Origin of the sequence: Comamonas aquatica, assembly GCF_018064205.1 — a bacterium.
In the GTDB taxonomy this organism is placed as follows: domain Bacteria; phylum Pseudomonadota; class Gammaproteobacteria; order Burkholderiales; family Burkholderiaceae_C; genus Comamonas; species Comamonas aquatica.
The window spans coordinates 735962-962198 of record NZ_CP072916.1 but is presented as its reverse complement, the minus strand read 5'-3'; the positions used below and the strand labels follow the sequence as shown (position 1 = coordinate 962198).

Sequence of the window (226237 nt, the reverse complement as noted above, 5' to 3'; positions counted from 1 at the left end):
GCACCGGCCTGCACCCCTCGACCGCCCACCGCATCCTGAATGACCTGGCCGCCGGCCGCTTCGTGGACCGCCCCGAATCGGGCAGCTACCGCCTGGGCATGCGCCTGCTGGAACTGGGCAACCTGGTCAAGGCCCGCCTGAGCGTGCGCGAGGCGGCCCTGCCCGCCATGCGCCTGCTGCACAAGCAGATCCAGCAACCCGTGAACCTCAGCGTGCGTCAGGGCGATGAGATCGTCTATGTGGAACGCGCGTACAGCGAACGCTCGGGCATGCAGGTGGTGCGCGCCATCGGCGGCCATGCGCCGCTGCACCTGACATCGAACGGCAAGCTGTTCCTGGCGGCCGACGAACCCCAGCGCGTGCGCGCCTACGCCATGCGCACCGGCCTGGCCGGCAACACCCACAACAGCCTGACCCAGCTGCCCCTGCTGGAGCGCGAGTTGTCCAAGGCCCGGGAAACCGGCGTGGCCTATGACAACGAGGAGCTGGAGCTGGGCGTGCGCTGCATGGCCGCGGGCATCTACGACGACCAGGCCAAGCTGGTCGCGGCGCTGTCCATCTCCGCCCCGGCCGACCGCCTGGACGAAGGCTGGCTGCCCAAGCTGCAGGGTACGGCCTACGAGATCTCGCAGGCCCTGGGCTTTCGCGGCCCGGCCCCCAGCAGCCTGCGCTGAGCCGACTGTCCCCACGGCCCCAGCACGCGGATCGCGTGCCCCGGCGCTGCGTGGCAGCCCGTGGGCATGGCCTTCAGGCCAGGGCCGCCGTCGGCTGCGGCAGGCCGCGGTAATCGGCGAAATCCAGCACGCGCGGGTACTGGCGCACCAGGTCCGTACCGAACCCCGCCGTGAACCACGCAAACCGCACCCCGGCCGCCTGCGCGCAGGCCGCGTCGGCGTGCGTGTCGCCAAAAAACACCGCCGCGTGCGGTGGCACATGCAGATGGCCCAGGGTGAACAGCAGCGGATCGGGCGCGGGCTTGGCCACGCCGCAGCTGTCGCGCCCGGTGACCACCTGGAACAGATCCAGGATGCCCGCCGCCTCCAGCCCCTTGAGGGCCAGCGCATGCTGCTTGTTGGTGCACACGGCCAGGGCCAGCCCCTGGTCGCGCGCCGCCTGCAGCCAGGCGCGCACGCCGGCGTACAAGGGCGCGCCATGCGGGGGCTGCTGGGCATAGTGGTGCTCGAACCACTGCCCCAGCTGTGCCTTGCCGGCCTGCGGCATCGGCAGTTGCCGCTCCTTGAGCACATCCGCCATCAGGTCGGCCGCCGTGCCGAACATGTTGGGCATGCGGTAGGCCGCGGGCAGCGGGGCATGGCCCAGTTGCACCAGGGTCTGGCTGGCGGCCGTGACGATGGCGTGTTCGGTGTTCAGCAGCGTGCCGTCCATGTCGAAGACCATGGCGCGCACGCCGGTCCAGTCCATGGTCTGTAGTGTGTGGTCCGTCCCTGTCATGCGGTCCATTGTCGGCCGAGACGGCCCGGCCTGCAGCACGACCGGTTTTGGCCCACCCCCAGGTTGGTTCAAAAAGATGAGCACATCGCGCACGTCAAAAGCACCATTCAGATCAATTCAACTCTGAAATCCTGGTTCCACGCGCGCCATGCGCTCCTGTTTTCAAGCGGGCGCCCGCCCTCAGACATGGCGTTTGACATGGCTGCCGGGTTCGGGCGGCAACTCGGCATCGGCCTGGGCATGCAGGGTGGCGATCAGGTTGCACGCCCCGGGGCGGCCATCGCACAGGGTCTTGAGCTGGCGCAGCTCCCGCTCCAGCACCCGCAGCTCGCCCAGCCGCTGGCGCACGTGCTGCAGGTGGGATTCCACCGTCTGGCTGGCGGCGCGGCAGTCTTCCGGGCGCTGGCCATCCAGCGCCAGCAGGGTGCGCACCTCGTCCAGCGACATGTCCATGGCGCGGCACATGCGGATGAAGCGCAGGCGGTGCAGGTCCGCATCGCCATACAGGCGGTAGTCGTTGTCCTGCCGCAGGGCCGGCGCCAGCAGGCCCTGTTTTTCGTAGTAGCGGATGTTGGCGGCCGACACGCCGGTGCGGTGGGCGGCCTCTCCGATGCGCAATCCTGTCATGGGTGCTTGACCTTGAAGTTACTTTCAGCTTTCCAATCATGGCATGGACACCAAACACACACACCACAGTTGCTGCAGCCCGGCCCCCCGGAAACCCGATGCCCATGGGCACGACCACGATCACGACCATGCAGGCGGCGAGCGCGACCACGGCCACGACCATGGCGTGCTGCCCGGCTGGCCCCGCATCGGGGCCGCGCTGGGCCTGGCGCTGCTGGCCGAAATCTCGCACTGGTTCACGCCGCAATACCCGGCACTGGAATACGCCGGCATGGCCCTGGCCGTGGTGGCCATCGCCCTGTCCGGCCTGGGCGTGTACAAGGCCGGCCTGCAAAGCCTGGCGCGCCTGCAGCTGGGCATCCATGCGCTGATGGCCGTGGCCGTCACCGGCGCCTTCCTGATCGGCCAGTGGCCCGAGGCCGCCATGGTCATGGCCTTGTACGCAGCCGCCGAACGCATCGAGGAGCGCGCCATGGACCGCGCGCGCCTGGCCATCCGCCACCTGCTGCGCCTGGCGCCCGACACCACCGAGGTGCTGCAGCCCAACGGCCACAGCCTGACCGTGCCCACGGCCGACGTGCCCACCGGCGCCCTGGTGCGCGTGGCCCCCGGGGCCCGCATCCCGCTGGACGGCGAGGTCATCGCCGGCCACAGCAGCGTGAACCAGGCCCCCATCACCGGTGAAAGCGTGCCCGTGGACAAGGCACCGGGCGACAGCGTCTGGGCCGGCAGCATCAACCAGCAGGCCGAGCTGCAGCTGCGCGTCAGCGCCGCCACCGCCAACTCCATGCTGGCGCGCATCGTCCAGGCCGTGGAGCAGGCCCAGGCCAGCAAGGCGCCCACGCAGCGCTTCGTCGACCGCTTTGCCGCCATCTACACCCCCATCGTCATGGTCCTGGCCCTGGCCCTGGCCGTGCTGGCCCCGCTGCTGCTGGGCTGGACCTGGCTGGATGCCATCTACCAAGCCCTGGCCCTGCTGGTCATCGCCTGCCCCTGCGCGCTGGTGCTGTCCACCCCGGTCACCGTGGTCAGCGCGCTGACGGCCGCCGCCCGCCAGGGCGTGCTGCTCAAGGGCGGCAGTGTGCTGGAAGCCGCGCGCCAGCTGCGCAGCATCGCGCTGGACAAGACCGGCACCCTGACCACGGGCAAGCCCACCCTGGTCGACTGGGACGTGCTGGACGCCGTGCAGACCCCGCGTGCCGAGGCCGCCTTGCGGGCCTGGCAGATCGCCTCGCGCTCGGACCACCCGGTCTCGCACGCGGTGGCCCAGGGCCTGCAGACCGAGGGCGTGCCCAGCTCGCCGGCCCAGGACCTGCAGGCCCTGCCCGGGCGCGGCGTGCAGGCGCGCATCGAGGGGCAGACCTACTACCTGGTCAACCTGCGCTGGGCGCAGGAGCAGCAACTGGACAGCCCGGCCCTGCAGGCCGCCGTGCAGGCGCACACGCGCCTGGGCCGCAGCGTCAGCCTGCTGGCCACCGCACAGCAGGTGCTGGCTGTGTTCGCCGTGGCCGACAGCCTGCGCCCCCATGCCCAGGAGGCCGTGCAACAGCTGCAGGCGCTGGGCATCACCCCGGTGGTGCTCAGCGGCGACCACCCCGATGCCGTGCAGGCCATCGCCCAGCAGGCGGGTATCCTGCAGGCCGAAGGCGGCCTGCTGCCCGAGGACAAGCTGCGCCGCATGCACCAGCTGCAGGCCGAGGGGGCCGTCGGCATGGTGGGTGACGGCATCAACGATGCCCCCGCCCTGGCCCAGGCCGACATGGGCTTTGCCATGGGCGGCGCCCACAGCACCGACATGGCCATGGAGACCGCCGACGTGGTACTGATGCACGACGACCTGCGCCGCATCCCGGACACCATCGCGCTGTCCCAACGCGCCCACCGCGTGCTGTGGCAGAACATTGCGCTGGCCCTGGGCATCAAGGCGGCCTTCTTCGCCCTGGCGCTGATGGGCCATGCCAGCATGTGGCTGGCCGTGCTGGCCGACATGGGGGTGAGCCTGCTGGTGGTGGCCAACGGCCTGCGCCTGCGCTCCACCCCTCACAAAAAAGCTGAAGAATGAGGACAGACGCCGCATAATCTATGCGCCTGAAAAATAACACGCACAAATTTCCACCACCATGAACACCCGCCACCAGCCTGCCGCACCTGCACCGCTGCCCCACACCCTGCTCGAGGACGCGGCCGCCATCTTCACCGGCGTGCTCATGATCTCGGTGGGCGTGGCGCTGTTCAAGCAGGCCGGGCTGGTCACGGGGGGCATGGCGGGCCTGGCGTTTTCGCTGCACTACGCCACACACATCGGCTTCGGCGTCTGGTTCTTTCTGCTGAACCTGCCGTTCTACTGGTTGGCCGTGCGCAAGATGGGCTGGGCCTTCACGGTCAAGACCTTCTGCGCCGTTGGCCTGCTGGCCGTGGTGTCGGAGTTGCAGCCGCTGTTCTTGAGCCTGGAGCGTGTGCAGGCGCCCTACGCCGCTGTCGTCGGCGGCATCCTGATGGGCGTGGGCATGCTGGTGCTGTTCCGCCACCGCTGCAGCCTGGGCGGCGTGGGCATTGCCGCCCTGTTCCTGCAGGAGCGCTATGGCTGGCGCGCCGGCTATGTGCAGATGGGACTGGACTGCCTGATCCTGCTGAGCGCCTTCTTCATCGTCGATGTGGAACGCGCCCTGTGGTCCATCCTGGCGGCCCTGACCCTGAACCAGGTGCTGTCCATGAACCACCGCCCGGGCCGCTACGGCGGCTGACGGCGCAGCGCGGAACTTTGTGCCGACTCTGGCATCATTCATGCCTATGCGTCGCCTGTTGCCCCTGTTCATGATCTTGCTGCTGACCCTGCGCGGTCTGCTGGGCGACGCCATGGCCATGGGCAGCCTGCCCAACGCCGGGGACCACATGCCCACGGCCGTGGCCGCAGTGCAGACAGCGCCACAGGCCCACCACCACGCCCAGGCCACGGCGGACGATGCCCATGCGCACGCCGCTGCGGCCTCGGCCCCGGTGCCCCACTGCACGGCGGCGCCCACCGCGCCGGAGTGCGGTGGCAGCCACCACACCACAGCCTGTGCAGCCTGCGGCATCTGCCATTCAGCCTTCTCCCCCCCACTGCAGCTGGCGCCCTGCCAGGACCTGCCCACGCAGGCCGCACCGGCCAGCGGCCGTGCCGACTTTGCCAGCGCCACGCTGGTGCAGGCCACCAAACCCCCCATCGCCTGAGACCTGACACCCGAGGTGCGTCCGCAGCACGCCCCTGCCCTGGGCAGAACGTGCCGCCGACGCTGAAAGGTTTCTTGTCGCAGGAGATTGCTGCATGCGCAACGCGCACTTGGTCACCCCGTGGTTGCTCGGACTGAGCCTGGCCACACCCTGGGCCCTGGCCCAGACCCCCCCATCGCCGCCGCCCGCGGCCCCCACCACCGAGCTGGCGTCCAGCACCGCGGCCCAGCGCCCCTTGGTGCACACCGCCCTGCCTGCCATCGGCGCCCTGGTCGACAGCCCGCAGGACTGGCGCGCCGCGAATGCGGCCGTGGCCACCTTTGCGCGCGGCCACGCCGATGTGCTGCGCTGGGAAGCCGCGCAAACACCCGCGCCAGCGCCCACAGCGCCCAGCACGCACCAGCACGGAGGCCAGCCATGATGCGCCGTGCCCTGCGACTCAGCCCCGTGCTCGCCGCCGTGGTGCTGGCGGGCTGCGCCAGCGTGGCCCCCGATGGCCTGCGCAGCGCCGTGGACCGCCACACGGCCTCCCGGCTGCCTGCCGACAGCCAGTTGCCGTCCACGGATTCCCGCGCCCAACCGACCACCGAGGCACAGATCGCCCAGTGGCTGAGCCAGCCCGTGGATGCCGACACCGCCGTGCGCATCGCCCTGCTGCGCAGCCCCAGCCTGCAAGCCCAGCTGGCACAGCTGGCCCGCCAGGATGCGCAGCGCGCCCAGGCGCTGACCCTGTTCAACCCCACGCTGACGCTGGGGCGCTTCGTCAACGGCCATGAGCGCGAGATCGAGCGCCAGCTCAGCCTCAACCTGGTCCAGCTCATCACCCTGCCGTGGCGCAGCCGCTGGCAGGGCTGGCAGCTGGAGCAGGCCACGCTCACCGCCGCCCAGCAGGTGCTGCTGCACGCCGCCGACACCCGCCGCGCCTGGCTGCGGGCCGTGGCGGCGCAGCAAAGCCTGCAAGCGGCCGAACGCATGCACGAGGCCGCCGCAGCCGGCGGCGAGCTGGCCCGGCGCATGGCCCTGGTCGGCAACTTCAGCAAGCTGGAGCAAGCCCAGGAGCTGCGCGTGCAGCACGAGGCCGCCGCCCAGCTGGCCCGCGCCCGCCTGAACGCGGCCCTGGAGCGCGAGCAACTGGCCCGCCTGATGGGCCTGTGGGGCCCGCAGGCCGACTTTGCCCTGCCGGACAGCCTGCCGCCCCTGCCCAAGGCCGAGGCCTTGCACACCGGGGCCGATGCCGAAGCCACCGCCCTGCGCGAGCGCCTGGACGTGCGCGCCCTGCGCCGTGAGCTGGACACCACGGCCGATCGCCACGGCTTCGCCCGCGTGGGCGCGCTGTTTGGCGACATCGGCGCCAGCTACAGCCGCAACACCACCACCGACCGCGCCACACACCACGACGAGATCACGCGCGGCTGGGAGCTGGAGCTACCCCTGCCCCTGTTCGACTGGGGCGGCGTGGCCGCAGCCGGCGCACGCGCGCAGTTGCAGCACAGCAGTGCCCAGCTGCGCCATGCGGCCCTGCAGGCGCGCAGCGAGGCGCGCACCAGCTGGCTGCGTTACCGCACGGCCTGGGACCTGGCCCAGCAGCAGCGCAGCGAGGTGCTGCCCCTGGCCCAGCAGATGCAGGAGGAGGCCGTCTACCGCTACAACGGCATGTTCATCAGCACCTGGCAGCTGCTGGCCCAGGCCCGCGCCACCACCCAGGCCGTGGCCACCGCCACCGAGGCCCAGCGCGACTTCTGGCTGGCCGATGTGGACCTGCAACTGGCGCTGTACAGCACCTCGCCCGGCGCAGGGGCTGCCAGCCTCTCGACCCCGGCCACACCGTCCGAATCCCCTGCACAAGGCCACTGAGCATGAACCGTCGCAATTTCTTCACCGGCGCTGCCACCGCAGTGGCTGCTGCCTCCGTCAGCCGGGTCGCCATGGCGGCCCTGCCCGAACCCGTGCTGCAAAGCAACGCCGACACGGCCGCGCCGCTGACGCCGCCCAATGGCCGGCCCTACCACCCGGTGGTCACCTTGAACGGCTGGACCACGCCCTGGCGCATGAACGCCGGCGTCAAGGAGTTCCACCTGGTGGCCGAACCCGTGGTGCGCGAGGTCGCGCCGGGCTTCTTCGTCAACATGTGGGGCTACAACGGCCAGTCGCCCGGACCGACCATCGAGGTGGTCGAGGGCGACCAGGTGCGCATCTTCGTCACCAACCGCCTGCCCGAGGCCACCACCATCCACTGGCACGGCCAGCGCCTGCCCAATGGCATGGATGGTGTGGGCGGCCTGAACCAGCCGCACATCCCGCCGGGCAAGACCTTTGTCTACGAGTTCACGGCGCGCCGCCCCGGCACCTTCATGTACCACCCGCATTCGGACGAGATGGTGCAGATGGCCATGGGCATGATGGGCCTGTGGATCACCCACCCCAAGGGCCGCCACCCGCTGATTGCCGACGTGCAGCGCGACTACGCCTTCCTGCTGGCCGCCTATGCCGTGGAGCCCGGGGCCATGACGCCGCGCATCAACGAGATGACGGACTTCAACATCTGGACCTTCAACAGCCGGGCCTTTCCGTCCATCACGCCGCTGGTGGCCAAGCAAGGCGACAGGGTGCGCATCCGCGTGGGCAACCTGACCATGACCAACCACCCCATCCACCTGCACGGCCACGAGTTCGAGGTCACCGGCACCGACGGCGGCCCCGTGCCCAAGTCCGCCCGCTGGCCCGAGGTGACCACCGACGTGGCCGTGGGCCAGATGCGGCAGATCGAGCTGATCGCCGACGAGCCCGGCGACTGGGCCCTGCACTGCCACAAGAGCCACCACACCATGGGCGCCATGGGCCACAACGTGCCCACCATGATTGGCGTGGACCACCGCGGCCTGGTGGGCAAGATCCAGAAGATCGTGCCCGACTACATGCTGATGGGCGAGCGCGGCATGGGCGACATGGGGGCCATGGAAATGCCCCTGCCCGACAACACCTTCCCGATGATGACGGGCCAAGGGCCGTACGGGAACATCGAGATGGGCGGCATGTTCACCAGCTTCAAGGTGCGCAAGCACCTGGGTGCCAACGACTACGGCGATCCCGGCTGGTACACCCAACCCCGGGGCACGCAAGCCTATGCCTGGCAGGGCGCCCCGCTGGAGGCGCAGGCACCACGCCCCACCCCGCCCGGCCAGGCACCGGGCGCCCCCAGCGTACGCAAACCCGCGGCCGGCCACGGCCCGGCCCACCATTGATGCCGGAGCCAATCATGCAAACTCTGAAATACATAGCTGCCAGCGCTTTACTGGCCTGCGCTACAGCCACTTTTGCCCATGGCAATGCGTCCCACGCCCCGGCCGACCCTGCCACCGCGGTGCCGCCGGAACAAAAAGCCTGGGGCATCGCCGGCGATGCCCGGCCCGGGCTGCGCACCCTTACCCTCCGGATGACGGACGACATGCGCTTCGAGCCCGACCACTTCAGCGTGCGCCAGGGCGAGACCCTGCGCCTGCGCGTGGAAAACCGCGGCCAGATCCTGCACGAGGTGGTGCTGGGCACCGCCGCATCGCTCCAAGAACACGCGGCGCTGATGCTCAAGTTCCCCGGCATGGAACATGCCGAGCCGTACATGGCCCATGTGGCACCGGGCGAGCGCGAGGACCTGGTCTGGCACTTCAACCGCCCCGGCACTTTTGACTTTGCCTGCCTGATTCCCGGCCACTACCAGGCCGGCATGCAAGGCCGCTTCACCGTCACCCCCTGAACACTGTGGTCCCAGAAAGGAAACCCACCATGCACACCCCAACCACCACCCGCCGCCACGCCCTGCACCTGCTGGCCGCCGCCGCCGGTCTGGCCGCCCTGCCGGCCCTGGCCGCCTCGCCCGCCAAGATCCCCATGGAAGTCTGGAAGGATCCCAACTGCGGCTGCTGCAAGGACTGGATCGTGCTGATGGAGCAGGCCGGCTTTGCCGTCACCGTGCACGACAGCGGCAACAGCGCCGTGCGCGCCAAGCTGGGCCTGCCCGTGCAGTACGGCTCCTGCCACACCGCACTGGTCGGCGGCTACCTCGTCGAAGGCCATGTGCCCGCCGCCGACGTGCACAAGCTGCTCAAGGACAAGCCCAAGGCGCTGGGCATCACCGTGCCCGGCATGCCCATCGGCAGCCCCGGCATGGACGGCCCCGAATACGGCGGCCGCAAGGACCCGTACGACGTGCTGCTAGTCACCAAGTCGCTGATGGGCAGCAACGTCAGCACCCGCGTCTACACCAGCTACCGCTGACAAGGAGCATCGACATGTCCAGCTTCTCCACCCTGCGCAGCCTGGGCTGCGCTGCCGGCCTGCTGCTGAGCCTGGCGACGGCACAGGCACAGGCACAGGCACAGGCACAGGCACAGGCACAGGCACAGGCACAGGACCATGCCAGCCACCATGCGCCCGCAGCCACGGCAAGCAGCCCTGCGCCAGCGGCGGCGCCCGACCCGGCGTTGACCGAGGGCGTCATCACCCGCGTCGACACCCGCAGCGGCAAGCTGACCATCCGCCACGGCGCCATCACCCACCTGGACATGCCGCCCATGACCATGGTGTTTGGCCTGCAGGACGCGCAGCAGGCCGCCCAGTTCAAGCCCGGCGACCCGGTGCGGTTCCGTGTCGAAGACCAGGCCGGCACGCTGGTCATCACCCGCATCCAGCCGGCGTCCTGAGGGCCGCACGGGCCGAGCGCAGAATCTGACTTTGGCCGCCATGAAGTCCGGCGCTTGCAGGTGCTGGACTTCATGGCGGCGCACCCAGACCCGCCCCCCAGACCGTCAGTGCATCCACTTGCGGACCATGGCCGGTCCCCAGCGCGCCGACAGCCAGGCCTCGGCCTGCGCGTCCCCATCGTCCCGCCCCTGCGCCGTGGCCTGCGCGGTGCACAAGGCCATCAGGGCCAGCGCATCCAGATCGTCGCCCACGTCATCCAACACCCGCGTCAGCTGCGGCGCACTGTCGTGGTCCAGGTACCAGACTGCGCCGTCGGTCCGGCTGAAGCACCACAGCTTGCCATTGCCCAGGTAATCCCCAAAGGCCACCAGGTCCACGATGCCGGCGCGCAGCGTGGCGGCGTCCTGCGGATCGGCCATGGCCACGGTATCCATCACGCCGGGAAACACCCGCTGCACCGGGCCGATGGCGGCCCAGTCCCTCCCGGGCGCCTGGCCCTCCCATGCTGCCACCAACAGGCCCTCGGCCCCATCCTGCACGCCAAGGTGCAACCAGTCATCGCGCAAGGCCGGGGGCAGCGGGCAGCCCAGCCGCCATTCGCACACGCGCAGCGCGGCGCGGCTGATGGGGGTGGGCTGGCACACCTGCATCGCCATCCAGGCATGGGCCTGCAGGCCCAGGTGCCAGAACTGCAGCCGCTGCGGCGCATCCCCGGGGCGGGCTGGCCAGTGCGGTGCGGGCACCTGTGCATCCGCCCAGATCACCGCATCCTGCGGGGCAAAGCGCGGGCTGTGGCCCAACTCCGCCTGCAGCAGTTGGGGCAGAGGCTGGCGCCAGTCCATCTGGCGCAGCACGGCCACGGGCAGCCAAGGGACATAGCCCATGCGCGGCGCATCGGTCCCCGGACGCACCAGGCAACGGGCGCCAGGCTGCAGCAGGATCGCGCTGGGGTCGGTCTGCGCGGCCGATGACAGTTGGCGGTGGAGCGCCGCGGGCAGGTCCACCCAGTCCGTCGCTGCCCACTGTGGCAAGGCCCGCACCAAGGCCGGCAGGTCGTTCAAAATTTGCATTCGCTGTGCCGCGCTTAGACTGCGGCCCTCATGATGACGCTCAAGCAATTTCACGCGCAGCTGGCCGAGGGCCGGTTGGCCGGCGCCCGCCACATCCAGCTCAGCGATGCGCTGACGGAGTTTCCACCGGCGCTGTATGCGCTGGCCGACTCGCTGGAGGTGCTGGACCTCTCCCACAACCAGCTGCAGCAGCTGCCCGCGGACCTGCCACGCCTGCACCAACTGCGCATCCTGTTTGCTTCCCACAACCCCTTCACCGAACTGCCGGCGGTGCTGGGCCAGATGCCCGCGCTGGAGATGGTGGGCTTCAAGGCCTGCCGGATTGCCCATGTGCCCGAGGCCAGCCTGCCACCGCGCCTGCGCTGGCTGATCCTGACCGACAACCAGCTCCGTGCGCTGCCCGCCAGCCTGGGCCAGCGCCTACGCCTGCAAAAGCTGATGCTGTCGTGCAACCAGCTCACGGACCTGCCGGACCTGCGCGCCTGCCAAAGGCTGGAGCTGCTGCGCATCGCCGGCAACCGCTTCACCACGCTGCCCGCCACGCTGTGGCAGCTGCCGGCGCTGGCCTGGGTGGCGATCGCTGGCAACCCGTTGACGCAAGAAAGTGAGCTGTCCGCGCTGGCTGTATCTGCGAAAACGGCCATTTCTTATCCCCAACTCAGCCTGGGTGCACAACTGGGCGAAGGCGCCAGCGGCCACATCCACCAGGCCACCTGCAACGACAGCGGGACGGCCATCGCGCTCAAGGTGTTCAAGGCCGCCGCCACCAGCGACGGCAGCCCGCAGTCCGAACTGGCGGCCGGCCTGGCCGCGGGCCAGCACCCGCAGCTGCTCACGCCCCTGGCCCGGGTGGACGGCCACCCGGACGGTCGGCTGGCCATGGCCTTGCCCCTGCTGCCGGCCAGCCTGCGCAACCTGGCCGGCCCACCCAGCCTGGACAGCTGCACGCGCGATGTCTATGCACCGGACACGGCCTTCACGCCCGCCACCGCCCAGCGCCTGCTGGCCGGCGTGCGCAGCGCGGTGCAGCACCTGCACGACCACGGTGTGCTGCATGGCGACCTGTACGCCCACAACATCCTGTGGGACCCGGCCACGGGCGAGGCCATGCTCAGCGACCTGGGCGCGGCCGCGCTGACCCACGATCTGCCCCGCGACCAGGTGGCGCAGCTGCAGGCCCTGGAGTGGCGCGCCTTCGCGCACCTGGAGGCCGAGGTCCTGGCCCGTTGCGCCTGAGCCATAAAAAAGGGCTGCCCGAAGGCAGCCCAAGTACTTTCACACACGCCAAGAAAATCGTTACTGCAGGAAGGCGGGCTTGGCATAGCCGGCAAACTGCTTGTCCACCACCTGCTTGAACTCCTGCGAACGGAAGGCCTGTTCCAGGTCCTTGGCCCATTGCGCGCCCTGGTCCTTGGTCTTGACGGCCACCACGTTCAGGTAGTGGTCGGGGGTCTTTTCCAGCAGCACGGCATCGCTGAGCTTCAGGCCCGAGGAGATGGCGAAGTTGCCGTTGATGATGGCGAACTGCGTATCCTCCAGCGCCCGCGGCAGGTGGGCGGCATCCAGCGGCACCAGCTTGATCTTCTTGGGGTTGGCGGCCAGGTCCAGCTCGGACACGCGCAGCGGGTTCACCCCCTCCTTGAGCTTGACCAGCCCGGCCTGCTGCAGCAGCAGGATGCCGCGCGCCAGGTTGCTGGGGTCGTTGGGCAGGGCCACGCGGTCGCCTTCCTTCAGCTCCGCCAGGCTCTTGCGCTGCTTGGAATACACGCCCATGGGCGCGATCGGGCCCTGCACCAGGGCCTTCAGGTCCAGCTTGCGGTCACCCTTGAACTGGTTGAAATACACCTCATGCTGGAAGAAGTTGGCATCGAGTGAACCATCGGCCAACGCCAGGTTGGGCTGCACGTAGTCGTTGAACTCCACCAGCTTGACCTTGTAGCCCTTGGCCTTGAGCAGGGGCACGATGCCCGACTGCAGCTGGTCGATGTTGGAGCCGGCCGTGCCGCCGATGACGAGCTGGGGCTTGCTGGCGTCCTGCGCCATGGCGGGGCTGGCGGCCAGGCTGGCCAGTGCCAGGGTGAAAGCCACGGCAGCGCGGCGCTGGGGATTGAAACGGAACATATGGGTCTTGCCTCCTGAAGGTTTGTGCATCACGCGACCTGGGGGTGCGCGCTGATGTCCTGCAGTATCCGCAGGCGTCCTTCAAATCCCAACGAATAAAAAATACGCTGCATATACCCAGAACGCATTAACAGTCGCTCCCTGGATCACCCAGCAGGCACTCCCCAGCGGCACCATGGCGCATGCGGGACACCCAACCGGGGAGGGGCCGCGCGCCGCGGCAAATCAACGACACCCCGCAAGCCCGCCTATCTTTTCTGCAGCGACACCCGTAGAGTGCATCGCAAGAGCAGCCCGGTTGCTGCCCTGCGCCCTGACCGGCGCACGTACCCCCAACACCCCACCAGGAGACGGCCTTGACGCAAGACACCGCCCACCCCGCCCCGCAACGCATCGGGGTGCTCCGCGAAACCTTCCCACGCGAAAAGCGCGTGGCCACCGTGCCCGATGTGGTGGAAAAACTGCGCCAGCTGGGCTTTGCGGTCGCCATCGAGACCGGCGCCGGCGATGCCGCCAACTTCAGCGACGACACCTACCGCGCCGCCGGGGCCGAGGTGCTGCCCAGTGCCGCCGCGGTCTGGCAGGCCGCCGACATCGTCTTCAAGGTGCGCCCGCCCACGGCCGACGAGGTCGCGCTGATGCACCCCGGCCAGATCCTGATCGACTTCATTTGGCCGGCGCAGAACCCCGAGCTGATGCAGCAGCTGGCCGCCCGGCAGGTGACGGTGCTGGCCATCGATGCGCTGCCGCGCACGCTGTCGCGCGCCCAGAAGATGGATGCGCTGACCTCCATGGCCGGCGTCTCCGGCTACCGCGCCGTGATCGAGGCGGCGAACGCCTTTGGCCGCTTCTTCAACGGCCAGATCACCGCGGCCGGCAAGGTGCCCCCGGCCAAGGTGTTCATTGCCGGGGCCGGCGTGGCCGGCCTGTCGGCGATTGGCACGGCCGCCAACATGGGCGCCATCGTGCGCGCCAACGACACGCGCGCCGAGGTGGCCGACCAGGTCACCTCGCTGGGCGGCGAGTTCGTCAAGGTCGACTACGAGGAAGACGGCGCAGGCGGCGGCGGCTACGCCAAGGTGATGAGCGAGGGCTTCCAGGCCGCGCAACGCCAGATGTATGCGCAGCAGGCCCAGGATGCCGACATCATCATCACCACGGCGCTGATCCCCGGCAAGCCGGCCCCCAAGCTGATCACGGCCGAGATGGTGCGCAGCATGAAGCCCGGCAGCGTGATCGTGGACATGGCGGCCGAACAAGGCGGCAACTGCGAGCTGACCGTGGCCGACGAAGCCCTGGTGCGCTACGGCGTCACCATCATCGGCTACACCGACCTGGCCTCGCGCCTGGCCAAGCAGTCGTCCACGCTGTACGCCACCAACCTGCTGCGCCTGACCGAGGAGCTGTGCAAGGCCAAGAACGGCGTGGCCGTGGTCAACATGGAGGACGACGCGATCCGCGGCCTCACGGTGATCAAGGACGGCGCCATCACCTGGCCAGCGCCCCCACTAGTGGTCGCACCCAAACCCGCACCGTCCACCGCCACCGCAGCCACGCCGGCGGCCGAGACCAAGAAGAAAGGCGGCCACGGCCACGGCAGCAGCGGCCCGCTGCCAGCCAAGACGCTGGCCCTCCTGTTTGCCGTGGTGGCCCTGGCGTTCTGGGGCATCGGCGCCTATGCGCCGGCGGCCTTCCTGGGGCACTTCACGGTGTTCGTGCTGGCCTGTTTCATCGGCTACATGGTGGTCTGGAACGTAACGCCGGCCCTGCACACGCCGCTGATGAGCGTGACCAATGCCATCTCCAGCATCATCGCCCTCGGCGCCCTGGTGCAGATTGCGCCGCCGGGCACGGCCGGCACGGGACGGCCGGATGAGCTAATTCGCTGGCTGGCCCTTGCTGCGCTTGTGCTGACAGCTATCAATATGTTCGGCGGCTTTGCCGTCACGCGCCGCATGCTGGCCATGTTCCGCAAATAACAAGCACGAGCACCAGAGAGCAACACCATGTCCCAAAGTCTCGCAACGGTGGCCTACCTGGGCGCCGCCATTTTGTTCATCCTGAGCCTGGGTGGCCTGTCCAACCCCGAAACCTCGCGCCGCGGCAATCTGTTCGGCATGGTCGGCATGGCCCTGGCCGTGCTGGCCACCGTGTTCGGCCCGCGCGTCAGTGCCGAGGGCATGGCCTGGATCGTCGGCGCCCTGGTCGTCGGCGGCGGCATCGGCCTGTACGCGGCCAAGGTCGTGAAGATGACGCAGATGCCCGAGCTGGTGGCGCTGATGCACAGCCTGGTCGGCCTGGCCGCCTGCCTGGTCGGCTTTGCCAGCTACGTCGATACCTCCACCCCGCTGCAAGGCGCCGAGCAGTTGATCCACGAGGTGGAGATCTATGTCGGCATCCTGATCGGTGCCGTGACCTTCTCGGGTTCGCTGATCGCCTTCGGCAAGCTCAACGGCCGCATTGGCGGCAAGCCGCTGCTGCTGCCGGCGCGCCACTGGCTCAACCTGGCGGCCCTGCTGCTGGTGATCGGGTTCGGCCGCGAATTCCTGGGCGCCGAAACCATCGCCCAGGGCATGCTGCCGCTGGTTGTGATGACCGCCATAGCCCTGCTGTTCGGCATCCACATGGTCATGGCCATCGGCGGCGCCGACATGCCCGTGGTGGTGTCCATGCTCAACAGCTACTCGGGCTGGGCCGCAGCGGCCACGGGCTTCATGCTGGGCAACGACCTGCTGATCGTCACAGGCGCGCTGGTGGGCTCCTCGGGTGCCATCCTGAGCTACATCATGTGCCAGGCCATGAACCGCAACTTCCTGAGCGTGATTGCCGGCGGCTTTGGCTCAGGCGCACCGGCCAAGACGGGCGATGCCACCGCCCAGCCCCAGGGCGAGGTCACCGCCATCAGCGCCATGGAGACGGCCGACCTGCTGCGCGAAGCCAAACGCGTCATCATCGTGCCCGGCTACGGCATGGCCGTGGCCCAGGCCCAGCACACGGTCAACGAGATCACCAAGGCCCTGCGCGCCAAGGGCGTGCAGGTGCAGTTCGCCATCCACCCCGTGGCCGGGCGCATGCCCGGCCACATGAATGTGCTGCTGGCCGAGGCCAAGGTGCCCTACGACATCGTGATGGAAATGGACGAGATCAACGACGACTTCCCCGAGGCCGATGTGGCCATGGTGATCGGCGCCAACGACATCGTGAACCCGGCCGCCCAGGACGATCCGGCCAGCCCGATTGCCGGCATGCCGGTGCTGGAAGTCTGGCGTGCCCGGCAGTCCGTCGTCATGAAGCGGTCCATGGCCTCCGGCTATGCCGGCGTGGACAACCCGCTGTTCTACAAGGACAACAACCGCATGCTGTTTGGCGACGCCAAGAAGATGCTGGACGAGGTGCTGACGGCGCTGCGCGCCTGAGCACGGCCGCTGCGCCGCCCGCCGGCACTGCAGTGGGCACCAGGGCCGGCCGCGGCCCGCGCGTCAGGGGCGCAGGTGGATCTGCGACTGGATCACCACCCCCTGGAGGGGCAAGGGCGCGACGTACACAGGGTAGGGCTGCTGGTAGACCACGGGGCGGTCCTTGCATTTGCGCTTTTCCTTGTACTCGCCGTTCTTCTTCCACTCGCGCTTGACCTTGCACTGGCCATCCCAGAACTCTTGCTTGTGCGCGTGGTGGCGGTGTTCGTGCTTGCGGTAGTGGCGGTGGTCGTCGTCATCTCCCGCCCAGCTGGTGAACGGCAGGGCCAACAGGAGAACGGGCAGACCCATCGTGGCAAGGATTCGTGGCATGGTGCGGTGCTTCACAGTGGTGGCTGACGCCGCAAGCCTAGGCCCGAAAACGCGCCACATTTTGTAAAAGCCGTGTGCGCCGCTTACAGCGTGGGCCTGTGCACCGGACGGGGCAGGCCCTGCGCCCCGCCTACCTCGCCAGCCGTACCTCCACCAGGGTGCCCCACGGGCCGGCAGTGCCGGCGGACGGCCACAAAAAAAGCAGCCCGCAGGCTGCTTGGTCAGGACCCGTCGGCCGCGCGGGCCCACCTCACTGCAGGAACGCAGGCTTCATGTAGCCCACGAACTTGGTGTCCACCACCTGCTTGAAGGCGGGCGAGCGGTAGGCCTCGGCCAGGTCCTTGGCCCACTGGGCGGTTTCGTTGCCGGTCTTGACGGCCACCACGTTCAGGTACTGGTCGGGGGTCTTTTCCAGGATCACGGCTTCCGTCAGCTTCAGGCCCGAGGACATGGCGAAGTTGCCGTTGACCACCACGAAGTCCGCGTCTTCCAGGGCGCGGGGCAGGTGGGCCGCATCCAGGGGCAGGAACTTGAGCTTGTGCTTGTTCTCGGCCAGGTCCAGCTCGGACACGCGGGCGGGGTTCACACCGTCCTTGATCTTGATGAGGCCGGCGTTCTGCAGCACCAGCAGCGCACGCGCCAGGTTGCTGGGGTCGTTGGGCAGGGCCACGCGGGCGCCAGCCTTCAGCTCGTTGATGCTCTTGAACTTCTTGGAGTAGACGCCCATGGGGGCCACGGGGCCTTGCACGATGGCCGTCAGCTTGAGCTTGCGGTCGGTGGTGAACTGGTCGAAATAGGCGCGGTGCTGGAAGAAGTTGGCATCCAGCGAACCATCGTCCAGCGCCAGGTTGGGCTGCACATAGTCGTTGAACTCGATCAGCTTGACGGTGTAACCCTTGGCCTTGAGCTGGGGCACGATGCCTTCTTGCAGCAGGTCGTAGTTGGAGCCGGCGGTGGCGCCAATGCGCAGCTGCTTCTTGGCAGCGTCCTGGGCCATGGCCGGGCCGGCCAGGATGCCGGCCACGGCCAGCGCGGCGGCGGTCAGCACGGCACGGCGGCCGGCAGCGCCCGCCTGGAAGGAATTGCGATCAAACATGTGGTGACTCCCTGGGAATGCAGTGACCGGCCTGCGCGAGAATGCGTGTCCACGCGGATGGACCAGACCGTTTATCGGCATGCAGTATGCCGACATTCAGGGTAAACCCCAAAGATTAAAAAACCATCTATTTATTCCCGTTCGCTATAAACCAGCCACTTGACCACGACGAGGTGCACATTGACCGCAACGCTTTTGGCACATGACGGGCACATCGCCCGGGTACAGGGCATCCAGGTGGGCCACTTCACCGACCCGCGCCGCCCCACGGGCTGCAGCGTGGTGCTGTGCCCGCAGGGGGCCGTGGGGGGCGTGGATGTGCGCGGCGCCGCCCCCGGCACGCGCGAGACCGATCTGCTGGACCCCAGCCACCTGGTGCAGCAGGTGCACGGCATCACCCTGTCCGGCGGCAGCGCCTGGGGGCTGGATGCCGCCAGTGGCACGGTGCGCTGGCTGGAGGAGCAAGGCGCCGGACTGGACATCGGCGTGGGCCGCATCCCGCTGGTGCCGGCGGCCGTGCTGTTTGACGTGATGCTGGGCGACATGCGCATCCGCCCCGATGCCGCCGCGGGCTACGCGGCCTGCCAGGCCGCCAGCCATGAGCGCCCGGCCGAAGGCAGCGTGGGCGCGGGCGCCGGGGCCGTGGTGGGCAAGATCTTCGGCCACGCGCGGGCCATGAAGGGCGGCATCGGCACCGCCAGCTTCACCGTGGACGGCGTGACCGTGGGCGCGCTGGTGGCCTGCAATGCGCTGGGCGATGTCTACCACCCGCACACCGGCCAGCTGCTGGCCGGCGCCCGCACCGCCGATGGCCAGCAGTTGCTGGGCGCGCGCGACGCGCTGCTGCGCGGCGAGGCGCCCAGCGCCATCCTGGCCGGCAGCAACACCACCCTCGGCGTGGTGGCCACCGATGCCCAGATCACCAAGCCCCAGGCCCAGCGCCTGGCCACCGTGGCCCACGACGGGCTGGCGCGCGCCATCAACCCGGTGCACACCATGAGCGACGGCGACACCCTGTTTGCCCTGGGCACGGGCCAGTCGGGGCGCAGCCTGGGGCTGATGACGCTGTTCACCCTGGCCGCCGAGGCCGTGGCCCTGGCCACGGCACGCGCCATTTTGCTGGCGCAGTCGGTGGACGTGGCCGGCCAGGAACGCCTGCCCAGCTGGGCCGACTGGCAGGCGCGCGCCCACGCTTGATCCATAAAAAAAGAGCAGGCAGCGCTGGATGCACAAGGGATTCAGCATCAAAACTGCCTGAACCCCATAGCCATCGCACGCTGCCTGCTCTCATAGATGAAGAACACGCGCCGCGCTGGCCGCACGCGCCCTCCCGGCGGCCCCAGCGGGCCGCCCTAGCCGTTCAGTCCACCGTGGCGCCCGAGGCCTTGACCACCGGCGCCCAGGTCTGCACCTCCTGGCGGATGAAGTTGCCAAAGTCCTGCGGCGTGTTCTTCTGCGACACGGCCCCCAGCTTGGCATAGGCCTGCTGCACCTCGGGCTTGTCAAACGCGGTATTCATGGCCTTGTTCAGCTTGTCCACCACCTCCTTGGGTGTGCCCTTGGGCGCGATCAGGCCGAACCACGAGGTCACATCGAACGGCGCCACGCCGCTTTCCTCCAGCGTGGGCACATCGGGCGCCGAGGGCGAGCGGGTCTTGGTGGTCACCGCCAGGGCCTTGAGCTTGCCCGACTGCACATGCGGCCACGAAGCGGGCATGTTGTCGAACATGAACTGCACCTGCCCGCCGATCAAATCCGTCACCGCCGGCGCACTGCCCTTGTACGGAATGTGCTGGGTTTTCAGGCCCGTGCGCACCTTGAACATCTCGCCCGCCATGTGGATGGAGGTGCCGCTGCCCGAGGAGGCGTAGGAAATCTTGTCGTTGTTGGCCCGCGCCCAGGCGATGAACTCCTTGACGTTGTTGGCCGGCACGCTGGGGTGCACCACCAGGATGTTGGGCACCTTGGCGCCCAGGGCCACGGCCTCGAAGTCGCGGTTCAGATCGAACTTCACGTTCGGGTACAGCGTCTGGTTGATGGCACTGGTCACCGCCACGAAAAGCAGGGTGTAGCCATCGGGGGCTGCGGCCTTAACGGCTTCGGTGGCGATGTTGCTGCCCCCGCCGGGCCGGTTTTCCACGATGAAGGACTGTCCCAGGGACTCTGTCAGCTCCTTGGCCATGATGCGGGCCACCACGTCGGTGGTCCCCCCGGCGGAAAAACCCACCACCACGCGCACCGGCTTGTTGGGGTAGTCCGAGGCCCAGCTGCTGCACACAGCGGCAGCAGCCAGCACACCCATGCCCAACTGGGCGCACGCACGGCGGGAAAGCGAAAAATCAAAGCGCATGGGGAAAGTCTCCTGTGATCGTTATGGCGGCCACACTTGGCGTCAGCGTGGCGCTTGATGGATATCAAGGAGTGTCTTTATACCGACGATGTGGCGACTTTCCCGAGGGGGTTAACCCCGCCTGGGTACACCCTGGCCGCCATCCCACCGGCAGCCCCCCATCGCCAGCGGATGGGTTGCAGGTTGCAGCACCGGCGCCCATGACCCCATGGCTTCCTCGCCGCGTGGGTGTTTGATCGCAACGCAGACGCAGTGCGCATCCCACCCACGGATGCCTGTACCCCCAAGGCCAGCCACCATGCAAAAAGGCTCCCGAAGGAGCCTTTGATGCAGGGCACAACAATTACTTGAGGGCCTTGTAGCGGAAGCGCTTGGGGGCAGCGCCCTCTTCGCCCAGGCGCTTCTTCTTGTCGGCCTCGTACTCCTGGTAGTTGCCGTCGAAGAACACCCACTGCGAGTCACCTTCGGCCGCCAGGATGTGCGTGGCGATACGGTCCAGGAACCAACGATCGTGCGAGATCACCAGCACGGTACCGGCGTACTCCAGCAGCGCGTCTTCCAGCGCACGCAGGGTTTCCACGTCCAAGTCGTTCGAGGGTTCGTCCAGCAGCAGCACGTTGCCGCCCTGGATCAGGGTCTTGGCCAAGTGCAGACGGCCACGCTCACCACCCGACAGCATGCCGACCTTCTTTTGCTGGTCCTGGCCGTTGAAGTTGAAGCGGCCGGCGTAGGCGCGCGACGCCATGGTGAACTTGCCCACGTTGATCATGTCCAGACCACCGGAGATGTCTTCCCACACGGTCTTCTCGTCGGCCAGCGCATCGCGGTGCTGGTCGACGAAGGCCATCTTCACGGTCTGGCCGATTTCCACGGTGCCGGAATCGGGTTGTTCCTTGCCGGCGATCAGCTTGAACAGGGTCGACTTACCAGCGCCGTTGGGACCGATGATGCCGACGATGGCGCCAGCCGGAATGTTCATCGACAGGTTGTCGATCAGCAGACGGTCGCCAAACGCCTTGGAGACGTTGTGGAACTCGATGACCTTGGAGCCCAGACGTTCAGCCACAGGAATGAAGATTTCCTGGGTTTCGTTGCGGCGCTGGTATTCGTAATCGCTCAGTTCCTCGAAGCGTGCAATACGCGCCTTGGACTTGGCCTGGCGGCCCTTGGCGTTCTGGCGCACCCACTCCAGCTCCTTCTTCAGGGCCTTGGCGCGCGCTTCCTCGCCCTTTTGCTCGGCTTCCAGGCGGTTGCCCTTCTGGATCAGCCAGTCGGAGTAGTTGCCCTTGTAGGGAATCCCGTGACCACGGTCCAGTTCCAGAATCCACTCGGCGGCGTTGTCCAGGAAGTAGCGGTCGTGGGTGATGGCCACCACGGTGCCGGAGAAGCGGTGCAGGAACTGCTCCAGCCAGTCCACGGACTCGGCGTCCAAGTGGTTGGTGGGTTCGTCCAGCAGCAGCATGTCGGGCTTGGACAGCAGCAGCTTGCACAGCGCCACGCGGCGCTTTTCACCACCGGACAGCAGGCCCACCTTGGCATCCCAGGCGGGCAGGCGCAGCGCATCGGCCGCGATTTCCAGTTGGTGCTCGGAGTCGGTGCCAGCGGCGGCAATGATGGCCTCCAGCTCGCCCTGCTCGGCCGCCAGCGCGTCAAAGTCGGCATCTTCCTCGGCGTAGGCCGCATACACCTCTTCCAGGCGGGCCTTGGCGTTGTTCACCTCGGCCATGGCTTCTTCGACGGCCTGGCGCACGGTGTGCTCGGGGTTGAGCTGGGGCTCCTGCGGCAGGTAGCCGATGGACAGGCCCTGCATGGGAATGGCTTCGCCTTCGAACTCCTTGTCCACGCCGGCCATGATCTTCAGCAGCGAAGACTTGCCCGAGCCATTCAGACCCAGCACGCCGATCTTGGCGCCGGGGAAGAAACTGAGCGAAATGTCCTTCAAGATCTGGCGCTTGGGGGGCACCGTCTTGGTCAGGTGGTTCATCGAAAAGACGTATTGAGCCATGTGTTTGTCAGCAGATTCTTTTAAAAAAATACAAATTTGGCGCTCATTGCACAGGCGCCCCAACCACTGATTATCTCCGCATGCGACAATACCCACCGTCAGGGGCTCCAGTTTCCCCTTGGCATCAGCATTCAGCTGGGGACGAAGGCTCGCCAACCCAAGCGATTCCGGCTCCCACTTCCTGTGAATCTCATCTGCCTACGACTGGCTGGGCAACCGCTGCGGTTGCTGCGACAGGCTGATACCCCGCGCCCGGATGGGCGTATCGACAACAATGACATTTGAAGAATTGAACCTGGCACCTGCCATCGTCAAGGCAGTGCTCGAGCAGGGCTACGAAAACCCAACCCCAATCCAGGCCCAGGCCATCCCCGCCGTGTTGACTGGCAAGGACCTGCTGGCCGGCGCACAGACCGGAACCGGCAAGACGGCCGCCTTCTCGCTGCCCATCCTGCACCGCCTGACCCAGGGCGGCACCAGCCACCCCGCCGGTGGCATCCGCGCCCTGATCCTGACGCCCACCCGCGAACTGGCCGCGCAGATTGAAGAAAACATCCGCGGCTACTCCAAGTACCTGGACATCAGCTCCACCGTGATCTTCGGGGGCGTGGGCATGAAGCCCCAGATCGACCGCATCCGCAAGGGCGTGGACATCCTGGTGGCCACCCCCGGCCGCCTGCTGGACCTGCAGCAGCAAGGCTTCATGGACCTGTCCCAGGTCGAAGTGCTGGTGCTGGACGAAGCCGACCGCATGCTGGACATGGGCTTCATCCACGACGTGAAGAAGATCCTGGCCCTGGTGCCCTCGAACAAGCAAAGCCTGCTGTTCTCGGCCACCTTCAGCGACGACATCCGCGCCCTGGCCAACGGCCTGCTCAAGAACCCCGAGAGCATCCAGGTCACGCCACGCAACACCACGGTGCAGCGCATCAAGCAGGTGATCCACCCCGTGGGCCGCGCCAAGAAGAAGCAGGTGCTGCTGCACATCATCAACGACAACCAGTGGAACCAGGTGCTGGTGTTCACGCGCACCAAGTTCGGCGCCAACAACGTGGCCGAATTCCTGACCAAGAATGGCGTCACCGCCATGGCGCTGCACGGCAACAAGAGCCAGAGCGCCCGCACCCAGGCGCTGGCCGGCTTCAAGACCGGTGAACTGCGCGCCCTGGTGGCCACCGACATCGCGGCCCGCGGCATCGACATCGACGAGCTGCCGCACGTCGTGAACTACGAGATCCCCAACGTGCCCGAAGACTACGTGCACCGCATCGGCCGCACCGGCCGCGCGGGCCGTGAAGGGCATGCCGTGAGCCTGGTCTGCATGGACGAAGAAGGCTTCATGATGGAGATCGAACGCTTCACCAAGCAGGAAATCCCCGTGGTGCCCCTGGAAGGCTTTGGTCCCGACGAAGGTGAGAAGGCCGAGCCCATCGCCATGGGCCGCCAGACCATCTGGGGCGGTGCCGGCAAGCCACCGAGCCGCGACGTCATGCAAGCCGCCGCCAAGGCCGCCCGCCAGGAAATGATGGAGCGCATCCGCACCACCAAGAGCGCCCAGTCCGACCGTGGCGGTCAGCGCAACCCGCGTGCGCCCCGTGCCGAAGGCCAGCCGGCCGATGGCGAGGCCGGTGCCTCGCAAGGCGCACGCCGTGGCGGCGCGCGCCGCCCGGCACGCCAGGGCTTTGCCCCCCGCGACAACGCCGGCACCAACTTCGAAGGCCGTGCCGATGGCAACGCCGAGCGCGCGCCCCGTGCCGAAGCCTTGGACCAGGACGGCCAGCCACGCCGCAGCGGCCAGGGTTACAACCGTTCGCGCCAGCGTCCCTCGCGCGACAACCCACGCGGCGCCGAAGCCCCACGCGGCCCGGCCAGCCACGCCAGTGCCGGTGGCCAACCCCGCCCAGCCCGCCAGCCTGGCGGCGACAACTACGGCAACAGCCGCTTCGAAGACCAACCCCCGCGCCCCAATGCCCACCTGGGCACGCAGCTGGGCAACCCTGTCTCGCGCGGCCCCCGCGCCGGTGGCTCGGCCCAGCCCGACCCCACCCGCACCAGCATCGACCTGATGATGGAACGCCCACGCCGCGCCGGTGGCGGTGGCTTCCGCGGCAACAATGGCGGCGGCGGCATGGGTGGTGGCGGCAATCGCCGCCGCAGCGGCGGCGGTGGCGGCGGCTTCAACCGCTAAGCCCAGTGGTCCAGCGCTGCGCCGCTGGACACTGCTTGCCCGGCTCCGCCTGCACACACCGGTGCGCACGGCGGCCCGCCACACGGCAAGCGCCTTGCACTGACACGGCAACAGAAAACCTGGGCGTTAACATGCGCCCAGCTTCGATTTTCACCCTCACGCTGTGCCCCCGGCGGCTGCCACAGCCCGGCGGGCACACACCTCCACTTGGATTTCTGAGGTTCACAGCACTATGACAAAGCCCTTCGCCCCTGTCTTCGCGCCGTACCAGGAACGCCCAGGCACCGCCTTCGCCACCCACGCCGCGCGCGTGGCCCTGGCAGGCACCGCACTCGCCCTGGCAGCCTGCTCCAGCACGCCGCTGCCACCCTGGCCCTCGACAGGTAGCCGACCGCAGCCTCCTGCAGTGGCCCCAGCTGCCGCGCCGGCTCCGGCAGCCAGCACCCATACTGGCAGCCCCCGCCCTGCCGCGGCCAGCGTCACCCCGGTGGCGCCCAGCAACATGCTGGAGGCCCTGCCCTACAGCGCCGCGATTGCCGAACTCTTTCCCGACCCCACAGAGCGTTACAGCACCCCCGGCCTGTCCGACGGGCGCCGCAGCCTGACCACCAACAGCGAGCTGACCGAGCTGCTTCGCGAGTTGAGCCAGGCCAGCACCAGCGGCGGCCCACGGCTGGGCGTGCTCAACAGCGGCAGCGCGCAAAGTGGCACGCCCATCCTGGCGCTGATTGCCACGCAGAGCCCCAGCATCTCGCCCCTGGCCCTGGAAGAAAGCGGGCGCCCCAGCGTCATGATCGTGGCCGGCCAGCAAGGCACGGACACCGCAGCCACCGAGGCCGCCCTGGTCCTGGCCAAAGAGCTGGGCACCGGCGGTCTGCTGGCGCCACTGCTGGACAAGATCAACATCATCCTGGTGCCACGCGCCAATCCCGACGGCTTTGACCAGGGCCGCGCCACCACCGCCGACGGCACGGACCTGCGTTTTGACCACCTGCTGCTCAAGACACCGGAAGCGCGCTTCCTGGCCAAGCTGGCGCGCGACTACCGCCCGGCCATCGTGCTGGATGCCGGCGAATTCGCCGCCATCGAACCCACGCTGCAGCGCTTTGCTGCCGTGCGCGCCAACGACATGAGCCTGCAGTACGGCGTCACGCCGAACGCCCACGAGTTCGTGACCAAGGCCGCGCGCGAGTGGCTGCACGAGCCCGTGGTGCAAGCCCTCAGTCAGGCGCGGCTGCGTGCCGACTGGGCCTTCACGGCCACCGGCAGCGACGCTGCCGCCGGCTTTACCATGGGCGGCCTGGCCCCCACCACGCTGCGCAACGCCTCCAGCCTGAAGAACATGGCCAGCATGGAAACCCTAAGCCGCGGCAGCGACCTGGGCCGCACCCACATCCAGCGCCGCGTGCACAGCCAGGTCAAGGCGATGATGGCGGTGCTGCAGAACGCGGCCCAACGCGCCGACAACCTGCGCCAGGTGGGCGCCTTCGTGGCGCGCGATGTCGCATCCAAGGCCTGCCGCAGCACGCTGACCGTGCAGGCCCAGCAGCGCCAGGAACAGCGCGAAGTGACGCTGGTGGACGCCCAGACCGCCCAGCTGGTGCAAAAGCCCGTGGCCTGGACCAGCGGCCTGAGCATGGTGCAACCACGCCAGCGCCACCAGGCCTGCGGCTACTGGCTGTCGCCCAATGCCGTGCAGGCCACCGAGCGCCTGAGCATGCTGGGCGTGATCGTGCAGCGCGTGGGCGAACTCTCGCCCATGCAGGTAGAGACCTACCAGGCCGCCACACCCGGCACCAGCACGCCCACGGCGAATGTCACGCTGGCCCGCACGGCCATGGAGGCCACGCCCGGCAGCTACTACGTCAGCATGAACCAGCCCCTGGCCTACCTGGCGGCAGCAGCCCTGGAGCCCGACACCCCGTACAGCTACATGAGCCACGGTGTGCTGAGCGGCCTGGGCGACGTGGCGCGGGTGGTGGCGCTGCCCAACATCGTGTTCGACGAGGATTGAGCCCCCGCGCGACTGGGTCCGTCATGCCGCATCCGCAGCGGCGCTCAAACAAAAAGTCCCGTACTGGCTTCCAGCGCGGGGCTTTTTTACACTACATCAACGATAGCAATCAGCGCGCACTGCACCTGGGCTGCAGCCACTTTTTACTCATAGACAGCCGCCACAGCGCCCGATGGGTCAGCCCTGCACCACGGCCGGTGCCACGGCGGTGGACGACAGCGCCGCCAGGCTGCTGACCACGCGGTTGCGCCCGGCCCGCTTGGCCTCGTACAACAGGGTATCGGCATGCCGCAGCAGCGTCTGCAGCGAAGCCATGGCATCGCACAGCACCACCCCGAAGCTGGCGGTCAGCGGCTGGGGCAACAGGCGCAGCGACTCCAGGGCCAGCTGCTCGCGCATGCGCTGCACCACCGCCACCGAGCCCTCCAGGTCCGTGCAGCGCAGCATCAGCACAAACTCCTCACCCCCGAAGCGCACCACCAGATCGTCCTGGCGCACATGCTGTACCAGCACCTGCGCCACCAGCTTCAGCACCTCGTCGCCCATGCCATGGCCCAGGCTGTCGTTGATGTGCTTGAAATGGTCGACATCGCAGACCACCAGGGCCCACTGCCCGCCAGGCGGGCGCATGCGCGCCGGGGCCTGCTCGAAAAAAGCCCGGCGGTTGAGCAGCTGGGTCAGCGAATCGCGGTCCCGCTCGTGCTTCAGGATCACGAACATCTCGCGCACACTGACGGCCAGCAGCACGGCGATGAACCACAGGCTCAGCAGCAGGTTGACCGCCAGCATCAGCAGCCACAGGGGCGAGCTCGACAGCTCCGGCAGCGGACCCTCCCAGAGGAACACAGCCACGATCGCCGGGCGCAGCACCGAATACGCCACGAACACCAGGTAGGAGGCACGCAGCAGGCGCTCCAGCCCGTGCACCGGCCGGCGCTGCCGGTACACCGCCATCACCCCCAGCAGTAGCAGCAGCACCATGGCCAGGTTCAGCACCAGGATGCGGATGCGCAACTGGTCGGTGACCTGCGAGAAGTAATACAGCAGCCCCAGCGCCAGCACGCCCACCGCCGCCGCCAGCCGGGGGTGGGCCGCGCCCCCGTACTTGAGCGCCATGCCTTGGGCCATGGCCCACAGGCCGGACAGGTAGAACGCCCCCAGCAGCACGGCCGTGCGCGCCAGTTGCTCGTTGCTCATCAGGGTCTGCGCCGCCAGCGGCACTGCGGGCAGGATGTAAGCCGCCGCCAGCCACAGCAGGTAGCGATGCTGACGCAGCACTGTCCAGCAGACGACCAGGGCCAGGCCGAGCAGCACCCCACACACAGGCACGATCAATGAGAAATACTGGCTGGCTTGCAAAAATGGATCTCGAATATCAAGGGCAATCGCAAAGTCTAACGCTGGCCTCATTTGGCAAGCAGTTTTCCTGCATGAACGGGGGGATTCTCCGCATCAGGCACCCCGTGCACCGAATGCTGAGGTGTGCCGGGGTTGGAGCGCACACGCCAGGATTGCTCTTTTTTCATGAGCATCCATCGCATTTTTAATAAGCGCTAAATCCATTTCCAGCATCCATCAAACTTCCTTCCAACCCCAAGCCTGCATCCCCTCCCAAGTCATTCCTTCTTCCGGCGGATAACCCGCAGGCACCTGCCTTCCACCTGCACCACCCAAGCGGCGCGGCATTTTATGCGGCTTGCATATAAAGTAAGTTTCTTTTATAATCCTTGGTTTTCAGGGGCTGGGCTTGTGGCTCCTGGGCAGCGCCTCTGCACCGCGCTGCCGCACCCAGGGCTTCGCCCCAGCAAGACATTGCCATCCCCCACAAGCCGCCGCCCGCCCCGGGCCGTTGCCCTTCGCCGACTCCGAAGGGATATTTTTTAACCATTCTTTTCTGCCTGGCTGCCACCCGCTCAGGGTCTGCGCCAGCTTCGACACCATGCACCATGCTTCGATCACCGAGCGTGTTGGCCACTATGTGGTCACCCCGCTCACCCACACCACCGCCAGCGGCAAAGTGTCTGCGGCGGTCTCCATCCGCCGCGGCGTCTATGACCGCGTCTTCCGTTTCATCGACCAGTTCGACTCGCGCGCCAGCGCCACCCGCTACGCCTTGCAAGAAGGCCGCAGCATGGTGCTGTGCAACCAGCTGAGCTGACACCACCACCACAGAGGAGTGAAATCACATTGGCCAAAGAAGAACTGATTGAAATGCAAGGCCGGGTGGACGAAGTGCTGCCCGATGCCCGTTTTCGCGTCACCCTGGACAACGGACACCAGTTGATCGCCTACTCCGGCGGTAAGATGCGCAAGCACCGCATCCGCGTGCTGGCTGGCGACAAGGTCAGCCTGGAAATGTCCCCCTACGACCTGGACAAGGGCCGACTGACATTCCGACACATCGAACAACGCAGCGGCAGCCCTGCCCCGCAGCGCCGCCGCTGAGCGCCCCGGCGATTGCATCCTTCTCAGCCCGCCCTGCAGCGGGCTTTGTTTTGTGCGCTATGTCACGCTCCACGGGCATCTTGAAAGCATAGCGCGCTGCGCTTGCCAGGCAATGGTCTGCAGGGGTTTCATGCTGCAAACACCATCCCCATCCATCTCGGTGGGTCCGTCTCGCAGCACCGGGGCAGCCCCGCCTGCATCCTCGTAGGATTTGACCGACAATTCCAGGCGACATGCAAGAGCGGCCACCCCGGCCGCCCCCACCAACGTTTGCAGGGATGGAATGCGCAGACTTCGCCACCTGACCAACCGACACCGGGCACCGTCCACCAACATGGCCCTGGGGCTGCTGCTGGCCTTCAATGCCGGCGCCGTGAATGCGGGCGGCTTCCTCATCCTCGGCATGTACACCTCGCACATGACGGGCTTTGCCTCGCAACTGGCCGACAGCCTGGTGCTGGACAACGGCAAGCTGCTGCTCAATGCCCTGGGCGCCATCCTGGCCTTCATGACCGGCGCCGCCGTGTGCGCCGTGCTGGTCAACTGGGGGCGCCAGCGCCAGCTGTACAGCGTCTATGCCCTGCCCCTGATGCTGGAGGCACTGATGCTCTTTCCCTTCGGTCTGATGGGCACCGTCACCCTGAACTGGAACACCCCATTCGCCGTGCCGCTGACGGTGCTGCTGCTGTCCTTCATGATGGGCCTGCAAAATGCCGTCGGCTCCAAAACCTCGGGGGGCAGCACGCGCACCACGCACATGACCGGCAACTTCACCGACCTCGGCATGGAACTGGGCAAGGCCCTGTTCTGGCGCCGCCAGCGCCGGCAGTCCGCCACGGCCCTGCCCACTGTGCAGCACGACTGGCGCCGCATGCGCATGACGGCCGGGCTGATCGCGATGTTCGTGCTGGGCGGCATCACCGGGGCCCTGGGCTTCAAGCACATTGGCTTTTTCTGCGTGGTGCCGCTGGCCCTGCTGCTGCTGGCCCTGTCCGTGCCGCCGTTTCTGCGCGATGCCGCGCACTCCACGGAACTGCAGGCCCTGTGGCGCAGGTTCCACCAGCGCTGAGCATGCGCCCGCCCGGCCCCATCCCCTGTTGCAGGCCGCGGAGCGCCAAATCGGGGCATAATGACGCCCAGTCATGAAGATGGCGTTTTACAAATGCGGTGCACTCCGCATTTGATCGATCAAACGCTACTCTTTATGAAGCTACAGGCACAGATATACAAACGCGGTGGCGTTAGCTCAGTTGGATAGAGCAACAGCCTTCTAAGCTGTGGGTCACTGGTTCGATTCCAGTACGCCGCGCCATCTCTGCACCAGCCCCTATAAGCCGTCCGATGCCTGCATCGCACGGCTTTTTTGTTTTCCGCAACCACCATAACGAGACAGCCATGCCCACCCTGCCCACCACCATGCTGGCCGCCGCCCACCACGGGTTCGGCGACCCCGAGGTCCTGCAGCCCACCACGATGCCGCTGCCCAGCCTGCGCCCCAACGACCTGCTGGTGCGCGTGCACGCGGCCGGCTTGAACCGTGCCGAGATGAACTGGCGCCAGGGCAAGTACGGCGAGCAGCCCGGATTTGGCGACAGCGACACGGTGATCGGCCTGGAGATGGCCGGCGAGGTGGTGGCCATCGGCCCCGAGGCCCAGGGCTTTGCCATCGGCGACCGCGTCATGGGGATTGTCGGCGGCGGCGCCTATGCCGAATACGCCCGCATCGATGCCGGCATGGCCATGCACACGCCCGACAGCCTGAGCGATGAGGAGGCCGCGTGCATCCCCGAGGCCATGGTCACCGCCCACCACGTGCTGCTGCACCTGGGCGAGATGCAGCCCGGCGCCCGCGTGCTGGTCCACGGCGCGGGCGGCGGCGTCGGCACCTCGCTGATGCAGATGGCGCGCATGGCTGGCGCGCGCACCATCGTCACCACCAGCAGCGCCGGCAAGCACGAACGCCTGCACAGCCTGGGCGCCGACATCACCATCGACTACGCCAGCCAGGACTTCGCCGAAGTGATTGCCCGCGACGTCCCCGGCGGGCGCGTGGATGTGGTGATCTGCAACATGGGCGCCCCTTACCTGGAGCGCAACCTGCGCAGCCTGGAAGCCGGGGGCCGCCTGATCCAGCTGGGCCTGCAGGGTGGCGCCCAGGGCAGCCTGCCCATGGATGTACTGATGACGCGCCGGCTGCGCATCGAAGGCACGGTGATGAAATCCCTGACCCCGGTGCAGAAGGCCGCCATGACCCAGCGCTTTGCCCAGCGCTGGCTGCCGGTGATTGCCCAGCGCCAGTTGCTGCCGCTGATCGAGCGCAGCTACCCGCTGCGCGAAGCGGCCCAGGCACACCGCCATTTCGAGCAGCAACAACCCTTCGGCAAGCTGCTGCTGCGCTGCTGAACGCCGCAGCCAACAAAAAAAGAGAGCTGTCAGCGCTTGCTGTGTTTGGGTTTCAGGATGTTTTCCATCCTAAACCGGCACACAACAAGCGCCAGCAGCTCTCTTTTCAGATGAGTTCTGGGCGCGTCGGCAGACTTACTTGCTGGCCGCCAACAGGCTGTGGCCACCGGCCTCCACCCAGCTGCGCACGCGCTCGGCGTCGCCCAGTCGGCTGTACTTGCCCACCGAATCCAGGAACACCATGATGATCTTACGGCCCGCCACCTCGGCCTGCATCACCAGGCAACGGCCGGCTTCGGAGATGTAGCCGGTCTTTTGCAGGCCGATTTCCCAGTGGTCGCTCTTGACCAGGCGGTTGGTGTTGTTGAACTGCAGGGTGCGGTTGCCCACGGCCACTTCGTAGCTGGGCGAGGTCGAGAATTCGCGCACCAGGGCGTTGGAGTGCGCCACATTCACCAGGGTCGCCAGATCGTGGGCGCTGGACTGGTTGCGGCTGGACAGGCCGGTGGGCTCGACAAACTGGGTTTCCGACATGCCCAGCAGCTTGGCCTTCATGTTCATCAGCTGCACAAAGTGCTGCAGGCCCCCGGGGTAGGTGCGGCCCAGCGCATGCGCAGCACGGTTCTCGCTGGACATCAGCGCCAGGTGCAGCATCTCACCACGGGTCAGCGTGGTGCCCACGCGCAGGCGCGAGCTGCTGTTCTTTTCGGTGTCCACGTCTTCCTGCGTGATGGTGATCATTTCATCCATCGGCAGTTTGGCCTCGGCCACCAGCAGGCCGGTCATCAGCTTGGTGATCGACGCAATCGGCAGCACGGCGTGGTCGTTCTTGCGCAACAGCACCTCGCTGGTCTCCTGGTCCATGACCAGGGCCACGCTGGACTTCAGGTCCAGCGGATCGGACACCTGGTGCAAGCCGGCCAACTGGCCAAACGAAGGACGCGCCACCACGGCGGCGGCCGCAGCGGCACCGGCCGCCGCCGCGGCGACCGTGCGACGTGCAGCGGGCTTGGCCGCGACCTTGGTCTGCTGGGCCTTGGCCGGACGCGCCACCGCCACCTTGCGGCTGGAGCTGGCGGGAGACTTCTGGGCCACGGCCTTGCGCACCACGGGCGCTTTTTGCTGCTTGGACGCAGTGGCCGTCTTTTTGGCAGGTGCCGTCTTGGATGCGTAGGCGGCCGGGGTGGCCAATGCGCAACTGAGTGTCAGGAATGCCAAGGCTTTGGCGATGCGCGCATACGCAACAGAGGATCGGTGGTGCATGCAAGTGCTCCAAACAACAGACGACGGTAGAAGTGCCGGTAACCACCAAAAAAGTCGTGCACTCACGCGAATTGCACGACTTTTTGGACAGAAATTTGGGAAATTATAGGACGGCCGCTACCGTTTGTAGCAAGGAGTTAGCACTCAATCGCATTTATTTGAGAGCAAACAATACAGACGGCATCGCAGCTGGCACCTGCGATACCGCCTGTCACGCGGCAAATTTCACCATCCGGAAAGCCAGCAGCCCGGCGGCACTTGCGCGCACCGCGCAAGCCCACCAGAGCGCTGCATCAGACTGCCGCCGTCTGCACGGCCGGGGCGCGTCGCACACCGGACAAAATCGCACGGATCGACGCCGAGACGATGTTTGCATCCATGCCCACACCGAACACCGTGTGGCTGTCGTCCACACGCACTTCCACATAGGCCACGGCCTGGGCGTTGGCGCCCTCGCCCACGGCATGCTCGCTGTAGTTCATCACGCGCACGCTGCGGTCCAGGGATTGCGACAGGGCCTGCACGAAGGCATCGATAGGGCCGGTGCCCTTGCCTTCGAGCACGCGCTCCTGGCCGTCCCAATGCAGCTTGGCATTCAGCGTGACCTCGCCGTTTTCTTCTGCCAGACGGTATTGCGGGGCCTGTGCCACATCCATGCCGAATTCCTTGCGGAAGATCTGCCACAGGTGGTTGGCGGTGAACTCGGTGCCCAAGGCATCCATTTCACGCTGTACCACCTGGCTGAATTCGATCTGCAGGCGGCGGGGCAACTGCAAACCGTATTCGGCTTCGAGCAGGTAGGAAATGCCGCCCTTGCCGGACTGGCTGTTGACGCGGATCACGGCTTCGTAGCTGCGGCCCAAGTCCTTGGGGTCGATCGGCAAATAAGGCATGTCCCAGATGTCGCCTTCCTGGCGCGCACTGAAGGCCTTCTTGATCGCGTCCTGGTGCGAACCCGAGAACGAGGTGTAGACCAGCTCGCCCACATAGGGATGGCGGGGGTGAACAGGCAACTGGTTGCAGTACTCCACCGTGGCACGGATGCCGTCGATGTCCGAGAAATCCAGGCCCGGGTTGATGCCCTGGATGTACATGTTCAAGGCCACGTTCACCACATCCAGGTTGCCGGTGCGCTCGCCATTGCCGAACAGGCAGCCTTCCAAGCGGTCGGCGCCGGCCAGCAAGGCCATTTCCGCGGTGGCCGTGCCCGTGCCACGGTCGTTGTGCGGGTGCACCGACAGCACGATGGAGTCGCGGCGGTTCACATGGCGGTGGGTCCACTCCACCATGTCGGCAAAGATGTTGGGGCTGGAGTGCTCGACCGTGGTGGGCAGGTTGATGATGCACTTCTTCTGCGGCGTGGGCTGCCAGACATCGGTCACGGCATCGATCACGCGCTTGGAGAACTCCACCTCGGTGTCCGAGTACATCTCGGGCGAGTATTCAAAGGTCCAGTCGGTGTTGGGGTGGTCGGCCGCAATGTCCTTGAACAGTTGGGCATTGCTGCGGGCCAGTTCGACGATCTCGTCCTCGCTCATGCCCAGCACCACGCGGCGCATCACCGGGGCCGTGGCGTTGTAGAGGTGAACGATGGCGCGGGGCACGCCTTCCAAGGCTTCAAAAGTGCGGCGGATCAGGTGTTCGCGCGCCTGGGTCAGCACCTGCACGGTCACATCATCGGGAATGCGCTTTTCCTCGATCAGCTTGCGCATGAAGTCGAATTCGATCTGCGACGCCGAGGGGAAACCGACTTCGATCTCCTTGAAGCCGATCTTCACCAGCTGTTCGAACATGCGAATCTTGCGCTCGATGTCCATGGGCTCAATCAGGGCCTGGTTGCCATCACGCAGGTCCACACTGCACCAGACCGGTGGCTTGGTGATGGTGGCGTCGGGCCAGGTGCGATCGGTCAGGCGCACTGGCACAAAAGGACGGTATTTGCTGGCGGGGTTCTGCAACATCGACATGGGGCGCTCTCTTTCGTGGATCAAGAAAATGTGGCCTGGACTCCAGCAACCCCAAACAAAAAAGGCCCGTCGCTGGAAGCTACGGGCCTGGGAAGTAGGGTGTGTGTACGCGCGCGCTACTAGATCTGCCCGTTGGACATGGTTAGTAGTAGAGCTAGCGACAGGTTTTGCATGCGAACAACTCTAGCACAGTTTCTGGGAAAGTGTTGCCCGCATTTGTGCTCAATCGTGCAAACCGCGTTCTTCCGGCTCTTCCTTGGAAGTGCTGATCACGCTGGTGCGCTGGCCCTTGGACTTGCGCCAGGCGTAGACGGCATAGCCGCTGAAGCCATAGATGGCGAACACGGCGAACAGCACGGTGGGCGTGTGGATATTGATGATAGCGATGCCCAGCACGATCAGCACGATCGCAGCGAACGGCACGCTGCGCTTCATGTTCACGTCCTTGAAGCTGTAGAAAGGCACGTTGGTGACCATCGTCAGACCCGAGTACAGCGTCAGGAAGAACATCACCCACATCAGTTGCACCCAGGTCAACACGCCATCTTCACCGCGCACCACACCGTAGTCGTTCAGCACCCACATGAAGCCGACGACCAGCGCCGCCGCCGCGGGCGAAGGCAGGCCCTGGAACCAGCGCTTGTCCACCACGCCAGTGTTGACGTTGAAACGCGCCAGACGCAGCGCTGCGCACGAGCAATAGACGAAGGCAGCAATCCAGCCCCAGCGCCCCAGACCCTTGAGCGCCCATTCATAGGCAACCAGCGCTGGCGCCACGCCAAACGAGACCATGTCGCACAACGAATCCATCTGCTCGCCAAACGCGCTTTGCGTGTTGGTCATGCGGGCCACGCGGCCATCCAGGCTGTCCAGCACCATGGCGCAGAAAACGCCAATCGCTGCCAAATCGAAGCGGCCATTCATCGCCATAACGATGGCATAGAAGCCGCCGAACAAGGCGGCCAACGTGAACAGGTTGGGCAGGATGTAAATGCCCTTGCGGCGCTTGCGAACCACCACACCGGCGTCGCCCGCTTGGGCGTCGTTGCTGTCATGCATGTAATGCACCTCCAGAGCGCTGCCGCAAGCATCCGCGGCAGCTATTAAAACCATAGTATTTTAAGCAGATGGCTTGCACCATCTGGATGACAGCCAGTGTAGCGGCGTTGGCTTTGCCCCCAACAAAGAAAAAGGCCACTGCACAGGCAGCGGCCTTGGGCTGCCGCAGCCAGGCTGCGGCAGGGGATGCACCAGCATCAGTTGCGGGTCTGGTCCACCAGCTTGTTCTTGGCGATCCAAGGCATCATGGAACGCAGCTGGCCACCGACCTGCTCGATGGCGTGCTCGGCGTTCTGGCGACGGCGGGCGGTCATCGAGGGGTAGTTCAGGCGACCTTCGCTGATGAACATCTTGGCGTATTCACCGCTCTGGATGCGCTTCAGGGCGTTGCGCATGGCCTTGCGGGATTCTTCGTTGATGACTTCGGGGCCGGTCACGTACTCGCCATACTCCGCGTTGTTGGAGATGGAGTAGTTCATATTGGCGATACCGCCTTCGTACATCAGGTCCACGATCAGCTTCAGCTCGTGCAGGCACTCGAAGTAAGCCATTTCGGGAGCGTAGCCCGCTTCGGTCAGGGTCTCGAAGCCCATCTTCACCAGCTCCACGGCACCGCCGCACAGCACGGCCTGCTCGCCGAACAGGTCGGTCTCGGTTTCTTCCTTGAAGTTGGTCTCGATGATGCCGCCCTTGCCGCCGCCGTTGGCGGAAGCATAGGACAGGGCCACGTCACGGGCCTTGCCGGACTTGTCCTGGTAGATGGCGATCAGGGAAGGCACGCCGCCGCCCTTCAGGTATTCGGAGCGCACGGTATGGCCGGGGCCCTTGGGGGCGACCATGATCACGTCCAGATCGGCGCGGGGCACAACCTGGTTGTAGTGCACGTTGAAGCCGTGGGCGAACGCCAGGGTAGCACCCTGCTTGATGTTGGGCGCCACGTTGTTGTTGTACACCTCGGGGATGTTCTCGTCGGGCAGCAGGATCATGACCACGTCGGCCGCTTTGACCGCGTCGTTCACTTCCATCACGGTCAGGCCAGCCTTGCCGACCTTGTCCCAGGAAGAGCCGCCCTTGCGCAGACCGACAATGACCTTCACGCCGCTGTCATTCAGGTTCTGGGCGTGGGCGTGGCCTTGGCTGCCGTAGCCGATGATGGCCACGGTCTTGCCCTTGATCAGGCTCAGGTCACAGTCTTTGTCGTAGAAAACTTTCATGGTTGGCTCCAGTGGTTTGTTGGGGTGTTGAAACTTGGGAATTCAAAAAATCAGTGTACGCGGCAAACGACGGGGTTCTGCCTCAGACACGCAAAATGCGCTCGCCGCGGCCGATGCCCGAGGCACCGGTGCGCACGGTCTCCAGGATGGCGGTGCGGTCGATGGCCTGCAAGAAGGCATCGTTCTTGGATTGGTCGCCGGTCAGCTCGATGGTGTAGCTTTTCTCGGTCACGTCGATGATGCGACCGCGGAAGATGTCGGCCATGCGCTTCATCTCCTCGCGCTCCTTGCCCACGGCGCGCACCTTGACCATCATGAGTTCGCGCTCGGTGTAGGCGCCCTCGGTCAGATCCACCACCTTCACGACTTCGATCAGGCGGTTCAAGTGCTTGGTGATCTGCTCGATGATGTCGTCCGAACCGGTGGTCTGGATGGTCATGCGCGACAGCGACGGGTCTTCCGTCGGCGCCACGGTGAGCGACTCGATGTTGTAGCCGCGGGCCGAGAACAGGCCGACAACACGCGACAGGGCTCCGGGCTCGTTTTCGAGCAGCACGGCAATGATGTGTTTCATGGTGAAGGATTCCTCTTTTCGCTGCCCTCCCCTGCGACCGGTAAGCCGCAGGCTTGGCAGACAATAGATTCGTCAAAGTTCGGAGCACCGTGCGCAAGCCATGCTTGCGGTTGCGACTCCTATCACTTGGAAACATAGTGCTGGCATGCGCCAGCAGCTATGTTTTCACAAGCATGCTCAGAGGTCGTCCGGCCCCAGCAGCATTTCGGTGATGCCCTTACCCGCCTGCACCATGGGGAACACGTTCTCCGTGGGGTCGGTGCGGAAGTCCAGGAACACGCACTTGTTCTCTTCGCGGGCAATCCGGCGCGCTTCCTTCAAGGCCGCTTCGACCTGGGAAGGGTCCTCGATCAAGATACCGGCGTGGCCGTAGGCTTCGGCCAGCTTCACGAAGTCGGGCAGCGAATCCATGTAGCTGCTGGAATAGCGGCCCGAGTATTCGATCTCCTGCCACTGCCGCACCATGCCCAGGTAGCGGTTGTTCAGCGCACAGATGATCACCGGGGTGTTGTACTGGCGGCAGGTGGCCAGCTCCTGGATGTTCATCTGGATCGAGCCTTCGCCCGTGATGCAGAAGACTTCCGCCTGCGGCTTGGCCAGCTTGATGCCCATGGCATAGGGCAGACCCACGCCCATGGTGCCCAGTCCACCGGAGTTGATCCAGCGGCGGGGCTCGTCAAAGCGGTAGTACTGCGCAGCCCACATCTGGTGCTGGCCCACATCGGAGGTGACGTAGACGTCTTCGCCCTGGGTCATGTTGAACAAGGTGTCCACCACGTACTGGGGCTTGATGACGGCCTTGTTGTCGCGGTCGAACTGCAGGCAGTCGCGGCTGCGCCAGGCTTCGATCTGCGTCCACCACTGGGCCAGGGCCCCGTCGTCGGGCTTGGTCGTGGTTTCACGCACCATGGCGATCAACTCGGTCAGCACCTCTTTCACATCGCCCACGATGGGCACATCCACCTTCACGCGCTTGGAGATGGAGGAAGGATCGATGTCGATGTGGATGATCTTGCGCTCCACCGACATGAAGTGCTTGGGGTTGCCCACCACGCGGTCGTCAAAACGCGCGCCCACAGCCAACAGCACATCGCAGTTCTGCATGGCGTTGTTGGCTTCGATCGTGCCGTGCATGCCCAGCATGCCCAGGTACTTGCGGTCACTGGCTGGGTAAGCGCCCAGGCCCATCAGCGTGTGCGTGACGGGGTAGCCCAGCATGTCCACCAAGGTGCGCAGTTCGGGGCAGGCATTGCCCAGCAGCACGCCACCACCGGTATAGATATAGGGGCGCTTGGCGCTCAGCAGCAGTTGCAGGGCCTTGCGGATCTGGCCGGAGTGCCCCTTCTTGGCCGGGTTGTACGAACGCATTTCCACGCTTTGTGGATAGCCGCTGTACGCCGCCTTCTTGAAGGACACGTCCTTGGGAATATCGACCACCACCGGGCCGGGTCGGCCGGTGCGCGCTACATGAAAAGCCTTTTTCATGGTGATCGCCAGGTCGCGCACATCCTTGACCAGGAAGTTGTGCTTGACGATGGGGCGGGTGATGCCCACGGTGTCGCACTCCTGGAAGGCATCGGTGCCGATGGCGGCCACCGAGGTCTGCCCGCTGATGACCACCAGCGGAATCGAATCGGTATAGGCCGTGGCAATGCCGGTCACGGCGTTGGTCAGTCCAGGACCGGAAGTGACCAGTGCCACGCCCACTTCACCAGTGGCACGGGCAAAGCCGTCGGCGGCGTGCACGGCCGCCTGCTCATGGCGCACCAGCACATGTTCGATGCTGTCTTGCTTGTACAGCGCATCGTAGATATAGAGCACCGCGCCACCTGGGTAGCCCCACAGGTGCTTCACACCTTCAGCTTGCAGTGACTTGACGAGGATTTCGGCACCCATCAGTTCCTGGGTACCAGCTTGCGAAGAGGCCGCCGCCGCGTTGGCGTGCTCTGCTTTGGAGATTTCCATGATCCACCTTTGTGAATTTCTCTAACGAAAAACCTTGGGTGCCCCTCGCCAGCGTCCTTGTGGGACAGGTTCAGGACTTAAGGCCAAAGGACATGGGCGTGAGGGTGTACGCCGGACCTTGGCCCGTTTGCCTTGTTGAATTGCAAGTACCCATTATGGCACTGCAACATACGGTTTGGCGAACGCTTTTCGGCAGTTTGCCAACGCGATGCGATAATCAGGGTCTTTGCCGCAAGATGCATCCAGTTACAGCTGCATGGATTTTGTGCGTTATCGACTTACCGGGCACTTCTGTCTTGGCCACCGAACAAGAGCTATCTGACTTCCTGAAAGGCGTGGAGAAACGAGCGTTCAAACGCTCGGTTTACCACGTCCGCGACGAGGAGGCCGCCTTGGACATCGTGCAAGACAGCATGCTGAAACTGGCGCAGCATTACGGCGACAAACCCGCCCAGGAACTGCCCATGCTGTTCCACCGCATCCTGTCCAACTGCACCCTGGACTGGTTCCGGCGACAGAAAACCCGCAACGCGTTGTTTACCAATATGGAAGACCTCGCGCATGGAGATGACCCGGACGATGAACGGTTTGATTGGATGCAGACCTATGCCTCCGACGAGCAGCAAGAAGCCAGCCAGAGTGCCGAAGCCCTCACCCAGCGCGCGCAATTGTTACAAAGTATTGAAAATGAAATTCAAGCTTTGCCTGCGCGTCAACGGGAAGCGTTTTTGCTGCGTTACTGGGAAGACATGGACGTAGCGGAAACCGCCGCCGCCATGGGCTGCTCAGAGGGCAGCGTGAAAACCCACTGTTTTCGCGCCATCCAATCGCTGAGCAAAGCGCTCAAAGCCAAAGGAATCGAGTTATGACCACACCTTCGCACCATGATGAACTTGCGGCCGACACCTTCGCCCGCAAGCTGGCTGCGCACCTGTCTTCTGCAGATGCCAACCTGCCGTATGTGGTCACCGAGCGCCTGCGTGCAGCCCGCGTCCAAGCCGTATCCCTGCGCAAACGCAGCTCGGCGCCGCTGCGCGCCCTGCATACGGAGTCGGCTCCCACTCTGCTGGGCACCCAGAATGGAACCGCTATTCTGGGAACTCGTGGTGGTTCGCGTGACTCCGCACCTTTGTGGCTGCAACGCCTGCTGACGGCCCTGCCGCTGGTGGCCCTGGTTGCGGGTCTGGCATTCATCGGCGCAGAACAAGACAGCCGCGCCACCGTGGATGTGGCCGAAGTGGATGCGGCCCTGCTCACCAGCGAGCTGCCTCCCGCGGCATTTACCGACCCGGGATTTCAGCAATACTTGCAGACCACCGTGTCTGACACCCCCTAACAAACCGCTCCCTGCCGCACCAAGCCCCTGGGGCTGGTGTGCAGTTGTTACACTCGGCCCTACATGCCACTGACCTCTGCTCCCACAACAATTTCACGCTCATCCTGGATCGCTATTGGCTTGGCGAGCGTGTTGTTGCTGGGCTTGGCCGCAGGGGGCATCTGGAGCAGTTACCAAGTCACCATGGTCCCCAGCGCCGTGCCGCCAGGCATGGCCGTGGAAGAGCAAGGGGATGGAGCCTCCCTGACCACCGACACCCACTCGCGCCTGCGTCTGAGCGCAGCCGGCCCCAGCTGGCGCGAAATCAGCGAAGCCCAGCGCCAGGCGCTCATGCCCTTGCGCGATCGCTGGAACACCATGGGCGCCCTCGCCAAGCGCCGCTGGCTGGTGCTTGCAGACCGTTATCCCACCATGGATGAGGCCGAGCGCAATCGCCTGGTCAGCCGCATGACCACCTGGGCCAACCTGAGCGTCCAGCAGCGCAACCAGGCCCGTATCAATTTTGAGAGCGCAAAGCGCTTGTCTGCAGAGGAACTGCAGTCAAAATGGGATGCCTACCAGGCCCTGAGCGAAGCCGAAAAGCAGCGCCTGGCCGAGCAGGCCCGCAAGGCCAAGGCAGCCAAGAAATCCAAACGCCGGCTGGCCCAGGTGCCGCCCCCCGCGCCGCCGGCCGTCAAGGACGACAAACCGGTCAAGACCGCCCCACTGCCTGCCGTCATCACCCAGCCCGTGGCCACACCTTCGGTGGTGGAAAGCGTGCCGGTGTTCACCCCCCAAGCCGCCCCGGCGGTGCAGCTGACCCCCCTGGAACAGAAAAGCGCCAAGCCTGAAGCTCCGGCAGCGGCCAGCCAGCCCGTGGCCGTCCCACAAGCAGCCCCGGCCCTGGTGCTTCCGCCCCTGCACCCCGCCACGGATCCCCACCAACCGGCCACTGCAACGCAGCCGCCTGCTGCACATCCCCCAGCTCCCGCCGCGGCACAATAACCCCCTTCCGCCCGGAAGCTGCCCATCGAGCCTGCATGCCCCCATCCGCACCCTCCCCGTTGTCGATCGCCCCTCTGCAAGCACCCAGCCTGCGCCGGCGCATGGCCTGCTGGCTGTACGAAAGCCTGCTGCTGTTTGGCGTCGTGTTCGTCGGTGGGCTGGTGCTGGGAAGCGCAGGCGTCCTGTTTGCTCACCCCCTGTCGCCCAAGGCACTGCAGGCCCTGTTGTTCCTGGTGCTCGGCATTTACTTTGCGTGGTTCTGGAGCAAGGGCCAGACCCTGGCCATGAAGACCTGGCACATCCGCGTCGTGGACCAGCAAGGCCGGCCACTGACACGCGTGCGTGCGCTGGCACGGTACGCCCTGTGCTGGCTGTGGTTGCTGCCCCCGCTGGCATTGCTGGCGCCGTTCCACCTGCCCTGGGCCGAAGTCGCCGTGCTCACCACGGGCTGGGTCGCCGTGTGGGCCTTGCTCAGCCGCTTTCACCCCGAGCGCCAGTTTTTGCACGATGTGCTGGCCGGCACCCGTCTGGTGGCCGAGCCCGCCGCATTGACCCCGCCCCGCCCTCAACCCTGAGGATTGCGGACGTTGGCGGCCACCACCAAGGATTTCCCCATGCACCAGCCCCCTGCTTTTTCCATCTGCGTTTACTGCGGCTCGCGCCCCGGCGAAGCTGCTGCCTATGAAGCTGCGGCCCGCGCCGTCGGCACATGGATTGGCCTGCGCGGGGGGCAACTGGTGTACGGTGGCGGAAAAACCGGCCTGATGGGCATGGTGGCCGAGGCCACCAAGGCCGCCGGTGGCCGCGTGGTCGGTATCATTCCCCAGGCGCTGGTCGACAAGGAGCTGGCGAACGCCGCGTGCGATGAGCTGCACATCGTCACCACCATGCATGAGCGCAAGGCGATGATGGCCGAGCGCAGCAATGCTTTCCTGGCCCTGCCCGGCGGGATCGGCACCTTCGAGGAGCTGTTTGAAGTCTGGACATGGCGCCAGCTGGGGTACCACGACAAGCCCATCGGCCTGCTGAATGTCGAGGGCTACTACACCAACCTGCTGGCCTTCCTGGAGTCCACCGTGCACCAGGGCTTCATGGGCGCCTGGCAAATGGACCTGATCCGCAGCAGCGACAGCCCGGCCGAATTGCTGAAGTTCCTGGTCGAATCGGCCGGCACAGCCCCCGAAAGCCAGAACCTGCGCGAAGTGATCTGACTTCCCGGCTCGGCCATCTGGCCTGCACACAAAAAAAGCGATCTTTCCAGATCGCTTTTTTCATGTGCGGCGCCACTCAGATCGCCGCGCTGTCCAGGTCACCGGTGCGAATGCGCACCACTTTTTCCACGGCAGTGACGAAGATCTTGCCATCCCCGATCTTGCCCGTCCGGGCAGCCGCCACGATCGCATCGACACAGCGGTCCGCATCTTCCGTCGCCACGGCCACTTCAATCTTCACCTTGGGCAGGAAGTCCACCACATACTCCGCGCCACGGTACAGCTCCGTGTGACCCTTCTGCCGGCCAAAGCCTTTCACTTCCGTCACGGTCAGGCCCGTCACGCCGCACTCAGCCAGAGCTTCGCGCACCTCTTCGAGCTTGAAAGGCTTGATGATGGCAGTGATCATTTTCATGGTGAGGACTCCAATTTGAATTGCAAAACTAAGACAGAGGGGCAGCCAGCAGGCACTAGCGCCTGAAGCCGTTGGTGATCGGGCAGCGCCAGTCTTTGCCAAAACTGCGCGGCGACAGACGCGGGCCCACCGGGGCTTGCCGGCGTTTGTATTCATTGATGCGGATCAGACGCACCACACGCTCCACATTTTCGGGCGTGTGCCCCTGGGCCAGGATGGTTTCGATGGGCTCGTCATTTTCCACATAATGGCGCACGATGTCGTCGAGCACCGGGTACGGCGGCAGGCTGTCCTCATCCTTCTGGTCGGGGCGCAGCTCGGCGCTGGGCGGACGGGTGATGATGCGCTCGGGGATGGGGTGCAGACCGGTCCCGAAGGGATCGTTGGCATTGCGCCAGCGCGCCAGCGCAAACACCCGGGTCTTCAGCACATCCTTGATCACGGCAAAGCCACCGGCCATGTCGCCGTACAGCGTGCAGTAGCCCGTGGCCATTTCGCTCTTGTTGCCGGTGGTCAGCACCACGGCGCCAAACTTGTTGGACAGCGCCATCAACAGCGTGCCGCGGATGCGCGCCTGCAGATTCTCTTCGGTGGTGTCTTCGGCTCGCCCCTGAAACTGGGTGGACAGGGCGGCCTTGAAGGCTTCAAACTGCGGCGCAATGTCGATCACCTCATGGTGCACGCCCACGCGATCGGCCATTTCCTGCGCATCTTTCCAGCTGATGTCCGCGGTATAGGGCGAGGGCATCATGACCGTACGCACGCGGTCCTTGCCCAGCGCATCCACGGCAATCGCCAGCACCAAGGCGGAGTCGATGCCACCCGACAAGCCCAGCAAAGCCCCCGGAAACCCATTCTTGCCGACGTAATCCCGCACGGCCAGCACCAGGGCATCCCACAGGGCGGCGTTGTCGTCCTGGACGGGGGTAACCTGGCCCGCCAGCTGCACGCCGTCGGCCTGCGGCTGGACAGCCACCTGTGCCAGCACCTGCTGGAACGCAGGCGCCCGCATGGCCACGGTGCCATCAGCCTGCAAGGCAAAGCTGCCCCCATCGAACACCAGCTCGTCCTGCCCGCCCACCATGTGGGCATACACCACGGGCAAGCCGGTTTCCATGGCACGCTGCGCCAGCACGGCCTCACGCTCGGACTGTTTGCCCAGGTGGTAGGGCGAGGCATTCAGCACCAGCAGCATCTGGGCCCCGGCAGCCTTGGCCGCCTGCGCGGGACCGGTGACCCAGGCATCCTCACAAATCAGCACCCCTGCCTTGACACCCCCCACCTCCACCACGCAGGCCTGCTGGCCCGGTGTGAAATAGCGCAGCTCATCGAACACGCCATAGTTGGGCAGCGCATGCTTGACATACTGCCCCAACACCCGGCCCTGACCGATCCAGACCGCTGTGTTCTGGCGGTGCAGGGTACCCGGTACCGCCTGGGTGCAGCCCACCAGCAGGCGCAGGTCTGGCCAGGCAGCGCTGGCGGCAACAACCTGCTGCAGCGCAGCATCGCTGGCCTGCTGGAACGAAGGCCGCAGGAACAGATCCTCGGCCGCATAACCACACAAAGCCAGCTCCGGCGTCATCAGCAAGGCAGCGCCCTGGGCATGGGCTTGCTGGGCGGCTTCGATAATTTTTTGTGCGTTACCGCTCAAGTCTCCGACCGTGAAATTGAGCTGAGCAATGCAGATGGAAGTGGTCATGAAAATTAAAGCCCGCAGGCCTGCCAAAACACCAAGCGTTGCTGCCTGTGCGCCTTGTCACACACCCTGGCAGGCAAAGAAAGCGATTATCACTCCCTCACAGGATTGCGACGGCCGCAAGGAAATTGCAGGCCATCCCTGCACTTCGGTACGCACCAACGCCGCCATCGCAGACTTCCCAGATAACAAGCCAAGCCCCGAAGGCAGGAGGCTTGGCGATGGCGGCCTGCCCGGCACGCCACCCGGCGTGTGCCTCAGAAGGACTCCCAGTCATCCTCACGCGCCGTGGCGGCCAGGGCCGGTTTGGCCGCGGGGACAGGCGCCGTTTCGGCCACGGCCTGGGTGCGGCCTCCAGGTGCTGTGGGCGCAGCGGATGCCAGCGCCACCGAAGCCGTCCGGGGCACGGCCTGCGCAGGCAGGGCGACCGGCCGTGCCGCGGTGCGCGACAGCACGGCGGCCTGCGCCGGCTTGACCTTGAAGCTGGACACCGCGTCCACCAGTTGCTTGGCCTGGTGCTGCAGGCCCAGCGCGGCGGCCGCGCTTTCCTCGACCAGGGCGGCATTTTGCTGGGTCACCTGGTCCATCTGCGCAATCGCATCACTCACCTGCCCCACACCCTGGCTTTGCTCGTTGCTGGCGGCGCTGATCTCGCCCACCAGATCGGAGACATGGCGGATGGCCGTGACCACCTCCTGCATCGTGGCGCCGGCCTCGGCCACCAGATGGCTGCCCTGCCCCACGCGGTCCACGCTTTCGGTGATCAGCAGCTTGATTTCCTTGGCCGCGTCGGCGCTGCGGCCCGCCAGGGCGCGCACCTCACCTGCGACCACAGCAAAGCCGCGGCCCTGCTCGCCCGCGCGGGCGGCTTCGACTGCCGCATTCAGCGCCAGGATGTTGGTCTGGAAGGCAATCCCGTCGATCACGCCGATGATGTCGGCAATCTTCTGGCTGCTGGCATCAATGCCTTTCATCGTGTCCACCACCCGCGCCACGACATCACCGCCACGGGCGGCGACCTGCGAGGCATTCATGGCCAGCTGGTTGGCCTGGGCCGCACTGTCCGCGTTGTGCCGCACGGTGGAAGACATCTGCTCCATGGACGCTGCCGTCTGCTGCAAGGCGCTGGCCTGCTCCTCGGTACGGCCGGACAGGTCGGCGTTGCCCGAGGCGATCTGCTCGCTCGAGCTCAGCACGCCCTGTGCATTGGTGCGCACATGGCTGACCACCCGCTCCAGCTTGTCGCGCATGGACACCAGCTCCTGCAGCAGCACGCCCATCTCATCGCGTCCGCCGCGGGGAATGTCCTGGGTCAGATCGCCTTCGGCAATCTGCAAGGCCGCATGCACCGCCTGCTTCACCGGCACGGTCACCGTGCGGGTGATCCACCATCCCCAGACCAGGGCCACCGCAGCGCTCAGCCCCATGCCCAGCAGTACCCAGGTCACCGCAAACTGGTAGCTGCGCGCAGCCTCCTGGGCGGTCTGGTCGGCCTGCTCGCGGTTGACGCTGGACAGCTGGCCCAGCGCATCCAGCAGGTTCACGAACGCGGGCTCTGCCGTGCCCACGTAGAAGTTCGTCACGGCATCGCCCAACAGCAGATCGCCTTCGGGCTGGCTGTAGTCCTTGTCGCGTGCCTGCTGCACAAAGCTGGCATGCGTCTGGGCATACTGGCCACGCAGTTGCTGGTAGCGCTCCCAGAGCTGCTGCTCCTGCGGCTGGCGCGCCAAGGATTCATAGCTGCGCTCGTGCGCCTGGATCTCTTCCTGCACCCGCGTGATCTGGGCCACATAGCCGTCCACTTCGGCCACGCTGTTCACATTCAGGATGCCGGCTTCTGCACGGCGCAAGCGGCTCCACAGCTCGCGCAGGCTGCTGACATCGACCACGCTGGGCATGGCGTGCTGCACCACGGCCCGGGTGCTGGCATCCATCTGCCGCATCTGCCACAAAGAAATGCTGCCAAGCGCCAGCGTGAGCAACGTGACCAGTGCAAACCCGGCCCCCAGCTTGGTGGCCATCCGCATATTTGCCAAAAACATCTCGTCTCCAAGTGGATGCGGGGCCGAACAAGGACAAAAAAAATGCAGACCCCGCCAAGGGTCTGCACATTAACAAACAATTACAAAGGTTTTTGCGTTCTATTTGCGAAAACCAGGTTTCGCAAATGAAATTTTTAGGCCTTGTTGTAGTTGGCGATGCCGTCCACGATTTCCTTGTGGGCCTCGTCCACGCCCTTCCAACCCAGCACCTTCACCCACTTGCCCTTTTCCAGGTCCTTGTAGTGTTCGAAGAAGTGGGCGATCTGGTTCAGGGTCAGCTCGTGCACGTCGGCCAGGCTTTCGATCTTCTCGTAGGCAGGCAGGATCTTCTTGGTGGGCACGGCCAGCACCTTGCCGTCCACGCCGCCTTCATCTTCCATGTGCAGGATGCCGATGGCACGGCAAGGCACGACCACGCCGGAGGGCAGCGGGAAGGGGGTCATCACCAGCACGTCCACGGGGTCACCGTCACCCGCCAGGGTCTGGGGCACATAGCCGTAGTTCACGGGGTAGTGCATGGCGGTGCCCATGAAACGGTCCACGAACACGCAGCCGGTTTCCTTGTCCACTTCGTACTTCACGGGATCGGAGTTGGCGGCGATCTCGATCACCACGTTGAAGGTTTCAGGGGCGTTCTTGCCGGGTGTCAGCTTTTCGAAGGACATGATGTTTGATCAGGTTGTGAAACAAAACCCCGCGAGGGGCAACCCGAGGATTTTAGAGGCATGCCCTTGCTGACTTCTTGCAGTGCGCTGGAATATCCGCGCCACCCGGCCTTGTGCCGCTCACAGTGAGGCGGGACGCGCGCCATGGCGCACGGGACCGGAGCGGGCCTCAATGGCCTGTTGCACCTCCTTGCGCAGCCCCAGCGCAAAGCCCATTTCCGCCAGCACGAACAGCGGCCCGATCAGCAGGCCGACGATGTCGTCCATGAAGGCCGGCTTGCGCCCTTCCCAGTAATGGCCCACGAACTGGATGACCCAGCCCACCACAAACAGCCCCACACCCCAGCCCAGCCACAACGCCGTGGTCTGCTGGGCCAGCCACACGCCCACGGACAACATGCCCCCCAGCACCACGGCCAGGGCGATGCCGTAGCGGGTGTCCAGCAGCGTGTAGTACACCGAGGCGGCCAGGGCCGCCAGCACCGCAGGGCTGACGACCAGGCCACTGTCCCCCCAGGCCCAGCCGGGGCGCGACAGCAGGATCACCACGGCGAACAGAATCATCGGCACGCCCACAAAATGCGTCAGGATGTTGCGCCCATCGCGGTGGTACTCCGCGTACTGTGCCAACTGGTCCACCAAGGTTTTCATCACGGCCTCCCGGGCAACGCTAAGACCCTTGCATGCTGGTGGAGGGGCCACGCGCTGTCTACAGGGCTTGCCCTTAGAAATTTAGATAGCTGAATGCGCAGGCTGCATGCGCGCTACAGGCCTTTTTTCCTCACAAGGCGTAGCCTGGGTGACTGCACGCTGGCGCACAACTGCCGACAATCGCCGCCACGTTGTGGCAGCGCGGCGGGGGATGTGGAGTGCCCAAGGCACCCTCCCTGGCCGGACACGCGCTGCCGGCCCCACCCCACCAAGCCTATGCCCCTTTCCACCCCCACGATTTCACGCACCCCCCAGCACATCCGCCAGGTCCACTACCGCAGCTTCGAGCGCGCGGACGGCCTGTGGGACATCGAAGGCGAGCTGCTGGACACCAAGGCCATCGACCTGCCGCGCCCCAATGGCAGCGGCGTGCGCAAGGCCGGTGACCCTATCCACCACATGCGGATCCGCGTCACCGTGGACACCCGATTGGTGGTGCAGGCCATCGAGGCATCGCTGGAAGCGCACCCGGTGCAAGGCTGCCCCGGCGCCCTGGCCGGCATGCAGCGCATGGTGGGCTGCAGCATGGCGCGCGGCTGGCGCAAAGCCATCGACACGCACCTGGCCGGCATCGCGGGCTGCACCCACCTGCGCGAACTGCTGAACAACATGGCGACGGCTGCGTTCCAGAGCATCGTGTCGGCCTTCAGCACCAAGCCCGACCAGCCCCCGGCCTATCTGGGGCGCTGCACGGGCTGGGACTTCCACGGCCCCGCCGTGCTCCAGTACTACCCCCAATTCGCCGGCTGGCGCCTGCCCGAAGGCAAGGGCCCGGCCCTGCCCCCCGCCACGGCTGTTACAAACCCCACAGCCCCGCACGGCTGAACACCATCGGGCACAATCGCTGGCCTATGGTAGATCGCGTGATTCCCCTGGTCGAGCAACGGTATGGCCTGCTGCAGGCCCCCCTGAACGCCGCGCCGATTGTCCCCACCGGGCAATTGCAGGATAGCCGCGCGCGGCCGCTGCGCGACCTGCGCATCAGCGTCACCGACCGCTGCAACTTCCGCTGCGCGTACTGCATGCCCAAGGAAGTCTTCGGCAAGGACTACGCCTACCTGCCGCACAAGGCCTTACTGAGCTTCGAGGAGATCACGCGACTGGCCCGTCTCTTCACCCAGCACGGCGTGCGCAAGCTGCGCCTGACCGGCGGCGAACCCCTGCTGCGCAAGGACCTGGAGCGCCTGATCACCCAGTTGTCGGCCCTGCGCACACCCGAAGGCCAGGCCCTGGACATCACCCTCACCACCAACGGCTCGCTGCTGCGCCGCAAGGCCCAGTCGCTGAAGGACGCCGGCCTGCAGCGCGTCACGGTCAGCCTGGACGGTCTGGACGACGCCGTGTTCCGCCGCATGAACGATGTGGACTTCCCCGTCTCCGATGTGCTCGATGGCATCGAGGCCGCCCGCACGGCGGGGCTGTCGCACATCAAGGTCAACATGGTGGTCAAGCGCAGCACCAATGTGGACCAGATCCTGCCCATGGCGCGCCACTTCCGTGGCACGGGCGTGACGCTGCGCTTCATCGAATACATGGACGTGGGCGCCACCAACGGCTGGTGCATGGACGACGTGCTGCCCTCGGCCGACGTGGTGCGGCTGATCGATGCCGACATGCCCCTGGTGCCACTGGAACCCACGACCGTCGGCGAGACCGCCCAACGCTGGGGCTACGCCGGGGCCGATGGCCGCCACGATCCCAGCCTGGGCGAGATCGGCGTCATCAGCAGCGTGACCCAGGCCTTTTGCGGTGACTGCAACCGCGCCCGCCTGTCCACCGAAGGCCGCCTGTACCTGTGCCTGTTCGCCAACCAGGGCTGGGACCTGCGCGAGCTGCTGCGCAACGCCTCCGACGATGCCACCATCAACAACGCAATCGCCCACATCTGGGGCCAGCGCGATGACCGCTATTCGGAACTGCGCGCCAACCTGCCGCCCGACACGGCCGCCGGCCGCAAGCGGGTGGAGATGAGCTACATCGGTGGCTGATCGGCAAACGCCCATGGACTCCTGCCCCCCTCACACCCCAAGCGCCCCGCTGCCTGCCGCGGACATCACCGGCATGGTGCTGGCCGGTGGCCGTGGCAGCCGCATGGGCGGCGTGGACAAGGGCCTGCAAGCCTTTCTCGGCCAGCCCCTGGCCCTGCACGCCCTGCAGCGCCTGCAACTCCAGGTGGGTATGTGCATGCTCAATGCCAACCGCCACCTGGAGGTCTACCAGGGCTTCCATGTGCCGGTGCACCCCGATGTGCTGCCCGACTACGCCGGCCCCCTGGCCGGTTTTTTGACCGGCCTGACACACTGCACCACCCCCTGGCTGCTGACCGTGCCCTGCGACAGCCCGCGCTTTCCGCGCGATCTGGCCCAACGCATGGCCGCCACCGCCGTGCGCGAGCACGCCCAGATCGTGCTGGCCGCAGGCCCCGAAGCCGGGCGTGACGGGACGCTGCAACTGCGCCCCCAGCCCGTGTTCGCCTTGCTGCACCGCAGCCTGCTGCACAGCCTGCAGGACTTTGTGCAGCAGGGGGGCCGCAAGATAGACGCCTGGACCGCGCAACATGCCCAGGCCCTGTGCCGCTTCGATGCGGCGGGCGACGACGTGCATGCCTTCGCCAACGCCAACACGCTGCAGGAACTGCGCCTGCTGGAAGCCTCGGACTAAGCCCTGGCCCCCCTGCGCGGGCGATTACTGCCGCCCTGCGCACCTTTGCTCATACGCACCTGCCACCAGGACCATGCCGCCTTGCTTACGGCCCCAATGCACTGAGCACTGACCGTGGTCAGGCAGGGCCAACGCCGTGCGAGCCGCACATGGCTCCCAACGTCGTGCAGGCTTGGCAGCCGGCCTAGCTCGCACAGCTTCGCACGCCTGCCAGGCTTCGACTTCGGCCCCGCTCTCACATGCATCAAATCGGCCTGCAACGCAGATGCAGCAAGCGTTAACAGCTCTCAAAACCGTACGGGCCACGACACAAACCGGCTTTCGCCCTGCGCACTGGCGCACAGCGCAGCACCCTCCACAAACCGATGCTGCCTGACCGCCGTATGCCAAGCGGCGGGCCGCTGCGATCCCACCACCGCACCACCTCCAGGCGAATGCGCACCCAGGTGACAAGGGCAAGCGCCCAAAGTTTGACGACAGCCGCCGCTTGCAGCGACGATGTGCGCTTTGCTGCCCCACCACCCTAGGAGACCCGCATGCCTTTTGCCACCGCCTTCACCGATCCCGCCCCAGCGCCCGAGGACCTGGCCGACCTGCCGGGCACTGTCGCTGTGGAGTTTGGTGTCGACTGGTGCCCGCACTGCCAGGCCGCCCAGCCATTTTTGCGCGAGGCGCTGCACGAACGCCGCGACATCACGCACATCAAGATCGAAGATGGCCAGGGCCGCAAGCTGGGCCGCCACTTCAAGGTCAAGCTCTGGCCCACCCTGGTCGTGCTGCGCCAAGGCCAGGAAATCGGCCGCGTCACCCGCCCGCAATCGGCCCAGGAAGTCGAAGAACAACTGCCTGTCGCCGTCTGACTGTCCCTGGCCACCGGGGCCACACAGGCATCTGTCGGACACGCGCAGAACCGCCTGCCCCGGACAATTGACAGCTTGATACAAGCAGGAAGCCCCAGACCGCTGCACTTGCGGTGAATTTGCCATTCACGGCCAAGGGGGCGTCCTACAATTGAGGCCATCCATGACGACACCATCCATTCTTGACCCCGTGGCCGAGCGCATCGAGCTTCTGCTGGAGAAGTACGAAGCGCTGCAACATGCCAACCGCCTGCTGAGCGCAGAGGTCCATGCGCTGCAGCAAGAGCGCGACTCGCTGCGCTCACGCCTGAAGGCGGCGCGCGCCCGGGTGGATGCGTTGATCGAACGCCTGCCTGCGAATCAAGAAGCGCCATGAGCCAGATCGAAATCCAGATCCTGCACCAGGACTACCTGCTCACCTGCCCGGACGGCCAGGAAAACCAGTTGCTGGAAGCGGTGGAACGCGTCGACCAGCAGTTCCAACACATGCGCAACACCAGCAAGTTCCGCTCGCGCGAACGCGTGGGGGTGCTGCTGGCCGTGAACCTGGCCTACGAAAACCTGGAATTGCGCAAGCAGTTGCAGGCCCTGCAGCAACAGCTGGCCGATGTGCAGGAGCTGGGGGATGCCGGATTGCCCGACATCGCCGAACCCGATCCTTTGCTGCTCGCGCTGCAGGCCCAGGCCGAGCACGACGCCCAGCTGGCCGCCCAGCTGCTGCACCGGCTGGACACGGCCCTGGCGCCGGTGGCCGAACCTGACGCACCGTCCTACCCCGCACAACTGCAAGTCCAGGCCATGGTCGCAGGACCGCAGGTTGCACAGGCTGAAATCGCCTTTCAAACCATCCCGGACAGCCTGCCTGGTGCGGCAACCTTGGACACCACCGCAAGCGCTGCCGATTTAGACAATGACATTCGCGTGGAATTGCTACCGGCCGGTTCACAAGCCCTGTAAAATCACAACCGTCTGCAATCCTCCGGGCTTTATATTGCCTTGAACCAATGCTCTGTGAGCACGGGCTTGATACATTGCCTGGCAAGCGTGATCGTCTCGCGTCAGATGAACCCAATGCTAGGTTGCTCTCGCCCACCTGAACCCCCGGTTCAGGTTGACGGCCCGGCGGCTTTGCAGACACCTTCACCGCCTTGACGCAGGCACCTCCCCCCCAAAAAACCACCACATGCTTTGCTCGACCGCCTGAATTGGCCCCGAACAGCTTTGGCATGCTTGGTCGTTCATAAGCACAGTGGTCCTGCAGCTGCTGCAACACGGCGCTGGAGGCGCCGCCTGCTGCCTAGCGGCACCACATGGCGGGGGTAAAGATCAGATCCATCCAGAGCGCCCACAGCGACACCGCCACCAGCATCAGACCGGCCACGCGTGTGCCCCACTCTGCCCGCCAGCGGCGCACCCGCCCGCTGAGCCAGCGCCACGCGTACGGTGCCGACCACAGCCACAGCCCGCCCCCCACGGCAAACGCCACCATGCTGCCAGCCCCCGCCACGGCACCACCACTCAGAGCGGCCACCAGCACGGCGGAGTAAAGCAGGCCGCATGGCATCAGCGCCCACGCGATGCCCGCCAGCAGCCCCCCGCCGGGCAAAGCCAGCACGGGTTGGACCTTGGCCCAGGCCGCACGGCCTGCGCGCTCCAGCCATGCCGGCTGCTGCCCCTGAAACACCATGAGCAAGCCCCAGGCCAGAATCAGCAGATGCATCAGCACCCACACCGGGTGCAGCAAGGAGGTACGGTCAGAGAACCAGGCCACCTGCTCCATCGCCAGGGCGGCCACCGCCCCCAGCATGCCGTAACCCAGCAAACGCCCGGTGTGGAATTGCAGTGCCCCCCAGCCAGGCACGCCGCGGGGCGCTGCCGCAGCGGCGCCGGCATGCAGGCGCACGGCATGGGCTTGCCCCTGGATGACGGCATGGCAGGGTGCGGCACACATGGCAAGACAATGGGGCCCACCCACGAGCCCCATGAAAAATGCCGTCCAAAGCAGAGAAAGCGCCATAGGGATCAGATGATCCGCGAAAACCTGGCCCGGTTGCGATCTGCCTGCAAATAACGATCAAACACCAGGGCGACGCCGCGCACGAAGAACCAGCCCTTCTCGGTCACCTTGATGCAGTCGTCCTGGATTTCCACCAGGCCTTCTTCCTGCTGGCTTTCGAGTGCAGCGATTTCCGCCGCAAAATACTGCGGGAAGTCGATCAGCCATGCGTTGTTGATCGACTCGAACAGCACCTCGCCCTGGCACATGATGGTCATAATCACGGCGCGGCGGATCAAGTCATCGCGCGTCAACGCCAGACCACGCACCACGGGCAGGCGCCCCTGGTCCAGCAGGTCGTAATACTCTTCCAGCGTCTTGGCGTTCTGGCTGTAGGTGGCCCCCACGCGGCCGATCGCAGAAACCCCCAGCGCAATCAAATCGCAATCCGGCTGGGTGCTGTAGCCCTGGAAGTTGCGATGCAGGCGACCCTGGCGCTTGGCCACTGCCAGCGCATCCTCAGGCAAGGCAAAGTGATCCATGCCCACATACACGTAGCCCGCATCAATGAAACTGGCGATGGCCGCCGAGAGCATGTTCACCTTGTCTGGCGCAGGCGGCAAGTCCTGCTGCAGGATGCGGCGCTGGGCCTTGAAACGCTCAGGCAAGTGGGCATACGCATACAAGGCAATGCGATCCGGGCGCAGCTGTGCCACCTGCTGCAGCGTACGCGCAAACGATTGCGCGTTCTGCTTGGGCAGGCCATAGATCAGGTCCACATTGATGGACTGGAATCCGAGTTCGCGCGCAGCGGCCACCAGATCGAACACCTGCTCGGCGGGCTGCTCGCGGTGCACGGCCTTTTGCACATCGGGATCGAAGTCCTGCACGCCGAAACTCAGGCGGTTGAAGCCAACTTCCTTGAGCACAGCCAGGCGCTCGCGCGTCACCGTGCGCGGGTCCACCTCGATGGAATACTCGCCAGCAGGATCAAAGGCGAAACGCTCGCGCAGCATCTGCCACAGCTCACGCAACTCGTCATCGGACAGGAACGTGGGCGTTCCTCCGCCGACATGGAACTGGCTGACCACCTGCCCCCGCCCGCAGTGCTGCAGGTGCAGATCGACCTCGCGCTCCAGATAGCGCATGTACGTGGCCGCACGCTCATGGTGCTTGGTCACGATCTTGTTGCACGCGCAGTAATAGCACAGCGATTCGCAAAACGGGATGTGCACATACAGCGACATCGGCTGCTTGGCAGCCGCAGCGACTTTGCGTTGCTTCAGAGCCAAGATATAGTCGCTATCACCAAACGCTTCCACAAACCTGTCTGCTGTGGGGTAAGAGGTATAGCGTGGACCAGGTACGTCGTAACGACGCAGGAGTTCGGGTGTGACGACAGTCATGAATCTTTTTTCCTTGATTGTTAGACTGTGCACCAAGGGCCCGCAACCAACCTTGACGTGAATCAAGAGGTCTGCGATCAAGCAATGCCACAATTTTGACAAGCATCATTCACCGCAATCCCAGTTGTAACAGCTTCTTTTTTACCGACCTTTAACGCACCGCGTGACCCGCAAGAATGCCTGCACCACGCCGCGTCCGAGTACATGACCCCTCCAACCATCAAAGTAACCTGTTCCAACTGCAACCTGCGCGAGCTGTGCATGCCCGTGGGGCTGAGTGAGCAGCAGTTGCAGCGCATCGACGAAATTGTGGCCACCCGCCGCAAGGTCAAGCGCGGCGGCACCCTGTTCCGCAACGGGGAGCCCTTCACATCGCTGTATGCCATCCGCACAGGCTTTTTCAAGACCTGCGTGGCTACCGAAGATGGTCGCGACCAGGTGACAGGCTTCCAGATGGCCGGCGAGATCATTGGTCTGGATGGCATCGTGCATGACCACCACACCTGCGATGCAGTGGCCCTGGAAGATGCCGAAGTGTGTGTGATGCCGTTTGACGGGCTGGAGGAGGTGTCGCGCGAAGTGACGGCCCTGCAGACCCACGTGCACAAGGTCATGAGCCGCGAAATCGTGCGCGAGCACGGTGTGATGCTGCTGCTGGGCAGCATGCGCGCAGAGGAACGCTTGGCGGCCTTCATCCTGAATCTGGTGCAGCGTCTGCACGCACGCGGCTTCTCGTCGTCGGAGTTGGTGCTGCGCATGACGCGCGAAGAGATTGGCAGCTACCTGGGCCTGAAGCTGGAGACGGTCAGCCGCACTTTCTCGAAGTTCGTCGAAGAAGGCATGGTGGAGGTCAAACAGCGCCACGTGCGCATTCTGGATACCGCCGCGCTGCAACGCCTGGTCAACAGCCACCAAGACTGCAACAAATAACCACCTACCGCTGCCTCAGCGCAGGTCCACGAAAAAAGCCTTCCTGCATCAACAGGAAGGCTTTTTTCATTCACGCGTTGTTGGGATAGCAGGCCTGCAGCCGCTCGGGATCGCCGAGCCCGGCCGACGGCGCCTGGGCTTGGGCGTTGACCGCTGCGCTGGGCAGGGCCAGCACCATGGTCATCCAGCCGGCCACGGCGAAGACCGCCCAGAACGCAAAGAATGCCAGGGTGTAGATGGCCGTGCGCGACAGCTCCACCGCCTGCCCCATCCACAGCATGTCGTGCGGGTCAAACGCCGCGAAGACCAGCATCTCCATCACGCCGGCAGCCACAAAGGCCGGCCAGCCAATCCACATCCAGCGTCGTGTCCACATAAAAGCACTCCTTCGCAAGGGGTTGTAGATAAATTGTGTCCACAGGCGCAGCACCATGGTTGTGGGACAAACACTGAATAAAAAAACATAGCTGCCAGCGCTTGTTGTCACTGGATTTCAAATAGTTTTCTATTTAAAACCTAATGTTTGCATGCGCTAGCAGCTATGTTTTTAGCCAACCACCTCCGCGCTGTCATGGGCCACCCCTGCCGCCGAGAGCAGCGCAGGCAGCCTGTCAGCGCGCTGCATCACTTGGGTGCCAGGTTGGGCAGGTCGTCCGCAGGGGTGGCGGCATGGTTGCGCACCACGTGGGCGGGTGCATGGCTTTTGTCCGGGTTGCGCAGTTGCTCGTTGATGTTCACGCCCTTCTGGTAATAGTCGGGGTCCACGACGGGATCTGCGCCACGCGTGGCAATCACCAGGGTGGCAATGCCCGCCACCACCACGATGGCAGGACCCGCCACCACCAGCCACACATGACCGAACTTCCACCAGGGACCGGTCGAGACTTCGGGCTTCATTTCAGCTTGAGACATCCTAGACTTTCTGAGAAATAAACAAACACCGCGCACAGCGCCCGAGGGCACCGTGCGCCAGACCCACATCCACGCTCAACGCGGCACCAGGAACACGGATTTTTCGGACACCCGGCCCTCACCGCTGCGCGCATCGATGTCGAACACGATGTGGTGCGAGCCGGGCTCTGCCGCACCGTAGGGAATCTGCACCCGCACGGCCACGCCGCGCGTCTGGGCGGGCAGCACTTCGACCTCGCCACCCTCGACCAGCTCGATCCCGTTGAGACCGTGCACCTGCACATGGTAGGTCTGGGCGGCCTCGGTGGCATTCATGACCTGCAGCCGATAGACATTTTCCAGCTTGCCGCCCGCCACGATCCGGGCCAGCGAGGCGCGGTCGCGGATCACGTCCACCTTCAACGGCTCGCGCAGCGCCATGCTCACCACCATCGCCACCGACAGGCCGACCAGGACGGCCCCATAAATCAGCACCCGAGGGCGGGCGATGCGCCGCAGGATCTGGGAGCGCGGCCAGCGCTGGGTGACAGCGTTTTGCGTCGTCAAGCGAATCAGGCCCCGCGGGTAATGCATGTTGTCCATCACGTTGTTGCACGCATCAATGCACAAGCCACAGCCGATGCACTCGTACTGCAGACCGTTGCGGATGTCGATGCCCACCGGGCAGACCTGGACGCAGAGCTTGCAGTCGATGCAGTCGCCCAACCCCTGGGCCTTGTAATCCGCATCCTTCTTGCGAGGACCGCGCGCTTCGCCGCGCACAGTGTCATAGCTGACCACCAGCGTGTCCTTGTCAAACATCGCGCTCTGGAAGCGCGCGTAGGGGCACATGTACTTGCAGACCTGCTCGCGCATGTAGCCGGCATTGCCATAGGTGGCGAAACCGTAGAACAGCACCCAGAAGATCTGCCAGCCACCTTGCAGGGCCAGCAGTTCGCTGCCCAGCTCGCGGATGGGCACAAAGTAGCCCACGAAGGTGAAGCCCGTCCACAAGGCAAACACCACCCACAGCAACTGCTTGAGCGATTTTTTCCAGACCTTCTCCCAGGTCCAGCCGGCCTGGTCCAGACGGATGCGCGCACTGCGATCGCCTTCGACCTTGTGCTCGATCCACATGAAGATTTCCGTGTAGACCGTCTGCGGACAGGTGAAGCCGCACCACAGGCGCCCGGCCACGGCCGTGAACAGGAACAGGGCCAACGCACTGATGATCAGCAGCCCCGTGAGGTAGATGAAGTCCTGCGGGTACAGCACGTAGCCGAACAGGTAAAAGCGCCGCGCGCCCAGATCGAACAGCACCATCTGACGCTGCCCCCAATCCAGCCAGGGCAGGCCGTAGAACAGCAGCTGCGTGGCCCACACCATCAGCCAGCGCCAGCGCATGAAAGTCCCGCTGATGGAACGCGGATAGATTTTCTTATGCGCTTCGTAAAACGAGACAGATTTTTCCTGGCTTTCCGCTTTGATAGGAATGACTTTTTGCGGTTTCTTTTGCTCGGAACTCATGAATTACGCTCCCCTAATCGCACCAAATAAAAAGGCGGCACACAGTGCCGCCTTTTGGATCGCCACAACGATCAGTTAGCCGCTGCGGGCTTGTGTGACAAACCCCAGACATAGGCGGTCAGAACGTCGATCTGGGCAGGGGTCAGTTTCTTGTCCTGCGCAGGCATTTCGTTCATCTTGCCATTGTTGATCATGTCCACAATCGCCTGTTCGCCCCAGCCGTGAAGCCAGATGTCATCGGTCAGGTTAGGCGCGCCGAGCATGGTGTTGCCCTTGCCGTCCATGCCGTGGCAGGCTGCGCAAGCGGTGAACTTGGACTTGCCCAGCGAAGCCTTCAGCGAGTCATGGGGACTGCCGGACAGGCTCAGGACATAGTGGGCCAGGTTGCGCACATCGTCGGGAGAACCCACGGCTTCGGCCTGGGGAGGCATCATGCCGATACGACCCTGGGTGATGGTTTGCTTGATGTTCTCAGGCGCGCCACCATGCAGCCAATCGCTGTCGGCCAGGTTCGGGAAGCTCTTGCTACCGCGGGCATCGGAGCCGTGGCATTGCGCGCAGTTGTTCATGAACAAACGCTCGCCGATGGCCATGGCCTGGCTGTCCTTGGACACATCTTCCGTGCTCATCGCCGTGAAGCGTGCATACAGTGGCTCCAGCTCGGCCTTGGCTTTTTCCACCTCGGCTTCGTAGGCGCCCACCTGGCTCCATTGCAGCTTGCCGGCATAAGTACCCAGACCGGGGTAGGCCGTCAGGTACAGCAGACCAAAGATGATGGTGATCACGAACATCCAGACCCACCAGCGTGGCATGGGGTTGTTCAGTTCACGCAGGTCTTCGTCCCAGACGTGGCCGGTGGTGTTTTCCTCATCGGAAACCACCTTCTTGCGGGCGGTAATGACCAGGAGCACCAAGCAGCCGACGATGCCGGCTAAGGTAATGCCTGCGACATAGACCGACCAGAAATTGTTTATGAAATCGCTCATGGGATCTTCTCGTTCTGGTGGAGAGAATCAGTCTTGTTGGAAAGGCAGCTGCGCCGCCTCATCAAAGCGGGCCTGGTTACGGCGGGCATACGCCCACCACCAGATGCCTAGAAAACACGCCAGCGATGCCAACGTCGCAACAATGCGCATGGTGGTGATATCCATAACCCGCTCCTTCTTACTTCAGCGCAGTGCCCAGACCCTGCAGGTAAGCAATCAATGCTTCCATTTCGGTCTTGCCCTTGATCTGCTCCGCTGCACCGGCGATTTGCTCGTCGGTATAGGGAACACCCACCGTACGCAGCGCAGACATGCGCTGGGCCACCACGGTGTGATCCACCAGGTTCTTCTGCAGCCATGGGTACTCGGGCATGTTGGACTCGGGCACCACATCACGTGGGTTGTTCAAGTGGATACGGTGCCATTCATCGCTGTACTTGCCGCCCACGCGGTGCAGGTCAGGACCGGTACGCTTGGAGCCCCACTGGAAGGGGTGGTCGTACACGAACTCACCCGCCACCGAGTAGTGGCCGTAGCGCATGGTTTCTGCGCGGAAAGGACGGATCATCTGGGAGTGGCAGTTGTAGCAACCCTCACGCAGATAGACGTCGCGCCCCATCAGTTGCAGTGGAGGATAAGGCTCCACACCCTGCACCGCCTCGGTCGTCGACTTTTGGAAGAACAGGGGAACGATTTCCACCAGCCCCCCCACAGCCACCACCAGCAAGATCAAGACGATCATCAAGAAATTGCTGGTTTCCACTTTCTCGTGGGTGAAGCCACCAGAGGCCTTGTTGTTGTTTGCAGACATTTCAGACTCCTAGTACTCAGGCGTGGGCAGGATGCACTGCAGGCACAGCCACCTTCACGGCGCGGCCAGACGCAGCGGTCTTCAACACGTTCCAGGCCATGATCAACATGCCGACCAAGTACAGAAGGCCACCGATCGTACGAATCACATAGAAGGGATACGTCGCCTTCACGCTTTCCACAAAGGTGTAGGTCAAAGTACCGTCGGGATTCACAGCGCGCCACATCAGGCCCTGCATCACACCGGCAATCCACATCGCAGCGATGTACAGCACGATGCCGATGGTGGCCATCCAGAAGTGCAGCTCGATCGCCGACTTGGAGTGCATTTCCTTCTTGCCGAACAGGCGAGGAATCAGGTAGTACAGCGAACCCATGGTGATCAGACCCACCCAGCCCAGAGCGCCGGAGTGCACGTGACCCACGGTCCAGTCGGTGTAGTGGCTCAGCGCGTTCACGGTCTTGATGGACATCATCGGACCTTCGAACGTGGACATGCCGTAGAACGACAAGGACACGATCAGGAAACGCAGCACGGGGTCATCACGCAGTTTGTGCCAGGCACCGGACAGGGTCATGACGCCGTTGATCATGCCGCCCCAGGAGGGGGCCAGCAGAATCAGCGAGAACACCATACCGACCGACTGCGTCCAGTTGGGCAGTGCCGTGAAGTGCAGGTGGTGAGGACCCGCCCACATGTAGGTGAAGATCAGTGCCCAGAAGTGCACGATCGACAGGCGGTAGGAGTACACCGGACGACCCGCCTGCTTGGGGATGAAGTAGTACATCATGCCCAGGAAGCCAGCGGTCAGGAAGAAGCCCACCGCATTGTGGCCGTACCACCACTGGATCATGGCATCTTGCACGCCAGCGTAGGCCGAGTAGCTCTTCATCAGGCCAGCAGGCACAGCAGCGCTGTTGACCACGTGCAGCAGAGCCACAGCAATAATGAAGGCACCGAAGAACCAGTTGGCCACGTAGATGTGCTTGACCTTGCGCGTACCGATCGTTCCGAAGAACACAATTGCGTAGGACACCCACACCAGGGTGATCAGGATGTCGATGGGCCATTCCAGCTCAGCGTATTCCTTGCCTGAGGTAAAACCCAGTGGCAGAGACACAGCCGCAGCCACGATCACCAACTGCCAACCCCAGAAGGTGAAGGCTGCCAGCTTGGGCAGGAACAATGTGGTTTGGCAGGTACGCTGCACCACGTAGTAGCTTGTTGCGAACAAGGCGCATCCGCCGAACGCAAAAATCACCGCGTTTGTATGCAATGGACGCAGACGCCCAAAGCTAAGCCAAGAAATTCCGAAGTTGAGTTCGGGCCAAGCCAATTGGGCGGCGATAAAAACGCCGACCAACATGCCTACTACCCCCCACACGACGGCCATGATTGAAAACTGTCGCACTACGGTGTCGTTGTAGTGTGCAGCACTGGTTTTTAGAGAATCCATCGGGCACCTCTTAATATGCAGTCGAAAGTGTTCACTGTTATGGTCTGGGTGTTGTTGACAAACATCAATCGTCTCGAAGAATGCGTTCTGCCTCCTGCTCGACGCTCTCAAACTGCCCGCGGTAAATCGCCCACCACAACCCCCCAGCGATCAGCAGCACCAGCACCACGGACAACGGAATCAGCAAATACAGAATTTCCATGAAAACACCCGTCTAGGCCGTGGCCGGCATTGAGGGAGGAACCGGCGACCCCTGCGGCGCAGCCGACTGCAACGGCACAGGCTTGGCCAGGCGCGCGGCATTCAGCACCACCAGCAACGAGCTCAATGCCATGCCCAGGCCCGCAAGCCATGCGGGCATCCATCCCGCCATGGCCAGCGGGATCGACAGTGCGTTGTACAAGGCCGAACCCAACAGATTCTGGCGCACGATGCGCAGCGTCTTGCGCGCCAGCAAGACCGCCTGCCACACCAGCTCCAGGTTGTCGCTCAGCACCACGAAGTCCGAGCGCGCCTGCGCCAGAGGCACGGCACGCCCAAAAGCGAACGACACATTGGCCCCCGCCAACACCGGTCCGTCGTTCAGACCATCGCCCACCATCGCAATATGCCGCCCATCCTCTTGCATTGCGCGGATATGTGCAAGCTTGGACTGTGGCGAGCACTCCGCCACAAAATCCCCAATCCCCACCTCCTGCGCGATCCGAGCCACAGCCTGCGGGCCATCGCCGGACAGCAGTTGCACATGCAGGCCACTGCGCTGCATCGCGGCGACGACAGTTGCGGCTTCTGCGCGCAGGCCTTCGCTCAACTCAAAGACAGCGAGCGGCGTCAATAAGGGTGACTGTGCCTCTTGTGCCAGATAGACAGCCTGCCCGGCCTGCACCACCCCGGGAGCCCCGGCATAGGCGTGCGAGCCCAGGCGCACCCACACCGCAGGCTGCGCGGCACCGGCGGGCTGCACACAGGCACGCAAGCCCTGCCCTGCCAGCTCTTCCACCTCCAGCACCTGCCACTTGTGCGCCCATGCCTGGCCAAAACTGACCACGGCCCGGGAGACGGGGTGGCGCGATTGCTGCGCCACCGCGGCCGCCAGGCCCTGCAAAGCACGCTCATCGCCCGCTGCACCCACCGCCATGCGCGCCACCTGCAGGCCATCGCGTGTCAGCGTGCCCGTCTTGTCGAACACCAAGGTATCGGCCGTCGCCAGCGCTTCAATCCCCTGGAGGTTGCGCACCAAAATCCCATTGCGCGCCAGGGTCCCAGCTGCCGTGAGCATGGCCACGGGCGTCGCCAGCGAGAGGGCGCAGGGGCAAGTCACGATCAGCACGGCCGCCGCGATCATCAGGGCATGCCCCGGATCGGTGGGCCACCAGTACACAGCGGACAGCAAGGCCAAGCCCAGGACCACCACCAGGAACGGCGCAGCCACCTTGTCGGCCAGTTGCGCCAAGCGCGGCTTTTGCGTGGAGGCGCTCTCCATCAACTCGACAATTTGGGCAAACTTGGTCTGCGCACCGACGCGGTCCACGCGCAACTCGACCGGCGCAGTCAGGTTGTAGCTCCCGGCAATCACACGCTCGCCCTCGGCGCGCGACACGGGCCGCGACTCCCCGGTCAGCAAGGCCTCATCCGCCTGGGTGCGCCCCCGCACAATGACGCCGTCCACCGGAAAGGCCTCGCCCGGCAGAATGCGCAGCACATCTCCCGCGGCAATGCGGCGCAGCGCCACGCGCTCAAAACTGCCATCGGCCTGGCGCTGCTCGACACTGTCCGGCAAACGGTTCAGTACCGCATCCAAGGCCCCGGCGGTGCGATCACGCAGGCGCACTTCCAGCCAACGCCCGGCCAGCAAAAAGCTGACGAACATGGTCAGGGAGTCGTAGAACACCTCTTGACCAAAAATCCCTTCCGGCGCGAAGGTACCGATCGTGCTGACGATGAACGTGATGATCATGCCCAGCGCCACGGGCAAGTCCATGCTCACGCGCCGCCGACGAAGGTCCCGCCAGGCACCGCTGAAGAAGGGCCCACAGGCAAAAATCAGCATGGGAATGCAAATCACCCAGGAAGCCCAGCGCAGCAGACGCTCGAACTCCATCAACAAATCGCCGGGCTGCGCGTCGTAGGCCGGCCATGCGTACATCATGACCTGCATCATGCAAAAGGTGGCCAGCAACCAGCGCCACAAGGCCTTGCGGTGCTGTGCCAGCCGGATCTCGCGCGCCACCGCATCACGGGCAGGAAAAGCCTTGTACCCCGCCTTCTGCACCGCGGCCATCCATTGCGAAGGCAGCACCAGGGCTGGGCGCCACACCACGCGGGCACGCTTGGCGGCGGCGCTCACTTCGGCACGTTCCACGCCCGGCACGGCCCGCAGCGCATCTTCGATGGTCAGCGCGCAGGTCGCGCAGTACATGCCATCCAGGGCGATGTGCGAGTCCCAGACCTCCACATCCTGCGGCACGTAGGACTGGCCCGGCACAGCTGCCAGCGGCTTGCCAAAGCTGTCCCATTCCGCAGGATCGTCCAGCAAATGGAGTTCACCGGCAACAGCAGGAAAGTCGCGACTGGGCGCCGTTTCTTCCTGTTCGGAAGCTGGCCGAGGATGCTCTTGGGACATGGTGCGAGAGTATCCATGAACACCCTTACACACATTGACTTACATCAAGACCTAACCTGTGGCAAAAACTATGCTGGAAACTATCCACACGACAACTTGGAGATAAGCAATGTACGAACGCATTCTGGTCGCAACCGATGGCTCCCCCCTGTCCGACAAGGCGGTCAGCCACGCCCTGTCCATCGCCAAGATGAACCAGGCCACCCTCATCGCCCTCAAGGTGGTGCCGCGCTATCCCCGCAGCTACCTGGAAGGCGGCGCCACTGTGGATCCCTCGGAAATCAAGCGCATCGAAGCACAATGGACCGAGCAGGCCCAGGCCGTGCTGAACAAGATCAAAACCGACGGCAAGGCAATTGGCGTCACCGTCAAGACCAGCGTGGCCAAATCCGACCTGATTGCAGAATCCATCATTTCGGCCGCCGCCAAGCAAAATGCCGATTTGATCGTCATGGCTTCGCATGGCCGCAAAGGCCTCAAGCGCTTGCTGCTGGGCAGCGAAACACAGCACGTGCTCACCCACTCCGAAGTGCCAGTGCTGGTGCTGCGCTGAGCCGCGGCACCACCCACAAAAAGGGATCCCTGGGGATCCCTTTTTTGCGTCCATGCGGCCGGCGTTCAGGTCCCAGCCGCCGTGGCGAAGTGCGCCGCACGGTCCAGCAAGGTCCCGGCACCATCCGCCCCACAGGTGTAGACGGCACGGCAGCCCTGCAAGAACGCGAGCTTGGACACCCAGCCAAACACCTCGGGCGGACAGACCACCACCGCTGGCGAGGCCTGTGCCAGCGCATCGCGCACCTCCTCCTGCCGCAACACCTCGGGACCATCAATGGCGTGCAAGCCCGCATGCCGCGCAGCCGCGTGGACCACGGCACGCATGGTCGGTGACGGCAGCATCACCCACACCGCCGCGCCAGGGACATCTGCAAACTGCGCCAGCAACCGCCCTATGGGCACCTCCCACGCCGTTGACAGGCCAGATTCCGAACCATTCCGCATCAGTTCAAGCGCTTTCCGGGTCTTACGCCAACAGACCCTGGCCTAGCCAAAATTCGGCACCCGCTTGGCCAAAAAAGCGGTGATGCCTTCCTGATGCTCGGCGCTTGCGGCGTACGCATAGGGTGAGGGCACGACTTCACCACACACCAGGCTGCGCAGGGTCTGCTTGTTCAGGCGCGCAGCCTGGGGGGCCAGGCAGGCAATACGCTGGGCAGTGCGCTGCACCAGCTGCGGCAGCTGCTCCACCGGGACTGGCGGGGCCATAAAACCCACAGCAGCCACCTCGTGTGCATTCAGCACCGCCGCCTCCAGCAGCATGCGCCTGGCCGTGTGCATGCCCAGGGCCGCCGAGACCAACTGCGCCTCCTTGGGCGCCATGGGAAAACCCAGCTTGGCGATCGGTGCCCCGAATTTCGCGTTGTCGGCGGCCAGGCGTACATCGCAGCAGCTGGCAATCTCCACCCCGGCGCCCATGCAGGCCCCGGCAATGCTGGCCACGATGGGCACATCACACGCCAGCATCGCCTGCAAACCGCCCCAGACCTCTTCTTCGTGGAAGACCTCCAACTGCACCGGATCGAACCTGAATGCCGGATATTCGGAAATGTCCCCGCCGGCGCAGAAGGCCTCGCCTGCGCCCTGCACCACGACACAGCGCACCCGCGGGTCGTGCTGCAGTTGCTCAAAGACTGCGCGCAACTGGCGCCACATCGCGCGTGTCATCGCATTGAGCCTGCCTGGATGGCTGATCTCAACCTGCCAGATCCCGGTGCTGTTGCCCGCCGCATCCTGCAGCGGTTGTGCCTGAATATGCCCCACGGTGTTCAGCCCTCTTCCGGATTTTTTTGCAAAATATTCTGCAGCCCCAAGGCCTTCATGCGCTGGGCCCACTCCAGGGTCTGCTCCTTGACCATGGATTCAAAAGCCTCGCCGTACAACCCGCCCCAGCCAATGCCCAGATCGGCCAGGCTCGACTTCAGTTGCGGGTCGGCGCCCAGCTGCCGCAGCACGTCCACAATCGCGGCCGCGCGGCTGTCCGGCAGTTGCTTGGGCGCGAAAAGGCCATACCAGGCCACACGGTCCATGGCATGCACCCCCAACTCGGTCGCGCAGGGCACATCGGGCAGGGAGGCGACCCGTTCATTGCCCGACACCATCAAGGCCTTCAAACGGCCGCTGCGCACATGCGGCAGGCAGGACACCACGCCATCGATCATCATGTCCACCGAGCCGGCCAGCAAATCCTGCAAGGCAGGTCCGGCCCCCCGAAAATGCACGAACTTGAAACGCAAGGCCTCCTTCTGGCGCAAGATTTCGGCATAGACATGGCTGGAAGAGCCCTGGCCGGCCGAGGCCATGCGGTAGTACATCGGCTTGCGCCCCAGGTCCGACAGCCACTCCATCGCGGTCCGCGAACGCATGCGACCCGGATTGACCAGCAGCACCAGGGGGACGCGTGCCACCAGCGCCAGCGGGCGCAGGTCCTGCACCAGGTCGAAGTCATCGTCAGCCGCCAAGGCGCGGGCCACGGCCAGGTTGCTGCCCCCCATCAGCAGGTGCTTGCCATCCGGCGGTGCACTGGCGGCATATGCCGCCCCTTGCACTCCTGCGGCGCCGCTTTGGTATTGCAGGCGCAAGCTCTGCTGGGTGTGTTGCTGAAAGGGTTTGACCAGTTGCTTGGCAAGCAAGGCCGTGGTGCCGCCGGCAGGAAAGGGAACCACCAAGGTCACCGGGTCCGTCGGCCAGGCCCCCGGGCCTTTGCGCGCCACGGCGGCCGTCTGTGCCCAGGGCTCGCGCACGGACGGCCATACCGCCAGGGCTGCCGTCCACTGCAAACAAGTACGCCTGTCTGGCAAACCGGACTCTCTTTCTGCAGGTTAATCGACCGCGCGCAGGTTCATGCCTGGGGCTTGCGCTGTGCAGCCCAGGCCCACAGGATTGCGCCCCCCAGCACCATGGGCACGCACAGCCACTGCCCCATGCTCATGCCCAGGGACAGAATGCCCAGGTAGGCATCGGGCTCGCGGAAATACTCGGCAATGAAACGGAAGGCGCCGTAGCCCATCAGGAACACCGCGGCCACCTGGCCAGGCTTGCGCTCTTTCTGCGCGTACAGCCACAGCAGCGCAAACAGCAGCAAGCCTTCCAGCAGGAACTGGTAAATCTGCGAGGGATGGCGCGGCAGCATCGAGCCGCTTTGCGGAAACACCATCGCCCAGGGCAGCTCGGGGCTGGCAAAGCGCCCCCAGAGCTCCCCATTGATGAAGTTGCCGATCCGCCCGGCCGCCAGGCCCGTGGGCACACACGGCGCCACGAAGTCGGCCACCTGCAGCCAGGAGCGCTTGCGCTGGTAGGCGAACCACAGCATGGCGGCAATCACGCCCAGCAGGCCGCCATGGAAGCTCATGCCGCCTTCCCAGACCGCGAAGACTTCCAGCGGATGGCTGAGGTAGTAAGTAGGCTTGTAGAACAGGCAATACCCCAGGCGCCCCCCGATGATGACGCCCACCACCCCCTGGAACAGCAGATCCTCCACGTCCCGGCGTGTCCAGGCCGTGGGCCCTTGCATGCGGTTGAACGGCGGGTGCTGCAGACGGCGCACGCCCAGCCAGAGAAACAATCCGAATGCGGCAAGGTACGTCAGGCCATACCAGTGGATGGCAACCGGACCCAATTGCAGGGCCACGGGATCAATCTGTGGGTACATCAACATGCCATGCATTGTGCCGCAGGCAGGGGCCACCAAAAGACGCAGAGGCGGCAGCCGGCACCATCGCGAATGATTCTGCGTTTCGCATGCATGCAATCCGCTACAGCGGGGGATTAGCGCCCGGCCATTTGGCAGCCGGTGGGCTTGCCGCCATACTGCGGCCATCGCTCACTTTTGAAGAACAAGAACCATGCAAGGCCATCCCGACGTCATCTCCTGCCTCAACGCGCTGCTGCGCGGCGAACTGGCAGCCCGCGACCAGTACTTCATCCATTCGCGCCAGTACGAAGACCAGGGCTTCATGCGCCTGTACGAACGTATCCACCACGAAATGGAAGAGGAAACCGTCCACGCCGACGTCATCCTGCGCCGCATCCTGTTCCTTGGTGGCAAGCCCGACATGCGCCCCCATGCCTTCGAGCCCGGCGACACGGTCGAAGCCATGCTGCGCAAGGATCTGGCCGTGGAATACCAGGTGCGCGACAACCTGCGCGCCGCCATGGTGCTGTGCGAGCAGCACCACGACTTCCAGACACGCGACCTGCTGCTGGCCCAGCTCAAGGACACCGAGGAAGACCACGCCTACTGGCTGGAAAAGCAGCTGGGCCTGATCGACAAGATCGGCCTGCCCAACTACCTGCAGGCCCAGATGGGCGCCGCCGCCTGACGGCCGGCCCCTCGCTCTTTCGCATCGGCGCCCCTTGTGGGCGCCTTTTTCATGGGTGCCAGGCTATTGGATCGCCGTGCTTCACGGCGATCCGTCGCTGATGCCGCGTTGCTGCACCAGCGCCCGCACCTGGGCCGTGGTCTGGGCCACCAGGTGCTCCAGGTGGATGGGCGTGCCCCCCAGCGGGGTCACCCCCAGCTGCGCCAGGCGGGCGCGCAAGGCGGGCTGCTGCAGTGCCTGGTTGGCCGCCCGGTTCAGGCGCTGCACCACCGGCGCTGGCGTGCCGGCAGGCACCACCAGGCCAAACCAGGTGATGGCCAGCGCATTGAGTTCAGGGTAGCCCAGTTCTGCCAGCGTCGGCACCTGCGGCAGATCGGCCAGGCGCTCCCTGGCCGCCACGGCCACGGGGACCAGGCGGCCCGTCTGGATGTGCGGTGCCGAAGACGGGTACTGGTCGCTAAGCACCTGGGTCTGCCCGGCCAGCGTGCTGTTGATCACCGGCCCCATGCCCTTGAACGGAATGTGACGCAGCTGCAAGCCCAGGTCGGCGTTCAAGGCCTCCAGGATGACGTGGCCCACCGACCCGACGCCCGAAGACCCCGCCGCCCAGCCATCGCCCTGCAGGCGCGCCTGTTTGAGGAACTGCGCAAAGTCGTGCACCTGCAGGCTGGCGGGCACGGAGAACACCGAGGCAATCGACGCCAGCGGCACCACCATGGCGAAGTCCTGCAGCGGCTGCACCCGCGATGCCTTGAGCACCACCGGATTGACCGCCAGGGTGCTGATGGAGCCCAGGCCCAGGGTATAGCCGTCGGGCATGGAGCGGGCCACCGCCTCGGCCCCCAGCATGCCACCGGCGCCGGCCTTGTTCTCCACGTAGACCGGCTGGCCCAGCGGCCCCTGCAGGGCATCGGCCACCAGCCGCGCCACGATGTCGGTAGAACCCGCCGCTGCAAACGGCACCACCAGCTTGACGGGCCTGTGCGGAAATTCCTGGGCCAGCGCCGGCACGGTGCCCGCCGCCCATGCCAGCATGCCGGCCATCACTGCCCGCCACCCGCGGCGACGCCCTCTGCCCCCCAACCTGCAACACGCTGCCTTCAGCCCCGACACCGATTCATAAAACATAGCTGCAAACGTATTCAAAACAATGATTTGAAAGCATTTTCATTCCCAATTCCTTTTTATATCTGCGCAAATAGCTACGTTTTCATGAGCTATCTGCTCCCCCGAAAGATGGCCCCCGCGTGACCTGACTGGCGTTGCATCCCCCGCCTGCCCTGGCGGCCGGCGATGAAAAAAAGCCGCTGGTTGACAGCGGCTTGTGCAGACCCAGCGCCGGAGCGCCTCAGTCGTCCAGCAGGGACAGGTCGCGCACCGCGCCCGTGTCGGCGCTGGTGACCAGCTTGGCGTAGGCCTTGAGCGCCGCCGAAATCTTGCGCGGACGTGGCTTGGCGGGCTTCCAGCCCTTGGCGTTCTGCAGCTCGCGGCGGCGGGCCAGCTCTTCGTCGCTGACCAGGGCGTTGATGGTGCGGTTGGGGATGTCGATGCGGATCTTGTCGCCGTTCTGCACCAGGCCGATGGCGCCACCGGCCGCCGCTTCGGGCGAGCAGTGACCAATCGACAGGCCCGAGGTCCCGCCGGAGAAACGGCCGTCCGTCAGCAGCGCGCAGGCCTTGCCCAGGCCCTTGGACTTGAGGTAGCTGGTGGGGTAGAGCATTTCCTGCATGCCGGGGCCACCCTTGGGGCCTTCGTAGCGCACGATGACCACATCACCGGCCTTGACCTTGTCGGCCAGGATGTTCTCCACGGCCTCGTCCTGCGACTCGACCACGTGGGCCGTGCCTTCAAACACCAAGATGGATTCGTCCACGCCAGCAGACTTCACCACGCAGCCGTTCAAGGCGATATTGCCCGTCAGCACGGCCAGGCCGCCCTCCTTGCTGAACGCATGCTCATAAGAGCGGATGCAGCCTTCAGCGCGATCCAGGTCCAGGCTGGGCCAGCGGGTGTTCTGGCTGAACGCCACTTGCGTGGGGATACCGGCAGGGCCAGCCATGTAGAACTTGCGCACGGCTTCGTCTTGCGAGACGGAGATGTCCCACTTGGCCAGCACCTCGGCCATGCTGCCGCCGGCCACCGAGGGCACATCGGTGTGCAGCTTGCCGGCGCGGGCCAGCTCTCCCAGGATGGCCATGATGCCGCCAGCGCGGTGCACGTCTTCGATGTGGTACTTGGCGGTGTTGGGCGCCACCTTGCACAGCTGCGGCACAACGCGCGAGAGGCGGTCGATGTCGGCCATGGTGAAGTCGATGCCGGCTTCCTGGGCGATGGCCAGCAGGTGCAGGATGGTGTTGGTGGAGCCGCCCATGGCGATGTCCAGCGTGATGGCGTTCTCGAAGGCCTTGAAGCCCACGGCACGCGGCAGCACGGATGCGTCGTCTTGTTCGTAGTACTGGCGGGCCAGTTCCACAATGCGACGGCCGGCGCTCAGGAACAGCGCTTCGCGGTCGGCGTGCGTGGCCACCACGGTGCCGTTGCCGGGCAGGGACAGGCCCAGTGCCTCGGTCAGGCAGTTCATGGAGTTGGCGGTGAACATGCCCGAGCAGGAACCGCAAGTGGGGCAGGCCGAGCGCTCCACTTCGGCGACTTCGGCGTCGGAATAGCGCTGGTCGGCGGCGATCACCATGGCGTCCACCAGGTCCAGCTTCTTGAACTCGATGACCTTGGTGTCGGGGTTGGCCAGCTTGGTCTTGCCGGCTTCCATGGGGCCGCCGGAGACGAAGATCACCGGAATGTTCAGGCGCATGGCGGCCATGAGCATGCCGGGCGTGATCTTGTCGCAGTTGGAGATGCACACCAGCGCGTCGGCGCAGTGGGCGTTGACCATGTACTCGACCGAGTCGGCGATCAGGTCACGGCTGGGCAGCGAATACAGCATGCCGTCGTGGCCCATGGCGATGCCGTCGTCCACAGCGATGGTGTTGAATTCCTTGGCCACGCCGCCGGCCTTCTCGATCTCGCGCGCCACCAGCTGGCCCAGGTCCTTCAGGTGCACGTGGCCGGGCACGAACTGCGTGAACGAATTGGCAATGGCGATGATGGGCTTGTCGAAGTCGCCATCTTTCATGCCAGTGGCACGCCACAGGGCGCGGGCACCGGCCATGTTACGGCCGCCGGTGGAAGTCTTGGAACGGTATGCGGGCATGGTGGAGCGGGTCGTTGGTTGGTGTCTCAAGGCTGTCGAAAGCCCATCGCACCATTATCGCCCACCACCGTCCATCGACAGGTACGTGATGCCCCGCAGGCCAGCGGCCCCAGGCGTCGCGATTTGCGACCCCTGCCCTCAGCGCTTGCGCCGCGTGCGGTTGCGCAGCAGGTCGCGCTGCGCCTCCAGGCGGTCTTGCTTGCGCCGGGCCAGCTGCTCCATGGCCTTGCGGCTGCTCAGCCCGGAATGGTCGGCATAGGCGAACCAGGCCGCGGTCAGCACGAACGCGCCGATCACCCACCACCACGACAGGGCGACCAGCCACGCCACCTCCAGCATCCCCAGGAACGCCAGCACCTTGCACACCGCCAGCACCGCCGCAATTGTTAACAGCCACATGTTTTGTCACTCCTGTTCACCGCGCGTTCACACACGGCAGCCCCACCCGGATGACGCTGCACCTAAAATGGACAGCACCCCTCCAACCAGAAGAAAGTGTAGCGATGAAGCGTTCTTTGATCACCCTGGCGATGACTCTGGCGGTGGCCGCCCCCGCGCTGGCCGATCAGGCACTGGCCACGGCCAAGAACTGCATGGCCTGCCATGCGGTGGAGAAGAAGCTGGTGGGGCCGTCGTACAAGGACGTGGCCAACAAATACGCCGGACAGGGCGATGCCGTGAACAAGCTGGCCGCCAAGATCGTCAAGGGCGGCAGCGGCGTCTGGGGCCCCATCCCCATGCCGGCCAACAACCAGGTCAGCGAGGCCGAGGCGCAGAAGCTGGCCACCTGGATCCTGGGCCTGAAATAAGCCCGGGCCACACCCACACAGAAAGCCACCGCCAGCGGTGGCTTTTTTCATTCCAGCTCGCGCGCCTGGGCCATGCGCCGCTGGGCCCAGCCTTGCAGCAGGCGTGGCATGACGACCAGCAGCAACGCAATCACCAGCAGCGCCAGCGAACCGGGGCGCGTCACAAAGATGCTGAAGCTGCCATGCCCCACGGCCAGGGCCTGGCGCAACTGCACTTCGGCCTGCGGCCCCAGGGCCAGCCCCACCACCAGGGGGGTGAAGGGAAAGTCGAAGCGCCGCATGACCACCCCCAGCAGGCCAAAGCCGAACAGCAGCAACAAGTCGACCGTGCTGTGCCGCATGCCATACACCCCGGCGGCGGCCAGCACCAGCATGGTGGCATACAGCTGGGGCCGCGGAATGCGCAGCATCCAGGTCCACATGCGCACCATGGGCAGGTTCAGCACCAGCAGCATCAGGTTGCCGATGAACAGGGAGCCAATCAGCGTCCACACCAGCACCTGGCCGCTGCCAAACAGCTGGTGCCCGGGGAACACGCCGTAGTTGTTGAAGGCCCCCAGCATCACCGCCGTGGTGTTGCTGGTGGGAATGCCCATGGTCAGCAGCGGAATCAGTGCCGCCGTCACTGTGGCGTTGTTGGCGGCCTCGGGCCCGGCCACCCCCTCGATCGCCCCTTCGCGGCCGAACTCCTCGCGGTAGGCCGGGCGCACCATGTAGCGCTCGGCGGCGTAGCTCACATAGGTCGGCATGTCGATGCCCCCCACGGGCACGCAGCCAAACGGTGTGCCGATCACCGTACCGCGCAGCCAGGGGCGCCAGGAGCGCTTCCAGTCCAGGCGGGACATGCGCAAGCGCCCCACGGTGTTGAGGGTGGTGTGCACCCGCCGCTCGTACAGGGCCGAATACAGCACCTCCCCCACGACAAACAGGCCCACCGCCACCAGCACCATGTCCACCCCGTCCGTCAGTGCCGGCCAGCCACCGGTCAACCGCTCCACGCCACTGACAGATTCCACGCCCACACAGGCCAGCGCCAGTCCCACGAACAAGGCCGTCACCCCGCGCAGCGTGCTCTTGCCGACGGCCGCGCTGACCGCCCCGAAGGCCAGCACCATCAGCATGAAGGTCTCAGCATGGCCCAGCCCCTGGGCCACCCCGGCCACCCAGGGCGCCACCCACACCACCAGCAGCGACGCCAGGGTGCCGGCAATGAACGAGCCGATCGCCGCCGTGGCCAGCGCCACGCCCGCGCGGCCATTCAGGGCCATGCGGTGCCCTTCCATGGCCGTCACCATGCTGGCGCTTTCCCCGGGGGTGTTGAGCAGGATGGAGGCCGTGGAGCCGCCGTACATGCCCCCGCAGGCAATCGCGATGAAGAAGATGAAGGCCTCGGTGATGCCCACATGGAAGGTCATGGGCAGCAACAGCGCTACCGCCACCGAGGGGCCGAACCCCGGCAGCACCCCCAGGGCCGTGCCCAGCAGGCAGCCCGCCAGGGCGAACATCAGGTGCTCCGGCGTGCTGGCCAGCACCAGCCCTTGCCACAAGGCGTGCATCACATCCATGGCCAACTCCCGCCCGGCAGCGTCACGCCCATCACGCGGGTGAACAGCAGATAGACACCGCCTGCCACCAGCACGCCCCCGCCCAGGTCCGCCGCCAGGCGCCGGGCCCGCAGCCCTTCACCCGGCCGGTCGGCACGGCGCAGGCCCTGCACCGCCAGCACATAGCCCAGCGCCGCAGCCGGCACAAACCCGGCCTGCGTGATCAGCTGGGCTGGCAACAGCAGCCCGGCCACCACCCAGACCGCCGCGGTGATCTGCGGGCGCCCGCCGCTGGACGGCGGCATCTGGCGCCAGCCCCCCTGCCAGGCCTCCCACACCAGCCACAGGCCGCACAGCAGCAGCACGCCGGCACACAGCCAGGGCAGCAAGCGCGGCCCGCCATCGTCGGCCGCCAGCGCCACGGCGGGCAATGCCCCACCGCCCCAGGCCAATGCCAGGGCAAGCAGCGCCACCGCGCCCCCTACGGCCACCTGTCCCACCTCCACCTGCCGGCGGGCGCCCTGCGGCGCACCGTCCGACCCAGGCTGTGCCACTGGCACAGCACCCTCTTGTGTCATATCAAAGCCTCTGATCTTGGTTCCACCGCCCAGCCTACGCCCGCCCACAGGCTGCCACCAGCGGGCACCCGGGATTCTGCGCAGGATCAAGCTTGCGGGGCTGCCGCATCATCCCGTCCATCGGCCCCGGCACAGCCGGTAAAAACCCGGATTGCCATGCACGGCGGGCCTGACCGCCCTCCCCAGCCCACACGGTATCCCCGACAATCAACGCATGAGTGAAATTTCTTCCATGCGACTGGACAAATGGCTGTGGGCGGCGCGTTTTTACAAGACCCGCAGCCTGGCCGTGGAACAGATCAGCAAGGGCCGCGTGACGGTGAACCAGGCGGCGGCCAAGGCCTCGCGCGAAGTGCGCGTGGGCGACACCATTGCCCTGCGCCAGGGGCAGGTGCCCCGCACGGTGCAGGTGCTGGGCCTGAGCGCAATGCGCGGCCCGGCCTCGGTGGCGCAACAGCTGTACCGTGAAACCGCCGACAGCCTGGCCGAGCGCGCACGCCTGGCCGAGGAACGCCGCCTGGCACCCGAGCCGGCCGCCAGCATTGCCCAGCACCACGACGGCCGCCCCACCAAGCGTGACCGCCGTGACATCGAACGCGCGCGCCATAGCTGGGACGACCGCTGGAGCGCCAGCTGGGATGGCAATTAATCCGCGATCCCTGCCTCACCGATAACCATTCATCGGAACCTTTTGTCGAAAACTGCTCCAATCCTTGCTATTGATAGATGAACACCTGCCTTAGGGGCAGCAAGGGATTCCAGTGATTTTCGACAAGTTTTCGGCGCGCAGTGCACGCGCCTGGGCCACCTCCGTGCTGGGGGCAGCCCTGCTGACCGCCTGTCTGGGCAACTCTTCCCCCACCGCCAGCCAGGCCCCTGCGCCCGCCCGCCCAGGATCGGCCGCCCCGGCCCCCGCGGCCCAGGCCACCCGTGCCGGCTTTCAGGACTGCCGGCAGTTCTTTGCCGCCGGCCAGCCCCCGGCCGTCGCGGCCCAGCCCAAGCTGCGCGATCTGTGCTACGACGCGTTTGCCATCCTGCACAACGGCAACACCCGCACCCCGATGTTCGTGGCCCAGCGCATGAACCGCTCCCTGGTGGACGACGCCGACGAAAAGCGCACCAACAAATTTTTTGCCGACGCCCGCCTGCCCCGGGCCGAGCGCGCCGAGCTGAACGACTACAAGGGCTCCGGCTATTCGCGCGGCCACATGGCCCCGGCGGCCGACATGCCCACGGCCCAGGCCATGGCGCAAAGCTTTTCGCTGGCCAACATGGTGCCCCAGTCCGTCAAGCAAAACAGCGGCCCCTGGGCCCGGATTGAAAAGGACACGCGCCACTACGCCAGCCGCGCCCAGGGCGATGTCTTCATCATCACCGGTCCGGTGTACGAGGGACAGCCCGGCACCGTGGGCGACAACCACGTGGCCGTGCCCAGCTACCTGTACAAGTTGGTCTACGACGCCAGCACCAACCGCGCCTGGGCCCACTGGCAGGCCAACCGCGACGACGCCCGCGTGAGCAAGCCCATCAGCTACGCCGAGCTGGTGCAGCGCACCGGCATCGACTTCCTGCCCGGCGTGCACCCCCAGTGAGCCGGGGCCGGCTCCGCCGGTGTCCGCTGTGCTTGGGAGCTAAAACTGCCTCCAACCTTTATTTAGCCAGTGCTGACAGCTCTGCTTTTCGAGAACCTAAGGCCGTCAGCTCTGCCGAGGTCCCCAGAGGTTGGAAATCAAAACCAGCTCTAGCGCGCATGCAGCAAGCGCTGGTAGCTCTGCTTTTTTAAAAACCCATTAAGGCAACTGGTGCAGGCACCCACAGCACAACGGGCGCGGTCAGGTGCGGCACCGCCATGCTGGCGCAGCAGCTGGCGGGCAACGCCAGCCAGCCAGCGGGCGGCGGCCTGCAAAAAGGGCAGGCTGCCCATGGTCATCCGCCGGCCCTGCTGGTGCTTGCATGGATTGAGGGTGAAATCCACCTCCAGCCACTATGGATTCAGCGCTGGCAGCTCTGCTTTTTGAGAACACAGCAAGGCAGTCGGTCCAGGCACTTACAGCGCCGCGGGCGCGGTCAAATCCGGCACTGCCACGCTCGCACAACAGTTGGCGGGCAGCGCCAGCTAGCCAGCCAGCGGGCGACGGCGGCCTGCAAAACGGACGGACTGCCCGTGGTCATCAGCCGACCCTACTGGCGCGCGCATGGATTAAGGGTAAAAACCTTCCCCAGCGCTGATGAAACCAGCGCTGGCAGCTCCGTTTTTTGAGCAATAAGAAAGGCAACCGGCCCCAGCAGCTACAGCGCAGCGGGCGCGGTCAGATCCGGCACCGCCACACTGGCGCAGCAGCTGACGGGCAGTGCCAGCCAGCGGGCGGCGGCGGCCTGCAAAGCGGGCACGCTGCCCGTGGTCATCAGCTGGATCTGTTCGGCCCCCGCCAGGGCTGCGGCCTCGCCGGGCTCGGCACGCAGGTGGCCGGCCTGGGCCAGCAGGCGGCGGGTCTGCCGCGCCACGGGGGCGCCGGTGTCGATCAACTGCACATCAGGGCCCAGCAGGGCCCGCAGCTCGTCCTTGATGAAGATGTAGTGGGTGCAACCCAGCACCAGGGTGTCCATCTCACCCGTTTTCAGGCCGAAATGCCCCAAAGCCTTCGTGTAGCGGTCGCACAGTGCTTCAATTTCTGAAGTCTCGCCATCCACCGCTGCGGAGGCTTGCAGCGCGCTTTGCTCGATCGCGCGCGCCAGCCCATCGCAGGCCTGCACCTGAAACTGCACCCCTTGGCCGTGCTCCTGCAGCAGCTTGTGAAAGCGCCGGCTTTCCACCGTGCCGCGCGTGGCCATCACCCCCACCTGATGGGTCTGGCTGGACAGTGCCGCCGGCTTGATGGCCGGCTCCACGCCGATCAACGGCAGGTCCGGCATGGCCATGCGCAGCGACTCGACCGCCGCCGCCGTGGCGGTGTTGCAGGCAATCACCAGGGCCTTGATGCCATGGCGCTCGCGCAGGTACTGCGCGATGGCGTGCGTGCGCGCCTGCACAAAGGCATCGCCCCGCTCGCCGTAGGGGGCGTTGCCGCTGTCGGCCAGGTAGACAAAATGCTCGTGCGGCAACTCGTGGCGCAGCGCTTGCAGCACGCTGAGACCCCCGATCCCGCTGTCAAAAACGCCAATTGGCGCAGCAGCCACAGTCATGGAAAGTTCGGACACAAATCAGATGGGTGCCCAGTATGCACCCGCGGTGCCCGGCCGCGCCGCAGCGCGGGGCCACAAGCCCCTGCGGCCAGGCGGGCAGGGCCTGCACGCAGGCCCGTGGCTAGGGCATGGTCGCCAGGTAGGACGCCACGGCCCGGATGTCCTGGTCGCTCATGCCCTTGGTCACGAAGGCCATGTTCGGGTCCGAACGCACGCGGCTGCCTTCGCGGTAGCGCGTCAGCGTCATCTGCACATAGCCGGTGTGCTGGCCGGCGATGCGCGGCAGGCGCTCGTTGCCACGCCCGTCGGTGCCATGGCAGTTGACGCAGATGCGCTCGAAGTAGGCCTTGCCTTGTGCTACCAGGGCCGCGTCCTTGGGTGGCCGCGCCGGCAGGGGCTCTTTTTCGTAGAACAGCACCATGCCCACCATCTCGTCGCGGCTCATGGCTTTCAGGATGCCTTCCATGAAGGTGTTCTTGCGCAGCCCCTGGGAGAACTGGCGGATCTGCTCGACCAGGTAGGCGGGGTTCTGTCCATCCAGATAAGGCACTTCCAGAATCGCCTTGCCGTTCTGGTCGGCGTGGCAATTCGCACACACCGCCGCCACCTTGCGGCCCAGCGTGTAGAGCTTATGCCCCAGTTCCGGCTGGGCCTTGGCCTCCTGCAAACGGGCCTGCAGCTCGTCCTGGGTGATGGACTTCGCGGGCTGCGCCTGCACCGCCGTTGCAACCACGGCACAGAGGCAGACGGCACGCAGGGCAAGCTTGAGACAGACGTGCAGTGGGGCGAGAAAGCGCAAATGCATGGGTGGATCCACAGCGGGCATCGGGATGGGATGCGGCCCATTATCTGCACATCCCCGGGCGAAAACCGTCTGCGCCACAAGCTGCGCAAAGCTTGATTTCGGGGCTTGCCAAACCCCGCCCCAGGCGTTCTCGCCACCCAACCGGCGGTGCCAGCAATGCGCGTATGTCCCAATACGAAAGCATTCACATCTGGTTTCAACTAGCATTTCGAACGGTCGTGCTTTTTCACCACTGCAGCCGCCCAGCACCCCTGGCGCAGCCTGCCGGTGCCACCGCCCACCCGCGCCGTGCGCACGGTACGACCTCACCCGCAACGCCAACCATCACGTGGCCCCGCCCTGCGACGGCCACCCCACGACCAGACCCAAGGGGCTGCAATGAAGCACATCGGTGTGACTCAGAAGCTATGGCTCGGTGTTGCCAGCATCGTGCTGGGCGCCATCCTCATCGTCGGCCATGCCGGCTACAACTCGGCCGCCCACCAGCGCCGCTTCAACCAGCAGGACAGCCTGCTGTCGCAGCGCCTGGACCAGGCCTCGCAATGGAGCGCGCTCTCGCAGGTCAACATCGTGCGCACTCAGGCGGCGCTGCTCAGCAGCGAGGCCCAGGATGCGGCCGACCTGGGCGCGCACATCGCCGCCACCCACCGGGCCATCGACGGCCTGCAGCAGGCCCTGCAGGCCAGCAGCCTGGACCGCCAGGACCAGGCCGCCTTGCAGCAGCTGGCCCAGTTGCGCCAGGCGCTGCAGGCCGCAGGCGACCAGGCGGGGCAGTTGCAGGCCAGCGGCCAGCTGGATGCCGCACGCCAGGCCGCGCGCAGCAGCTACCGCCAGGCGGCCGATGCCTACGCCCAGGCGCTGGCGGCCTATGTGCACCAGCAGGCCCAGCGCCTGGCCGAGATGCGCGCCGACATGGGCGCTGCACGCCAGGGCGTGGTCAAGGCGGCCGCGCTGAACATGGTGTTCCTGCTGCTGGGCGTGGCCGTGGGCGCCTACCTGCTGATTGGCAGCATCCGCCGCGCCCTGCGCGCCGCCAACCAGGTGGCCGAGCAGATTGCCGCCGGCGACCTGCGCACCCGCTTCGACCAGCCGCGCTACGATGAATTCGGACAGCTGCTGCAATCGCTGGAGCACATGAGCCACAGCCTCTCGGCGATGATTGACGACGTGCGCGACAGCGGCGATGCCATCACGGTGGCCAGCGGCGAAATCGCCTCGGGCAACCAGGACCTGTCGCAGCGCACCGAGGTCACGGCCAGCCACCTGCAGCAGGCCGCCGCCGCCATGATGCAGCTCACCCAGACCCTGCAGGCCACGGCCGCCAGCGCCCAGCAGGCTGCCGGACTGGCCCACCAGGCTTCGGGCGTGGCGCAGCGCGGCGGGGCCGTGGTCAGCGAGGTGGTGAGCACCATGACCGACATCCACAGCCGCAGCCAGCAGATTGCCGACATCATCGGCGTGATCGATGGCATTGCCTTTCAGACCAACATCCTGGCACTGAACGCCGCTGTGGAGGCCGCCCGCGCCGGCGAGCAGGGCCGCGGCTTTGCCGTGGTCGCCAGCGAAGTCCGCACCCTGGCCCAGCGCAGCGCGCAGGCCGCCAAGGAAATCAAGCTGCTGATCCAGGACTCCGTCAGCCGCATGGCCGACGGCGCGCGCCTGGTGCAGGACGCGGGCAGCACCATGGACGAGGTGGTGCAGTCCATCCAGCGCGTCACCCAGGTCATGCAGACCATCAACACCAATGCGGCCGAGCAGCGCGATGGTGTGGCCCAGGTGAACGAGGCCGTCGGCGCACTGGACCAGATGACCCAGCAGAATGCCGCCCTGGTCGAAGAAAGTGCCGCCGCCGCGCACAGCCTGCGCGAGCAGTCCGAGCAGTTGCGCACCCTGGTGCAGCGTTTCAAGGTGCATCCGCACACGGCCGGTCAGGCCGTGCCGCAAACGCCGGCGGCGACACCGGCTGCACCAGCCGCACGGCCCCCGCAGACCGCCACGGGGCCGCACAGCCTGGGCCTGCACGCCGCCCCCCTGCCCCGGGTGGTGGCGCTAGCGGCCGCCCCGGCACAGCGGCACGCCGCCAGCGCGCTGCAGGACTAGGGCATGCCGGCGCCGAATCAGACGCCGCCGCCGCGCACCATGGACAGGATCTTGGCCGTGTTCAGCCCGCGTGCGGTGTCCTGCATCTGCGGCAGGTAGCGGGCCTGCAGTTGGCGGCCATCCTGCATCACGTGCTGGTAGGCGTCCTTGAGCATGTCGGTCGACAGCTGGCGCCCGCCCGCGTAGTACTGGTTGGCCACATGCCCCAGGGCATAAGTGCTGGCAAAGCTCATGCCGCTGCTGACGGCCTGCTTGCCCAGGCCGCCGAAGATGCCCTTGCCCGCCTTGCCCAGCAGCCCCCCCAGCAGCTTGCGCCCGGCCTCTTCCAGGTACTGCGAGGTCAGACCCACGCCCAGCGCGGCCAGCAGGTCCTTGATGTGACCACGGTCCAGCTCGTAGCCATAGCTCTGGCCGATCTGGTAGACCAGACGCATCTGCAGCGGAATGATGGCCAGGGTGGACAGGTTCTCGGGCAGCAGCTCGATGGCGCCGTTCAGGATGGCGGCCTTGAGGATCTTACTGTCCATCTCGGCGGCCGGCAGCGCGCCGGGGCGGCGTTGTGCCGCCGTGCTGGGCAGGGCGTCAACCGCCGCCGGATGCGGCACGCTGGCCCCGGCGGGCAGCTGGATGCCGGCCTCGGGGGCGGCGGCCTGCAACGGGGCATCGGCCACGGCACGGGCCTGGGCATCAAAGCCGGCACCAACGCCCGCCACAGCTGCGCCAGCAGCTACGGTTGCAGGAGCGATGGATACCGCCTGGGTCGCAGCGCCAGCGCCGGCCAGGCCCAAGGCCTGGCGCAGCTGGGCCAGAAATGCATCTTCCTTGGGGCTGGTGTGGCCGTCGGCGTCGCACACGCACACCGCCATTTCATAGGCCAGTTGCCGGGCCTCGCGGCTGGTCAGGCGCGCCGCGGCCGAGGCCAGGTCCACGCGGCGCAGCAGCACCTCCTGGTACAGGCCGGGCAGGTTGACGCCCTGTGCACCCGCCAGACCTTCGGCCACCTGGCGGATCTGCTCGCGCTCGCGCTCGTGTTTTTCGCCATCGGCAAACGAGGCCAGCAGGCACAAGGTCAAGGTGGCGCGGATTTCGTCGTGTGTCATGGTGCTCCCTGCAAGGATGGTGTCGGCAAAGCGGGTTGGAGTGCCGCAGCGGCCTGCGGGTTCCCCGGCTCGGGGTCATCAGTGGATGGGGGCGCCGGCCGCACCAGGCGCAGGCCCAGCACTTCCATGCCCAGGGCAGAACGCCGCAGCAGCACGGTGGCCGGCAGGGGCTGGGCGGGCCACTGCGCCAACTGCTCGGCGTCGATGCAGAACTCGAACAGCGGAAACCGGATGCCCTCGATCTTCAGCTGGTGGCGGCAGCTGTGCTTGGCGCTGCTGCGGTGGGGCTGCACCTGCGTGGCCTGCTGGCTGGGCACGCCCCACAGCCGCGTGTACAGACTGGGCAGGGTGATGGCCAGGTCGATCCACAAGATGGCGGCACAGAACACCAGCACCAGCACGCCCATGGCCCAGCGCTTGACCGGTCCATAGGTCAGCCAGGGGCCAGACGGCGCCCAGGCGCCGCGTGCCCGCAGGCGCCACAGCCACAGGCCATGCACCGGCAACAGGGCGATCGACAGATACAGCGCCCCGCGCATGGAATCGGCACTAGGCACAAAGCTGCGCTGCAGCAGCAAAGGCACCAGCGCCCCCAGCATGACCAGCAGCACCCAGCTGATCCAGATTTTTTTGGCCACCACCGTCCCGGGCGGCCACAACCACCGCTGCCAGCGGCCCGATGTCGACACCAACAGCCCTTACCCTTACCTGGACGGCTGCGCCGGTGGGCTGGGCGGCAGCTTGCCCTGCATGCCGGTGATCGCGTCCTGGAAGCTCTTGAGGTACTTGGCCCGCGTTCTTTCGGCAATTGCTGCCCACTCCGAGGGGGGCTGGCTCAGCGATGCCGCGGTGCGTGCCCCGGCCGACTGCGGATCGCGCGCGGCCTGCACGGCCTGCATGCCATGCAGGTTGATCCAGTGCGGATCGTAGTCGTAGGGGGTCTTGCGGTCCCAGGCCACAACGTTCGCGATCAGGTCCAAGGCCCGGTCCAGGTCCTGGAACAGATAGCGGTTGATCGGTGCGCCGTAGGTCTGGTTCAAGGCATCGACCGCCTGCCGGGTCGTGGGGTCGGTGCTACGGTTGACATCGAAGCGTGCACGCAGCTGGCCGGCATAGAACCAGAACGCGGCCTCGTGGTAGAGCTTGGCCTTGAACAAGACCTGCGACATCGCATACAGCACCGGTGGTTGGAAACGCTCGGGCGCGGCACGCACGCGCTCCAGCGCAGCCTGCTGCTGCTCCGCGCTGCCCTGGGTCAGGATCTGCAGCATTTCCTGGGTCTGCCGCGTATCGATGTGGGCATACACCCCTTGCGGTACCAGCACCTGCCCGGCGGAAACGCCGGCGGGCAAAGGCTCCAGCGTGTGGGCCTGCGCCAGCACCGCCGCGCCCAGCAGCAGCCACACCCCGACACTGATTGTGGTTGTCACTCCCATCCCCGTCTCCTTGTGCCATCCCTGCACAGGCCGGCTGGGCGCTGTCAGACAACGTCCCGACCCCTGTAGGCTCGCATCTTAGGGGCAGGCCTGCGCCAACGCACGGTATTTACCACTGATCACAATTGCCAGGCCCCTCGGCCCTGCCAGCGATTCGGAATTCAGAGCATCTGGCGCAAGCTGGGCAAGGGCTGGATGGCTATCAAGCGTGCTTCTCAAACACCAGGGTGCGGTTGTTGGCCGGCATGGCGTGGTCATCGCGCAACAGCAGCCCCTGCTGCTGTGCCAGCGCCACCACGGCCTCCTGGTCGCGCAGGCCGCTGGCTGCATCGCGCGCGCGCAGGCTGGCATCGAAGGCACGGTTGCCGTCGCTGGTGTAACGCCCGCCATAGTTGAACGGCCCGTACACCGCCAGCACCCCGCCAGGTGGCAGTTGCTGCCCCACCAGCGCCAGCAGCTGCTGCACCTGCGGCCAGCCCATGATGTGCAAGGTGTTGCTGGTGAAGACAGCGTCGAAGGGGCCGTCATCCGTCTGTGGCCAGGCGGTGGCACCGCCGATCTCCAGCACCAGCGGTGCGCGCAGGTTGGGTGCGGGCTCTGCGGCATGCCAGGCCTGGATGCTGGCGTGGTGCTGGGGCAGATCGCTGGTCTGCCACACCAGGTGCGGCAGGCGCGGCGCACAGTACACGCTGTGCTGGCCGGTGCCGCTACCGATTTCCAGCACGTGGGTGCAGTCGGCAAACGCGTGCTGCAGCACGGCCAGGATCAGCGCCTGGTTGTTGGCGCAGGAGGGGGCGAAGACTTGGCTCATGCCGCGCATCTTGGCACGAAGCCTTTGGAATTGAACGCTTCAGGTGTTTTCAGCCTCTGGCGCTGACTGGACAAGCGCTGACAGCTCTTGTTTTTAAAGCCGTGACGGCACCCGGCAGGGCCCGGGGACTGCGCCCTGCGGCCGGGCTGCCGGCCACGCCGGGGACTGCCCGGCGCGCACTTCACTGCGCATAACGCGCCAGCCGCTGGGCCAGGGAGCCGGCATGCAGCTCGAACAGGTGGTTGTCGTAGTCATGGAAGTACAGCGACAGGCCCTCGCCTTCAACACGCGGGCGCGCCGGGCGGATCTCGGCGCCCAGGGCCTGCAAGGCGGCGGCGTAGGCGGGCACATCGGCCTCGGCCACCTCGAACGCCACATGGCGGTAGGAGCGCGCCGTCGGCTCGCCCTCCATGAAGGCCAGCCACACGCCGCCCAGCAGCAGGAACTTTTCGCGCGACAGTGAGAAGTTACGCCCCTGGCTGTCGTAAACCTCGGTCGCCCCCAGGCCCTCGACAAACAGGCGTGCCGTGCGCTCCACATCGCGCACGATGAACGTCAGATGGCTGATGCCCAGGACCGCCATGCGCGCCTCACTGCCCGGGGCCTTGGCGCGACTGCGCCAGGGCAATCGCCGCCTGGATCACCGCCCGCGCCTGGGGGCTGTTCTTCCAGCAGCTCGACCCCACGATCTCCGAAGCCTTGGCCGTGATGTCCAGGGCATTCGCCCTGCTCAGGTGGGCCAGGGTCTGAAAACCCATCTGTTCCAGCCGTGCCATCACCGTGGGCCCCACGCCCTTGACGGCCAGCAAGGCCCGGCGTTCTTCCAGCGAAAAAGGCATTCCTCTCCCTCTCAAAAAAAGTCACAGGGCCGGCCGCCCTTGCCGTGGCGGTGCCCCTGGCGCACGGCAGCCTCCATCCCATCTACATATCCCGCCATCTCCGGCCTGTGTTGCCCCCCTCAGGCGCGGCGTCCGAAGGCGGCCGCCTTGTCCAGCCACCGGGCTGTCCAGCTGGCTGGGGCATTGTGCACGCGGCCAATGCAGGTGATGCGTACGGGCCGGATACCGCAAAACTCCAGGATGGTGCGCCGCATCTGGTTGTTGCCGGGGTTGCGGTAGAAGAGCCGAAAGTACCACGGCGGGGTGTCCATGGTGGTCAGGACATGGGCCGACTTGCCCGTCAGGTACTTGTCCCACCACACGGAATTGGCCCGGTAATTGAACGCGAAACCCGGCAGCAGCACCCGGTCAAAAAAGCCTTTCAGCAAGGCCGGCATACCGCCCCACCAGGTGGGATAGATGAACACCAGATGGTCAGCCTCCTTCAGCGCCTGCTGGGCAGCCAGCAAATCGGGCTCCAGCGCCTGGATCTGCCGGTAACCCTCATGCAAGATGGGGTCGAACACCAGATCGCGCACATCGATGCGCTGGACGGCATGCCCGGCGTCGGTAGCGCCCTGGACATAGGCATCCGCCAGGCTGGCGCAAAAGCTCTGCGTGCCGGGGTGCCCCATGATGACAAGAATGCGTTTTTGCATGGACAGGTAAAGAGGACCAGGGACAGCCCCTGTGCGTGGCACACCGCGTCCCGCAGGAGTGCTGGCGGATGCGGATTCCAGCGCAGGCACTAGGCAGTGTGCCCGCCACGGCAACCCCCTCGCAACAGGGCTCCGGGGCGCGGTGCGGTCCTGGCCGGTGGCATCGAGCCTGGCCACGGTGCATGGCGACCCGTGCGGCCTGCATCATCGGCAAAACGCCCGTACAGCACAAGGCCCGCCCGCATGGCAACGCCAGGCACTGGCGCAGACACAGCACCCTGCCCCATCAGCGCCTGTGAGGGCTGTCAACGGCTCACACGGTCCGCGTCAGTGCTCGCTTTCGCTACGCAGGAGCGACCCCACTGTCTCTGCCGATGGTGATCGGCAGACGCTGCGGCGACCCGGTGACCGCCTGGCACAGACCTGCACCGCCGCCACATGCTCGACCCACACAGCCCCAGCACCCGCCCATGAAAAAACCGCCCGAAGGCGGTTCGTAGGGAGCAAGCCAAACAGGCTTACTTGGCCGCGGCCACTTCAATGCCCTTGAATTCGCCGGTCGCGATCTTTTCCTTCCAGATCGCGGGGCCGGTGATGTGGGCGCTGGTGCCGCCGGCATCCACGGCCACGGTCACGGGCATGTCGACCACGTCGAATTCATAGATAGCTTCCATGCCCAGGTCTTCAAAGCCGACCACCTTGGCCTGCTTGATGGCCTTGGACACCAGGTAGGCGGCGCCGCCCACAGCCATCAGGTAAGCGCTCTTGTGCTTCTTGATGGCCTCGATGGCGACGGGGCCACGCTCGGACTTGCCGATCATCGAGATCAGGCCGGTCTGCGACAGCATCATCTCGGTGAACTTGTCCATGCGGGTGGCGGTGGTGGGGCCGGCAGGGCCGACCACTTCGTCGCGCACGGGGTCCACGGGGCCGACGTAGTAGATCACGCGGTTGGTGAAGTCCACGGGCAGCTTTTCGCCCTTGGCCAGCATGTCCTGGATGCGCTTGTGGGCGGCATCGCGGCCGGTCAGCATCTTGCCGTTGAGCAGCAGGGTGTCACCGGGCTTCCAGCTGGCGACTTCTTCCTTGGTCAGGGTGTTCAGGTCCACGCGCTTGGACTTGTTGTAGTCGGGCGCCCAGTCGATCTTGGGCCAGCTGTCCAGCGAAGGCGCTTCCAGGTACACGGGGCCGGAGCCGTCCATCACGAAGTGGGCGTGGCGGGTGGCGGCGCAGTTGGGGATCATGGCCACGGGCTTGGAGGCCGCGTGCGTGGGGTACATGTTGATCTTGACGTCCAGCACCGTGGTCAGGCCGCCCAGGCCTTGGGCGCCAATGCCCAGGGCGTTGATCTTCTCGAACAGCTCCAGACGCAGCTTTTCCACGTCATCCAGCTCTGCACCGCTGGCAGCCTTTTGCTGCAGCTCGTACATGTTCAAGTCTTCCATCAGGCTTTCCTTGGCCAGCAAGACAGCCTTTTCCGCCGTGCCGCCAATGCCGATGCCCAGCATGCCAGGGGGACACCAGCCTGCGCCCATTTCAGGAACCGTCTTGAGCACCCAGTCCACAATGGAATCGCTGGGGTTCATCATGATCATCTTGGACTTGTTTTCCGAGCCGCCGCCCTTGGCCGCCACGGTCACGTCCACCTTGTCGCCGGGCACGATCTGCACATTGATCACGGCGGGGGTGTTGTCCTTGGTGTTCTTGCGCTTGAAGTGGGGGTCAGCCACCACGGACGCGCGCAGCGTGTTGTCGGGGTGGTTGTAGCCACGGCGCACGCCTTCGTTGATGGCGTCTTCCAGGCCCATGGTGAAGCCTTCCCACTTGACGTCCATACCCACCTTCAGGAACACGTTGACGATGCCGGTGTCCTGGCAGATGGGGCGCTGGCCGGTGGCACTCATCTTGGAGTTGGTCAGAATTTGTGCCATCGCATCCTTGGCCGCAGGGCTTTGCTCGCGCTCGTAGGCGCGGGCCAGATGCTGGATGAAATCCGGTGTGTGGTAGTAGCTGATGTACTGCAGGGCACCTGCGATCGAGTCGATCAGGTCCTGCTGGCGGATGGAGGTCGTCATCGTGAAGCTTCTCTGTTGTGGGTGCGCAGGGGCTGCGCGCGGAAAACCTGCTGATTATCCCCGCTAAGCCCGCAGCCGGTGGGCCAAAGCCGACAAGTCTTATAGAGGACTTGGGGCGCGCCGCAGCTTACTGCAAGCCGCTGTCCGGGCGCTGACCACGGGGTTCTGCAGATTCTCAAAAACCATAGCTGCCTGCGCGCTTGCAGATTGCGCAAAAGGCCAATTTGACTCTAAATTCACAACCCGCCGTCCACCGCAGTGGCCGCGCAGCATCCCGCAGCAAGGCACGCCAATGAGAATGGCTTTCATTGACTGGGTTAGCATGGTGGCCTGCTTTGAGGCTGGCTGCGCGCGCATGCCAGCGTGTTGTGCGGCCCCCGTAGCCAGATCGCCTCCAGCCAGCTGCGCCGCCTTGTTGATCTTCAAGGAGCCCCCCCATGACCAGCCCTTCCCACCCCAGCCCGGCCACCCGCCTGGAAAAAGACACCTTCGGCCCGATTGCCGTGCCGGCCGACAAACTCTGGGGCGCCCAGACCCAGCGTTCGCTGCAGAACTTCGACATCAGCGGCGAACAGCAGCCGCGCGAAATCATTGCCGCCCTGGCCCAGGTGAAAAAGGCATCGGCCACGGTGAACTGCACCCTGGGCCTGCTGGATGCCAAGAAGTCCCAGGCCATCAACGCCGCGGCCGATGAGGTGCTGGCCGGCCAGCACCCGGGCGAATTCCCGCTGGTGGTGTGGCAGACCGGTTCGGGCACCCAGACCAATATGAACGTCAACGAGGTGCTGGCCAACCGCGCCAGCGAACTGCTGGGAGGCGAGCGTGGCGAGGCGCGCCTGGTGCACCCGAACGACGACGTGAACAAAAGCCAGTCCAGCAACGACGTCTACCCCACGGCCATGCATGTGGCAGCGGTCACTGCCTTCGAGCAGAAGCTGCTGCCCGCGATGGCCCAGCTGCGCACCACCTTGCAGGCCAAGAGCGAGGCGTTGGCCGACATCGTGAAGATCGGCCGCACCCACCTGCAGGATGCGACGCCGCTGACGCTGGGCCAGGAAATCTCCGGTTGGGTGGCCCAATTGGCCCACGGTGAAAAGCATGTGCGTGCCGCCCTGCCCCATCTGTATGAGCTGGCCCTGGGCGGCACCGCCGTGGGCACGGGCCTGAATGCGCCCAAGGGTTACGCCGAGGGGGTGGCAGCCGAGCTGGCCCGGCTGACCGGCTACCCCTTCGTCACCTCGCCCAACAAGTTCGAATCACTGGCCAGCTGCGACGGGCTGGTGCACGCCCACGGCGCGCTCAAGACCCTGGCCGCCAGCCTGATGAAGATTGCCAACGATGTGCGCTGGCTGGCCAGCGGCCCACGCAGCGGCCTGGGCGAGCTGTCGATCCCCGAGAACGAACCGGGCTCGTCCATCATGCCGGGCAAGGTCAACCCCACCCAGTCCGAAGCCATGACCATGCTGTGCGCCCAGGTGTTTGGCAACGACGTGGCCATCAACTTTGGCGGCGCCAGCGGCAACTTCGAGCTGAACGTGTTCCGCCCGCTGGTGGCGCACAACTTCCTGCAGAGCGTGCGCCTGCTGGCCGATGGCATGGTCAGCTTCAACGACCACTGCGCCGTGGGCATTGAGCCCAACCGCGAACGCATTGCCGAGCTGGTCGGCCGCTCGCTGATGCTGGTGACCGCGCTCAATACCCACATCGGCTACGACAAGGCAGCCTACATCGCCAAGAAGGCGCACAAGGAGGGCACCAGCCTGCGCGATGCCGCGATTGCCAGCGGCCATATGACGGCCGCGCAGTTCGACCAGTGGGTGGTGCCGGAGCACATGGTCGGCAACCTCTGAGCACCGGGCCCACGCCCTCAAGCAAAAGGCAGCCTGCAGGCTGCCTTTTCGATGGCCGGATTCCGGCGTTCTGGCTCACTCGGGCAAATTGCCCAAAGGCCGGCCCAGGTACTTTTGCGAGATGGCGTTCAGGCTGCCATCGGCCTTGGCGGTGCGCAGGATGATGTTCACTTGGTCCAGCAGCTCCTTGTTGCCCTTGGCCACGCCGATGAAGCACGGCACATCGGTCAGCAGCAGCTTGTATTCGGTGTCCAGCTTGGGGTTGCGCTGCATGGTCAGCCCGGCCACGGCGGCACTGTGGGCCAGCACCTGGCTTTGCCCGGTGACGAAGGACGCGATCGTGGCCGTATCGTCCTCGAAACGCTTGATCTGCGTGCCGGCCGGCGCCAGCTTGGTCAGCGCATCGTCCTGCAGCGAGCCACGTGTCACGGCCACGCTCTTGCCGGCCAGATCGCTGAACTGGTGGATGGTCAGCCCCTTGGCGGCATAGATGCCGGAGAAGAACGGCGCATAGGAGATGCTGAAGTCCACGACCTTCTCGCGCTCGGGGTTCTTGCCCATGGAGGAGATGATCAGGTCCACCTTGCCGGCCTGCAGCGCCGGGATGCGGGCCGGCGATGTCACCGTGACGATGTTGAGCTTGACGCCCATCTGCTTGGCGATCAGCTCGGCCGTGGCCACGTCCGAGCCCTGGGGCTTGAGGCTGGCATCGATGAAACCATAGGGCGGGTAGTCGGTCTGGATGCCGACGTTGAGGGTCTTGCGCGCCTGGATCTCGGACAGAGGGGCCGCATGCGCGGCCGTGGCGAGGGCGCCCAAGCCCCAGGCGGCCATGGTGATCAAGGTGATGCGGCGAGACGGGGAAAAATGCATGACAGGCTCCGGAGGTGAAACAGCGGCCCGGCGCTGCACGCTGGTGCAGCCGCACGGGACAGGCCCCCTCCATGCACAGACCATGCCTGCGCGCGCGGCCGTGCGCCCCACACCGGCACGGGCGGGGCATAAAAAAAACCGCTGCGGCTTGCGCCCAGCGGTTTTTGCATGGCATGACAGCGCCGATCAGGTCGCCTTCAAGGCATCGCCCAGCTGCGCCACCACGCGCGTCCAATGGTTGATTTCTTGGTCGATGAATTGCGCATACGCCTTTTGGCTGTGGCTGCTGGCGATATCCACAACCAGGCCCTGCAGCTGCTTGACCACCTGCGGCTGCTGCAACGCCGTGTGCAGGTGCGCGTGCCAGGCGCTGGCAATCGGCTGCGCAACATTGGCGGACGCAAACAACCCAAACCAGCCTTCGTTGCTGACCTGCTGCAGCCCCACCTCGCGCAGCGTGGGCAGCTGCGGGTAATAGCTGCTGCGTGCCGCAGAGGCGACGGCCAGTGGCACCAGCTTCTTGGCTTCAATGAACGAACCAATCGCTCCGGCCGTCACGAACATGGCATCCACGCGGCCGCCAGCCAAATCCTGCAAGGCAAAGGGACTGCCGCGGTAAGGCACGTGCAAGCCCTTCACCTGCACCGCGTCTACCAGCAAATGGCCCAAGAGGTGGGCACCGGAGCCAAGGCCTGTGGAGGCATAGCTGAATGTGCCCTTGCGTTTCCACTGCTCCAGCGCTGCTTGCAAACTGGTGGGACCACCCGCAGGCACCAGGAGGACCGAGGCCGTATTGCCGATTTGCCCAATCGGCGTAAAGCCCTTGCGGGGGTCATAGGGCTGGGGCGTTTGCATCAGCGGTGACAGCACATTCGTCCCGATGTGGCCCAGCAGCAGCGTGTGGCCATCGTTCTTGGCCACGGACACGAACTTGGAGCCAATCGTGCCGCCCGCGCCGGGCTTGTTTTCCACGATCACTTCCCGGTCCAGCTGCGCGCTGAATGCCTGTGCCAGCACACGTGCCACGCCATCGGTGGCCCCACCTGCAGGCCCGCCCACCACGATGGTGACATGCTTGCCATCCACCAGAAAGTCTTTGGCGGGTACGGGGGGAGCATTCTGCGCCCCGAGCCAGGGGGCTGCCGTACCGGCCGTGAGAGCCGCCGACCATTGCAGCCATTGGCGGCGATTGAACGTGGAAATTTCGGAATGCGACATGGGAAATGGACTTTCAAAGGTGCTGCCTGCACCAGGGCGCAGGCAGCCAGCGCCGGCCGCTGCGGCCCGCGTTGCTGCATCAGGGATGGGGATGGAATGAACAGCGCGCGGGCTTATTCGCTGACCTGGGTGCGCTGCATGTAGCGCCGCGCACTGGGGTCAAAGGCATCGCGGCGGTGCAAGGTCACCCGGTTGTCCCAGGCCACCAGGTCACCGACCTGCCACTGCTGTACCCATGCAAACTGCGGCTGTGTGGCGTGTGCCCACAGCGCGTTGAGCAGGGCTTCACTTTCTGACAGAGCAAGCCCGCGGACATAAGCACCACGGCGACGCCCCAAATACAGGCTGTACTTGCCGGTTTCGGGGTTCAGGCGCGCCAGCGGGTGCACGGCGCCCACGGTCTCACGTGGGTCGGTGCTGTCCTTGAAACCCAGGCGCAACTGGCCAGCGCTGTTGCGGCTGGCATCGTGCACGCATGCATGCTGCACAGCCTGCGCCTTGAGGTCGGGGGGCAGCGTGTCAAACGCCGCATACATGTTGGCGAAATAGGTGTTACCGCCTTCTGCCGGAATTTCACGCGCCAGCAACAACGCGGCCTTGGGAGGCACGGGCTGGTAGGTCATGTCCGCGTGCCAGACCGACTCGCCATCGCCCAGGCCGCCCAAGGCCTTGCCGTCTTGCACGACGTTGGAGATCACCACGATCTCGCGCGGCAGTGCCTCGGTGCTGCCATGCAGGGGCTGCGCACCGATGGGGCGCTGGTCCAGCTGGCCAAAGTAGGCAGAAAAACGGATGTGATCCTGCACCGTCAGCTGCTGCTGCCCGCGAAAGCGGAGCACCAGATGCCGGTTCCACGCCTGCTGCAGGGCGTGGACGGTAGCGGGGTGCAGAGGCTGGCGCAGATCCAGCCCCACGATGTCGGCACCCAAAGCGGCGCCCGTTGGTTTCACTTCAAAGGCTTGGGGTTCGGCCGCGATCGGGACGGAGGCCACCGCAGTGGCAAGGGATGAGGCAGTCATGGCAAACAGCTGGTGAATCAGTGAATGCCGTCATGCTAGAAATTTGCGCGCCCTCGGGGAACGAAGTTTTCTACGCATCGATATGCGTTTTTTGAAGCAAGCCCTGGCATGCGCTGCCTCGACAGGCCTAAAAAAAACCGCTGCGGCTTGCGCCCAGCGGTGGGTAGGAGGTCGAGGCGGTGGTCCTGAGATTGGTCGCCCAGTGACCCGGCAGGCTCAGACCTGCTTGCGGTAGCGGTACAGGCTGCGCCAGGCCAGCCAGGCACAGCCGCCATGCAGCAGCAGTAAGCTCAGCATCTGGAGCCGCGGCAGCCATGCGTGTGCACGTGCCAGCCACTGCGGCAGGACGCCGTAGTGCAGCAACACTGCCGTCACCAAACCGCCGAGCACATAAATCAGCAGAGCGCCCTGCGCCCATGCTTCCTCGGTTTCCGCATGTTTTCGCCTGGAAAGTGCCAGCAGACCTACGCAAGCCGCTATGGAAATCCAGGTCTGCACCAGGCTGAGCGACTGCAGCTGCGCGGTGATGCGGTGCCAGTTCGGCTCGGTGGCGAAGAGCCCGATCACCGCCAGCATGCTGCCAGCGACCGTGCCCAGCCACAGGCATGCCAGCCACCAGGGCGTGCGTGCTGCCGCTGCGTGGCTGTGGCCGCCCATCATCCGCTCAGATGTACTTGACCGCGACGATTTCGTAGCGGCGCTCGCCGCCCGGGGCCTGCACCACGGCCGTGTCGCCCTCTTCCTTGCCGATCAGCGCGCGCGCGATAGGGCTGGAGATGTTGATCAGGCCCAGCTTGATGTCGGCCTCGTCCTCACCCACGATCTGGTAGGTCACGGCGGCGCCGCTGTCTTCGTCCTCCAGCTCCACCGTGGTGCCGAACACCACGCGGCCGCCGGCATCCAGCGACGAGGGGTCAATGACCTGGGCTGCGGACAGCTTGCCCTCGACTTCCATGATGCGGCCTTCGATGAAGCCCTGGCGGTCCTTGGCGGACTCGTACTCGGCGTTTTCGCTCAGGTCACCCTGGGCGCGCGCTTCGGCGATCGCCTGGATGATGTTGGGACGCTCGACGGTCTTGAGACGGTGCAGCTCTTCCTTGAGCTTTTCTGCACCACGCTTGGTAATTGGAATGGTTGCCATGTCTAGTTTCTCCACATACGGCTGGGCGTACACGCGCACATCGGCACAGTCGCGCCACAGGGGCATGTCCAGAGTGCCACATCGACGTGGCTGTATGGATAGGACGCCCCAAAAGCAAACCGCCGCGCAGTGTGCCGCGCGGCGGTGTTCCTAGGTCAGGGGCTCATTATGCCGCGTTTGCAGCGGCATGCCCTCAGTAAAACCCGACGTCTTGTGACTTAGTGCGTCAGCAGGGCGTGCAGCTCCTGCACGGAATGCACGTCCAGGTTGCCACGCATGGCCTTCATGCCTTCCACGGCCGCTTCCGCGCCGAAGATGGTGGTGAAGGTGGTCACACGGGCCAGCAGCGCGCTGGTACGGATCTGGCGCGAGTCGGCGATGGCGTTGCGGCGCTCCTCCACCGTGTTGATGACCAGGGCGATTTCGCCGTTCTTGATCATGTCCACGATGTGGGGGCGACCTTCGGCCACCTTGTTGACGGTCTGCACCTCCACGCCGGCTTCGGCAATCGCCGCCGCGGTACCGCGGGTGGCGCACAGGGTGTAGCCCATGGCCGCCAGTTCCTTGGCCACGGCCACGGCACGGGCCTTGTCGTTGTTCTTCACCGACAGGAAGACCTTGCCTTCGGCAGGCAGGTGCACGCCGGCACCCATCTGGCTCTTCACAAAGGCTTCGCCAAAGGTCTTGCCCACGCCCATGACTTCACCGGTGGACTTCATCTCTGGGCCGAGGATGGTGTCCACACCGGGGAACTTCACGAACGGGAACACGGCTTCCTTGACGCTGAAGTAAGGCGGCGTGATTTCCTTGGTCACGCCCTGGCTAGCCAGGGTCTGGCCGGCCATGCAGCGCGCCGCCACCTTGGCCAGTTGCACGCCCGTGGCCTTGGAGACGAAAGGCACGGTGCGCGAAGCGCGGGGGTTCACTTCCAGCACGTAGATCACGTCCTGGCCGTCCGCTTCCTTGATGGCGAACTGCACGTTCATCAGGCCCACCACATGCAGGCCTTCGGCCATGGCTGCGGTCTGACGCTTGATTTCAGCGACGGTTTCGGCCTTCAGGTAGTAAGGGGGCAGCGAGCAGGCGGAGTCACCGGAGTGAACGCCGGCTTGCTCGATGTGCTCCATCACGCCGCCGATGTACACGGCGCCGGTCTTGTCACGCACGCAGTCCACATCGCACTCGATGGCGTTGGACAGGAAGTGGTCCAGCAGCACGGGAGAGTCGTTGGAGACCTTCACGGCTTCGCGCATGTAGCGCTCGAGGTCGCGCTGCTCGTGCACGATTTCCATGGCACGGCCGCCCAGCACATAGGAAGGGCGCACCACCAGGGGGTAACCCAGGCCAGCAGCCTTTTCCAGGGCTTCGGCTTCGGTACGCGCAGTGGCGTTGGGAGGCTGGCGCAGGCCCAGTTCGTTGAGCAGCTTCTGGAAGCGCTCGCGGTCTTCGGCGGCATCGATCATGTCGGGCGTGGTGCCGATGATCTTCACGCCTTCGCGCTCCAGGCCCAGGGCCAGCTTCAGAGGCGTCTGGCCGCCGTACTGCACGATCACGCCTTCAGGCTGCTCCACATCCACGATTTCCAGCACGTCTTCCAGCGTCAGGGGCTCGAAGTACAGGCGGTCGGACGTGTCGTAGTCGGTGGACACGGTCTCGGGGTTGCAGTTGACCATGATGGTTTCGTAACCATCTTCGCGCATGGCCATGGCGGCGTGCACGCAGCAGTAGTCGAACTCAATGCCCTGGCCGATGCGGTTCGGGCCACCGCCCAGCACCATGATCTTCTTCTTGTCCGTGGGTGCGGCTTCGCACTCCTCGTCGTACGTGGAGTACATGTACGCCGTGTTGGAGGCGAATTCGGCCGCGCAGGTGTCCACGCGCTTGAACACGGGGCGCACCTTCAACGCCTTGCGCGCTTCGCGCACGGCCTTGTCGGTGGTGTGCAGCAGCTTGGCCAGGCGGCGGTCGGAGAAGCCTTTTTGCTTCAGCGTGCGCAGCGTGGCGGCGTCCAGCAGGGACAGGGCCCTGTCGCCATGGGCTTCGAAGTGCTGGTCCAGGTCCAGCTCGATCTTGACGATCTCTTCGATCTGCACCAGGAACCACTTGTCGATCTTGGTGATGGCGTGCACTTCGTCCAGCGACCAACCGGCCGCGAACGCGTCACCCACATACCAGATGCGGTCAGGACCGGGCTCGCCCAGTTCCTTTTCCAGGATTTCGCGGTCCTGGGTCTTTTCATTCATGCCGTCCACGCCCACTTCCAGACCGCGCAGGGCCTTCTGGAAGGATTCCTGGAAGGTGCGGCCGATGGCCATCACTTCGCCCACGGACTTCATCTGCGTAGTCAGGCGGTTGTCGGCCGTGGGGAACTTCTCGAACGCGAAACGTGGGATCTTGGTGACCACGTAGTCGATGGTGGGCTCGAACGACGCGGGGGTGGCACCGCCCGTGATTTCGTTCTTCAGCTCGTCCAGCGTGAAGCCGACGGCCAGCTTGGCAGCGATCTTGGCAATCGGGAAGCCCGTGGCCTTGGAGGCCAGCGCCGAGGAACGCGAGACGCGGGGGTTCATCTCGATGACGATCATGCGACCGTCCTTGGGATTCACCGAGAACTGCACGTTGGAACCGCCCGTGTCCACACCGATCTCACGCAGCACCGCCAGCGAGGCGTTGCGCATGATCTGGTATTCCTTGTCCGTCAGCGTCTGGGCGGGTGCTACGGTGATGGAGTCACCGGTGTGTACGCCCATGGGGTCCAGGTTCTCGATGGAGCAGACGATGATGCAGTTGTCCGCGGTGTCGCGCACCACTTCCATCTCGTACTCTTTCCAGCCCAACAGCGATTCTTCGATCAGCAGCTCATTGGTGGGAGAGGCTTCCAGGCCGCGCTTGCAGATGGTCTCGAACTCTTCCGAGTTGTAGGCAATGCCGCCGCCGGTGCCGCCCAGCGTGAAGCTGGGGCGGATCACGGTGGGGAAGCCGACGCGCTTTTGCACTTCCCAGGCCTCGTCCATGGAGTGGGCGATGCCGGAGCGCGCGGAGCCCAGACCGATCTTGGTCATGGCGTCCTTGAACTTCAGGCGGTCTTCGGCCTTGTCGATGGCTTCGGGCTTGGCGCCGATCAGCTCCACCTGGTACTTGTCCAGCACGCCGTGCTTCCACAGGTCCAGGGCGCAGTTCAGCGCTGTCTGGCCGCCCATGGTGGGCAGGATGGCGTCGGGGCGTTCCTTGGCGATGATCTTCTCGACCGTCTGCCAGGTGATGGGCTCGATGTAGGTGACGTCCGCCGTGGCAGGGTCGGTCATGATCGTGGCGGGGTTGCTGTTGATCAGGATGACCTTGTACCCCTCTTCGCGCAGCGCTTTGCAGGCCTGCACGCCGGAGTAGTCGAATTCACAGGCCTGGCCGATCACGATGGGACCGGCGCCGATGATCAGAATGCTTTTGAGGTCGGTGCGCTTAGGCATTGTTGTGGCTCTCCATCAGCGCGGTGAAGCGGTCGAACAGGTAGGCGATATCGTGGGGACCGGGCGAAGCCTCGGGGTGGCCCTGGAAACAGAAGGCGGGCACATCGGTGCGCTCCAGGCCCTGCAGCGTGCCGTCAAACAGGCTGACGTGCGTGGCGCGCAGGTTGGCCGGCAGGGTTTCCAGCTCCACCGCAAAACCGTGGTTCTGGCTGGTGATGCTGACGCGACCCGTATCCAGGTCCTTCACGGGGTGGTTGGCACCGTGGTGGCTGTTTTGCATCTTGAAGGTCTGGGCGCCGGAGGCCAGGGCCATGATCTGGTGGCCCAGACAGATGCCGAACAAGGGCTTCTTGGCGGCCATGATCTCTTGCGCCGCAGCGATGGCGTAGTCGCAAGGTGCTGGGTCGCCAGGGCCGTTGGATAGGAACACGCCATCGGGGTTCAGTGCCAGCACGTCCTTGGCGGGCGTCTGGGCCGGCACCACGGTCAGCTTGCAGCCACGCTCGGCCAGCATGCGCAGGATGTTCTTCTTGACGCCAAAGTCGTAGGCCACGACGTGGAACTTGGGGTTCTCGAGCTGGCCATAGCCCTCGCCCAGCTTCCACTCGGTTTCCGACCAGTCGTAGGCCGCTGCCGTCGTCACTTCCTTGGCCAGATCCAGGCCCTTCATCGCGGGAGCGGCCTTGGCGGCGGCCAGGGCTTCGTCGATGCGCGCCTGGGTGACCGCTTCGCCTGCGGCCAGGCCCAGGATGGCACCGTTCTGTGCGCCCTTGTCACGCAGCAGGCGGGTCAGCTTGCGGGTGTCGATGTTGGCAATCGCCACGGTCTGGTTGCGCACCAGGTATTGCGACAGGGTCTCGCCCATGCGGAAGTTGCTGGCCAGCAGGGGCAGGTTCTTGATGATCAAACCTGCGGCATGGACTTGGTCAGCTTCGATGTCCTCGACATTGACGCCATAGTTGCCAATGTGGGGATAGGTGAGCGTGACGATCTGTTGGCAGTAGCTGGGGTCGGTGAGGATTTCTTGGTAGCCCGTGATGGCAGTGTTGAACACCACCTCACCCACTGTGGTGCCTTGCGCACCAATCGAATTGCCAACAAAGACCGTGCCGTCTGCGAGCGCCAGGATGGCGGATGGGAAGCTTCCCTGAAGAGACAAAAGCACTGGATTCTCCGGTTCTAAGTACGGTTACGCCCAGCGCGCGCCACCCGACCTAGCGTCGTGCGGCATGTTGCTTATCTACAGTGATGACGAGGAAAGCGTCGCTAGGCGTATGGAAAGAATGCTGAAAAGCCTCTCATTATAGCCACTTCCTTTCACAGCATTCTGACCACGCCAGGGATTCCCCTCTCCCAGCCCCTACAAGGCCTGGCTTACCGCGCTGGCATGCAGGCAGATCGCGGCGGCCGCACCGACGTTCAGCGACTCCTCGCCCCCGGGCTGTGCAATCCGCACCGACTGGGCCGCGAGCGCCTCGACCGCAGGCCCCACGCCCTGGCCTTCATGCCCCATGGCCCAGGCGCAGGGCCAGGGCAGGTGCGCACGGTGGATCAGATCGCCGCGGTGGGAGCTGGTGACCAGCAGAGGCACCTGCAGTTGCGCCAGCGCATCGGCTTCCACCCCTTCCACCAGATGCAGCGCAAAGTGCGCGCCCATGCCGGCCCGCAGCACCTTCTGGCTCCAGAGCGCGGCCGTGCCCTTGAGCGCAATCACCTGCCGGAACCCGAAGGCCGAGGCACTGCGCAGGATGGAGCCGACATTGCCGGCATCCTGCACCCGATCCAACACCACGCTGGGCACACCGGATTGCACGGTCACACTGGGCGACCAAGGCAGAAGGTAGCCCATGCGGGCCGGTGACTCCAGACCGCTGATGTCCGCAAACAGGGTATCCGCGAGGACTACAACTTTGGAAGCGCATTGCGCCCATTCAACGGGCACCTGCGGCCAAAAAGACTCCGCAAACACCGCCACACTGGGTTTCAGGCCACGCGCCAGGGCCGCGCGACAGAGGTGGTCGCCCTCCAGCCACACCTGCCCTTGCCTGCGGTACACACCGCTTTCGCGCGACAGGCGGCGCAGGTCTTTGACGAAGGTGTTGTCACGCGAATGGATTTCTGTAAATTTCATGCCGTGGTGGCTGCGGTTTCACGCGCAGCGAATGTATGGATCACCTGCGCCACCGGGGCAAAGCTGCGCCGGTGGGCGGGTGTGGCGCCCAGACCGCGCAGCGCCTGCAAATGCGCGGCGGTGCCATAGCCTTTGTGCGCGGCAAAACCGTAGCCGGGATACTCACGGTCAAAACCCTCGCACCAGCGGTCACGGTGGACCTTGGCCAGGATCGAGGCGGCCGAAATGGCCTGCACCAGGGCATCGCCCTTGACAATCGCCTCGGCCTGCACCTCCAGTACCGGCAGCCGATTGCCATCGACCTGGACCAGTGCCGGCTTCAGGCGTAAGCCATACACCGCCCGCTGCATCGCCAGCAAGGTAGCCTGCAGGATGTTGAGCCGGTCGATCTCTTCCACCGACGCTTCGGCAATGCAAAAGCACAAGGCCTTGGCGCGGATCTCGTCGAACAGCTTTTCGCGGCGCAAAGCCGTGAGCTTCTTCGAATCGGCCAGCCCGGCAATCGGGTGCAGGTCGTCCAGAATGACGGCCGCGGCCACCACCGGCCCCGCCAGGGGACCGCGCCCGGCTTCATCCACCCCCGCCACTAGGCCTGGCGCATGCCAGGGCAAGGAACCTTGCTCAGGCAGTGAGAACTTTTTGGATGGCATGGGCGGATAAGGTCGTCGTATCTTTGTGCAGGCTGCGGTGCAAGGCCGCAAACCGCTGCTCCACCACCTGCACCTTGGCGCGCGCATGTGCGCTGTCATCCAGCCACTGCGCCACGGCATGTGCCAAGGCCTGCGGCGAAGCCTGGTCCTGCAGCAGTTCGGGCACCACAAAGTCGGAGCACAGGATGTTGGGCAAGCCCACCCACGGCTGCAATTGCTTGCGCTGCATGAGACGGTAGCTGCACGGGTGCATGTTGTAGGAGATCACCATGGGCCGCTTGAACAACGCGGCCTCCAAGGTGGCCGTGCCACTGGCAATCAAGGTGCAGTCACAGGCCGCCAGCACATCGTGCGACTGGCCACGCACGATCTTGAGCCACGCAGCGACCCCCAGCTCCTGGCTCAGAGCCACCAGCCGGTCGTGCAGGGCCGGCACGGCCGGCAGCACCACCTGCAAATCAGGCCATTGCTGTCGCAGCAGGGCCGCTGCCTGCATGAAGGGCTTGGCGATGTATTGCACCTCGGCACGGCGGCTGCCCGGCAGCAACGCCAGGACCGGATGCTCCTGCACCAGCCCCAGGCGCGCACGCGCAGCGGCACGGTCGGGCTCCATCGGAATGACCTGTGCCAAGGGATGCCCGACGTAGGTGGCCGCAATCCCATGCTGCGCCAGCAAATCCGGCTCAAACGGAAACAGGCACAGCACATGGTCGGCCGCAGCCCGGATCTTGTGGACGCGCTCCGCACGCCAGGCCCAGATGGAAGGGCAGACAAAGTGCACCGTCTTGATGCCCGCCGCACGCAGGTCCTGCTCCAACCCCAGGTTGAAATCCGGCGCATCAATCCCCACAAACACGTCCGGGCGGTCCTGCAGCAAACGCGCACGCAGCTGCCGGCGGATGGACAGGATGTCCCACAGACGCATCAGCACCTCAAAGCTGTAGCCATGCACGGCCAGCCGCTCACTGGGCCACAACGCCTCAAAACCGCGCTGCTGCATGTGGGGCCCGCCAATGCCCAGGGCCTGCACCTGCGGCCACTGGCGCTGCAGACCATCCAAAAGCAAACCGGCGAGCAAGTCTCCTGACGTCTCGCCGGCCACCATGGCAACACGGGGTTGCTGTGTATCTTTGACAGACATGGCCTTAACGCGCAATTCCTCGTGTCGAAGCAGTCAAGAAAGACTGCATGAGCGCAATATCCTGGGCCGCCTCAGGCATCTCGATCACCAGTGCTGCAATCGCCTGGACCGCGTCTTCCAGGGTCAGGCCCTGGCGATACAACAGGCGGTGCATTTGCTTGACCGCCTTCAGCCGTTCGGGCGTAAAGCCACGGCGACGCAAACCTTCGATGTTGAAGCCGCGCACCGCCAGGGGGTTGCCTTCGATCATCATGAAGGGCGGGACATCCTGGGCCACACGGCTGGCAAAGCCCGCCATGGCGTGGGCGCCGATCTTCACGAACTGGTGCACACCGGTCAGCCCCCCCAGAATCACCCAGTCACCCACATGCACATGACCCGCCAAGGTGGCGTTGTTGGCCAGGATGGTGTGACTGCCCACCGCGCAATCGTGCGCGATATGGACATAGGCCATGATCCAGTTGTCGTTCCCAACGCGGGTGACGCCTGCATCCTGGCTGGTGCCGGTGTTGAAGGTACAGAACTCGCGGATGGTGTTGCGATCGCCAATCACCAGCTCGGTCGGCTCGCCCGCGTACTTTTTGTCCTGCGGCTGCGCACCCAAAGATGCGAACTGGAAAATCTGGTTATCTGCACCGATGGTGGTGTGACCCTCGATCACGCAATGCGGGCCAATGCGCGTACCGGCCCCCACCTTTACATGGGCGCCGATGACGCTGTAGGCTCCCACAGTCACAGAAGGGTGCAGCCAAGCACCTTCATGCACGATCGCGGTGGGATGGATGTTCTCGCTCATCAGGCCTGCTTTTCAGGACCCACGTAACGCATGGTGCACATCAGCTCCGCCTCGCAGGCCACTTCTTCGCCCACGCGCGCCACACCCTTGAACTTCCAGATGCCACCGCGCACGCGGTCGATGGAAGCTTCCAGGATCAGCTGATCACCGGGCTCCACGGGACGTTTGAAACGGGCCGAATCAATCCCCACGAAGTAGTAGATATTGTTTTCGTCAGGCACCTGGCCCATGGCATCAAACGCCAACAAACCTGCTGCCTGGGCCAGCGCTTCCAGCATCAGCACACCCGGCATCACGGGACGGCCTGGAAAGTGCCCCATGAAATAAGGCTCGTTGAAAGTAACATTTTTGATCGCGCGGATGCGCTTGTTACTCTCAAGTTCAACCACCCGATCCACCAACAAGAAAGGGTAGCGGTGGGGGAGTTGCTTGAGAATTGCGTGAATATCCATTATGAATTTCCGTTATTGCTGTTTGGCGCCTTCAAGCGCGCTCTCCAGCTTTTTGATGCGCTCTCTCAGCACATGCAGTTGCTTTAAAGACGCAGCGTTCTTTTCCCACTGCTCGTTTGTCTGCAATGGAAAGATTCCAGTGTACAAGCCTGGTTGGCGAATGGAGCGTGTCACCATGGACGTGGGCGAAATACTGGTTCCGTCCGCAATCGTCAAATGCCCCAAGATGTTGGCCGCGCCACCGATCGAACACCCCTGCCCAATGCGTGCACTGCCGGCCACGCCGGCATTGCCGGCGATCACTGAGTGCGCACCCACGTGCACGTTGTGGGCGATCTGAACCAGATTATCGAGCTTGACGCCATCTTCGATGACCGTATCGTCCAAAGCGCCCCGATCAATACAGGTATTGGCGCCGATTTCAACATCGTTACCAATCCGCACCTTGCCCAGTTGCTCGATTTTGATCCACTGTCCGGCCTCGTTGGCAAAACCGAAACCATCGGCACCGATGACCACACCGGGGTGCAACAAGCAACGTTCACCAATCTCACAGCCATCACTCACGGTGATGCGCGAACGCAGCACCGTCGCAGCACCAATGCGGACGCCTGCCCCGACCACACACAGCGGTCCGATATAGGCGTCCGGGGCGATTTCTGCAGTCGGATCGACCACCGCCGAAGGGTGCACCCCCACCGGCCGCATGCCCTGCTGCTGCATCTTCCAGAACTGGGTCAACTTGGCAAAGTACACATACGGATTGGCCACCACGATGCATGCCCCGCGCTGTGCTGCCAGCTCACGCATGGCCGGCGCCACAACGACACAGGCCGCCCTGGAGGCGGCCATTTGCGTTGCATACCGAGGATTGCTAAGGAAGCTGATGGAATCTGCTTGCGCTGTTTCCAGGGGAGAAATCCGGGAAATCACGATTTCCCGACCTCCTCCTACCAGCTCCCCCCCCAAGGCATCAACGATCTGTCCCAGCTGAACAATCACCTTGATGTCCAAGAAGATTACTTGCCGGAATTGTTCAAGGCCTTGATCACCTTGTCTGTGATGTCGTGCTTAGGGTTCACGTACACTGCTTCTTGCAGGATCACATCGTACTTTTCAGCCTCAGCCACCTGCTGCACCACGCGATTGGCCTGCTCCAGCACGCGCGCCAACTCTTCGTTTTTGCGGGCGTTCAGGTCTTCTTGAAACTCGCGGTTCTTGCGCTGGAAGTCACGGTCGCGCTCCACCAACTCACGCTGCTTGGAGACACGCTGGCTTTCCGACAACGTGGGAGCATCGCGCTCAAACGCTTCGGATGCTGTCTTCAAGGCCTTGCCAGTGGCAACGAGTTCACGCTCACGCTTTGAGAATTCCTGCTCCAGCTTGCCCTGCGCAGCCTTGGCAGAATTGGCCTCGCGGAAGATGCGATCCGTATTCACAAAACCTGCCTTGAAGTCTTGTGCGTAAGCAGTCAGTGCCAGGCTACCCAGCAAGGCAGAAACTGCCAGTGTGCGATACATGTTTTTCATCAGAAAGACGTTCCAATTTGAAATTGAAGCTTTTGCAACTCATCACCCGGTTGCTTGCGGATAGGGTTGGCCCACGCCAGTCGCAATGGACCCAATGGTGAAATCCAGCTCAAACCAATACCCACCGAAGCGCGCATGTCGCTGAATCGAATGGGGTCATTTTCACCGTAAACATTACCCACATCAACAAAGGTGAACCAACGCAGGGTCTTGTCATTGCCCGCGCCTGGGAATGGTGCGATCAACTCGAAGTTCATCACAGCTTTTTTGGCACCGCCCAGGTAAGAGTAGTTACCAGACGCATAGGCGGTAGGGGTGCCATCAGGCCCCACAAAGGTGCTTGAACGGGGACCGAGGCTGCCCTGCTCAAAGCCACGCACAGAGCCCAAGCCGCCTGCGTAGAAGTTCTTGAAGATGGGGAAATCTTTGCCGCCCAACCCCTTGCCCCAGCCCAACTCTGCATTCGCCGCGAAAGTGATCGCCTTGGTCACCGGGATGTATTGCTGGAACTGGTAATTGGCCTTGACGTAATTCAGATCACCAGCCGCCGACCACTCGGCGTTGAAGCGCTGATAACGACCGGAATTCGGTGCCAAGGCGCTGTCACGCGAGTCACGCCCCCAACCCAAAGTCAGCGGAATGGCCGTATTGCTCTTGCCCGTATAGGGCTCGTACTGCGATGGCATGTAAACGCCACGCTTGATCGAGGTCTGCTCGAAGCCAAGACCAAAGTAGACTGTATCCTGCTCGCTGAAAGGCACGCCAAAACGCACAGACGCGCCCTTGGACACGATCTTGTACATATCGTCGGTATTCACCTCGCGCCCGTCGTAAACATACGAATAGGGACGGGAAGTACGGTAGTAGGCATCAACGGTGCGCGAAATACCGTCCTGTGTGAAATATGGATCGGTCGTGCTCACCACCAGCGTACGGTTGTACTTGCTGGTATTCACATCCAGGCCCAGATAGTTGCCCGAGCCAAACGCATTTTCTTGCTTGATACCGAAGGTCAGAGAGACTTTTTCAGCGCTCGAGAAACCCGCACCCAGCGTGACCGCCCCGGTCGGCTTCTCCTTCACGCTGACGACCAGATCCACCTGGTCAGGGGCTCCTGGCACTTCCTGGGTATCCACCCCGACTTCCGTGAAAAAGCCCAAACGGTCCACGCGATCACGCGAAAGCTTGATCTTGTCGCCGTCATACCACGAGGACTCAAACTGACGGAATTCGCGGCGAATCACTTCGTCGCGGGTGCGATCGTTGCCAGACACTTGAATGCGTCGCACATACGCACGGCGCGACGGTTCTGCACGCAGCACAAAAGCGACACGATTGTGTTCACGATCGATTTCAGGCACTGCTTCGACACGCGCAAACGCGAAGCCAAACTTGCTGAAGTGGTCCGAGAAAGCCTTGGTGGTTTCTGTCACCAGATCGGCGTTGTAAGGCTGACCCGGGCGAATTTTCACCAAGGCCTTGAACTCGTCCTCGCGCTCAAGGTAGTTGCCTTCCAGTTGCACGCCAGAGACCACGAATTTTTCACCTTCGTGGATGTTGACCACCAAGGAGATTTTTTGCTTATCCGGCGAAATCGCCACCTGCGTGGATTCGATCCGGAAATCGAGGTAACCGCGCTGCAGGTAATAGGAACGCAAGGTTTCCAGATCCGCATTCAGCTTGCTGCGTGCATAGCGGTCCGACTTGGTATACCAGCTCAGCCAGCCGCCCGTGTCCTGGTCGAACTGCTTTTTGAGGGTGGATTCGCTGAACGCCTGGTTGCCGACAATGCGAATGTTGTTGATCTTCGCGGCCTCGCCCTCGGTCACCGAGAAAGTCAGGTTGACCCGGTTGCGCTCAATCGGCGTGACGGTGGTCACGACCTCCGCGCCATACAGGCTGCGGTTGATGTACTGGCGCTTGAGCTCCTGCTCGGCGCGATCGGCCAGGGCCTTGTCGAAAGGACGACCTTCTGCCAGGCCCACATCCCGCATGGCCTTCTGCAACGCTTCCTTGTCGAACTCCTTTGTACCGACAAAGTCCACGCCTGCAATCGTGGGGCGCTCTTCCACCACCACCACCAGGACGTTGCCATTGGCTTCCAAGCGGACGTCTTTAAAAAGCCCCAGGGCAAACAGCGAGCGAATCGCTGCGGCCCCCTTGTCGTCGTTGTATTCATCGCCAACACGCAAAGGCATGGAGGCGAACACGGTACCTGCTTCGACACGCTGCAGGCCTTCGACGCGGATGTCCTGGACCTTGAACGGCTCGAGAGCCCAAGCCCCTTGGGCCAAACAGAGCAGCACAGCAACCGCCGTGGCAGTGCGCGCGCCAAATCGATTAAACGGGAGTTTCATGTGAGAAGCAGGCGCCAGCATTGAAAAGGAGCGGTGATTTAGCCCCAAATGCGGCTGATATCGTTAAATAAAGCAATGGACATCATCACAAGCAACAGGCTAATGCCCACCCGCTGAAGACGCTCCATCCATACATCGTTGACGGGATGCCCTGTGACACCTTCCCAAAGATAATACATCAGGTGCCCGCCATCCAGAACAGGAAGCGGCAACAGATTCAGCACACCCAGGCTCACGCTGATGAGCGCAAGGAACAAGACATACTGAATCCAGCCCAAGCTGGCCGATTTGCCGGCGTAATCGGCAATGGTCAGAGGCCCGCTGAGATTTTTCAACGATGCCTCGCCCACCAGCATCTTGCCCATCATTTGCAAGCTGAGGACCGAGACATTCCAAGTCCTTACCATGCCAGCAACCACACCATCTAAGGCGCCTTTGCGCACCGTCACCATTGCGGGCATACCACCGATATAGGCACCAATGCGACCAATCTGACCTTGCTCGGTCGTTGCCAGCTCGGGCACGACCTCCAGCGTCTGTAAACGGGACTGACGCTCCACCACCCAGGCCTGCGCCACAGGCGGGCTCTGCGCGGCGTTGCGAATCAGGCTGCGCAACTGGGCCCCATCCACCACAGGCTGGCCATTGACCGTCTGCACCACGTCGCCCGCCTGCAGACCCGCCCGGGCGGCCGGCATATTGGCCATGACCTCCCCGACCACTGGCGGCGTCCAGGGCGCAGTAATCCCGATCGCTGTCAGCATGCTTTGATCCAGCGCTGCACTGCCCAGATCGGCCAGCTTGAGCACGCCCTCACCCTGCCGGCCGTTGCGCGTATCGCGCCAGAAAAGCCGAATGTCCTGGGCATTCAAAGCCGCCTGTGTCAATTGCCAGCGCAAATCCTCGAACGATTCCACCGCCTGTGCAGGGGCCTGACCCAGTTGCACCGACTGGATCCACTCCCCTCCCTGCAGACCCGCGGCACGCGCCAGGGAACCCGCCTCCGGCGCGGAGACGATCGCCTTGGGCTGCTCCACACCGACCCAGTTCACCACGCTGTAGAGCGCCACAGCCAACAACAGGTTAGCCAGCGGCCCTGCGGCCACAATCGCCGCCCTCTTGCGCAAAGGCTGGCGATTGAACGCCTGGTGCAACTGCTCACCGGGGACCGCACCCTCACGCTCGTCCAACATGCGCACATAACCGCCCAGCGGCAGGACGGCGATCACAAACTCGGTGTCCGAGCCAGGGCGCTTCCACCGCAGGAGCGGTTTGCCCATGCCGATGGAAAAGCGCAGCACCTTGACGCCACAGGCCACGGCCACGCGGTAGTGGCCGTACTCATGGATGGCGATCAGCAGCCCCAGAGCAACGATGAAGGCAACCAAGGTCAGCATGCAGTCTTTATCCTCCGTAGCAGTCGCACACGATCACGCCGCAAAACGCTCCAGCACGCCTGCAGCCACGCTGCGCGCCTCATCATTCAATGCCAGCAGATCCCCCACGCTTCGGGGCTGCGAGGGCGTCAAAGTTCCCAAGGTTTCCAGGTTCACGGCATGGATGCGATCAAAACGCAGCTGCCCGGCCAGAAAAGCCGCCACCGCCACCTCGTTGGCCGCATTGAGTACGGCCGTGGTGCCCTCCGGCGCGTTGAGTGCCTGCCACGACAAATGCAGGCCGGGAAAACGGTGCGCATCCGCCTCCTCAAAGGTCAAGCCTGCCAATGCCGTGAAGTCCAGGGGCGCCACGCCACTTTCGATGCGCTCCGGCCAAGCCAGACCACAGGCAATCGGCACCCGCATGTCCGGCGTGCCCAATTGCGCCAGGATGGACGCATCCTTGAACTGCACCATGGAGTGGATGATCTGCTGGGGGTGAATGACCACTTTGATCTTTTCAGGGGCCACATCAAACAGCCAGCGGGCTTCGATCACCTCCAGGGCCTTGTTCATCATGGTGGCCGAGTCCACCGAGATTTTGCGCCCCATCGAGAAATTGGGGTGGTTACAAGCCTGTGCTGGCGTGATCTCGGCCAGTGTGGCAGGATCGCGCTGGCGGAAAGGCCCACCGGACGCCGTGAGCAACAGGCTGTCAATGCGTGTGGACCAGGTGCTGCGATCTTCGGGCAGGCACTGGAAGATCGCCGAGTGCTCACTGTCGATCGGCAGCAGCGTGCATGCGTTCTGCTGCACAGTGTCCATGAACAAGGCGCCCCCGACCACCAGCGCTTCCTTGTTCGCCAGCAGCAGGCGCTTACCCGATTGCGCGGCCGCCAGGCAGGGCGACAGACCCGCAGCCCCCACGATCGCCCCCATGACCACATCGACCTCGGAGTGGGACGCTATCTGTTCCAGAGCATCCTGCGCTTGCAACACCTGCGTTGGAAGGCCATTCGACTTCAAATCCTGCGCCAGCTGCACCGCATGGGGACCACTGGCCATCACGGCATAGCGCGGACGGAATTCGACGCACTGGGCCAGCATCAGTTCCACCTGCGTCGAGGCACTGAGCGCAAACACTTCGTACTGCTGTGGGTGGCGGCGCACCACATCCAGCGTATTCGTACCAATCGAGCCCGTGGAGCCCAGCACCGTCAAACGTTGTTTCATCACTGCACCAAAGAAGTCAGCATCATGGCCAGAGGCAGGGTCGGCAGCAGCGCATCAATGCGGTCCAGCACCCCACCATGTCCTGGCAGCAACTGGCTGCTATCCTTGACCCCAGCGCTGCGCTTGATCAAAGACTCCACCAGGTCCCCCACCACACTCATGGCCGCCATGAACAGGGCCGCCAGCAACAGCAGCCACCAGCCACGCTCAAACACGCGGCTGTAAAAACTCAGAGCCTGCACCTGGTTGGCACGGTCCAGCGCCACCCAGACAAAGGCCAGCACCACCACGCCCAGGGCACCGCCCCAGGCGCCCTCCCAGCTCTTGCCGGGACTGATGGCGGGCGCCAGCTTCACCTTCGTGAAGCGCAGCCCCAGCGCCCGGCCGGCAAAATAGGCAAACACATCCGCCACCCAGACCAGCACCAGGATGGAAAGCAGGAAATTCACACCCATCTGGCGCGCCTGCACCATGGCCAGTCCCGCCACCCACAGGGCCAGAACGCCGGCACTCCAGCGCACGATAAAAGGAATCTTCGCCCAGCCCGGCACGCCAGCCTTCACCAGGCAGGCGCTGCCCAGCACCCAGGCCGCGCCGGCCAGCAGCCACAGCACAGGGTGCGGCTGCGCCAGCCACCCCATCTGCCAGGTCGCCACGCACAGCAACGCCGCCACCACGGCCGTCGCCACCGCCCCCAGCGGCTGCAAGCCATTCAGGCGCCCCCACTCCCAGCCCCCGGCCGTTACGAGCACCAGCACCAGCAGGTTGAATGGCCACACATTGGGATGAAAGAGGGCCGGCAACAAAATGGCCAGCAAGAGGATGGCAGTGATGACTCGCTGCTTGAGCATGGGACGGTCTCCCTTCAGACAGTCAATCGCTGCTCGGATGACTGATTTATTTGTTCAGAAGTTTGGCCGAAGCGACGCTCCCGGCGTGCATATTCGGCGATCGCGGCATCCAGCTCCGCCGCGTCAAAATCGGGCCACAGGGCGGGGCTGAAATACAGCTCCGAGTATGCGGCCTGCCACAGCAGGAAATTGCTGATGCGGTATTCGCCCCCGGTGCGGATCAGCAAGTCCGGGTCTGGCACATGGGCCATGGCCAGGGCGGCACCCAGGCTGCTTTCGGTGATGGCGATGCCTTGCGCAGCCAAGCCAGCGGCAGCCTGGGCGATGTCCCAGCGCCCGCCATAGTTGAAGCAGACATTCAGCACCAGACGGTCGTTGCTGGCCGTCAATGCTTCTGCCTGCAGGAAGCCCGCCACCACCTTGTCCGACAAGCTGCTGCGCTCGCCGACAAAATGCAGCTGCACCCCCTCCGCGTGCAGGCTGGGCACCTCGCGCGCCAGGGCCCCGGCCAGGAGGTTCATCAGGCCCGAGACCTCCTCCGCAGGACGGTTCCAGTTCTCGGAAGAAAAGGCAAACACCGTCAGCACCCGCACGCCACGCTCAATGCAGTGGCGCACACAGCGGCGCAGCGACTCCAGCCCCTGCTTGTGCCCGGCCAGGCGCGGCAAAAACCGTTTCTTGGCCCAACGGCCATTGCCGTCCATCACGACCGCCACATGGCGCGGCACTGCAGAAGAAAAGGTCATGGGCAATCCTGGCAGTGTCCGGCTTTCACACCGCCAGAATGTCTTGTTCCTTGGCCGCGACCAAAGCGTCGACCTCGGCAATGTGCTTGTCGGTCATCTTCTGGATGTCGGCTTCCGAGCGCTTCTGATCGTCTTCGGAAGCTTCCTTGTCCTTGACCAGGCGCTTGACCGCTTCGTTCGCATCGCGACGCAGGTTGCGCACCGCCACCTTCGAGGCTTCGCCCTCGTTGCGCGCCAGCTTGGTCATTTCCTTGCGGCGCTCTTCGCTCATCGGAGGCATGGGGACACGGATCAGGTCGCCCATCGATGCGGGATTCAGGCCCAGGTCGCTTTCACGGATGGCCTTTTCCACCTTGGCCGCCATGTTCTTTTCCCAGGGCTGCACACTCAGGGTGCGCGCATCCAGCAGGGACACGTTGGCCACCTGCGACAGCGGCACCATGGAGCCGTAGTACTCCACCTGGATCACATCCAGCAACTGCGGGCTGGGACGCCCGGTACGGATACGCCCCAAGTTGTTCTTCAAAGCCTCGAGGGACTGGCCCATCTTGGTTTCGGTGTTCTTCTTGATTTCAGCAATCGTCATATTCATCACCTCTGAAAGCAAATGGCCTTCCATTGTTTACACAAGGAAGGCCTCTACTCGCTGTTAATGGATCAAGCGTGTACCAATGTGCCCTCATCCTCGCCCATGACCACGCGCAGCAAGGCGCCCGGCTTGACGATGGAGAATACGCGGATGGGCAGCTTCTGGTCACGACACAGCGCAAAAGCCGTGGCATCCATGATGCCAAGGTTGCGGCCAATCGCCTCGTCGAATGCCAGCTTGGTGTAGCGGGTGGCCGATGGATCCTTCATCGGATCTGCGGTGTAGACACCATCCACCTTGGTGGCCTTGAGCACCACTTCGGCACCGATTTCGGCGCCGCGCAGGGCGGCAGCTGTATCGGTCGTGAAGAAAGGATTGCCCGTACCCGCGGCAAACACCACCACCTTGCCTTCTTCCAGGTACTGCAGCGCCTTGGGGCGCACATAAGGCTCCACCACCTGCTCGATGCCGATGGCCGACATCACGCGCGCGGTCAAGCCCTGCTTGTCCATGGCATCGGCCAGCGCCAGTGCATTCATCACCGTGGCCAGCATGCCCATGTAATCCGCTGTGGCGCGATCCATCCCCACCGAACCGCCCGCCACGCCGCGGAAAATATTGCCCCCGCCGATCACCACCGCCACCTGCACACCCACCTTGGTCACTTCGACAATCTCGGCCACCATGCGTTCGATGGTGGCGCGGTTGATGCCGAACTGGTCGTCCCCCATGAGCGCTTCGCCAGACAACTTCAGCAGGATGCGTTTGTGGGCTGGTTGAACTTGTGTCATGGGTAACTCCGGTGTTGTAAGTGGTTATGGGTTGGAAATCGATCGAGAGCAGTCAGCGCCAGAGGGGGATCAGGCGCCCTTGGCAGCAGCCATCTGGGCAGCCACTTCAGCAGCGAAGTCGTCAGCCTTCTTCTCGATGCCTTCGCCCACCACGTACAGGGTGAAGCCCTTCACGGTGGTGTTGGCAGCCTTCAGCATCTGTGCCACGGTCTGCTTGCCGTCGGCAGCCTTCACGAACACTTGGTCGGCCAGCGACACTTCCTTCAGGTACTTCTGCACCGAGCCTTCGACCATCTTGGCGACGATCTCGGCAGGCTTGCCGGATTCGGCAGCCTTGCCTTCGGCCACAGCGCGTTCCTTCTCGATCAGCTCGGCAGGCACGTCGGCGGAGGTCAGTGCCACAGGCTTCATGGCTGCCACATGCATCGCCACATCCTTGGCAGCAGCAGCATCGCCTTCGAATTCCACGATCACGCCGATGCGCGAGCCGTGCACGTACGAAGCCAGGTTGCCTTCGAAACGCTTGAAGCGGCGGAAGGACATGTTTTCACCGATCTTGCCGATCAGGCCCTTGCGCACGTCTTCCAGGGTGGGGCCAAAGCCGTCTTGCTCGTAAGCCACGGCGCCCAGGGCTTCCACGTTGGCGGGATTGTGCTTGGCCACCAGCTGGGCCGCAGCCGCAGCCATCGCCAGGAAGCTGTCGTTCTTGGACACGAAGTCGGTTTCGCTGTTCACTTCGATCAGGGCACCCACGTTGCCGTCGATAAAGGAGGTCACCACGCCTTCAGCCGTCACGCGCGAAGCGGCCTTGCCAGCCTTGGTGCCCAACTTCACGCGCAGCAACTCTTCGGCCTTGGCCATGTCGCCATCGGCTTCGGTCAGGGCCTTCTTGCATTCCATCATGGGCGCGTCGGTCTTCGCGCGCAGTTCAGCCACCATGCTTGCGGTAATTGCAGCCATCTTGTTTCTCCGTATTCAGTTCAAATCGTTACAGGATTTCAGCTTAAAAAAAGGGGGCTACCGTGAGCCCCGCTTTCTTATCGCGACGAGTCGCGCAGCCAGCTCTTAGGCAGCGGATTCATCCACTTCCACGAACTCGTCAGAGCCTTCGCCGGCAGCAACCTTGGCCACATCGTTCAGACGGGCTTCACGGCCTTCCAGGATGGCGTCAGCGATGGCGCGGGCGTACAGAGCCACAGCCTTGGCCGAGTCATCGTTACCGGGGATCACGTAGTCCACGCCTTCGGGATTGTGGTTGGAGTCCACCACACCGATCAATGGAATACCCAGCTTCTTGGCTTCGGAAATAGCGATCTTGTGGAAGCCCACGTCGATCACGAAGATGGCGTCAGGCAGGGTGTTCATGTCTTGAATACCGCCGATGTCCTTCTCCAGCTTTTCCAGTTCGCGAGCGAACATCAGCTGCTCTTTCTTGGACAGGGACTCCAGACCCGCTTCTTGCTGAGCCTTCATGTCCTTCAGACGCTTGATCGACGTCTTCACGGTCTTGAAGTTGGTCAGCATACCGCCCAACCAACGCTGATCCACGTAAGGCACGCCTGCGCGCTGGGCTTGTTCAGCCACCAGCTCACGAGCTTGGCGCTTGGTACCGACCATCAGGATGGTGCCGCCATTGGATGCCAGTTGCTTGGCAAACTTCTGGGCGTCCTGCAGCATGGGCAGGGACTTTTCCAGGTTGATGATGTGGATCTTGTTGCGATGACCGAAGATGAACGGAGCCATCTTGGGGTTCCAGAAACGAGTCTGGTGACCGAAATGGACACCAGCTTCCAGCATTTCGCGCATGGTAACGGACATGTTTTTTCTCCAAAAGGTTGGGTCTTAAATGCAGCTCGATTTTGCAAACCTCCAGGTTTGGCAACACCTTAAGAGAGCTGATTTGCGATTCACTTTGACAGCCCCGCCCAGCGTTTTACCGGACAGTCAACTGCAAAGCCGAAAAATTTTAGCACAAGCCAGACCACCCTCCAGCGCTGCGCTGTGGATTCACCCTTTTGCACCCCATCCGCCACCCACATCTTTCACCCAACCACCCCGCCCGCAGCCCCACTGACCCACACTTGATATTTCTTTGCGAAGTGGGTGCTTGACGACTGCAATTGCGCGTCAAAATCGCGGGTTCACGAATTGCGCCCGACACGCCATGAATATCGCCATCGTGGGAGCCGGTATCACCGGCATCTCCACGGCCTTGGAACTCGCCCGCGACGGGCACCAAGTCACCGTCTATGAACAAATGAACGCCACCGCCGAGGAGGCCAGTTTTGCCCCGGGCGGCTGGCTGTCACCGTGCGTGGCGCCCAGCCTGTCGGCACCCGGCGTGGGCATGCCGCTGAAACAGCTGCAAAAGGGCAGCGGTCTGCTGCAGGCCTCGACCTTTCTGGGCAGCAACACCTGGCGCTGGATGCGCCAGTGGAAAAAGCACGAAAAACAAGCCTTCAAGCAGGGCGCCCATCCCCTGTTCTCCGCCTTGCAGGCCCTGTCGAGCTACAGCCAAGACCTGCGCTGGCAAGACTGCGAGGATCCGGAATCGATTGCCGAGCAACGCCCCGGGGCACTGATCCTGCTGCGCAATCCGCAGGAACTGGAGTTCTGGCAGCAGCGCCTGCCACTGCTGCAGGAACAGGGGATTGCCTGCCAACTGCTGAGTCCGCAGCAGGCACTGGGCATCGAACCCAGCCTGGGTCAGGACATCGCCTGGCTGAGCGCACTGCACTTCCCCCAGGGTGAGTCCATCAACCCCCGGCTGTGGACCCACCTGCTGCGCATGCAGGCCCAGCACCTGGGCGCACACATTCACACCGGCATGGCCATCCAGCGCATCAGCACCCAGCCACTGGGGGTGCAAACCGCCCAACAGTTGCACTTGCACGATGCCATCGTGCTGTGCACCGGCGCGCACCAGCAACTCAGCAGCCAGGCCCTGGGCCTGCAACTGCCCCTGATGACCAACTGGGGCTACAGCGTGACCGCCCCCGTGCGCGACGCCCTGCAGGCCCCGCGCGGCAGCGTCATGGACTGGGCGCAGCAGGCCACCATCACCCGGATGGGGCAACGCGTGCGCATCACCGCCGGACTGGAATTGAACAGCACCGCCAGCACCCCGTACCACACCGCTACACTGCAACGCATGTACCGTCTGCTCAACGACTGGTTCCCCGGTGGCGCACACCTCTCCTCCCCGCAGGTACAGGTGTGGCGCGGCGTGCGCGGCCACCTGCCCGACGGCCTGCCCGCCGTGGGTGCCAGCGGGCGTCCCGGGGTGTGGCTCAACCTGGCGCACGGCAGCCACGGCGCCAGCCTGGCGGCAGGCTGCGCCCGGGCCCTGGCCGACATGCTGGCCGGCCGCCCCACCGCCATCGACATGCAGGCCTTCAGCCCCCTGCGGTTTTAGGAGACACCATGCTGCAGCGCATTCACTGGCACGCCACCACATCACGGCCCCTCTGGAATGCGCAAGCCAGCCGCAGCATCGAGCAGGCCGCACTGGCCCAACCCCAACAACCCAGCCTGATGCAGCGCGCCGGCCAGGCCATCGCCGACCTGACCCGCACCGTGGCGCCGCAGGCGCGCCAGGCCTGGGTGCTGTGCGGGCCGGGCAACAACGGTGGCGATGGACTGGTGGCAGCCAGCCATCTGGCGCGGCGCGGCTTGAAAGTCGGCGTGCACTGGCTGGGCAACCCAGACGCGTGCAGCGACGACACCCATGCCGCCTGGCAGCAGGCCCGGCAAACGCCGGTGGAGTGGCTGTCGCCCCACGCCACTCCGTCGCTGACCACCGAAGATGTGGTCATCGACGCGCTACTGGGACTGGGCCAGCGCGCCCGCAGTGGTGCCGACGCCACACCGCTGCAGCAGTTGCTGCAGCGCAGTTACACCAGCGCCGGGCATTCGATCGCCGTCGATCTGCCCACGGGCCTGGACACCGACCACGGCACCTGGCTCCCCGGCTACACGCCCCCCGAGACCTGGCAGCCCAGCAGCCGCCACACCCTGAGCCTGCTGACCCTGAAACCCGGGCTGTTCACCGCTCACGGGCGCGACGCCTGCGGGGACATCTGGTGGGACGACTTGGAATGCACCGACTGGCTGCAGCAACAGCCCCCCAGCGCCTGGCTCAGTGGCCCGGCGCCCCAAGCCAGGCGCCGGCACGACAGCCACAAGGGCAGCTTTGGCGATGTGCTGGTGATCGGCGGCGCCCCTGGCATGGTCGGTGCCGCCATCCTGGCCGCCAGCGCCGCCCTGCACCACGGCGCAGGCCGCACCCTGCTGCACCTGTTGAACACCCCGGAATTCAGCGTCTACCCGCCACTGCCCGACCTGATGCTGCCGGATGCGGACAGCGCGCGCAGCCACCTGGCCCACGCCACCGTGGTGTGCGGCTGCGGCGGCGGGCAAGCCGTGCACGCGTGGCTGCCCGCCGTGCTGGAACAGGCGCCGCGCCTGGTGCTGGATGCCGATGCACTGAACGCACTGGCCCGTGACGAGACCCTGCACCACGCCGTGCAGGCCCGCTGCGCACGCGGCCACGCCACCATCCTGACACCCCACCCGCTGGAGGCCGCACGCCTACTGCGCCAGAGCACCACCGAGGTGCAGGCCCAACGCCTGACCGCGGCACAGGCGCTGGCCGACAGTCTGCAGTGCACGGTGCTGCTCAAAGGCTCGGGCAGCATCATCGCCAGCCCAGACGAGACCCCGCACATCAACCCCACGGGCAATCCGCGCCTGGCCATCGGCGGCACTGGGGATGTACTGGCCGGCATCCTGGCCGCGCGCTGGCAGGCCGACCTGCCCGTCCACGCCGTCGCCAGCCAGGCCGCATGGGAGCATGGCGCCCTGGCTGACCAATGGTCGGCCCAGCGCGCCCTGATCGCCTCCGCGCTGGCCCAGGCGCAATTACAAAGTCTTTGAATAAAAAAGAGCTGCTCGCGCTGGCTGGACAAGCGTTTCAAATAGAAAACCATTCGAAACCCTTGCCAGATCTGCGCGAGCAGCTCTTAGATTAAAGGCAGCCCAGCGGATGATGCCGGGCGACAGTCGCGCAACCCACAGGACCCCGCCCCGGGTTGCGGCAGCCTGCCTCAGCGGCGGCGGCGCCCGGACTTGCCCGCCGGCTTGTCCTCGGCGTTCGGCTTGCCGCGCACGGCACCAAAGCCAGCGGCCGCCGGATCCTGCCAGGACTTGCCGGACGCCGGCTTGGCCTTGGCTCCACCAGCACCGGCACCGCCATAGCCGCGCCCCTTGTCCTTGCGGGCACGGGGTGTCGGCTCTTCGTGCGTGCGATCACCCTCGCCCCGCGGGGCAAACGCAGCGCGCTTGCCGCCCCGGTTGCGCGTGTTCAGCGCCTCCTGCTCGTCCTGCACGATGCGGAAGTCGATCTTGCGGCCATCCAGGTCCACGCGGCTGACCTGCACCTGCAGGCGCGTGCCAATCGTGTAGCTCACCCCGGTGCGCTCGCCGCGCAACTCCTGGCGCTGCTCATCGAACTTGAAGTAGTCCCCCCCCAGCTCGGTGATGTGCACCAGACCTTCGACATACATCGCATCCAGGGTCACGAAGATGCCAAAGGAGGTCACCGCCGTCACCGTGCCCGCGAATTCCTCACCCAGGTAATCGCGCATGTACTTGCACTTCAGCCAGGCTTCCACGTCGCGGCTGGCTTCGTCGGCACGGCGTTCGTTGGCGCTGCAATGCAGGCCTGCAGCTTCCCAGGCCTGCAACTCGGCCATCACGGCACGGCTGCGCGGCTGGATCTGCGGCTCCCCCACCCGGCTGGCCAGGCGCTTGGCCAGCTTGGCCTGGGCCTCGCCGGGCTCGGGCAGCTTGGGCAGCTTGTACTTGGCGTCGTTCAGAATGGACTTGATGACGCGGTGCACCAGCAGGTCCGGATAGCGGCGGATGGGGCTGGTGAAGTGGGTGTAGGCACTGAACGCCAGGCCAAAGTGCCCACCGTTGTCCGGCATGTACATGGCCTGCATCATGGTGCGCAGCAGCATGGTGTGGATCTGCTGGGCATCGGGCCGGTCCTTGGTGGCATCGGCAATCGCCTGGAATTCCGCTGGGCTGGGCGTATCCGACACCGACAGGTTCACACCCACCGCCCTCAGGTAACCGCGCAGCAAATCAATTTTCTCGGCCGACGGCTTGTCGTGCACGCGGAACAAGGCCGTGCGCCCATTCTGTTCGATGAAGTCGGCCGCACAAACGTTGGCCGCCAGCATGCACTCCTCAATCAGGCGGTGTGCATCGTTGCGCGTGCGGGGCACGATTTTTTCGATGCGACCGTTCTCATCGCACACGATCTGCGTCTCCACCGTGTCGAAGTCGACCGCACCGCGCGTATTGCGTGCCTCCAGCAAGGCGCGGAAGACGCCGTGCAGGTTCAACAGATCCGGCACGCGCGCCTTGCGCTGCGTTGCCTCGGGTCCACGGGTGTTCGACAGGATGGCCGCCACCTCGGTGTAGGTGAAGCGGGCATGGCTGTGCATGACCCCGGGGTAGAACTGGTAGGCATGCACCTCACCCTTGGCCGTGACCAGCATGTCGCAGACCATGCACAGGCGATCCACATCGGGGTTCAGCGAGCACAGGCCGTTGGACAGCTTCTCGGGCAACATCGGAATCACGCGGCGCGGGAAATAGACACTGGTGGCGCGGTCGTAGGCATCGATGTCGATGGCATTGCCGTTTTGCACATAGTGGCTCACATCGGCAATCGCCACCAGCAGGCGCCACCCCTTGGCACGCCCTACCTTGGCCGGCTCGCAATACACGGCATCGTCGAAGTCGCGGGCATCCTCGCCATCGATGGTGCACAGCGGCACATCGCGCAGGTCCACACGGCCCTTGCGGTCCTTGGCCATGACTTTTTCCGGCAGCGCCTTCGCCGCTGCCAGACAGGCCTCCGAAAACACATGCGGTACGCCATATTTGCGCACCGCGATCTCGATTTCCATGCCGGGGTCGTCAACCTCGCCCAGCACCTCCACGATGCGCCCCACGGGCTGACCAAACAGCGCCGGCGCCTCCGTCAACTCCACCACCACCACCTGGCCCGTCTTGGCCTGGCTGGTGGCCCCCTGCGGCACCAGCACATCCTGGCCATAGCGCTTGTCTTCCGGCGCCACCAGCCACACGCCGCTTTCCTGCAGCAGGCGACCGATCAAGGTCTTGGTGGGACGGTCGATGATCTCAACGATATGCCCCTCGGGGCGGCCGCGCCGATCCTGGCGCACGATGGTCACACGCACATGGTCCTTGTGCAGCACCGCCCGCATCTCATTGGCGGGAATGAAGATGTCCGCCTCACCGTCGTCACGGATGATGAAACCGTGCCCATCGCGATGCCCCTGCACCGTGCCTTCAATCTCTTTGAGCGAATTGCGTGAATTGGTGCGTTGGTCCATTTTTTTGCTATACAATCTAAATCTTTCCTGAAAGCCCAGGTGGCGGAATTGGTAGACGCACTAGTTTCAGGTACTAGCGGGTAACTCCGTGGAGGTTCGAGTCCTCTCCTGGGCACCAAGTTTAACGACAACTGCATGCAGCGTCGGAAAACAAAAAGTTCACAAACTACCAAGTGAACGTTTTGTTTGGAAGTAGAATTTGAAATTCAGAAAAATTGAAATCTAGCGTTAACCCTTAAAAGTTGACAATGGAAATCAGCCCAGGTGGCGGAATTGGTAGACGCACTAGTTTCAGGTACTAGCGGGTAACTCCGTGGAGGTTCGAGTCCTCTCCTGGGCACCAGAATTTGCGATGCATGTCTGTTCGGCATGCATCAACAAAAGCAGATTGTTGAGTGCTACCTCACTTCATTAAAAACAACTGTCTTTTGCCCAGGTGGCGGAATTGGTAGACGCACTAGTTTCAGGTACTAGCGGGTAACTCCGTGGAGGTTCGAGTCCTCTCCTGGGCACCAAAAATTTGCGGCATTGTCAATGCCAACAAAATCATACTGCCGGGTGCCACCACACCTACAAACAAGCAGTTGATTTTGCCCAGGTGGCGGAATTGGTAGACGCACTAGTTTCAGGTACTAGCGGGTAACTCCGTGGAGGTTCGAGTCCTCTCCTGGGCACCAGACACAACCAGCCATCGCCTTATCGCGATGGCTTTTTTGTTTGCTCCTACGACTCTTCGCCATAAAAAAAGCCGCTGAATCCAGCGGCTTTTTTGCATCGACTGGGGTGACGCATGTCCACCCCTTCACACTATCACACCATCACTTGCGCATCAGCGGCTTGAGCACGTTGTGCAAACGGCGTGCCGCAGCATCCGAGTGGGCAGCAGCCAGCACCGTGGCCACGTCCTGCGACCATGTTTGGTCCGGCGTGGCTGCATTGCGGCGTGTGAGCAGCTGCAGTTGCAGCATGCGGCGGGCAGACAAGTACTCGGCAGGCGTTGGCACATCGGCCGCGATCTCCAGGCGCAGCAAGGCTTCGCCCGCATCCCCTGTCGCAGGCGCGGCCACAGCCTGCACCCAGGCATTGCGCACCTGCGCTGTCACCTTGCCGCCCAACTCCTGGGCCGACGGCAAACGCTCGGCATCACGATGCACCCAGGCATCCACCAAGTGAGACACGGCTTCGCCATGGGCTTGCGCGGCCAGTTTGCGCAAGGCGAATTGCGCCCCCTCCAGTGCTTCACGCTGGGCACGAAAAGCCGCATCTCCCAGGCGCGGACCACGCTCTGCCCGCTGCGGACGCGCATCCTTGCGCGCCGAAGCACGCAGGTCGCGCACCGGCGCAACGGCTTCTTTCTTCGCGCCCGGACGGTCATCACCGCGCACCGCCACCACAGGGCGATCCTGCTTGACCACCGCCGACGGCGATGCATCTGTATGGGAGGCTGCCTCGGTCACCGCAACGTCGGTCTCTGCAGATGGCTGTGCATGCAACGCCGCTTCCAAAGCCGCCATGGCACCCCGGATCTGCGAGGCATCACCTGAGGTATTCGCTGCCTGCAAGGCTTTGGCGGCTTCCAACACAGCACGATCGTGAGGAGGCAGATGCTCCAGAGAAGGCGCACGGCTGCGCTCAGCACCCTTGCGGTCGAAAGCCTCATCCAAGGGCTTGCGGAAGGTGTCCCACAACTTTTGCTCATGCTTGCGATCCAGAGGTACGGCCTGCGCCTCGGCCTGCCAGCGCTGCTGCAAGGCCTTGACGGCGTCGATGCGCAGGCTGGGTGCATCAGCCAGCACCTGTGCCTCGGCAATCATGGCATGGCGGCGATCGATGCTGGCCTTTTGTGCGGCATGCAGCGGCGCTTCAGCCTGGGCCATGGCCTGCTTCCAAGCTGTCTGCAACTCGGCAAACTGCTTTTCACCCACGTGGCCACCATCGCGCCAGCGTTCTGCAAACTGGCGCAAAGCGCGGGTGGCCTGCTTCCAGTCCTGGGTCTGGGCGTGTGCCGCCGCCCACGCCTTGACTTCATCGATCAGCGCTAGGCGCGCAGCCTTGTGTTGCCCGGCTTCCGCGCGCACACGCTCCAACCAGGCTTCCACCTGCTTGTAGGCACTGTTGCACGCATCGTCAAACTTTTTCCACAGCGCATGGTTGGGCGCAGCGCCTTGGTCGGCCTGCTTCCACTGCTCGCGCAACTGGCGCAAAGCCTCCTGAAGCTTACGTCCGCCCAGGGCCTGACCTTCGGGACGGGCCAGCAGGCCCTCCGCCTTGGCCACCAGTTCTTCACGCACACGGTCGACCTGCTGAGGCTGCCAGCCTTGCGTGTCCCCCGCAGCCAGCAACTGCTCGTGCACTTGCTGGGCCGTGGCTGCATCCAGCCAGCGCCCTTGTTGCTTGAGCAAGGCCCGCACCTCGGCAATCGCCGCTGCTTTGTCCTGCGCCGCCGCCAGCGCCTGCAACGCGGGCTGCACGGCCTGCACGGCCGTCTGTTGCTTGTGCATGGCATCGACCTTGGCAGGCTTGCTGGCCACGGCCTTCGCGGGCGCGGCCGCGACCAGCTCGGAAGGCAGGCCGCGGGCCACGCGGATTTCATCGGCCCACATGGGCACAGGCGGCAAAGGTGCCTGCTCATCGGCTGCCGCAGCCTGCGTCAGGGTGAGCGCCGACTCGAAAGCTTCCCACACCACCAGCAGCTGGGTTTGCGAGTTTTGCAGTTGTGGCGGGAAACGGTCATTCACGCTGGGCCAGCTGGCGTCACCCGTCAGCTCGGACGCCTGGGCCTGCCAGTTGGCCACATCCGCACGCAGCCCTTCCTGGGCGGCCGCCGCGTCGTGCCACGACTTGGTGGACAACACCTCGATGCGCTGCGCCAGCAGCACCGCAGCCTCACGCTGCACCTGCACACGGTGCTGCAGGTCTTCGATGGTCTTGACCCGCTCGGCCAATTGCTGCTTCAAGCCGGCCAAGGGCTCGCGCGACAAGGGGGCTCCAGCCTTGGCCGCATCCCGCTGCCAGGCCACCGCCTCCGCCACATTCAACGGCGCCGCGGCCAGCAAGTCCTGGGCCTTTTGCGCCCATTCCACGGCAATCACTTCCTGGCTCTTGACACGGCGGATATCGTCGATGCGCTCGCGCACCAGGCGTGCCACGCTCTTGTCCCGCACACTCAGTTCCTTGAAGACTTCTTGCAATTGCTCCTCAGACGGCTGCGTACCCAGCCATTCGCGGATGCGCGCAGCGCGATCACCCGAGGTCGCGGCAGAAAACGCACCGCCGGTCAATGCATCGAGCGGATGAGCCTCTGCTTGCTTGGCTGGGGAGGGATTCATTTCAGGTGCGTCAGACATGTGGCTGCGGATAAATTAGGAATCATGAAATAGGAAACAGCCCTTCATCCCAAAGGTATGAAGGGCTTTGTGTCTTGCGCGCAAGCTGCACTCCCAGCTTGCGCGCTGGTTAGCGTGTATTTTCGCCGCTAATTGCAAAGACCCAAAGTATCACTGGACAGAAATGTTCAATAACACCGAAGGGGTCGCCGGGTTGGCAGCCTTGGTTTCCGCGTTGCCCAGGAACACGCGGCCAGGATCCACCCCCTGGGTCAACAAGTAATCGCGCACGTTCTGGGCGCGCGCGGCGGCCAGATCCGGCCAGGCGGTGGCGGGAATCACCATGTCCCGCAGGATCAGGGCCTGCATCTCCTCGGCGGGCAAGTCCTTGGCCAAGCCCAGCATGTTGCGCGGGCGGTCCTTGACCGTGTTGCGATAGGCCTGCTTGAGGGCCGCTAGCTTCTGCTTGTCGCTGCGCTCGGGCGGCGCCTCGTCATCGGATTCGGCTTTGGGGCCATTCATCAACTGCTCCAGTTGGGCACGCTTCCAGCCCTCCGCTTCCGTGGCGCCATTGGCCTGGCCAACCAGGGTGAGCTTGAGCTGCGGCTTGCTGTTCATGGCCTTGGCCAATTGCTGCAAATTGCTCTGTGCCTGGGCATTGAGGCTGGCGCGCCCCAGCTCGAACGCGATGTCACTCTTGTCATCCTCGGACGCAAACGCCCCCGTCAGCAAGCTGAACGGTGCCGTCACAGCCTTGCGAATGATGTTGCCGATGATCTTGAACACCACGGGTGCGATGCGGAACTGCGGGTCGTTGAGTGAACCACTGATCGGCAGGTTCAAGTCAATCACGCCGTGGCTGTCGGCCAGCAGCGCCACCGCGAGACGCACGGGCAAAGACGTCGGCGCCCCCTCGACCGGATCCGTGAAGGTGAGCTGGTTCAGCACCAACTGGTTGGACGCTGTGAGCTGCCCGTCGGGCTGCACCTGGTAGCGCACATCCATGCTGAACTTACCCTTCTCGATCCCGTGCCCCACATATTTAATAGCGTAAGGCGTGAGCGGCGACAGATCCAGGCCCTGCACCTGGGCACGCACATCCATGCTCAAGGGCTGGGCCAGAGGGTTAATCAGTCCATCGATGTGCAACTGCGCCGTGCCTTGTGCAATCCCGTCCAACGTCAGCTTGGCCAGGGCAGGCGCCTCGCCCGGGGCGGTCGGTTGCGAGGAAAAGGCCTCCAAACTGCCTTGCAGGGCAGTCAAGTCGGCCGTGTAGTTCGGGCGGATGAAAAAGTCCGAAAACTTGATCACCCCGCCCTGCAAGGTGATCGGCCCCATGTCAATGCGCGCCGATGGCGCTGCAGGCACGGCACTGGCGGCCGGGGCCTGCTCCGCAGGGACTGGCGCAACCGCATCGGCGGCGACGACGCCGCCCTCGGGCTGCGCCGTCTTCACCAGGTTCTGCAAATTCAGCCGCCCTTCCGGCAACACCACCACCCGTGCAAAGAAATCCTGCAACTCGGTGCTGTGCACCTGGATGTGCGGTGGTTGCGCCGGCTGCAGGTTCATACGCACTCCCTGCAGGCGCAGTTGCTTCCAGCGCAGCAGGTCTTCGGCGGCCAGAGCGGTCGCCGCATGCGGCCCCTGGACAGCATGGGCCGCCTGCGCATCCCCCAGCAGGCTTTGGACGTGCACATCCGTCACCCGCCCCTGGCCCTGGAGCTGGAGCTGCGGCCCCTTGGGGCGCTGGGCGAACTGCACCGTGCCATCAAAACTGGCCAGGGCACGCACCAGGCGCACATTCAGATGCGGTGCCATGTACGGCTCGAACGCCTGCAAGGGCAAGGCGTTGACCTGCACCCGGCCCTTGGTCATCAACGGGTCCAGTTGCACATCGCCGTCGTAGGACAAGGATCCCGGCTTGCCCCAGCCGCCGCGCCCCGTGCGCTCGGCCATGCGGGCCGACAGCTTGGCCTGGGCCGTGCCCTTGACGCTGTCCAGGTTCTGCATGCGCAGCTGCACGTCCGTCAAGCGGATCGCCAGCGGCATGTCACCCAGCGAGGCGTCCGTCAGCTCCACCTGCCCGGCAGCCAGCTCCATGTCCTGCACCTGCACCTGCCAGGGCTTGCCGGCTGGGGATGTGACCGTCTCGCGCCCCTTGGCCGGCGCCCCGGCCACGGGCTGCAGCCATTGCTCATACATCCAGCGGCCCTGGGCATTGCGCTGCACCCGGGCCCGTGGCGCCTCCAGCCCGACGTGCTCCACCAGGACTTGCTGCCGGGCCGTATCCAGTCGCAGATTGCGCAGCTGTAACCCGGTCCACGCCACTTCCGGCGCGGCCGCACGCCCCAGCGCTACCGACTCCACGGCCAGTGTCGGCACCGTGGCCTGGAGCTGGCCAGACTGCCAGGTCACGTCGGCCGTCAGCGAGGCCAGGCCGCCCACCGGCAGCTTGACCCATTGCCGGGCATAGGCCTGGACCGCCTGGGCATCGAACTTGTCCACCACCACCGAGGCCTGCCCCCGGTCGATACCCCCCTTGCCGGTACTGCGCAGGCTGCCGCGCGCAGCGCGGTCTTCCCCCTGCAGCTGCGCCGCCAGTGTCCACTGGGCGTCGCTCCCCATGGGCCATGCCAGATCCCGGGCTTGCAGCTGCAACTGGTCGACGCGCAAGGCGGCCCCGACCTGCCCCATCTCATCGCGCCAACTGGCCCAACCGCCTTCCACATCCAATCGGTCGATGAGCAGCTTCCACTCAGCGCTGGCAGCTATGCTTTGTGCAGCATCCGTCGCAGCCACAGCCGGCACCACCGCTGGTGCGGGTGCGGGTGCGGGTGCGGGTGCGGGTGCGGGTGCGGGTGCGGGTGCGGGTGCGGGTGCGGGTGCGGGTGCGGGTGCGGGCAAGAATCCCCCATTCGCCCGGCGATGCACATGCCCGAAAGGCTGCTGCAGGCTGACCGCCGCCACACGCACCTGCTGCTGCAAGGGGCGCGTATCGCCCAGCTCGACCTTGAGCTGCGACCACCCCGCCAATGGCTGGCCCGCACGGTCTTGCAGTTGCAGGTTGGACACCTGCAGCGTGCTGCCTTGTAGTTGCACCGTCGGTTGCTCGACCTGTTCGAAGGCCACCAGCAGCTCGGCATCCAGCTGCCCCTGCTGCAGCTGGACCGGCACGCTGGCCGGCAGATAAGGCGAATACGGCGCCAGATCAAACTGCTGAATCTGCAGCTTGGCCTGCGCGCGATGCGCCTCATCAAAGGGCGTGGCCACCGCCTGGGTGGCCATCTCGCTGCCATTCAGCCGCATGGACAGCTGGGGCTGCACCTTCACCTCGCGCTGCGAAGGCAGCGTGCTGATGAAGGGCAATTGCATCTGCAGCGCTTCAATCTTGTGCTGCACCCCGGCGACCTGGTCATCCAACTCTACACGGCCATCTCGGATCTGGATGTTGTAGAGCGCCAGGCGCGCCAGCCCCGCATCGGGGTCCTTGGGCTCCGGGTTCTGCTGCAGCTTTTCCAGCACATCCGCAAAGTCCCAGTGGCCGGGCGCATTCTGGCGCACGCGCACGATGGGCTGGTCCAGCTCCAGCGCATCCAGCACCGGCGCCCAGCGCAACAGGCTGGTGGCAGAGGCATTGATATAGAGACGCTCTATAGAAAGCGCGGGCGCCTGACCCGGCAAGCCTGCCACTTCCAGCCCCCGCACCGCCACGGCCAGCGACCAGGGCGACACCTCAACGCTGCGCACGGTCACGGTGCGCCCCAAGGCTTCAGTGGCCTTGTCCTGCACCTGCCGTGCAATCACACCGGGCAAAGCCAGCCAGAGCCCGCCCCAAACCAAGACCACAGCGCCAGCGGCCACTGCCAGCTTGCGCCCCACCCCCATCCCCGGCCGTGCTTGTGTATTTGTCATTGTTGAACCTGCTCCGTACATAGGTGATGCCCTGCTTGAACCTTAACGCGCGCGCTGGCGCCCCGGTGAAGCCCGCCAAAAAATTAACACTGATCCAAGCAGGGATACGTCATCAATTGTCATATCCCGCGCCATTCTCAAATATTTCAACTATCGAACAGATTGATGAATTTAAAAATCAAATAAGCACACCCCCAGTTTGATAGCGCCCCAGGCATTGACAAACGTCGCAAACCCAGCTTTTACAGGCAGTTACGGCTTGTAGCCCGCATTCCGCATCGCCAAATAAGATCCAAAAGTAATAAAAAACCACTTTTAAAGTATTGACTGGTAATTTTGAGCAAATTTAGAATCCGCCCTCTTCAAATCGCAAGATTGTCAATCGTTGTTACTTCAATCCCCGCCTGGGGATGTTCATGCCCTCGAGGCGCTGAGTAAGCGCATGAAACAGTAGCTATCGGATCTCAGGCTGGCGCGCAGGAACGCCCCCTACGGGCACTCCACCCCAGCCTCCAGAAAGGAAACGCCATGTCCAAGCCGGGAAACTGGGTGGGCGCCGTACGCACCTTTGCGTCGGATGTCACCGAAGGCTTTTTAGAAATCATTCACAACAGCTTCGCCTTGATCGGCCTGGCGGTTGCTTTTGCCGTGGTGGCCCTCGTGGCCAAGCCCGAGTTGCGCACCCAGGGTGAAGCCCAACTGCGCGACTGGCTGCAAGAGCGCCATGTGGCCGTGGTCGGCTACACGCCAGAGCCGGAAGCCATCGAGCGCACCACGGCGGCCAACCCCAAGGAGCTGCCCAAGGAGCAGGCCGCGGTCGCCTACTGGATCAGCAAGAAGTACAAGGTCGCGGCCGAGCCGATTGCCGCCATCGTGGCCGAGGCGTTCGAGCTGGGCACGCAGCAACGGATCGACCCGACCCTGATCCTGGCGATCATGGCGGTGGAGTCCAGCTTCAACCCGTTTGCCCAGAGCTCGGTCGGCGCGCAAGGCCTGATGCAGGTGATGACCAAGGTGCACACCGACAAGTACGAGAACTTCGGCGGCAACCATGCGGCATTTGACCCGCTGAGCAATCTGCGCGTGGGCGTGGCCATCCTCAAGGACTACATCCGCATCACCGGCTCCGTGGAAGGGGCGCTGAAGTACTACGTCGGCGCCGCTAACCTGAACTCCGACGGAGGCTACGCCTCCAAGGTGATGGCCGAGCACCGCCGCCTGCGCCAGGTGGCCGGCAGCACCACCCCGACCACATCCACACGCCCGGCCCTGGTGGCCAAGCGCCTGATCACCCCCGAAGCCGCCCAGGCCACGGAGGCCGTGGCCGCCAGCAACGTGCACGACGACGGCACCCTGGCGCGCAGCTCCAACCTGTAATCCCACCTGGATCGCGCCCGCAGCGCAAGCACCCGCAATGGCCCAGCGCCGACGCGGTGCTTGCGCTGTGTTGTTTTCCGGGCCCGGTGGCCTGGGCTACACTTGCAGGGTACGCAACTGGCGATAGGTGCGCGCCCGCCTTCCGGGCTCCGCACTGACGTGGAATCGCTGCACAGGGCGGCTTGCCGACTCTGTGCCAACCACCGGGGAGCGTACCGCCCAGACTGATCGGGCGTCTTTAGCCGTTCGCCTGGGCAGCCCTTTTCAAGGGAATACAAGTTCACAGGACTGCCAAACCATGTTCCAACGCACCAATACCGTCGAGATCGTCGACCCCGAAGTTTTTGCGGCCATCCAGGCTGAAAACCACCGCCAGGAAGAGCACATCGAGCTGATCGCCAGCGAGAACTACTGCTCGCCCGCCGTGATGGAAGCCCAGGGCTCCCAGTTGACCAACAAGTACGCCGAAGGCTACCCCGGCAAGCGCTACTACGGCGGCTGCGAAAACGTGGACGTGGTGGAGCAGCTGGCCATCGACCGCATCAAGAAGCTCTTCGGCGCGGAAGCCGCCAACGTGCAGCCCAACTCCGGCTCGCAGGCCAACCAGGCCGTGCTGATGGCCTTTGCCAAGCCCGGCGACACCATCATGGGCATGAGCCTGGCCGAAGGCGGCCACCTGACCCACGGTATGCCCCTGAACATGTCCGGTAAGTGGTTCAACGTGGTGTCCTACGGCCTGAACGCCGAAGAAGCCATCGACTACGACAAGATGGAAGCGCTGGCGCGTGAGCACAAGCCCCGCATCATCGTCGCTGGCGCCTCGGCCTACGCCCTGCGCATCGACTTTGAGCGTTTTGCCAAGATCGCCAAGGAAGTCGGCGCCATCCTGTGGGTGGACATGGCCCACTACGCCGGCCTGATTGCCGCCGGCGTGTACCCCAACCCCGTGCCCCTCGCCGACGTGGTCACCACCACCACCCACAAGAGCCTGCGCGGCCCCCGCGGTGGCGTGATCCTGATGAAGGCCGAACACGAGAAGGCGCTGAACAGCGCCATCTTCCCCGGCCTGCAAGGTGGCCCGCTGATGCACGTGATCGCTGGCAAGGCCGTGGCGTTCAAGGAAGCCCTGACCCCCGAGTTCAAGGCCTACCAAGCGCAAGTCGTGAAGAACGCCCAGGTCGTGGCCGAGACCCTGACCGCCCGCGGTCTGCGCATCGTCTCCGGTCGCACCGAGAGCCACGTCATGCTGGTGGACCTGCGTGCCAAGGGCATCACCGGCAAGGCTGCGGAAGCTGCCCTGGGTGCCGCCCACATCACCATCAACAAGAACTCCATCCCCAACGACCCCGAAAAGCCCATGGTGACCAGCGGTATCCGCGTCGGTACCCCCGCCATGACGACCCGTGGTTTCAAGGAAGAGGAAGCCCGCATCACCGCCAACCTGGTGGCCGACGTGCTGGACAACCCCAACGACGAGGCCAATCTGGCGCGCGTGCGTGCCGAAGTGGCCAAGCTGACTGCCCGCTTCCCCGTCTACCAGTAATCCGGTGACCGCATGAAGTGCCCGTTCTGCAGCCACCCTGATTCCGCCGTGGTGGAAACACGTGTGGCCGAGGAAGGGGCCTTCATCCGCCGCCGCCGCCAGTGCCTGAGCTGCGGCAAGCGCTTCACCACCTACGAACGCCCCGACGTGAGCTTTCCCACCGTGGTGAAGAAGGACGGCCGGCGCATCGACTACAACCGCGACAAGCTGCAGGCCTCGTTTGCCCTGGCCTTGCGCAAGCGGCCCGTGGCCTCCGCCCAGGTGGATGCGGCCATCGAGCACGTGGAAGAGCAGTTGCTGACCGCCGGCGTGCGCGAAGTGCCCTCCAGCCGCATCGGCGAGCTGGTGATGCACGAGCTGCGCAAGCTGGACAAGGTGGCCTACATCCGCTTTGCCAGCGTCTACCGCAGCTTCGAGGACATTGACGACTTCAAGCTGCTGGTGGACGAAGTGCGCACCTGAAGCCCACGCCACCCCATGAAAAAAAGGCCGCTGCATGCGGCCTTTTTGATCTTCAGCGGCTTGAAAAAGAGAGCTGCTGGCGCACCAGCATTCAGCACTTCAGGCCATTAAGACCTTGAACCACTGATTTAGCCAGCGCCAACAGCTATCTTTTTTACAGCCCTCAGGGCGCTGCCGCAGGAATCGGCGGCACCGTCCACTGCACATCGCCGCATTGCGCGCGGTGGCGCAGCGCGTGGTCCATGACCACCAGCGCCAGCAGCGCCTCGGCAATCGGCGCGGCGCGGATGCCCACGCAGGGGTCGTGCCGGCCCTTGGTGCTGACTTCCGTGCTGTGGCCGTGCACGTCGATCGACTCGCGCGGCGACAGGATGGAGCTGGTCGGCTTGATGCCGATGCTCACCTCCAGGTCCTGGCCGGTGCTGATGCCGCCGACGATGCCGCCGGCGTGGTTGCTGCGAAAACCCTCGGGGCTGAGCGAATCACCGTGCGTGGTGCCGCGCTGGGCGACACTACCAAAGCCGGCACCGATCTCCACCGCCTTGACGGCATTCAGCCCCATCATGGCGTAGGCGATGTCGGCATCCAGCCGGTCGTACAGCGGCTGGCCCAGGCCCACGGGCATGCCCGTGGCCTGCACGCGGATGCGGGCGCCGCAGCTGTCGCCGGACTTGCGCAGCGCATCCATGTAGTCCTCGAACGCCTGCACATCGGCCACGGGCGCAAAGAAGGGGTTGTGCGGCACATGCTCCCAGCTTTCGAAGCCGATGGGCAGCTCCCCGATCTGGGTCATGCAGGCACGGAATTCGGTGCCGAACTTCTGCTTCAGCCATTTCTTGGCCACCGCGCCGGCCGCCACGGTGGGGGCCGTCAGGCGGGCCGACGAGCGTCCACCGCCGCGCGGATCGCGCACGCCGTACTTGTACCAGTAGGCATAGTCCGCATGCCCGGGGCGAAAACTCTGCGCAATGTTGGCGTAGTCCTTGCTTCGCTGGTCGGTGTTGCGGATCAGCAAGCCAATCGGAGTGCCTGTCGTCACGCCCTCGTAGACGCCCGAGAGGATTTCCACTTGGTCGGGTTCCTGGCGCTGCGTCACATGGCGGCTGGTGCCGGGACGGCGGCGGTCCAGGTCCGCCTGGATGTCCTGCGCGGTCAAGGGCAGCCCTGGGGGGCAGCCATCGATGACGCAGCCGATCGCTGGGCCATGCGACTCGCCAAAATTGGTGACGGTGAAAAGTGTTCCGAAGGTATTGCCGCTCATAGTGCGCTGAATTATGCATGCGCAACCCGTCACGCCTTGGCGTGGCTTCCACAGCTTGTTACTATTTGAGAAATTTTTCAAGGAAGCCGCTTGATGACCATCTTGACACCAGCCACCCCCACCGCGGACTGGTTACAAGCGCTACACAGCAGCAACAGTGCCTGGCTCGTCACCGACGAGCAGTTGCGCGTGGCCGATGTCAACGAAGGTTTTACGCGTTTGCTGGGTTACAGCCTGCAAGACATGCAGGGGCAATGGCCGCTGGAAAAGCTGCTGGGACAGGACACGGAGCTGGCGCCCCACATCCGCGACGAGCTGGAGCAGCACGGCGCCTACACGGGCGAGCTGCTGCTGCGCTGCAAAGACGGCAGCCCCCTGTGGGTCGCGGCCACGGTCAACACCCTCAACCGCCAGCCCTTCCCCAAGGTCGGCACCACGGCCGAGGTCATCGTGCTGACCGACATCGGCTTCACCAAACGCTTCGAAGCTCTGCAGCGCCAGATGCTGGAAGACGTGGTCATGGAAAAGCCCCTGGCCAACCTGCTGCACGACATGTGCGGCACGCTGGAGCAGATGATTCCCCGGTTGAAGGTCTGCGTCATGGACGTGGACGCCAGCGGCCTGCTGAACCCGCTGGCTGCACCCAGCATCGCGCCCCAGGTGCTGGAGCTCATGAAGTGCGTGCGCTCCGGCCCCGACCACGGTGCCAGCGCCTCGGCCGCCTACCTCGGCCATGAAGTGATAACCCCCGACATTACCAAGGATGCGCACTGGGGCGCCGTCGCCACCCTGTTCACCAGCGCAGGCCTGCAGGCCTGCTGGTCGAGCCCGATCAAGAACCACGAAGGCAGGGTCGTCGGCACGCTGGACTTCTACTTCGACACCCCGCGCAGCCCGAACGAGCTGCACCGCCAGCTGGTGCTGGCCTGCCTGCACCTGTGCGCCGTGGCCATGGAGCGCGACGCCAGCAAGCACCGCATCCGGCAACTCGCTTATTACGACACGCTCACGCGGCTGCCCAACCGCACCATGTTCAACGAGTCTGCGGAGCAGGCCCTGCACGCCATGCGCGGCCACCAGGGCCTGCTGTTCTTCCTGGACCTGGACCGCTTCAAGCTGTGGAACGACAGCCTGGGCCACGCCGCCGGCGATGCCTTGCTGTGCGAAATTGCCGACCGCCTGGGCAGTTGCACGCGCCCCGAAGACGTGGTCGGGCGCCTGTCCAGCGACGAATTCGCGGTCCTGATGCCGCACTGCGCTCCCGACCAGATGCCCTTTCTGGCGCAGCGCATGCTGGATGCGATTGCCGAGCCCTTCAGCATCAATGGCGTGATGACCACGCCCAACGCCTGCGTCGGCGTGTGCACCTACCCCGAGGACGGCACCGACATCGAGACCCTACTGCGCCATGCCGACCAGGCCATGTATGCCGCCAAGGGCCAGGGCAGCCAGCGCTGGGAGCGCTACCGCCCCGAGATGGGCAAGATCAGCCAGGAGCGTGCCGAAATGGAGCGCGAGCTGCGCACCACCCTGGCCGCCGGTGGCCTGCAACTGCACTACCAGCCCCAGATCTGCAGCAGCGGGCAGCACAGGCTGTACGGCGTGGAAGCCCTGGCCCGCTGGCAACACCCCGAGTGGGGCTGGGTGCCACCGCCGCGCTTTATCGCCGTGGCCGAGGATTCCGGCCTGATCCACACCCTGACCAGCTGGCTGATTGACGCGGCCTGCACCCAGCTGGCCACCTGGCGTGCCCAGGGCGTCCCCATGCCGCACGTGTCGGTCAACCTGTCCACCAACAACTTCCACCTGCCCGACTTCGCCATGCAGGTGCAGCAGACCCTGCTGCGCCATGGCCTGACCGGCCAGGACCTGATGCTGGAGATCACCGAAAGCGTGATGCTGGACAGCAGCCCCGCGACGCTCAACAACCTGCAGACGCTGCACGCCATGGGCATGCGCCTGTCCATGGACGATTTCGGCACCGGCTACTCCAGCCTGAGCTATCTGCACCGCCTGCCGATTTCCGAGCTCAAGCTCGACAAGAGCTTTGTGCAGGATGTGACCGTCAGTAGTGCCGCCAGCGCCCTGACGCGCTCGGTACTCAACATCGCCACCAGCCTGGGCATGACCGTGGTCGCCGAGGGTGTGGAAACGCAGGAACAGGCCGACTGGCTGGCGCGCCACGGCTGCCCCGTGCTGCAGGGCTACCGCTTCGCCAAGCCGATGCCGGCCACCGACATCGGGCCCTGGGTGCAGCAGCACGCCGAGCGCCACGCGGCAGCGCCACTGTCCCACCCCAACGACTGAGGCACGCGGATCGTGCGGCGGGCATGAAAAAAGCTTCCCGATGGGAAGCTTTTTTTCGGGGGCGCCGCACCGCGCCCAGCGCGGACACGCCAGGGCTCAGCGGCCCTGGTCCTGCGAATCGCTGGGCTCTTGCTGCGGCCAGTCGCGGATGTAGGCCTTGAGCAGCTTGTTCTCGAAGTTCTGGCTGTCCACCACGGCCTTGGCCACGTCGTACAGGCTGACCACGCCCATCAGCATGCCCTTGTCCATCACCGGCATGTAGCGCGCGTGGCGGTCCAGGATCATGCGGCGCACTTCGTCCAGTTCGGTCTCCATGGTGCAGGTCAGCGGGGCATCGTCCATGGCCGAACGCACGCGCGTCGTGCCCAGGCTGCCGCCGTTCTTGACCGTGGCCTGGATCACCTCGCGGAAGGTCAGCATGCCGACCACGTCGCCATGCTCCATGACCACCAGCGAGCCAATGTCTTTTTCCGCCATCACCGCCACCGCATCGGCCAGGGCATCGTCGGCCTGTGCCACATACAGGGTGCTGCCTTTGAGGCGCAGGATGTCGCTCACTTTCATGTCTTGTCTCTCCAGAATGGCTGCCGCAGCCTGCGGCGGCGCCTGTGGCGCAATATAGCCCACATCCTGACCGATACGGGCCGGATCTGCCACACGGCGGACACGCACGCTACACAAAAAATAGCTGCCCGCGCTTGTCTACAGTGTTGAATAAGTGCCCAAGCACTGCAAACACCGCCAACTGGCGCGCCAGCAGCTATGGTTTTTCAACCACGCCGCACCCCTGCGTGCAGGGCGGGCACTCAGGGTTTTCCGCAGGTCGCCCGGTCGCCCAATTGGCTGCCTCGTGCGCGCATCTGTGCCAGCATGTTCGGCATTTCCCTGATTGATCTGGAGACGCTTCATGCCCGGTTATGCCGATCCCGGCTTCGACACCCTCAGCCTGCACGCGGGCGCCCAGCCCGACCCCGCCACCGGCGCGCGCGCCGTGCCCATCCATCTGACGACGTCCTTCGTCTTCGAATCCAGCGACCACGCGGCCAGCCTGTTCAACCTGGAACGCCCCGGCCATGTCTACAGCCGCATCTCCAACCCCACCAACGCGGTGCTGGAGCAGCGCGTCTCGGCGCTCGAAGGCGGCGTGGGCGCGATTGCCGTGGCCAGCGGCCAGGCGGCGCTGCACCTGTCGATCGCCACGCTGATGGGTGCGGGCAGCCACATCGTGGCCAGCACGGCCCTGTACGGCGGCTCGCAGAACCTGCTGCACTACACGCTGGCACGCTTCGGCATCGAGACCACGTTTGTGAAGCCTGGCGACATCGACGCATGGCGCGCCGCCGTGCGCCCCAACACCAAGCTGTTCTTCGGCGAAACCGTGGGCAACCCCGGCCTCGATGTGCTGGACATTCCCACCGTCAGCGCGATTGCCCACGAAGCCGGCGTGCCGTTGCTGGTCGACTCCACCCTGACCTCGCCCTGGCTGATCAAGCCCTTCGAGCATGGCGCGGACATCGTCTACCACTCGGCCACCAAGTTCCTGTCGGGCCATGGCACGGTGATCGGCGGCATCGTGGTCGATGGCGGCCGCTTTGACTGGGAAAAGTCGGGGCGCTTCCCCGAGCTGACCCAGCCCTACGACGGCTTCCACAACATGGTGTTCAGCGAGGAAAGCACCGTCGGCGCCTTCCTGCTGCGCGCGCGCCGCGAAGGCCTGCGCGACTTTGGCGCCTGCATGAGCCCGCACAGCGCCTGGCTGATCCTGCAGGGCATCGAGACGCTGCCGCTGCGCATGGAAAAGCACATGAAGAACACCGAGAAGGTGGTGCAGTTCCTCGCCAGCCACCCGCTGGTCAGCCGCGTGGGCCACCCCATGCTGGAGTCGCACCCCTCGCACGCGCTAGCGCAAAAGCTACTGCCACGCGGCGCGGGTTCGGTGTTCAGCTTTGACATTGCCGGCAACCGCAACCAGGGCAAGACGTTCATCGAAACGCTGAAGGTCTTCAGCCACCTGGCCAATGTGGGCGACTGCCGCTCGCTGGTGATCCACCCCGCCAGCACCACGCACTTCCGCATGAGCGACGAGGCACTGGCCCAGGCCGGCATTGGCCAGGGCACGATCCGCCTGTCGATCGGCCTGGAAGACGCGGACGACCTGATCGACGACCTCAAGCGCGCGCTGAAGGCTGCGGAGAAGGCGGCCTGATGGCGCTGCAGATCCGCGCGTTCGCGCCCGCCGATACCGAGGCCACGGTCCAGCTGTGGCAGGCCTGCGGCCTGACGCGGCCCTGGAACGATCCCTACCAGGACATCGACCGCAAGCTGCAGGTGCAGCCCGAGCTGTTCCTGGTGGGCACGGACGCAGACGGCGCGGTCATGGCCTCGATCATGATTGGCTACGAAGGGCACCGCGGCTGGATCAACTACCTGGCCGTGCACCCGTCGCTGCAGCGCCAGGGCCATGCGCGCCACCTGGTGCAGCTGGCCGAGCAGATGCTGACCGCGCGCGGCTGCCCCAAGCTCAACCTGCAGGTGCGCGCCGGCAACGACGCCGTCCTCGCCTTCTACGCCAGCCTGGGCTATGTGCACGACCACAGCCTGTGCCTGGGCAAGCGGCTGATTGCCGACACCTGAGCCCCCCAACATTCTCATAAAAACAGCCTCTGGCGCTTATCCACATTGCGGAGACAGCTATGTTTTTCACAGTCAACAACGCCCCCCTCTACGCCTACACCGGCGGCAAGGCCTTCGATGCCACCAAGCCCACGGCCATCCTCATCCACGGGGTGCTGTGCGACCACAGCGTCTGGGCGCTGCAAAGCCGCTACCTGGCCAACCACGACTGGAACGTGCTGGCCCTCGACCTGCCCGGCCACTGCAGGAGCGGCGGCACGCCCCCGCTGTCGGTCGAAGCCGCCGCGGACAGCATCGCGCAGCTGATGGATGCCGCGGGGCTGCAGCACGCCGCCCTGGTCGGCCACAGCTGGGGCAGCCTGATCGCCATGGAAACCGCGGCGCGCCTGCAGCAGCGCATCAGCCACCTGGTGCTGGTGGGCACGGCCTTTCCGATGAAGGTCTCGCCCGCGCTGCTGGCGTCGGCCCTGAACACGCCCGAGCAGGCCATCCAGATGGTCAATACCTTCTCGCGCGCCACGCTGGCACCGCCGAATGGCGCGGGCAGCTGGGTGTTTGGCGCCGGCATGGCCCTGGGTCGCCGCGTGCTGGCCAGCAATGCCGGCACCAACCTGCTGCATGCCGGCTTCACCGCCTGCGACAAATATGCCGGCGGCGAAGCGGCCATGGCGGCCATCACCTGCCCGGTACTGTTCGTGCTGGGCGAACAGGACCAGATGACGCAGCCCAAGGCCGCCAAGGGTCTGATTCAGGCCGCCCAGGCGGCCGGCAAGGCGGTCACGGTGCAGATGATCCCGCACGGCCACAACCAGATGACGGAATCGCCCGACGCGACGCTGTTTGCCATCCACGGCTTCTTGCGCTAAGCCGCGTCCCTGCCCCCTGGTCAGTGCGCAAGCCGTGCCGCGCCAGGCCCCTGGCGTGGTGACCGTCGGTCCAGGGCTGGCAAGCAAGAGGCGTGATGCTGCGCCATCGCCTGCATGCCGGGACCTCCGGGGCATGCCTGCCGCTGCGCTCAGTCCAGCGGCTGCAAGAAGCGGGCGATGCGGCGCAGCAGGTGCGCCGGCTGCTCGCGGTGCGGCACATGGCCACCGCCGGCGATCATGTCGATTTCGCCAGGGCCTGGTGTCCAGGCGCAGAGGTTCTCGGGATGCACCAGGGAGCCGAATTCATCGCACTCGCCATGGATCGCCAGCAGCGGGCAGCGCACCTGCTGGCAGGCCGTGTCCAGGCGGTAGTCGGCGAAGGCCGCGCTCAGCCAGGTCTCCACCCAGGCCGCCAGCACCCAGGCGGCCTTGTCGCCATGGTGGCGCGCCAGGCGCTCCAGCTGGCCGGGCTGGGCAAAGTGGTCGCGGGCGGCGCGGATGCCCGCCAGGGTCCGGTCCTCGACAAAGCTCTGCGCCGATTCGGTGATCAAGGCCCGGCACTGCGCGGCATACGCCGCCGCCACCTGCACGGCCATGCCGCCGCCCACGCTGTGGCCCAGGATGACGAAGTCGTCCAGCCCCAGTGCCTGGTGCACCGGCGTGAAGCTGGCGGCCACCTCGGCTTGCACAAAACCGGGGGCCAGCCGGCCCGGGTGCGCATCGGACTGGCCAAAGCCCAGCCGGTCGTAGGCGATCACGGCGCGCCCGGTGGCGGCCGCCAGCTGCGCCGGGAACGCGCGCCACAGGGCGACGCAACCCAGCGAGTCATGCAACAGCACGACCGGGGCCTTGTCCGCCATCACGGGCGGTTGCCAGCGCTGGACATGCAGCTGGCCCTCGGGCGTCGGCACACGGAAGATCTGGGGCGTGATCACGAAAGACGGCATGGTGGCGCGGTACACAGTGCAGAAAGTGGGCCACCAACCCTGCGCCGGTGACCCTGTGGATCCTAGGCCATCCCCCCGCCCCCGGGCTGTCCGGCCGGTGACGCTGGCCGCCCTGCGCCAGCAGTCCCCAAGCAGGTGGTGAAATCGGCCTCAAGTTGCTGCGCCGCCGGCCGAAAACACAGGTATACGGCTTCGCACCAAGTCTAGGTGGTCGCCGACAGCCCCGGTTGCGCATGCACCGGGGCTTCGTTTTGTCTGCGGTCAGGCGGTGAAAAAACTCCTGAAAACGCAGCAACCAGCGCATAACCCATCTGCGCTAGAGCCCGATTTCATCACTATTCAGTGCACCGCAGCAGGGCTGGTGGCTCCGGCCTGGGCCACGGGGTCCTTGCAGGGGCCGTGGCTGCTGGGCAACGCATCGCGCAACAGGCGGTGCTCCCAGCCGGCGGAGCGCCACAACGCATCCGTGCCCTCGGTGTGGCGGATCAGCATGTGCTGCAGCAAGGGGGCCAGCAAGGTCTGGTCGGGGTCGGCCAGCAGCACATAGCGCGGCTCGCCCTCTTCCAGGTAGGCGGTGCCGGATTCCGGCATGGCCCCCACCCAGCGGATGCTGGCCAGGGCGGACAGCGCCGGCTCCAGCTGCAGGCGGTCGACCCGCAGCCGCTTGGCCAGGGCCATGGCGGGCAGGCCGCGCTGGTCCTGGCTGCGCAGCGGCTCCAGCACGGCGATGGCCTCCAGCGCCAGCTCCAGCTCCCAGCCGGGCTCGTGCAGGCTGCGGCTGCTGCCGGCCAGCAGGCTGGGCAGGTAGGCGGCCACCACCGCCCCCAGCAAAAAGATCACCCAGCAGGTGTAGATCCAGATCAGCAGGATGGGCAAGGTGGCGAAGGTGCCGTAGATCACCGAGTAGGTGGGCACGGTCGACAGGTACAGGCCCAGGACTTTCTTGGCCAGGGCCATGCCCGCGGCCACGAACAACCCGCCGGCCCAGGCGTGGCGCCACTGCACCGGCGTGTTCGGCACAAAGTGGTAGAGCGCGGCCATGGCTGCGGACAGCAGCATGAACTCCAGCGAATTGAAGCCCAGTTGCACGCTCTCCGGCAGCACCGCCACCAGCCCGCGCGAGGCCGACAGCACGTACGAGGTGGTGGCAATGCTCAGGCCCATCAGCAGCGGGCCGAAGGTGATCACGCCCCAGTAGATCAGCAGGCGCTGGCCCAGCGGCCGCATGCGCTGCACGCGCCAGATGTGGTTCAGCGTCTTGTCCATGGTCAGGATCAGGCTGACCACCGTGAGCAGCAAGAAGGCCAGGCCCACCACGCCCAGCTGGCTGGCCTTGCTGGAGAACTGCACCAGGTAGTTCATCACCTGGACGGCGATCTCGCCGGGAATCAGGCTGTCCACCAGCCAGCGCTGCAAGGTCTCCTGCAGGCGCCCGAAGCTGGGAAAGGCCGTGAACACCGACAGCAGCACCGTGAAGAAGGGCACCAGGGCCAGCAAGGTGGTGAAGGTGAGGCTGCTGGCCGTCAGACCCAGCTGGTCCTGGCTGAAGCGCGTTTTGAGGGTGCGCAGGGTGTTGCGCCACGGGAAAGACTGCAGGGTTTTGAACAATTGGCGCGTGCGCTGACGTGCTCGGTGTAAGGTGGTGACCATGCCCCGTATGATGCCACCCCGATGAATTCCGCAACCAACCCCCTTCCCGGCAGCGATGTGGCTGCCACCCGCTGGCTGGCCGTGGGCAGCCTGCTGGGCCTGATCGTGTTGAGCGTGGCCTGGGAGCTGTGGCTGGCGCCGCTGCGCCCCGGCGGCTCGTGGCTGGTGCTCAAGGCCCTGCCGCTGTGCATCCCGCTGGCGGGCCTGCTCAAGCGCCGCATGTACACCTACCGCTGGGTCAGCCTGGTGGTGTGGCTGTATTTCACCGAGGGCGTGGTGCGCGCCTGGAGCGACACGGCGCCCGGCCGTTGGCTGGCCCTGGTGGAAATCGCCCTGTGCCTGCTGCTGTTCGTGGCCTGCACCCTGCACGTGCGCCTGCGCCAGAAAGCCGCCAAGGCGGCCCTGGCCTAATCCGGCAGCATCCCGGCCTGGTGCGACAGGGTGTGCACCTGCGCCACCAAGGCCTCGCACAGCAATTGCGCCGCCGGGGACAGCGCCCGGCGCGGGCGCTGGATCAGCAAGGTGCGGCGCACCACCTGCGGCGTGTCCAGCACGCGAAAGCCCAGGGCCCCGCGCGCCGGGTGCTGCGCCGTCAGGGCCGGAATCAGGCTGACGCCCAGCCCCTGGCGCACGGCGTCGAACAGCAGGGCCGGGTTGGACACGCGCAGCGGCGTGTGCAGCACATTCGCCGGCATGCCCGGGGCCGTGGCCAGCAACTGGCTGATGGCGGTGTCCGTGGTCAAGCCCACGAACGGCAGTTGCGCCAGGTCGGCCGCGTGCAATTGCGCGGCCTGCAGTAAGGGCTCATCGGCCTGGGCCACCAACCCCATCTGGTCGCTGACCAGCGGCTGCGTCAGCAGCTCGCCCCCGGCCGGGTGGGCCGCGCCCACGCCAAAGTCGACCTGCCCGCTGTGCACACGCAGCGCTATGCCTTCGGCGCTGTCCTCGATCAGATCGACCTCGATGCCCGGGTGCTCGGCCCGCAGCCGGGGCAATGCCGGCATCAGCAGCACCGCCAGCACCGAGGGCGCAGCCGCAATCCGCACCTTGCCCCGGCGCAGGGCCGCCAGGTCGCTGAGGTGCTGCACGCCCTGCTCCAGCGTGTCGAAGGCGTGGCGCACATCCTGCAGGAAGGCCTGGCCCGCGCTGGTCAGGCCCACGGTGCGCGTCGTGCGGTCAAACAGGCGCATGCCCAGCGCCTCTTCGAGCTGGCGGATCGACTCGGACAACGCCGACTGGGTGATGCACAGCTCGCGCGCCGCCGGGGCAAACGCGCCCTGGCGCGCCACTTCATCAAAGGCGCGCAGCTGGCGCAGGCTGAGATTGTTCGGAAAAACTGGCATAAACCTGAAATTTATTCCAATTGTTCCGCAGTCGGCAATCCCCTAGGCTTATGCTTTTCGTGCGCCCCTGCCGGCGCCCGCCTGGCGGGCTTAGGATGGGGCCTGTTTCCTTTGTGACTTCTTTCGTGCGCCCTCTGCGGGCCACCTGCTTGCCATGACTTCCACTGCTTTGCTCGATACCCTGCGCCACACCGTGGGGGCCGCCCATGTGCTGACCGAGGGGGACCTCAGCGCCTACGAACAGGACTGGCGCAAGCGCGTGCATGGCAAGTCCCTGGCCGTGGTGCGCCCGGGCACTACCCAGGAGGTGGCCGCCGTGGTCAAGGCCTGTGCGGCCGCCGGGGTCAGCATCGTGCCCCAAGGCGGCAACACCGGCCTCTCCGTGGGTTCCACCCCCGACCACTCGGGCCAGCAGGTGGTGCTGAGCCTGCAGCGCATGCAGGCCGTGCGCCAGATGGATGCCGACAACCTGACCGTGACCGTCGAGGCTGGCGTGATCCTGCAGACCCTGCAGGAGACGGCAGACAAGGCGGGCTTTCTGTTCCCCCTGTCGCTGGCGGCCGAAGGCAGCTGCACCATCGGTGGCAACCTGGGCACGAACGCCGGCGGCACCCAGGTGCTGCGCTACGGGAATGCGCGCGAGCTGTGCCTGGGCCTGGAGGTCGTCACCCCCCAGGGCGAGATCTGGGATGGCCTGACCGGTCTGCGCAAGGACAACACGGGCTACGACCTGCGCGACCTGTTCATCGGCAGCGAAGGCACCCTGGGCATCATCACTGCGGCCACCATGAAGCTGTTCCCCCAGCCCGCCGCGCAGCTCACGGCCTTTGCCGCCGTGCCCAGCATGGAGGCCGCCGTGCGCCTGCTGGGGCTGGCGCACCAGCATCTGGCCGCCGGGCTGACCGGTTTTGAGGTCATGGGCCGCTTCGCGCTGTCCCTGGTGGTCAAGCACATGCCGCAGCTGCGCGTGCCGTTTGCCGACATGGCCGAGGCGCCCTACTGCGTGCTGCTGGAGAACTCGGACAGCGAATCCGAAGCCCACGCCCGCGCCCGCTTCGAGCACCTGCTGGAGCTGGCCTTCGAAGAGGGCTGCGTGCTGGACGCCGTGGTGGCCGAGAGCATGGCCCAGGCCCACGACCTGTGGCACATCCGTGAAAGCATTCCGCTGGCCCAGGCCGAGGAAGGCCTGAACATCAAGCACGACATCTCCATCCAGGCCTCGCGCATCCCGGCATTTGTGGCGCATGCCGATGCCGTGCTGCAGCGCGAAATTCCCGGCGTGCGCCTGGTCAACTTCGGCCACCTGGGCGACGGCAACCTGCACTACAACGTGCAGGTGCCCGAGGGCGAGGACGGCAAGACCTTCCTGCGCGACAAGGAGGACCTGGTCAACACCCTGGTCTACGACGCCGTGGCGCAGTTCGGCGGCTCGTTCTCGGCCGAGCACGGCGTGGGCGCGCTCAAGGCCGACAAGCTGGCGCACTACAAATCGCCCGTGGCACTGGGCATGATGCGTGCCATCAAGCAGGCCCTGGATCCGCAAGGCCTAATGAACCCCGGCTGCGTGCTGCAGGTGCTGGACCGCGCCTAAACGACCGGATTGCCTGCGGCGACCTGCGGGGCACCCGGCAGCCCAGATGGTTCAAGGGTCCCCGCACACACAGCCACCCCACCCGGGGCAGTCTTCTAGATGCTGCAAAGCCCAGCCCCTGCGGGCCGGGTTCTGCCGATCTGCGGGGCCGGCGGCCCTGTCCAGCACAGGCCGCACCACCGCGGTGCACCCTCCCTGAACCCACGCCACGGTCACCGTGGCGTGGTTGCATGGGCCGGCGCCACCGCACCGCGCAGGGTTCAGCCCTTGGGCGCCGCGGCGTGGTTGCCCATCAAGGTCTGCACATCCTGCGGCCAGGGCACGCTGGCGCCCTGGGGATCAAGGAATTCGCGGGTGGCACCTTCGTGCAGCATCCACACGCGCACCGCGTTCTGGGCCGCATCGACGACGATGGCGGCCGCCTCAGCCCCGCCCTCGTGCGGGCGGTTGCCGGTGATGAACCAGCGGCCCCGGTCTTCGGTCAGCGGGCCCACGGTGCGCATGTTGGCCAGCAGTGTAGGGTAGTCCTTGCCCAGCAGTTGCTTGAGGCGTTCAGCCAGCACGCCCTGCTCCAGAAAACTCACATTGCTGTCGCTGGGGTAGGTGCCCACGTAGCTGCGCAGCTCCGCCAGCGGCGATGCAGCGGCCTGTGTGGCCCCGTCGCCATGGGCGGCGTCGGCCTTGGCCACGCTGGCGGCCACCGTGGCGGCATCGGCCCCCAGGCCATGCACCGCCTCTGTCCCGGGGCCCGCCGCAGGTGCGGGGGCTGGCACCGGCCCGTCCAGCTTGGGCGAGGGGGCGGAAGGTTCACAGGCGGCCAGGGTGGTGGCCACGGCCAGCACCGCCAGGGTGTGCCACGGATTGAACATGCGCTTCATCAGTGTCCTCCAGGTCTGTGCGCCGAACCGCCCCCTCCAAAAAGAGAGCATTCCGCGCTAGATACATATTGGCTCACGGTCTTTTTAACCGATGCTTGTGACGATTGTCCCTGCACGCTGGTGGAACGTCTGTCCGTCAAGACCGCATTTGCCCTGATGGCTGCAGCCACCCAGGCAGCGATGGCACAATGGCCCGTTGGCCGCCCGGTGCTGGTGCAAGCAAGCTTGTTGCGCACAGGGCGGTTTTGTTTTTGATTTGCAGATGCCGCCCATGACCACCACCACAGACCGCCCTGTCCGTTCGCAGTACGAAGACTTCATGCGCCATGTGTATGAACATGGCGTCAGCAAGGGGGACCGCACCGGCACGGGCACGCGCAGCGTGTTCGGCCACCAGATGCGCTTTGACCTGAGCGAAGGCTTCCCCCTGGTCACAACCAAGAAGGTACACCTCAAGTCCATCATCCTGGAGTTGCTGTGGTTCCTGCGTGGCGACAGCAATGTGCAGTGGCTGCAGGAACGCGGCTGCACCATCTGGGACGAATGGGCGCGTGCAGACGGCTCCTTGGGCCCGGTCTACGGCGTGCAGTGGCGCAGCTGGCCCAAGGCCGACGGCAGCCACATCGACCAGATCGCCGAAGTGGTCAAGCAGCTCACAACCAACCCCGACAGCCGCCGCATCATCGTCAGCGCCTGGAACGTGGCCGAGCTGGACCAGATGGCCCTGATGCCCTGCCACGCCTTCTTCCAGTTTTATGTGGCCAACGGCAAGCTCAGCTGCCAGCTGTACCAGCGCAGCGCCGACATCTTCCTGGGCGTGCCCTTCAACATCGCCAGCTATGCGCTGCTGACCCACATGCTGGCCCAGCAGTGCAACCTGGAGGTGGGCGACTTCATCTGGACCGGTGGCGACTGCCACATCTACAACAACCACTTCGAGCAGGTTGAGACCCAGCTGGCGCGCCAACCCCACGCCTACCCCACGCTCAAAATTCTGCGCAAGCCGGATTCCATCTTCGACTACCAGTACGAGGACTTCGTGGTCGAAGGCTACGAGCACCACCCCGCCATCAAGGCGCCCGTGGCGGTGTGACGCCCCTGTATTAAAACCAGAGCAGTCAGCGCGCGCATTTCAAGCACTTGCGATGCCAAAGCATCCAAAGTCTATGAATAACGCGCACAGACAGCTCACTTTTTTGCACAGCTCTCTGGAAGACCCCCGTCCATGGCCATCCACCTGATCTATGCCCGCGCCGCCAACGGCGTGATCGGCCTGAACAACCGCATGCCCTGGCACCTGCCCGAGGACCTGGCCCACTTCAAGCAGCTGACCAGCGGCCACCCCGTGGTCATGGGCCGCAAGACCTGGGATTCGCTGCCCGAGCGCTTTCGCCCCCTGCCCGGGCGCACCAACATCGTCGTCACCCGCAACAGCGACTGGCAGGCCGCGGGCGTTTTGCGCGCAAGCAGCCTGGAAGAAGCCCTGCACGCCGGCGCGCAACATGGCGACACCGTCTGGGTCATGGGGGGCGCACAAATCTACGCCCAAGCCCTACCCCTGGCCGATGTGATCGAGGTCACCATCATTCACCAGGACTTCGACGGCGATGCCCATGCCCCCGTGCTGGGCGCCGAGTGGCAGGAAGCCACGCGCGAAGACCATGTCAGCGCCCAGGGCCTGCCCTTCAGTTTTGTGCGCTACACCCGCCAGCGTTGACAGCGAGTGCAGCCCACGCGACAAAGATGAGCCGACTCAGGGTGAAGACGGGTTGACGATTTTGCTGCATTGCAACAATATGGAACGCCCGTTCAATTGCCAACGGGCGTTTTTTCGTTGAAAGCCTTGCCGCCATGAGCCTGATCCAGCCACTGCCCCCCGGCCCGCTCGACATCGTGGGAGACATCCACGGTGAGCTGTCTGCGTTGCATGACCTGTTGCACCACCTGGGCTACGACGACAGCGGCCGCCACCCCCAGGCCCGCACCCTGGTGTTTGTCGGCGACTTCGTGGACCGCGGGCCGGACAGCCCGGGTGTGGTCGACCTGGTGCAGCGCCTGGTCGAAAGCGGCAACGCCTGCGCCATCGCCGGCAACCACGAGATCAACCTGCTGCGCCACGACCCCAAGGACGGCGCCGGCTGGTACTTCGAGGAACGCCTGGCCAGCGACACCACCAAATACAGCCAGTTCGCGCGCGCCACCAACACCTTGCAGCGCGCCCGCATCGAGACCTTTCTCAACAGCCTGCCCCTGGCGCTGGAGCGCGCCGACCTGCGCGTCATCCACGCCGCCTGGCATGGCCCCGATGTGGACAAGGCCCGCGCCATGCCCCTGGGCACGGCCCGCGCCGAGTACGACCACTGGGAAGCCCAGGCCGCCGCCGTGGCCCAGCAGCGCAGCATTGCCGAACGCATGGCTGCGGAGAAAAGCATCTGGCCCTACAGCCTGGAAGACGGCGAGCACTGCCCCCCCTTCCTGCAGGCCCACTGCGACAACGAACTCAACAAGGCCTTGTTCAACCCGCTCAAGGTGCTGACCTGCGGGCTGGAGCGCCAAACGCCCGAACCGTTCTTCGCCGGCAACAAATGGCGCTTTGTGGAGCGCATGGCCTGGTGGAACAGCTATGCCGAAGACACGCCCGTCGTCGTCGGCCACTACTGGCGCTCCACCCTGCCGGCACAGACCACGCACGAGGGGCTGTTCCGGGGCGCGGCGCCGTTTGCCTGGCTGGGCCGGCGCGGCAACGTGTTCTGCGTGGACTACTCCGTCGGTGCCCGGGCCCAGGCCCGCACCTTTGGCCGCCCGCACGCCCACATGAAGTTGGCCGCCTTGCGCTGGCCCGAGCGCAGCCTGGTGTTCGACGACGGCAGCACCCACGCCACCACCGGCTTCATGCGCCCAACCCTGGCCGTGGCCGCCTGACGGCCGGCTGGCCCTAGCCAGCTGCCGCGCAAGCGACTTCCGCGCCACCAGCGCCTCGGCGCAAGCACACCGCCATCAGTGCAAGGCCAGGACATCACCAATGCCGCCAGTTGGCTGCAGTGGCGGGATACGGCAGATGCGCAAGCTGTCCTGCAAGGTGCACAACATCTGCCGACAGACACGATCAACGCATTGCTGCTGCACTTGAACAGCGGGCAGTCCGATGTGCCATGGGTGTTGACGTTTGCACGACGGGTGCTTGGCCAGGCCCCTGCACATGGGCACATCATGCTGGCGGTTCAGAAAATGGCCGATGCCATGAACTGAAGCGCCAAGGTTTTAGCCAGGCGCATCGCGTGGCGTGAGCGGCGGTATCAAGCATTGGAAGATGTGCCAGAGCTCCGGCTGGCGTGGTGGCAATGCGTAAAGCGCACCTTGCAGGCTCAACTGACGAATGCCACGTCGGTCATACTGCAGGCTCAGGGTGTGACGGAGCCTTTACCGCTGTCATTGGCCATGCACCTACGGCAAGGACAACCCATGCTGACGACTCAGCTGCCTGGTGCGTTTGGGGCTGCACCCGCATGGCCGAATTTGACCACTATTCAACTGCGTCAAGAAGGCTGGGGATCAGGGCTGAAGCTGCGTTTGCTGTTGCGAGGTGAAGGCGTGTTACCCACTCAACTGCAGCCGGGCATCGCCAAGCGCTGGAAAGTAGCGCAACTGCAGCAGCCCGTGTTTGCGCGCATAAGCGCCACCCAATGGGAAATCAGTTGCTGTTGGTGTGACGGGTTGTGGAAGCCTTCCGGCCTGAGGCTGGTCGACGTGACCGACTGGGAGGCTGACACTGCGCTGCCAGCGATGGAATATGTGCAACTACTCAAAGCCATACTGAACGCTCATACGCCAGGTGCAACGACGTGGCCACCCTATTCTTAAATCGCCCTCGCGCAGCGGGAACTATGTGGCTGATACGATAGAAGAAGCTAAAAGAACGACCATTTTTTGAACACTTTTGGGGTAGCTAGCTGGGTAGCTAGAGCTAGAAACCTAAAAATAAAATACGCAACCCATTGAAATTAAATGGGTTTATATAACAATGAAAATTGCCACCTGGAACATCAATTCCCTGAACGTGCGTCTGCCCCAGCTGCTCGACTGGCTGCAGGCCAACCCCGTGGATGCGATCGGTCTGCAGGAGCTCAAGCTCACGGACGACAAGTTCCCCTTCATGGAACTGGAGGCTGCCGGCTACCAGGCCGTCTGCCACGGCCAGAAGACCTACAACGGCGTGGCCATCCTGAGTCGCCACCCCATGCAGGATGTGGTGCGCAACATTCCCGGCTTGGACGATGAGCAGGCCCGCGTGATCGCCGCCACGCTGCAGACCCCGCAAGGCCCTGTGCGCCTGATCAACTGCTACTTCGTCAACGGCCAGGCGCCGGATTCCGACAAGTTCGCCTACAAGCTGCGCTGGCTGGCCGCACTGGAAGCCTTTGTGCAGGCCGAGATGGCGCAGCACCCGCAGCTGGTGCTGGTGGGCGACTTCAACGTCGCTCCCGAAGACCGCGACTCCTACGACCCCGAAGGCCTGCGCGGCACCATCCACCACACGCCCGAGGAACGCGCACATTTCCAGCGCCTGCTGGACCTGGGCCTGACCGATGCCTTCCGCATGTTCGAGCAACCTGAAAAGAGCTTTTCATGGTGGGACTACCGCATGCTGGGCTTCCAGAAGAACCGGGGCCTGCGCATTGACCACATCCTGGTCAGTCCGGCCCTCAAGACCCTCACCACCGCCTGCGTGGTGGACCGCACACCCCGCAAAAACAAGCAACCCAGCGACCACGCCCCCGTGGTCGTCACCCTGGGCTAGCCCTCCCCCCAAGCCGCTGACCACCAGCGGCTTTTTTGCGCGGCGATGGCGCCTCACTGTGCACCCTCCCTGCTCCTGTTCCACCGTGTCACGTCCTCTTCCGCTCCACAACGCCGCCCTGCAACAGCCCGGCTTCCTGCCCTTTCTGACCGCCCGCATGCTGGGGGTGTTTGCCCAGCAGATGCAGGCCGTTGTCGTGGCCTGGCAGGTGTATGACATCACGCGCGAGCCCATCTCCCTGGCCTACGTCGGGCTGGCCCAGTTCCTGCCCATGCTGCTGCTGCTGATCCCGGCCGGCGATCTGGCCGACCGCATCAGCCGCAAGCGCATGCTGGGCGCCAGCTGGGCCGTTGCCAGCGTCTGCGCCATGCTGCTGCTGTGGCTGACCACCCTGGGCGCGCACGGGGTGGGCGGCATCTACGCCGTGCTGGTGCTGTTTGGCTGCAGCCGCGCCTTCACCGGCCCCGCCATGCAAAGCCTGCTGCCGCAGATCGTGCCGCGCGAGCACCTGGCCCAGGCCCTGGCCACCAACAGCATGCTGATGCGCACCGCAGCCATTGCGGCCCCCGTGCTGGGTGGCGTGCTGTACGGCCTGGGCGGCGGCGTGCTGACCTATGCCGTGTGCGCACTGGCCCTGGCCGCCGGGGTGCTGCTGCTGTGGCGGGTGCCCGTGCGCTATGCCGCGCCGCGCCAGGCGCTGGAGGGCTCCATGTGGCAGCGCGCCACCGATGGCTTCCACTTCATCCGCAGCCGCCCCATCGTGCTGGGCACCATTTCGCTGGACCTGTTCGCCGTGCTGCTGGGCGGGGTGATCGCCCTGCTGCCCGTCTACGCCAAGGAGGTGCTGCACACCGGCCCCGAAGGCCTGGGCCTGCTGCGCTCGTCCATGGCCGGCGGCGAGATCCTGATGGGCCTGTGGCTCAGCAACCGCCCCATCCAGCGCCATGTGGGCAAGGTGATGTTTGCCGCCGTGACCGTGTTCGGGCTGGCAAACCTGGCGTTTGCGCTGTCGCACTGGTTCTGGCTGTCCATGGCCATGCTGGCCGTGGCCGGGGCGGCCGACATGGTCAGCGTCTACATCCGCTCGGCCCTGGTGCAGTTCTCCACGCCGGACACCATGCGCGGGCGTGTGAACGCGGTCAACATGCTGTTCATCAGCTCCAGCAACGAGCTGGGGGAATTCCGCGCCGGCTCCATGGCGGCCGCACTGGGCGCCGTGCCGGCGGCGATTGTGGGCAGCCTGTGCACCCTGGGCGTGGTAGCGGCGTGGATGCAGCGCTTCCCCAGCCTGCGCCAGGTGGACCGGCTGGAAGATGCCGCCCCGCCGCCCAGCCCGCCCGCCGCCGTGCCCACCACCCCAACTGCCCAGCCCTGACCATGCCCCCTGTCTACCGTTGGCTGGCCTTGAGCGCCTGCTGCCTGGGCCTGCTGGCCTGCAGTGATTTCCAGGAGCGCCTGGGCGGCTATCCCACCACCGACACGGTGCTGCACCTGGACAGTGCCAGCTCCAACCAGATCGCCGATGCCCTGAACCAGCTGTCGCGCATTGCCGTGCTCGGCGATGATTGGGAGTTTCTGGACCCGCAGGACCCCTGCACCATGCAGGTCATCGACCAGCGCGCCAGCCACAACCTGGTGCTCAACCTGCGCGGCGCGCGCTTTGCCTTGCACCGCGATGCGAGCAGCGGCGACTACTACGCCACGCTGCAGCACGGCGACACCCTGGTGCGCGGGCCGGACCAGCAGCCGCTGCGCCTGTTCGAGACCAGCAGCTACCAGCACGTGTTCTTTGCCGAAGGCTATCTGCAGGCGCTGGCGCAGAAATGCGCGCTCAGCCTGGCGGCCGCGGTACCGGCCGATCCGGCACAAAAACCATAGCTATCAGCGCAATCCAGAAGCGCGCTACAGCGGTTTTTAAGGCTGCTCAACTCGCAGTGACGGCCACGCCTTGCGGGCGACGCACCTGCAGCCCGCCCTCCAGCGCCAGCAGCAGCACGCCGGCACCGATCAGGGCGTACATGGGCTCCTGCCCGGGCTGGATGCGCTCGCCCATCAGCAAGGCGGCCACCACCAGCAGCAGCGGCTCCACATACGACAGCAGGCCGAACAGACCCAGCGGCAGCAGGCGGCTGGCCGCCATGTACAAGGCCAGCGCCACGGCGCTGAGCACGCCCAGCAGCGGCACCAGCAGGTGCAGCGCCGGCTCGCCCTGGATGGCGCTCCAGCCGCTGATGCCCTGCGGCAGCACGCGCAGCGCCAGCCACAGGCACACGGGGGTCAGCAGCAGCACGTCCAGCCAGTGCCCGGCCAGGGTGTTGGTGTGCAGCTTGCGGCGCAGCACGAAATAGCCCGGGTAGCCCAGCACCACCACCCAGGTCGGCCAGGCCAGACCGCCGACGCGCAGCAGCTCCCAGGCCATGCCGCATGCGGCCAGCACCGTGGCGGCCAGTTGCAGGCGGCTCAGCCGCTCGCCAAAAACCAGGCGCCCGGCCAGCACCATGGCCAGCGGCAGCAGGAAGTAGCCCAGCGACACCGACAGCGCGTGGCCGTGCAGTGGGGCCCACATGAACAGCCACAGCTGCACCCCCGCCAGCGCCGACGACAGCAGCAGCAACAGACCCAGCGTCCACTGCGCGCGCACGCGCCGCGCAATCGCCAGCACCCCGCCCAGCTGGCCGCTGTACAGCAGCCACGCGGTGGTGAACGGCAGGGCCATCAGCATGCGCCAGCCAAAGATCTGCTCGCCATCCAGCGGCTGCAGCGCAGGCACCAGGTAGTAAATTCCGCCAAAAATGCACGAGGCCACGATCGAAGCCAACACACCCTGCACCATCTGCGCCCCACGCCTTGTTCTGAAAATGTTCCGGCGCCCGGCCCCTGTGGCATGCACCAAACTGGTGATTCTCGGCCAAATCACCGCGCCCCGCCCTCGTATTCGCCCAAACCCGCACACGCCAGGCACGCCGCCACTACACTGGCCCGCTTTGCGCTTTCGACCGCCCCGCATGACCGAACCGACCCTGCCCCGCCCCTGCTACACCCACCCGCTGGAGATCCTCTGGCAGGACGAGGACATGGTCGTGGTCTACAAGCCCGCCGGCTGGCTGGTGCACCGCACGGCGCTGGCGCGCCATGAAACGCGCTTTGTGCTGCAAAGCCTGCGCGATCAGATCGGCCAGCATGTCTGGCCCGTGCACCGGCTGGACCAGGGCACCTGCGGCGTGCTGGTGTTTGCGCTGAACCAGGAAGCCTGCCGCCGCCTGGCCGCCGCCTTCATGGACCACACGGCGCGCAAGCACTACCTGGCACTGGCGCGCGGCTGGTGCCCCGAGCTGGTCGAGGTGGACTACGCCCTCAAGCCCGACGATGCCCCGGAAGACGCCCCCGCCCAAGCCGCGCAGACCACCTTGCGCGGCCTGGCCACGCTGGACTGGCCCGAGGCCTACGACCCACGCCATCCCAGCACGCGCATCTCCCTGGTCGAAGCCCTGCCCAAGACCGGCCGGCGCCACCAGATCCGCCGCCACCTGAAGCACGAATCCCACCCCATCGTCGGCGACGCCACGCACGGCAAGGGCGCGCTGAACCGCTGGTGGGCCGCGCGCATCGGCCTGCAGCGCCTGTGGCTGCACGCGCACGCGCTGGAGCTGCCCCACCCGCGCACCGGTGCCCCCCTGCGCTTTTGTGCCGACTGGCGCCAGCTGGGCCATCTGCCCGAGGTGCAGCAATGGCAGCAGCTGCTGGCCCTGCCCGGCTGGCAGGCCACGGCCCACGGCCTGCCGGACAGCTGCGGCCTGGTGCTGCCCCTGCGCACTGATTAAACAAGAGCAGTCTGCGCACAAAAACAAAGGACTTCAGATGGATAACCGTCTGAAGTCCTTGTTTGGCGTGCGCCAGCAGCTACTGTTTTAGCAAAGCCGCAGCACAACCCTGCCCTGCACGTTCAGCACCAGACAAGGGTGCCACCGGCGGCCGACCAGGGGCGTGCAGCGATCCAGCAAGGCACGCCCGTCCGGCCCCAGGCCCTGCACGCAGGGCCGCGTGGCCGGCGCCAGCCCGCGGTGCCGTGCTCACTTCTTGGGCTTGATCCACTTGCCGTCTTCGTCAAACTCCAGCAGCGGCGCGGGCACCAGCGGGTAGCTGGCGTCCGGGTCGGCCTTGAGCTCGGCCGACAGCAGGTCCAGCAGGCGCGTGTTGTCCATCTTGAAGCCGCAGGCCTGGGCATGGCCGCCGCCGCCAAAGCTTTCGGCCAGCGGGATGCAGTTGAAGTCCGAGCGCGAACGCAGGCCCACCTTCACGCCCTTGGGGCCGGCGTGCCACATCAGCGCGAAGCTGCCGCTTTGCTTGGCCAGCAGGTCGCCCACCTGGCTGTGGAAGACGCCGGGGCTGTTGACCATCAGGCCCTGGAAGCCGTTGAACACCAGCACCTGCGCACCCGAGGCGATCTCGGCGCACAGGCTCTGGAACTTCTCGTCCATGGCACCACCGCGCGCCATGAAGGCCGCTTCCATCTCGGGCGAGAAGGCGGCAATCTCGGCCCAGCGGGCAAAGCTGCGCTCTTCCATGTCCAGCGCCGCCAGGAAGGGCGCGCTCTCGGCGAACTCCCACTTCCAGATGTCGCGGTCCTCGATGTAGCGGATCAGGCCGGGCACAGGCTTGTCGGGGTGGAAGAACTCCCAGGCCAGGCGCGCGCCGGACTTGTTCATGTCGAAGTGCACCACCCCGCAGCGGCACTGGTAGCCGGTCAGCTTCTCGGCCGCGCTCTTGTGGTGGTCCAGCACCACCAGCTTGCTGACCTTGGCCTCGATCTGCGCCATCAGCGCAGGCTCGAACGCGAAGTCCACCACGTACACGGCGCGCCCGTCCAGGTCGCCCAGGTCCTCGGCGGTCTGGATCTCACCATGGTCCAGGCCACGGAATTCGGCCTGGTCCCCGTAGTACAGCCAGGCCGCCAGGGCCGCGCCATAACCGTCCGGGCAGCGGCGGCCGTGGTAGAGGATCAGGGGGCGCACGTCATCTTGCAGCGAAGGACGCACCAGCAGTTGCAGGGGGAGGATGGTATTTTTCATGTGGGCCCGATTGTCGCCGCAGCGCGCAGCCGGCGCACAGCCCGGCCCCAGATCCACCGCCACCGTGCCCGGGTCTCGGCCGGTGCCCCCCCCGGCCGGCAGCCCGGCGTCGCGGCTCGGTACATACCCTGAGCGGTATTGACAGGCCGTGATCAATGCAAGTTTGGAATGATTCAATTTCGCCAATTCATGCCTGAAACAGCGACACATTGTGCATAAAACCCTTTGCCATCAAACACTTGAACATTCCACGGCATCAACAAAGCACCGACAAGCCATGGTTGATTACATTCCAGTCCCGCAGACAGCCTGCGGGCGACCCCACATAATGCTTGCATCACTGTTTCAGTGACTGGCTTTGAGCCCCAATGCCAGCCACCAAGTCTGATGAACAACGTCAACGACATCGCCCCCTATCTGGGACAACTGCTCAGCTTCCGCCACGACCTGCACGCGAACCCTGAGCTGCGCTACGAAGAGCACCGCACGGCCGACAAGGTTGCAGCCTTCCTCCAGGCGCTGGGCCTGCCCGTGCACCGCGGCCTGGGCCAGACTGGCGTGGTCGCCAGCATCTATGGCCACGGCCGCTCCAAGGACAACCCCGGCCGCACCATCGGCATCCGCGCCGACATGGACGCCCTGCCCGTGACCGAAGCCACGGGCGCCGCCCACGCCAGCTGCGTGCCCGGCAAGATGCACGCCTGCGGCCACGACGGCCACACCACCATGCTGCTGGGCGCCGCCACCCTGATGGCCAAGAACCCCGCCTTCGACGGCACCGTGCACCTGATCTTCCAGCCCGCCGAAGAAGGTGGCGCCGGGGCCAAGGCGATGATGGACGACGGCCTGTTCCAGCAATTCCCTTGCGATGCCGTGTTCGCCCTGCACAACTGGCCCTCGCTGCCCCAGGGGCAGATGGCCGTGCGCGCCGGCCCCATCATGGCCTCGACCATGCGCTTTGAAATCCGCGTGCGCGGCAAGGGCGGCCACGCTGCCATGCCCCACAAGACGCTGGACCCCATCCCTGTCGCCTGCGCCATCGTCAGCCAGCTGCAGACCCTGGTGTCGCGCGGCGTCGACCCGCTGGACAGCGCCGTGCTGACCATCGGCAAGATCGAGTCGGGCACCGTGGAGAACATCATCCCGGACGAGGCCGCCATCTACGGCACCGTGCGCACGCTGAGCCAGGCCACCCAGGACTACATGACCGAAGGCCTGCAGCGCATCGCCCACCATGTGGCCGCAGCCCACCTGTGCGAGGCCACCTACATCCACAAGCCCGGCTACCCCAACACCACCAACACCGCCGCCGAGGCCCGCTTCATGGCCGAGGTGATGCAGGAGATGGTCGGCGCCGACAACACCTTCCCCGACATCGCCCCCGCGATGACGGCCGAGGACTTCGGCTTCATGCTGGAGCAAGTGCCCGGCGCCTATGGCTGGATCGGCAACGGCCCGAACGGCCAGCCCGGCGTCGGCCTGCACAACCCAGGCTACGATTTCAACGATGACAACATCGAGCTGGGCGCCCGCTTCTGGGACCAGTTGGCACGCCGCTGGTTCGCGCAGCCGCGCTGAGCACCCCACCACCCACCGCGCCCTGGCGCGGTTTTTTTATTGGGAAAGCCCACGATGCCCACGAGCCACGACATTCCCCTCACCCGCCGCCAGCTGCTGCTGGCCGGCGCCAGCCTGGCGGCCCTGCCAGCCGGCACCGCCATGGCCGCACCGTGGCCCACCCAGCCCCTGCGGCTGATCGTGCCCTACCCGGCCGGCGGGGTGAACGATGTGGTGGCGCGCCTGTTCGGCGAGCGCCTGGCCAGAACCCTGGGCCAGCCCGTGGTGGTGGACAACAAGCCCGGGGCCGGTGCCACCATCGGCATGGCCGAGCTGGCCAAGGCCCACGACCAGCACACGCTAGCGTTTGGCGCCATCAGCCCGCTGACGCTCAACCCCTACCTGATGAAGGTGGCCTACGACCCGCTGACCGACATCCTGCCGGTGGCCAGCGTGATGTACGCACCGGTCTACGTGATGGCCACCCGCGCCCTGCAGGCCCAGCGCTTCGAGGAGGTGCTGCGCCAGGCCAAGACCGCCCAGGGCGTCAGCGTGGCCACCTCGGGCTACGGCACGCTGGGCCACATCATGGTGGAGCAATTGATCCGCGCCACGGGTGGCCGCTTCGTGCACGTGCCGTACAAGGGCGGCAGCCAGCTCATCACCGACGCGGCCGGGGCACAGTTCGACCTGCTGCTGGCCAACCCCTTCGGCCCCATCAATGCCCTGATCGCCCAGGGCCAGCTGCGCGTGCTGGCCACCACAGGGCCGCAACGGGCCGCCAGTTTTCCGCAGCTGCCCACGCTGGGCGAGCTGGGCTGGGACAAGGCCAACCTCACCTCGCTGTTCGGCTTCTACGCACCCAAGGGCACCGAGGCGGCGGTGGTGGCGCGCCTGAATGCCGCCATCAACCAGTTGCTGCGCAGCCAGGACATGCGCCAGCGCCTGCTGCAACTGGACAACGTGCCCCTGCCGCTGTCGACCGAGGCCTTCGGCACCCTGATCCGCAAGGACTATGCACTCAACGGCGTGGTGATCGAGCAGGCCGGCATCCAGGCGCAGTGATCACCAGGTGCGCAAGGCCTGCGGCCCGCTCAGATCGGGCGCCTGCAGCCATTCCGACGCCGGCAGCGGGCGGCTGAACAGGTAGCCCTGGCACAGGATGCCGGGCTCCCAGGCCTGCAGCAGCTGGGCCTGGGCCTTGTGCTCCACGCCCTCGGCCACCACGCGCAGCGCGCGCCCCTTCGCCACCATCAGCAGCGCCTCCACCAGCACGGCGCCATGCGACTGCGGCGTCAGGTCGTGGATGAAGGTCTGGTCCAGCTTGATCTCCTGGATCGGCAGCCGCATCAGGTAGGCCAGGGACGAATACCCGGTACCGAAGTCGTCCAGGGCGAAATGCACCCCCAGGGCGCGCAGGCTCACCATCTTCTGGATGGCCTGCTCCACCTCCTGCAGCAGCAGGCTTTCGGTCACCTCCAGAGTCAGCCGGCTGGCATCCACCCCCGTGCGCTGGATCAGCTCCTGCAGCTTGCGCACAAACCCGGCCTGCTGGAACTGGACCGCACTGACATTCACCGAGACGCGGTAGCCGCCTTGCTGCATCCGCGGATCGTTCAGCAACTGGCAGGTCTGCTCCAGCATCCAGTCGCCCAGCGGCACCACCAGCCCCGTGTCCTCGGCCACCGGAATGAACTCCGTGGGATCGATCATGCCGTTGAGCGGGTGCTGCCAGCGCACCAGGGCCTCCACACTGACCACCCGCCCCATCATGTCGACCTGGGGCTGCACGAACAGCTGCAACTGGCCCTCTTGCAGCGCCACGTGCAGGCCTTTCTCCAGTTCAATGCGCCGCTGGGCGGTGGCGGCCAGGGCCTCGGAATAGGCATGCACCTGCCCCCCGCCCTGGTGCCGGGCCTGCGACAAGGCCACGCTGGCACGGCGCAGCACATGGTCCCCGGCGTCGGCCTGCAGCCCCGGCTCCACAAACGGGAAGACGCTGAAGCCGGCGCTGCACGACAGCAGCACGGTTTCCGGCACCTCCTGCAGGCAGACGATGGAGCCCAGACCCTGCTGCAGCTCTTCTGCCACGGCATAGCTGTGCATGCGCGCGCCCTGGCGTGTCTTGCCGACACGCTCCAGGATCACCGCGAACTGGCTGGCCGAGGTGCGCGCCAGCCGTGCACTGGGCGGCAGCAGCGACTGCAGCCGCGCCACGAAGGCCTGCAGCAGCGCATCCGACCACTGGCTGCCGCGCGCGTCGATGAACTTCTGGAAGCGGTCGATCTCGAGCAGAAGCAGCGCATGGCACTGCTGCGGTGTACCGTCGCTGCGACTGGCCGGATGCTGCTGCAGCAGCATGTCCAGCCGCTGCAGCAGGGCCTTGCGATTGGGCAGTTGCGTGACCGCATCCACATGCTGCAGGTGGCGGATGCGGCGCTCGGCCTCCAGCAGCTCGGAGATGTCCTGGCGGATTTCCAGCAGGTGGCTCAGATCCCCATCCGGGTCGGTCACGGGGGCGATGCGCACGCTTTCCGTGACCTGCACGCCATCCTGGCGGCGGCTGTTCACCACCCCCTGCCAGACCTGGCCGCGCTGCACGGCGTCCTGCACCTGCATGCGCTCCTGAGGCCCCAGGCCCGCCTGGGCCAGCGAGGTCTGACCAACGATGGCGCTGCGCTGCAGGCCGGAATGCTCTTCAAACGCCTGGTTGGCGTAAACCAGCCGGTCTTGCAGGTCAACGATCAGCACGCTGTCCTGGCTTTGCTCCACCGCCTGGAACAGCACGCCCAACTGCTGCTTGTGGCGTCCCAGCTCGTCCAGCGAATGCCGCAACTGCAGCATCTGCGCCGAATAGCTGTGCAGCATGCGAAAGGTGACCCACAGCAGGAACAGCATCACATAGCCAGCGATGAGCACCTGCTCCCAGTGCGCGCGCCCCTGGTAGGCCAGACCGCCGCCCAGCAGCACCACAACCACGGCCACCAGGGCGGCTTCGGCAATCCCCATGGACCAGCCGGCAAACACCACCAGCACGGCCAGCACCAGCACGGTGCTGGTGCCAAAGAAAGCGCCTTGCCAGGCCAGAAGGCAGACCACGCTGAGCGCAGCCAGCAGCAGCCACTGGGCCGCCAGCCGCCAGCGCAGGCGCCAACCGATCAGCAGGGCCACCCAGGCGATGGGGCCGGCCGCCAGGCACAGCCACCAGCCGTTGCCCCCGGGGCCCGAGAGGGCCGCCGCGCCCCAGCCCAGTATCCAGAACCACAGCGCCACCACCACCACGGCAAAGCGCGCATTCGCTTCGGGTGGCGGAGCAAGGCGCGGGAAGGTGCGGGACAGCATGGGAGGTGGGCAGACAGAGGCTGGGGGCTATCCCCCCGAGCATCCACAGGCCAGCGCCCCCGGCGCGTAGGCGAAGGGCTTGCCTTAACGCGGCTTGCGGCCCTTTTTGCGTGACTGCGCCAGCGCATCCTTCTTGGCCTGGCGTTCGGCATCGGCCACGGCGGCCACGGCGGCCCATTGCTCGAACTCGGCCGGTGTTTCCAGCGTGATGCGGCCCAGCACATGGGTGCGGTAGTCGGTGATCACGATCTCAGCGGCCTTTTGCAGGTTCACCCGGCCGCCGCTCATCACGCAGCCACGCTTGCGGCCGATGGCTTCCAGCAGCTCGTCGTCGTGCAGGGCCTGGATTTTTTCCACCCCCAGCCCCAGCTTAAAGCGGTCTTCCAGGTTCTGCGGGTAGTGCTTTTGCAGGTACAGCAACAGCTCCAGCGCCACCAGTTCCTCGTCGTAGGCGTTGCGCCCCACCGAGCCCGAGGCCGCCAGATTGAAGCCGCTTTGCGCGATGGAGATGCGCGGCCACAGCATGCCGGGCGTGTCCCACAGGTAGAAGTCGTGGTCCAGCACAATGCGCTGCTCGTCCTTGGTCACGCCGGCCTCGTCGGCAGCCTTGGCCTGCTTCTTGCCGGTCATGGTGTTGATCAGGGTGGACTTGCCCACGTTGGGCACGCCGCAGATCAGCACGCGCATGGGCTTGGCCATGCCGCCACGGTTGGGCGCCAGCTGGCGGCAGGTCTCCACCAGGCGGCGCGCGGGCGCCACTTCCTCGGCATCCATGGCGATGGCGCGGGTTTCGGGCTGGGCGTTGTACCAGTCCAGCCAAGCCTGGGTCTGCACGGGATCGGCCACGTCCTGCTTGTTCAGCAGCTTCATGCGCGGCTTGTGGCCCGTGAGTTCTTGCAGCAGGGGATTGAAGCTGGAGCCGGGGATGCGCGCATCCAGCACCTCGATCACCACGTCGATGTCTTTGACGCGCTCCTCGATGAGCTTGCGGGTGAGGTGCATGTGACCGGGGAACCACTGGATCATCTGCATGGCAAGGGCTTTCTCTGTTCTAGTTGTGGGGGGACTTGGGGCCGCAAGGATAATCGCAAGCTGTCATCCCGTCATCGCCACTTTGCCATGCCCTCCCAACGCCCCGCCCCTTCCCGCAGCCCCTTGAACAACGACATGCTGGTGCGTGGTGTGATCCTGGCGCTGATCGGCCTGATCCTCATCATCGCCCCGCACTTCATGGGCAGCAGCCCGACGCGCGACCTGTTCACGCACGCCCAGATCCCAGCCTGGTTCTCCCTGGTGCTGGGCCTGGCCTTCATGGGCCAGTACGCCAAGCAGCGCCTCAAGTACAAGCGCGACTGAGGCCCGGGCCTGCCAAGGCCCCAACCCGGCGTACACCGTGCACCAAAAAGCGGTCCAGCGCTTGCTGTGCCTGCGCTTTACGCTATCAAAGCTGCAACCTGTGATTGCAGCTTGAACACCGCCACCTGCTGCTCCAGGTAAGCGGCCTGGTCGTGCAGGTCGGCCGCGGCTTGGTTGCTGGCCTGCACCAGGCGGGCGTTCTCCTGGGTCATGCCGTCCAGCGCCACCATGGCCTGGTGCAGCTGGGCAATGCCGGCGCTCTGCTCCTGCGCCTTGTGGGTGATGCCGCCGACCAGGCTGCTGACATGCTGCACGTCCTGCACGATGCGCTGCATGCGCTGGCCGGCGTCCTGGGCCAGGCCTGCGCCGTTTTCCATCTGTTCCAGCGAGTGGGTGATCAAGGCCTTGATGCGGCGCGCCGCATCGGCGCTGCGCAGCGCCAGGGCGCGCACCTCCTCGGCCACCACGGCAAAGCCGCGCCCCTGCTCGCCGGCGCGCGCCGCCTCGACCGAGGCATTCAGCGCCAGGATGTTGGTCTGGAAGGCGATGCTGTCGATGACCCCGGTGATGGCGGCGATCTCGGCGCTTTGCGCGCGCAACTGGTCCATGTTCTGCACTACCTGCTGCACCACCGCCCCGCCGTCGCTGGCCGATTGCGCGGCCGAGGCGGACAGCTGGTGCGCCTTGCCGGAATCAGCCACGGCGTCATTGAGTTGCTGGCTGATCTGCTCGATGCCGGTGACCGCCAGCTGCAACTGCGCATCGGTGTGCTGGGTGCGCTGCGCCAGCTTGGCATTGCCCTGGGCCAGGTTGCTGGCAGTCTGCGAGACATGGCCCACGCCGTGGCGCACCTGGGCAACGACGCCGTGCAGCTGCGCGCCCATGCGGTCGAAGGCCCGCAGCAGGCTGCCCATCTCGTCGCGGCGGCTGTCGGCCACCTGTTCGGTCAGGTCGCCGTGGGCGATCGCTTCGGCCAGGGCCACGGCCTGCGCCAGCGGCTGGGTGATGGAGCGGGTGATGGCCACCGAAATCAGCACCCCGACCACCAGCAGCACCCCGTAGACCGACAGGGCCCACAGCTGGGCCTGCTGACGCACCGCGGCGGCGGCGTCCTGCGCCGTCTGGCGCAACTGCTGCAGGTGGTCCAGCCACTGGTCTTGCGTGGCCAGGTAGGCCTGGGCCGCGGGCTGCAGGGATTCCTGCACCAGCTTCTCAGCCTCCCAGGCCATGCCCAGGTCGCGGGCGCGGAAGGTCTCGGCATAGCTCTGGGCCAGCTGCTGGCCTTGCGCCTGCACCTGCTGGCCTAGCGCGCCCTGCAGTTCCATCACCTGGGTCAGGGCATCGGCCTGCGCCAGGTAGTCGCGCGCCTTGGCGGCAAAGCCGGCGATCACGGCCTCTTCGGACGAGAGCACGCTGGCCAGCGCGGTTTCCACGCCCTTTTGTGTCAGCGCCTGCCATTGCTGGGCCTGGGCCAGGTGGGCATCGTGCACCTGCAGGCTGGCAGCGGCATCCTGCTCGACCTGCTGCAGGTAGGCGATCAAGCCGCCGGCCACCAGCACGCCACACAGCAGCAGGCCGCCAAACACCACGGCGATCTTCACCGCCACCGGCCAGTGGCGCAGCATCCCACCACCCGACGGCGCCGTGGAATGGCGGGGCGCCAGCAGGTCCGGAGCGACGATGGCGGGGGCAGGCACCATCTCCCGCACTGGCGTGGCATGGGAAGGGACAGAGCGAACAACAAGCGACATGGCGGCCAACATCTCTAAGCAATGCCCGCAATCTAGTGCTACAAAATGTCAACACTGTGACAGCGCAATGACACCACGCCCGGCGCTCGGTCATCTGCAGTCACCAAAAACAAGAGCTGCCGGCGCTGATCTACAGCAGGTTTCAAAGATATTGCATCTTCAAGACCGCTGAGCACCAGCGCAGGCAGCTCATGTTTTTAAGGTGGGCGATGGCGCCCACCCAGGGCTTCAGCCCAGCGCCGCGGGGTCCATGTAGCGCTGGCGCCATTCCTCGAAGGTGCCGGTGTCGGCCGCCTCGATGGCCTGCTGCGCCTGCACCGAAGTTTGTGCAAACTGCGCAAACTGTGCCTGCTGGGCTTCGCTCCAGGGCAGGCCCAGCAGGTGCTCGCGGGCCCACAGCGATTGGGTCAGGCCGAACTGCTCGAAGCTGTTGCCATGCAGGCGGCGCATGTCGTCCAGCACCCGCGCGGACGGCGTGGTCTGCGGCTGGGCCACGCGCTGCCGGGCCTGGGCCAGGGCCTCGCTGTAGGCCGTGGTGGCGTGGGTGGCGTCCAGCGCCGCCGCCATAGGCGCGCACTCCTGCAGCACCTGGACGGCCCAGTCGACCAGGGCCACGCGGCCCTGCCCACGCAGCAGTTGCAGCCCGGGCTCGCGCCCGCGCTCGGCCGCCAGGTGCTGGTTGTGCTTGAGCTGGGCGATCTCCTCGGGCGAATCGGGCGGGCTGTCGGTCAGCAGGCAGTGCAGCAAAAACACATCCAGCATGCGCATGGTGGAGGTGTTGATGCCCAGGGGATCGAACGGATCCAGGTCCATCAGGCGCACTTCCACGTACTCCACGCCGCGTTCGCGCAGCGCATGCAGGGGACGCTCGCCGCTGCGCGTGGTGCGCTTGGGGCGGATGGTGCCGTAGAACTCGTTCTCGATCTGCAGCAGGCTGGTGCCCAGCTGGTTGTAGTCGCCGCCGGGGTTGCGGATGCCCAGCTGCTCGTAGGCCGGATAGGGTTGGGTCAGCGCCTGGTGCAGCGAATTGGCATAGCCTTCCAGGCCGTTGTAGCTGACGTTGATGGAGGCCTGTGCGTCGCTCTGGTAGCCCAGGCGCCCCATGCGCAGCGACGTGGCATGCGGCAGGTACAGGGCCTTGCAGCCCTCGCCCAGCGGCTGCAGGCGGTGCTCGCGCCCCTGGACGAAGCAGGGGCTGAGCGCCGGCGAGGCACCAAACAGGTACAGCAGCACAAAGGCATGGCGGCGGAAATTGCGGATCAGCGCGAAATACTCCTCGCTGCTAACGCCGGGCAGCGACCAGTTGTAGTGGATGCCCGAAATGGTCTGCATGCGGCGGCCATAGCGGTGGCCCAGGCCCATGCGGTACACGCTCTTGGAACGCCCCGAGTGCGAGGAGCCGTAGCGCCCCAGCGGAATGGTCTCGTCGGTGGGCAGGTGACAGGGCATGCTGGAGGCCCAGATCATCTCCTCGCCCACGGCGGCCATGCTGCGCAGCGTGTACTGGTGAATGTGCTGCAGCTCCTGCAGGCATTCATCCACCCCCAGGCGGGCGCCGGTGATTAGCTCCAGCTGCGACTCGCTGTAATCGGTGGTGATGTGCGGGTGGGTCAGGGCCGAACCCAGCGCTGCCGGATGCGGCGTCAGGGCTAGGTGACCGGATGGCAACACTCGCAAGCCCTCTTTTTCAATACCGCGGCGTATGCCTGCCAAACGTTCGGCTGCGGGAAGGGGGAGCGACTTGGGTGTTGGATTCATTCTTGTCTGCGATTAGGGTGCAGGAAACGGAGCCACCTTAGCATGCGGCCCCCCGTGCGCAGTGATGATAGAGACAAGGCTGGCGCACCGATGCTCCCCAGGGACATAACCACGCGGCGGCTGTGCCGCCCGGGGCGCGTGATTGCACGCTGACTTTCTAACCGCTAGGGGCGCCCGATCAGGGCGTGGCCGCGCGCGCGGCGAGGGCCTTGCCAACCTCCAGCGCGCCTTGGGCCGAGCCACTCTGCGGCACCTGTTCGTTGTGGCGGTCGCAGACCTGCGCCAGCTGTTCGGCCAGCAGTTCGGGGGCCTGCGCGCCCAGGCCGACGTGGATGCCTTCGGTCAGGGTGATGTGGGCGGCCTCAAAGCTGCCGGCCCCGGCACACAGGATGGTGCGGGTGGGAGCCGACGCGTGCGCCAGCACCAGCATGGCCGGCACCACCGCCTCGGGCTGCAGGGCGGCCAGCACCTCGGCCGACATCAGGCCTTCGGTCATGCGGGTGGCGGCCGTCGGCGCCAGCGCATTGACGTGGATGCCGTACTTGGCCCCTTCAATGGCCAGGGTCTGCATCAAGCCCACCTGGGCCATCTTGGCCGCGCCATAGTTGCTCTGGCCGAAATTGCCATACAGGCCCGACGACGAGGTCGTCATCACGATGCGGCCATAGTTCTGCGCCTGCATGTGCGGCCACACGGCCTTGCAGCAATGCGCCGCACCCATCAGGTGCACCTCCACCACCAGGCGGAAATCGTCCATGTCCATCTTGGCAAAGCTCTTGTCGCGCAGGATGCCGGCGTTGTTGACCAGGATGTCCACACGCCCCCAAGCATCGACCGCCTGCTGCACCATGGCTTGCACGGCCACCCAGTCGGTCACCGAAGCACCGCTGGCCATGGCCTCGCCGCCCAGGGCCTTGATTTCATCGACCACGGCCTGCGCCGCCGACACGGAACCGCCGGAGCCATCCACAGCCCCGCCCAGGTCATTGACCAGCACCTTGGCACCACGGCGCGCCAGCGCCAGTGCGTGCTCACGCCCCAAACCACCGCCCGCGCCCGTGACGATGGCGACCTGACCTTCAAACGACAAAGATTGCATGTGCTGTCTCTCCTGTTGTAATGGCTTGCATCTGCTGCGCCCAACTGTACGCACACCGGCCACGGGCGGCATTCACGCAGGTGACTGGCAGCCTGCGCCAGCTTATCCACGGCAGGACCGCACAAGCATGTGGACAAACTTGGGATGCCGGCCAACAAGTCGATTAAGTGCTTGTTTTGCAATAGTTTTCATTAATTGCCCATTTTTTAATCACATGCTTAGAAACTACGGAAATTTGCCCCCAAATACCCTGAACAATCCTGTTGATAAGTTTTCGAATTCCCTTTCAAAACCAATTCAAACCTTTGATTCACAACAACATTCAGTGCATTGAACAAAAAATAGACAGCTTGCACAAGCTGGATCCGATCCAGCTCTGCCGCGGTGGAACGCCGCACAATCCTCACCAGTTGCCCCCAATTTGACTGAACAACCATGTGGATAAGTGCCCCCAAAGCCCACAGCCCTCGCACAAGTACTTGATCTGCAAGGATAAGCAGTTCATTGCCTATTTTTTATGCAAACCCCGACGAGTGTCACAACCTACTTAACCAGCGACAATTTCGGGTTGATCCACGACAGGCCTGGACCTTTTCCGACATGAATGCCCCCCTGACCCCCGAACTTTTTACCGCCAAGCTGGAGCCCAGCGGGCAGCAGTGCGATGCCTGGGCCGACCAGACCCTGCTGGACTCCATCGAAATGGGCGGCCTGAACTGGCCCAGCTCCTGCCGCAATGGAACCTGCCGCACCTGCCTGGGCACCCTCACCGCGGGTTCCGTGCATTACAAGATCGAATGGCCCGGCCTGACCGCCGAGGAAAAGGCCGAGGGCTGTGTGCTGCCCTGCGTGGCCTACCCGGACGGCGATGTCACGTTGCAAGACCCCGAAAACTGAGGCCTTGCGCCCACCCAATCCTGGCAGGCAGGCCACAAAGCACTAAAATGCCTGCTTTCAACAGGACCGAGCACCATCCGGCGCTTGGCTTTGCAGCGACGGAACCCGTGCGCACATGTTCTTTGGAAGCATGCAGGCCCCTGCATGCAGGGCGGGAGCCCCGATCAAAGGCAGTGCTGCCGGCAACCCGACAGGTCATCCAAGGAACACACTCCATGAACACCCCCCTCAACCCCGTGCAAATTTCGCCGGTGGAAGACATCGTTGCCGACATGCGCGCCGGGCGCATGGTCATTCTGGTGGATGAAGAAGACCGCGAGAACGAGGGGGATCTGGTCCTGGCATCCGACCACGTCACGCCCGAAGCCATCAACTTCATGGCCAAGTACGGCCGGGGCCTGATCTGCCTGACCCTGACCCGTGAGCGCTGCGAATTCCTGAAGCTGCCGCCCATGGCCGCCCGCAATGGCACCGTCTACAGCACGGCCTTCACCGTATCGATCGAGGCCGCCGAGGGCGTGACCACCGGCATCTCGGCCGCCGACCGCGCCCGCACCGTGCAGGCTGCCGTAGCCAAGCAGGCCCAGCCCAGCGACCTGGTGCAACCCGGTCACATCTTCCCGCTGCAGGCTGTCGATGGCGGCGTGCTGATCCGCGCCGGCCACACCGAAGCCGGTTGCGACCTGGCCGCAATGGCCGGCTGCAGTCCCTCGTCCGTGATCTGCGAGATCATGAAGGACGACGGCACCATGGCCCGCCTGCCCGACCTGCAGCTGTTCGCCGCGGAACACGGCCTGAAGATCGGCACTATTGCCGACCTGATCCAGTACCGCAGCCGCACCGAATCGCTGCTGCAGCAGGTGGGATCGCGCCAGTTGCAGACCCACTGGGGCACATTCACCGCCCACGTTTTCCAGGACAAACCCAGCCAGTCCGTGCACATCGCCCTGGTCAAGGGCCAATGGAGCGAAGCCGACGAAGTCGCCGTGCGCGTGCACGAGCCGCTGTCGGTGCTGGATGCGCTGGAAGTCCAGCGCTCCATGCACTCCTGGAGCCTGGACACCAGCCTGGACTACATCCACCACCGTGGCCAGGGCGTGGTCGTGCTGCTGAACTGCGGCGAAAGCGCAGACCAGCTGCTGGCCCAGTTCGAGGGCAAGGCCCGCGCTTCCCAGGCGCCCGAGCGTGGTCGCATGGACCTGCGCACCTACGGCATCGGCGCACAAATCCTGCGCGAGATGGGCGTGCACAAGATGCAACTGCTGGGCCAGCCCCGCCGCATGCCCAGCATGGCCGGCTATGGCCTGGAAATCACTGGCTACATCACCAAGGAATAAAACAACATGTTGCATGCAGAAAAAGGCACGGCCGCACAACTGAATGGCCAAGGACTGCGCATCGGCATCGTCCAGGCGCGCTGGAACGAAGGCATCACCCAGGCCCTGGCCGAAGCCTGCCACCAGGAACTGCTGGCCCTGGGCGTGCAGACCGATGCCATCACCCACGTCGTGGTGCCCGGCGCCCTCGAAGTGCCTGCCGCCCTACAGGCCATGGCCGAGCGTGGCGGCTACGATGCACTGGTGGCCCTGGGTTGCATCATCCGTGGCGAGACCTACCACTTTGAACTGGTCGCCAATGAATCGGGTGCTGGCGTGACCCGCGTAAGCCTGGATTACCAGTTGCCGATCGCCAACGCCATCATCACCACCGAAAACCTGGAGCAGGCCATCGCCCGCCAGACCGAAAAGGGCCTGGACGCGGCACGTGTGGCCGTGGAAATGGCCAGCCTGCTTCGCACACTGAAATGACCATGAGCGACGAACACGCCCCCACCTCGACCGGCAAGAGCCGCCCCCCCCGCCAAAAGCGCACCGGACTGACCAGCACCGGTGTGCGCAAGGCCGCCTCCAAGTCGGCGCGCAGCCGCTCGCGCGAATTTGCGCTGCAGGGCCTGTACCAGCACCTCGTCGGCCGTAATGAGGCCACCGCGATCGACATGTTCACGCGCGACCTGGCCGGCTTTCACAAGTCCGACGCCCTGCACTACGACGCGCTGCTGCACGGCTGCATCAAGCTGGAAGCCGACCTGAACGCGCTGATCGCCCCCAAGCTGGACCGCCAACTGGGCGAGCTGTCGCCCATCGAGCAGGCCTGCATGTGGATCGGCGCCTATGAGCTGATGTACTGCCAGGACGTGCCCTGGCGCGTGGTGCTCAACGAAGTGATCGAGCTGGCCAAGGAATTTGGTGGCACCGACGGCCACAAGTACGTCAACGGCGTGCTCAACGCGCTGGCACCGGAGCTGCGCGCCGCCGAAGTCCAGGCCGACAAGGCCGGCAAGAGCGCCTGACACGCGCCCCAGGCAGCGTGCCACCGGCCGCTGCCTTTTTCGATTCCCGTTTGTTCTTTCTGTCAGCGCCCCGCGCGCTGTGCCAGTCCATGAAGTTTTCCAAGCGCGCCGAAAAAATCTCCCCGTTCTACGTCATGGAAGTGGCCAAGGCCGCCCAGCAGCTGGCCCAGGAAGTGGCCCACGGCCCCGAGCCGATGATCTTCCTGAACATCGGCGAGCCCGACTACACGGCCCCGGCCCAGGTCCAGGCGGCCGCGCAAGAGAGCATCGCCAGCGGCCGCACGCAGTACACCAACGCCCTGGGCCTGGAGCCACTGCGCCAGGCCATCAGCGACTGGTACCGCAGCCGCTTCGGCATCCAGGTGCCAGCCCAGCGCATCGTGGTCACGGCGGGCGCCTCGGCGGCGCTGCAACTGGCCTGTCTGGCGCTGATCAATCCGGGCGATGAAATCCTCATGCCCGACCCCAGCTACCCCTGCAACCGCCACTTCGTGAGCGCTGCAGAGGGCGTGGCCCAGCTGATCCCCACCGGTGCGGCCGAACGTTACCAGCTGAGCGCCGAGCACGTGGCCACCCACTGGGGCGCCCAAACCCGCGGCGTGCTGCTGGCCTCGCCGTCCAACCCCACGGGCACCTCAATCGATCCGGCCGAGCTGCGCCGCATCCACGAGGTGGTGCAGTCCAAGGGCGGCATCACCATCGTCGACGAGATCTACCTGGGCCTGTCCTACGACGAGGCCTTCGGCCACAGCGCCCTGGCCATCAGCGACGACATCATCAGCATCAACAGCTTCAGCAAGTACTTCAACATGACCGGCTGGCGCCTGGGCTGGATGGTCGTGCCCGAAGCCATGGTGCCCGTGGTCGAGCGCCTGGCGCAGAACCTGTTCATCTGCGCCTCCACCGTGGCCCAGCACGCCGCCCTGGCCTGCTTCAGCCCCAACAGCATCGCCGAGTTCGAACGCCGTCGCGCCGAGTTCAAGGCCCGCCGCGACTACTTCCTGCCCGCGCTGCGCGAGCTGGGCTTTGGCATCGACGTCATGCCCGACGGCGCCTTCTACGCGTGGGCCGACTGCACGCCGCTGTGCGCCAAGCTGGGCGTCCAAGACAGCTGGGAATTTGCCTATGCGCTGATGGAGCGCGCCCACCTGGCGATCACGCCCGGGCGCGACTTCGGCACCGCGGACACCGCCCACTACGTGCGCTTTTCCACGGCCAACTCCATGGAACAGCTGCAGGAAGCCGTGCGCCGCATGCAACGGCTGTTCGCGTAAAGTCCGGCCACAGGGGGAACTTTCATGGCATTCACCTTTCCCATCCGGGTGTACTGGGAAGACACCGACGCCGGCGGCATCGTCTTCTACGCCAACTACCTCAAGTTCTTTGAGCGCGCACGCACCGAATGGCTGCGCAACCTGGGCGTGGAGCAGCAAAAGCTGCGCGACGAAGCCGGCGGCATGTTCGTCGTCACACAGGCAGAGTTGAACTACCTGCGGCCTGCGCGCCTGGACGATCTGTTGGAGGTCACGGCCGTGCTGCAGTCGGCGGGCCGGGCCTCCATCACCATCGCCCAGCAGGCTTTTTTGCGGCCCGTGTCATCCGATGGCACGCAGCAACTGTTATGTGAAGGCAGCATTCGCATCGGCTGGGTGGATTCCGCCAGCATGCGCCCTGCCCGTATTCCGAACTCCATCGTGGAAAAACTCTCATGAACGCAGCCCAAGACATGTCCATCCTCAGCCTCATCATCCAGGCCAGCTGGGTGGTGCAATTGGTCATGTTGATCTTGGTCGTGGCCTCGGTGGCCAGCTGGGCCACCATCTTTCGCAAGGCCCAGGCGCTCAAGCAGGTGCGCCAGCTCAATGACGCCTTCGAGCAAGACTTCTGGTCGGGCCAGAGCCTGAACGACCTGTACAACAGCGCCACCCAGAACGCCAAGCACGGCGGCCCGATGGAACGCATCTTCGCCAGCGGCATGCGCGAGTACAAGAAGCTGCGCGAGCGCCGCATCAACGACAGCGGCACGCTGATGGATGGCACGCGCCGCGCCATGCGCGCCAGCCTTCAACGCGAGATGGACGAGGTCGAATCCGGTCTGGCCTTCCTGGGCACCGTCGGCTCCGTCTCGCCCTACGTCGGCCTGTTCGGCACCGTCTGGGGCGTGATGCACGCCTTCACCGGTTTTGCCAGCATGGAGCAGATCACCCTGGCCACCGTGGCCCCCGGCATCGCCGAGGCGCTGGTCGCCACCGCCATGGGCCTGTTTGCCGCGATTCCCGCCGTGACTGCCTACAACCGCTACGCCCACAACATCGACCGCATCGCGAATGTGCACGAGACCTTCATCGAAGAGTTCTCCAACATCCTGCAGCGCAATGTGAGCGGCCCCACCGCCAGCTCCACCGCGTCCGGTTACTGAGCGCAGGAGCCACCCCATGCCCGCAGTCAGCTCCCGCGGCAAAGGCCGCCGCACCGTGGTGGAAATCAACATGGTGCCCTTCATCGACGTGATGCTGGTGCTGCTCATCATCTTCATGGTGACGGCCCCCATGCTCACGCCCGGCAACATCGACGTCCCCACGGCGGGCAAGTCCTCCAAGCCGGCCGCCAAGAACATCGCCTACGTCCTGCTGGAAAAGGACGGTCGCGTGATCTTCAAGACCAAGAATACCGAGCAGCAGATCGCCCTGCCGGAACTGCAGGGCATCGCCACCTCCTGGAAAAACAGCGACCCCGAACACACCGCCATCCAGATCCTGGCCGACAAGACCCTGCCCTATGAGTCGGTGGTCCAGGCCATGGCCCAGTTGCAGGCGGCCGAGGTGCGTGTGGCACTGGGCGTCAAATCTTCCTCCAACTAACCCCGCCGCCTTCCCCGACCCGCGCGCCCCATTCCTCCATGTCCCCTCGCCTCGCCCAAGACCCCTTTGCCCCACCTCGCCCGAGCAAGCGCTTGCGCAGCTGGGTCTTGGCACTGCTGGCCCATGCCACGCCCCTGGTGGCCCTGGTCTGGAACATCACCCCGCCGGTCGCCGTCGAGCAGGCCGCGGTCGAGGCCGAGCTGTGGTCGGACACCTTCGTGCAGGCCGCGCCACGTGCGGCTGCGGTCGTGCCCCCACCAGCGCCGGCGCCCACACCTGCCCCAGCACCGGAACCTGAGCCCGAGCCGGAACCCGTTCCGCTGCCGCCGCCCCCGCCACCCGCCCCGCCCAAGCCGACGCAGCAAGAGCTGCAGTCGCAGCGCGACGCCGAGATCGCCTTGCAGGAACGCAAGAAGCAGGAGGCCGAGCTGAAGAAGCAGCGCGAGCTGGAAGCCCAAAAGGCCAAGGACAAGGCCGAGCGCGAGAAGGCCGAAAAAGCCAAGCGTGACAAGGAAAAGGCGGAAGAGGCACGCAAGGAAAAGCTCGAGCAGGAAAAGCGCGACAAGCTGGAACAGCAAAAGCGTGACAAGGCCGAGCAGGAGAAGAAGGACCGCCTGGAAAAAGAAAAGCGCGAGAAGGCGGAAAAGGAAAAAGCCGCCAAGGACAAGGCAGCCAAAGAAAAGGCCGAGAAGGAGAAAGCCGAAAAGGCCAAGGCCGACGCCGAGAAGAAGGCGGCCGACGAAAAGCGCCGCAAGGAGCAGGCCGCCCAGGAGGCCAAGGCCGCCAAGGAACTGGAGCGCATGCGCCAGGAAAACCTCAAGGCCATGGCCGGTCTGGCCGGTGGTTCCGGCGGCACGGGCTCTGCCGAAAAGAGCAGCGGCCCCAACGGCGGCAAGGGCACGGGCGGCGGCACGGCAGGCCACTCGGCCGGCTATGGCGCACGCGTGGCGGCCAAGGTCAAGCCCAACATCGTCTATCCGGACGTGGTCAGCGGCAACCCGCGCGCCGAAGTGCGGGTGCGCGCGGCGCCGGACGGCACCATCACCAGCGTGCAGCTGGTCAAGTCCAGCGGCAACAAGGCCTGGGACGACGCCGTGGTGCGCGCCCTGCACAAGACCGAGACCCTGCCCAAGGACACCAACGGCACCGTGCCCAGCGAGTTCAACTTCGGTTTCCGCCCGCAAGACTGATCATTTACAGAGCGCCTGGCGCTGATCCAGCAAGGACTTCAGACAGATATCTGGCTGAAGTCCTTGTTCTTTCAGCGCCAGCAGCTCATTAATTGCGAGCTATCCGCCGCCGCCACACGGCCTGGGGGTACATGCCCCCACCGCCAGGACGGACAGCCGCCAATCAAGGAAAATAAGCCCCCTATGAAAGCCCCCGAACTGTTGCTTCCCGCCGGCTCGCTCGACAAGATGCGCGCCGCCTACGACTTTGGCGCCGACGCCGTGTACGCCGGCCAGCCGCGCTACTCCCTGCGCGCGCGCAACAACGAGTTCCGCATGGAGCAGATTGCCCAGGGCATCCAGGAAGCCCACCAGCGTGGCAAGAAGTTCTTTCTGACGTCGAACGTCATTGCGCACAACGACAAGATCCGCACCTACCTGCGCGACATCGAGCCCATCATCGCCCTCAAGCCCGACGCGCTGATCATGGCCGACCCCGGCCTGATCATGATGGTCAAGGAAAAGTGGCCCGAGGCCGTGATCCACCTGTCCGTGCAGGCCAACACCACCAACTACGCCACCGTCAAGTTCTGGCAGAAGATGGGCGTGGAGCGCATCATCCTGTCGCGCGAGCTGAGCCTGGACGAGATCGAAAAGATCCGCCAGGAATGCCCCGATATGGAGTTGGAAGTGTTTGTGCACGGCGCGCTGTGCATCGCCTACTCGGGCCGCTGCCTGCTGTCGGGCTACTTCAACCGCCGCGACCCCAACCAGGGCACCTGCACCAACGCCTGCCGCTGGGAATACAAGACCCACGGCGCCGATGTGGACCCCAACACCGGCGAGGCACTGGGCCAGGCCATGGAGCAGGGCTTCAACTTCGAAGACGCCAAGAACGACGCCGACAACCAGTTCACCAGCACCTGCGGCGACCAGAAGCGCCACCCCAAGGCCGACGCCATCTACCTGCTGGAAGAAAAGGGCCGCCCCGGCGAGATGATGCCCATCATGGAAGATGAGCACGGCACCTACATCATGAACTCCAAGGACCTGCGCGCCGTGGAGCACGTCGAGCGCCTGACCAAGATCGGCGTGGACTCGCTGAAGATCGAGGGCCGCACCAAGAGCCTGTACTACGTCGCCCGTACCGCGCAGACCTACCGACGCGCGATCGACGATGCCGTGGCTGGCCGCCCCTTCAACCCGCACCTGATCACCGAACTGGAAGGCCTGGCCAACCGCGGCTACACCGGCGGCCTGCTGGAGCGCCGCCCCGCCAACGACTACCAGAACTACGAGACCGGCACCTCGGTGCTGCAGCGCAGCCACTTCGTGGGCCAGGTGCGTGGCTACGAAAACGGCCTGGCCGAGATCGAAACCATGAACCGCTTCGCCGTGGGCGACATGATCGAAATCATCCACCCCACCGGCAACCGCACCATGAAGCTGGAGCAGATGTTCAACCTGGACGGCGAACCCGTGCAGGTCGCCCCCGGCAACCCCGTGCGCGTGCGCATCCCGGTCGAGGGGCCGATCGAAGGTGGCCTGATCTCGCGCCTGCTGCACCCCGAACAGGCCTGATCTTTGATAGCGGTCAGCGCGCGCTGTTCAAGGATTTCCGATACTTTTCAGTCTGAAACCTAGAATCGACCTGCGCCAACCGCTCCTCTTTTCAAGACCTTGTCGGTCTTGGCACAAAGGCACCCCCGGGTGCCTTTTGACTTTTCACGGCAGACCGCTACAGTGCGCCTGCCCGCCCGATTGGAAACCTGATGAACCCCGAAGAGATTGTTGTCCTGCCTGAACTCAAGGCCTATATCGACCCCCTGACCCCCGACGAACACGATGCGCTGGAGCGCAGCATCCTCGACGAAGGCTGCCGCGATGCGCTGGTGCTGTGGGGCAATGTGCTGGTCGACGGCCACAACCGCTTCGGCATCTGCCAGAAGCATGGCCTGCCCTTCCAGACCATCCAGAACGAACGCTTCCAGAACATGGAAGACATCCACCTGTGGATGATCGACCAGCACCTGGGCCGGCGCTCCGTCTCCGACTTCCAGCGCGGTGTGCTGGCCCTGCGCAAGCGCGAGATCATCGCCGAGCGCCGCGCCGCCGCCGCCGCTGCGGTGAATGCCGCCAAGGCCGAATCCAGTGCCGAAGCGCCCTGGGACGGTGACACCGATCCCGCCGTGGCCCAGGCCCTGGCCAACACCCCCAAGGTGCCCGACCAGGCCCTGGACACGCGCGAAGCACTGGCCCGCGCCGCCCGCCTGTCGGCCGGCCAGGTCAAGATGATCGAGACCATCCAGGAAAAGGCCGCCCCCGAAGTGGTCGCCGCCGTCAAGGCCGGCGAGCTGTCGCTGAACGCCGCCGCCGTGGTTGCCAGCCTGCCCGTGGAAGAGCAGCAGGCCGTGGCCGCCGAAGGCGCCGACAGCCTGAAGCAGGCCGCCAAGCGCGTGCGCGAGGCCAAGAAAAAACCCAAGGCCGACAAGCCCGCCGCCACGGACGATGCGCAGGATGCAGCACCACCGGCCTCGCCCGAGGAACTGCAGGCACGCGTGGTTGAGCTGGAGGCCGAGAACGAACGCCTGCGCCTGCAGGTCAAGACCCTGCAGGAGCTGCTGGCCGAACAGGCCTGAGCCCGTCGCCGCCCCTGCCGCAGCGCGTCACCGACGGGATCGGTGGCGCGTTTTTTTTGTGTCATGCTGCGGCGCAAGATTTGCTGTGAAGGGACGCGCCCACCATGCCCGCTTTGTTCTCCCCCATCCGATTCGGCTCGCTGGAACTGGCCAACCGCATCGTCATTCCCCCGATGTGCATGTACTCGGCCGAGGAAGGCTGTGCCACCAGCTGGCACCTGATGCACTACGGCCAGCTGGCCCAGTCCGGCGCCGGCCTGCTGATCCTGGAGGCCACCGCCGTCGAGGCGCGGGGCCGTATCAGCGCCCACGACCTGGGGCTGTGGAACGATGCCCAGATGCAGGCGCTGCGCCCGGTGCTGGCGCACATCCGCCGCCACAGCCCCATGCCCGTGTGCATGCAACTGGCCCACGCCGGCCGCAAGGCCAGCAGCCGCCGACCCTGGGAAGGCGGTGGAGCTCTGCCCGCCGACCACCCCGAGGCCTGGCCCACGATCAGCGCCAGCGCCCAGGGCTTCATGCCCACCGACCCACTGCCAGCCAGCGCCACGCTGGAGGACATTGCCCGCATCAAGCAGGCCTTCGTCGATGCTGCCCTGCGCGCGCACAGCCTGGGGCTGGATGCGCTGGAGCTGCACGCCGCCCACGGCTACCTGCTGCACCAGTTCCTGTCGCCCCTGTCCAACCTGCGCGACGACGCCTATGGCGGCAGCCTGGACAACCGCATGCGCCTGACGCTGGAGGTGTTCGATGCCATCCAGGCGGCCCTGCCAGCGGGCTTTCCGCTGGGCGTGCGCATCTCCGCCACCGACTGGGTGGACGGCGGCTGGGACCTGGCGCAAAGCACCCAGCTGGCCCAGGCCCTGGCAGCGCGCGGCTGCGCCTTCCTGCATGTCTCCAGCGCCGCCCTGCACCCGGCGCAGCAGATTCCCATCGGCCCTGGCTACCAAGTGCCGCTGGCCGACGGCCTGCGCCGCCACCTGCAAGGGGCCATGCCCGTGATTGCCGTGGGCCTGATCACCGACGCGCAGCAAGCCCAGGCCATCCTGGATGCCGGCCAGGCCGATGCCATCGGCGTGGCCCGCGCCATGCTCTACAACCCGCGCTGGCCCTGGGAGGCCGCCCGCCAGCTGGGCGCCCAGGTGGCGGCCGCCCCGCAGTACCTGCGCTGCGAGCCACATGGCGCCAAGGGCCTGCTGCAGAGCGCGGCCACCGCCTAATCCGGGGCGGGGCAGTCTGGCGCTGGACAGCCCCTACACTGGGTGGCTGTGTCCACCGAACCCGCCTCCTCCCCCAGCCTGACGCGCTACGCCACCCTGGCCGCCGACATCGCCCAGTCCATCCACGCGGGCGTGCTGCAGCCGGGCGACAAGCTGCCCTCGGTGCGCAGCTGCTGCGCCGCACGCGGCGTCAGCCCGTCCACGGTGTTCCAGGCCTACTACCTGCTGGAGGCGCGCGGGCTGATCCGTGCGCGCGAGCGTTCCGGCTACTACGTGGCCTCGGGCGCCCACCACCCGCCGCCGGAGCCGGAGATCGCCCGGCTGCCGCCCCCGGCCTCGCTGACGGTGGATGTCAGCGAGCGCGTGTTCTCCATCCTGCAAGCCAGCTTCCAGCCGGGCACGGTGGGCCTGGGCAGTGCCTTTCCCGCGCCCCAGCACTTCCCGTGGAACAAGCTGGCGCAGTCGCTGGCCGCCTGCGCACGCCAGGCCCAGCCGCAGGCCCTGCTCGATGACCTGAGCACCGGCCACAGCGGCCTGCGCCGCCACATTGCCCGCCGCTACCTGGCCGATGGCATGCCGCTGCACATGGACGATGTGGTCATCACCAACGGCGCGCTGGAGGCGCTGAACCTGTGCCTGTCGGCGGTCACCCAGCCCGGTGGCACCGTGGTGGTGGAGTCGCCGTGTTTCTACGGCGCCCTGCAGGCGCTGGAGCGCCTGGGCCTGAAGGCGGTGGAGGTGCCCACCCACCCGCGCGACGGCATCGACTTGCCGGCGCTGGAAGCCGCCATCACCAGTCACCGCCCGCAGGCCATCTGGCTGATGAGCAACTTCCACAACCCGCTGGGCAGCCTGGTGCCCACGGCCCACAAGCAGGCCCTGTGCGCGCTGCTGGCGCGCCACCAGGTGCCGCTGATCGAAGACGATGTGTATGGCGAGCTGTACTTCTGCGCCCGCCGCCCGCTGCCCGTGAAGGCCTACGACCGCGAAGGCTGGGTGCTGCACTGCAGCTCGTTCTCCAAATGCCTGGCACCGGCCTGGCGCGTCGGCTGGGCGGCGGCGGGGCGCTTCACCCAGGCTGTGGCACGGCAGAAGCTGACCACCTCGCTCAGCACCAACGCCCCGGCCCAGGCCGCGCTGGCGCATTACCTGGAAGGCGTGGGCTTCGACAAGCACCTGCGCCAGCTGCGCCACACCCTGGCCACGCAGCGCGATGCGATGACGCAGGCCATCGCCCGCCACTTTCCGCCCGGCACGCGCGCCACGCGCCCCGAAGGCGGCTATTTCATGTGGATCGAGCTGCCACCCGGCTGCGATGCCCTGCAGCTGCACCAGCAGGCCCTGTCCGAAGGCATCAGCCTGGCGCCGGGGCCGGTGTTTTCGGCCAGCCAGCGCTTTGGCCGCTGCATCCGCCTGAACTACGGCCTGCTGTGGGATGCCCGCACCGACCAGGCCTTGCAGCAGCTGGGTAGCTGGTGCCACCGCATGCAGCAGGGCGCGGGCTGAGCAGCGCTGCGGCTCAGCGTGGCACCAGGAAGGTGGTCGGCGCGGCCACCTGGATGGCCGGGTCGGCCTGGGCGCGCACCTCGATCGCCACGGGATGCGAGCCGCCCGCCGCCACCCCATACGGTGCCTGCAGGCGGATGACCACCCAGCGGTCTTCGGCGGCGCCCAGCGCTACTGCGGTGTCCGACGCCACGCGCAGTCCGTCCAGGCCCGCGGCCGAAAGCACATAGTGCTGTGGCACTTCCGTGGCATTGCCGATCTGCACGCGGTAGATGTTCTCCACCATGCCGCCGGCCACGATGCGCGACAGGGTGCCGCGGTCGCGCACCACGTCCACCTTCAGCGGCACGCGCACAGACAGGCTGGTGACCATGGCCACGGTGATGGCCAGCAGCCCAGCGCCGTACAGCAGCACGCGCGGACGGAACACGCGGCGCAGCATCTGCGCACCGCTCCAGCCCTGGGCCAGGGCGCTTTGCGTGCTCAGTCGCACCAGGCCACGCGCATAGTGCATCTTGTCCATCACCCCGTTGCAGGCGTCGATGCACAACCCGCAGCCAATGCATTCGTACTGCAGGCCATCACGGATGTCGATGCCCACGGGGCAGACCTGCACGCACAGCTTGCAGTCGATGCAGTCGCCCAGGCCCTGGGCACGCGCATCCACGCCCTTGGCCCGCGGGCCGCGGCCTTCGCCGCGCGCGGCGTCGTAGGTGACGACCAGCGTGTCCTTGTCGAACATGGCGCTCTGGAAGCGCGCATACGGGCACATGTACTTGCACACCTGCTCGCGCAGGAAACCGGCATTGCCGTAGGTGGCCAGGGCGTAGAAGGCGATCCAGAAGATCTGCCACGCCCCCTGCAGCGCCATCACCTGCACCGCCAGGTCGCGGATGGGCACGAAGTAGCCCACGAAGGTGAAGCCCGTCCACAGCGACAGCAGCAGCCACAGCAGGTGCTTGCCGCCACGCCGGGCCGTTTTCTCCAGCGTCCAGCCACTGCCGTCCAGGCGCAGGCGCGCACTGCGGTCGCCCTCCAGCCGGCGCTCGATCCACATAAAGATCTCGGTGTACACCGTCTGCGGGCAGCTGAAGCCACACCACAGGCGCCCGGCCACGGTGGTGAACAGGAACAGCGCCAGGGCGCTGACAATGAGCAGCGCCGTCAGGTAGATGAAGTCCTGCGGGTACAGCAGCCAGCCGAAGACGTAGAAACGCCGCTGCTCCAGATCAAACAGCAGGGCCTGGCGCCCATGGATCTGCAGCCAGGGCACGACGTAGAAGAACAGCTGCGTGGCCCACACCAGGGCCCAGCGCCAGCGCGAAAACAGGCCTTGGATGGAACGCGGCTGGATCTTGGTGCGCGGCTCGTAGAACGGCACGGCATGCGGCGCGGCCTGGATGGGGATGGTCTTGCGGGGCGGCGGTGTGCCACCGGGTTGCGGGGAGGAGTTTTCGTGGGACATAGCAGGAATGGGCAGGCCAGCCAGGACCGCCTGGCTGCGCTCAGCAACGACTGTGCGCGCGCCGTCCCTGGAACAAAAGCATCAGATTGGGGGCAAAAAGACCGGATCAGATGCACTCCATCCAAGCACCACCATATCAGTTCAGCAAAAAGTGAGCGGCTGCCGCAGGACAGGTGCGGCACACGATCTCTTTAGGCCCTGAAAAGCCTATCCATCCAGCGCCAACCGCTTCCTTTTTTCAGCAAATCTCGCCATCTCGACCAATGGCACTTCAGAACACCACCAAATTGCCGACATGCCAGATATGGCCTTGTCGGCCTGTGTTGCCTCTGGAGAGCACCATGCTGAACGTCCCCCCCCTCCCCGCCCCCGCTTCCGCTTCCCCCGACACGGCCGTGCCCGCCAAGAGCACGCCGCTGGACCAGGCGCAGAAAACCGCCACCGCCAGCAACCAGGGCCCGCAGAACCTGCGGAATGCGCAGATCCTGGAAGCCTCGCTGCAGGTCAGCCTGCAGACCGGCAACGACAGCCTGGCCCTGCTGTACCGCACGGCGGTGGACGCCATCAACCAGGAGCTGGCGCCCGAACTGGGCCCCGACGCCATCCAGAACGCCATGGGCCAAGACCACAGCGCGCAGGCCACGGCAGGCCGCATCGTGGGCCTGTCCACCGCCATGTTCGACGCCTATGCGGCCCGCTACCCCGACAAGGCGCTGGCCGAGGTGGCCCAGGATTTTGTGGAGCTGATCCGCGGTGGTTTCGAGCAGGGCTACCAGGAGGCGGAAGACATCTTGAACAGCCTGGGCGTGCTGGGCGCTGACAGCCCGGTGGCGGCCGGCATTGCCCAGACCTACGCGCTGGTGCACAAGGGCTATGACGACTGGCTGCAGGCCAAGCTGGGCGCGCTGCGCGGGGATGCCACGCCCAGCGCCCCTGCCGACGCCCCATCTGCCGCGCCAGGGTCGGCCACCGCCCCCTGAACCCTGGGCGGGCATGCAGGATTGAGGTGGGTGCACAAAATGGCATAAAACCCAGACTGCACCTACGCAGTCAGCTATGGTTTTTAGAAACCAACGCGTGCGCCTGCGGGAAGAAAAGCCACCGTCCTGCATCCCTGGCCGGCCAGACTTCGACAATTGGGACACACGGTGGCCCCGTGCCACGCCCCCGCTGCATCCCCCCAGGAGGTCTGCCATGACACGCAATCCCGTTGGATGGTTCGAAATCTATGTGCAGGACATGGACCGGGCCAAGGCGTTCTATGAAAACGTGCTGTCGCGTACGCTGGAAGCCCTGGCCCCACCCGGCACCGACGGCAGCGACATGGAGATGTGGGCCTTCCCCATGCAGCCCGAGGCCGGGGGGGCGGCCGGCGCCCTGGTCCGCATGCCGGGAGCGCCGTCCGGCAATGGCGGCACGCTGATTTATTTCAGCTGTGAGGACTGCGCCGTCGAAGCCGGCCGCGCGGTCGCCCAGGGCGGCACCGTGGTGCGCGACAAGATGCCGATCGGCCCCTATGGCTTCATCGCCCTGATCACCGACCCAGACGAAAACCTGATCGGCCTGCACTCGATGCGCTAGGGCCTAGCGCCTGGCACGTGGGCGCTACAGGCCCCGGCCGGCCTCAGTGCGGTGTCTGGCGCTGCTTCCAGTCGGCGTACAGGCCGGGCCGCTCGGTCAGCCGTACGGGCACATGGCGGATGACCATGGACTGCTGGGCAAACGGTTTGGCCAGTTCTTCGTAGATCGCCGCTGTGGACAGGCCAAACGGCGCGGCATCGGCGTTTGAGTGGGCAAACACCACCTGGCTGACACCCGCCATGCGCATGGCCGCCAGGCACATTGGGCAGGGATGGCCACTGGCATACACCACACAGTGCTGCAGATTCGGCGAAGCTAGGTGCTGGCTGGCCCGGCGGATGGCCAGCATTTCCGCATGGTCCGTGGGATCGTTGCTGCGCAGGATCTCGTTGACGGCCGAGGCAATCACCACGCCCTGCTTGACCACCACGGCCCCGAACGGGCGCCCGCCCTGCTCGGCATTGGCATACGCCAGCGCGATGGCTTCGCGCAAAAACTGTGTGTCGTCGTGTGTCACTGTCATCTTCAATGTGCTCCTGCCCGACGCAAAATGCGGGCAATCTCTGGGTATCCATGGGCCTGGGCCAAGGCCAGTGGCGTGCGGCCCTGGGCATCGGGCAGGTTCACGTCGGCCCCGGCATCGACCAGCTCCTGCACCACCTGCTGGTGGCGCTCGCCGCCCTGGCCCAGCACCACGGCCTCGATCAGCGCGGTCCAGCCCAGGCGGTTCACGTGGTTCACATCCACACCCGCCTGGATCAGCAGGCGCACGGCTTCCACATGGCCACGCTCCGCCGCCGGAATCAGCGCCGTGCCCTGGTAGCGGTTCAGGCTGCGCACGTCCGCGCCGTGCGCCAGCGTCATCTGCAGGATGTCCAGATGGCCCCGGGCCCCGGCGTACAGGTAGGGGCTGTCCTGGATCTGGTCCTTGGCATTGACCTCGGCACCGGCCTCGATCAAGGCCCGGGCGGCGGCCACATGGTTGTGGTGGGTGGCCACCAGCAGTGGGGTCTGACCAGCGGTATTGCGCGCCTCCAGCGGCGCGCCACAGTCCAGCAGGCGCCGGATCTCGGCCGAATGGTTGGCCGTGACCGCCGCAAACAGCGGCGCGGCCTGGGTGCAGGGCTCGGCCGCCAGCCCGGGCGCCACAACGCTAGCGCACAGGACCATCCCCACCAGCCATCGGATTGTTCGCAACATGCGGATCCTTGTGTCCACCGATCTTCGAGCACCGATGCTAACGCCCCCAGCGCGACTGCGCCGTCAACGTCCAGCTCCCCCGCAACGTAGTGGGCCCTGCCCACGGCCTGCATAAAAAAAGCCTGCCGCGCGATGCGCAGCAGGCCTTGGCTTGCGGCCGGAACGACTTAGGCGTTCACGCCCTTGGCCACTTCAGCGTACTCTTCGATCTGGTCGAAGTTCATGTAGCGGTAGACCGATGCCTTGTCGGCATCAATCACGCCCATTTCCTTCAGGTACTCGTCCTTGGAAGGCAGGTAACCCAGGCGCGAAGCAATCGCGGACAGCTCGGCCGAGCCCAGGAACACGTTGGTGTTCTTGCCCAGACGGTTGGGGAAGTTGCGGGTGGACGTGGAGATCACGGTCGCACCTTCGCGCACTTGCGCCTGGTTGCCCATGCACAGCGAGCAGCCGGGCATTTCGGTGCGCGCGCCGGCGGTGCCGAACGCAGCGTAGTGGCCTTCCTTGATCAGCTCGCTCTGGTCCATCTTGGTGGGCGGTGCCACCCACAGCTTGACGGGGATGTCGCGCTGGCCGCCCAGCAGCTTGGCCGCTGCGCGGAAGTGACCGATGTTGGTCATGCACGAACCGATGAAGGCTTCATCGATCTTGGTGCCGGCCACTTCGGACAGGAACTTGGCGTCATCGGGGTCGTTGGGGCAGCAGACGATGGGCTCCTGGATGTCGGCCAGATCGATCTCGATCACGGCGGCGTACTCGGCGTCCTTGTCGGCTTCCAGCAGGTCGGGCTTGGCCAGCCAGGCTTCGACCTTCTCGATGCGGCGCTGCAGGGTCTTGGCGTCCTGGTAACCGTCGGCGATCATGTTCTTCATCAGAACGATGTTCGAGGTCAGGTATTCCTTGATCGGCTCGGGGTTTAGCTTGATCGTGCAACCGGCGGCGGAACGCTCGGCCGACGCGTCGGACAGCTCGAACGCCTGCTCCACCTTCAGGTCGGGCAGACCTTCGATTTCCAGGATCTTGCCGGAGAAGATGTTCTTCTTGCCGGCCTTGGCCACGGTCAGCAGACCGGCCTTGATGGCGTACAGCGGGATCGCATGCACCAGGTCACGCAGGGTCACGCCAGGCTGCATGGCGCCCTTGAAGCGCACCAGCACGGATTCGGGCATGTCCAGGGGCATCACGCCCGTGGCGGCACCGAAGGCCACCAGACCGGAGCCGGCAGGGAAGGAAATGCCGATGGGGAAGCGGGTGTGCGAGTCACCACCGGTGCCGACAGTGTCGGGCAGCAGCAGGCGGTTGAGCCAGCTGTGGATCACGCCGTCGCCAGGACGCAGGGCCACGCCGCCGCGGTTGGAGATGAAGGCCGGCAGTTCGCGGTGGGTCTTCACGTCCACGGGCTTGGGGTAGGCGGCCGTGTGGCAGAAGGACTGCATCACCAGGTCGGCCGAGAAGCCCAGGCAGGCCAGGTCCTTCAGCTCGTCGCGGGTCATGGGGCCGGTGGTGTCTTGCGAACCCACGGTGGTCATGCGGGGCTCGCAGTAGGTACCGGGGCGCACGCCCTGGCCTTCGGGCAGGCCGACGGCACGACCGACCATCTTCTGCGCCAGGGTGAAGCCGGCGTTGGACGCGGCCGGCGCCGAGGGCAGACGGAACGCGGTCGAAGCAGGCAGACCCAGGAATTCACGGGCCTTGGCGGTCAGCGAACGGCCGATGATCAGGTTGATACGGCCACCAGCTTGCACTTCGTCCAGCAGCACGTCGCTCTTCAAGGCGAACTCGGCAACGGTTTCACCGTTCTTGAGCAGCTTGCCGTCGTAGGGCAGCACGTCGATGACGTCGCCCATTTCCAGCTTGGTCACATCGACTTCGATCGGCAGCGAGCCCGAGTCTTCCTGGGTGTTGAAGAAGATGGGGGCGATCTTGCCGCCCAGGGTCACGCCACCAAAGCGCTTGTTGGGCACAAAGGGGATGTCCTGGCCGGTGGCCCAGATCACGGAATTGGTCGCCGACTTGCGCGAAGAACCGGTACCCACCACGTCGCCCACATAGGCCACGAGGTTGCCCTTCTTCTTCAGGTCTTCGATGAACTGCATGGGACCGCGCTTGCCGTCTTCCTCGGGCTTGAAGGCCGCGTCGGGACGGGTGTTCTTCAGCATGGCCAGGTAGTGCAGCGGGATGTCGGGACGGCTCCAGGCATCGGGCGCGGGCGACAGATCGTCGGTGTTGGTTTCGCCAGGCACCTTGAACACGGTGACGGTGATCTTTTCCTGGACCTTGGGACGCGAAGTGAACCACTCGGCATCGGCCCAGCTCTGCATCACTTCCTTGGCCTTGGCGTTGCCGGCCTTGGCCTTGGTGGCGACGTCGTTGAAGAAGTCGAACATCAGCAGCGTCTTCTTCAGCGCATCGGCGGCCACGCCCGCCACTTCGGCGTCGTCCAGCAGCTCGATCAGGGGGTGCACGTTGTAGCCGCCCACCATGGTGCCCAGCAGCTCGGTGGCCTTGGCCTTGGAGATCAGGCCCACCTTCAGGTCACCGTGGGCCACGGCGGCCAGGAAGGACGCCTTGACCTTGGCGGCATCGTCCACGCCAGGTGGCACGCGATGGGTCAGCAGGTCCAGCAGGAAGGCATCTTCGCCCGCAGGAGGGTTCTTGATCAGTTCGATCAGTTCAGCCACTTGCTTGGCATCGAGGGGCAGCGGAGGAATGCCCAGTGCGGCGCGCTCGGCCACATGGTCACGGTAGGCTTTCAACATGGTTCTCTCTCCATTGGTTTTCTAAGAGTGGGGCAGCGTTTTACAGCGCTTTGGCTCCCGGCAAGGGCTTACTTGCTCGGTGCGTCCAGCAGGCTGGGGGGGGGCTCTTCTTGATGGCCTCGGCCACCTGAAGCTGTTCGGGGCTCATGCATTCGTCCGCCAGCCGCTGGCCGGCCTTCTGGTTCATGAGCATGGATTTGTTTGCGATCTGCAGCCACACGGCGCCGGCCTTCTGGTCTTCCAGACGCACCACGCCAGTACTGGTCCCCACGGGGGACATGTGGAAGTTGAAGCCCTTGCCGCTGACCATGAAGTGACCAGGGTTCTGGGCATCCTTGGACACATTCACGTGCTGGCCCAGCTCGCAGGCGATGTTGCCGGTGTGCACGCGGTCGGCCAGAGCCAGCTCATCGGCATTCAGTGCGCGGGGCGCCAGCACCGCCGCCGAGGCGGCTGCGGCAGCCGCTCCTGCCCCGGCGACCTTGCGCGCGGTGGAGGGGGACGTGGTTTTCTTCACGGCCGCGGTCTTCTTGACCGGGGTGGTGGCCTTGGCCGATTTCTGCGCCGCCGTGTCGGGGGCGGCAGCCATCGCCAGTGCGGGAGCGATCAGCACAATGGAGGCAATCAAATGTTTCATGCGGACTCCTGCAATTCCAAAAAATAGGTTCGTTGAACACCAGGGCATGCTCATGCTGCCTCTGAATCGAACCATTGTCGCGCTTCTTGCGGCAGCGGCATGGCGGTGCGGTGCGCACGCTCCAGCAACTGCCAGTAATAACGGTAACTTGCACGGTCGTGCAAGACGCCCTCGTGGCTGATCGGCGCCCAGTGCTGGGCGGCGGCGGCCACCAGGATGGCGGTGGCTTCCTGCACCTGGGCCATGGCCGGGGCGAAAGCCGCCAGGATCGGACGGATCTGCGCCGGATGGATGCTCCACATGCGGGTGTAGCCCAGGCTCTGGCTGGCCTGCGTGGCGGCGGCCTGCAAAGCGGCCGTGTCCTTGAATTCGGTCACCACGCAGTGCGAGGGCACTTTGCCAAAGGCATGGCAGGCCGCAGCGATTTCCAGCTTGGCGCGCACGACCAGCGGGTGCTCGAACTGGCCGCGCACCCCCATGGCACTGGCAGGGATGGCGCCACCGTGCGCGGAGACAAAATCCATCAGGCCGAAAGACATGCTCTGCACCGCCGGATGGGCGGCGATCTCGAAAGCACGGTGCACGGCCGCGGGCGATTCAATCAAAACATGGAGCGGCACACGCACGCCTGTCGCGCGTTGCAGGGCTTTTTCAGCCTTGAGCACGTCCTCCACACTCTCCACCTTGGGCAGCATGATGTGGCACAGGTGGGCCCCGGCCTCGCCGGCGATGATGTCCATGTCCTGCACAAAGGCGGGGTGCTCCACCGCATGCACCCGGGCTGCCACCCGGGCGCCGGCCACCGCCCCGCGCGCCAGTTGGGCCACCAGCCGGGCGTGCGCCTGCTCCTGACCCACCGACGCTCCGTCCTCACAATCCAGCGTCACATCAAAGACGCAGGTGCCAAATTCCTGCAGCATCTGGGCCTGCAACTGCAGACTTTTGCGCATGCGCTCTTCCACGCCGCTGTAGTGGTCGCACACCGGCAGGTGCAAAGCAGCAGCAGCCTGGGCGTCCAGCAGCACCTCGGCAGGATGGGCGGTGGTAGTGGTGGTCATGCGCTACGCTGGGCAACCAGGAAAAGACGGGGGAAAGCCAGCAAACGCTGACCGTCGGCACGTGCGGGATAGGCTGCGTCCACACGGTGCTCATAGGCCTGCACGAAGTCGGCCTGCAATCCAGCAGGCAATCCGTCGACAAATGGTTTCAGACCGGTGCTGCGCAACCATTGCACGATGGCGGCAGGCGATGCCATGGGGTGCTGGTAGATGGTGTGCCACACATCCACCGCGGCCGACTGCGCCCCTGGGGCGGCCAGCAAATCGTAGTAAGTCCCGATCGGGAGAATTTCGGTGCGCAAACGTTCGACCTGCCCGATGTGGCTGGCGAACTGCGGCAACTGTGCGATTTCGCGCATCAGCCGGTGCGAGGGCTGTTGGTGGTTGTCGGGCATCTGGATGGCCAGGACACCACCTGGCGCCAGCAGCGACAGCAACCGGGGGATCAGCCCCTCATGGGCAGACACCCATTGCAGCGAAGCATTCGCAAAGATCAGGTCCGGATCCGGCGTGCCTGCCTGGAGAGCCCAGGTGGCGATGTCATCCAGCTCGAACCGGGCCTGCGGCAGTTGTTGCCGGGCCGTGGCCAGCATGGCCGGGGAATTGTCCACGCCCAGCACCTGGGCATGGACAAAGCGCTGCACCAACAGCTCGGTGGAATTACCGGGACCACAACCCAGGTCCACCACGTGGCGAACCTGGATGGGGTCGAGCGGCACCCGCGCCAGCAACTCAGCCGCAGGGCGCGTGCGCTCCGAGGCGAAGCGCAGGTAGAGCGCGGGGTTCCAGTCGAGCATAGGCCAGCGGATTACAGCAGGTGCTTGACGCCGTCCTGCTCGCCCTGCAGTTCAGCCAGGGTCTTGTTGATGCACTCTTGCGAGAAGGCATCGATGGCCAGGCCTTCGACAATCTTGTACTCGCCGTTTTCGGTGATCACAGGGAAACCGAACACGATGCCGGCAGGAATGCCGTATTCGCCGTTGGAGGGCACACCCATCGTCACCCACTCACCGTTCGAACCCAGCGCCCAGTCGCGCATGTGGTCGATGGCCGCGTTGGCAGCAGATGCCGCCGAAGACAGGCCACGGGCGTTGATGATGGCAGCGCCGCGCTTGCCCACGGTGGGCAGGAACACGTTGGCGTTCCAGTCCTGGTCGTTGATGGTGTCCTTGACGGACTTGCCATCCACGGTGGCGAAGCGGTAGTCGGCGTACATGGTGGGCGAGTGGTTGCCCCACACGGTCAGCTTCTTGATGTCGCCCACCTTGAAACCGGCCTTGGCAGCCAGTTGCGAAGCGGCGCGGTTGTGGTCCAGACGCAGCATGGCGGTGAAGTTCTTCGCTGGCAGATCGGGCGCCGACTTCATGGCAATGTAGGCGTTGGTGTTGGCGGGGTTACCGACCACCAGCACCTTGACGTTGCGCGAAGCCACGGCGTTCAGGGCCTTGCCTTGGGCGGTGAAGATCTGGGCGTTGGCAGCCAGCAGGTCGGCGCGCTCCATGCCGGGGCCGCGGGGGCGAGCGCCCACCAGCAGGGCATAGTCGGTATCCTTGAAGGCTTGCATGGGGTCGCTGTGTGCTTCAATACCAGCCAGCAGCGGGAAGGCGCAGTCTTCCAACTCCATGATCACACCCTTGAGTGCGTTCTGTGCCTTCTCGTCAGGAATTTCGAGCAGTTGCAGAATAACGGGCTGATCCTTGCCCAGCATTTCGCCGGATGCGATACGGAACAACAGGGCGTAACCAATTTGACCTGCGGCGCCGGTGACGGCAACACGAACGGGCTTCTTGCTCATGGTGAAAACTCCAGATTTCGGAAATAAACAGTTGTCGGCGCACCGTCGCTCCAGCATCTGTCACCAGTAGCCCGTGCTCCGTAAACAGTAGGCAAGTGTACCCCTGATTTGGTCGCCCGGTCAATTTGTCTTATGTCTTATATAAGATATGATCAACCCTCAAGCCAGCGACCTCTCGGCAGTCCAGAATTCGCATCCGGAGGCTCTGACCTTCCAACCACCAATATGTCCTCATCGCAATCTTTTTCTGCTGACAGTGCTCCTGGGCCCACTGCGAATCCAGCCCCCACACTGACCCCAGCCTTCAGCCCGCTGTACCAGCAGATCAAAGGCCTGATTCTGCAAAGCCTGCAAGCCGGCGAATGGCGCCCCGGAGAACTCATCCCCAGCGAGATGGAGTTGGCAGCACGCTTCAAGGTCAGCCAGGGCACGGTACGCAAAGCGATCGACGAACTGGCCGCAGAAAACCTGGTCATGCGCCGACAGGGCAAAGGCACTTTCGTGGCCACCCACTCGGCCCAACAGGTGCAATACCGCTTTCTGAAACTGCACCCGGACGTAGGCAACCTGGAGGGCGAAGGCCGCGCCCAGCGCACGATCCTGGAGTGCAAACGCGTGCGCGCTCCCGCTGAGATCGCCCGCCTGCTGGCACTGCGCAGCGGCGACACCGTGGTACAGGTGCGCCGCATCCTGGCCTTCAGCGGTATCCCGACCATTTTGGAAGACATTTGGTTACCCGGCCACCCCTTCAAAGGACTGACCGCCGAGCAGATGGCCAGCTACCAGGGCCCCACCTACGCGATGTTCGAAGGTGATTTCGGGGTGCGCATGGTGCGCGCCGACGAAAAACTGCGTGCGGTTCTGCCCGATGAGGCCCAAGCACAGTTGCTACAGGTTCCCGCCAGCACCCCACTGCTCAGCGTGGAGCGGATTGCGTACACCTACAACGATATTCCCATGGAGTTACGACGCGGTATCTACAGAACAGACACACACCACTACAAGAATGCACTGAGCTGATTGACCACACCCTCAGAGACAGCAATAAAAACAATCGCGTCAGCACAGCCCGCTACCTGCGCCATTGCAATAGAATTTTGAATCTTTTGCTCCTGCGCGATTACAACGCAGTTACATCCACGAAAGTACCCCGCCATGACAGAGCTAGCAAAAAAGAAGCGGCCCGAGTTCCGCAATATCAACGTTTTTAACGACGTTCGAACCTATCGCTTACCCCCAGCAGGCATTGTTTCGATCTTGCACCGCATCAGCGGCGTGATCATGTTCTTGCTGCTGCCGTTCATCATCTGGATGTTCGATGCCTCGCTGTCGTCCGAGTTTTCGTTCGCCAAGTTCAAGGCCGTCTTCAACGAAGGTTGCGGCTTCGTTCCCGGCTGGATTATCAAGCTGGTTGCGCTGGCCATCATCTGGGCCTACCTGCACCACCTGACAGCCGGCCTGCGCCACCTGTTTATGGATGTGAACCACAACGTGGTGAACAAAGAATTCGGCAAGTCCTCCGCCCTCACCGTCCTGGTGATCAGCGTGGGCCTGACCGTGGTACTGGGCGCCAAACTGTTTGGCCTGTACTGAGCAACCGCACCCTCACGATAAGGAAAAGACATCATGTCCGTGAATTACGGCTCCAAGCGCACCGTGGTCGGTGCCCACTACGGCATTCGTGACTGGCTGGCTCAACGTGTCACCGCCGCCCTGATGGTGCTGTTCACCATCGTGGTCCTGGCCCAGCTGATCTTCGCGCAAGGCGAGATTGGCTATGAACTGTGGGCTGGCATCTTCGCTGCCCAGTGGATGAAGTTCGTCACCTTTGGCGTGATCATTGCGCTGGTCTGGCACGTCTGGGTCGGTGTGCGTGATGTGTGGATGGACTACGTCCAATCCGTGGGCCTGCGCCTGACGCTGCAGGTGTTCACGATTGTTTGGCTGGTCGGCTGCGCCGGCTGGGCTTTCCAGGTTCTGTGGCGTCTGTGATCGGCAACTGCCTGATCCTCCACGATTGAAGGTTAAGAATGAGCTACTCCAAAGCAAATATCACCAAGCGCAAGTTCGACGTTGTCATCGTTGGCGCCGGCGGCTCCGGTCTGCGTGCCGCCCTGGAACTGTCCCGCGCCGGCCTGAGCGTGGCCTCGCTGTCCAAGGTTTTCCCCACACGTTCGCACACCGTGGCCGCCCAGGGTGGCGTATCCGCGTCACTGGGCAACATGTCGGAAGACAACTGGCACTACCACTTCTACGACACCATCAAGGGCTCCGACTGGCTGGGTGACCAGGACGCCATCGAGTTCATGTGCCGTGAAGCACCCAACGTCGTGATCGAGCTCGAACACTTCGGCATGCCGTTCGACCGCAACCCCGACGGCACGATCTACCAGCGTCCGTTTGGCGGCCACACCGCCAACTACGGCGAAAAGCCTGTGCAACGCGCCTGCGCGGCCGCTGACCGTACCGGTCACGCCATGCTGCACACGCTGTACCAGCAGAACGTCGCCTCCAAGACCAACTTCTTCGTGGAGTGGATGGCCCTGGACCTGATCCGCAACACCCAAGGTGATGTGGTCGGCGTGACGGCCCTGGAACTGGAAACCGGCGACCTGTATGAGCTGCACGCCAAGGCTGTGCTGCTGGCCACCGGCGGTGCCGGTCGCATCTTCGCTGCCTCGACCAACGCCTTCATCAACACCGGTGACGGCCTGGGCATGGCGGCGCGCGCCGGCATCCCGCTGCAGGACATGGAGTTCTGGCAGTTCCACCCCACCGGCGTGGCCGGTGCTGGCGTGCTGCTGACCGAAGGCTGCCGCGGCGAAGGCGCTATTCTTTTGAATAGCGAAGGCGAACGCTTCATGGAGCGTTACGCGCCCACGCTGAAGGACCTGGCACCCCGTGACTTCGTGTCGCGCTCCATGGACCAGGAAATCAAGGAAGGTCGTGGCTGCGGTCCCAACAAGGACTACATCCTGATGAAGCTGGACCACCTGGGTGCCGACACCATCCGCAAGCGCCTGCCTTCGGTGGAAGAAATCGGCCACAACTTCGCCAACGTGGACATCACCAAGGAACCGATCCCCGTGGTGCCCACCATCCACTACCAGATGGGTGGTATTCCCACCAACATCAACGGCCAGGTCGTGACCTGGGACGGTCAGCAAAACCGCGTGGTCGGCGGTCTGTACGCCGTGGGCGAATGCTCGTGCGTGTCGGTGCACGGCGCCAACCGCCTGGGCACCAACTCGCTGCTGGACCTGCTGGTCTTCGGCAAGTCGGCCGGCAAGCACATCGTGCAGTTCGTCAACGGCTTCGGCGACCATGCTGCCGTGCCCGCTGACGGTTCCGACCGCACCCTGGCCCGCCTGAACCAGCTGGACGAATCCAAGGAAGGCACCTATGCCCAGGACATCGCCGGTGACATCCGCGCCGCCATGCAGCAACACGCTGGCGTGTTCCGCACGCAAAAGGGCATGGACGAAGGCACGGTCAAGATCAACGCCATCCGCGAACGCGTCGGCTCCGTGACCCTGAAGGACAAGTCCAAGGTCTGGAACACCGCCCGCATGGAAGCGCTGGAAGTGGACAACCTGATCGAAGTGGCCCAGGCCACCATGACCTCCGCGGCCGCCCGCAAGGAATGCCGCGGTGCCCACACCGTGTACGACTACGAACGCCCTGCGGACGACGCCGAGTGCCCACTGGGTCGTAACGACAAGGAATGGATGAAGCACACCCTGTGGGACAGCGCCTCCAACAGCCTGTCGTACAAGCCTGTGAACCTCAAGCCCCTGACCGTGGAATCCGTGCCACCCAAGGTCCGCACGTTCTAATCCAGCAGCAGCCCACGAAAGAAATATCAAATGAAGCGTACTTTCAAGATCTACCGCTACGATCCCGATAAGGATGCCAAGCCCTACATGCAGACCGTGGAGATCGAACTCGACGGCCACGAACGCATGCTGCTGGACGCACTGGTCAAGCTCAAGGCCCAGGACCCCACCATCTCCTTCCGCCGCTCCTGCCGCGAAGGCGTGTGCGGCTCGGACGCCATGAACATCAATGGCAAGAACGGCCTGGCCTGCCTGACGAACATGAACACCCTCAAGGGCGACATCGTTCTCAAGCCCCTGCCCGGCCTGCCAGTCATCCGCGACCTGATCGTGGACATGACGCAGTTCTTCAAGCAGTACCACTCGATCAAGCCTTACCTGCAAAGCGACATCTACGCGACGCCCAGCAAGGAACGCCTGCAGTCGCCCGAAGAGCGCGAAGAGCTCAACGGCCTGTACGAGTGCATTCTGTGCGCCAGCTGCTCGACCAGCTGCCCCTCGTTCTGGTGGAACCCCGACAAGTTCGTGGGCCCTGCCGGTCTGCTGCAGGCCTACCGCTTCATCGCGGACAGCCGCGACACCGCCACCGGCGAGCGCCTGGACAACCTGGAAGACCCCTACCGTCTGTTCCGTTGCCACACCATCATGAACTGCGTGGACGTGTGCCCCAAGCACCTGAACCCCACGAAGGCCATTGGCAAGATCAAGGAGCTGATGGTGCGTCGCGCCATCTGATCCATGAACGACATGGACGCAATCCTCGAAGAACGGGAGCGCGACCTGCTGCGGTGGCGAAGCCGCCGCGGCCTGGTCGAGAACGATCTCTACATCGAGAAGTTTTTCGCCACCCATGGCAACCAATTGACGCGGAGACACGCAATTGGTTTGTCTGCCCTGATGGACTTGGCAGACAACGATCTGATGGACCTGTTCCTGCGCCGCAAAGAGCCAGAAGGTGCATTGGACACCCCTGAAGTTAGAGAAGTGCTGCAGATGGTGCGCAAGCCCATCTGATCAGCACAGCTTGCAAAAAAGGCCGACCAGAGCCGGCCGATCAGAGAAGGAAGTTGGAAATGAAACTCGCAGACAACAAAGCAACGCTGTCTTTCAGCAATGGCGCGCCCAGCGTCGAACTGCCGGTTTACCAGGGCAATATCGGCCCGGATGTCATCGACATTCGCAAGCTGTACGGCCAGTCGGGCATGTTCACCTATGACCCGGGCTTCCTCTCTACGGCGGCGTGCCAGTCGGCCATCACCTACATCGATGGCGACAAGGGCGAACTGCTGTACCGCGGCTACCCCATCGAGCAGCTGGCCAAGAACTGCAACTTCCTGGAAACCTGCTACCTGCTGCTGTACGGGGAGCTGCCCAACGAATCCCAGAAGGCTGACTTCGAGAACCGCGTGACCCAGCACACGATGGTCAACGAACAGATGCAGTTCTTCCTGCGTGGCTTCCGCCGCGATGCCCACCCCATGGCCGTGCTGACCGGTCTGGTGGGCGGCATGTCGGCCTTCTACCACGACAGCACCGACATCAATAACCCTGAGCACCGTGAAATCGCCGCGATCCGCCTGATCGCCAAGATGCCCACGCTGGTCGCCATGGCTTACAAGTACGGCATCGGCGCGCCCTACATGTACCCCAAGAACGACCTGTCGTACGCTGGCAACTTCATGCGCATGATGTTCGGCAACCCTTGCGAAGAGTACAAGGTCAACCCCGTGGTCGAAAAGGCCCTGGACCGCATCTTCATCCTGCACGCTGACCACGAGCAGAACGCCTCCACCTCCACCGTGCGTCTGTGCGGCTCGTCGGGCACCAACCCCTTCGCCGCCATCTCCGCCGGCGTGGCCTGCCTGTGGGGCCCTGCCCACGGCGGCGCCAACGAAGCCTGCCTGAACATGCTGGAGCACATCCAGGCCAACGGCGGCATCGCCAAGGTCGGCGAGTTCATGGAACAGGTCAAGGACAAGAACAGCGGCGTCAAGCTGATGGGCTTTGGCCACCGCGTGTACAAGAACTACGACCCCCGCGCCAAGCTGATGCAGGAAACCTGCAACGAGATCCTGGCCGAACTGGGCCTGGAAAAGGATCCGCTGTTCGCCCTGGCCAAGCAGCTGGAAAAGATTGCCCTGGAAGACGACTACTTCGTCCAGCGCAAGCTCTACCCCAACGTGGACTTCTACTCCGGCATCGTGCAGCGCGCCATCGGCATCCCCGTGAAGCTGTTCACCGGCATCTTCGCCCTGGCCCGCACCGTGGGCTGGATCGCCCAGCTGAACGAACAGATGGCCGACCCCGAGTACAAGATCGGTCGTCCCCGCCAGCTGTTCACCGGCTCTGTCGCCCGCGACGTCAAGCCCCTGAACCAGCGTTGATCCCACGGGCTGCCCAGATGGGAGCCCGCGCATCCGCACCGCAAAAGCCAGCACGCTGCCCCGCGTGCTGGCTTTTTTCATAGCACCTTGCGCTTGCCAAACAAGGTTTTCAGATGCTTTTCAGCATCAACCCCTGGATTCACGAGCGCCAGCCACTCTGTTTATCAGAGCAGGAAAACCGTGCACCCCGGGGCACTTGCCTGGGGCGCCTGCACGGCGGCCACGGCAACACGCTACAGTGTGGACCGTTGTGTTTCACCTGCGGCCGCCGTCCTGCGGCCTACCTCCATGGCCAAACGACCCCACCGCCGCCTCCCCCCCATCCACGGCGCTGCTGACATTGCCCAATCCCGCGAAGCCGGCCTGCTGGCCGCCCGCGTGCTGGAAATGCTGACCCCGCATGTGCAGCCCGGCGTCAGCACCGACCACCTGGACCGCCTGTGCCACGACTTCATCGTCGATGAGCTGCGGTGCATCCCCGCCAACATCGGCTACCACGGCTACCCCAAGACGGTGTGCGCCTCGGTCAACGAGGTGGTGTGCCACGGCATTCCCTCGGCCCAGGAGATCCTGAAGGACGGCGACATCGTCAACATCGACGTGGCACTGATCAAGAACGGCTGGTTCGGCGACACCTCGCGCATGTACACCGTGGGCCAGGTGGCGCCCAAGGCGCAGCAGCTGATCGACACCACCTACGAGGCCATGGTGGCCGGCATCCGCGCCGTCAAGCCCGGCGCCACGCTGGGGGACATCGGCCACGCCATCCAGACCGTGGCCCACCGCGACGGTTTTTCCGTGGTGCGCGACTACTGCGGCCACGGCATCGGCCAGATCTACCACGACGAGCCCCAGGTGCTGCACTACGGCTACCCCGGCCAGGGCATGGCGCTGCAGGAAGGCATGATCTTCACCATTGAGCCCATGCTCAACGCCGGCAAGCACGACACCAAGGAACTGAACGACGGCTGGACCGTGGTCACCAAGGACAAGTCGCTGTCCGCGCAGTGGGAACACATGGTCGTGGTCACCGCCACCGGCTACGACGTGCTGACCGCCTGGCCCGAAGGCACGGGCCGCTACCCCAAACCGTGAGCGCAGAAGGACTCCCCTCCCTGGGCAATGGCTACGGCTACCTGGGCATTGCCATCGTGGCCGAGGTGCTGGCCACGTCCTTCCTCAAGAGCGCCGAAGGCTTCACCCGGCTGTGGCCCAGCGTGATCGTGGCCGTGGGCTACGGCATTGCCTTCCTGTGCCTTTCGCTGACCCTGCGCACCATCCCCACGGGCGTGGCCTACGCCATCTGGTCGGGCGCGGGCATCGTGCTGGTGTCGGCCATCGCCTGGATCTTCCTGGGCCAGAAGCTGGATGCCCCGGCCCTGATCGGCATGGGCCTGATCCTGGCCGGCGTGCTGGTGATCAACCTGTTTTCCAAGACCGCCGGACACTGAGGCCTTCCACCCACCCATAAAAAAGCGCTTCCGTGGAAGCGCTTTTTTCATGTTCAGCCCACAGTTCAGAAACCGCGCAGCTGACCCCACTCGGCAAAGTCGGCGCGCGATGCACGCATGCTGTTGATGGGCGCGGTCTTGTCCTCGTAACCCAGGGCGATGCCGTAGGTCACCAGGTAGCCGTCGGGCACCTCCACGTGCTGCTTGACCACCGCGTCGTAACGGCGCCAGAAGCCCTGGGCACAGGTGGCCAGGCCTTCCTCGGTCGCCCGCAGCATGAAGGACTGCAGGTAGATGCCCAGGTCCATCCACTGCACCGGGCCCATGCGCTCTTCGGTGAACATGATCAGCCCGACCGGCGCACCAAAAAACTGGGCATTCTTGGCCAGCTGCTGCAGGCGCCCGGCCTTGTCCTCGCGCGGCACGCCAATGCTGGCGTACAGGTCTTCACCATTCGCAAAGCGGCGGGTGCGGTAGGGCTCCCACAGGTTGGGGGGGTAGGACAGGTGGGCGGGGTTTTCCTCGCCCGGGGTCTTGGCCACGTCGGCCAGCATGGCCTGCAGGGCATCGCCGGTCAGCGCGGCCACGCGCCAGGGCTGCATGTTGCCGCCCGATGCGGCCAGCGCCGCATCCTGCATCAGCTGTTGCACCAGTTCGGCCGAAGGCACTTGGGAGGTAAAGGCACGCACCGAACGGCGCTCGCGCAGGGCTTGGGAAACGTCCATGGGCTCAGGTCTCCAGTCTCTGGGGGTGAAAAATCAAAACGGCAAGCGTACAAGAGCACAGGCCGGCACCGCGCCACCTTGGTGACGCGCGGCGTGCTTTTTTTCGGGGGGGGGTGGACGACAAGCGCCGGGGGCCGGGCCACACAGACCCGCCACCGCCGACCTGCGCGCGCCATAACGCGGCTGGGCGCGGCTGAGTGCGGCTTACTTGCCCAGGATCTGGTCGATCTTGGATTTCTCGAAGTGCCCGCCACGCTCGCTTTCGCAGGGCACACAATCGGCCTTGAGCTGGTTGGACAGCTTTTCCACCGCCTGCCACAGCAGCTGCAGCTGCTGCTCGTGCGTGGCTGCGCCTTCGGCCAGCCCCTTCATGGCCTGGCTGACGGGGTCGTCCTCCTGGGTCACGCCATAGGCCGTGAACACCTGGGGCGCTGCCGCCTTGGGGGCTGCGGGCGAGGCCTCCAGCTCGGTCACATCGGCGCTTTCGCCCTGCTTGGAAGGGATGATGCGTGCCGGAATGCCCACGGCCGTCGCGCCGGCGGGCACGGGCTTGATGACCACGGCATTGCTGCCGATCTTGGCACCATCGCCCACCTCGAAGCCGCCCAGCACCTTGGCCCCCGCAGCCACGACCACGTCCTTGCCCAGGGTGGGATGGCGCTTGGCGCCCTTGTACAGCGAGGTGCCGCCCAGGGTGACGCCGTGGTAGATGGTGCAGCCGTCGCCGACCACCGCCGTCTCGCCGATCACCACGCCCATGCCGTGGTCGATGAAGACGCGCTCGCCAATCACCGCGCCGGGGTGGATTTCAATGCCGGTCAGCCAGCGGCCAAGGTGCGAAGTGAAGCGACCCAGCCACTTGAGGTTGTGCGTCCAGCACCAGTGCGCCGGACGGTGCCACCAGATGGCATGCAGGCCCGGATAACAGGTAATGACCTCCCAGGTGCTGCGCGCCGCAGGGTCGCGGTCAAGAATGCACTGGATGTCAGAACGCAGTCGGGAAAGCATCAGAGGCCGTCACTTGTTACAAAAAGGGCTGCCAGTTTAGTGCTTTGGGGGCGTGCTCTGCAGCATGCTTTTGGCAACACCGCGCAGGATGTGGATTTCTTCCTGCGTCAATTGCGCACGGTTGAACATCTGGTTCAGGCGCGGCATCAGCTTCTTGGGCGCAGCCGGGTCCAGAAAGCCCAGGTGGGCCAGCGCCTGCTCCCAGTGGCCCAGCATGCCGGCCACCTGCTGCATGTCGGCGCGGCTGGGGTGCGGCGTGTGCTCCTCCACCGGAAAACCACCCAGGGCCTGGCGCCACTCGTAGGCGATCAGTTGGATCGCCGCGCCCAGGTTGAGGGAGCCGAACTGGGGGTTGGACGGAATCGACAGCGCCACATTGCAGCGGTACACGTCGTCGTTGGCCATGCCAAAGCGCTCACAGCCGAACAGCAGGCCCACGCCGGTTTCCCCGCTGGGACTGGCCACGGCTTCGGTTTCACCAGTCAAATCAGCCTCTAGCGCTTGTCCAGCCTGCGCCTTCAGCTCTCCTTGGATGAGCATTTCAAAGTGCTGGCGCGGCGCCCGGGTGGGCGGGCCAAAGTCGCGCGGCGTCATGGCCGTGGCGCACAGATGCGACAGGCCGTCCACAGCCTCGTCCAGCGACTCGACAATGCGCGCCTGGTTCAGCACATCCAGGGCACCGCTGGCGCGCTGGATGGTTTCCTCCTTGCGCAGCACATTCGCCCAACGCGGGCGCACCAGCACCAGGTCGTCAAACCCCATGGTTTTCATGGCGCGGGCGGCAGCACCCACGTTGCCAGCATGGCTGGTCTCGATCAGGATAAAACGGGTTTTCATTCGGAGATCGGCCCGCATTGCAGATACGGGCAGCAGAAATCGGGCAAGCCGGTTAGAATTTGCGCCCTATTGTCGCTGCCCGCATCGCCGGGCGTGCGTAAACCCGTTCATCATCCGCGTTCAGCGGTGCGCCATCCCAGGTTGTGAGAGCAGAGACAGAGAAATTGGGGAGGGCCGCGCGCTGGGCGCCAACTGCACAATTTATGTCGTCTTCCTCCCTGCACCCCATGCTCAACGTGGCCATCAAGGCCGCACGCGCCGCCGGCGCCATCATCAACCGCGCGGCCCTGGACGTTGAATCGGTCCGCGTGGCCCAAAAGCAAGTCAACGACTTCGTGACCGAAGTGGACCAGGCTGCCGAGCGCATGATCATCGAGACCCTGCTGGGAGCCTACCCCGGCCACGGCATTCTGGGCGAGGAAAGCGGCAAGGAATTCGGCGCCAAGGATTCGGACTACGTCTGGATCATCGACCCCCTGGACGGGACCACCAACTTCATCCACGGCTTCCCCGTGTACTGCGTCAGCATCGCGCTGGCCGTCAAGGGCAAGATCGAGCACGGCGTGGTCTACGACCCCACCCGCAACGACCTGTTCACCGCCACCCGTGGCCGTGGCGCCTTCCTGAACGAGCGCCGCATCCGCGTGAGCAAGCGCGCCCAGCTCAAGGACTGCCTGATCTCCACCGGCTTCCCCTTCCGCCCCGGTGACAACTTCCGCGCCTACATGCGCATGTTCGCCGAGATCACCCAGCGCACCGCCGGCGTGCGCCGCCCCGGTGCCGCCGCCCTGGACCTGGCCTACGTGGCCGCGGGCTTCACCGATGGTTTCTTCGAAACCGGCCTGTCCATCTGGGACGTCGCCGCCGGCAGCCTGCTGGTGACCGAAGCCGGTGGCCTGGTCGGCAACTTCACGGGTGAAGCCGACTTCCTGGAACAGGCCGAATGCCTGGCCGGTAATCCCCGCGCCTACGGCCAGCTGGTCGGCATCCTGGGCAAGTACAGCAAGTTCGCCGGGGTGGAGGACAAGCTGGGCGTGGACGCCGCCGTGGCCGCCGACAAGCAGGACGACGACAGCCAGGACGACTGATCCACCGCGCCCCGACGCACCATCCAGCCGCAAGCGCGCACGCCTTGCGGCTTTTTTACGCCTGTACCACATGCGCCGCCGGCCTACGGCGCTGCGCCAGTGCTTGCGCCACCATGCGGGCATGCGGCACCCGGCTGCCGCGCGCAGGAGAACCAGGTGGAATACAAGGACTACTACCGCATCCTCGGTGTGGACAAGAACGCCAGCGCCGAAGACATCAAAAAAGCCTACCGCAAGCTGGCACGCAAATACCACCCCGACATCAGCAAGGAGCCCGATGCGGCCGCCCGCATGGCCGAAGTCAACGAGGCCAACACCGTGCTGTCCGACCCCGAGAAACGCCTGGCCTACGACCAGCTGGGGGATGCCAGCCACCCGACCGGCGCCGGCCACCGCCCGGGCCAGGGCGGGGGTTTCCAGCCACCGCCCGGCTGGGACCAGCAGGACTTCCATTTCCACAGCAGTGCCGACGGCGCCGAGCACCCCGAGTTCAGCAGCTTCTTCGAAGAACTGTTCGGCCGCGGCCAGCGCACGCGCCGCAGCGGCCCGGCGCCGGACCTGCGCGGCCAGGACCAGCATGCCGCCATCGAACTGGAGGTGCCCGACAGCTACCACGGCGGCATGCGCGTGCTGCGGTTGCGTGGCGTACGCCTGGATGCCCAGGGCCATGCCGTGGAGGACGAGCGCGAACTGCAAGTCACCATCCCCCAGGGCGTGTACGAGGGACAGATGATCCGCCTAGCCGGCCAGGGCCTGCCCGGCTATGGCCAGGGCCCGGCCGGCGACCTGCTGCTGGAGGTGCGCTTCAAGGACGACAAGCGCTGGCACACCCAGGGCAAGGACGTCTACCAGCAACTGCCCCTGGCCCCCTGGGAGGCGGCGCTGGGGGGACCGGTGGAATTCGACACCCTGGCCGGACCACTGGAGATCCACATCCCGCCCGGCTCGCAGGCCGGGCGCAAGCTGCGCGTCAAGGGCAAGGGCCTGCCCAGCCGCACGCCGGGCGACCTGTACCTGGTGCTGCAGATCATCGTGCCGCCGGTATTCAACGATGCCCAGCGCCAGGCCTATGCCGCCCTGTCCCAGGCCTTTGACGGCCGCAACCCTCGCACCGGAGGCACCGCATGACCACCCCCTTCTACACCCCGCCCGATGTGCTGGACGAACAGGCCTTGAGCCTGGAGCAACTGGCCGCCGCCTGCCGCATGGCGCCCCAATGGGTGATTGAGCGCGTGACCACTGGCGTGCTGCAGTGTGACACCACCGATACCACCGGGCACAACAGCCCCCAGTCCTGGCGCTTCAGCACCCACACCGTGATCCGCGCACGGCGCATCGCACAGCTGGAACGCACCTTCGAGGCCGACCCGGAGCTGGCCGCCCTGACCGCCGACCTGATGGAAGAAGTGCGGCAGTTGCGCCGCCGCATCAGGGGCTGATCCCCCTCGCACGCCCGGCGCCAGCCGCATCCCGGATAATTCCTGCCTGATTTTGGCGGCCGCTTGGCTGCGACCGTCCACACCGAGGAATTTGAGCTTTGTCCACATCTGACGTTTCCACGCACACCCCGAACAACAACAGCGTGCAGACCGCCACTTCTCCGCTGACTGCCCCCATCGAGCAGCACACGCCGATGATGCAGCAGTACATCCGGCTCAAAGCGGACTACCCGGACACCCTGGTGCTCTACCGGATGGGCGACTTCTATGAAGTCTTCTGGGACGACGCCGAGAAAGCCGCCCGCCTGCTGGACATCACCCTGACCACGCGCGGCCAGTCTGCGGGCTTTCCTGTGGCCATGGCCGGCGTGCCCTTTCACGCCCTGGAAGGCTATCTGGCGCGCCTGATCAAGATGGGCGAATCGGTGGCGATCTGCGAGCAGGTCGGGGAAGTCGGTGCCAGCAAGGGACCGGTGGAGCGCAAGGTGGTGCGCGTGGTCACCCCCGGCACGCTGACCGATGCCGAGCTGCTGAACGACAAGCAGGAGGCCATGCTGGTCGCCCTGCACACCGCCGGGCGCCAGCGCTGCGGCCTGGCCTGGATGAGCGTGACGCAGGGCCGCATCCACCTGGCCGAGTGCGCCCAGGACGAGCTGGACGAATGGCTGGCGCGCATCGGCCCCAGCGAGGTGATCTACAGCGCCGGCGTGACCGAGCGCTTTGAGCAAGGCCTGTTCGCCCTCAAGCACAGCGGCGCCATCGCCTGCCCCTTGAGCCCACGCCCGGACTGGCAGTTCGATACGGGCCTGGGCGAACGCAAGCTGCTGGAGCTGCTGGGCGCCGCCAGCCTGAAGGCCTGGGAGGCCGAGGCCCTGCCCCTGGCGCACGCCGCCAGCGCCGCCCTGCTCAGCTACGCCGAGCACACGCAGGGCCGCAACCTCACGCACATCCACAGCCTGCAGGTGCAGCGCGACGACCAACTGATCAACCTGCCACCCAGCACGCGCCGCAATCTGGAGCTGGTCAAGACCTTGCGCGGCGAGGACAGCCCCACGCTGTTTGCGCTGCTGGACACCTGCCTGACCGGCATGGGCAGCCGCCTGCTCAAAAGCTGGCTGCTGGAGCCCCAACGCGACCGTGCCGATGCCATCGCCCGCCTGCAGGCCACCACCGTGCTGCGCGGCAGCGATGCCCTGGGCGGCACCATGCCCTGGCAGGCGCTGCGCGGCGAGCTCAAGGGTGTGAGCGATGTGGAGCGCATCACCGCGCGCACCGCGCTGCGCCAGGTGCGCCCGCGCGAGTTGGTGGCCCTGGGCAAGACGCTACAAAAAGCGCAGCTGCTGGCGCAGACCACACCTTCGCCATCGCCGTATTTGAACCAGATTTTTCAGGACCTGGTGCCACCCAGCGGCTGCGCCGAGTTGCTGGCACGCGCCATCCTGGAGGAGCCCGCAGCCCTGGTGCGCGATGGCGGCGTGATCGCGCGCGGCTTTGATGCCGAGCTGGACGAGCTGCGCGCCATCCAGGAAAACTGCGACGAGTTCCTGCTGGAGCTGGAAGCCAAGGAAAAGCTGCTCACCAACATCCCGAACCTGCGCGTGCAGTTCAACAAGGTGCACGGCTTCTACATCGAGATCACCAACAGCTACAAGGACGTGGTGCCCGCGCGCTACCAGCGCCGCCAGACGCTGAAGAACGCCGAGCGCTACATCACACCCGAGCTGAAGGCGTTTGAAGACAAGGCCCTGTCCGCGCAGGAGCGCGCGCTGCAGCGCGAGAAGTTCCTCTACGAACAGCTGCTGGACCAGCTGCAACCCCATGTGCCCGGCCTGACCCGCGTGGGCCAGGCCATCGCAGCGCTGGATGTTCTGTGCACGCTGGCCGAGCGCTCGCTCACCCTGCACTGGAGCGCCCCCGAATTCACCAGCGTGCCCTGCATCGAGATCGAGGCCGGCCGCCACCCCGTGGTGGAAGCGCGCATGGCCGAAACCTCCAGCGGCAGCTTCATCGCCAACCACACGCGCATGAACGTCAACACGCGCATGCAGATCATCACCGGCCCCAACATGGGCGGTAAGTCGACCTACATGCGCCAGGTGGCGCTGATCGTGCTACTGGCCAGCATGGGCAGCCACGTGCCCGCCGCGGCCTGCCGCCTGGGGCCCATCGACGCCATCCACACCCGCATCGGTGCGGCCGACGACCTGGCCAACGCCCAGTCGACCTTCATGATGGAGATGACCGAGGCCGCGCAGATCCTGCACGCCGCCACACCGCACAGCCTGGTGCTGATGGACGAGATCGGCCGCGGCACCAGCACCTTCGACGGTCTGGCGCTGGCCAGCGGCATTGCCACGCAGCTGCACGACAAGACGCGTGCCTTCACCCTGTTTGCCACGCACTACTTCGAGCTGACGGAGCTGCCCGCCAAGGCCAAGGCCGCCGTGAACGTGCACGTGGGTGCGGCCGAGTCGGGCCACGACATCGTCTTCCTGCACGAGATCCAGCCCGGCCCGGCCAGCCGCAGCTATGGCGTGCAGGTGGCCAAGCTGGCCGGCATGCCAGCCGCCGTGCTGAACCACGCGCGCCACACGCTGGAGGCCCTGGAAGCGCGCGACGAAGCCGGGCGCGAGCAGGTGGACCTGTTTGCCGCCCCGCCCCTGCCGGCGTCCGCCCTGCAAGCCACCCCGGTCGAGGATGCGCTGGCGCAGATCAACCCCGACGCCCTCAGCCCGCGCGAGGCGCTGGAAGCCCTGTACCAGCTGAAGAAGCTGGCGCAGCGTACGTAACCCCCCAGCCCTCCGCCGACACTGCCACCCGCCAGCGGGCACTACACTTGCTTGCCCCTGCGGCTTTCCTGCCCTTATTGCCATGACCTACTGCATCGCCATCAAGCTCAACGCTGGCCTCGTCTTCCTGTCCGACTCGCGCACCAACGCGGGGCTGGACCAGATCAACACCTTCCGCAAGATGATGATCTACGAGCAGACCGGCGACCGGTTCATGGCCCTGCTGTCGGCGGGCAACCTGTCGATCTCGCAGTCGGTGCGGGAGATCCTGCAGACCCACCACATCCGCGACGACGCCAGCGGCGAGGCCATCAGCATCTGGAACGCCAAGAGCATGTTCGACGCGGCCCGCGTGCTGGGCGCCGCCGTGCGCCACGTGTACGACCGCGATGGTGTGGCGCTCAAGCGTGCCGGCGTGGACTTCAATGTTTCCATGCTGTTCGGCGGCCAGATCCAGGGCGAGGGCATGCGCCTGTTCCAGGTCTACTCGGCCGGCAACTTCATTGAGGCCACCAGCGAAACCCCGTTCTTCCAGATCGGCGAGTCCAAGTACGGCAAGCCCGTGCTGGACCGTGTGCTGCACCCCGAGCTGCCACTGGACGAAGCCGCCAAGTGCGCCCTGGTGTCCATGGACAGCACGCTCAAGTCCAACCTGTCGGTCGGCCTGCCACTGGACCTGGCGGTGTACGAGGCAGGCAGCCTGCGCTGCGACAAGGTGGTGTGCATCGACGAGCACAACCCCTATTTCCAGATGCTGCGCAGCAACTGGGGCGAGCGCCTGCGCGCGGCCTTCGACAGCATCGAGGACCCGCAGTGGTTCGGTGGCAACAGCACCGTCCCTCTGGTGATGGACAAGCCCGGCGCCGTCAAGAAAATCACCACGCCCGAAGAAAAATTGATCTGACGCAGCCGCAGCGGCTGCGCCCACCCCGCAGAACCGGCTCCGTATGCAACCCCTGATCTTCTCGCACGCCAACAGCTTTCCTGCTGGCACCTACCGCCTGCTGTTTGCGCTGCTGCGTGAGCGCGGCTTTGACGTGCAGGCCATCGACCGCTTCGGCCACGATGCGCGCTACCCCGTCACCGACAGCTGGCCCCACCTGGTGCAGCAGCTGGCCGACTTTGCCGCGCCCCTGGTGCAGCGCTGGGGCCAGCCGGCCCTGCTGGTCGGCCACTCGCTGGGCGGCTTTCTCAGCGTCATGGCCGCGGCCCAGCACCCGCAGCTGGCCAGCGGTGTGCTGATGCTGGACTCGCCCCTGATCAGCGGCTGGCGTGCACGTTCGCTGGAGATGGCCAAGCGCGCCCAACTGGTCGGTGCGGTTTCACCGGGCAAGATCAGCCGCAAGCGCCGCAACCTGTGGACGCAGCGCGAGGAAGCGCTGGCGCTGTTCCAGAGCAAGAAATCCTTCGCCCGCTGGCACCCACAGGTGCTGCAGGACTATGTGGACCACGGCCTGGCCGAGGACGCCGAGCAGCGCATCACACTGCACTTCACGCGCGAGGAAGAAACCGCCATCTACAACACCCTGCCGCACAACCTCAGCGCCCTGCTGCGCCGCCACCCGCTGCGCTGCCCGGCGGCCTTCATCGGTGGCCTGTCGTCCAAGGAGATGAAGCAGGTCGGCATGGACATGACGCTGCGCATCACCCACGGCCGCATCATGATGCTCGACGGCAGCCACCTGTTCCCCATGGAGCAGCCCGCGGTGACGGCCGCCGCCATCGAAGCCAGCTGGCTCAACCTGCAGGCCGCAGCGCGCAAGCCCTGACGCGGTCGTCCTTAAAAAAGAGAAGCAGCCCGCGCTTGTTAAACCTTGCTTTCAACGCGCTTTCTATCCACAAGCCAATTGAATCCTGCGCTGGCCGCTATTCTTTTATTCCTTGTTTGAACACGGCACCCCCATGGCACTGGATTACCTGGATTTTGACTACAGCGAAGACGAAGACGGCAACGGCACCTGGGACGCCATGGCCAGCGTGGCCGACAGCCGCTGGGCCGCGCTGCTCGAGGAAGTGCGCCAGGTGCTGCACTGGGCCAGCCACGACTTCCGCGGCCGCCGCGCACCGCTGGAGGACGGCGGCGACTGGGACTTCGACCTGAGCGCCCAGGACGACGACCACGGCCGCGCCCTGCGCATCCGCTGGGACCGGGCGGGCGATGCAGTGCAGGCCGAGGCCCCGCAGCCCGGGGGCTATGGCACCGTGACGCTGACCCTGACGGGCAACACCGCCTTTGGCGATGCACTGCGCCAGGCGTTTGGTCTGGAATGAGGGGAAAACAGCGCCACGAACGGGCAAAAGATGGAGCGGGTGATGGGAATCGAACCCACGTATCAAGCTTGGGAAGCTGGCGTTCTACCATTGAACTACACCCGCCTATCTACAACCCCATGATTTCATTGATCTTTTGCCCGTAAGGCGTTGATCTTCAAGGGTAAATAGGCTTTTTTAGCGATTCTTTTAACTCAACCAAGCTCAACCAAACTCGTCCACAATCGGCAGCTTGGTGTAGTTTTTGGTGTAGTTTTTTCTTCGCATTCAACTCAGATGCAGTGAAGGGCTGGTACAAAACTGACCCTTCACTTTCCAAATCTGGAAAGCATTCTAGCGCACTATCGTCCGCTGAATAATCGCACTTTAGTGACCCCTCTCTTAGCTGGATTCCTGATGCCAGTGGAGTCAACCAACAGGTGCAGACCGGCTGTGCTGGAGCGGTACGCCACCTGGACACCCAGACTGCGTTGGCGACGACACAACGTGCTGAAGTCGGGAGCTGGCCACCTCAGTTCTCTCCTTCGTAATGAGAAGGTCGCGTGTTCGATTCATGTCTCCGGCACCATTGAAATAAAGAAACCTCGCTATGTTTTGCATAGCGAGGTTTTCTGTTTTTGCAGGCATGCATCCCACATGCATCCGGCAGTACATGGTTTTGATGCTCCAGTGTGCTGAGTTGCGAAGTGTCGCAACAAATCACACCAGGCTCCGTGGCAGCTCCTTCAACCAGCTACTTGCTCAGCTGCTTGAGCAGGCCGCTCTTACCAATCAGGTCTTCTGGCTTCTTGAGTTGGCCAGCAGGCCAGGCAGTAGTACTTCGGTACTTCGTGTTTCTTGGTGCTCATGATGCTTACGGACAGACCGACTTGTGCCGGCAGTGGATTGTCCGTTTACACACAACTCCGCACACCCTTCGCTATGGATTTGGTATCAATAAATCACATGATCGATTTCTTTATCCAGTGCATTTGAAGCAAGGAGACACCGCTATTTTTTGAGTAGCGGTGCTTTGTTGTTTCCGACGACGTAAGAGCGGATGTAAGACGATTTTTTAGACGGCTGGCGCTGGCCTGCGCCAGCCACTCAACCCAAACCGCGCAAGGAGACTGGATTCGTGCCCCCGTTTGACAAGACCCGTACCACCACCGAACTGCCGAGTTTGCCCATCGAGTGCGCCCCACATGTGGACCTCGAACTCACGGAACAACAAGCGCGCACCATGCTGGCCATCCAGGCCAAGACCGAGCAGCTCAAGCAAACACTGCGGCAAGACCCTTTGTGGGGCACCCCGGTTTATCTGCCACCCAGGGGCTTTCCGCTCAAACCAGAAGCCAGCGAGCAAGCGCTTGCCGAGCAGTTGCCCTGGCCTGCCCTGCTGACGCTGGCCAATTGCGCAGAGGAAACCGCCGTACTCGCCCAGTGCTCCGTTAAAGAGTTGCTGCTGTATGCCATCCAGATCTGCCCGTACCAGCATGTGGCCGTCTTGATTCAATTTTTGTCGCACAAAGAAGGCGTCCAAGCATCTGCCAAGGCGTTGAGCCCTTACATCCGACAGCTGAGAGACAAAGAAGCCCGCATCAAAGCAGGTGCCCGCAAAGGGGCCGACAAATCTGCGCATACGCGGCGCAAGCAGTCCAAGGTACCTGCGCCGCAAGATCTCCAGCGTGAAGCAGACAAGTTGATGGCCAGCCACTATGCGAAGCAGGACGTGGCAGGTATTTTGGCCAAACGCTACGACGTCACGCCGACGACCATTCGTCGCAAGCTGAATGCCGCCACATAGCAAACGCTTCGTATAGAGCGGGCTCTGCCATCTCGCTGGCAGGTTTTCTGCAGACTGAATTACAGGGCTTGGATAGGTGAGCACCTGCAATCTGAATCTCTGTTGCCATCACAAAAATACGAACATGTAGGGGGCTCATGTTCGTCGTGACTTTCAAAGTCGCGGCCATCACAACTTCTTCAACTCAGAGGAATACAACGATGGCCTACTTTGTTGCACACCCCGTCCGCCTGGACGAAGAAACCCGCTCCCACATCACCACCGCCGAGGCGGCTTTCCACCTCAACCGCTCCGAGCAGACCCTGCGCCTGTGGGCCTGCAAGGAAACGGGGCCGCTGCGCCCTGCCCGCATCAACAACCGCTTGGCCTGGTCGGTCGCCGAGCTGCGCCGCGTTTTGGGTATCCACTAAACCGCTGCCCCGCCATGCGTTCGCTGGCCCTCTCCAACCCAGCCGTGCCCGTCACGGCTGGGTGCATTTGAGGGGCACGCGTGCAGATAGACCGCCGAACACGCCCTGCCAACCTGCTGGTGCGCTTTGCCAAGCTCAAGGGCCCCACGGCAGCGCTGCGGGCGGCTCGGCACAATCTGCGCGAGCTGGCCTTGACGCCCAACATCACCCCAGGCCAGCAGCATCTCAACCTCGTCTTGCTCGGGCACCAGACGGCGGAAGCGGTCAACGCTGCCTACAAAGCACAGCTGGAAGCAGCAGGCATCGACAAGCTGCGTGTGGATGCCGTGCGCCTGATCGAGGCCTTGATCAGCCTGCCTGTGGGCATCCGCGATGACGAATCCGCGTACTTCCAAGCTGCTTTGGACTGGATGGCCACAGAGTTTGGCAGCGCCAACCTCCTGAGCGCGGTCGTGCACAAGGATGAAAGCGCACAGCACATGCATGTGCTGATCGTTCCCCTGGTCCACGGGCGGATGCAAGGCTCGGATTTACTGGGTGGTAAAGCACAGCTGCGTGCGCGCTTGGCGCGCTTTGAACAAGCCATGCAGCCCCATGCTGCAGCTTTAGGCCTGCTGGACCATTCCGAGATGGCGCTGACGGCAGAACAAATGGCCGGGGAAGTCATTCGCGCACTCCAGCACCGCAAAGACCCGATGTGGAAAAGCTGCGTGGCCCAGCTGCTTCGCAACTGCATCGAAGAAGCCCCCCAGCCGTTTTATGCAGCCCTGGCCCCGACGTTGGGGCACGCCGACACCCTAAAACCGCCTCGCCCTCGTTGCCGCCCCAAGCGCACGAAAACGATGGCTGAGATCTGTACCAAGCCAATCACCAAGCTCCGTGGCACGGCTGCGGAGCGCTACCGCCAAAGCCCGGAATACCAGCGTGCCCACATCACGGCACCTGCACGGCCCAAGCCTGCTGCCAGCATGGTGGGCACCCGTGCCATCTCAGACGCCTCGCGCAGTTCCTCGCCTCCCGTGCATGTTGTGATTGCACTGAAACTGCCCGCCTTGCCGCAGCGAACCCTATGCTCTGTAGGGTTCGCTGGCGCTGGTCCCACTTGGCCCATCCATACCAGCCTTGGCATCCTGGCCCAGCCTCGACCGGCATTCCAGGCAAGCATCTCCAGGGTACGGGCAGCACCAATCCCATCGTGGCCGGCCGCAAAGTCCCCGCAACCGACTCCTCAACGCACCAGTTGGCTGGTGGCACCTGACTTGCTGAACAGCGTGCTTTTGAAATGGTGGCTGCTCCATGCGCGGGTTCCCTGAGATGGGACAACACACAAGTACGTTCAATTGCAAAACCGAGGCCCCCATGCACTACCCCACCCAACAACATGCCATACCGGCGCCAGCATCTGGCCGCCAGAGCGCTGATCACGAACCTGCGTCCGTCCATCTCCACAGCGACTGCTGTGGCGCGAGGACGCGCAAGGGCACTCCCTGCAAAAGCAAAGTCCTGTATCGCGGTGGACGCTGCAAGCTGCATGGTGGCTTGTCCACGGGGCCAAAAACCAAAAAGGGCAAGGCTGCCAGCCGCCGTAATGGAAAGAAAGGCGGTCGCCCCAGGAAGAACCGACAAACTGAACGCAAAGACACTGCTTAAAACCCAACCCCATGAGAACCAGACAAAACCTGACATTCGAGAGCAGGAGAAAAATTGTCGTTTCCGTGATACGGACAACAGAGGCAAGGAACTGCGCCGGGCCAATCACATCCTGAAGACGGCCAGCGCGTTTTTTGCGCAGGCGCAGCTCGACCGCCGATTGAAGTCTTGAAGAACTACATCGACCGCCACCGTGACGACTACGGGGTCGAGCCCATCTGCCGGGTGCTGCAGATGGCCCCGTCGTGTTACTGGCGCCACGCAGCCCGGCTGCGTAACCCGCAACTGCGCAGTCAACGCGCCCAGCGTGACGAATGCTTGAAGGCGGACATCCAGCGCGTGTGGCATGCCAACTGGCAGGTCTACGGGGCTGACAAGGTCTGGCTGCAGATGAACCGCGAGGGCATCGCAGTGGCGCGCTGCACAGTCGAGCGGCTGATGCGTGCCATGGGTTTGCAAGGGGCACGCCGTGGCAAGACGGTGCGCACCACCACGCCGGACACATCGGCACCGTGCCCGCTGGACCACGTCAACCGGCACTTCAAGGCCAGCCGCCCCAACGCGCTGTGGGTGTCGGACTTCACCTACATCTGCACCTGGCAGGGCTTGCTGTATGTGGCCTTTGTTGTGGACGTGTAAAGAATGGGCAGCCGTTGGCTGGCTATGGTGCCGTCACGATGGCCAATGCTCTCAGAAAAACTGTCACCAAACTGCCTGCCCAGCTATGGAAATCGTTAACGTGGGATCGTGGTAAGGAGCTGTCAGACCACGCACGGTTCACTGCCGAGTCAGGGGTGCAGGTGTTCTTTGCTGATCCTCATAGTCCATGGCAACGTGGTACGAACGAAAACACCAACGGGCTGCTGCGCCAATACTTCCCCAAGGGCACGGATCTATCTCGATGGAACCATCGAGAGCTTCAAGCAGTGGCATTGACACTCAACAATCGACCACGCAAAACGTTGGGCTGGAAAACACCTGCGGAAGTCTTTAATGAGTATCTAGAATCGGTAACTTAACTTGGTGTTGCGACGACCGGTTGAATCCACCCAATACGTCAGCATCCGCTACACCGAACGGCTGGACCAGGCGGGCATACAGCCCTCGGTGGGCAGCCGGGGTGACAGCTACGACAACGCGCTGGCCGAGACCATCAACGGTCTGTACAAGGCCGAGCTGATTCACCGCCGGGGCCCCTGGAAGACCAGGGAATCCGTGGAACTGGCCACCCTGCAATGGGTGCACTGGTTCAACCATGTCCGATTGCTCACGCCGATTGGGGGCATCCCTCCGGCAGAAGCTGAGGCAAACTACTAGTGGCAACTCGCCGTCAGCAACACCTCGATAGAGGTGTCAACTTAAACCAATCGGCCTCCTTGAATCCAGGGGCTGTTCACTGCTTGCTTGGCCAGCAGTGCAGGGCAACATTCATGAAGTCGAAGCCACAAAGCTTAGTGTCTATACCTATCGGGGATTGAGCGCAATTCCTTCGACCGCTTCGCGCCAAAATCTAGGTCATTAATTTTGCGGTTTTAACTTTCCCAATGATAAAACTTGAAGAACTCACAAAAGATATCCAGATCAGCGGCCTGGTGCCTGGCGAAGTTGTAAAAATCGTCAATATTGAGGACATAGGTCCCAACGCACGCTTGATTGCCTACCGCAATACGCAAGGCAAACTGGATGAGCAAACTGTTTTCAGAAGTGACGAGCATCGCCTTGCACTGGCTACCTGCGGGCGTGCTTGGGCTTTTGATGCAGATCCTGCGGGCTTTAAGTTAGCGTTGGAGGCTTACCGCATTAGCCTAGCGCACCTGTTTGATCCACTGATGGCGGTGCATACGTCCAACGTGGAGCCGCTGCCACACCAAATTTCAGCCGTCTACGAGGCGATGCTGCCGCGCCAACCCTTGCGATTTGTCCTGGCTGATGATCCTGGCGCAGGCAAAACGGTAATGGCAGGGTTGCTCATCCGCGAAATGATCTTACGTGCAGATGCACGGCGCGTGCTCATCGTTTCGCCCGGTTCACTCACGGAGCAGTGGCAAGACGAGTTGCGTGAAAAATTCGGGCTCGACTTTGAATTGTTCAGTCGCGAAAAGCAGGAGCAGTGTCATAGCCGTAACTACTTTGCCGAGCAAGATCGGTTGATTGCCCGGCTGGATCAGCTTTCGCGCAACGAAGAATACCAGCAACTGTTGTCACACACCGAATGGGACCTCATCGTCGTCGACGAGGCCCACAAAATGTCTGCCAACTACTTTGGCAATAAGGTCAACGAAACAGGGCGTTTCAAGCTGGGCAAATTCCTCGGCAGCATCACTCGCCATTACCTGCTGATGACGGCCACGCCGCACAATGGGAAGGAGGAGGACTTTCAACTCTTCATGTCTTTGCTGGATGGCGACCGCTTCTATGGCAAGTTCCGCGAAGGGGCTCACAAGGTGGACATCACCGACATGATGCGCCGCATGGTCAAGGAAGAGCTGCTTCGCTTCGATGGCAAGCCCTTGTTTCCCGAGCGCTGTGCGTACACCGTCAACTACACCCTGTCTGATGCCGAGGTGCTGCTGTACGACCAGGTCACCGACTACGTACGCAACGAAATGGACCGCGCGGACCGGCTGGACGGCAAACGCAAAGGCACCGTGGGCTTTGCCTTGACACAGTTGCAGCGCCGCCTGGCATCGAGCCCGCAGGCCATTTACACATCGCTCTCGCGTCGCCGTAAAAAACTCGAAGCCCGTTTAGACGAGCTGCAACTTAAAGCCCGCGCTGACGTTCTGCGCGAGAACCTGGGTGAATACGTGGTCAAGCGCCAGCTGGATTTGCCAGACGACCTTGATGACGCTGCCGACGAACTCAGCGCAGAAGAATACGAAGCGGTGGCTGATCAGGTGGTGGATCAAGCTACAGCCGCAGAGACCATTCCCGAGCTACAAGCAGAAATTCTGATCCTACGGGACCTGGAAAGTGCAGCAGCGTCCGTCGTTCAGTCGCGCAGTGACCGTAAGTGGGAAGAGTTCTCACGACTGCTGCAAGACGAGCCTGAAATGCGCACAGCCGATGGCCGTCGCCGCAAAATCATCGTCTTTACCGAACACCGCGACACCCTCAGCTACCTGCTGCTTCGTATCCGCGACACGCTGGGCAGCGAAGAGGCCGTGGTTACCATCCACGGCGGCGTCAACCGCGACGAGCGGCGCAAGGTTCAAGAGGCCTTCCGCAACGACCCGGACGTGCTGGTGTTGCTGGCCACCGATGCTGCGGGCGAAGGCGTCAACTTGCAAAACGCCAACCTCATGGTCAATTACGACTTGCCCTGGAATCCCAACCGCATGGAGCAGCGATTTGGCCGTATCCACCGTATTGGCCAGCGTGAGGTTTGTCATTTGTGGAACCTGGTGGCAGCACAGACCCGCGAAGGCGAGGTTTTCAAAACCCTGCTGGAAAAGCTTTCCATCGAGCATCAAGCCTTGGGTGGCAGAGTGTTCAACGTATTGGGCGAGGCCTTTGACAATACCTCCCTCAAAGATCTTCTGATAGAGGCCATCCGCTATGGCGAGCAGCCTGAAACCCGTGCCCGGATGGAGCAGGTGATCGATCAAGCGCTGGACACCCAGCACTTGAAGGACCTCATGGCGCGTAACGCGTTGGTGGAAAACCACATGAGCCTGGACGACCTCTATGCCATCCGCGAGGAAATGGACAAGGCTGAAGCGCGCAAACTCCAACCTCACTTCATTGGTACTTTCTTCCGCGAAGCATTTCGAGTGCTAGGGGGCGAATTGCGCAATCGTGAAACGGGTCGCTACGAAGTGCGCCACGTTCCGGCTGACGTCATGGAGCGCGACCGTGTGATCGGCCATACACGCACCCCTGTGCTGAAAAAATACGAGCGCATCTGCTTTGACCGAGACCACCGCACCCTTTACGGCAAACCCACTGCGGAATTGGTACACCCAGGCCATCCGCTGATGGCGGCAGTGACCGATCTGGTGCTCTCCAGTCACCGCAGTCTGCTCAAACGGGGGGCCATTTTGGTTGACCCGCATGACGACAGCACTGAACCCCGCGTACTCTTTATGCTCGATCACAGCGTGCGCGAAGCCACAGCACTCAGTGGCGGCAGCCCGCGTGACGTGTCCCGGCGACTACAGTTTGTTGAAATGAATGCGGACGGCCACGCCACGCCCGCGCCCTTTGCTCGCCACCTTGACTTGGTGCCCATAACCTCCACTGAAGCGGCCCAAGTGGCCGATCTACTGCAGGCCGATTGGGTGACCCACCACATCGAAGCCCGCGCATTGGCCTACGCTGTAGAGCACCTTGTGCCTGAGCACACCCAAGAAGTCGCCAGCCGCCGCGAGCGCCAAGCGGACAAGCAACTCGTGGCAGTGCGCGAGCGTTTGGTCAAGGAAATCCAATACTGGTCAGACCGCGCGATACGTCTGGACATGGATGTGCGCGCAGGCAAGCAGCCGCGCCTGCAACCCGAAAACGCCCGTCGCCGCGCAGAGGAACTAAGTGCACGCCTCAAACAGCGCACGACCGAACTCCAAGCTATGCGCCATGTGGCTTCAGGCACACCCAATGTGATTGGCGGAGCGCTGATCATTCCAGCTGGGCTACTGGCCCAGCGCAGTGGCGCACCTGATTTCAGCTTGGATGCGGCAGCCCGTGCCCGTATCGAACGTATCGCCATGCAAGCAGTCTTTGACGCTGAACACGCTCTGGGTCATCGCACCAAGGATGTGTCTGCTGAAAAGTGCGGTTGGGATATCACCGTCTATATCGAGCAATCTCAAGGCCTGGCGTTGGAGCGGCACATCGAAGTCAAAGGCCGCGTCAAGGGCCAAGACACCATCACTGTCACCAGCAATGAGATCCGCCACGGGCTCAATCAGAAAGACAAGTTTGTGTTGGCCGTCGTGGTGGTGGATGGGGTGAATGCAGAGTCTGTTAACTACATCCCTATGCCTTTCACGCAAGAGCCTGATTGGGCTGAGGCTAGCAAAAACCTGGCCCTTGGGTTGCTGCTGAGCAGAGCCTTTGAGCCCAAGATGTTCTATGCATAGGCTAGCCCTAGCCCTAGCCCTAGTCTCAAGACAGATGCTCATGACGTGCGTTTCTGAGGTATCCGTTGTGAGATCCAATCTCCGTTGAGGTTAGAGTAGTGGTCTATGACAATTCGAACGGACCAAAGGCAATCCAAGGGCCGCAACCGTGTTTGAAACGAGGGCTGCTCCATGCGATTGAAAACCGTCACGCTGAAAAATTTCCGTTGCTTTGAATCCCTGACGCTGGATCTACACCCGCGCTTGACCGTCATCGTCGGCGAAAACGGTGCCGGCAAGACAGCCGTGTTGGATGGCATCGCCAGTGGACTGAATCCAGTGCTTACCTACCTGTCATCGGCCAATCAGCGTTTAACCGGACGAGGCATCAAAGACGCAGACTTTCGTTTGCAAAGCGCTGAGGCCCCTCTTGGAAAAAAACAATGGGGAACGGCTGACTTCGCCCAAATTCTGCTGGAAACCTATGAAGGCCTGAGCTGGGATTACTGGCGCCCCTCTGGCAACGCTCAAGGGACAAAGCCTGATGAGACCTGGGGAGAGAAGGCGCTCAAAGAGCACATCGCAACCATCGTGGCCAGCTATAAGACAGCACTGCCAGAGCTCACCCCTGTGTTTGCCTACTACGGTGCCAGCCGTGGGCACATCGAGGTGCCCGAGCGCCTGCGTTCTGCAAAACTCAATTACGAATACCCGGCAGCTGCCTTGGTGGACTGCTTCAACCCGCTCAGCGATTTTCGAGAAATGCTGGCCTGGTTTGATCTGGAAGAGTCGTCTGAGCTGCGTGAAAACAAAAATGCCACGGATGAAACCTATTCGCCGTTTCCATCCTTAGAGGCTGTGCGCTCCACCGTGCTCTCCATCCTGGGCAACGCCTACCGCAACCCCCGGTTCAATGCCAGACACAAATTTGTCTTGGAGCGCATCAGTGACGGTGCGGAAATGCAGGTCAACCAACTCAGCCAGGGCTACCAAAGCATGTTGGCACTGGCCATGGACTTTGCACGCCGCTTGGCGATTGCCAATAGATATCGCGATGAGCCAGGGGCCGCATCCGCAAGCTTTATTGATGAAAATTTGAAACTGTTAGAGCGTTGGGACCCTGCCAATGTGCCGGGCCCATTTTTGCCGCAGCTTTTTTTAAGTGCCCCAGCCATCATGCTGGTGGACGAAATCGACCTGCACCTGCACCCATCGTGGCAGCAGCGGGTTTTGCAAGACTTGATGCGGGCCTTCCCATTGACTCAATTCATCGTCACCACCCACAGCCCCCAAGTACTGACCACCGTGCCGCGCGAAAACATCCGCATCCTTGACCAGGACGAAAACGGTCGCATAGGCGTGCGCACGCCAGATTTCAGCCCGCTGGCCCATGAGTCGGGCGATGCCCTGGCCAAAATCATGGGTACCCACCGAGAGCCACCGCTGGCATTGCAAGACGACATTCGGCGCTACGAGCAATTGGTGCGCGCGGGCCAAGAGCAAACCGAAGCAGCGCAAACCTTGCGGGCAACTTTGGACAAAGCTGGCTACCAATTCCACGAAAGCGACCTCACCACCTGGCGCTTTCTGGCAGCACGCAAAGCAGGCAGGGTGAACTGACCATGGTGGAACTGCAACACCGCACCGTGCCCACACCTGCTCTGACCGCTTTCAATGCCGCCCAACCGACAGCCACCGTGGCTGACTTCAATAGCCTGGCCTTTCAATCGGTCAAGGCGGCGGTGAAGGCCGATCTGAACGCCGACCAGGCTGGCCTGTGCGTTTATTGCGAAAACCCGCTTGCGCCTACCGAAGGCCAGGTAGAACACATCAAGCCCAAGGCCGGTGCCAACGCCCACCCGCACCTGTGCTTCACCTATACCAATTACGCCCACAGCTGCATCAGCAAGAAAACCTGCGGCCAAAGTAAACGCGATCGTTTGTTGCCCATCGAACCCGCACCAAGCTGCAATGCCCAGTTTGCTTTGTCCACCGACGGCACCATCGAACCCATTGCAGGCTTAACCAAAGCCCAGCAACACACGGTGCGCCAGACCCGCGACATGCTGAGCCTGAACGCCGACTCCAATCTGGTCGATGAACGCAAGCGCTGGCTGGCACGCGCCATCGCGGTATTGCAGCAAGCCCCAAACGACATCCAAGACTTTCTGCAAACAGCGCCCTACCGCTACATGCTGGCCACCGCCCTGTAAGCCGACCATCACCCGTTTTTTATCTCCCATGCCCCCAATCCGAACCCCCAAAAAACTCATCGAAGTCGCCCTCCCGCTGGACGATATCAATCGTGCTTCTCAACATGAAAAGTCTGTTCCCCGACGCGGGCATCCTGCAACATTTCACCTGTGGTGGGCGCGCCGCCCGCTGGCCGCCGCGCGCGCCGTCATCTTTGCGCAGATGGTGAACGACCCCGGCGGCGAGCGCGGCTACTACGCGGGCAAAACCCGCGCCCAGGCCGATGCCGAGCGCGAGGAGCTGTTCCAAATCCTGCGCGACTTGGTGAAATGGGAAAACACCAACAACGAAGAAGTGCTGGCCCGCGCCCGCGCCGCCATTGCCAAAAGCTGGCGCGAAACCTGCGAGCTGAACAAAGGCAAACCCGGCTTTAACCCCGACGTGCTGCCCGCCTTCCACGACCCCTTTGCCGGTGGTGGTGCGCTGCCGCTAGAAGCCCAGCGCCTGGGGCTGGAAAGCCATGCTTCTGACCTCAACCCCGTGGCCGTCACCATCAACAAGGCCATGATTGAAATTCCGCCGCGCTTTGTGGGCCGTGCGCCGGTGGGGCCATCCATCGAGGCCGAGCGCGGCACCAAGAAGGCGACGAAGGACGCTTTTGACGACTGGAGCGGTGCCCGAGGTCTGGCCGAAGATGTGCGCCGCTACGGCGCGTGGATGCGCGAACAGGCCCAGCAGCGCATGGGTCACCTGTATCCGACGGTGCAAATTACTCCTGAAATACTAGCTGCCAGCGCTTTCCCAGTAAGCGCCATAGGCCAAAAAGACCATCAAAACGCCGGACTGGCTGGATTGCAGCCGGGCCAAGAGCTGACGGTGATTGCCTGGCTGTGGGCGCGCACCGTGAAAAGCCCCAACCCGGCCTTTAGCCATGTGGATGTTCCTCTCGCCAGCACCTTTATCTTGAGCAGCAAGGCAGGCAAGGAAGCCTGGGTGCAGCCGGTGGTGAAGGGTGACAGCTACCGTTTTGAGGTGCGCACGGGCAAGCCGCCTGCGGAAGCCAAGAACGGCACCAAGCTGGGGCGCGGCGCCAATTTCCGCTGTCTGATGTCGGATGCGCCGATTGAACCTGCGTACATCAAGGCCGAGGGAACCGCCGGACGCATGGGGGCTAAGCTCATGGCCATCGTGGCCGAAGGCGCTCGGGGCCGTATCTATCTGGCCCCCTTGTCAGAGCATGAAGCCATTGCCCAGCAAGCGCAGCCGCAATGGAAGCCAGAAACTGCGTTGCCAGACGACCCGCGCAATTTCTGGACGCTGGCTTACGGCCTGAAAACCTACGGTGACCTGTTCACCCCACGCCAACTGGTGGCCCTGACCACGTTTTCCGATCTGGTGCCCGAAGCCATCGCCCGCATCCGCACTGATGCCCTGGCTGCCGGCATGGCCGACGATGGCCGGGGATTGGACGTCGGGGGTAGTGGCGCTAAGGCGTATGCGGAGGCGGTGATTGTGTATTTGTCTGCAGCCCTTAGTAAGCAAGCTGATTGGTGTAACTCGCTGAGTAGCTATATACCGGCCATTGAAGGGCTAGGACATCTATTCAGCAAGCAATCTATACCGATGGTTTGGGACTACATCGAAACAAATGTTTTCTCAAACTCTGCTGGCAACTACCTCAACCACATTGAATGGGTTGCTCATGCAATTGCGACCTTGCCCACCTCTACAAACAGCATGGCACTTCAATGTGACGCCCAAAGTCAGCAGATAACAGCAAGTAAGGTGGTTTCTACCGATCCGCCGTACTACGACAACATTGGCTACGCTGACCTGTCCGACTTCTTCTATGTCTGGCTGCGCCGCAGCCTGCGGCCCATCTTCCCCAAGCTCTACGCCACGCTGACCGTGCCCAAGGCCGAGGAACTGATTGCCACGCCATACCGCCACGGTAGCAAGCAGGCGGCGGAGGAGTTTTTTCTGGACGGCATGACGGCGGCCATGCACAACCTGGCCGCACAGGCGCACCCGGCCTTTCCGGTCACCATCTACTACGCTTTCAAGCAAAGCGACACCAAGAAAGAAGGCGGCACACACAGCACCGGTTGGGAAACGTTTTTGGAGGCCGTGCTGCGCGCCGGTTTCACCCTCACCGGCACCTGGCCCATGCGCACAGAACGCAATGCGCGCTCCATCGGCATTGGCACCAACGCCCTGGCCTCCAGCATCGTGCTGGTCTGCCGCCCGCGCGATGCCGCTGCCGACACCATCAGCCGCCGCGAGTTCCAGCGCCAATTGCGCGAGCAGCTCCCCGAGGCGCTGGAAACCATGATTGGCGGCACCAGCGGCCAAAGCCCCATCGCCCCGGTCGATCTGGCCCAGGCCGCCATTGGCCCCGGCATGGCGATTTACAGCCAGTACGCGCAAGTGCTCAACCAAGACGGCACGCCCATGCGCGTGCACGATGCGCTGGTGCTGATTAACCGCGAAATCACCGACTACCTGACCCCCGACGCGGGCAGCTTTGATGCCGATACCCTGTTTGCCAACAGCTGGTTCGAGCAATACGGCTGGGCTGAAGGCCCGTTTGGCGAGGCCGATGTGCTGGCCCGTGGCAAAGGCACCAGCGTGGCCGGTGTGGCCGAAGCCGGCGTGGTGCAAAGCGGCGCGGGCAAAGTGCGCCTGCTGCGCTGGGCCGACTACCCCACCGGCTGGAACCCCGCCACCGACCACCGCGCCCCGGTGTGGGAGGCCACGCACCACCTGATTCGTGCCCTCAACACCCAAGGCGAAGCCGCAGCCGGTGCCCTGCTGGCCGCCATGCCCGACAAGGCCGAGCCCGTGCGCCAACTGGCTTACCACCTCTACACCCTGTGCGAGCGCAAAAAATGGGCCGAAGACGCCCGCGCCTACAACGAACTCATCACCGCCTGGCACGCCGTACTAGAAGCCAGCCGCGAAGAAGGCCCGCGCGGGAAGCAGTTGGGGTTTGAGGCATGAGCACACCAGCCGCACCTTCTGCATCAGCTATTTTGGATGTCATCAACAAGGAAATCACGGGCATTCAACTGCTGTGGGAAGCCGTCAACGGGATGTATTTCAGGGCGGCCTCGCGCCCAGGCATTGAGGCGCTGGCGGACGACGTGCCTGCCTTGTACCGACTGATGCAGACGGCCATGATGGAGTCGCTGCTGATTCGCATCGCACGCTTGATGGACCCTTCTGTTAGTGGTAGAGGCGAAGGGCACAAACCCAACTTGAGCCTTGCCCGGCTGGTGGAACAGCAGGAAAGTTTGAAGGGTATATGCGATGGTCTGAAGGCACAGTGGAGCACCTCAGCGCTGGAGTCTGTACGGAACAAGTACCTGAGTCACAACGATTTGGGGCGCTCACAGTCCGAAGAGCACACGCTCAACATCCCGCTGACTGGTGATGATGTTGTGACTGTCGAGAACATGGTTGTGGCTCTGCGTGAATTTCGTGTCGCTGCCAACCGGGAGATATTGCAAAGTACGCATCTGGATGCAGGCTTGATTCAGCAAATTGCTCGTGAATGTGAAACCATCAACGATAGCTTGCGAGCGGGAAATGTACTTTTCAATCTACTGTCAGACCATGCGTTTTTGCAGAAGGCGTGGACGGACACAGAGGCTGCCGACGCAATAAGGAACAAGCCATGCTGAAAAAGGCATCCATCAAAAACTTCGGGCCACTGCCTAATGGTGAGTACCAGTTTGCAGCGGGCCTGAACGTGATCGTAGGCGAGAACGGGCTGGGCAAGTCGCAATTGCTCAAGCTGCTGTATGCGGTGCTCAAGGTGAATGCCGATGCCAAAGACTTCACCAAGGCTGCGCTGCAAAAGGCGTATGCCGACAAGCTGGTGGGCGTTTTTCGGCCTGATGCGCTGGGGCGCTTAGCTAAGCGCAAACAGGGGCGCGAGCGCTGCGAGGTGCGTCTGGAGATGGACGATTCGGCCTTGTCTTGTGCCTTTGGCTTTGCCTCACAGGCCAAGTCAGAGGTGCAATTGGACAAGCTGCCTGCCAAGGCGCTGGAGCAGGCCCCGGCCTATATCCCCACGCGCGAGCTGGTCACGCTGTGCCCCTGGTTTGGGCCGCTGTATGACAACTTTCACCTGCGCTTTGAAGAGAGCTGGCGCGATACGGTCTCGCTGCTGGGTGTGCCCAGCGTGAAGGGAGCACGCGAAAAAAAAGCCGCCAAGCTGCTCAAGCCGCTGGAAGAAGCGATGGGCGGCAAAGTGGTGGTGGACTCTGGCACCGGGGAGTTCTACCTGAGCATTCCCGGCGAGGGCAATATGGAAATGCCGCTGGTGGCCGAGGGCCTGCGCAAGCTGGCCATGCTGGCGCGCCTCATCAGCACCGGGGCATTGTTGGACAAGGGCTATTTGTTTTGGGATGAGCCTGAGACCAACATGAACCCCAAGCTCATCAAGGTGCTGGCGCGCAGCATCTTGACGTTGTGCCAGCAGGGCATTCAGGTTTTCATCGCCACGCACAGCTATTTTTTGCTGAAAGAGCTGGATTTGCTGTCGCGCCAGTACAGCGTGGAGCAGCGCTTTTTGAGTTTGGTAGCTACCAGCCCAGACCGGGTGGTGACCTTGCGGCAAGCCAGCCGTTTGCTGGATTTGGAGACGGTGGTTGCACTGGATGAGGAGCTGGCCCAGTACGACCGGGAACTGCAAGTGCAGGCGCATGGCTAAGCCCACCCACTCCATTTACGAAGGTGCTGCAGGGCGACAACTGCGCTTTGACTTTCCGCAGTCGTGGCAGGCGCTGAAGTTTGACGAATCGGCCTGGTACCGCAACACCATCAAAACCCGCGTGAAAGCCATGGACCTTGTGGCCTGCCTGGATGCCACCCATTGGTGGATTGAGGTCAAGGATTGCAAGGGTTTTGAGGCCGACAGCCTGCCGCGCCTGTCGCCCAGCGATCCCGAAGAGGTGGCCGTAGTCAGGACGTGGGCCAAAAGCCAGGGGCACGATCGGGCGGTGTCCATCCAGCGCGCCAAACCGTTTGTGGTCGATGAAGTGGCCGAGAAGCTGGAGGGCACGCTGCTGAGCCTGGCCGCTGCTGTGCGCGCAACCCCAGTGCAGACCGATGCTGCCGCGGTGGCACCCTTTGCGCGCGCCATGGATGCCGCTGCGCAATGGTCGGTGGTGCTGCTGTTGACCTGGAACCCTGCCGCACGCGACTTTCGCCGCCTGGCGATGCGCTTGCGTGACAAGTTGCGCCAGCGCCTGGTCGCCTATAACGTGCAATGTTTTGTTTTGAATGAAAGCGAGTCCGCGCCACACCAGCCGTGGACTGTGACCCGAGTAAAACCATGACCATTAAACCTTGGCGCGAAGTCGCCCACCCCCACAAAGACGTGCTGGAAGGCACGTTCAAGCAAAGTGAATTTGCGGCGGACATCTCGCAAGTCCACGCCGGCACCGCGCCCCAGGAGTACCAGGACGCCGAGAAGTTTTTTGCCCGCACCTTCATCACCGAGGGCATGCGCCTGTTGCTGCAAAGCGTGGCCGAGCGGCTCTCGGGCCGGGGTGGCGATCCGGTCATCCAGCTGCAAACGGCCTTTGGTGGCGGCAAAACGCACACGCTGCTGGCGGTGTACCACCTGGCCTGCCGCCAGTGCCCCACCGAGCGGCTGGCAGGCATTCCGCCCATTCTGGATGCGGCGGGCATTGCCTCGCTGCCCCAGGCGCGCGTGGCGGTGGTCGATGGCATCAAGTTCTCGCCCAGCCTGGCGCGTTCGCATGCAGGCATCACGGTGAACACTTTGTGGGGCGATTTGGCCGTGCAACTGCTGGGGGCCGAAGGTTATGCCCTGCTGGCCGAGGCCGACCAGGCCGGTACGTCACCAGGCAAAGAGGCTTTGACCACGCTGCTGCAACGCGCCGCGCCCTGCGTGGTGCTGCTTGATGAGCTGGTGGCCTATGTGCGCCAGTTGGAACCGGGCAAGAGTTACCCCGGCGGCACGTTTGACAGCAACATCACCTTCATCCAGGCGCTGACCGAGGCCATGAAGGGCGTGCCCAACGCCATCTTGCTGGCCTCGCTGCCCGAATCAGAAACCGAGGCTGCAGGCACCCAAGGCCAGCGTGCCCTGACGGTGCTGGAAAAGTACTTTGGCCGGGTGGAGTCGGTGTGGAAGCCGGTGGCTGCGCAAGAGGCGTTTGAAATTGTGCGCCGCCGCTTGTTTGATTCTGCGGGTGATCCTGTGCAGATACATGCCACAGCGCGAGCTTTTGGCGAACTGTATCGCCGGAATCCAACCAAGTTTCCAGTCGATGTGCAAGAAGCGCGCTACGAGGAGCGCATGGCCAACGCCTACCCGATTCACCCCGAGGTGTTTGACCGGCTGTACGAGGATTGGTCCACGCTGGACAAGTTTCAGCGTACGCGCGGGGTGTTGCAATACATGGCCATTGTCATCCACCGGCTGTGGAACAGCAATGACAAAGATGCGTTGATCATGCCAGGCTCGTTGCCCCTGGACGACGCGCTGGTACGCAATAAAAGCATCCACTATCTGCCCAATGGCTGGGAGCCGGTGATTGAGCGCGAAATGGATGGGCCGGATTCGGCTGCCGCCGATATTGACGGTCACGACACCCGCTTTGGCAGCGTGCAGGCCGCGCGGCGTGTGGCACGCACGATTTTCTTGGGCAGCGCCCCATCCAACGCAGCACAGGCAGTGCGAGGCATTCGGGTTGATGGCATTTTGCTTGGCGCTGTGCAGCCAGGGCAAGCAGTGGGCACCTACGAGGACGTCATCAAGCGCCTGCGCGACCGATTGCATTATCTTTACGGTGAGAAAGACAGCTACTGGTTTGACACGCGCCCCAACCTGCGCCGCGAAATGGAAAGCCGCAAGGCCAACCTAAAAGACGCTGACGACGTACTGCCGCTGCTGCGCGAGCGAGTTGGACGCGTATTTTCCAAGGGCAATCATTTTTCGGGTATCCACGTTTTTACGCCATCGGCTGATGTGCCAGACGACTTTGGCATCGGGCCAAAGTTGGTGGTGCTACCGCCCAGCGCGGGCTATCGTCGCCAGGATGATGGTGCTGCTCTGCTGGCTGCTACGGAACTACTGGAAAAGCGTGGTGATGCACCGCGTCTCAAACGCAATCGCCTGATTTTCTTGGCACCTGATAGCGATGCTGTGCAGCGCCTGCGCGATGCCGCACGCACCTATTTGGCGTGGAAATCCATTGTGGAAGACGTCCAGAACCGCCGCATCGACCTGGGCACTTACCAAGCCGATCAGGCCAAACGTGCAATGGATGGTGCCGAGGATGGTGTCAAGCAAATGGTGCGTGAAACCTACCGCTGGTTGATGGTACCCACCGAAGAGATGGGCCGCGGTAAGTTGACTTTGCGCTGGGAGGCTGTGGCCTTGTCTGCGTCTGCTCCGAGTATTGTCGATGCTATTGAAAGCAAGCTCAAAGAGGAAGAATGGTTGGTAAGTTCATGGTCACCCGTGCACATGAACCGGATGCTGAACCAGTGGTATTTCAAGGAAGGTATCACTGAAGTCTCAGCCTTGAAGGTGTGGCAGGACAGTTGCCAGTATCTTTATTTGCCACGCCTGTTGAACGCTGATGTTTTCGTCCAGACGATAACGGCAGGCTGTGCTCAGCGTGATGGTTTCGGCTATGCCGCAGGCAAAGATGGTGAGCGGTGGATAGGGTTCGTGTTTGGGCAGACAGCGCTGGTGACAATGGACAGCGATAGCCTGCTGATCAGCCATGATGCGGCACTTGCATACCAGCAAAAGCAGGAAGATGAAGAGCGCGCTCGGGCTGCCTCGGCCAATAGCGTAGCCACGATTACCTCCCCACCCCTGACCCCACCCCAAATCATTGGCAGACTGCCTCTTGGTGCAGAAAAAACAGCAGTAGCTACAGCTGCATCTCCAATATTGCCCAATCGTTTCTTCGGAGCAGTGGAGGTCGAGGCAGATACAGCCACGATGGACTTTTCAACCATTGTCAACGAAGTGATCCAGCACTTTTCTGCCCAGATGGGCGTTGACGTGCGAGTCACGGTAGAGATCGAAGCGCGCAGCAAGAATGGTTTTGACACAGCGATACAACGAGCAGTGAAGGAGAACTGCGGCGTTCTCAAATTCCATGCAGCAAACTTCGAGGAGGATTAAGCTCGGTCTTAAGACAAAAACGCTGTTCCACTGCACACCCGGCTTTGCGCGCCAGGTGCTTCTTTGAAAAGAGAGATGCGGATAAAAACTTGGACTGGTTTTATGCGGCGAGACCAAGTTTTTTCCGGTATTGCACAGGGATCAAACGCCCCTGGGATAGTCGGCCCTGCAAAATTCAATTTCAAGCCATCAACAGCTTTTCACGGTCTTGTGAAGTTGCCCCTAGATGATCACGCCTACTCCTTAATGTTTGGTCGCTTGCTGGTGAATAGCCCATCCACGCAAGTGATGACGGCCTGAAAAGGCAAGATGCCCGCGAAACGCGGGTATCTTGGGGAGGCGACTTGCTGGGAGGGGGCCCATTCAAGCACTACTGCGCTTGGAATCGCTTTATGCAGACCATCCCTAGCCGTCTTCAGGATGTCAGCTTTTTGACCTCTCGTTCCAGTTCCTTGATGCGCTAGGCATCCGAACTGGTGGTGCCGGGGCGTTGGCCACTGTCAACCTCGGCCTTCGTGACCCAATCGTTCAAGGTCTGCAGCACGCAGCCAATCTTTGTGGCAATCGATTGGCTTTGTTGCATAAATCGGCCATAGGCCAAGGCATCCCCAATCCCAAATAGATTTACGCAGCAGCGACTGTCTGGGGCGTGCCCAGAGCGGTAAATTGATTGAGGATTGAAGCTCGGATGTGCAGCTCGGTCACCTGGCGCTCAAACGTCCTGGCCATGACCTTCTCGCCCAGGCGCTTGAAGCAATTCATCTTGGTCTCCACCAGTGACCTTCGGTGGTAGCCGCTCCAGCGTTTCCAGATAGCCCGCCCCAACTGCCTACACGCCTTGACCGCTTCATTGCGGTGAGCAAATGCCAGCCCTTTGCGCAGCTTCGCTCCTTTGCGCGGCGGGATGATTGGAATGGCTCCCCGCAGGTAGCACGCCTTATGTACATCCTGCGTGTCGTACGCCCCATCACCGGTAAAGCTAGCTATCTCTTCATTGCTTGGAATTTGACCTAACAGGTCTGCTGCCATGGGCGAGTCGCCCACTTCATTGGTTGTTACTGCGATGGCCCGAATCTGCAGTGTCTGGGCATCAATACCCAGATGCACCTTGCGCCACTGGCGGCGGCGCTCGGCACCGTGCTTTTTGGTTTTCCACTCACCTTCGCCCAAGAACTTGATGCCCGTGGAGTCGGCCAGCATGTGCAAGCCTTTGTCACTTGCACGGTAGCGCACCTGCACATCCAAG

At 64.6% G+C, this 226237-nt stretch carries 207 protein-coding genes, 7 tRNA genes, 4 pseudogenes, 1 riboswitch and 1 other annotated feature (2 of these 220 cut by a window edge); of the genes and pseudogenes, 115 read left to right on the top strand and 103 right to left on the bottom strand.

The genetic code is table 11. The annotated features are described in order from the left end of the window. Positions 1 to 674, top strand: the 3' portion of a protein-coding gene (locus KAQ61_RS04500) for an IclR family transcriptional regulator (protein WP_042413266.1). 124 nt of this gene lie to the left of the window's left edge; 674 of the gene's 798 nt are visible here — the last part of the coding sequence; its start codon lies beyond the left edge, outside the window; it ends in the stop codon at positions 672 to 674. A gap of 73 nt (positions 675 to 747) precedes the next feature. Here KAQ61_RS04500 and KAQ61_RS04495 read toward each other — a convergent pair whose 3' ends face one another. Further along, a complete protein-coding gene (locus KAQ61_RS04495) occupies positions 748 to 1452 on the bottom strand; it encodes an HAD family hydrolase (RefSeq protein WP_210930631.1) in 705 nt (234 codons plus the stop codon). A gap of 180 nt (positions 1453 to 1632) precedes the next feature. Further along, positions 1633 to 2079: a MerR family transcriptional regulator gene (locus KAQ61_RS04490; protein WP_210930630.1), complete on the bottom strand. Its 447-nt coding sequence runs from the start codon at positions 2077 to 2079 to the stop codon at positions 1633 to 1635. A gap of 43 nt (positions 2080 to 2122) precedes the next feature. On the opposite strand from KAQ61_RS04490, the gene KAQ61_RS04485 reads away from it, so the two are divergent. The 9 genes from KAQ61_RS04485 to KAQ61_RS04445 all read left to right on the top strand — a co-directional run bounded on the left by KAQ61_RS04485 (position 2123) and on the right by KAQ61_RS04445 (position 9989). After that, a complete protein-coding gene (locus KAQ61_RS04485) occupies positions 2123 to 4141 on the top strand; it encodes a heavy metal translocating P-type ATPase (protein WP_210930629.1) in 2019 nt (672 codons plus the stop codon). A 58-nt stretch (positions 4142 to 4199) separates the two neighbouring features. Then, entirely contained in the window at positions 4200 to 4823 is a 624-nt protein-coding gene (locus tag KAQ61_RS04480) for a YitT family protein (RefSeq protein ID WP_210930628.1), read from the top strand. 40 nt (positions 4824 to 4863) lie between these two features. Continuing rightward, on the top strand, positions 4864 to 5292 hold the full coding sequence (locus KAQ61_RS04475; RefSeq protein WP_244982980.1) for a hypothetical protein: 429 nt from the start codon (positions 4864 to 4866) through the stop codon (positions 5290 to 5292). 94 nt (positions 5293 to 5386) lie between these two features. After that, entirely contained in the window at positions 5387 to 5713 is a 327-nt protein-coding gene (locus KAQ61_RS04470; RefSeq protein ID WP_210930627.1) for a hypothetical protein, read from the top strand. After that, the gene (locus KAQ61_RS04465) at positions 5710 to 7146 is read left to right on the top strand and encodes a TolC family protein (RefSeq protein ID WP_210930626.1); all 1437 of its coding nucleotides are present in this window, start codon (positions 5710 to 5712) and stop codon (positions 7144 to 7146) included. Before KAQ61_RS04470 ends, KAQ61_RS04465 begins: the two co-directional genes overlap by 4 nt. 2 nt (positions 7147 to 7148) lie before the next feature. Beyond that, positions 7149 to 8534 carry a multicopper oxidase family protein gene (locus tag KAQ61_RS04460; RefSeq protein ID WP_210930625.1) on the top strand — a complete coding sequence of 462 codons (1386 nt, stop codon included), beginning with the start codon at positions 7149 to 7151 and terminating at the stop codon, positions 8532 to 8534. 14 nt (positions 8535 to 8548) lie between these two features. Next, positions 8549 to 9043 (top strand): cupredoxin domain-containing protein, encoded by a 495-nt coding sequence (locus KAQ61_RS04455; RefSeq protein ID WP_043382129.1) that lies wholly within the window; start codon positions 8549 to 8551, stop codon positions 9041 to 9043. A gap of 29 nt (positions 9044 to 9072) precedes the next feature. After that, a complete protein-coding gene (locus KAQ61_RS04450) occupies positions 9073 to 9564 on the top strand; it encodes a DUF411 domain-containing protein (protein WP_210930624.1) in 492 nt (163 codons plus the stop codon). 14 nt (positions 9565 to 9578) lie between these two features. Next, positions 9579 to 9989 (top strand): copper-binding protein, encoded by a 411-nt coding sequence (locus tag KAQ61_RS04445; protein ID WP_210930623.1) that lies wholly within the window; start codon positions 9579 to 9581, stop codon positions 9987 to 9989. A gap of 105 nt (positions 9990 to 10094) precedes the next feature. Here KAQ61_RS04445 and KAQ61_RS04440 read toward each other — a convergent pair whose 3' ends face one another. Next, positions 10095 to 11060, bottom strand: a complete 966-nt coding sequence (locus KAQ61_RS04440) for an SMI1/KNR4 family protein (protein ID WP_210930622.1) — start codon at positions 11058 to 11060, stop codon at positions 10095 to 10097. Between the two features lie 30 nt (positions 11061 to 11090). Here KAQ61_RS04440 and KAQ61_RS04435 point away from each other — a divergent pair, with 30 nt between their 5' ends. Beyond that, positions 11091 to 12296 (top strand): leucine-rich repeat-containing protein kinase family protein, encoded by a 1206-nt coding sequence (locus KAQ61_RS04435; protein ID WP_210930621.1) that lies wholly within the window; start codon positions 11091 to 11093, stop codon positions 12294 to 12296. Between the two features lie 60 nt (positions 12297 to 12356). On the opposite strand, the gene KAQ61_RS04430 is transcribed toward KAQ61_RS04435, so the two are convergent. Continuing rightward, positions 12357 to 13181 (bottom strand): MetQ/NlpA family ABC transporter substrate-binding protein, encoded by an 825-nt coding sequence (locus tag KAQ61_RS04430; protein WP_042413291.1) that lies wholly within the window; start codon positions 13179 to 13181, stop codon positions 12357 to 12359. Positions 13182 to 13579: 398 nt separating this feature from the next. Here KAQ61_RS04430 and KAQ61_RS04425 point away from each other — a divergent pair, with 398 nt between their 5' ends. Together KAQ61_RS04425 and pntB are read left to right on the top strand one after the other, a co-directional pair. Continuing rightward, a complete protein-coding gene (locus tag KAQ61_RS04425) occupies positions 13580 to 15160 on the top strand; it encodes a Re/Si-specific NAD(P)(+) transhydrogenase subunit alpha (protein ID WP_210931707.1) in 1581 nt (526 codons plus the stop codon). Positions 15161 to 15187: 27 nt separating this feature from the next. Next, entirely contained in the window at positions 15188 to 16597 is a 1410-nt protein-coding gene (gene pntB, locus KAQ61_RS04420; protein ID WP_210930620.1) for a Re/Si-specific NAD(P)(+) transhydrogenase subunit beta, read from the top strand. Positions 16598 to 16660: 63 nt separating this feature from the next. Here the strand turns inward: pntB and KAQ61_RS04415 are convergent, their stop codons facing one another. Both KAQ61_RS04415 and KAQ61_RS04410 read right to left on the bottom strand, forming a co-directional pair. Next, on the bottom strand, positions 16661 to 16969 hold the full coding sequence (locus KAQ61_RS04415; RefSeq protein WP_210930619.1) for a hypothetical protein: 309 nt from the start codon (positions 16967 to 16969) through the stop codon (positions 16661 to 16663). A gap of 250 nt (positions 16970 to 17219) precedes the next feature. Next, on the bottom strand, positions 17220 to 18065 hold the full coding sequence (locus tag KAQ61_RS04410) for a MetQ/NlpA family ABC transporter substrate-binding protein (protein WP_210930618.1): 846 nt from the start codon (positions 18063 to 18065) through the stop codon (positions 17220 to 17222). A gap of 180 nt (positions 18066 to 18245) precedes the next feature. On the opposite strand from KAQ61_RS04410, the gene KAQ61_RS04405 reads away from it, so the two are divergent. Next, positions 18246 to 19262: a P1 family peptidase gene (locus KAQ61_RS04405; protein WP_244982979.1), complete on the top strand. Its 1017-nt coding sequence runs from the start codon at positions 18246 to 18248 to the stop codon at positions 19260 to 19262. A 163-nt stretch (positions 19263 to 19425) separates the two neighbouring features. Here the strand turns inward: KAQ61_RS04405 and KAQ61_RS04400 are convergent, their stop codons facing one another. Both KAQ61_RS04400 and ettA read right to left on the bottom strand, forming a co-directional pair. Continuing rightward, a complete protein-coding gene (locus KAQ61_RS04400; RefSeq protein ID WP_210930617.1) occupies positions 19426 to 20415 on the bottom strand; it encodes a Bug family tripartite tricarboxylate transporter substrate binding protein in 990 nt (329 codons plus the stop codon). A 343-nt stretch (positions 20416 to 20758) separates the two neighbouring features. Then, a complete protein-coding gene (gene ettA, locus KAQ61_RS04395) occupies positions 20759 to 22420 on the bottom strand; it encodes an energy-dependent translational throttle protein EttA (protein WP_042413302.1) in 1662 nt (553 codons plus the stop codon). Positions 22421 to 22694: 274 nt separating this feature from the next. Between ettA and KAQ61_RS04390 the strand changes: the two genes are divergently transcribed. Both KAQ61_RS04390 and KAQ61_RS04385 read left to right on the top strand, forming a co-directional pair. After that, on the top strand, positions 22695 to 24608 hold the full coding sequence (locus KAQ61_RS04390) for a DEAD/DEAH box helicase (protein WP_210930616.1): 1914 nt from the start codon (positions 22695 to 22697) through the stop codon (positions 24606 to 24608). A 232-nt stretch (positions 24609 to 24840) separates the two neighbouring features. Next, positions 24841 to 26622, top strand: a complete 1782-nt coding sequence (locus KAQ61_RS04385; protein WP_210930615.1) for a M14 family zinc carboxypeptidase — start codon at positions 24841 to 24843, stop codon at positions 26620 to 26622. Between the two features lie 177 nt (positions 26623 to 26799). Here KAQ61_RS04385 and KAQ61_RS04380 read toward each other — a convergent pair whose 3' ends face one another. Next, positions 26800 to 27981, bottom strand: a complete 1182-nt coding sequence (locus KAQ61_RS04380; RefSeq protein ID WP_210930614.1) for a GGDEF domain-containing protein — start codon at positions 27979 to 27981, stop codon at positions 26800 to 26802. A 580-nt stretch (positions 27982 to 28561) separates the two neighbouring features. Here KAQ61_RS04380 and KAQ61_RS04375 point away from each other — a divergent pair. From KAQ61_RS04375 to KAQ61_RS04355, 5 genes are all read left to right on the top strand, one after another. Then, positions 28562 to 28780: a hypothetical protein gene (locus KAQ61_RS04375; protein ID WP_042413326.1), complete on the top strand. Its 219-nt coding sequence runs from the start codon at positions 28562 to 28564 to the stop codon at positions 28778 to 28780. 29 nt (positions 28781 to 28809) lie between these two features. Further along, positions 28810 to 29067 carry a translation initiation factor IF-1 gene (gene infA / locus KAQ61_RS04370; protein ID WP_042413330.1) on the top strand — a complete coding sequence of 86 codons (258 nt, stop codon included), beginning with the start codon at positions 28810 to 28812 and terminating at the stop codon, positions 29065 to 29067. 283 nt (positions 29068 to 29350) lie between these two features. Next, complete coding sequence (locus KAQ61_RS04365) at positions 29351 to 30136, top strand: YoaK family protein (protein WP_210930613.1); 786 nt, start codon at positions 29351 to 29353, stop codon at positions 30134 to 30136. 166 nt (positions 30137 to 30302) lie between these two features. Then, positions 30303 to 30379 (top strand) — tRNA-Arg (locus KAQ61_RS04360). An 83-nt stretch (positions 30380 to 30462) separates the two neighbouring features. Further along, positions 30463 to 31470, top strand: a complete 1008-nt coding sequence (locus KAQ61_RS04355; protein WP_244982978.1) for an NAD(P)H-quinone oxidoreductase — start codon at positions 30463 to 30465, stop codon at positions 31468 to 31470. Positions 31471 to 31605: 135 nt separating this feature from the next. Here KAQ61_RS04355 and pbpG read toward each other — a convergent pair whose 3' ends face one another. The 6 genes from pbpG to KAQ61_RS04325 all read right to left on the bottom strand — a co-directional run bounded on the left by pbpG (position 31606) and on the right by KAQ61_RS04325 (position 39512). Beyond that, a complete protein-coding gene (gene pbpG / locus KAQ61_RS04350) occupies positions 31606 to 32733 on the bottom strand; it encodes a D-alanyl-D-alanine endopeptidase (RefSeq protein ID WP_042413339.1) in 1128 nt (375 codons plus the stop codon). A 293-nt stretch (positions 32734 to 33026) separates the two neighbouring features. After that, a complete protein-coding gene (leuA, locus tag KAQ61_RS04345) occupies positions 33027 to 34694 on the bottom strand; it encodes a 2-isopropylmalate synthase (protein ID WP_210931701.1) in 1668 nt (555 codons plus the stop codon). A gap of 228 nt (positions 34695 to 34922) precedes the next feature. Beyond that, positions 34923 to 35759, bottom strand: coding sequence for a CDP-diacylglycerol--serine O-phosphatidyltransferase (gene pssA, locus KAQ61_RS04340; RefSeq protein ID WP_042413346.1), 837 nt, complete (start codon positions 35757 to 35759; stop codon positions 34923 to 34925). A 197-nt stretch (positions 35760 to 35956) separates the two neighbouring features. Continuing rightward, positions 35957 to 36973: a ketol-acid reductoisomerase gene (gene ilvC / locus KAQ61_RS04335; protein WP_043382180.1), complete on the bottom strand. Its 1017-nt coding sequence runs from the start codon at positions 36971 to 36973 to the stop codon at positions 35957 to 35959. Positions 36974 to 37055: 82 nt separating this feature from the next. Continuing rightward, positions 37056 to 37547, bottom strand: a complete 492-nt coding sequence (ilvN, locus tag KAQ61_RS04330) for an acetolactate synthase small subunit (protein ID WP_042413352.1) — start codon at positions 37545 to 37547, stop codon at positions 37056 to 37058. A gap of 177 nt (positions 37548 to 37724) precedes the next feature. Continuing rightward, positions 37725 to 39512 (bottom strand): acetolactate synthase 3 catalytic subunit, encoded by a 1788-nt coding sequence (locus KAQ61_RS04325; protein ID WP_210930612.1) that lies wholly within the window; start codon positions 39510 to 39512, stop codon positions 37725 to 37727. Between the two features lie 296 nt (positions 39513 to 39808). Here KAQ61_RS04325 and KAQ61_RS04320 point away from each other — a divergent pair, with 296 nt between their 5' ends. From KAQ61_RS04320 to KAQ61_RS04300, 5 genes are all read left to right on the top strand, one after another. After that, entirely contained in the window at positions 39809 to 40381 is a 573-nt protein-coding gene (locus KAQ61_RS04320) for an RNA polymerase sigma factor (protein WP_042413356.1), read from the top strand. After that, positions 40378 to 40848, top strand: coding sequence for a DUF3619 family protein (locus KAQ61_RS04315; protein ID WP_210930611.1), 471 nt, complete (start codon positions 40378 to 40380; stop codon positions 40846 to 40848). The genes KAQ61_RS04320 and KAQ61_RS04315 overlap by 4 nt, the downstream gene beginning before the upstream one ends. Before the next feature lie 129 nt (positions 40849 to 40977). After that, positions 40978 to 41832 carry a DUF3106 domain-containing protein gene (locus KAQ61_RS04310; RefSeq protein ID WP_244983051.1) on the top strand — a complete coding sequence of 285 codons (855 nt, stop codon included), beginning with the start codon at positions 40978 to 40980 and terminating at the stop codon, positions 41830 to 41832. A gap of 35 nt (positions 41833 to 41867) precedes the next feature. Then, a complete protein-coding gene (locus tag KAQ61_RS04305; RefSeq protein ID WP_210930609.1) occupies positions 41868 to 42407 on the top strand; it encodes an RDD family protein in 540 nt (179 codons plus the stop codon). 39 nt (positions 42408 to 42446) lie between these two features. Beyond that, on the top strand, positions 42447 to 43043 hold the full coding sequence (locus tag KAQ61_RS04300) for an LOG family protein (protein WP_042413390.1): 597 nt from the start codon (positions 42447 to 42449) through the stop codon (positions 43041 to 43043). Between the two features lie 76 nt (positions 43044 to 43119). On the opposite strand, the gene KAQ61_RS04295 is transcribed toward KAQ61_RS04300, so the two are convergent. From KAQ61_RS04295 to KAQ61_RS04275, 5 genes are all read right to left on the bottom strand, one after another. Further along, positions 43120 to 43458: a P-II family nitrogen regulator gene (locus KAQ61_RS04295; protein WP_042413359.1), complete on the bottom strand. Its 339-nt coding sequence runs from the start codon at positions 43456 to 43458 to the stop codon at positions 43120 to 43122. A 55-nt stretch (positions 43459 to 43513) separates the two neighbouring features. Next, positions 43514 to 45160 carry an NAD+ synthase gene (locus KAQ61_RS04290; protein ID WP_210930608.1) on the bottom strand — a complete coding sequence of 549 codons (1647 nt, stop codon included), beginning with the start codon at positions 45158 to 45160 and terminating at the stop codon, positions 43514 to 43516. 254 nt (positions 45161 to 45414) lie between these two features. Beyond that, on the bottom strand, positions 45415 to 47199 hold the full coding sequence (locus tag KAQ61_RS18930) for a methyl-accepting chemotaxis protein (protein ID WP_210930607.1): 1785 nt from the start codon (positions 47197 to 47199) through the stop codon (positions 45415 to 45417). Between the two features lie 134 nt (positions 47200 to 47333). Next, positions 47334 to 47864: an inorganic diphosphatase gene (gene ppa, locus KAQ61_RS04280; protein ID WP_042413367.1), complete on the bottom strand. Its 531-nt coding sequence runs from the start codon at positions 47862 to 47864 to the stop codon at positions 47334 to 47336. Positions 47865 to 47984: 120 nt separating this feature from the next. After that, positions 47985 to 48515, bottom strand: coding sequence for an Mpo1 family 2-hydroxy fatty acid dioxygenase (locus KAQ61_RS04275; RefSeq protein ID WP_210930606.1), 531 nt, complete (start codon positions 48513 to 48515; stop codon positions 47985 to 47987). Between the two features lie 276 nt (positions 48516 to 48791). Between KAQ61_RS04275 and KAQ61_RS04270 the strand changes: the two genes are divergently transcribed. The 6 genes from KAQ61_RS04270 (at position 48792) to KAQ61_RS04245 (ending at position 53053) form a co-directional block, all read left to right on the top strand. Further along, the gene (locus KAQ61_RS04270; RefSeq protein WP_210930605.1) at positions 48792 to 49400 is read left to right on the top strand and encodes a DUF2889 domain-containing protein; all 609 of its coding nucleotides are present in this window, start codon (positions 48792 to 48794) and stop codon (positions 49398 to 49400) included. Between the two features lie 26 nt (positions 49401 to 49426). Further along, positions 49427 to 50563 (top strand): GTP 3',8-cyclase MoaA, encoded by a 1137-nt coding sequence (moaA, locus tag KAQ61_RS04265; RefSeq protein ID WP_210930604.1) that lies wholly within the window; start codon positions 49427 to 49429, stop codon positions 50561 to 50563. A gap of 13 nt (positions 50564 to 50576) precedes the next feature. Next, positions 50577 to 51236: a molybdenum cofactor guanylyltransferase MobA gene (mobA, locus tag KAQ61_RS04260; protein ID WP_210930603.1), complete on the top strand. Its 660-nt coding sequence runs from the start codon at positions 50577 to 50579 to the stop codon at positions 51234 to 51236. A 536-nt stretch (positions 51237 to 51772) separates the two neighbouring features. Then, positions 51773 to 52096, top strand: a complete 324-nt coding sequence (locus tag KAQ61_RS04255; RefSeq protein WP_042413398.1) for a thioredoxin family protein — start codon at positions 51773 to 51775, stop codon at positions 52094 to 52096. Between the two features lie 163 nt (positions 52097 to 52259). After that, on the top strand, positions 52260 to 52472 hold the full coding sequence (locus tag KAQ61_RS04250) for a hypothetical protein (RefSeq protein WP_042413400.1): 213 nt from the start codon (positions 52260 to 52262) through the stop codon (positions 52470 to 52472). Beyond that, positions 52469 to 53053: a cell division protein ZapA gene (locus KAQ61_RS04245; protein ID WP_210930602.1), complete on the top strand. Its 585-nt coding sequence runs from the start codon at positions 52469 to 52471 to the stop codon at positions 53051 to 53053. Before KAQ61_RS04250 ends, KAQ61_RS04245 begins: the two co-directional genes overlap by 4 nt. Before the next feature lie 340 nt (positions 53054 to 53393). On the opposite strand, the gene KAQ61_RS04240 is transcribed toward KAQ61_RS04245, so the two are convergent. Together KAQ61_RS04240 and hemN are read right to left on the bottom strand one after the other, a co-directional pair. Beyond that, on the bottom strand, positions 53394 to 54113 hold the full coding sequence (locus tag KAQ61_RS04240) for a sulfite exporter TauE/SafE family protein (RefSeq protein ID WP_210930601.1): 720 nt from the start codon (positions 54111 to 54113) through the stop codon (positions 53394 to 53396). Between the two features lie 5 nt (positions 54114 to 54118). Beyond that, a complete protein-coding gene (hemN, locus tag KAQ61_RS04235; RefSeq protein ID WP_043382206.1) occupies positions 54119 to 55498 on the bottom strand; it encodes an oxygen-independent coproporphyrinogen III oxidase in 1380 nt (459 codons plus the stop codon). Between the two features lie 204 nt (positions 55499 to 55702). Here hemN and fnr point away from each other — a divergent pair, with 204 nt between their 5' ends. Then, positions 55703 to 56428, top strand: coding sequence for a fumarate/nitrate reduction transcriptional regulator Fnr (fnr, locus tag KAQ61_RS04230; protein WP_042413406.1), 726 nt, complete (start codon positions 55703 to 55705; stop codon positions 56426 to 56428). Between the two features lie 70 nt (positions 56429 to 56498). Here the strand turns inward: fnr and KAQ61_RS04225 are convergent, their stop codons facing one another. From KAQ61_RS04225 to KAQ61_RS04185, 9 genes are all read right to left on the bottom strand, one after another. After that, entirely contained in the window at positions 56499 to 56804 is a 306-nt protein-coding gene (locus KAQ61_RS04225) for a hypothetical protein (RefSeq protein ID WP_238826248.1), read from the bottom strand. Positions 56805 to 57052: 248 nt separating this feature from the next. Further along, entirely contained in the window at positions 57053 to 57340 is a 288-nt protein-coding gene (locus tag KAQ61_RS04220; RefSeq protein WP_210930600.1) for a FixH family protein, read from the bottom strand. 75 nt (positions 57341 to 57415) lie between these two features. Continuing rightward, on the bottom strand, positions 57416 to 58846 hold the full coding sequence (ccoG, locus tag KAQ61_RS04215) for a cytochrome c oxidase accessory protein CcoG (protein WP_210930599.1): 1431 nt from the start codon (positions 58844 to 58846) through the stop codon (positions 57416 to 57418). A 71-nt stretch (positions 58847 to 58917) separates the two neighbouring features. Next, entirely contained in the window at positions 58918 to 59832 is a 915-nt protein-coding gene (gene ccoP, locus KAQ61_RS04210) for a cytochrome-c oxidase, cbb3-type subunit III (RefSeq protein ID WP_210930598.1), read from the bottom strand. A 27-nt stretch (positions 59833 to 59859) separates the two neighbouring features. Next, positions 59860 to 59997, bottom strand: coding sequence for a cbb3-type cytochrome oxidase subunit 3 (locus tag KAQ61_RS04205; protein ID WP_081770684.1), 138 nt, complete (start codon positions 59995 to 59997; stop codon positions 59860 to 59862). Positions 59998 to 60010: 13 nt separating this feature from the next. Beyond that, complete coding sequence (gene ccoO / locus KAQ61_RS04200; RefSeq protein WP_210930597.1) at positions 60011 to 60643, bottom strand: cytochrome-c oxidase, cbb3-type subunit II; 633 nt, start codon at positions 60641 to 60643, stop codon at positions 60011 to 60013. Between the two features lie 16 nt (positions 60644 to 60659). Further along, positions 60660 to 62099: a cytochrome-c oxidase, cbb3-type subunit I gene (ccoN, locus tag KAQ61_RS04195; RefSeq protein WP_210930596.1), complete on the bottom strand. Its 1440-nt coding sequence runs from the start codon at positions 62097 to 62099 to the stop codon at positions 60660 to 60662. A gap of 64 nt (positions 62100 to 62163) precedes the next feature. Then, positions 62164 to 62301 (bottom strand): cbb3-type cytochrome oxidase assembly protein CcoS, encoded by a 138-nt coding sequence (gene ccoS / locus KAQ61_RS04190; RefSeq protein ID WP_042413423.1) that lies wholly within the window; start codon positions 62299 to 62301, stop codon positions 62164 to 62166. 12 nt (positions 62302 to 62313) lie between these two features. After that, a complete protein-coding gene (locus tag KAQ61_RS04185; RefSeq protein WP_210930595.1) occupies positions 62314 to 64722 on the bottom strand; it encodes a heavy metal translocating P-type ATPase in 2409 nt (802 codons plus the stop codon). Positions 64723 to 64831: 109 nt separating this feature from the next. On the opposite strand from KAQ61_RS04185, the gene KAQ61_RS04180 reads away from it, so the two are divergent. Continuing rightward, a complete protein-coding gene (locus KAQ61_RS04180; protein WP_042413426.1) occupies positions 64832 to 65275 on the top strand; it encodes a universal stress protein in 444 nt (147 codons plus the stop codon). Positions 65276 to 65340: 65 nt separating this feature from the next. Here the strand turns inward: KAQ61_RS04180 and KAQ61_RS04175 are convergent, their stop codons facing one another. The 4 genes from KAQ61_RS04175 to lgt form a co-directional block, all read right to left on the bottom strand. Further along, positions 65341 to 65619: a hypothetical protein gene (locus tag KAQ61_RS04175; protein WP_210930594.1), complete on the bottom strand. Its 279-nt coding sequence runs from the start codon at positions 65617 to 65619 to the stop codon at positions 65341 to 65343. Positions 65620 to 65763: 144 nt separating this feature from the next. Next, positions 65764 to 66516, bottom strand: a complete 753-nt coding sequence (locus KAQ61_RS04170) for an enoyl-CoA hydratase/isomerase family protein (protein WP_210931699.1) — start codon at positions 66514 to 66516, stop codon at positions 65764 to 65766. 29 nt (positions 66517 to 66545) lie between these two features. Then, positions 66546 to 67556: a Bug family tripartite tricarboxylate transporter substrate binding protein gene (locus KAQ61_RS04165; RefSeq protein WP_210930593.1), complete on the bottom strand. Its 1011-nt coding sequence runs from the start codon at positions 67554 to 67556 to the stop codon at positions 66546 to 66548. A 62-nt stretch (positions 67557 to 67618) separates the two neighbouring features. Continuing rightward, positions 67619 to 68434, bottom strand: coding sequence for a prolipoprotein diacylglyceryl transferase (gene lgt / locus KAQ61_RS04160; RefSeq protein WP_210930592.1), 816 nt, complete (start codon positions 68432 to 68434; stop codon positions 67619 to 67621). Between the two features lie 187 nt (positions 68435 to 68621). Here lgt and bfr point away from each other — a divergent pair, with 187 nt between their 5' ends. Continuing rightward, positions 68622 to 69098 (top strand): bacterioferritin, encoded by a 477-nt coding sequence (gene bfr, locus KAQ61_RS04155; protein WP_042413438.1) that lies wholly within the window; start codon positions 68622 to 68624, stop codon positions 69096 to 69098. 81 nt (positions 69099 to 69179) lie between these two features. Here the strand turns inward: bfr and KAQ61_RS04150 are convergent, their stop codons facing one another. The 3 genes from KAQ61_RS04150 to KAQ61_RS04140 all read right to left on the bottom strand — a co-directional run bounded on the left by KAQ61_RS04150 (position 69180) and on the right by KAQ61_RS04140 (position 72705). Continuing rightward, complete coding sequence (locus KAQ61_RS04150; RefSeq protein WP_244982977.1) at positions 69180 to 70133, bottom strand: Bug family tripartite tricarboxylate transporter substrate binding protein; 954 nt, start codon at positions 70131 to 70133, stop codon at positions 69180 to 69182. A gap of 313 nt (positions 70134 to 70446) precedes the next feature. Further along, positions 70447 to 72306 (bottom strand): dihydroxy-acid dehydratase, encoded by a 1860-nt coding sequence (ilvD, locus tag KAQ61_RS04145; protein WP_154164901.1) that lies wholly within the window; start codon positions 72304 to 72306, stop codon positions 70447 to 70449. A 138-nt stretch (positions 72307 to 72444) separates the two neighbouring features. Then, positions 72445 to 72705, bottom strand: a complete 261-nt coding sequence (locus tag KAQ61_RS04140; RefSeq protein WP_042413447.1) for a TIGR04438 family Trp-rich protein — start codon at positions 72703 to 72705, stop codon at positions 72445 to 72447. A 104-nt stretch (positions 72706 to 72809) separates the two neighbouring features. Between KAQ61_RS04140 and KAQ61_RS04135 the strand changes: the two genes are divergently transcribed. Next, on the top strand, positions 72810 to 73115 hold the full coding sequence (locus tag KAQ61_RS04135) for a c-type cytochrome (RefSeq protein WP_043382243.1): 306 nt from the start codon (positions 72810 to 72812) through the stop codon (positions 73113 to 73115). Between the two features lie 47 nt (positions 73116 to 73162). Here KAQ61_RS04135 and KAQ61_RS04130 read toward each other — a convergent pair whose 3' ends face one another. Then, positions 73163 to 74680 carry a tripartite tricarboxylate transporter permease gene (locus tag KAQ61_RS04130; protein ID WP_042413452.1) on the bottom strand — a complete coding sequence of 506 codons (1518 nt, stop codon included), beginning with the start codon at positions 74678 to 74680 and terminating at the stop codon, positions 73163 to 73165. Beyond that, positions 74671 to 75237: a tripartite tricarboxylate transporter TctB family protein gene (locus KAQ61_RS04125; protein ID WP_210930590.1), complete on the bottom strand. Its 567-nt coding sequence runs from the start codon at positions 75235 to 75237 to the stop codon at positions 74671 to 74673. Before KAQ61_RS04125 ends, KAQ61_RS04130 begins: the two co-directional genes overlap by 10 nt. Before the next feature lie 214 nt (positions 75238 to 75451). Here KAQ61_RS04125 and KAQ61_RS04120 point away from each other — a divergent pair, with 214 nt between their 5' ends. The 3 genes from KAQ61_RS04120 to KAQ61_RS04110 all read left to right on the top strand — a co-directional run bounded on the left by KAQ61_RS04120 (position 75452) and on the right by KAQ61_RS04110 (position 77497). Further along, positions 75452 to 75886, top strand: a complete 435-nt coding sequence (locus KAQ61_RS04120; RefSeq protein ID WP_210930589.1) for an RNA-binding S4 domain-containing protein — start codon at positions 75452 to 75454, stop codon at positions 75884 to 75886. 181 nt (positions 75887 to 76067) lie between these two features. Continuing rightward, positions 76068 to 76829, top strand: coding sequence for a DNA/RNA non-specific endonuclease (locus KAQ61_RS04115; protein ID WP_420839406.1), 762 nt, complete (start codon positions 76068 to 76070; stop codon positions 76827 to 76829). Between the two features lie 257 nt (positions 76830 to 77086). Then, positions 77087 to 77497, top strand: a complete 411-nt coding sequence (locus tag KAQ61_RS04110; RefSeq protein WP_210930588.1) for a hypothetical protein — start codon at positions 77087 to 77089, stop codon at positions 77495 to 77497. A gap of 29 nt (positions 77498 to 77526) precedes the next feature. Here KAQ61_RS04110 and murI read toward each other — a convergent pair whose 3' ends face one another. Both murI and KAQ61_RS04100 read right to left on the bottom strand, forming a co-directional pair. Then, complete coding sequence (gene murI, locus KAQ61_RS04105) at positions 77527 to 78420, bottom strand: glutamate racemase (RefSeq protein ID WP_210930587.1); 894 nt, start codon at positions 78418 to 78420, stop codon at positions 77527 to 77529. A gap of 121 nt (positions 78421 to 78541) precedes the next feature. Beyond that, positions 78542 to 79225, bottom strand: coding sequence for a c-type cytochrome (locus tag KAQ61_RS04100; RefSeq protein ID WP_210930586.1), 684 nt, complete (start codon positions 79223 to 79225; stop codon positions 78542 to 78544). Between the two features lie 378 nt (positions 79226 to 79603). Between KAQ61_RS04100 and KAQ61_RS04095 the strand changes: the two genes are divergently transcribed. Further along, on the top strand, positions 79604 to 81325 hold the full coding sequence (locus tag KAQ61_RS04095; protein WP_210930585.1) for a methyl-accepting chemotaxis protein: 1722 nt from the start codon (positions 79604 to 79606) through the stop codon (positions 81323 to 81325). 17 nt (positions 81326 to 81342) lie between these two features. On the opposite strand, the gene KAQ61_RS04090 is transcribed toward KAQ61_RS04095, so the two are convergent. From KAQ61_RS04090 to KAQ61_RS04055, 8 genes are all read right to left on the bottom strand, one after another. Continuing rightward, positions 81343 to 82425 carry a TerB family tellurite resistance protein gene (locus KAQ61_RS04090; protein WP_154163654.1) on the bottom strand — a complete coding sequence of 361 codons (1083 nt, stop codon included), beginning with the start codon at positions 82423 to 82425 and terminating at the stop codon, positions 81343 to 81345. Beyond that, positions 82422 to 83063, bottom strand: a complete 642-nt coding sequence (locus tag KAQ61_RS04085; RefSeq protein WP_210930584.1) for a hypothetical protein — start codon at positions 83061 to 83063, stop codon at positions 82422 to 82424. Before KAQ61_RS04085 ends, KAQ61_RS04090 begins: the two co-directional genes overlap by 4 nt. A 66-nt stretch (positions 83064 to 83129) precedes the next feature. Continuing rightward, the gene (locus KAQ61_RS04080; protein ID WP_210930583.1) at positions 83130 to 83861 is read right to left on the bottom strand and encodes a hypothetical protein; all 732 of its coding nucleotides are present in this window, start codon (positions 83859 to 83861) and stop codon (positions 83130 to 83132) included. Between the two features lie 202 nt (positions 83862 to 84063). Then, the gene (locus KAQ61_RS04075) at positions 84064 to 84672 is read right to left on the bottom strand and encodes a DUF938 domain-containing protein (RefSeq protein ID WP_210930582.1); all 609 of its coding nucleotides are present in this window, start codon (positions 84670 to 84672) and stop codon (positions 84064 to 84066) included. Between the two features lie 181 nt (positions 84673 to 84853). Beyond that, positions 84854 to 85255 (bottom strand): FosX/FosE/FosI family fosfomycin resistance hydrolase, encoded by a 402-nt coding sequence (gene fosX, locus KAQ61_RS04070; RefSeq protein WP_210930581.1) that lies wholly within the window; start codon positions 85253 to 85255, stop codon positions 84854 to 84856. A 7-nt stretch (positions 85256 to 85262) separates the two neighbouring features. Further along, complete coding sequence (locus KAQ61_RS04065; RefSeq protein ID WP_210930580.1) at positions 85263 to 85511, bottom strand: helix-hairpin-helix domain-containing protein; 249 nt, start codon at positions 85509 to 85511, stop codon at positions 85263 to 85265. A gap of 119 nt (positions 85512 to 85630) precedes the next feature. Further along, positions 85631 to 86209, bottom strand: a complete 579-nt coding sequence (locus tag KAQ61_RS04060) for an NAD(P)H-dependent oxidoreductase (RefSeq protein WP_210930579.1) — start codon at positions 86207 to 86209, stop codon at positions 85631 to 85633. 518 nt (positions 86210 to 86727) lie between these two features. Beyond that, entirely contained in the window at positions 86728 to 88284 is a 1557-nt protein-coding gene (locus KAQ61_RS04055) for a fumarate hydratase (RefSeq protein WP_042412171.1), read from the bottom strand. 437 nt (positions 88285 to 88721) lie between these two features. Here KAQ61_RS04055 and fumC point away from each other — a divergent pair, with 437 nt between their 5' ends. After that, positions 88722 to 90134 carry a class II fumarate hydratase gene (gene fumC / locus KAQ61_RS04050; RefSeq protein WP_210930578.1) on the top strand — a complete coding sequence of 471 codons (1413 nt, stop codon included), beginning with the start codon at positions 88722 to 88724 and terminating at the stop codon, positions 90132 to 90134. Positions 90135 to 90209: 75 nt separating this feature from the next. On the opposite strand, the gene KAQ61_RS04045 is transcribed toward fumC, so the two are convergent. From KAQ61_RS04045 to rpsB, 23 genes are all read right to left on the bottom strand, one after another. Next, positions 90210 to 91007: a transporter substrate-binding domain-containing protein gene (locus KAQ61_RS04045; RefSeq protein WP_210930577.1), complete on the bottom strand. Its 798-nt coding sequence runs from the start codon at positions 91005 to 91007 to the stop codon at positions 90210 to 90212. Between the two features lie 186 nt (positions 91008 to 91193). Next, entirely contained in the window at positions 91194 to 92225 is a 1032-nt protein-coding gene (locus KAQ61_RS04040) for a Bug family tripartite tricarboxylate transporter substrate binding protein (RefSeq protein ID WP_210930576.1), read from the bottom strand. Between the two features lie 113 nt (positions 92226 to 92338). Further along, positions 92339 to 93244: a TauD/TfdA dioxygenase family protein gene (locus tag KAQ61_RS04035; protein WP_210930575.1), complete on the bottom strand. Its 906-nt coding sequence runs from the start codon at positions 93242 to 93244 to the stop codon at positions 92339 to 92341. A 216-nt stretch (positions 93245 to 93460) separates the two neighbouring features. Further along, positions 93461 to 93820, bottom strand: coding sequence for a DUF4149 domain-containing protein (locus KAQ61_RS04030; RefSeq protein ID WP_210930574.1), 360 nt, complete (start codon positions 93818 to 93820; stop codon positions 93461 to 93463). An 88-nt stretch (positions 93821 to 93908) separates the two neighbouring features. After that, entirely contained in the window at positions 93909 to 94385 is a 477-nt protein-coding gene (greA, locus tag KAQ61_RS04025; protein ID WP_042412503.1) for a transcription elongation factor GreA, read from the bottom strand. A 218-nt stretch (positions 94386 to 94603) separates the two neighbouring features. Continuing rightward, the gene (gene carB, locus KAQ61_RS04020; protein WP_210930573.1) at positions 94604 to 97852 is read right to left on the bottom strand and encodes a carbamoyl-phosphate synthase large subunit; all 3249 of its coding nucleotides are present in this window, start codon (positions 97850 to 97852) and stop codon (positions 94604 to 94606) included. After that, on the bottom strand, positions 97845 to 99017 hold the full coding sequence (gene carA, locus KAQ61_RS04015) for a glutamine-hydrolyzing carbamoyl-phosphate synthase small subunit (RefSeq protein WP_210930572.1): 1173 nt from the start codon (positions 99015 to 99017) through the stop codon (positions 97845 to 97847). Before carA ends, carB begins: the two co-directional genes overlap by 8 nt. Before the next feature lie 195 nt (positions 99018 to 99212). Continuing rightward, positions 99213 to 99983 (bottom strand): TrmH family RNA methyltransferase, encoded by a 771-nt coding sequence (locus tag KAQ61_RS04010; RefSeq protein ID WP_043382290.1) that lies wholly within the window; start codon positions 99981 to 99983, stop codon positions 99213 to 99215. Then, positions 99980 to 100633, bottom strand: coding sequence for a ribonuclease HII (gene rnhB, locus KAQ61_RS04005; RefSeq protein WP_042412204.1), 654 nt, complete (start codon positions 100631 to 100633; stop codon positions 99980 to 99982). The genes KAQ61_RS04010 and rnhB overlap by 4 nt, the downstream gene beginning before the upstream one ends. Then, the gene (gene lpxB / locus KAQ61_RS04000; RefSeq protein WP_210930571.1) at positions 100605 to 101774 is read right to left on the bottom strand and encodes a lipid-A-disaccharide synthase; all 1170 of its coding nucleotides are present in this window, start codon (positions 101772 to 101774) and stop codon (positions 100605 to 100607) included. Before lpxB ends, rnhB begins: the two co-directional genes overlap by 29 nt. A gap of 4 nt (positions 101775 to 101778) precedes the next feature. Beyond that, positions 101779 to 102570, bottom strand: a complete 792-nt coding sequence (lpxA, locus tag KAQ61_RS03995) for an acyl-ACP--UDP-N-acetylglucosamine O-acyltransferase (RefSeq protein WP_210930570.1) — start codon at positions 102568 to 102570, stop codon at positions 101779 to 101781. Then, positions 102570 to 103025, bottom strand: coding sequence for a 3-hydroxyacyl-ACP dehydratase FabZ (fabZ, locus tag KAQ61_RS03990; RefSeq protein WP_042412211.1), 456 nt, complete (start codon positions 103023 to 103025; stop codon positions 102570 to 102572). Before fabZ ends, lpxA begins: the two co-directional genes overlap by 1 nt. Positions 103026 to 103034: 9 nt before the next feature. Further along, positions 103035 to 104024, bottom strand: coding sequence for a UDP-3-O-(3-hydroxymyristoyl)glucosamine N-acyltransferase (gene lpxD, locus KAQ61_RS03985; RefSeq protein WP_210931695.1), 990 nt, complete (start codon positions 104022 to 104024; stop codon positions 103035 to 103037). A 17-nt stretch (positions 104025 to 104041) separates the two neighbouring features. After that, positions 104042 to 104551 (bottom strand): OmpH/Skp family outer membrane protein, encoded by a 510-nt coding sequence (locus KAQ61_RS03980; protein WP_042412214.1) that lies wholly within the window; start codon positions 104549 to 104551, stop codon positions 104042 to 104044. Next, positions 104551 to 106908: an outer membrane protein assembly factor BamA gene (gene bamA, locus KAQ61_RS03975; RefSeq protein ID WP_210930569.1), complete on the bottom strand. Its 2358-nt coding sequence runs from the start codon at positions 106906 to 106908 to the stop codon at positions 104551 to 104553. The genes KAQ61_RS03980 and bamA overlap by 1 nt, the downstream gene beginning before the upstream one ends. Positions 106909 to 106946: 38 nt before the next feature. Beyond that, a complete protein-coding gene (gene rseP / locus KAQ61_RS03970; RefSeq protein WP_210930568.1) occupies positions 106947 to 108305 on the bottom strand; it encodes an RIP metalloprotease RseP in 1359 nt (452 codons plus the stop codon). 33 nt (positions 108306 to 108338) lie between these two features. Next, positions 108339 to 109517, bottom strand: a complete 1179-nt coding sequence (gene ispC, locus KAQ61_RS03965) for a 1-deoxy-D-xylulose-5-phosphate reductoisomerase (RefSeq protein ID WP_210930567.1) — start codon at positions 109515 to 109517, stop codon at positions 108339 to 108341. Beyond that, a complete protein-coding gene (locus KAQ61_RS03960; protein ID WP_210930566.1) occupies positions 109517 to 110368 on the bottom strand; it encodes a phosphatidate cytidylyltransferase in 852 nt (283 codons plus the stop codon). The genes ispC and KAQ61_RS03960 overlap by 1 nt, the downstream gene beginning before the upstream one ends. Before the next feature lie 14 nt (positions 110369 to 110382). Then, complete coding sequence (uppS, locus tag KAQ61_RS03955) at positions 110383 to 111114, bottom strand: polyprenyl diphosphate synthase (RefSeq protein ID WP_210930565.1); 732 nt, start codon at positions 111112 to 111114, stop codon at positions 110383 to 110385. Positions 111115 to 111139: 25 nt separating this feature from the next. Further along, on the bottom strand, positions 111140 to 111700 hold the full coding sequence (frr, locus tag KAQ61_RS03950) for a ribosome recycling factor (RefSeq protein ID WP_183301338.1): 561 nt from the start codon (positions 111698 to 111700) through the stop codon (positions 111140 to 111142). 71 nt (positions 111701 to 111771) lie between these two features. After that, positions 111772 to 112494 carry a UMP kinase gene (pyrH, locus tag KAQ61_RS03945; protein WP_210930564.1) on the bottom strand — a complete coding sequence of 241 codons (723 nt, stop codon included), beginning with the start codon at positions 112492 to 112494 and terminating at the stop codon, positions 111772 to 111774. Positions 112495 to 112563: 69 nt separating this feature from the next. Beyond that, positions 112564 to 113454: a translation elongation factor Ts gene (gene tsf / locus KAQ61_RS03940; RefSeq protein ID WP_042412229.1), complete on the bottom strand. Its 891-nt coding sequence runs from the start codon at positions 113452 to 113454 to the stop codon at positions 112564 to 112566. A gap of 105 nt (positions 113455 to 113559) precedes the next feature. Continuing rightward, the gene (gene rpsB, locus KAQ61_RS03935; protein WP_042412231.1) at positions 113560 to 114312 is read right to left on the bottom strand and encodes a 30S ribosomal protein S2; all 753 of its coding nucleotides are present in this window, start codon (positions 114310 to 114312) and stop codon (positions 113560 to 113562) included. Between the two features lie 346 nt (positions 114313 to 114658). Between rpsB and KAQ61_RS03930 the strand changes: the two genes are divergently transcribed. Further along, the gene (locus KAQ61_RS03930; protein ID WP_045266489.1) at positions 114659 to 115909 is read left to right on the top strand and encodes an NAD(P)/FAD-dependent oxidoreductase; all 1251 of its coding nucleotides are present in this window, start codon (positions 114659 to 114661) and stop codon (positions 115907 to 115909) included. Positions 115910 to 115917: 8 nt separating this feature from the next. After that, positions 115918 to 117429 (top strand): NAD(P)H-hydrate dehydratase, encoded by a 1512-nt coding sequence (locus tag KAQ61_RS03925; RefSeq protein ID WP_210930563.1) that lies wholly within the window; start codon positions 115918 to 115920, stop codon positions 117427 to 117429. 170 nt (positions 117430 to 117599) lie between these two features. Here the strand turns inward: KAQ61_RS03925 and rnr are convergent, their stop codons facing one another. Continuing rightward, positions 117600 to 119924 carry a ribonuclease R gene (gene rnr, locus KAQ61_RS03920; RefSeq protein WP_210930562.1) on the bottom strand — a complete coding sequence of 775 codons (2325 nt, stop codon included), beginning with the start codon at positions 119922 to 119924 and terminating at the stop codon, positions 117600 to 117602. 33 nt (positions 119925 to 119957) lie between these two features. Here rnr and KAQ61_RS03915 point away from each other — a divergent pair. The 4 genes from KAQ61_RS03915 (at position 119958) to KAQ61_RS03900 (ending at position 120601) form a co-directional block, all read left to right on the top strand. Continuing rightward, a tRNA-Leu gene (locus KAQ61_RS03915) sits at positions 119958 to 120042 on the top strand. Between the two features lie 140 nt (positions 120043 to 120182). Then, a tRNA-Leu gene (locus tag KAQ61_RS03910) sits at positions 120183 to 120267 on the top strand. An 87-nt stretch (positions 120268 to 120354) separates the two neighbouring features. Next, positions 120355 to 120439 (top strand) — tRNA-Leu (locus KAQ61_RS03905). Positions 120440 to 120516: 77 nt separating this feature from the next. Continuing rightward, positions 120517 to 120601: transfer RNA gene (locus tag KAQ61_RS03900), tRNA-Leu, on the top strand. A 141-nt stretch (positions 120602 to 120742) separates the two neighbouring features. Here KAQ61_RS03900 and KAQ61_RS03895 read toward each other — a convergent pair. Next, positions 120743 to 123271, bottom strand: coding sequence for a DUF349 domain-containing protein (locus tag KAQ61_RS03895; RefSeq protein WP_210930561.1), 2529 nt, complete (start codon positions 123269 to 123271; stop codon positions 120743 to 120745). Positions 123272 to 123421: 150 nt separating this feature from the next. Further along, positions 123422 to 127162, bottom strand: coding sequence for a DUF748 domain-containing protein (locus KAQ61_RS03890; RefSeq protein ID WP_210930560.1), 3741 nt, complete (start codon positions 127160 to 127162; stop codon positions 123422 to 123424). A 528-nt stretch (positions 127163 to 127690) separates the two neighbouring features. On the opposite strand from KAQ61_RS03890, the gene KAQ61_RS03885 reads away from it, so the two are divergent. The 3 genes from KAQ61_RS03885 to nrdR all read left to right on the top strand — a co-directional run bounded on the left by KAQ61_RS03885 (position 127691) and on the right by nrdR (position 130544). After that, positions 127691 to 128539, top strand: coding sequence for a lytic transglycosylase domain-containing protein (locus tag KAQ61_RS03885; RefSeq protein ID WP_045266486.1), 849 nt, complete (start codon positions 127691 to 127693; stop codon positions 128537 to 128539). A 103-nt stretch (positions 128540 to 128642) separates the two neighbouring features. After that, a riboswitch (ZMP/ZTP riboswitch) is annotated at positions 128643 to 128802 on the top strand. 35 nt (positions 128803 to 128837) lie between these two features. Next, complete coding sequence (gene glyA, locus KAQ61_RS03880; protein WP_210930559.1) at positions 128838 to 130082, top strand: serine hydroxymethyltransferase; 1245 nt, start codon at positions 128838 to 128840, stop codon at positions 130080 to 130082. Between the two features lie 12 nt (positions 130083 to 130094). Further along, on the top strand, positions 130095 to 130544 hold the full coding sequence (gene nrdR / locus KAQ61_RS03875) for a transcriptional regulator NrdR (protein ID WP_042412247.1): 450 nt from the start codon (positions 130095 to 130097) through the stop codon (positions 130542 to 130544). Between the two features lie 163 nt (positions 130545 to 130707). On the opposite strand, the gene aroC is transcribed toward nrdR, so the two are convergent. Beyond that, positions 130708 to 131805, bottom strand: a complete 1098-nt coding sequence (aroC, locus tag KAQ61_RS03870) for a chorismate synthase (RefSeq protein WP_042412249.1) — start codon at positions 131803 to 131805, stop codon at positions 130708 to 130710. 93 nt (positions 131806 to 131898) lie between these two features. Between aroC and KAQ61_RS03865 the strand changes: the two genes are divergently transcribed. Beyond that, entirely contained in the window at positions 131899 to 134112 is a 2214-nt protein-coding gene (locus KAQ61_RS03865; RefSeq protein WP_210930558.1) for a bifunctional diguanylate cyclase/phosphodiesterase, read from the top strand. Positions 134113 to 134208: 96 nt separating this feature from the next. Here the strand turns inward: KAQ61_RS03865 and KAQ61_RS03860 are convergent, their stop codons facing one another. Then, positions 134209 to 134676, bottom strand: a complete 468-nt coding sequence (locus tag KAQ61_RS03860; protein ID WP_210930557.1) for a CBS domain-containing protein — start codon at positions 134674 to 134676, stop codon at positions 134209 to 134211. Positions 134677 to 135019: 343 nt separating this feature from the next. Between KAQ61_RS03860 and KAQ61_RS03855 the strand changes: the two genes are divergently transcribed. The 3 genes from KAQ61_RS03855 to KAQ61_RS03845 are packed head-to-tail and all read left to right on the top strand — an operon-like array spanning position 135020 to position 137612. Then, positions 135020 to 136318: an O-acetylhomoserine aminocarboxypropyltransferase gene (locus KAQ61_RS03855; protein ID WP_210930556.1), complete on the top strand. Its 1299-nt coding sequence runs from the start codon at positions 135020 to 135022 to the stop codon at positions 136316 to 136318. Positions 136319 to 136323: 5 nt separating this feature from the next. Continuing rightward, positions 136324 to 136746, top strand: coding sequence for a GNAT family acetyltransferase (locus KAQ61_RS03850; protein WP_210931693.1), 423 nt, complete (start codon positions 136324 to 136326; stop codon positions 136744 to 136746). A 59-nt stretch (positions 136747 to 136805) separates the two neighbouring features. Next, positions 136806 to 137612, top strand: coding sequence for an alpha/beta fold hydrolase (locus KAQ61_RS03845; protein WP_210930555.1), 807 nt, complete (start codon positions 136806 to 136808; stop codon positions 137610 to 137612). Between the two features lie 149 nt (positions 137613 to 137761). Here the strand turns inward: KAQ61_RS03845 and KAQ61_RS03840 are convergent, their stop codons facing one another. Both KAQ61_RS03840 and KAQ61_RS03835 read right to left on the bottom strand, forming a co-directional pair. After that, entirely contained in the window at positions 137762 to 138559 is a 798-nt protein-coding gene (locus tag KAQ61_RS03840; protein WP_210930554.1) for an alpha/beta fold hydrolase, read from the bottom strand. Between the two features lie 339 nt (positions 138560 to 138898). Continuing rightward, positions 138899 to 140209: a YihY family inner membrane protein gene (locus tag KAQ61_RS03835; RefSeq protein WP_210930553.1), complete on the bottom strand. Its 1311-nt coding sequence runs from the start codon at positions 140207 to 140209 to the stop codon at positions 138899 to 138901. Between the two features lie 21 nt (positions 140210 to 140230). On the opposite strand from KAQ61_RS03835, the gene KAQ61_RS03830 reads away from it, so the two are divergent. After that, on the top strand, positions 140231 to 140620 hold the full coding sequence (locus KAQ61_RS03830) for a DUF2069 domain-containing protein (protein ID WP_210930552.1): 390 nt from the start codon (positions 140231 to 140233) through the stop codon (positions 140618 to 140620). Here the strand turns inward: KAQ61_RS03830 and KAQ61_RS03825 are convergent. Beyond that, the gene (locus KAQ61_RS03825; protein WP_045266479.1) at positions 140617 to 141552 is read right to left on the bottom strand and encodes a LysR family transcriptional regulator; all 936 of its coding nucleotides are present in this window, start codon (positions 141550 to 141552) and stop codon (positions 140617 to 140619) included. The genes KAQ61_RS03830 and KAQ61_RS03825 overlap by 4 nt on opposite strands. Before the next feature lie 154 nt (positions 141553 to 141706). Between KAQ61_RS03825 and KAQ61_RS03820 the strand changes: the two genes are divergently transcribed. Further along, entirely contained in the window at positions 141707 to 143143 is a 1437-nt protein-coding gene (locus KAQ61_RS03820) for an FAD-binding oxidoreductase (RefSeq protein ID WP_210930551.1), read from the top strand. A 260-nt stretch (positions 143144 to 143403) separates the two neighbouring features. On the opposite strand, the gene KAQ61_RS03815 is transcribed toward KAQ61_RS03820, so the two are convergent. After that, positions 143404 to 144021 (bottom strand): hypothetical protein, encoded by a 618-nt coding sequence (locus KAQ61_RS03815; protein WP_210930550.1) that lies wholly within the window; start codon positions 144019 to 144021, stop codon positions 143404 to 143406. 271 nt (positions 144022 to 144292) lie between these two features. Here KAQ61_RS03815 and KAQ61_RS03810 point away from each other — a divergent pair, with 271 nt between their 5' ends. From KAQ61_RS03810 to KAQ61_RS03780, 8 genes are all read left to right on the top strand, one after another. Beyond that, complete coding sequence (locus KAQ61_RS03810; protein ID WP_210930549.1) at positions 144293 to 145114, top strand: thymidylate synthase; 822 nt, start codon at positions 144293 to 144295, stop codon at positions 145112 to 145114. A 132-nt stretch (positions 145115 to 145246) separates the two neighbouring features. Then, positions 145247 to 145738 (top strand): dihydrofolate reductase, encoded by a 492-nt coding sequence (locus KAQ61_RS03805; protein ID WP_043382380.1) that lies wholly within the window; start codon positions 145247 to 145249, stop codon positions 145736 to 145738. A gap of 134 nt (positions 145739 to 145872) precedes the next feature. Beyond that, complete coding sequence (locus KAQ61_RS03800) at positions 145873 to 146943, top strand: metallophosphoesterase (protein WP_210930548.1); 1071 nt, start codon at positions 145873 to 145875, stop codon at positions 146941 to 146943. A 78-nt stretch (positions 146944 to 147021) separates the two neighbouring features. After that, entirely contained in the window at positions 147022 to 147270 is a 249-nt protein-coding gene (locus KAQ61_RS18690) for a hypothetical protein (protein WP_244982976.1), read from the top strand. A gap of 213 nt (positions 147271 to 147483) precedes the next feature. Then, positions 147484 to 147882, top strand: a complete 399-nt coding sequence (locus KAQ61_RS18685) for a hypothetical protein (RefSeq protein WP_244982975.1) — start codon at positions 147484 to 147486, stop codon at positions 147880 to 147882. A 160-nt stretch (positions 147883 to 148042) separates the two neighbouring features. After that, positions 148043 to 148819, top strand: a complete 777-nt coding sequence (xth, locus tag KAQ61_RS03790) for an exodeoxyribonuclease III (protein ID WP_210930547.1) — start codon at positions 148043 to 148045, stop codon at positions 148817 to 148819. 85 nt (positions 148820 to 148904) lie between these two features. Beyond that, positions 148905 to 150194, top strand: coding sequence for an MFS transporter (locus KAQ61_RS03785; protein ID WP_244982974.1), 1290 nt, complete (start codon positions 148905 to 148907; stop codon positions 150192 to 150194). 2 nt (positions 150195 to 150196) lie between these two features. Next, the gene (locus KAQ61_RS03780; protein WP_210930546.1) at positions 150197 to 150697 is read left to right on the top strand and encodes a hypothetical protein; all 501 of its coding nucleotides are present in this window, start codon (positions 150197 to 150199) and stop codon (positions 150695 to 150697) included. Between the two features lie 46 nt (positions 150698 to 150743). Here KAQ61_RS03780 and rarD read toward each other — a convergent pair whose 3' ends face one another. After that, positions 150744 to 151652, bottom strand: coding sequence for an EamA family transporter RarD (gene rarD, locus KAQ61_RS03775; RefSeq protein ID WP_210930545.1), 909 nt, complete (start codon positions 151650 to 151652; stop codon positions 150744 to 150746). A 172-nt stretch (positions 151653 to 151824) separates the two neighbouring features. Here rarD and KAQ61_RS03770 point away from each other — a divergent pair, with 172 nt between their 5' ends. Beyond that, positions 151825 to 152640 (top strand): pseudouridine synthase, encoded by an 816-nt coding sequence (locus KAQ61_RS03770; RefSeq protein WP_183301301.1) that lies wholly within the window; start codon positions 151825 to 151827, stop codon positions 152638 to 152640. A 249-nt stretch (positions 152641 to 152889) separates the two neighbouring features. Here KAQ61_RS03770 and KAQ61_RS03765 read toward each other — a convergent pair whose 3' ends face one another. Next, complete coding sequence (locus KAQ61_RS03765; protein WP_045266469.1) at positions 152890 to 153888, bottom strand: DHH family phosphoesterase; 999 nt, start codon at positions 153886 to 153888, stop codon at positions 152890 to 152892. Positions 153889 to 154275: 387 nt separating this feature from the next. Here KAQ61_RS03765 and KAQ61_RS03760 point away from each other — a divergent pair, with 387 nt between their 5' ends. Together KAQ61_RS03760 and KAQ61_RS03755 are read left to right on the top strand one after the other, a co-directional pair. Then, the gene (locus KAQ61_RS03760) at positions 154276 to 155466 is read left to right on the top strand and encodes a M20 aminoacylase family protein (RefSeq protein ID WP_210930544.1); all 1191 of its coding nucleotides are present in this window, start codon (positions 154276 to 154278) and stop codon (positions 155464 to 155466) included. Between the two features lie 54 nt (positions 155467 to 155520). Continuing rightward, positions 155521 to 156510, top strand: coding sequence for a Bug family tripartite tricarboxylate transporter substrate binding protein (locus tag KAQ61_RS03755; RefSeq protein WP_210930543.1), 990 nt, complete (start codon positions 155521 to 155523; stop codon positions 156508 to 156510). Here KAQ61_RS03755 and KAQ61_RS03750 read toward each other — a convergent pair whose 3' ends face one another. Both KAQ61_RS03750 and ylqF read right to left on the bottom strand, forming a co-directional pair. Then, a complete protein-coding gene (locus KAQ61_RS03750) occupies positions 156511 to 158787 on the bottom strand; it encodes a putative bifunctional diguanylate cyclase/phosphodiesterase (RefSeq protein WP_210930542.1) in 2277 nt (758 codons plus the stop codon). A gap of 84 nt (positions 158788 to 158871) precedes the next feature. Then, positions 158872 to 159819, bottom strand: coding sequence for a ribosome biogenesis GTPase YlqF (gene ylqF, locus KAQ61_RS03745; protein ID WP_231499157.1), 948 nt, complete (start codon positions 159817 to 159819; stop codon positions 158872 to 158874). Between the two features lie 87 nt (positions 159820 to 159906). On the opposite strand from ylqF, the gene KAQ61_RS03740 reads away from it, so the two are divergent. Next, positions 159907 to 160143: an SPW repeat domain-containing protein gene (locus KAQ61_RS03740; RefSeq protein ID WP_210930541.1), complete on the top strand. Its 237-nt coding sequence runs from the start codon at positions 159907 to 159909 to the stop codon at positions 160141 to 160143. A gap of 77 nt (positions 160144 to 160220) precedes the next feature. Here the strand turns inward: KAQ61_RS03740 and KAQ61_RS03735 are convergent, their stop codons facing one another. The 3 genes from KAQ61_RS03735 to KAQ61_RS03725 all read right to left on the bottom strand — a co-directional run bounded on the left by KAQ61_RS03735 (position 160221) and on the right by KAQ61_RS03725 (position 164751). After that, positions 160221 to 161843: a methyl-accepting chemotaxis protein gene (locus KAQ61_RS03735; protein WP_210930540.1), complete on the bottom strand. Its 1623-nt coding sequence runs from the start codon at positions 161841 to 161843 to the stop codon at positions 160221 to 160223. 279 nt (positions 161844 to 162122) lie between these two features. Continuing rightward, positions 162123 to 163652 (bottom strand): glutamate--cysteine ligase, encoded by a 1530-nt coding sequence (gene gshA, locus KAQ61_RS03730; RefSeq protein ID WP_210930539.1) that lies wholly within the window; start codon positions 163650 to 163652, stop codon positions 162123 to 162125. Positions 163653 to 163830: 178 nt separating this feature from the next. Continuing rightward, positions 163831 to 164751 carry an SDR family NAD(P)-dependent oxidoreductase gene (locus KAQ61_RS03725; protein ID WP_210930538.1) on the bottom strand — a complete coding sequence of 307 codons (921 nt, stop codon included), beginning with the start codon at positions 164749 to 164751 and terminating at the stop codon, positions 163831 to 163833. Positions 164752 to 165351: 600 nt separating this feature from the next. Here KAQ61_RS03725 and KAQ61_RS03720 point away from each other — a divergent pair. The 13 genes from KAQ61_RS03720 (at position 165352) to KAQ61_RS03660 (ending at position 177393) form a co-directional block, all read left to right on the top strand. Next, positions 165352 to 165648 carry a 2Fe-2S iron-sulfur cluster-binding protein gene (locus KAQ61_RS03720; RefSeq protein WP_210930537.1) on the top strand — a complete coding sequence of 99 codons (297 nt, stop codon included), beginning with the start codon at positions 165352 to 165354 and terminating at the stop codon, positions 165646 to 165648. A 215-nt stretch (positions 165649 to 165863) separates the two neighbouring features. Continuing rightward, complete coding sequence (gene ribBA, locus KAQ61_RS03715) at positions 165864 to 166985, top strand: bifunctional 3,4-dihydroxy-2-butanone-4-phosphate synthase/GTP cyclohydrolase II (protein WP_043382468.1); 1122 nt, start codon at positions 165864 to 165866, stop codon at positions 166983 to 166985. A 6-nt stretch (positions 166986 to 166991) separates the two neighbouring features. Then, complete coding sequence (ribH, locus tag KAQ61_RS03710) at positions 166992 to 167456, top strand: 6,7-dimethyl-8-ribityllumazine synthase (protein ID WP_210930536.1); 465 nt, start codon at positions 166992 to 166994, stop codon at positions 167454 to 167456. A gap of 2 nt (positions 167457 to 167458) precedes the next feature. After that, positions 167459 to 167998, top strand: coding sequence for a transcription antitermination factor NusB (gene nusB, locus KAQ61_RS03705; RefSeq protein ID WP_043382472.1), 540 nt, complete (start codon positions 167459 to 167461; stop codon positions 167996 to 167998). A gap of 89 nt (positions 167999 to 168087) precedes the next feature. Next, positions 168088 to 169272 carry a pyridoxal phosphate-dependent aminotransferase gene (locus KAQ61_RS03700; RefSeq protein WP_210930535.1) on the top strand — a complete coding sequence of 395 codons (1185 nt, stop codon included), beginning with the start codon at positions 168088 to 168090 and terminating at the stop codon, positions 169270 to 169272. Positions 169273 to 169296: 24 nt separating this feature from the next. Continuing rightward, positions 169297 to 169710, top strand: a complete 414-nt coding sequence (gene ybgC, locus KAQ61_RS03695) for a tol-pal system-associated acyl-CoA thioesterase (RefSeq protein ID WP_210930534.1) — start codon at positions 169297 to 169299, stop codon at positions 169708 to 169710. Beyond that, entirely contained in the window at positions 169707 to 170417 is a 711-nt protein-coding gene (gene tolQ, locus KAQ61_RS03690) for a protein TolQ (RefSeq protein ID WP_043382482.1), read from the top strand. The genes ybgC and tolQ overlap by 4 nt, the downstream gene beginning before the upstream one ends. A 16-nt stretch (positions 170418 to 170433) precedes the next feature. Further along, positions 170434 to 170859: an ExbD/TolR family protein gene (locus tag KAQ61_RS03685; protein WP_045266459.1), complete on the top strand. Its 426-nt coding sequence runs from the start codon at positions 170434 to 170436 to the stop codon at positions 170857 to 170859. Between the two features lie 38 nt (positions 170860 to 170897). Then, a complete protein-coding gene (tolA, locus tag KAQ61_RS03680) occupies positions 170898 to 172049 on the top strand; it encodes a cell envelope integrity protein TolA (RefSeq protein ID WP_210930533.1) in 1152 nt (383 codons plus the stop codon). Between the two features lie 183 nt (positions 172050 to 172232). After that, positions 172233 to 173609 carry a prephenate-dependent tRNA uridine(34) hydroxylase TrhP gene (gene trhP, locus KAQ61_RS03675; RefSeq protein WP_420839381.1) on the top strand — a complete coding sequence of 459 codons (1377 nt, stop codon included), beginning with the start codon at positions 172233 to 172235 and terminating at the stop codon, positions 173607 to 173609. A gap of 191 nt (positions 173610 to 173800) precedes the next feature. Beyond that, on the top strand, positions 173801 to 174667 hold the full coding sequence (locus KAQ61_RS03670; protein ID WP_210930532.1) for a plasmid replication/partition related protein: 867 nt from the start codon (positions 173801 to 173803) through the stop codon (positions 174665 to 174667). Between the two features lie 104 nt (positions 174668 to 174771). Further along, positions 174772 to 175887: an NADH:flavin oxidoreductase/NADH oxidase gene (locus KAQ61_RS03665; RefSeq protein WP_210930531.1), complete on the top strand. Its 1116-nt coding sequence runs from the start codon at positions 174772 to 174774 to the stop codon at positions 175885 to 175887. A gap of 78 nt (positions 175888 to 175965) precedes the next feature. After that, positions 175966 to 177393: an aminotransferase-like domain-containing protein gene (locus tag KAQ61_RS03660; RefSeq protein ID WP_210931689.1), complete on the top strand. Its 1428-nt coding sequence runs from the start codon at positions 175966 to 175968 to the stop codon at positions 177391 to 177393. Positions 177394 to 177406: 13 nt separating this feature from the next. Here the strand turns inward: KAQ61_RS03660 and ccoG (KAQ61_RS03655) are convergent, their stop codons facing one another. Further along, entirely contained in the window at positions 177407 to 178858 is a 1452-nt protein-coding gene (ccoG, locus tag KAQ61_RS03655) for a cytochrome c oxidase accessory protein CcoG (RefSeq protein WP_210930530.1), read from the bottom strand. A 341-nt stretch (positions 178859 to 179199) separates the two neighbouring features. Here ccoG (KAQ61_RS03655) and KAQ61_RS03650 point away from each other — a divergent pair, with 341 nt between their 5' ends. Continuing rightward, complete coding sequence (locus KAQ61_RS03650) at positions 179200 to 179838, top strand: DUF5610 domain-containing protein (RefSeq protein WP_210930529.1); 639 nt, start codon at positions 179200 to 179202, stop codon at positions 179836 to 179838. Positions 179839 to 180052: 214 nt separating this feature from the next. Further along, complete coding sequence (locus KAQ61_RS03645; protein ID WP_210930528.1) at positions 180053 to 180439, top strand: VOC family protein; 387 nt, start codon at positions 180053 to 180055, stop codon at positions 180437 to 180439. 43 nt (positions 180440 to 180482) lie between these two features. Here the strand turns inward: KAQ61_RS03645 and KAQ61_RS03640 are convergent, their stop codons facing one another. The 7 genes from KAQ61_RS03640 to KAQ61_RS03610 all read right to left on the bottom strand — a co-directional run bounded on the left by KAQ61_RS03640 (position 180483) and on the right by KAQ61_RS03610 (position 187888). After that, the gene (locus KAQ61_RS03640) at positions 180483 to 180962 is read right to left on the bottom strand and encodes a nucleoside deaminase (RefSeq protein WP_042412351.1); all 480 of its coding nucleotides are present in this window, start codon (positions 180960 to 180962) and stop codon (positions 180483 to 180485) included. 2 nt (positions 180963 to 180964) lie between these two features. After that, on the bottom strand, positions 180965 to 181639 hold the full coding sequence (locus KAQ61_RS03635; RefSeq protein ID WP_210930527.1) for an ankyrin repeat domain-containing protein: 675 nt from the start codon (positions 181637 to 181639) through the stop codon (positions 180965 to 180967). A 167-nt stretch (positions 181640 to 181806) separates the two neighbouring features. After that, a complete protein-coding gene (gene acnB, locus KAQ61_RS03630; RefSeq protein WP_210930526.1) occupies positions 181807 to 184398 on the bottom strand; it encodes a bifunctional aconitate hydratase 2/2-methylisocitrate dehydratase in 2592 nt (863 codons plus the stop codon). 40 nt (positions 184399 to 184438) lie between these two features. Continuing rightward, the gene (locus KAQ61_RS03625; RefSeq protein ID WP_210930525.1) at positions 184439 to 185035 is read right to left on the bottom strand and encodes a hypothetical protein; all 597 of its coding nucleotides are present in this window, start codon (positions 185033 to 185035) and stop codon (positions 184439 to 184441) included. Between the two features lie 50 nt (positions 185036 to 185085). Further along, positions 185086 to 186093 carry an HpcH/HpaI aldolase/citrate lyase family protein gene (locus KAQ61_RS03620; protein WP_210930524.1) on the bottom strand — a complete coding sequence of 336 codons (1008 nt, stop codon included), beginning with the start codon at positions 186091 to 186093 and terminating at the stop codon, positions 185086 to 185088. After that, a complete protein-coding gene (gene tam, locus KAQ61_RS03615) occupies positions 186090 to 186890 on the bottom strand; it encodes a trans-aconitate 2-methyltransferase (RefSeq protein ID WP_210930523.1) in 801 nt (266 codons plus the stop codon). Before tam ends, KAQ61_RS03620 begins: the two co-directional genes overlap by 4 nt. Positions 186891 to 186901: 11 nt before the next feature. Continuing rightward, the gene (locus tag KAQ61_RS03610; protein WP_210930522.1) at positions 186902 to 187888 is read right to left on the bottom strand and encodes a malate dehydrogenase; all 987 of its coding nucleotides are present in this window, start codon (positions 187886 to 187888) and stop codon (positions 186902 to 186904) included. Positions 187889 to 188113: 225 nt separating this feature from the next. On the opposite strand from KAQ61_RS03610, the gene KAQ61_RS03605 reads away from it, so the two are divergent. From KAQ61_RS03605 to KAQ61_RS03565, 9 genes are all read left to right on the top strand, one after another. Continuing rightward, positions 188114 to 188908 (top strand): GntR family transcriptional regulator, encoded by a 795-nt coding sequence (locus tag KAQ61_RS03605; protein WP_210930521.1) that lies wholly within the window; start codon positions 188114 to 188116, stop codon positions 188906 to 188908. Positions 188909 to 189043: 135 nt separating this feature from the next. Further along, a complete protein-coding gene (gene sdhC, locus KAQ61_RS03600) occupies positions 189044 to 189481 on the top strand; it encodes a succinate dehydrogenase, cytochrome b556 subunit (RefSeq protein ID WP_043387223.1) in 438 nt (145 codons plus the stop codon). A gap of 33 nt (positions 189482 to 189514) precedes the next feature. After that, positions 189515 to 189880 carry a succinate dehydrogenase, hydrophobic membrane anchor protein gene (gene sdhD / locus KAQ61_RS03595; RefSeq protein WP_042412374.1) on the top strand — a complete coding sequence of 122 codons (366 nt, stop codon included), beginning with the start codon at positions 189515 to 189517 and terminating at the stop codon, positions 189878 to 189880. Positions 189881 to 189918: 38 nt separating this feature from the next. Beyond that, the gene (sdhA, locus tag KAQ61_RS03590; protein ID WP_183301277.1) at positions 189919 to 191724 is read left to right on the top strand and encodes a succinate dehydrogenase flavoprotein subunit; all 1806 of its coding nucleotides are present in this window, start codon (positions 189919 to 189921) and stop codon (positions 191722 to 191724) included. 30 nt (positions 191725 to 191754) lie between these two features. Further along, on the top strand, positions 191755 to 192459 hold the full coding sequence (locus KAQ61_RS03585; protein ID WP_042412378.1) for a succinate dehydrogenase iron-sulfur subunit: 705 nt from the start codon (positions 191755 to 191757) through the stop codon (positions 192457 to 192459). Between the two features lie 3 nt (positions 192460 to 192462). After that, a complete protein-coding gene (locus KAQ61_RS03580) occupies positions 192463 to 192738 on the top strand; it encodes an FAD assembly factor SdhE (RefSeq protein WP_042412380.1) in 276 nt (91 codons plus the stop codon). Between the two features lie 59 nt (positions 192739 to 192797). Beyond that, positions 192798 to 194108 carry a citrate synthase gene (locus KAQ61_RS03575; protein ID WP_042412382.1) on the top strand — a complete coding sequence of 437 codons (1311 nt, stop codon included), beginning with the start codon at positions 192798 to 192800 and terminating at the stop codon, positions 194106 to 194108. Positions 194109 to 194396: 288 nt separating this feature from the next. After that, positions 194397 to 195203: a type I methionyl aminopeptidase gene (map, locus tag KAQ61_RS03570; RefSeq protein WP_210930520.1), complete on the top strand. Its 807-nt coding sequence runs from the start codon at positions 194397 to 194399 to the stop codon at positions 195201 to 195203. Between the two features lie 20 nt (positions 195204 to 195223). Continuing rightward, a complete protein-coding gene (locus tag KAQ61_RS03565; RefSeq protein WP_042412531.1) occupies positions 195224 to 195559 on the top strand; it encodes an SMR family transporter in 336 nt (111 codons plus the stop codon). A 65-nt stretch (positions 195560 to 195624) separates the two neighbouring features. Here the strand turns inward: KAQ61_RS03565 and KAQ61_RS03560 are convergent, their stop codons facing one another. The 3 genes from KAQ61_RS03560 to KAQ61_RS03550 all read right to left on the bottom strand — a co-directional run bounded on the left by KAQ61_RS03560 (position 195625) and on the right by KAQ61_RS03550 (position 198129). Beyond that, a complete protein-coding gene (locus KAQ61_RS03560; protein WP_043387217.1) occupies positions 195625 to 196284 on the bottom strand; it encodes a nitroreductase in 660 nt (219 codons plus the stop codon). 204 nt (positions 196285 to 196488) lie between these two features. After that, positions 196489 to 197292, bottom strand: coding sequence for a serine O-acetyltransferase (cysE, locus tag KAQ61_RS03555; protein ID WP_154164881.1), 804 nt, complete (start codon positions 197290 to 197292; stop codon positions 196489 to 196491). A gap of 36 nt (positions 197293 to 197328) precedes the next feature. Beyond that, a complete protein-coding gene (locus tag KAQ61_RS03550) occupies positions 197329 to 198129 on the bottom strand; it encodes an RNA methyltransferase (RefSeq protein WP_210930519.1) in 801 nt (266 codons plus the stop codon). A 203-nt stretch (positions 198130 to 198332) separates the two neighbouring features. Here KAQ61_RS03550 and KAQ61_RS03545 point away from each other — a divergent pair, with 203 nt between their 5' ends. The 7 genes from KAQ61_RS03545 to KAQ61_RS03515 all read left to right on the top strand — a co-directional run bounded on the left by KAQ61_RS03545 (position 198333) and on the right by KAQ61_RS03515 (position 205716). Beyond that, positions 198333 to 199217, top strand: a complete 885-nt coding sequence (locus KAQ61_RS03545; RefSeq protein WP_244982972.1) for an inositol monophosphatase family protein — start codon at positions 198333 to 198335, stop codon at positions 199215 to 199217. Positions 199218 to 199373: 156 nt separating this feature from the next. Then, complete coding sequence (locus tag KAQ61_RS03540; RefSeq protein ID WP_210930518.1) at positions 199374 to 200345, top strand: DnaJ C-terminal domain-containing protein; 972 nt, start codon at positions 199374 to 199376, stop codon at positions 200343 to 200345. After that, positions 200342 to 200656 carry a chaperone modulator CbpM gene (locus KAQ61_RS03535; RefSeq protein ID WP_210930517.1) on the top strand — a complete coding sequence of 105 codons (315 nt, stop codon included), beginning with the start codon at positions 200342 to 200344 and terminating at the stop codon, positions 200654 to 200656. Before KAQ61_RS03540 ends, KAQ61_RS03535 begins: the two co-directional genes overlap by 4 nt. 194 nt (positions 200657 to 200850) lie before the next feature. Beyond that, positions 200851 to 203445 carry a DNA mismatch repair protein MutS gene (gene mutS / locus KAQ61_RS03530; RefSeq protein WP_210931685.1) on the top strand — a complete coding sequence of 865 codons (2595 nt, stop codon included), beginning with the start codon at positions 200851 to 200853 and terminating at the stop codon, positions 203443 to 203445. 82 nt (positions 203446 to 203527) lie between these two features. Further along, positions 203528 to 204349: a proteasome-type protease gene (locus tag KAQ61_RS03525; RefSeq protein ID WP_210930516.1), complete on the top strand. Its 822-nt coding sequence runs from the start codon at positions 203528 to 203530 to the stop codon at positions 204347 to 204349. Positions 204350 to 204392: 43 nt separating this feature from the next. Continuing rightward, positions 204393 to 205214, top strand: coding sequence for an alpha/beta fold hydrolase (locus KAQ61_RS03520; protein ID WP_210930515.1), 822 nt, complete (start codon positions 204393 to 204395; stop codon positions 205212 to 205214). Positions 205215 to 205347: 133 nt separating this feature from the next. Further along, positions 205348 to 205716, top strand: coding sequence for a hypothetical protein (locus tag KAQ61_RS03515; protein WP_210930514.1), 369 nt, complete (start codon positions 205348 to 205350; stop codon positions 205714 to 205716). Positions 205717 to 205747: 31 nt separating this feature from the next. Here KAQ61_RS03515 and KAQ61_RS03510 read toward each other — a convergent pair. Beyond that, positions 205748 to 205821: transfer RNA gene (locus KAQ61_RS03510), tRNA-Gly, on the bottom strand. A 287-nt stretch (positions 205822 to 206108) separates the two neighbouring features. Then, positions 206109 to 206231: pseudogene (locus KAQ61_RS03505) on the bottom strand (transposase); the annotation flags it as partial. On the opposite strand from KAQ61_RS03505, the gene KAQ61_RS03500 reads away from it, so the two are divergent. The 16 genes and pseudogenes from KAQ61_RS03500 to KAQ61_RS03430 all read left to right on the top strand — a co-directional run bounded on the left by KAQ61_RS03500 (position 206205) and on the right by KAQ61_RS03430 (position 224991). Further along, positions 206205 to 206284 (top strand) — tRNA-Thr (locus tag KAQ61_RS03500). The pseudogene KAQ61_RS03505 and the gene KAQ61_RS03500 overlap by 27 nt on opposite strands. Positions 206285 to 206833: 549 nt before the next feature. Continuing rightward, the gene (locus KAQ61_RS03495) at positions 206834 to 207502 is read left to right on the top strand and encodes a hypothetical protein (protein ID WP_210930513.1); all 669 of its coding nucleotides are present in this window, start codon (positions 206834 to 206836) and stop codon (positions 207500 to 207502) included. 200 nt (positions 207503 to 207702) lie between these two features. Continuing rightward, positions 207703 to 207912, top strand: a complete 210-nt coding sequence (locus KAQ61_RS03490; protein WP_042419516.1) for a hypothetical protein — start codon at positions 207703 to 207705, stop codon at positions 207910 to 207912. A gap of 80 nt (positions 207913 to 207992) precedes the next feature. Continuing rightward, positions 207993 to 209225, top strand: a complete 1233-nt coding sequence (locus tag KAQ61_RS03485; protein WP_210930512.1) for a plasmid recombination protein — start codon at positions 207993 to 207995, stop codon at positions 209223 to 209225. Beyond that, a complete protein-coding gene (locus KAQ61_RS18925) occupies positions 209209 to 209562 on the top strand; it encodes an HGGxSTG domain-containing protein (protein WP_338026748.1) in 354 nt (117 codons plus the stop codon). The genes KAQ61_RS03485 and KAQ61_RS18925 overlap by 17 nt, the downstream gene beginning before the upstream one ends. Before the next feature lie 82 nt (positions 209563 to 209644). Next, positions 209645 to 210198, top strand: a pseudogene (locus tag KAQ61_RS03480) (IS3 family transposase); the annotation flags it as partial. Next, positions 209689 to 209805, top strand: a sequence feature (AL1L pseudoknot). (Overlaps the previous pseudogene by 117 nt.) Further along, positions 210195 to 210581 (top strand): annotated as a pseudogene (locus KAQ61_RS03475) (IS30 family transposase); the annotation flags it as partial. The pseudogenes KAQ61_RS03480 and KAQ61_RS03475, both read left to right, overlap by 4 nt. Positions 210582 to 210609: 28 nt before the next feature. Continuing rightward, positions 210610 to 210879, top strand: a pseudogene (locus KAQ61_RS03470) (integrase core domain-containing protein); the annotation flags it as partial. Between the two features lie 227 nt (positions 210880 to 211106). After that, positions 211107 to 214640, top strand: coding sequence for a helicase-related protein (locus KAQ61_RS03465; RefSeq protein ID WP_210930511.1), 3534 nt, complete (start codon positions 211107 to 211109; stop codon positions 214638 to 214640). 171 nt (positions 214641 to 214811) lie between these two features. After that, positions 214812 to 216239 carry an AAA family ATPase gene (locus KAQ61_RS03460; protein WP_210930510.1) on the top strand — a complete coding sequence of 476 codons (1428 nt, stop codon included), beginning with the start codon at positions 214812 to 214814 and terminating at the stop codon, positions 216237 to 216239. Positions 216240 to 216241: 2 nt separating this feature from the next. Further along, positions 216242 to 216832, top strand: a complete 591-nt coding sequence (locus KAQ61_RS03455; RefSeq protein ID WP_210930509.1) for a retron system putative HNH endonuclease — start codon at positions 216242 to 216244, stop codon at positions 216830 to 216832. A gap of 28 nt (positions 216833 to 216860) precedes the next feature. Then, positions 216861 to 219812 (top strand): DUF1156 domain-containing protein, encoded by a 2952-nt coding sequence (locus tag KAQ61_RS03450; protein ID WP_210930508.1) that lies wholly within the window; start codon positions 216861 to 216863, stop codon positions 219810 to 219812. Beyond that, positions 219809 to 220495 (top strand): AbiU2 domain-containing protein, encoded by a 687-nt coding sequence (locus KAQ61_RS03445; protein ID WP_210930507.1) that lies wholly within the window; start codon positions 219809 to 219811, stop codon positions 220493 to 220495. The genes KAQ61_RS03450 and KAQ61_RS03445 overlap by 4 nt, the downstream gene beginning before the upstream one ends. Beyond that, positions 220489 to 221529 carry an AAA family ATPase gene (locus KAQ61_RS03440; protein WP_210930506.1) on the top strand — a complete coding sequence of 347 codons (1041 nt, stop codon included), beginning with the start codon at positions 220489 to 220491 and terminating at the stop codon, positions 221527 to 221529. Before KAQ61_RS03445 ends, KAQ61_RS03440 begins: the two co-directional genes overlap by 7 nt. After that, a complete protein-coding gene (locus KAQ61_RS03435; RefSeq protein ID WP_210930505.1) occupies positions 221522 to 222157 on the top strand; it encodes a hypothetical protein in 636 nt (211 codons plus the stop codon). Before KAQ61_RS03440 ends, KAQ61_RS03435 begins: the two co-directional genes overlap by 8 nt. Then, positions 222154 to 224991, top strand: coding sequence for an ATP-binding protein (locus tag KAQ61_RS03430; protein WP_210930504.1), 2838 nt, complete (start codon positions 222154 to 222156; stop codon positions 224989 to 224991). Before KAQ61_RS03435 ends, KAQ61_RS03430 begins: the two co-directional genes overlap by 4 nt. A gap of 624 nt (positions 224992 to 225615) precedes the next feature. Here KAQ61_RS03430 and KAQ61_RS03425 read toward each other — a convergent pair. Further along, positions 225616 to 226237 carry the 3' portion of an IS5-like element ISAav2 family transposase gene (locus KAQ61_RS03425; protein WP_043387407.1) on the bottom strand. 311 nt of this gene lie beyond the right edge of the window, so only the last 622 of its 933 coding nucleotides appear in the window; its start codon lies off the right edge, out of view; it ends in the stop codon at positions 225616 to 225618.

What these genes read in the sequence shown, in the direction of transcription:
- KAQ61_RS04495 (WP_210930631.1), bottom strand. Translation starts at nt 1,452, where the DNA reads ATGACAGGGACGGACCACACACTACAGACCATGGACTGGACCGGCGTG.
- KAQ61_RS04490 (WP_210930630.1), bottom strand. Translation starts at nt 2,079, where the DNA reads ATGACAGGATTGCGCATCGGAGAGGCCGCCCACCGCACCGGCGTGTCG.
- KAQ61_RS04485 (WP_210930629.1), top strand. Translation starts at nt 2,123, where the DNA reads ATGGACACCAAACACACACACCACAGTTGCTGCAGCCCGGCCCCCCGG.
- KAQ61_RS04480 (WP_210930628.1), top strand. Translation starts at nt 4,200, where the DNA reads ATGAACACCCGCCACCAGCCTGCCGCACCTGCACCGCTGCCCCACACC.
- KAQ61_RS04475 (WP_244982980.1), top strand. Translation starts at nt 4,864, where the DNA reads ATGCCTATGCGTCGCCTGTTGCCCCTGTTCATGATCTTGCTGCTGACC.
- KAQ61_RS04470 (WP_210930627.1), top strand. Translation starts at nt 5,387, where the DNA reads ATGCGCAACGCGCACTTGGTCACCCCGTGGTTGCTCGGACTGAGCCTG.
- KAQ61_RS04465 (WP_210930626.1), top strand. Translation starts at nt 5,710, where the DNA reads ATGATGCGCCGTGCCCTGCGACTCAGCCCCGTGCTCGCCGCCGTGGTG.
- KAQ61_RS04460 (WP_210930625.1), top strand. Translation starts at nt 7,149, where the DNA reads ATGAACCGTCGCAATTTCTTCACCGGCGCTGCCACCGCAGTGGCTGCT.
- KAQ61_RS04455 (WP_043382129.1), top strand. Translation starts at nt 8,549, where the DNA reads ATGCAAACTCTGAAATACATAGCTGCCAGCGCTTTACTGGCCTGCGCT.
- KAQ61_RS04450 (WP_210930624.1), top strand. Translation starts at nt 9,073, where the DNA reads ATGCACACCCCAACCACCACCCGCCGCCACGCCCTGCACCTGCTGGCC.
- KAQ61_RS04445 (WP_210930623.1), top strand. Translation starts at nt 9,579, where the DNA reads ATGTCCAGCTTCTCCACCCTGCGCAGCCTGGGCTGCGCTGCCGGCCTG.
- KAQ61_RS04440 (WP_210930622.1), bottom strand. Translation starts at nt 11,060, where the DNA reads ATGCAAATTTTGAACGACCTGCCGGCCTTGGTGCGGGCCTTGCCACAG.
- KAQ61_RS04435 (WP_210930621.1), top strand. Translation starts at nt 11,091, where the DNA reads ATGATGACGCTCAAGCAATTTCACGCGCAGCTGGCCGAGGGCCGGTTG.
- KAQ61_RS04430 (WP_042413291.1), bottom strand. Translation starts at nt 13,181, where the DNA reads ATGTTCCGTTTCAATCCCCAGCGCCGCGCTGCCGTGGCTTTCACCCTG.
- pntB (WP_210930620.1), top strand. Translation starts at nt 15,188, where the DNA reads ATGTCCCAAAGTCTCGCAACGGTGGCCTACCTGGGCGCCGCCATTTTG.
- KAQ61_RS04415 (WP_210930619.1), bottom strand. Translation starts at nt 16,969, where the DNA reads ATGCCACGAATCCTTGCCACGATGGGTCTGCCCGTTCTCCTGTTGGCC.
- KAQ61_RS04410 (WP_210930618.1), bottom strand. Translation starts at nt 18,065, where the DNA reads ATGTTTGATCGCAATTCCTTCCAGGCGGGCGCTGCCGGCCGCCGTGCC.
- KAQ61_RS04400 (WP_210930617.1), bottom strand. Translation starts at nt 20,415, where the DNA reads ATGCGCTTTGATTTTTCGCTTTCCCGCCGTGCGTGCGCCCAGTTGGGC.
- ettA (WP_042413302.1), bottom strand. Translation starts at nt 22,420, where the DNA reads ATGGCTCAATACGTCTTTTCGATGAACCACCTGACCAAGACGGTGCCC.
- KAQ61_RS04390 (WP_210930616.1), top strand. Translation starts at nt 22,695, where the DNA reads ATGACATTTGAAGAATTGAACCTGGCACCTGCCATCGTCAAGGCAGTG.
- KAQ61_RS04385 (WP_210930615.1), top strand. Translation starts at nt 24,841, where the DNA reads ATGACAAAGCCCTTCGCCCCTGTCTTCGCGCCGTACCAGGAACGCCCA.
- KAQ61_RS04375 (WP_042413326.1), top strand. Translation starts at nt 28,562, where the DNA reads ATGCACCATGCTTCGATCACCGAGCGTGTTGGCCACTATGTGGTCACC.
- KAQ61_RS04365 (WP_210930613.1), top strand. Translation starts at nt 29,351, where the DNA reads ATGCGCAGACTTCGCCACCTGACCAACCGACACCGGGCACCGTCCACC.
- KAQ61_RS04355 (WP_244982978.1), top strand. Translation starts at nt 30,463, where the DNA reads ATGCCCACCCTGCCCACCACCATGCTGGCCGCCGCCCACCACGGGTTC.
- pbpG (WP_042413339.1), bottom strand. Translation starts at nt 32,733, where the DNA reads ATGCACCACCGATCCTCTGTTGCGTATGCGCGCATCGCCAAAGCCTTG.
- leuA (WP_210931701.1), bottom strand. Translation starts at nt 34,694, where the DNA reads ATGTTGCAGAACCCCGCCAGCAAATACCGTCCTTTTGTGCCAGTGCGC.
- pssA (WP_042413346.1), bottom strand. Translation starts at nt 35,759, where the DNA reads ATGCATGACAGCAACGACGCCCAAGCGGGCGACGCCGGTGTGGTGGTT.
- ilvC (WP_043382180.1), bottom strand. Translation starts at nt 36,973, where the DNA reads ATGAAAGTTTTCTACGACAAAGACTGTGACCTGAGCCTGATCAAGGGC.
- ilvN (WP_042413352.1), bottom strand. Translation starts at nt 37,547, where the DNA reads ATGAAACACATCATTGCCGTGCTGCTCGAAAACGAGCCCGGAGCCCTG.
- KAQ61_RS04325 (WP_210930612.1), bottom strand. Translation starts at nt 39,512, where the DNA reads ATGGAAATCTCCAAAGCAGAGCACGCCAACGCGGCGGCGGCCTCTTCG.
- KAQ61_RS04315 (WP_210930611.1), top strand. Translation starts at nt 40,378, where the DNA reads ATGACCACACCTTCGCACCATGATGAACTTGCGGCCGACACCTTCGCC.
- KAQ61_RS04305 (WP_210930609.1), top strand. Translation starts at nt 41,868, where the DNA reads ATGCCCCCATCCGCACCCTCCCCGTTGTCGATCGCCCCTCTGCAAGCA.
- KAQ61_RS04300 (WP_042413390.1), top strand. Translation starts at nt 42,447, where the DNA reads ATGCACCAGCCCCCTGCTTTTTCCATCTGCGTTTACTGCGGCTCGCGC.
- KAQ61_RS04295 (WP_042413359.1), bottom strand. Translation starts at nt 43,458, where the DNA reads ATGAAAATGATCACTGCCATCATCAAGCCTTTCAAGCTCGAAGAGGTG.
- KAQ61_RS04290 (WP_210930608.1), bottom strand. Translation starts at nt 45,160, where the DNA reads ATGACCACTTCCATCTGCATTGCTCAGCTCAATTTCACGGTCGGAGAC.
- KAQ61_RS18930 (WP_210930607.1), bottom strand. Translation starts at nt 47,199, where the DNA reads ATGTTTTTGGCAAATATGCGGATGGCCACCAAGCTGGGGGCCGGGTTT.
- ppa (WP_042413367.1), bottom strand. Translation starts at nt 47,864, where the DNA reads ATGTCCTTCGAAAAGCTGACACCCGGCAAGAACGCCCCTGAAACCTTC.
- KAQ61_RS04275 (WP_210930606.1), bottom strand. Translation starts at nt 48,515, where the DNA reads ATGAAAACCTTGGTGGACCAGTTGGCACAGTACGCGGAGTACCACCGC.
- KAQ61_RS04270 (WP_210930605.1), top strand. Translation starts at nt 48,792, where the DNA reads ATGCCCCTTTCCACCCCCACGATTTCACGCACCCCCCAGCACATCCGC.
- moaA (WP_210930604.1), top strand. Translation starts at nt 49,427, where the DNA reads ATGGTAGATCGCGTGATTCCCCTGGTCGAGCAACGGTATGGCCTGCTG.
- mobA (WP_210930603.1), top strand. Translation starts at nt 50,577, where the DNA reads ATGGACTCCTGCCCCCCTCACACCCCAAGCGCCCCGCTGCCTGCCGCG.
- KAQ61_RS04255 (WP_042413398.1), top strand. Translation starts at nt 51,773, where the DNA reads ATGCCTTTTGCCACCGCCTTCACCGATCCCGCCCCAGCGCCCGAGGAC.
- KAQ61_RS04250 (WP_042413400.1), top strand. Translation starts at nt 52,260, where the DNA reads ATGACGACACCATCCATTCTTGACCCCGTGGCCGAGCGCATCGAGCTT.
- KAQ61_RS04245 (WP_210930602.1), top strand. Translation starts at nt 52,469, where the DNA reads ATGAGCCAGATCGAAATCCAGATCCTGCACCAGGACTACCTGCTCACC.
- KAQ61_RS04240 (WP_210930601.1), bottom strand. Translation starts at nt 54,113, where the DNA reads ATGGCGCTTTCTCTGCTTTGGACGGCATTTTTCATGGGGCTCGTGGGT.
- hemN (WP_043382206.1), bottom strand. Translation starts at nt 55,498, where the DNA reads ATGACTGTCGTCACACCCGAACTCCTGCGTCGTTACGACGTACCTGGT.
- fnr (WP_042413406.1), top strand. Translation starts at nt 55,703, where the DNA reads ATGACCCCTCCAACCATCAAAGTAACCTGTTCCAACTGCAACCTGCGC.
- KAQ61_RS04225 (WP_238826248.1), bottom strand. Translation starts at nt 56,804, where the DNA reads ATGTGGACACGACGCTGGATGTGGATTGGCTGGCCGGCCTTTGTGGCT.
- KAQ61_RS04220 (WP_210930600.1), bottom strand. Translation starts at nt 57,340, where the DNA reads ATGTCTCAAGCTGAAATGAAGCCCGAAGTCTCGACCGGTCCCTGGTGG.
- ccoG (WP_210930599.1), bottom strand. Translation starts at nt 58,846, where the DNA reads ATGAGTTCCGAGCAAAAGAAACCGCAAAAAGTCATTCCTATCAAAGCG.
- ccoP (WP_210930598.1), bottom strand. Translation starts at nt 59,832, where the DNA reads ATGAGCGATTTCATAAACAATTTCTGGTCGGTCTATGTCGCAGGCATT.
- KAQ61_RS04205 (WP_081770684.1), bottom strand. Translation starts at nt 59,997, where the DNA reads ATGGATATCACCACCATGCGCATTGTTGCGACGTTGGCATCGCTGGCG.
- ccoO (WP_210930597.1), bottom strand. Translation starts at nt 60,643, where the DNA reads ATGTCTGCAAACAACAACAAGGCCTCTGGTGGCTTCACCCACGAGAAA.
- ccoN (WP_210930596.1), bottom strand. Translation starts at nt 62,099, where the DNA reads ATGGATTCTCTAAAAACCAGTGCTGCACACTACAACGACACCGTAGTG.
- ccoS (WP_042413423.1), bottom strand. Translation starts at nt 62,301, where the DNA reads ATGGAAATTCTGTATTTGCTGATTCCGTTGTCCGTGGTGCTGGTGCTG.
- KAQ61_RS04185 (WP_210930595.1), bottom strand. Translation starts at nt 64,722, where the DNA reads ATGTCCCAAGAGCATCCTCGGCCAGCTTCCGAACAGGAAGAAACGGCG.
- KAQ61_RS04180 (WP_042413426.1), top strand. Translation starts at nt 64,832, where the DNA reads ATGTACGAACGCATTCTGGTCGCAACCGATGGCTCCCCCCTGTCCGAC.
- KAQ61_RS04175 (WP_210930594.1), bottom strand. Translation starts at nt 65,619, where the DNA reads ATGCTGCCGTCACCGACCATGCGTGCCGTGGTCCACGCGGCTGCGCGG.
- lgt (WP_210930592.1), bottom strand. Translation starts at nt 68,434, where the DNA reads ATGTTGATGTACCCACAGATTGATCCCGTGGCCCTGCAATTGGGTCCG.
- bfr (WP_042413438.1), top strand. Translation starts at nt 68,622, where the DNA reads ATGCAAGGCCATCCCGACGTCATCTCCTGCCTCAACGCGCTGCTGCGC.
- KAQ61_RS04150 (WP_244982977.1), bottom strand. Translation starts at nt 70,133, where the DNA reads ATGCTGGCATGGGCGGCGGGCACCGTGCCGGCGCTGGCCCAGGAATTT.
- ilvD (WP_154164901.1), bottom strand. Translation starts at nt 72,306, where the DNA reads ATGCCCGCATACCGTTCCAAGACTTCCACCGGCGGCCGTAACATGGCC.
- KAQ61_RS04140 (WP_042413447.1), bottom strand. Translation starts at nt 72,705, where the DNA reads ATGTGGCTGTTAACAATTGCGGCGGTGCTGGCGGTGTGCAAGGTGCTG.
- KAQ61_RS04135 (WP_043382243.1), top strand. Translation starts at nt 72,810, where the DNA reads ATGAAGCGTTCTTTGATCACCCTGGCGATGACTCTGGCGGTGGCCGCC.
- KAQ61_RS04130 (WP_042413452.1), bottom strand. Translation starts at nt 74,680, where the DNA reads ATGGATGTGATGCACGCCTTGTGGCAAGGGCTGGTGCTGGCCAGCACG.
- KAQ61_RS04125 (WP_210930590.1), bottom strand. Translation starts at nt 75,237, where the DNA reads ATGACACAAGAGGGTGCTGTGCCAGTGGCACAGCCTGGGTCGGACGGT.
- KAQ61_RS04120 (WP_210930589.1), top strand. Translation starts at nt 75,452, where the DNA reads ATGAGTGAAATTTCTTCCATGCGACTGGACAAATGGCTGTGGGCGGCG.
- KAQ61_RS04110 (WP_210930588.1), top strand. Translation starts at nt 77,087, where the DNA reads ATGCTGGCGCAGCAGCTGGCGGGCAACGCCAGCCAGCCAGCGGGCGGC.
- murI (WP_210930587.1), bottom strand. Translation starts at nt 78,420, where the DNA reads ATGACTGTGGCTGCTGCGCCAATTGGCGTTTTTGACAGCGGGATCGGG.
- KAQ61_RS04100 (WP_210930586.1), bottom strand. Translation starts at nt 79,225, where the DNA reads ATGCATTTGCGCTTTCTCGCCCCACTGCACGTCTGTCTCAAGCTTGCC.
- KAQ61_RS04095 (WP_210930585.1), top strand. Translation starts at nt 79,604, where the DNA reads ATGAAGCACATCGGTGTGACTCAGAAGCTATGGCTCGGTGTTGCCAGC.
- KAQ61_RS04090 (WP_154163654.1), bottom strand. Translation starts at nt 82,425, where the DNA reads ATGACACACGACGAAATCCGCGCCACCTTGACCTTGTGCCTGCTGGCC.
- KAQ61_RS04080 (WP_210930583.1), bottom strand. Translation starts at nt 83,861, where the DNA reads ATGGGAGTGACAACCACAATCAGTGTCGGGGTGTGGCTGCTGCTGGGC.
- KAQ61_RS04075 (WP_210930582.1), bottom strand. Translation starts at nt 84,672, where the DNA reads ATGAGCCAAGTCTTCGCCCCCTCCTGCGCCAACAACCAGGCGCTGATC.
- fosX (WP_210930581.1), bottom strand. Translation starts at nt 85,255, where the DNA reads ATGGCGGTCCTGGGCATCAGCCATCTGACGTTCATCGTGCGCGATGTG.
- KAQ61_RS04065 (WP_210930580.1), bottom strand. Translation starts at nt 85,511, where the DNA reads ATGCCTTTTTCGCTGGAAGAACGCCGGGCCTTGCTGGCCGTCAAGGGC.
- KAQ61_RS04060 (WP_210930579.1), bottom strand. Translation starts at nt 86,209, where the DNA reads ATGCAAAAACGCATTCTTGTCATCATGGGGCACCCCGGCACGCAGAGC.
- KAQ61_RS04055 (WP_042412171.1), bottom strand. Translation starts at nt 88,284, where the DNA reads ATGACGACCTCCATCCGCCAGCAGGACCTGATCGACTCGATCGCAGGT.
- fumC (WP_210930578.1), top strand. Translation starts at nt 88,722, where the DNA reads ATGACCAGCCCTTCCCACCCCAGCCCGGCCACCCGCCTGGAAAAAGAC.
- KAQ61_RS04045 (WP_210930577.1), bottom strand. Translation starts at nt 91,007, where the DNA reads ATGCATTTTTCCCCGTCTCGCCGCATCACCTTGATCACCATGGCCGCC.
- KAQ61_RS04040 (WP_210930576.1), bottom strand. Translation starts at nt 92,225, where the DNA reads ATGTCGCATTCCGAAATTTCCACGTTCAATCGCCGCCAATGGCTGCAA.
- KAQ61_RS04035 (WP_210930575.1), bottom strand. Translation starts at nt 93,244, where the DNA reads ATGACTGCCTCATCCCTTGCCACTGCGGTGGCCTCCGTCCCGATCGCG.
- KAQ61_RS04030 (WP_210930574.1), bottom strand. Translation starts at nt 93,820, where the DNA reads ATGCTGGCGGTGATCGGGCTCTTCGCCACCGAGCCGAACTGGCACCGC.
- greA (WP_042412503.1), bottom strand. Translation starts at nt 94,385, where the DNA reads ATGGCAACCATTCCAATTACCAAGCGTGGTGCAGAAAAGCTCAAGGAA.
- carB (WP_210930573.1), bottom strand. Translation starts at nt 97,852, where the DNA reads ATGCCTAAGCGCACCGACCTCAAAAGCATTCTGATCATCGGCGCCGGT.
- KAQ61_RS04010 (WP_043382290.1), bottom strand. Translation starts at nt 99,983, where the DNA reads ATGAAATTTACAGAAATCCATTCGCGTGACAACACCTTCGTCAAAGAC.
- rnhB (WP_042412204.1), bottom strand. Translation starts at nt 100,633, where the DNA reads ATGCCATCCAAAAAGTTCTCACTGCCTGAGCAAGGTTCCTTGCCCTGG.
- lpxB (WP_210930571.1), bottom strand. Translation starts at nt 101,774, where the DNA reads ATGTCTGTCAAAGATACACAGCAACCCCGTGTTGCCATGGTGGCCGGC.
- lpxA (WP_210930570.1), bottom strand. Translation starts at nt 102,570, where the DNA reads ATGAGCGAGAACATCCATCCCACCGCGATCGTGCATGAAGGTGCTTGG.
- KAQ61_RS03980 (WP_042412214.1), bottom strand. Translation starts at nt 104,551, where the DNA reads ATGAAAAACATGTATCGCACACTGGCAGTTTCTGCCTTGCTGGGTAGC.
- bamA (WP_210930569.1), bottom strand. Translation starts at nt 106,908, where the DNA reads ATGAAACTCCCGTTTAATCGATTTGGCGCGCGCACTGCCACGGCGGTT.
- rseP (WP_210930568.1), bottom strand. Translation starts at nt 108,305, where the DNA reads ATGCTGACCTTGGTTGCCTTCATCGTTGCTCTGGGGCTGCTGATCGCC.
- ispC (WP_210930567.1), bottom strand. Translation starts at nt 109,517, where the DNA reads ATGAAACAACGTTTGACGGTGCTGGGCTCCACGGGCTCGATTGGTACG.
- KAQ61_RS03960 (WP_210930566.1), bottom strand. Translation starts at nt 110,368, where the DNA reads ATGCTCAAGCAGCGAGTCATCACTGCCATCCTCTTGCTGGCCATTTTG.
- uppS (WP_210930565.1), bottom strand. Translation starts at nt 111,114, where the DNA reads ATGACCTTTTCTTCTGCAGTGCCGCGCCATGTGGCGGTCGTGATGGAC.
- frr (WP_183301338.1), bottom strand. Translation starts at nt 111,700, where the DNA reads ATGACGATTGCTGAAATCAAGAAGAACACCGAAACCAAGATGGGCCAG.
- pyrH (WP_210930564.1), bottom strand. Translation starts at nt 112,494, where the DNA reads ATGACACAAGTTCAACCAGCCCACAAACGCATCCTGCTGAAGTTGTCT.
- tsf (WP_042412229.1), bottom strand. Translation starts at nt 113,454, where the DNA reads ATGGCTGCAATTACCGCAAGCATGGTGGCTGAACTGCGCGCGAAGACC.
- rpsB (WP_042412231.1), bottom strand. Translation starts at nt 114,312, where the DNA reads ATGTCCGTTACCATGCGCGAAATGCTGGAAGCTGGTGTCCATTTCGGT.
- KAQ61_RS03930 (WP_045266489.1), top strand. Translation starts at nt 114,659, where the DNA reads ATGAATATCGCCATCGTGGGAGCCGGTATCACCGGCATCTCCACGGCC.
- KAQ61_RS03925 (WP_210930563.1), top strand. Translation starts at nt 115,918, where the DNA reads ATGCTGCAGCGCATTCACTGGCACGCCACCACATCACGGCCCCTCTGG.
- rnr (WP_210930562.1), bottom strand. Translation starts at nt 119,924, where the DNA reads ATGGACCAACGCACCAATTCACGCAATTCGCTCAAAGAGATTGAAGGC.
- KAQ61_RS03895 (WP_210930561.1), bottom strand. Translation starts at nt 123,271, where the DNA reads ATGTCTGACGCACCTGAAATGAATCCCTCCCCAGCCAAGCAAGCAGAG.
- KAQ61_RS03890 (WP_210930560.1), bottom strand. Translation starts at nt 127,162, where the DNA reads ATGACAAATACACAAGCACGGCCGGGGATGGGGGTGGGGCGCAAGCTG.
- KAQ61_RS03885 (WP_045266486.1), top strand. Translation starts at nt 127,691, where the DNA reads ATGTCCAAGCCGGGAAACTGGGTGGGCGCCGTACGCACCTTTGCGTCG.
- glyA (WP_210930559.1), top strand. Translation starts at nt 128,838, where the DNA reads ATGTTCCAACGCACCAATACCGTCGAGATCGTCGACCCCGAAGTTTTT.
- nrdR (WP_042412247.1), top strand. Translation starts at nt 130,095, where the DNA reads ATGAAGTGCCCGTTCTGCAGCCACCCTGATTCCGCCGTGGTGGAAACA.
- aroC (WP_042412249.1), bottom strand. Translation starts at nt 131,805, where the DNA reads ATGAGCGGCAATACCTTCGGAACACTTTTCACCGTCACCAATTTTGGC.
- KAQ61_RS03865 (WP_210930558.1), top strand. Translation starts at nt 131,899, where the DNA reads ATGACCATCTTGACACCAGCCACCCCCACCGCGGACTGGTTACAAGCG.
- KAQ61_RS03860 (WP_210930557.1), bottom strand. Translation starts at nt 134,676, where the DNA reads ATGAAAGTGAGCGACATCCTGCGCCTCAAAGGCAGCACCCTGTATGTG.
- KAQ61_RS03855 (WP_210930556.1), top strand. Translation starts at nt 135,020, where the DNA reads ATGCCCGGTTATGCCGATCCCGGCTTCGACACCCTCAGCCTGCACGCG.
- KAQ61_RS03845 (WP_210930555.1), top strand. Translation starts at nt 136,806, where the DNA reads ATGTTTTTCACAGTCAACAACGCCCCCCTCTACGCCTACACCGGCGGC.
- KAQ61_RS03840 (WP_210930554.1), bottom strand. Translation starts at nt 138,559, where the DNA reads ATGCCGTCTTTCGTGATCACGCCCCAGATCTTCCGTGTGCCGACGCCC.
- KAQ61_RS03835 (WP_210930553.1), bottom strand. Translation starts at nt 140,209, where the DNA reads ATGGTCACCACCTTACACCGAGCACGTCAGCGCACGCGCCAATTGTTC.
- KAQ61_RS03830 (WP_210930552.1), top strand. Translation starts at nt 140,231, where the DNA reads ATGAATTCCGCAACCAACCCCCTTCCCGGCAGCGATGTGGCTGCCACC.
- KAQ61_RS03825 (WP_045266479.1), bottom strand. Translation starts at nt 141,552, where the DNA reads ATGCCAGTTTTTCCGAACAATCTCAGCCTGCGCCAGCTGCGCGCCTTT.
- KAQ61_RS03820 (WP_210930551.1), top strand. Translation starts at nt 141,707, where the DNA reads ATGACTTCCACTGCTTTGCTCGATACCCTGCGCCACACCGTGGGGGCC.
- KAQ61_RS03815 (WP_210930550.1), bottom strand. Translation starts at nt 144,021, where the DNA reads ATGAAGCGCATGTTCAATCCGTGGCACACCCTGGCGGTGCTGGCCGTG.
- KAQ61_RS03810 (WP_210930549.1), top strand. Translation starts at nt 144,293, where the DNA reads ATGACCACCACCACAGACCGCCCTGTCCGTTCGCAGTACGAAGACTTC.
- KAQ61_RS03805 (WP_043382380.1), top strand. Translation starts at nt 145,247, where the DNA reads ATGGCCATCCACCTGATCTATGCCCGCGCCGCCAACGGCGTGATCGGC.
- KAQ61_RS03800 (WP_210930548.1), top strand. Translation starts at nt 145,873, where the DNA reads ATGAGCCTGATCCAGCCACTGCCCCCCGGCCCGCTCGACATCGTGGGA.
- KAQ61_RS18685 (WP_244982975.1), top strand. Translation starts at nt 147,484, where the DNA reads ATGCTGACGACTCAGCTGCCTGGTGCGTTTGGGGCTGCACCCGCATGG.
- xth (WP_210930547.1), top strand. Translation starts at nt 148,043, where the DNA reads ATGAAAATTGCCACCTGGAACATCAATTCCCTGAACGTGCGTCTGCCC.
- KAQ61_RS03780 (WP_210930546.1), top strand. Translation starts at nt 150,197, where the DNA reads ATGCCCCCTGTCTACCGTTGGCTGGCCTTGAGCGCCTGCTGCCTGGGC.
- rarD (WP_210930545.1), bottom strand. Translation starts at nt 151,652, where the DNA reads ATGGTGCAGGGTGTGTTGGCTTCGATCGTGGCCTCGTGCATTTTTGGC.
- KAQ61_RS03770 (WP_183301301.1), top strand. Translation starts at nt 151,825, where the DNA reads ATGACCGAACCGACCCTGCCCCGCCCCTGCTACACCCACCCGCTGGAG.
- KAQ61_RS03765 (WP_045266469.1), bottom strand. Translation starts at nt 153,888, where the DNA reads ATGAAAAATACCATCCTCCCCCTGCAACTGCTGGTGCGTCCTTCGCTG.
- KAQ61_RS03760 (WP_210930544.1), top strand. Translation starts at nt 154,276, where the DNA reads ATGAACAACGTCAACGACATCGCCCCCTATCTGGGACAACTGCTCAGC.
- KAQ61_RS03755 (WP_210930543.1), top strand. Translation starts at nt 155,521, where the DNA reads ATGCCCACGAGCCACGACATTCCCCTCACCCGCCGCCAGCTGCTGCTG.
- KAQ61_RS03750 (WP_210930542.1), bottom strand. Translation starts at nt 158,787, where the DNA reads ATGCTGTCCCGCACCTTCCCGCGCCTTGCTCCGCCACCCGAAGCGAAT.
- ylqF (WP_231499157.1), bottom strand. Translation starts at nt 159,819, where the DNA reads ATGCAGATGATCCAGTGGTTCCCCGGTCACATGCACCTCACCCGCAAG.
- KAQ61_RS03740 (WP_210930541.1), top strand. Translation starts at nt 159,907, where the DNA reads ATGCCCTCCCAACGCCCCGCCCCTTCCCGCAGCCCCTTGAACAACGAC.
- KAQ61_RS03735 (WP_210930540.1), bottom strand. Translation starts at nt 161,843, where the DNA reads ATGGTGCCTGCCCCCGCCATCGTCGCTCCGGACCTGCTGGCGCCCCGC.
- gshA (WP_210930539.1), bottom strand. Translation starts at nt 163,652, where the DNA reads ATGAATCCAACACCCAAGTCGCTCCCCCTTCCCGCAGCCGAACGTTTG.
- KAQ61_RS03725 (WP_210930538.1), bottom strand. Translation starts at nt 164,751, where the DNA reads ATGCAATCTTTGTCGTTTGAAGGTCAGGTCGCCATCGTCACGGGCGCG.
- KAQ61_RS03720 (WP_210930537.1), top strand. Translation starts at nt 165,352, where the DNA reads ATGAATGCCCCCCTGACCCCCGAACTTTTTACCGCCAAGCTGGAGCCC.
- ribBA (WP_043382468.1), top strand. Translation starts at nt 165,864, where the DNA reads ATGAACACCCCCCTCAACCCCGTGCAAATTTCGCCGGTGGAAGACATC.
- ribH (WP_210930536.1), top strand. Translation starts at nt 166,992, where the DNA reads ATGTTGCATGCAGAAAAAGGCACGGCCGCACAACTGAATGGCCAAGGA.
- nusB (WP_043382472.1), top strand. Translation starts at nt 167,459, where the DNA reads ATGAGCGACGAACACGCCCCCACCTCGACCGGCAAGAGCCGCCCCCCC.
- KAQ61_RS03700 (WP_210930535.1), top strand. Translation starts at nt 168,088, where the DNA reads ATGAAGTTTTCCAAGCGCGCCGAAAAAATCTCCCCGTTCTACGTCATG.
- ybgC (WP_210930534.1), top strand. Translation starts at nt 169,297, where the DNA reads ATGGCATTCACCTTTCCCATCCGGGTGTACTGGGAAGACACCGACGCC.
- tolQ (WP_043382482.1), top strand. Translation starts at nt 169,707, where the DNA reads ATGAACGCAGCCCAAGACATGTCCATCCTCAGCCTCATCATCCAGGCC.
- KAQ61_RS03685 (WP_045266459.1), top strand. Translation starts at nt 170,434, where the DNA reads ATGCCCGCAGTCAGCTCCCGCGGCAAAGGCCGCCGCACCGTGGTGGAA.
- tolA (WP_210930533.1), top strand. Translation starts at nt 170,898, where the DNA reads ATGTCCCCTCGCCTCGCCCAAGACCCCTTTGCCCCACCTCGCCCGAGC.
- trhP (WP_420839381.1), top strand. Translation starts at nt 172,233, where the DNA reads ATGAAAGCCCCCGAACTGTTGCTTCCCGCCGGCTCGCTCGACAAGATG.
- KAQ61_RS03670 (WP_210930532.1), top strand. Translation starts at nt 173,801, where the DNA reads ATGAACCCCGAAGAGATTGTTGTCCTGCCTGAACTCAAGGCCTATATC.
- KAQ61_RS03665 (WP_210930531.1), top strand. Translation starts at nt 174,772, where the DNA reads ATGCCCGCTTTGTTCTCCCCCATCCGATTCGGCTCGCTGGAACTGGCC.
- ccoG (WP_210930530.1), bottom strand. Translation starts at nt 178,858, where the DNA reads ATGTCCCACGAAAACTCCTCCCCGCAACCCGGTGGCACACCGCCGCCC.
- KAQ61_RS03650 (WP_210930529.1), top strand. Translation starts at nt 179,200, where the DNA reads ATGCTGAACGTCCCCCCCCTCCCCGCCCCCGCTTCCGCTTCCCCCGAC.
- KAQ61_RS03645 (WP_210930528.1), top strand. Translation starts at nt 180,053, where the DNA reads ATGACACGCAATCCCGTTGGATGGTTCGAAATCTATGTGCAGGACATG.
- KAQ61_RS03640 (WP_042412351.1), bottom strand. Translation starts at nt 180,962, where the DNA reads ATGACAGTGACACACGACGACACACAGTTTTTGCGCGAAGCCATCGCG.
- KAQ61_RS03635 (WP_210930527.1), bottom strand. Translation starts at nt 181,639, where the DNA reads ATGTTGCGAACAATCCGATGGCTGGTGGGGATGGTCCTGTGCGCTAGC.
- acnB (WP_210930526.1), bottom strand. Translation starts at nt 184,398, where the DNA reads ATGTTGAAAGCCTACCGTGACCATGTGGCCGAGCGCGCCGCACTGGGC.
- KAQ61_RS03625 (WP_210930525.1), bottom strand. Translation starts at nt 185,035, where the DNA reads ATGAAACATTTGATTGCCTCCATTGTGCTGATCGCTCCCGCACTGGCG.
- KAQ61_RS03620 (WP_210930524.1), bottom strand. Translation starts at nt 186,093, where the DNA reads ATGACCACCACTACCACCGCCCATCCTGCCGAGGTGCTGCTGGACGCC.
- tam (WP_210930523.1), bottom strand. Translation starts at nt 186,890, where the DNA reads ATGCTCGACTGGAACCCCGCGCTCTACCTGCGCTTCGCCTCGGAGCGC.
- KAQ61_RS03610 (WP_210930522.1), bottom strand. Translation starts at nt 187,888, where the DNA reads ATGAGCAAGAAGCCCGTTCGTGTTGCCGTCACCGGCGCCGCAGGTCAA.
- KAQ61_RS03605 (WP_210930521.1), top strand. Translation starts at nt 188,114, where the DNA reads ATGTCCTCATCGCAATCTTTTTCTGCTGACAGTGCTCCTGGGCCCACT.
- sdhC (WP_043387223.1), top strand. Translation starts at nt 189,044, where the DNA reads ATGACAGAGCTAGCAAAAAAGAAGCGGCCCGAGTTCCGCAATATCAAC.
- sdhD (WP_042412374.1), top strand. Translation starts at nt 189,515, where the DNA reads ATGTCCGTGAATTACGGCTCCAAGCGCACCGTGGTCGGTGCCCACTAC.
- sdhA (WP_183301277.1), top strand. Translation starts at nt 189,919, where the DNA reads ATGAGCTACTCCAAAGCAAATATCACCAAGCGCAAGTTCGACGTTGTC.
- KAQ61_RS03585 (WP_042412378.1), top strand. Translation starts at nt 191,755, where the DNA reads ATGAAGCGTACTTTCAAGATCTACCGCTACGATCCCGATAAGGATGCC.
- KAQ61_RS03580 (WP_042412380.1), top strand. Translation starts at nt 192,463, where the DNA reads ATGAACGACATGGACGCAATCCTCGAAGAACGGGAGCGCGACCTGCTG.
- KAQ61_RS03575 (WP_042412382.1), top strand. Translation starts at nt 192,798, where the DNA reads ATGAAACTCGCAGACAACAAAGCAACGCTGTCTTTCAGCAATGGCGCG.
- map (WP_210930520.1), top strand. Translation starts at nt 194,397, where the DNA reads ATGGCCAAACGACCCCACCGCCGCCTCCCCCCCATCCACGGCGCTGCT.
- KAQ61_RS03560 (WP_043387217.1), bottom strand. Translation starts at nt 196,284, where the DNA reads ATGGACGTTTCCCAAGCCCTGCGCGAGCGCCGTTCGGTGCGTGCCTTT.
- cysE (WP_154164881.1), bottom strand. Translation starts at nt 197,292, where the DNA reads ATGCTTTCCCGACTGCGTTCTGACATCCAGTGCATTCTTGACCGCGAC.
- KAQ61_RS03550 (WP_210930519.1), bottom strand. Translation starts at nt 198,129, where the DNA reads ATGAAAACCCGTTTTATCCTGATCGAGACCAGCCATGCTGGCAACGTG.
- KAQ61_RS03545 (WP_244982972.1), top strand. Translation starts at nt 198,333, where the DNA reads ATGTCGTCTTCCTCCCTGCACCCCATGCTCAACGTGGCCATCAAGGCC.
- KAQ61_RS03535 (WP_210930517.1), top strand. Translation starts at nt 200,342, where the DNA reads ATGACCACCCCCTTCTACACCCCGCCCGATGTGCTGGACGAACAGGCC.
- mutS (WP_210931685.1), top strand. Translation starts at nt 200,851, where the DNA reads ATGATGCAGCAGTACATCCGGCTCAAAGCGGACTACCCGGACACCCTG.
- KAQ61_RS03525 (WP_210930516.1), top strand. Translation starts at nt 203,528, where the DNA reads ATGACCTACTGCATCGCCATCAAGCTCAACGCTGGCCTCGTCTTCCTG.
- KAQ61_RS03520 (WP_210930515.1), top strand. Translation starts at nt 204,393, where the DNA reads ATGCAACCCCTGATCTTCTCGCACGCCAACAGCTTTCCTGCTGGCACC.
- KAQ61_RS03515 (WP_210930514.1), top strand. Translation starts at nt 205,348, where the DNA reads ATGGCACTGGATTACCTGGATTTTGACTACAGCGAAGACGAAGACGGC.
- KAQ61_RS03490 (WP_042419516.1), top strand. Translation starts at nt 207,703, where the DNA reads ATGGCCTACTTTGTTGCACACCCCGTCCGCCTGGACGAAGAAACCCGC.
- KAQ61_RS18925 (WP_338026748.1), top strand. Translation starts at nt 209,209, where the DNA reads ATGCGCGGGTTCCCTGAGATGGGACAACACACAAGTACGTTCAATTGC.
- KAQ61_RS03465 (WP_210930511.1), top strand. Translation starts at nt 211,107, where the DNA reads ATGATAAAACTTGAAGAACTCACAAAAGATATCCAGATCAGCGGCCTG.
- KAQ61_RS03460 (WP_210930510.1), top strand. Translation starts at nt 214,812, where the DNA reads ATGCGATTGAAAACCGTCACGCTGAAAAATTTCCGTTGCTTTGAATCC.
- KAQ61_RS03455 (WP_210930509.1), top strand. Translation starts at nt 216,242, where the DNA reads ATGGTGGAACTGCAACACCGCACCGTGCCCACACCTGCTCTGACCGCT.
- KAQ61_RS03450 (WP_210930508.1), top strand. Translation starts at nt 216,861, where the DNA reads ATGCCCCCAATCCGAACCCCCAAAAAACTCATCGAAGTCGCCCTCCCG.
- KAQ61_RS03445 (WP_210930507.1), top strand. Translation starts at nt 219,809, where the DNA reads ATGAGCACACCAGCCGCACCTTCTGCATCAGCTATTTTGGATGTCATC.
- KAQ61_RS03440 (WP_210930506.1), top strand. Translation starts at nt 220,489, where the DNA reads ATGCTGAAAAAGGCATCCATCAAAAACTTCGGGCCACTGCCTAATGGT.
- KAQ61_RS03435 (WP_210930505.1), top strand. Translation starts at nt 221,522, where the DNA reads ATGGCTAAGCCCACCCACTCCATTTACGAAGGTGCTGCAGGGCGACAA.
- KAQ61_RS03430 (WP_210930504.1), top strand. Translation starts at nt 222,154, where the DNA reads ATGACCATTAAACCTTGGCGCGAAGTCGCCCACCCCCACAAAGACGTG.